This window comes from Croceibacter atlanticus HTCC2559 (assembly GCF_000196315.1).
In the GTDB taxonomy this organism is placed as follows: Bacteria; Bacteroidota; Bacteroidia; order Flavobacteriales; family Flavobacteriaceae; genus Croceibacter; species Croceibacter atlanticus.
This window is the reverse complement of sequence record NC_014230.1, coordinates 2,305,514-2,536,199: the sequence shown is the minus strand read 5'-3', so window position 1 is coordinate 2,536,199 and position 230,686 is coordinate 2,305,514. Positions and strand designations below refer to the sequence as shown.

At 33.1% G+C, this 230,686-nt stretch carries 210 protein-coding genes, 1 other RNA gene and 2 pseudogenes (2 of these 213 cut by a window edge); 118 read left to right on the top strand and 95 right to left on the bottom strand.

Features of this window, described 5'->3' with window-relative positions; genetic code table 11:
* The 3 genes from CA2559_RS11490 to CA2559_RS11480 all read left to right on the top strand — a co-directional run.
* On the top strand, positions 1-789 hold the 3' portion of the coding sequence (locus CA2559_RS11490) for an ApeA N-terminal domain 1-containing protein (RefSeq protein WP_013188068.1). It extends 447 nt beyond the left edge of the window; 789 of the gene's 1,236 nt are visible here — the last part of the coding sequence; the start codon falls outside the window, past its left edge; it ends in the stop codon at positions 787-789.
* 115 nt (positions 790-904) lie between these two features.
* Positions 905-2,221 carry an AAA family ATPase gene (locus tag CA2559_RS11485; protein WP_013188067.1) on the top strand — a complete coding sequence of 439 codons (1,317 nt, stop codon included), beginning with the start codon at positions 905-907 and terminating at the stop codon, positions 2,219-2,221.
* A complete protein-coding gene (locus CA2559_RS11480; RefSeq protein ID WP_013188066.1) occupies positions 2,205-2,978 on the top strand; it encodes an RloB family protein in 774 nt (257 codons plus the stop codon). The genes CA2559_RS11485 and CA2559_RS11480 overlap by 17 nt, the downstream gene beginning before the upstream one ends.
* Positions 2,979-4,295: 1,317 nt before the next feature.
* Here CA2559_RS11480 and CA2559_RS11475 read toward each other — a convergent pair.
* The 4 genes from CA2559_RS11475 to CA2559_RS11455 form a co-directional block, all read right to left on the bottom strand.
* A complete protein-coding gene (locus CA2559_RS11475) occupies positions 4,296-4,565 on the bottom strand; it encodes a hypothetical protein (RefSeq protein ID WP_013188064.1) in 270 nt (89 codons plus the stop codon).
* Between the two features lie 4 nt (positions 4,566-4,569).
* Positions 4,570-4,965 carry a DUF5675 family protein gene (locus CA2559_RS11470; protein ID WP_013188063.1) on the bottom strand — a complete coding sequence of 132 codons (396 nt, stop codon included), beginning with the start codon at positions 4,963-4,965 and terminating at the stop codon, positions 4,570-4,572.
* Positions 4,965-5,720, bottom strand: a complete 756-nt coding sequence (locus CA2559_RS11465) for a hypothetical protein (protein ID WP_013188062.1) — start codon at positions 5,718-5,720, stop codon at positions 4,965-4,967. Before CA2559_RS11465 ends, CA2559_RS11470 begins: the two co-directional genes overlap by 1 nt.
* A 706-nt stretch (positions 5,721-6,426) precedes the next feature.
* Entirely contained in the window at positions 6,427-6,882 is a 456-nt protein-coding gene (locus tag CA2559_RS11455) for a hypothetical protein (RefSeq protein WP_013188059.1), read from the bottom strand.
* Positions 6,883-7,404: 522 nt separating this feature from the next.
* Here CA2559_RS11455 and CA2559_RS11450 point away from each other — a divergent pair.
* Positions 7,405-7,989 (top strand): cysteine hydrolase, encoded by a 585-nt coding sequence (locus CA2559_RS11450; RefSeq protein ID WP_013188058.1) that lies wholly within the window; start codon positions 7,405-7,407, stop codon positions 7,987-7,989.
* Entirely contained in the window at positions 7,922-9,187 is a 1,266-nt protein-coding gene (locus tag CA2559_RS11445) for a GAF domain-containing sensor histidine kinase (RefSeq protein WP_238524711.1), read from the top strand. Before CA2559_RS11450 ends, CA2559_RS11445 begins: the two co-directional genes overlap by 68 nt.
* Positions 9,188-9,321: 134 nt before the next feature.
* Here CA2559_RS11445 and CA2559_RS11440 read toward each other — a convergent pair whose 3' ends face one another.
* The 11 genes from CA2559_RS11440 to CA2559_RS11390 all read right to left on the bottom strand — a co-directional run bounded on the left by CA2559_RS11440 (position 9,322) and on the right by CA2559_RS11390 (position 21,610).
* Entirely contained in the window at positions 9,322-9,927 is a 606-nt protein-coding gene (locus tag CA2559_RS11440; protein ID WP_013188056.1) for a hypothetical protein, read from the bottom strand.
* Between the two features lie 5 nt (positions 9,928-9,932).
* Positions 9,933-10,526 (bottom strand): hypothetical protein, encoded by a 594-nt coding sequence (locus CA2559_RS11435; protein WP_041241011.1) that lies wholly within the window; start codon positions 10,524-10,526, stop codon positions 9,933-9,935.
* Positions 10,519-14,058 carry a porin family protein gene (locus CA2559_RS11430; RefSeq protein ID WP_148232811.1) on the bottom strand — a complete coding sequence of 1,180 codons (3,540 nt, stop codon included), beginning with the start codon at positions 14,056-14,058 and terminating at the stop codon, positions 10,519-10,521. The genes CA2559_RS11435 and CA2559_RS11430 overlap by 8 nt, the downstream gene beginning before the upstream one ends.
* Before the next feature lie 47 nt (positions 14,059-14,105).
* Complete coding sequence (locus tag CA2559_RS11425; RefSeq protein ID WP_013188053.1) at positions 14,106-14,894, bottom strand: hypothetical protein; 789 nt, start codon at positions 14,892-14,894, stop codon at positions 14,106-14,108.
* Positions 14,895-15,160: 266 nt separating this feature from the next.
* Entirely contained in the window at positions 15,161-15,793 is a 633-nt protein-coding gene (locus tag CA2559_RS11420; protein WP_013188052.1) for a hypothetical protein, read from the bottom strand.
* Between the two features lie 133 nt (positions 15,794-15,926).
* Positions 15,927-16,628, bottom strand: a complete 702-nt coding sequence (locus CA2559_RS11415; protein ID WP_013188051.1) for a LytR/AlgR family response regulator transcription factor — start codon at positions 16,626-16,628, stop codon at positions 15,927-15,929.
* A 128-nt stretch (positions 16,629-16,756) separates the two neighbouring features.
* Entirely contained in the window at positions 16,757-17,470 is a 714-nt protein-coding gene (locus CA2559_RS11410) for a LytR/AlgR family response regulator transcription factor (RefSeq protein ID WP_013188050.1), read from the bottom strand.
* A 9-nt stretch (positions 17,471-17,479) separates the two neighbouring features.
* Positions 17,480-17,800, bottom strand: coding sequence for a hypothetical protein (locus tag CA2559_RS11405; protein ID WP_013188049.1), 321 nt, complete (start codon positions 17,798-17,800; stop codon positions 17,480-17,482).
* 2 nt (positions 17,801-17,802) lie between these two features.
* Complete coding sequence (locus tag CA2559_RS11400; protein WP_013188048.1) at positions 17,803-20,661, bottom strand: PAS domain-containing sensor histidine kinase; 2,859 nt, start codon at positions 20,659-20,661, stop codon at positions 17,803-17,805.
* Entirely contained in the window at positions 20,661-21,200 is a 540-nt protein-coding gene (locus tag CA2559_RS11395) for a heme NO-binding domain-containing protein (protein ID WP_013188047.1), read from the bottom strand. The genes CA2559_RS11400 and CA2559_RS11395 overlap by 1 nt, the downstream gene beginning before the upstream one ends.
* Positions 21,197-21,610 (bottom strand): response regulator, encoded by a 414-nt coding sequence (locus CA2559_RS11390; RefSeq protein ID WP_013188046.1) that lies wholly within the window; start codon positions 21,608-21,610, stop codon positions 21,197-21,199. Before CA2559_RS11390 ends, CA2559_RS11395 begins: the two co-directional genes overlap by 4 nt.
* A 420-nt stretch (positions 21,611-22,030) precedes the next feature.
* On the opposite strand from CA2559_RS11390, the gene CA2559_RS11385 reads away from it, so the two are divergent.
* The 17 genes from CA2559_RS11385 to CA2559_RS11300 all read left to right on the top strand — a co-directional run bounded on the left by CA2559_RS11385 (position 22,031) and on the right by CA2559_RS11300 (position 45,224).
* A complete protein-coding gene (locus tag CA2559_RS11385; protein WP_013188045.1) occupies positions 22,031-22,963 on the top strand; it encodes a polysaccharide lyase family 7 protein in 933 nt (310 codons plus the stop codon).
* A 257-nt stretch (positions 22,964-23,220) separates the two neighbouring features.
* Positions 23,221-25,536: a chondroitinase-B domain-containing protein gene (locus CA2559_RS11375; protein ID WP_013188043.1), complete on the top strand. Its 2,316-nt coding sequence runs from the start codon at positions 23,221-23,223 to the stop codon at positions 25,534-25,536.
* A gap of 21 nt (positions 25,537-25,557) precedes the next feature.
* The gene (locus tag CA2559_RS11370) at positions 25,558-26,604 is read left to right on the top strand and encodes a polysaccharide lyase family 7 protein (protein ID WP_013188042.1); all 1,047 of its coding nucleotides are present in this window, start codon (positions 25,558-25,560) and stop codon (positions 26,602-26,604) included.
* Positions 26,604-28,883 carry an alginate lyase family protein gene (locus CA2559_RS11365; RefSeq protein ID WP_013188041.1) on the top strand — a complete coding sequence of 760 codons (2,280 nt, stop codon included), beginning with the start codon at positions 26,604-26,606 and terminating at the stop codon, positions 28,881-28,883. The genes CA2559_RS11370 and CA2559_RS11365 overlap by 1 nt, the downstream gene beginning before the upstream one ends.
* Position 28,884: 1 nt before the next feature.
* Positions 28,885-29,244 (top strand): cupin domain-containing protein, encoded by a 360-nt coding sequence (locus CA2559_RS11360; protein ID WP_041241010.1) that lies wholly within the window; start codon positions 28,885-28,887, stop codon positions 29,242-29,244.
* A gap of 305 nt (positions 29,245-29,549) precedes the next feature.
* On the top strand, positions 29,550-32,606 hold the full coding sequence (locus tag CA2559_RS11355; protein ID WP_013188039.1) for a SusC/RagA family TonB-linked outer membrane protein: 3,057 nt from the start codon (positions 29,550-29,552) through the stop codon (positions 32,604-32,606).
* A gap of 28 nt (positions 32,607-32,634) precedes the next feature.
* Positions 32,635-34,065, top strand: a complete 1,431-nt coding sequence (locus tag CA2559_RS11350) for a RagB/SusD family nutrient uptake outer membrane protein (RefSeq protein ID WP_013188038.1) — start codon at positions 32,635-32,637, stop codon at positions 34,063-34,065.
* 27 nt (positions 34,066-34,092) lie between these two features.
* Positions 34,093-35,067 carry a PKD domain-containing protein gene (locus CA2559_RS11345; RefSeq protein WP_041241009.1) on the top strand — a complete coding sequence of 325 codons (975 nt, stop codon included), beginning with the start codon at positions 34,093-34,095 and terminating at the stop codon, positions 35,065-35,067.
* A 22-nt stretch (positions 35,068-35,089) separates the two neighbouring features.
* On the top strand, positions 35,090-35,995 hold the full coding sequence (locus tag CA2559_RS11340; RefSeq protein ID WP_013188036.1) for a polysaccharide lyase family 7 protein: 906 nt from the start codon (positions 35,090-35,092) through the stop codon (positions 35,993-35,995).
* Positions 35,996-36,128: 133 nt separating this feature from the next.
* The gene (locus CA2559_RS11335) at positions 36,129-36,830 is read left to right on the top strand and encodes a FadR/GntR family transcriptional regulator (RefSeq protein WP_013188035.1); all 702 of its coding nucleotides are present in this window, start codon (positions 36,129-36,131) and stop codon (positions 36,828-36,830) included.
* Positions 36,831-36,955: 125 nt separating this feature from the next.
* Positions 36,956-38,230 (top strand): MFS transporter, encoded by a 1,275-nt coding sequence (locus CA2559_RS11330; protein ID WP_013188034.1) that lies wholly within the window; start codon positions 36,956-36,958, stop codon positions 38,228-38,230.
* A gap of 27 nt (positions 38,231-38,257) precedes the next feature.
* Positions 38,258-39,022, top strand: a complete 765-nt coding sequence (locus CA2559_RS11325; RefSeq protein ID WP_013188033.1) for an SDR family NAD(P)-dependent oxidoreductase — start codon at positions 38,258-38,260, stop codon at positions 39,020-39,022.
* 119 nt (positions 39,023-39,141) lie between these two features.
* Positions 39,142-40,167, top strand: a complete 1,026-nt coding sequence (locus CA2559_RS11320; protein WP_013188031.1) for a sugar kinase — start codon at positions 39,142-39,144, stop codon at positions 40,165-40,167.
* 7 nt (positions 40,168-40,174) lie between these two features.
* Positions 40,175-40,843, top strand: coding sequence for a bifunctional 4-hydroxy-2-oxoglutarate aldolase/2-dehydro-3-deoxy-phosphogluconate aldolase (locus CA2559_RS11315; RefSeq protein ID WP_013188030.1), 669 nt, complete (start codon positions 40,175-40,177; stop codon positions 40,841-40,843).
* Between the two features lie 2 nt (positions 40,844-40,845).
* Positions 40,846-41,370, top strand: coding sequence for a LacI family DNA-binding transcriptional regulator (locus CA2559_RS11310; RefSeq protein ID WP_013188029.1), 525 nt, complete (start codon positions 40,846-40,848; stop codon positions 41,368-41,370).
* 317 nt (positions 41,371-41,687) lie between these two features.
* A complete protein-coding gene (locus CA2559_RS11305) occupies positions 41,688-44,066 on the top strand; it encodes a TonB-dependent receptor (RefSeq protein ID WP_013188028.1) in 2,379 nt (792 codons plus the stop codon).
* Positions 44,067-44,078: 12 nt separating this feature from the next.
* Positions 44,079-45,224, top strand: a complete 1,146-nt coding sequence (locus CA2559_RS11300; protein WP_013188027.1) for a PepSY-associated TM helix domain-containing protein — start codon at positions 44,079-44,081, stop codon at positions 45,222-45,224.
* A 56-nt stretch (positions 45,225-45,280) separates the two neighbouring features.
* Here CA2559_RS11300 and CA2559_RS11295 read toward each other — a convergent pair whose 3' ends face one another.
* The 5 genes from CA2559_RS11295 to sbnA form a co-directional block, all read right to left on the bottom strand.
* Entirely contained in the window at positions 45,281-47,422 is a 2,142-nt protein-coding gene (locus CA2559_RS11295) for a catalase (RefSeq protein ID WP_013188026.1), read from the bottom strand.
* A gap of 103 nt (positions 47,423-47,525) precedes the next feature.
* Complete coding sequence (locus tag CA2559_RS11290) at positions 47,526-47,942, bottom strand: hypothetical protein (RefSeq protein WP_013188025.1); 417 nt, start codon at positions 47,940-47,942, stop codon at positions 47,526-47,528.
* Positions 47,943-47,961: 19 nt separating this feature from the next.
* Positions 47,962-49,374: a Y4yA family PLP-dependent enzyme gene (locus CA2559_RS11285; protein WP_013188024.1), complete on the bottom strand. Its 1,413-nt coding sequence runs from the start codon at positions 49,372-49,374 to the stop codon at positions 47,962-47,964.
* A 1-nt stretch (position 49,375) separates the two neighbouring features.
* Positions 49,376-51,118, bottom strand: coding sequence for an FAD/NAD(P)-binding protein (locus CA2559_RS11280; protein WP_013188023.1), 1,743 nt, complete (start codon positions 51,116-51,118; stop codon positions 49,376-49,378).
* Entirely contained in the window at positions 51,118-52,095 is a 978-nt protein-coding gene (gene sbnA / locus CA2559_RS11275) for a 2,3-diaminopropionate biosynthesis protein SbnA (RefSeq protein WP_013188022.1), read from the bottom strand. Before sbnA ends, CA2559_RS11280 begins: the two co-directional genes overlap by 1 nt.
* A gap of 198 nt (positions 52,096-52,293) precedes the next feature.
* Between sbnA and CA2559_RS11270 the strand changes: the two genes are divergently transcribed.
* Positions 52,294-52,839, top strand: coding sequence for a DUF421 domain-containing protein (locus tag CA2559_RS11270; protein ID WP_013188021.1), 546 nt, complete (start codon positions 52,294-52,296; stop codon positions 52,837-52,839).
* Positions 52,840-52,893: 54 nt separating this feature from the next.
* Positions 52,894-53,784 carry an SdiA-regulated domain-containing protein gene (locus tag CA2559_RS11265; protein ID WP_013188020.1) on the top strand — a complete coding sequence of 297 codons (891 nt, stop codon included), beginning with the start codon at positions 52,894-52,896 and terminating at the stop codon, positions 53,782-53,784.
* Here the strand turns inward: CA2559_RS11265 and CA2559_RS11260 are convergent.
* Positions 53,774-54,688, bottom strand: a complete 915-nt coding sequence (locus CA2559_RS11260) for a phosphatase PAP2 family protein (protein WP_013188019.1) — start codon at positions 54,686-54,688, stop codon at positions 53,774-53,776. The two genes, CA2559_RS11265 and CA2559_RS11260, sit on opposite strands and share 11 nt — an antisense overlap.
* Before the next feature lie 69 nt (positions 54,689-54,757).
* Positions 54,758-55,300, bottom strand: coding sequence for an acyl-CoA thioesterase (locus CA2559_RS11255; protein ID WP_013188018.1), 543 nt, complete (start codon positions 55,298-55,300; stop codon positions 54,758-54,760).
* A 122-nt stretch (positions 55,301-55,422) separates the two neighbouring features.
* Between CA2559_RS11255 and CA2559_RS11250 the strand changes: the two genes are divergently transcribed.
* The 11 genes from CA2559_RS11250 to CA2559_RS11200 all read left to right on the top strand — a co-directional run bounded on the left by CA2559_RS11250 (position 55,423) and on the right by CA2559_RS11200 (position 71,487).
* Complete coding sequence (locus CA2559_RS11250) at positions 55,423-55,836, top strand: HYC_CC_PP family protein (RefSeq protein ID WP_041241008.1); 414 nt, start codon at positions 55,423-55,425, stop codon at positions 55,834-55,836.
* A 95-nt stretch (positions 55,837-55,931) separates the two neighbouring features.
* Positions 55,932-59,708: an efflux RND transporter permease subunit gene (locus CA2559_RS11245; RefSeq protein ID WP_013188016.1), complete on the top strand. Its 3,777-nt coding sequence runs from the start codon at positions 55,932-55,934 to the stop codon at positions 59,706-59,708.
* A gap of 2 nt (positions 59,709-59,710) precedes the next feature.
* Complete coding sequence (locus CA2559_RS11240; RefSeq protein ID WP_013188015.1) at positions 59,711-60,931, top strand: TolC family protein; 1,221 nt, start codon at positions 59,711-59,713, stop codon at positions 60,929-60,931.
* An 11-nt stretch (positions 60,932-60,942) separates the two neighbouring features.
* Entirely contained in the window at positions 60,943-61,467 is a 525-nt protein-coding gene (locus CA2559_RS11235; protein WP_013188014.1) for a DUF3347 domain-containing protein, read from the top strand.
* A 74-nt stretch (positions 61,468-61,541) separates the two neighbouring features.
* Positions 61,542-64,043: a heavy metal translocating P-type ATPase gene (locus CA2559_RS11230; protein ID WP_041241006.1), complete on the top strand. Its 2,502-nt coding sequence runs from the start codon at positions 61,542-61,544 to the stop codon at positions 64,041-64,043.
* 5 nt (positions 64,044-64,048) lie between these two features.
* Positions 64,049-64,534, top strand: coding sequence for a DUF305 domain-containing protein (locus CA2559_RS11225; RefSeq protein WP_013188012.1), 486 nt, complete (start codon positions 64,049-64,051; stop codon positions 64,532-64,534).
* Between the two features lie 5 nt (positions 64,535-64,539).
* Positions 64,540-66,225 (top strand): efflux RND transporter periplasmic adaptor subunit, encoded by a 1,686-nt coding sequence (locus CA2559_RS11220; protein WP_013188011.1) that lies wholly within the window; start codon positions 64,540-64,542, stop codon positions 66,223-66,225.
* Between the two features lie 114 nt (positions 66,226-66,339).
* Complete coding sequence (locus CA2559_RS11215; RefSeq protein WP_013188010.1) at positions 66,340-66,834, top strand: acetyl-CoA carboxylase biotin carboxyl carrier protein subunit; 495 nt, start codon at positions 66,340-66,342, stop codon at positions 66,832-66,834.
* Positions 66,831-68,273 carry an acetyl-CoA carboxylase biotin carboxylase subunit gene (locus CA2559_RS11210; protein ID WP_013188009.1) on the top strand — a complete coding sequence of 481 codons (1,443 nt, stop codon included), beginning with the start codon at positions 66,831-66,833 and terminating at the stop codon, positions 68,271-68,273. The genes CA2559_RS11215 and CA2559_RS11210 overlap by 4 nt, the downstream gene beginning before the upstream one ends.
* A 7-nt stretch (positions 68,274-68,280) precedes the next feature.
* Entirely contained in the window at positions 68,281-69,822 is a 1,542-nt protein-coding gene (locus tag CA2559_RS11205; protein WP_013188008.1) for an acyl-CoA carboxylase subunit beta, read from the top strand.
* A gap of 159 nt (positions 69,823-69,981) precedes the next feature.
* On the top strand, positions 69,982-71,487 hold the full coding sequence (locus CA2559_RS11200; protein ID WP_041241212.1) for a DEAD/DEAH box helicase: 1,506 nt from the start codon (positions 69,982-69,984) through the stop codon (positions 71,485-71,487).
* 84 nt (positions 71,488-71,571) lie between these two features.
* Here the strand turns inward: CA2559_RS11200 and CA2559_RS11195 are convergent, their stop codons facing one another.
* Positions 71,572-72,891 carry a dipeptidase gene (locus CA2559_RS11195; RefSeq protein WP_013188006.1) on the bottom strand — a complete coding sequence of 440 codons (1,320 nt, stop codon included), beginning with the start codon at positions 72,889-72,891 and terminating at the stop codon, positions 71,572-71,574.
* Positions 72,892-72,998: 107 nt separating this feature from the next.
* Here CA2559_RS11195 and CA2559_RS11190 point away from each other — a divergent pair, with 107 nt between their 5' ends.
* Positions 72,999-75,455: a zinc-dependent metalloprotease gene (locus tag CA2559_RS11190; protein WP_041241211.1), complete on the top strand. Its 2,457-nt coding sequence runs from the start codon at positions 72,999-73,001 to the stop codon at positions 75,453-75,455.
* Positions 75,456-75,533: 78 nt separating this feature from the next.
* Here CA2559_RS11190 and CA2559_RS11185 read toward each other — a convergent pair whose 3' ends face one another.
* Complete coding sequence (locus tag CA2559_RS11185; protein WP_013188004.1) at positions 75,534-76,400, bottom strand: sigma-70 family RNA polymerase sigma factor; 867 nt, start codon at positions 76,398-76,400, stop codon at positions 75,534-75,536.
* Positions 76,401-76,602: 202 nt separating this feature from the next.
* Between CA2559_RS11185 and CA2559_RS13890 the strand changes: the two genes are divergently transcribed.
* Complete coding sequence (locus tag CA2559_RS13890; protein ID WP_013188003.1) at positions 76,603-76,758, top strand: hypothetical protein; 156 nt, start codon at positions 76,603-76,605, stop codon at positions 76,756-76,758.
* Positions 76,752-77,987 carry a class I SAM-dependent rRNA methyltransferase gene (locus CA2559_RS11180; protein ID WP_013188002.1) on the top strand — a complete coding sequence of 412 codons (1,236 nt, stop codon included), beginning with the start codon at positions 76,752-76,754 and terminating at the stop codon, positions 77,985-77,987. Before CA2559_RS13890 ends, CA2559_RS11180 begins: the two co-directional genes overlap by 7 nt.
* Before the next feature lie 53 nt (positions 77,988-78,040).
* On the opposite strand, the gene CA2559_RS11175 is transcribed toward CA2559_RS11180, so the two are convergent.
* The 6 genes from CA2559_RS11175 to CA2559_RS11150 form a co-directional block, all read right to left on the bottom strand.
* The gene (locus CA2559_RS11175) at positions 78,041-78,883 is read right to left on the bottom strand and encodes an OmpA/MotB family protein (protein WP_013188001.1); all 843 of its coding nucleotides are present in this window, start codon (positions 78,881-78,883) and stop codon (positions 78,041-78,043) included.
* A 184-nt stretch (positions 78,884-79,067) separates the two neighbouring features.
* On the bottom strand, positions 79,068-80,372 hold the full coding sequence (locus tag CA2559_RS11170; protein WP_013188000.1) for a cryptochrome/photolyase family protein: 1,305 nt from the start codon (positions 80,370-80,372) through the stop codon (positions 79,068-79,070).
* Position 80,373: 1 nt separating this feature from the next.
* Positions 80,374-81,072, bottom strand: a complete 699-nt coding sequence (locus tag CA2559_RS11165) for an SDR family NAD(P)-dependent oxidoreductase (protein WP_013187999.1) — start codon at positions 81,070-81,072, stop codon at positions 80,374-80,376.
* Positions 81,073-81,187: 115 nt separating this feature from the next.
* On the bottom strand, positions 81,188-81,385 hold the full coding sequence (locus tag CA2559_RS11160; protein ID WP_013187998.1) for a membrane protein: 198 nt from the start codon (positions 81,383-81,385) through the stop codon (positions 81,188-81,190).
* 78 nt (positions 81,386-81,463) lie between these two features.
* Positions 81,464-82,414: an aldo/keto reductase gene (locus tag CA2559_RS11155; RefSeq protein ID WP_013187997.1), complete on the bottom strand. Its 951-nt coding sequence runs from the start codon at positions 82,412-82,414 to the stop codon at positions 81,464-81,466.
* Positions 82,415-82,544: 130 nt separating this feature from the next.
* A complete protein-coding gene (locus CA2559_RS11150) occupies positions 82,545-82,994 on the bottom strand; it encodes a type I restriction enzyme HsdR N-terminal domain-containing protein (protein ID WP_041241005.1) in 450 nt (149 codons plus the stop codon).
* A gap of 44 nt (positions 82,995-83,038) precedes the next feature.
* On the opposite strand from CA2559_RS11150, the gene holA reads away from it, so the two are divergent.
* The 4 genes from holA to CA2559_RS11130 all read left to right on the top strand — a co-directional run bounded on the left by holA (position 83,039) and on the right by CA2559_RS11130 (position 88,027).
* Complete coding sequence (holA, locus tag CA2559_RS11145; protein WP_013187995.1) at positions 83,039-84,049, top strand: DNA polymerase III subunit delta; 1,011 nt, start codon at positions 83,039-83,041, stop codon at positions 84,047-84,049.
* 1 nt (position 84,050) lies between these two features.
* Positions 84,051-84,983 (top strand): 1,4-dihydroxy-2-naphthoate octaprenyltransferase, encoded by a 933-nt coding sequence (gene menA, locus CA2559_RS11140; protein ID WP_013187994.1) that lies wholly within the window; start codon positions 84,051-84,053, stop codon positions 84,981-84,983.
* 106 nt (positions 84,984-85,089) lie between these two features.
* Positions 85,090-86,964, top strand: a complete 1,875-nt coding sequence (locus CA2559_RS11135; RefSeq protein ID WP_013187993.1) for a sensor histidine kinase — start codon at positions 85,090-85,092, stop codon at positions 86,962-86,964.
* A 22-nt stretch (positions 86,965-86,986) separates the two neighbouring features.
* Positions 86,987-88,027, top strand: a complete 1,041-nt coding sequence (locus CA2559_RS11130; protein ID WP_013187992.1) for an o-succinylbenzoate synthase — start codon at positions 86,987-86,989, stop codon at positions 88,025-88,027.
* On the opposite strand, the gene CA2559_RS11125 is transcribed toward CA2559_RS11130, so the two are convergent.
* Complete coding sequence (locus tag CA2559_RS11125; RefSeq protein ID WP_013187991.1) at positions 88,024-89,019, bottom strand: NADP-dependent oxidoreductase; 996 nt, start codon at positions 89,017-89,019, stop codon at positions 88,024-88,026. The genes CA2559_RS11130 and CA2559_RS11125 overlap by 4 nt on opposite strands.
* Before the next feature lie 206 nt (positions 89,020-89,225).
* Between CA2559_RS11125 and trxB the strand changes: the two genes are divergently transcribed.
* Positions 89,226-90,206 (top strand): thioredoxin-disulfide reductase, encoded by a 981-nt coding sequence (gene trxB, locus CA2559_RS11120; protein WP_013187990.1) that lies wholly within the window; start codon positions 89,226-89,228, stop codon positions 90,204-90,206.
* 74 nt (positions 90,207-90,280) lie between these two features.
* On the opposite strand, the gene CA2559_RS11115 is transcribed toward trxB, so the two are convergent.
* From CA2559_RS11115 to CA2559_RS11100, 4 genes are read right to left on the bottom strand one after another with little or no spacing between them, the layout of a single operon-like run.
* Positions 90,281-92,107 carry an ABC transporter ATP-binding protein gene (locus CA2559_RS11115; RefSeq protein WP_041241004.1) on the bottom strand — a complete coding sequence of 609 codons (1,827 nt, stop codon included), beginning with the start codon at positions 92,105-92,107 and terminating at the stop codon, positions 90,281-90,283.
* Positions 92,108-92,116: 9 nt separating this feature from the next.
* A complete protein-coding gene (locus CA2559_RS11110) occupies positions 92,117-93,844 on the bottom strand; it encodes a phospho-sugar mutase (protein ID WP_013187988.1) in 1,728 nt (575 codons plus the stop codon).
* A gap of 46 nt (positions 93,845-93,890) precedes the next feature.
* Positions 93,891-94,844, bottom strand: a complete 954-nt coding sequence (locus CA2559_RS11105; protein ID WP_013187987.1) for a glycosyltransferase family 2 protein — start codon at positions 94,842-94,844, stop codon at positions 93,891-93,893.
* Positions 94,845-94,847: 3 nt separating this feature from the next.
* Positions 94,848-95,378, bottom strand: coding sequence for a DUF4199 domain-containing protein (locus CA2559_RS11100; RefSeq protein ID WP_013187986.1), 531 nt, complete (start codon positions 95,376-95,378; stop codon positions 94,848-94,850).
* Between the two features lie 169 nt (positions 95,379-95,547).
* Between CA2559_RS11100 and CA2559_RS11095 the strand changes: the two genes are divergently transcribed.
* On the top strand, positions 95,548-95,829 hold the full coding sequence (locus CA2559_RS11095) for a type B 50S ribosomal protein L31 (RefSeq protein WP_013187985.1): 282 nt from the start codon (positions 95,548-95,550) through the stop codon (positions 95,827-95,829).
* A 72-nt stretch (positions 95,830-95,901) separates the two neighbouring features.
* Here CA2559_RS11095 and CA2559_RS11090 read toward each other — a convergent pair whose 3' ends face one another.
* Entirely contained in the window at positions 95,902-96,846 is a 945-nt protein-coding gene (locus tag CA2559_RS11090) for an alpha/beta hydrolase (RefSeq protein WP_257895178.1), read from the bottom strand.
* Positions 96,847-96,916: 70 nt separating this feature from the next.
* On the opposite strand from CA2559_RS11090, the gene CA2559_RS11085 reads away from it, so the two are divergent.
* Both CA2559_RS11085 and CA2559_RS11080 read left to right on the top strand, forming a co-directional pair.
* On the top strand, positions 96,917-97,126 hold the full coding sequence (locus tag CA2559_RS11085; protein WP_013187983.1) for a hypervirulence associated TUDOR domain-containing protein: 210 nt from the start codon (positions 96,917-96,919) through the stop codon (positions 97,124-97,126).
* A 9-nt stretch (positions 97,127-97,135) separates the two neighbouring features.
* Complete coding sequence (locus tag CA2559_RS11080; protein WP_013187982.1) at positions 97,136-97,756, top strand: L-threonylcarbamoyladenylate synthase; 621 nt, start codon at positions 97,136-97,138, stop codon at positions 97,754-97,756.
* Positions 97,757-97,812: 56 nt separating this feature from the next.
* On the opposite strand, the gene CA2559_RS11075 is transcribed toward CA2559_RS11080, so the two are convergent.
* From CA2559_RS11075 to gcvT, 8 genes are all read right to left on the bottom strand, one after another.
* A complete protein-coding gene (locus CA2559_RS11075) occupies positions 97,813-98,547 on the bottom strand; it encodes a head GIN domain-containing protein (protein ID WP_013187981.1) in 735 nt (244 codons plus the stop codon).
* Positions 98,548-98,579: 32 nt separating this feature from the next.
* The gene (locus CA2559_RS11070; RefSeq protein WP_013187980.1) at positions 98,580-99,686 is read right to left on the bottom strand and encodes a hypothetical protein; all 1,107 of its coding nucleotides are present in this window, start codon (positions 99,684-99,686) and stop codon (positions 98,580-98,582) included.
* The gene (locus CA2559_RS11065) at positions 99,667-100,230 is read right to left on the bottom strand and encodes a hypothetical protein (RefSeq protein ID WP_013187979.1); all 564 of its coding nucleotides are present in this window, start codon (positions 100,228-100,230) and stop codon (positions 99,667-99,669) included. Before CA2559_RS11065 ends, CA2559_RS11070 begins: the two co-directional genes overlap by 20 nt.
* Positions 100,227-100,784 carry an RNA polymerase sigma factor gene (locus tag CA2559_RS11060; RefSeq protein ID WP_013187978.1) on the bottom strand — a complete coding sequence of 186 codons (558 nt, stop codon included), beginning with the start codon at positions 100,782-100,784 and terminating at the stop codon, positions 100,227-100,229. Before CA2559_RS11060 ends, CA2559_RS11065 begins: the two co-directional genes overlap by 4 nt.
* Positions 100,785-100,860: 76 nt before the next feature.
* Entirely contained in the window at positions 100,861-104,547 is a 3,687-nt protein-coding gene (locus CA2559_RS11055; protein WP_013187977.1) for a ShlB/FhaC/HecB family protein, read from the bottom strand.
* A gap of 30 nt (positions 104,548-104,577) precedes the next feature.
* On the bottom strand, positions 104,578-104,862 hold the full coding sequence (locus CA2559_RS11050) for a 4a-hydroxytetrahydrobiopterin dehydratase (RefSeq protein WP_013187976.1): 285 nt from the start codon (positions 104,860-104,862) through the stop codon (positions 104,578-104,580).
* 34 nt (positions 104,863-104,896) lie between these two features.
* On the bottom strand, positions 104,897-105,700 hold the full coding sequence (locus tag CA2559_RS11045) for a sugar nucleotide-binding protein (RefSeq protein ID WP_316927765.1): 804 nt from the start codon (positions 105,698-105,700) through the stop codon (positions 104,897-104,899).
* Positions 105,701-105,747: 47 nt separating this feature from the next.
* Positions 105,748-106,830, bottom strand: coding sequence for a glycine cleavage system aminomethyltransferase GcvT (gene gcvT / locus CA2559_RS11040; RefSeq protein WP_013187974.1), 1,083 nt, complete (start codon positions 106,828-106,830; stop codon positions 105,748-105,750).
* A 134-nt stretch (positions 106,831-106,964) separates the two neighbouring features.
* Between gcvT and CA2559_RS11035 the strand changes: the two genes are divergently transcribed.
* Complete coding sequence (locus CA2559_RS11035; RefSeq protein WP_013187973.1) at positions 106,965-108,500, top strand: NAD(P)H-hydrate dehydratase; 1,536 nt, start codon at positions 106,965-106,967, stop codon at positions 108,498-108,500.
* Between the two features lies 1 nt (position 108,501).
* Here CA2559_RS11035 and CA2559_RS11030 read toward each other — a convergent pair whose 3' ends face one another.
* The gene (locus CA2559_RS11030) at positions 108,502-108,771 is read right to left on the bottom strand and encodes a hypothetical protein (RefSeq protein ID WP_041241002.1); all 270 of its coding nucleotides are present in this window, start codon (positions 108,769-108,771) and stop codon (positions 108,502-108,504) included.
* Positions 108,772-108,799: 28 nt separating this feature from the next.
* Positions 108,800-109,432, bottom strand: a complete 633-nt coding sequence (locus CA2559_RS11025; RefSeq protein ID WP_013187972.1) for a transglutaminase domain-containing protein — start codon at positions 109,430-109,432, stop codon at positions 108,800-108,802.
* A gap of 131 nt (positions 109,433-109,563) precedes the next feature.
* Here CA2559_RS11025 and hutH point away from each other — a divergent pair, with 131 nt between their 5' ends.
* Positions 109,564-111,075, top strand: coding sequence for a histidine ammonia-lyase (gene hutH, locus CA2559_RS11020; RefSeq protein ID WP_013187971.1), 1,512 nt, complete (start codon positions 109,564-109,566; stop codon positions 111,073-111,075).
* Here the strand turns inward: hutH and CA2559_RS11015 are convergent.
* Positions 111,045-111,443 carry a hypothetical protein gene (locus CA2559_RS11015; RefSeq protein ID WP_013187970.1) on the bottom strand — a complete coding sequence of 133 codons (399 nt, stop codon included), beginning with the start codon at positions 111,441-111,443 and terminating at the stop codon, positions 111,045-111,047. The two genes, hutH and CA2559_RS11015, sit on opposite strands and share 31 nt — an antisense overlap.
* 228 nt (positions 111,444-111,671) lie before the next feature.
* Entirely contained in the window at positions 111,672-114,218 is a 2,547-nt protein-coding gene (locus CA2559_RS11010; RefSeq protein ID WP_013187969.1) for an ATP-dependent Clp protease ATP-binding subunit, read from the bottom strand.
* A gap of 253 nt (positions 114,219-114,471) precedes the next feature.
* Here CA2559_RS11010 and gyrA point away from each other — a divergent pair, with 253 nt between their 5' ends.
* From gyrA to CA2559_RS10980, 5 genes are all read left to right on the top strand, one after another.
* Positions 114,472-117,018 carry a DNA gyrase subunit A gene (gene gyrA / locus CA2559_RS11000; protein WP_013187967.1) on the top strand — a complete coding sequence of 849 codons (2,547 nt, stop codon included), beginning with the start codon at positions 114,472-114,474 and terminating at the stop codon, positions 117,016-117,018.
* A 20-nt stretch (positions 117,019-117,038) separates the two neighbouring features.
* Entirely contained in the window at positions 117,039-118,292 is a 1,254-nt protein-coding gene (locus tag CA2559_RS10995; RefSeq protein ID WP_013187966.1) for a tetratricopeptide repeat protein, read from the top strand.
* A 120-nt stretch (positions 118,293-118,412) separates the two neighbouring features.
* On the top strand, positions 118,413-120,146 hold the full coding sequence (gene menD, locus CA2559_RS10990) for a 2-succinyl-5-enolpyruvyl-6-hydroxy-3-cyclohexene-1-carboxylic-acid synthase (protein WP_013187963.1): 1,734 nt from the start codon (positions 118,413-118,415) through the stop codon (positions 120,144-120,146).
* 77 nt (positions 120,147-120,223) lie between these two features.
* Positions 120,224-120,565: a DUF2853 family protein gene (locus CA2559_RS10985; RefSeq protein WP_013187962.1), complete on the top strand. Its 342-nt coding sequence runs from the start codon at positions 120,224-120,226 to the stop codon at positions 120,563-120,565.
* A 116-nt stretch (positions 120,566-120,681) separates the two neighbouring features.
* On the top strand, positions 120,682-121,512 hold the full coding sequence (locus CA2559_RS10980) for a CvfB family protein (RefSeq protein ID WP_013187961.1): 831 nt from the start codon (positions 120,682-120,684) through the stop codon (positions 121,510-121,512).
* Position 121,513: 1 nt separating this feature from the next.
* Here the strand turns inward: CA2559_RS10980 and CA2559_RS10975 are convergent, their stop codons facing one another.
* From CA2559_RS10975 to CA2559_RS10965, 3 genes are read right to left on the bottom strand one after another with little or no spacing between them, the layout of a single operon-like run.
* Positions 121,514-121,954 (bottom strand): hypothetical protein, encoded by a 441-nt coding sequence (locus CA2559_RS10975; protein WP_013187960.1) that lies wholly within the window; start codon positions 121,952-121,954, stop codon positions 121,514-121,516.
* Between the two features lie 40 nt (positions 121,955-121,994).
* The gene (locus CA2559_RS10970) at positions 121,995-122,375 is read right to left on the bottom strand and encodes a RidA family protein (RefSeq protein WP_013187959.1); all 381 of its coding nucleotides are present in this window, start codon (positions 122,373-122,375) and stop codon (positions 121,995-121,997) included.
* A 2-nt stretch (positions 122,376-122,377) separates the two neighbouring features.
* Complete coding sequence (locus CA2559_RS10965; RefSeq protein WP_013187958.1) at positions 122,378-125,527, bottom strand: putative LPS assembly protein LptD; 3,150 nt, start codon at positions 125,525-125,527, stop codon at positions 122,378-122,380.
* 174 nt (positions 125,528-125,701) lie between these two features.
* Between CA2559_RS10965 and CA2559_RS10955 the strand changes: the two genes are divergently transcribed.
* The 9 genes from CA2559_RS10955 (at position 125,702) to bshA (ending at position 135,467) form a co-directional block, all read left to right on the top strand.
* On the top strand, positions 125,702-126,814 hold the full coding sequence (locus CA2559_RS10955; RefSeq protein ID WP_013187956.1) for an N-acetylmuramoyl-L-alanine amidase family protein: 1,113 nt from the start codon (positions 125,702-125,704) through the stop codon (positions 126,812-126,814).
* A gap of 56 nt (positions 126,815-126,870) precedes the next feature.
* The gene (locus CA2559_RS10950) at positions 126,871-127,821 is read left to right on the top strand and encodes an MlaD family protein (protein WP_013187955.1); all 951 of its coding nucleotides are present in this window, start codon (positions 126,871-126,873) and stop codon (positions 127,819-127,821) included.
* 2 nt (positions 127,822-127,823) lie between these two features.
* On the top strand, positions 127,824-129,155 hold the full coding sequence (locus CA2559_RS10945; protein ID WP_013187954.1) for a (Fe-S)-binding protein: 1,332 nt from the start codon (positions 127,824-127,826) through the stop codon (positions 129,153-129,155).
* Complete coding sequence (locus CA2559_RS10940) at positions 129,155-129,484, top strand: hypothetical protein (RefSeq protein ID WP_013187953.1); 330 nt, start codon at positions 129,155-129,157, stop codon at positions 129,482-129,484. The genes CA2559_RS10945 and CA2559_RS10940 overlap by 1 nt, the downstream gene beginning before the upstream one ends.
* A 7-nt stretch (positions 129,485-129,491) precedes the next feature.
* A complete protein-coding gene (locus CA2559_RS10935; RefSeq protein ID WP_013187952.1) occupies positions 129,492-129,926 on the top strand; it encodes an LNS2 domain-containing protein in 435 nt (144 codons plus the stop codon).
* Positions 129,927-129,931: 5 nt separating this feature from the next.
* Complete coding sequence (locus CA2559_RS10930) at positions 129,932-130,720, top strand: (Fe-S)-binding protein (RefSeq protein ID WP_013187951.1); 789 nt, start codon at positions 129,932-129,934, stop codon at positions 130,718-130,720.
* 6 nt (positions 130,721-130,726) lie between these two features.
* Positions 130,727-131,209 (top strand): hypothetical protein, encoded by a 483-nt coding sequence (locus CA2559_RS10925; protein ID WP_013187950.1) that lies wholly within the window; start codon positions 130,727-130,729, stop codon positions 131,207-131,209.
* A 199-nt stretch (positions 131,210-131,408) separates the two neighbouring features.
* Positions 131,409-134,324 (top strand): glycoside hydrolase family 3 N-terminal domain-containing protein, encoded by a 2,916-nt coding sequence (locus CA2559_RS10920; protein ID WP_013187949.1) that lies wholly within the window; start codon positions 131,409-131,411, stop codon positions 134,322-134,324.
* Positions 134,325-134,333: 9 nt separating this feature from the next.
* Positions 134,334-135,467: an N-acetyl-alpha-D-glucosaminyl L-malate synthase BshA gene (gene bshA / locus CA2559_RS10915; RefSeq protein WP_013187948.1), complete on the top strand. Its 1,134-nt coding sequence runs from the start codon at positions 134,334-134,336 to the stop codon at positions 135,465-135,467.
* Positions 135,468-135,518: 51 nt separating this feature from the next.
* Here bshA and CA2559_RS10910 read toward each other — a convergent pair whose 3' ends face one another.
* Positions 135,519-136,019, bottom strand: a complete 501-nt coding sequence (locus CA2559_RS10910) for a hypothetical protein (protein ID WP_041241207.1) — start codon at positions 136,017-136,019, stop codon at positions 135,519-135,521.
* A gap of 120 nt (positions 136,020-136,139) precedes the next feature.
* Here CA2559_RS10910 and CA2559_RS10905 point away from each other — a divergent pair, with 120 nt between their 5' ends.
* Positions 136,140-139,043 carry an FAD-binding and (Fe-S)-binding domain-containing protein gene (locus CA2559_RS10905; protein ID WP_013187946.1) on the top strand — a complete coding sequence of 968 codons (2,904 nt, stop codon included), beginning with the start codon at positions 136,140-136,142 and terminating at the stop codon, positions 139,041-139,043.
* Here the strand turns inward: CA2559_RS10905 and CA2559_RS10900 are convergent.
* Both CA2559_RS10900 and CA2559_RS10895 read right to left on the bottom strand, forming a co-directional pair.
* Positions 139,040-139,867, bottom strand: a complete 828-nt coding sequence (locus tag CA2559_RS10900; protein WP_013187945.1) for a hypothetical protein — start codon at positions 139,865-139,867, stop codon at positions 139,040-139,042. The two genes, CA2559_RS10905 and CA2559_RS10900, sit on opposite strands and share 4 nt — an antisense overlap.
* Positions 139,868-139,905: 38 nt before the next feature.
* Complete coding sequence (locus CA2559_RS10895; RefSeq protein ID WP_013187944.1) at positions 139,906-140,754, bottom strand: UDP-2,3-diacylglucosamine diphosphatase; 849 nt, start codon at positions 140,752-140,754, stop codon at positions 139,906-139,908.
* Positions 140,755-140,936: 182 nt separating this feature from the next.
* Between CA2559_RS10895 and aroC the strand changes: the two genes are divergently transcribed.
* From aroC to CA2559_RS10870, 5 genes are all read left to right on the top strand, one after another.
* On the top strand, positions 140,937-142,001 hold the full coding sequence (gene aroC, locus CA2559_RS10890) for a chorismate synthase (protein WP_013187943.1): 1,065 nt from the start codon (positions 140,937-140,939) through the stop codon (positions 141,999-142,001).
* Positions 142,002-142,022: 21 nt separating this feature from the next.
* Positions 142,023-143,468, top strand: a complete 1,446-nt coding sequence (locus CA2559_RS10885; protein ID WP_013187942.1) for a dicarboxylate/amino acid:cation symporter — start codon at positions 142,023-142,025, stop codon at positions 143,466-143,468.
* 141 nt (positions 143,469-143,609) lie between these two features.
* Complete coding sequence (gene gshB / locus CA2559_RS10880) at positions 143,610-144,644, top strand: glutathione synthase (RefSeq protein ID WP_083798875.1); 1,035 nt, start codon at positions 143,610-143,612, stop codon at positions 144,642-144,644.
* 16 nt (positions 144,645-144,660) lie between these two features.
* Positions 144,661-145,491: an N-formylglutamate amidohydrolase gene (locus CA2559_RS10875; protein WP_013187940.1), complete on the top strand. Its 831-nt coding sequence runs from the start codon at positions 144,661-144,663 to the stop codon at positions 145,489-145,491.
* Positions 145,492-145,506: 15 nt separating this feature from the next.
* Positions 145,507-146,667, top strand: coding sequence for a flavohemoglobin expression-modulating QEGLA motif protein (locus CA2559_RS10870; RefSeq protein ID WP_013187939.1), 1,161 nt, complete (start codon positions 145,507-145,509; stop codon positions 146,665-146,667).
* Positions 146,668-146,699: 32 nt separating this feature from the next.
* Here the strand turns inward: CA2559_RS10870 and CA2559_RS10865 are convergent, their stop codons facing one another.
* The 4 genes from CA2559_RS10865 to CA2559_RS10850 all read right to left on the bottom strand — a co-directional run bounded on the left by CA2559_RS10865 (position 146,700) and on the right by CA2559_RS10850 (position 150,610).
* A complete protein-coding gene (locus CA2559_RS10865) occupies positions 146,700-147,209 on the bottom strand; it encodes a hypothetical protein (RefSeq protein WP_013187938.1) in 510 nt (169 codons plus the stop codon).
* A gap of 88 nt (positions 147,210-147,297) precedes the next feature.
* Complete coding sequence (locus CA2559_RS10860) at positions 147,298-147,840, bottom strand: DUF6705 family protein (protein WP_013187937.1); 543 nt, start codon at positions 147,838-147,840, stop codon at positions 147,298-147,300.
* Between the two features lie 168 nt (positions 147,841-148,008).
* Positions 148,009-148,458, bottom strand: coding sequence for a thiol-disulfide oxidoreductase DCC family protein (locus tag CA2559_RS10855; RefSeq protein ID WP_013187936.1), 450 nt, complete (start codon positions 148,456-148,458; stop codon positions 148,009-148,011).
* Entirely contained in the window at positions 148,442-150,610 is a 2,169-nt protein-coding gene (locus CA2559_RS10850; RefSeq protein ID WP_013187935.1) for an endonuclease MutS2, read from the bottom strand. Before CA2559_RS10850 ends, CA2559_RS10855 begins: the two co-directional genes overlap by 17 nt.
* 44 nt (positions 150,611-150,654) lie before the next feature.
* On the opposite strand from CA2559_RS10850, the gene CA2559_RS10845 reads away from it, so the two are divergent.
* Positions 150,655-151,320 carry a uracil-DNA glycosylase gene (locus CA2559_RS10845; protein ID WP_013187934.1) on the top strand — a complete coding sequence of 222 codons (666 nt, stop codon included), beginning with the start codon at positions 150,655-150,657 and terminating at the stop codon, positions 151,318-151,320.
* Here the strand turns inward: CA2559_RS10845 and CA2559_RS13980 are convergent, their stop codons facing one another.
* From CA2559_RS13980 to CA2559_RS10820, 6 genes are all read right to left on the bottom strand, one after another.
* On the bottom strand, positions 151,321-151,449 hold the full coding sequence (locus CA2559_RS13980; protein WP_262485274.1) for a hypothetical protein: 129 nt from the start codon (positions 151,447-151,449) through the stop codon (positions 151,321-151,323).
* Between the two features lie 176 nt (positions 151,450-151,625).
* Positions 151,626-152,480 (bottom strand): substrate-binding domain-containing protein, encoded by an 855-nt coding sequence (locus CA2559_RS10840; RefSeq protein ID WP_013187933.1) that lies wholly within the window; start codon positions 152,478-152,480, stop codon positions 151,626-151,628.
* Positions 152,473-154,545 carry a polyphosphate kinase 1 gene (gene ppk1 / locus CA2559_RS10835; RefSeq protein ID WP_013187932.1) on the bottom strand — a complete coding sequence of 691 codons (2,073 nt, stop codon included), beginning with the start codon at positions 154,543-154,545 and terminating at the stop codon, positions 152,473-152,475. The genes CA2559_RS10840 and ppk1 overlap by 8 nt, the downstream gene beginning before the upstream one ends.
* On the bottom strand, positions 154,546-155,415 hold the full coding sequence (locus CA2559_RS10830) for a nucleoside phosphorylase (protein ID WP_013187931.1): 870 nt from the start codon (positions 155,413-155,415) through the stop codon (positions 154,546-154,548). It lies immediately after the preceding gene.
* 77 nt (positions 155,416-155,492) lie between these two features.
* Entirely contained in the window at positions 155,493-155,822 is a 330-nt protein-coding gene (locus CA2559_RS10825; protein WP_013187930.1) for a translation initiation factor, read from the bottom strand.
* A 1-nt stretch (position 155,823) separates the two neighbouring features.
* Positions 155,824-156,774, bottom strand: coding sequence for an isopenicillin N synthase family dioxygenase (locus CA2559_RS10820; protein WP_013187929.1), 951 nt, complete (start codon positions 156,772-156,774; stop codon positions 155,824-155,826).
* A 124-nt stretch (positions 156,775-156,898) separates the two neighbouring features.
* Here CA2559_RS10820 and CA2559_RS10815 point away from each other — a divergent pair, with 124 nt between their 5' ends.
* The 12 genes from CA2559_RS10815 to CA2559_RS10760 all read left to right on the top strand — a co-directional run bounded on the left by CA2559_RS10815 (position 156,899) and on the right by CA2559_RS10760 (position 166,745).
* The gene (locus CA2559_RS10815) at positions 156,899-158,905 is read left to right on the top strand and encodes an alpha-ketoacid dehydrogenase subunit alpha/beta (RefSeq protein WP_013187928.1); all 2,007 of its coding nucleotides are present in this window, start codon (positions 156,899-156,901) and stop codon (positions 158,903-158,905) included.
* Between the two features lie 106 nt (positions 158,906-159,011).
* Complete coding sequence (locus CA2559_RS13710) at positions 159,012-159,173, top strand: DUF1328 domain-containing protein (RefSeq protein WP_013187926.1); 162 nt, start codon at positions 159,012-159,014, stop codon at positions 159,171-159,173.
* Positions 159,174-159,198: 25 nt separating this feature from the next.
* Entirely contained in the window at positions 159,199-159,678 is a 480-nt protein-coding gene (locus tag CA2559_RS10805) for a lipocalin family protein (protein WP_013187925.1), read from the top strand.
* 9 nt (positions 159,679-159,687) lie between these two features.
* Positions 159,688-160,389 carry an OmpA family protein gene (locus tag CA2559_RS10800; protein ID WP_013187924.1) on the top strand — a complete coding sequence of 234 codons (702 nt, stop codon included), beginning with the start codon at positions 159,688-159,690 and terminating at the stop codon, positions 160,387-160,389.
* 74 nt (positions 160,390-160,463) lie between these two features.
* On the top strand, positions 160,464-161,588 hold the full coding sequence (locus CA2559_RS10795; RefSeq protein WP_013187923.1) for an NAD(P)/FAD-dependent oxidoreductase: 1,125 nt from the start codon (positions 160,464-160,466) through the stop codon (positions 161,586-161,588).
* Positions 161,585-162,298 (top strand): methyltransferase domain-containing protein, encoded by a 714-nt coding sequence (locus CA2559_RS10790; RefSeq protein ID WP_148232809.1) that lies wholly within the window; start codon positions 161,585-161,587, stop codon positions 162,296-162,298. The genes CA2559_RS10795 and CA2559_RS10790 overlap by 4 nt, the downstream gene beginning before the upstream one ends.
* Positions 162,295-163,347, top strand: a complete 1,053-nt coding sequence (locus CA2559_RS10785) for a type III polyketide synthase (protein ID WP_041241001.1) — start codon at positions 162,295-162,297, stop codon at positions 163,345-163,347. Before CA2559_RS10790 ends, CA2559_RS10785 begins: the two co-directional genes overlap by 4 nt.
* On the top strand, positions 163,341-164,108 hold the full coding sequence (locus CA2559_RS10780; RefSeq protein ID WP_013187920.1) for an SDR family oxidoreductase: 768 nt from the start codon (positions 163,341-163,343) through the stop codon (positions 164,106-164,108). The genes CA2559_RS10785 and CA2559_RS10780 overlap by 7 nt, the downstream gene beginning before the upstream one ends.
* Positions 164,105-164,545 carry a 3-hydroxyacyl-ACP dehydratase FabZ family protein gene (locus CA2559_RS10775; protein WP_013187919.1) on the top strand — a complete coding sequence of 147 codons (441 nt, stop codon included), beginning with the start codon at positions 164,105-164,107 and terminating at the stop codon, positions 164,543-164,545. The genes CA2559_RS10780 and CA2559_RS10775 overlap by 4 nt, the downstream gene beginning before the upstream one ends.
* 1 nt (position 164,546) lies before the next feature.
* Positions 164,547-165,824 (top strand): beta-ketoacyl-[acyl-carrier-protein] synthase family protein, encoded by a 1,278-nt coding sequence (locus CA2559_RS10770; RefSeq protein ID WP_013187918.1) that lies wholly within the window; start codon positions 164,547-164,549, stop codon positions 165,822-165,824.
* A gap of 3 nt (positions 165,825-165,827) precedes the next feature.
* Complete coding sequence (locus CA2559_RS10765) at positions 165,828-166,073, top strand: acyl carrier protein (RefSeq protein WP_013187917.1); 246 nt, start codon at positions 165,828-165,830, stop codon at positions 166,071-166,073.
* Between the two features lie 78 nt (positions 166,074-166,151).
* Positions 166,152-166,745 carry a nitroreductase family protein gene (locus CA2559_RS10760; RefSeq protein ID WP_013187916.1) on the top strand — a complete coding sequence of 198 codons (594 nt, stop codon included), beginning with the start codon at positions 166,152-166,154 and terminating at the stop codon, positions 166,743-166,745.
* A gap of 184 nt (positions 166,746-166,929) precedes the next feature.
* Here the strand turns inward: CA2559_RS10760 and uvrA are convergent, their stop codons facing one another.
* On the bottom strand, positions 166,930-169,761 hold the full coding sequence (uvrA, locus tag CA2559_RS10755) for an excinuclease ABC subunit UvrA (RefSeq protein ID WP_013187915.1): 2,832 nt from the start codon (positions 169,759-169,761) through the stop codon (positions 166,930-166,932).
* A 115-nt stretch (positions 169,762-169,876) separates the two neighbouring features.
* On the opposite strand from uvrA, the gene CA2559_RS10750 reads away from it, so the two are divergent.
* From CA2559_RS10750 to CA2559_RS10690, 13 genes are all read left to right on the top strand, one after another.
* Positions 169,877-170,587, top strand: a complete 711-nt coding sequence (locus tag CA2559_RS10750; RefSeq protein ID WP_013187914.1) for a hypothetical protein — start codon at positions 169,877-169,879, stop codon at positions 170,585-170,587.
* Positions 170,588-170,692: 105 nt separating this feature from the next.
* Positions 170,693-171,421: an SIMPL domain-containing protein gene (locus CA2559_RS10745; RefSeq protein ID WP_013187913.1), complete on the top strand. Its 729-nt coding sequence runs from the start codon at positions 170,693-170,695 to the stop codon at positions 171,419-171,421.
* Positions 171,422-171,566: 145 nt separating this feature from the next.
* Positions 171,567-172,358 carry a hydroxyethylthiazole kinase gene (thiM, locus tag CA2559_RS10740; RefSeq protein ID WP_013187912.1) on the top strand — a complete coding sequence of 264 codons (792 nt, stop codon included), beginning with the start codon at positions 171,567-171,569 and terminating at the stop codon, positions 172,356-172,358.
* Positions 172,351-172,977 carry a thiamine phosphate synthase gene (gene thiE, locus CA2559_RS10735; RefSeq protein WP_013187911.1) on the top strand — a complete coding sequence of 209 codons (627 nt, stop codon included), beginning with the start codon at positions 172,351-172,353 and terminating at the stop codon, positions 172,975-172,977. Before thiM ends, thiE begins: the two co-directional genes overlap by 8 nt.
* Positions 172,974-173,627 carry a thiaminase II gene (gene tenA, locus CA2559_RS10730; protein WP_013187910.1) on the top strand — a complete coding sequence of 218 codons (654 nt, stop codon included), beginning with the start codon at positions 172,974-172,976 and terminating at the stop codon, positions 173,625-173,627. The genes thiE and tenA overlap by 4 nt, the downstream gene beginning before the upstream one ends.
* On the top strand, positions 173,615-174,424 hold the full coding sequence (gene thiD, locus CA2559_RS10725; protein ID WP_013187909.1) for a bifunctional hydroxymethylpyrimidine kinase/phosphomethylpyrimidine kinase: 810 nt from the start codon (positions 173,615-173,617) through the stop codon (positions 174,422-174,424). Before tenA ends, thiD begins: the two co-directional genes overlap by 13 nt.
* A gap of 9 nt (positions 174,425-174,433) precedes the next feature.
* Positions 174,434-174,646 carry a hypothetical protein gene (locus tag CA2559_RS10720; protein ID WP_013187908.1) on the top strand — a complete coding sequence of 71 codons (213 nt, stop codon included), beginning with the start codon at positions 174,434-174,436 and terminating at the stop codon, positions 174,644-174,646.
* Positions 174,647-174,829: 183 nt separating this feature from the next.
* A complete protein-coding gene (locus CA2559_RS10715; protein ID WP_013187907.1) occupies positions 174,830-176,272 on the top strand; it encodes a glycosyltransferase in 1,443 nt (480 codons plus the stop codon).
* Between the two features lie 114 nt (positions 176,273-176,386).
* A complete protein-coding gene (locus CA2559_RS10710) occupies positions 176,387-176,596 on the top strand; it encodes a hypothetical protein (protein WP_013187906.1) in 210 nt (69 codons plus the stop codon).
* Between the two features lie 13 nt (positions 176,597-176,609).
* Complete coding sequence (locus CA2559_RS10705; protein WP_013187905.1) at positions 176,610-176,921, top strand: DUF6122 family protein; 312 nt, start codon at positions 176,610-176,612, stop codon at positions 176,919-176,921.
* A 16-nt stretch (positions 176,922-176,937) separates the two neighbouring features.
* Positions 176,938-177,432: a hypothetical protein gene (locus CA2559_RS10700; RefSeq protein ID WP_013187904.1), complete on the top strand. Its 495-nt coding sequence runs from the start codon at positions 176,938-176,940 to the stop codon at positions 177,430-177,432.
* Positions 177,429-177,755, top strand: a complete 327-nt coding sequence (locus tag CA2559_RS10695; protein ID WP_013187903.1) for a DMT family transporter — start codon at positions 177,429-177,431, stop codon at positions 177,753-177,755. Before CA2559_RS10700 ends, CA2559_RS10695 begins: the two co-directional genes overlap by 4 nt.
* Positions 177,752-177,943 (top strand): hypothetical protein, encoded by a 192-nt coding sequence (locus CA2559_RS10690; protein ID WP_013187902.1) that lies wholly within the window; start codon positions 177,752-177,754, stop codon positions 177,941-177,943. The genes CA2559_RS10695 and CA2559_RS10690 overlap by 4 nt, the downstream gene beginning before the upstream one ends.
* Before the next feature lie 62 nt (positions 177,944-178,005).
* Here the strand turns inward: CA2559_RS10690 and katG are convergent, their stop codons facing one another.
* The 6 genes from katG to CA2559_RS10660 form a co-directional block, all read right to left on the bottom strand.
* Positions 178,006-180,228, bottom strand: coding sequence for a catalase/peroxidase HPI (katG, locus tag CA2559_RS10685; protein ID WP_013187901.1), 2,223 nt, complete (start codon positions 180,226-180,228; stop codon positions 178,006-178,008).
* Between the two features lie 153 nt (positions 180,229-180,381).
* Positions 180,382-180,678 carry a DUF721 domain-containing protein gene (locus CA2559_RS10680; RefSeq protein ID WP_013187900.1) on the bottom strand — a complete coding sequence of 99 codons (297 nt, stop codon included), beginning with the start codon at positions 180,676-180,678 and terminating at the stop codon, positions 180,382-180,384.
* Complete coding sequence (locus tag CA2559_RS10675) at positions 180,662-181,108, bottom strand: lipocalin-like domain-containing protein (RefSeq protein WP_041241204.1); 447 nt, start codon at positions 181,106-181,108, stop codon at positions 180,662-180,664. Before CA2559_RS10675 ends, CA2559_RS10680 begins: the two co-directional genes overlap by 17 nt.
* A 4-nt stretch (positions 181,109-181,112) precedes the next feature.
* A complete protein-coding gene (locus tag CA2559_RS10670; RefSeq protein WP_013187898.1) occupies positions 181,113-182,660 on the bottom strand; it encodes a hypothetical protein in 1,548 nt (515 codons plus the stop codon).
* Positions 182,661-182,710: 50 nt separating this feature from the next.
* The gene (locus CA2559_RS13910) at positions 182,711-183,574 is read right to left on the bottom strand and encodes a carboxypeptidase-like regulatory domain-containing protein (protein ID WP_013187897.1); all 864 of its coding nucleotides are present in this window, start codon (positions 183,572-183,574) and stop codon (positions 182,711-182,713) included.
* A gap of 86 nt (positions 183,575-183,660) precedes the next feature.
* A complete protein-coding gene (locus CA2559_RS10660) occupies positions 183,661-184,707 on the bottom strand; it encodes a glutaminyl-peptide cyclotransferase (RefSeq protein WP_013187896.1) in 1,047 nt (348 codons plus the stop codon).
* An 86-nt stretch (positions 184,708-184,793) separates the two neighbouring features.
* Between CA2559_RS10660 and ffs the strand changes: the two genes are divergently transcribed.
* Positions 184,794-184,891: signal recognition particle sRNA small type (gene ffs, locus CA2559_RS13705), an RNA gene on the top strand.
* A gap of 39 nt (positions 184,892-184,930) precedes the next feature.
* Here ffs and CA2559_RS14005 read toward each other — a convergent pair.
* Positions 184,931-186,004 carry a vWA domain-containing protein gene (locus CA2559_RS14005; RefSeq protein WP_316927764.1) on the bottom strand — a complete coding sequence of 358 codons (1,074 nt, stop codon included), beginning with the start codon at positions 186,002-186,004 and terminating at the stop codon, positions 184,931-184,933.
* A gap of 51 nt (positions 186,005-186,055) precedes the next feature.
* Positions 186,056-186,790 carry a von Willebrand factor type A domain-containing protein gene (locus CA2559_RS14000; RefSeq protein WP_316927761.1) on the bottom strand — a complete coding sequence of 245 codons (735 nt, stop codon included), beginning with the start codon at positions 186,788-186,790 and terminating at the stop codon, positions 186,056-186,058.
* Between the two features lie 168 nt (positions 186,791-186,958).
* On the opposite strand from CA2559_RS14000, the gene CA2559_RS10650 reads away from it, so the two are divergent.
* Both CA2559_RS10650 and fsa read left to right on the top strand, forming a co-directional pair.
* Positions 186,959-187,774 carry an SDR family oxidoreductase gene (locus CA2559_RS10650; RefSeq protein WP_041241000.1) on the top strand — a complete coding sequence of 272 codons (816 nt, stop codon included), beginning with the start codon at positions 186,959-186,961 and terminating at the stop codon, positions 187,772-187,774.
* A gap of 47 nt (positions 187,775-187,821) precedes the next feature.
* Positions 187,822-188,475, top strand: a complete 654-nt coding sequence (fsa, locus tag CA2559_RS10645; RefSeq protein ID WP_013187894.1) for a fructose-6-phosphate aldolase — start codon at positions 187,822-187,824, stop codon at positions 188,473-188,475.
* A gap of 23 nt (positions 188,476-188,498) precedes the next feature.
* Here the strand turns inward: fsa and CA2559_RS10640 are convergent, their stop codons facing one another.
* Entirely contained in the window at positions 188,499-189,356 is an 858-nt protein-coding gene (locus CA2559_RS10640; RefSeq protein ID WP_013187893.1) for a TolB family protein, read from the bottom strand.
* A 182-nt stretch (positions 189,357-189,538) separates the two neighbouring features.
* Here CA2559_RS10640 and CA2559_RS10635 point away from each other — a divergent pair, with 182 nt between their 5' ends.
* The 7 genes from CA2559_RS10635 to CA2559_RS10610 all read left to right on the top strand — a co-directional run bounded on the left by CA2559_RS10635 (position 189,539) and on the right by CA2559_RS10610 (position 199,368).
* A complete protein-coding gene (locus CA2559_RS10635) occupies positions 189,539-192,022 on the top strand; it encodes a T9SS type A sorting domain-containing protein (RefSeq protein WP_013187892.1) in 2,484 nt (827 codons plus the stop codon).
* Positions 192,023-192,032: 10 nt separating this feature from the next.
* On the top strand, positions 192,033-192,239 hold the full coding sequence (locus tag CA2559_RS13765; protein WP_013187891.1) for a PID-CTERM protein-sorting domain-containing protein: 207 nt from the start codon (positions 192,033-192,035) through the stop codon (positions 192,237-192,239).
* A gap of 100 nt (positions 192,240-192,339) precedes the next feature.
* The gene (locus CA2559_RS10630; RefSeq protein WP_041240999.1) at positions 192,340-192,945 is read left to right on the top strand and encodes a sugar transferase; all 606 of its coding nucleotides are present in this window, start codon (positions 192,340-192,342) and stop codon (positions 192,943-192,945) included.
* Between the two features lie 6 nt (positions 192,946-192,951).
* Entirely contained in the window at positions 192,952-194,082 is a 1,131-nt protein-coding gene (locus CA2559_RS10625; RefSeq protein ID WP_041240998.1) for an aminotransferase class I/II-fold pyridoxal phosphate-dependent enzyme, read from the top strand.
* Between the two features lie 52 nt (positions 194,083-194,134).
* Positions 194,135-196,120 (top strand): polysaccharide biosynthesis protein, encoded by a 1,986-nt coding sequence (locus CA2559_RS10620; RefSeq protein ID WP_306465501.1) that lies wholly within the window; start codon positions 194,135-194,137, stop codon positions 196,118-196,120.
* Between the two features lie 47 nt (positions 196,121-196,167).
* Positions 196,168-196,971, top strand: a complete 804-nt coding sequence (locus CA2559_RS10615) for a polysaccharide biosynthesis/export family protein (RefSeq protein ID WP_049787206.1) — start codon at positions 196,168-196,170, stop codon at positions 196,969-196,971.
* Between the two features lie 6 nt (positions 196,972-196,977).
* Entirely contained in the window at positions 196,978-199,368 is a 2,391-nt protein-coding gene (locus CA2559_RS10610; protein WP_013187886.1) for a GumC family protein, read from the top strand.
* Here the strand turns inward: CA2559_RS10610 and CA2559_RS10605 are convergent.
* Entirely contained in the window at positions 199,365-200,105 is a 741-nt protein-coding gene (locus tag CA2559_RS10605) for a tyrosine-protein phosphatase (RefSeq protein WP_013187885.1), read from the bottom strand. The two genes, CA2559_RS10610 and CA2559_RS10605, sit on opposite strands and share 4 nt — an antisense overlap.
* An 83-nt stretch (positions 200,106-200,188) precedes the next feature.
* On the opposite strand from CA2559_RS10605, the gene CA2559_RS10600 reads away from it, so the two are divergent.
* Positions 200,189-201,514: a capsule assembly Wzi family protein gene (locus tag CA2559_RS10600; protein ID WP_013187884.1), complete on the top strand. Its 1,326-nt coding sequence runs from the start codon at positions 200,189-200,191 to the stop codon at positions 201,512-201,514.
* Between the two features lie 55 nt (positions 201,515-201,569).
* Here CA2559_RS10600 and CA2559_RS10595 read toward each other — a convergent pair whose 3' ends face one another.
* From CA2559_RS10595 to CA2559_RS10585, 3 genes are read right to left on the bottom strand one after another with little or no spacing between them, the layout of a single operon-like run.
* On the bottom strand, positions 201,570-202,706 hold the full coding sequence (locus tag CA2559_RS10595) for a peptidylprolyl isomerase (protein WP_013187883.1): 1,137 nt from the start codon (positions 202,704-202,706) through the stop codon (positions 201,570-201,572).
* Entirely contained in the window at positions 202,703-203,254 is a 552-nt protein-coding gene (gldI, locus tag CA2559_RS10590) for a gliding motility-associated peptidyl-prolyl isomerase GldI (protein WP_013187882.1), read from the bottom strand. Before gldI ends, CA2559_RS10595 begins: the two co-directional genes overlap by 4 nt.
* Positions 203,251-204,270 (bottom strand): DHH family phosphoesterase, encoded by a 1,020-nt coding sequence (locus CA2559_RS10585; RefSeq protein WP_041240996.1) that lies wholly within the window; start codon positions 204,268-204,270, stop codon positions 203,251-203,253. Before CA2559_RS10585 ends, gldI begins: the two co-directional genes overlap by 4 nt.
* A gap of 124 nt (positions 204,271-204,394) precedes the next feature.
* On the opposite strand from CA2559_RS10585, the gene CA2559_RS10580 reads away from it, so the two are divergent.
* The gene (locus tag CA2559_RS10580) at positions 204,395-204,814 is read left to right on the top strand and encodes a nucleoside-diphosphate kinase (protein ID WP_041240995.1); all 420 of its coding nucleotides are present in this window, start codon (positions 204,395-204,397) and stop codon (positions 204,812-204,814) included.
* Positions 204,815-204,865: 51 nt separating this feature from the next.
* Here CA2559_RS10580 and CA2559_RS10575 read toward each other — a convergent pair whose 3' ends face one another.
* Both CA2559_RS10575 and panB read right to left on the bottom strand, forming a co-directional pair.
* Complete coding sequence (locus tag CA2559_RS10575) at positions 204,866-205,564, bottom strand: RluA family pseudouridine synthase (RefSeq protein ID WP_013187879.1); 699 nt, start codon at positions 205,562-205,564, stop codon at positions 204,866-204,868.
* Between the two features lie 86 nt (positions 205,565-205,650).
* Positions 205,651-206,469: a 3-methyl-2-oxobutanoate hydroxymethyltransferase gene (gene panB / locus CA2559_RS10570; RefSeq protein ID WP_013187878.1), complete on the bottom strand. Its 819-nt coding sequence runs from the start codon at positions 206,467-206,469 to the stop codon at positions 205,651-205,653.
* A gap of 61 nt (positions 206,470-206,530) precedes the next feature.
* Here panB and CA2559_RS10565 point away from each other — a divergent pair, with 61 nt between their 5' ends.
* A complete protein-coding gene (locus tag CA2559_RS10565; protein ID WP_013187877.1) occupies positions 206,531-206,995 on the top strand; it encodes a nuclear transport factor 2 family protein in 465 nt (154 codons plus the stop codon).
* Here CA2559_RS10565 and CA2559_RS10560 read toward each other — a convergent pair.
* Positions 206,992-208,425: an L-serine ammonia-lyase gene (locus CA2559_RS10560; protein ID WP_013187876.1), complete on the bottom strand. Its 1,434-nt coding sequence runs from the start codon at positions 208,423-208,425 to the stop codon at positions 206,992-206,994. The two genes, CA2559_RS10565 and CA2559_RS10560, sit on opposite strands and share 4 nt — an antisense overlap.
* Before the next feature lie 32 nt (positions 208,426-208,457).
* Positions 208,458-209,180 (bottom strand): CPBP family glutamic-type intramembrane protease, encoded by a 723-nt coding sequence (locus CA2559_RS10555; protein ID WP_013187875.1) that lies wholly within the window; start codon positions 209,178-209,180, stop codon positions 208,458-208,460.
* A 53-nt stretch (positions 209,181-209,233) separates the two neighbouring features.
* Between CA2559_RS10555 and CA2559_RS10550 the strand changes: the two genes are divergently transcribed.
* Positions 209,234-209,599, top strand: coding sequence for a S24 family peptidase (locus tag CA2559_RS10550; RefSeq protein ID WP_013187874.1), 366 nt, complete (start codon positions 209,234-209,236; stop codon positions 209,597-209,599).
* Positions 209,596-210,864 (top strand): Y-family DNA polymerase, encoded by a 1,269-nt coding sequence (locus CA2559_RS10545; protein ID WP_013187873.1) that lies wholly within the window; start codon positions 209,596-209,598, stop codon positions 210,862-210,864. Before CA2559_RS10550 ends, CA2559_RS10545 begins: the two co-directional genes overlap by 4 nt.
* On the opposite strand, the pseudogene CA2559_RS13995 reads toward CA2559_RS10545, so the two are convergent.
* The 4 genes and pseudogenes from CA2559_RS13995 to CA2559_RS10535 form a co-directional block, all read right to left on the bottom strand.
* A pseudogene (locus CA2559_RS13995) lies at positions 210,861-210,929 on the bottom strand (YdeI/OmpD-associated family protein); the annotation flags it as partial. The gene CA2559_RS10545 and the pseudogene CA2559_RS13995 overlap by 4 nt on opposite strands.
* Before the next feature lie 41 nt (positions 210,930-210,970).
* Positions 210,971-211,207 carry a YdeI/OmpD-associated family protein gene (locus tag CA2559_RS13990; protein WP_306465502.1) on the bottom strand — a complete coding sequence of 79 codons (237 nt, stop codon included), beginning with the start codon at positions 211,205-211,207 and terminating at the stop codon, positions 210,971-210,973.
* The gene (locus tag CA2559_RS13985) at positions 211,171-211,428 is read right to left on the bottom strand and encodes a YdeI/OmpD-associated family protein (protein WP_306465503.1); all 258 of its coding nucleotides are present in this window, start codon (positions 211,426-211,428) and stop codon (positions 211,171-211,173) included. The genes CA2559_RS13990 and CA2559_RS13985 overlap by 37 nt, the downstream gene beginning before the upstream one ends.
* Positions 211,429-211,430: 2 nt before the next feature.
* The gene (locus CA2559_RS10535; protein WP_013187872.1) at positions 211,431-212,783 is read right to left on the bottom strand and encodes a M28 family metallopeptidase; all 1,353 of its coding nucleotides are present in this window, start codon (positions 212,781-212,783) and stop codon (positions 211,431-211,433) included.
* Positions 212,784-212,941: 158 nt separating this feature from the next.
* Between CA2559_RS10535 and CA2559_RS10530 the strand changes: the two genes are divergently transcribed.
* Both CA2559_RS10530 and CA2559_RS10525 read left to right on the top strand, forming a co-directional pair.
* Positions 212,942-214,645, top strand: coding sequence for a C45 family autoproteolytic acyltransferase/hydolase (locus tag CA2559_RS10530; protein ID WP_013187871.1), 1,704 nt, complete (start codon positions 212,942-212,944; stop codon positions 214,643-214,645).
* 82 nt (positions 214,646-214,727) lie between these two features.
* A complete protein-coding gene (locus tag CA2559_RS10525) occupies positions 214,728-214,907 on the top strand; it encodes a hypothetical protein (RefSeq protein ID WP_013187870.1) in 180 nt (59 codons plus the stop codon).
* 198 nt (positions 214,908-215,105) lie between these two features.
* Here the strand turns inward: CA2559_RS10525 and CA2559_RS10520 are convergent, their stop codons facing one another.
* The gene (locus CA2559_RS10520) at positions 215,106-215,825 is read right to left on the bottom strand and encodes an SDR family oxidoreductase (RefSeq protein WP_013187869.1); all 720 of its coding nucleotides are present in this window, start codon (positions 215,823-215,825) and stop codon (positions 215,106-215,108) included.
* A 127-nt stretch (positions 215,826-215,952) separates the two neighbouring features.
* On the opposite strand from CA2559_RS10520, the gene CA2559_RS10515 reads away from it, so the two are divergent.
* Together CA2559_RS10515 and corA are read left to right on the top strand one after the other, a co-directional pair.
* Positions 215,953-216,753, top strand: a complete 801-nt coding sequence (locus CA2559_RS10515) for a tRNA pseudouridine synthase A (protein WP_013187868.1) — start codon at positions 215,953-215,955, stop codon at positions 216,751-216,753.
* A gap of 38 nt (positions 216,754-216,791) precedes the next feature.
* On the top strand, positions 216,792-217,883 hold the full coding sequence (gene corA / locus CA2559_RS10510; RefSeq protein WP_013187867.1) for a magnesium/cobalt transporter CorA: 1,092 nt from the start codon (positions 216,792-216,794) through the stop codon (positions 217,881-217,883).
* Positions 217,884-217,923: 40 nt separating this feature from the next.
* On the opposite strand, the gene CA2559_RS10505 is transcribed toward corA, so the two are convergent.
* From CA2559_RS10505 to CA2559_RS10490, 4 genes are all read right to left on the bottom strand, one after another.
* The gene (locus CA2559_RS10505) at positions 217,924-218,358 is read right to left on the bottom strand and encodes a hypothetical protein (RefSeq protein ID WP_013187866.1); all 435 of its coding nucleotides are present in this window, start codon (positions 218,356-218,358) and stop codon (positions 217,924-217,926) included.
* An 86-nt stretch (positions 218,359-218,444) separates the two neighbouring features.
* Positions 218,445-218,981: an RsmD family RNA methyltransferase gene (locus tag CA2559_RS10500; RefSeq protein WP_013187865.1), complete on the bottom strand. Its 537-nt coding sequence runs from the start codon at positions 218,979-218,981 to the stop codon at positions 218,445-218,447.
* Positions 218,978-219,784 (bottom strand): DUF3822 family protein, encoded by an 807-nt coding sequence (locus CA2559_RS10495; protein WP_041241200.1) that lies wholly within the window; start codon positions 219,782-219,784, stop codon positions 218,978-218,980. The genes CA2559_RS10500 and CA2559_RS10495 overlap by 4 nt, the downstream gene beginning before the upstream one ends.
* Entirely contained in the window at positions 219,765-220,418 is a 654-nt protein-coding gene (locus CA2559_RS10490; protein ID WP_013187863.1) for a hypothetical protein, read from the bottom strand. The genes CA2559_RS10495 and CA2559_RS10490 overlap by 20 nt, the downstream gene beginning before the upstream one ends.
* A gap of 123 nt (positions 220,419-220,541) precedes the next feature.
* Here CA2559_RS10490 and CA2559_RS10485 point away from each other — a divergent pair, with 123 nt between their 5' ends.
* From CA2559_RS10485 to CA2559_RS13940, 4 genes and pseudogenes are all read left to right on the top strand, one after another.
* Positions 220,542-221,972 (top strand): ATP-dependent DNA helicase, encoded by a 1,431-nt coding sequence (locus CA2559_RS10485; protein WP_013187862.1) that lies wholly within the window; start codon positions 220,542-220,544, stop codon positions 221,970-221,972.
* 14 nt (positions 221,973-221,986) lie between these two features.
* Positions 221,987-222,565 carry a DUF4126 domain-containing protein gene (locus CA2559_RS10480; protein ID WP_013187861.1) on the top strand — a complete coding sequence of 193 codons (579 nt, stop codon included), beginning with the start codon at positions 221,987-221,989 and terminating at the stop codon, positions 222,563-222,565.
* A gap of 65 nt (positions 222,566-222,630) precedes the next feature.
* Positions 222,631-223,335, top strand: a pseudogene (gene kdsB / locus CA2559_RS13945) (3-deoxy-manno-octulosonate cytidylyltransferase); the annotation flags it as partial.
* An 84-nt stretch (positions 223,336-223,419) separates the two neighbouring features.
* Positions 223,420-224,475 (top strand): iron-containing alcohol dehydrogenase family protein, encoded by a 1,056-nt coding sequence (locus CA2559_RS13940; protein ID WP_041241199.1) that lies wholly within the window; start codon positions 223,420-223,422, stop codon positions 224,473-224,475.
* A 3-nt stretch (positions 224,476-224,478) separates the two neighbouring features.
* On the opposite strand, the gene CA2559_RS10470 is transcribed toward CA2559_RS13940, so the two are convergent.
* From CA2559_RS10470 to CA2559_RS10460, 3 genes are all read right to left on the bottom strand, one after another.
* Positions 224,479-227,226: a carboxypeptidase-like regulatory domain-containing protein gene (locus CA2559_RS10470; RefSeq protein WP_013187859.1), complete on the bottom strand. Its 2,748-nt coding sequence runs from the start codon at positions 227,224-227,226 to the stop codon at positions 224,479-224,481.
* Positions 227,227-227,259: 33 nt separating this feature from the next.
* A complete protein-coding gene (locus CA2559_RS10465) occupies positions 227,260-228,147 on the bottom strand; it encodes a GLPGLI family protein (RefSeq protein ID WP_013187858.1) in 888 nt (295 codons plus the stop codon).
* Between the two features lie 146 nt (positions 228,148-228,293).
* Complete coding sequence (locus tag CA2559_RS10460) at positions 228,294-229,571, bottom strand: carboxypeptidase-like regulatory domain-containing protein (RefSeq protein WP_013187857.1); 1,278 nt, start codon at positions 229,569-229,571, stop codon at positions 228,294-228,296.
* Between the two features lie 87 nt (positions 229,572-229,658).
* Between CA2559_RS10460 and CA2559_RS13605 the strand changes: the two genes are divergently transcribed.
* A complete protein-coding gene (locus CA2559_RS13605) occupies positions 229,659-230,345 on the top strand; it encodes a hypothetical protein (protein ID WP_148232806.1) in 687 nt (228 codons plus the stop codon).
* A gap of 15 nt (positions 230,346-230,360) precedes the next feature.
* On the opposite strand, the gene CA2559_RS10450 is transcribed toward CA2559_RS13605, so the two are convergent.
* Positions 230,361-230,686, bottom strand: partial view of a hypothetical protein gene (locus CA2559_RS10450; protein WP_013187855.1) — the 3' portion only. The gene runs 4 nt beyond the window's last position; the window shows 326 of its 330 coding nt (coding positions 5-330); its start codon lies off the right edge, out of view; it ends in the stop codon at positions 230,361-230,363.

Here is a 230,686-nt window from a genome sequence, read left to right as displayed (position 1 = left end):
TATTTGAATTTTCAATCTGAAAGAACAGAGTTACATATCAAAAATCGTGGTTCAATTCTGTTTAAAAAGGATGAGCCCGTCGATATTTTGGAATCGATTAGAATTTATGTTCAATTTCAAAAAATGCTACAACTACTCTTTGGGCGGTCAGCCAAGTTTGAAAGGTTCAGTTTTAAATGTCTTTCCTGTGGAGAGTGGCAGCAGGTTTATTATAATGATAAAAAATTAACCAAGTCCACAAATACTTATGTACATACAGATTATGAGAAAGTAAAAGTTGATTTAGACAAAGTGCTGCACGCAGTGTACACTAATAATTCTTTTCAATTCTGCCTGGACAAGCTGATGGAAAACTTCATAGCTACCCAAACAAGCCATAACAAGAGATTTACTAATAGTATAGCATCTTTTGAAGCCTTTGGGAAATTATATTCAGGACATAAATCAAATAACCTGTCAAAGTTCATTAAACATTACAAAACAGCATTTGTACTAATCGGTAAATTTACTGATGATGAGTGGAAATCATTTCCAAGTAAAGTAGTACGTTCAAGAGATTATCACGTTCATAGCAATATTGCCAACAAGAATGTATACAGTGAATATGAATTACTCTACATAAGCTTTCTATTCGATTTTGTAATAGCTTATCTATTACTCGAAACCCTTGAAGTATCGGAAGATCTATTAAAGAATTTCATTATGCACGGCAACAGCGTATTTATCGATATGAAAAGAACCAATGAAATATTAAGTGCAAATCCACTGCTAAAATCTCAATCAAATTAAAAACGACACCATAAACTTGATTTTTGTATGTTGTCCGTAGTTTTCAACATTTTTATCAACATTGTGTAATAATAAATGATATATTTGCGTTTAAGACGCAAATAATACCTTTATTATGCTTATTCAGTTTTCTGTAACAAATTATAAATCGTTCAGAGATAAGGCAACCTTATCTTTAGTAGCTTCTAACTATGATAAAAAAGTAAGAGAAGCCGATAACGTTGCGGCGTTTGAAGATTTTTCTTTCCGTTTACTTAAAAGTGCGGTTATGTATGGTCCGAACGCAAGCGGAAAGAGTAAATTCTTTGAAGCTTTTAATTTTGTACGCCACTATGTTAGGGATTCTGCCACTGATTTTACAGCTGGCGATAAAATTCCTGTAGAACCGTTTCTACTTGATGAAACTTCAAATAATGAACCAAGCGAATTTGAAGTAATTTTTTTACATAATGGTTTGAGATATAGATATGGTTTTGAATTGACAGAAGAAAAAGTGCTTTCAGAATGGCTCTATGAAAAAGCTACAAAAGAAATTGAATTGTTTTATCGTGACGAACAATTCATTACTACGCATCCTAAAAAGTTTAAAAAAGGTGGAGTAATTGCCAAACAAGGTTTTGTAAGAGATAATCAACTTTTTCTTTCTCGTGCAGTGCAATTCAATGATGAGATTTCTGAATCTTTATATAGCAGTTTGAGCAAACTACGTACACTTTCTGGTCTTGATGAAAAAGGCTTTCAAGGCTACACAATGTCTCTTTTGGATAAAGCAGATTACAAGCAAAAGATTTTAAAATTATTAGAAGCTGCTGATCTCGATATTGAAGATATTGAAGTCGAAAAATTGGATACAAATAATTTACCTACAGACCTACCTAAATCTTTAAAAGAGTTTATCAAAAAAGAATCTTTGGATAATGAAAAAGTATTCGTTTCAGATGTTTTGACTAAAAGATGGAAGTATAATAATAAGGAAGAAAAAGTAGGCCACACTCATTTTTCTATGGATGATATGGAATCGTCAGGAACAAAGAAGTTTTTTGCTTTGACGGGACCTATTATTGACACTTTAGAAAACGGTAATACTTTGTTTGTTGATGAATTAGACTCTAAATTACATCCAAATCTTGTAGAAAAGATTGTGTCACTTTTTAATTCAAAATCTTTAAATCCACATAATGCTCAATTAATTTTCAATACCCATAATACAAATTTATTAGATAGCGGTTTGTTACGTCGTGATCAAATTTGGTTTGTAGAAAAAGATAGTTGTGGTAGTTCAGAACTTCATTCATTGTCCGATTTTAAAAAAATTAGAAAAAATGAAGCTTTAGAATCAAATTATTTGCGCGGTAAGTACGGGGCAATTCCTTATTTAGAGTTTTTTAATTCATTCACTTCAAAATTTCTGGAATATGAAAATGAAGGATAAAAGAGCTGAACAAAGAGAGAAAAGAAAAGAACATCTCGAACGTTTAAAAGCATCAAAAAAAGATAATAGAAGAAAAGAGCCATCACTAAATCGTAAGAGAGCAACATTAATACCTCGAAAAGTAATTCTTATTGCTTGCGAAGGCAAAAACACAGAACCGTCTTACTTCCGCCAATTCAAAGTTAAATCTGTAGATATAGAGCCTATTGGCGATGGTTATAGCCACTTATCCCTTGTGGATTGGGCAACCAAGAAAGCATCACATAAAAAATATGATGAGATATGGGTTGTGTTTGACGCTGATCCTAAACCAGATGATGCCACCTGGAAACAAAACTTCAACAATGCTGTATGGAAAGCTCAAGGATTAAATTACAAAGTTGGGTATTCCCATCAGGCTTTTGAATATTGGTTGCTTCTACATTTTGAAGCTCATCAAGGTGGTAGTATGCCTCGCACAGATTATGATGCAAAAATAAACAGCTATATTAATCCTTTAGGTGCTACCTATGAAGGTAAAGGAGATAAAAAAGTGACTAAAGATTTTTTTGATCTGTTGATGGGTATTGAACCAGGTACAGTTAAAAGAAGAGTAGAGATTGCAATGTGTAGAGCAAAAGCAATCTTTGACCGACTACCACACACTAACTTTGCTGATGAAGAAAGTTCAACGTCAGTATTTCTTTTAGTGAAAGAATTATTGGATATGGATATTCCAAAGAGTAAGAGAATTCCACTAGAAGTAATTTGTAAGTAATTCACCACCTTCAGCACTTGCCAGCTCATCGCTCATTTCCTCATTCCGCAAGCTGCATTCGTCCATTCACTCTTCACTAACAAAAGCCTACGGTTCCCCGCGGTACCAGCAATAATTACTATAGTCACTTAAAGATAAATTAATCGCTATGCTTGATTTTTCAATCTCTCATTCATTAAAATTCTATCTTGGTATTTATTGCCCGTACCCTTTGCCATTGCGCTCACAACAGTAAATAGATTTGTATTTTATTTGAACAGCAGTATTAGCATTAACATTGAGGAAAGGCAGGTAATAAGGAGTGCGCCAGTTGCTTCATTTTGTTCCATACCACATATCTGCAAGCGATAAGGTTTTTGTCAATGTCACCTCGAGCGGAGTCGAGAGGCTATTAAAATTAATTCAAAAATTTCATTGCGAGCACTTGCATATACCACCACTGCATCCACCGTACGCTATCCAACAGCAATGGCTTGTGCTATTTCACACATTACACGCCTTATGCACCCGTAGCTACTCTTGCCCCTTTAAATCCTGAGAAATAGGAGTGTCGCTTTGGCGCCACACATAAAATAAAGGGTCAACCGCTACTGCATAATTTGCGAGCCTGCGGGTCGCTTCGGGCAAAAGGGCTGTCACACGTTTTGCAAGTGAAATTATTGAACCCTCATCAGTTCAAGTACGGTTGTCAGCAACGCCACCGCTAAAGGGATGGCACTGCTTCAAACCACGTAAGTAAGAGCTATAACTCCATTTCACCGCTTCGTGCCTCAGCACCTTCATTGCGTCACAGCACTTACAGTCAGCATTTGAACATTCTGCTTATCAATCAAAAAAGCAAAACCTCCGCCAGCCCTTTTGTGTAAACATTTCCGTCGGCGCGCTCGTGTCTCACGCTTCACCTACAGCACCCTTGCTCAACTCGCAGGCGGCTCGCGCCTTGGATTACCTGCTAGAGAAAATAATAGATAGGACAATAGTAATTTAATAGAGGATGAGAGTGAATCAAAAAGGCGGAAGCAATCAAATAGCGCCTTTGCAAGGCGCGCCAACACGCATCACTTCCGCCTTTTTGATTTCTTATATTTTTTCATCAACCGATGCCATTTGGACCGCTTGTAGTACAACTTTAGTAGAACAGAGCACACAAAGCTCACGGTCGCACCAAATATGGCAAGAACAGCAGTAGCAATCAGCTCATCATCGTTCAAGTTTGGAAGGGTACATAAAACCGTACCTCCAAGCACGGAAACCTTTGTATGTAAATAGCGTATCGGCATATCAAAAATTAGCATTTTGATTATCATTCTGCATCGTTCATTCTTTACTCTTCACAGAATCATTTTCTTGTACTTCCTGAATAGTATCAGAATCATCCTTTTCCTCTTCTTTCACAACCGCCTGACTAACAGCTGTGGCAACTGAACCCGCAACGGTAGCGTATGTGGCGATAGTAATTAGGGTTGCAGGCAATGAAATTGGAGCCGTAAGGATGGCACCACCTGCAGTAGCAAGTGCCAGCCCAATGTTCCGTAATACCCGAAAGAATTTCGGTGTCGGTTTTTTATAGCGTTCTACAATAGTCATAATGTTAAGATTTAATAGTTAGTGTGATAGTTTCGTTTAATTCAATAGCTCGATAGCAGAGAATCAAGAGCTTGTTAAGCGATTCTCGAGAATTCCAGCCTTCCCCGATATCTGCGAGCTGTGATACTGGAGCAATACAACCGCGAAGCTCTTTCAAGGCATTATTCGCAGGATGAATAAGAATAAGACTTCGACCTTTCACGTCCTGCACGTGCAAATGATTCTGAAACCGTTTCGAGTGTCTTGCAACAATCTCATAAGTACCTTCAGGAATACAGGAGATATTCCGCTGATTCTCTCTCCAAGGCAATTCAATTGTAAAACAAAGAAACTGCCCGTTAACGAAAAGAGCACCATTGGTGCCCTTTTCAAAATAACTTCGTTTAAGGACAAGTTCCATTACACCGTATCGACTTGCGCAATAGAAAGGGCGTTGAATGCGCCGTTCTTCAGAGAATACATCTGTCCGTTCACTTGCTGGTAAAACTCGATACCTACAACTTGTATGATTGGTAGGTTAGAGTTTTCAGAAAGTGTTACCGCCAAATCAATAGCGCCAGTATTACTACTGTCATAAGGTAAGATGGCAGTTTCAGCACTCTCAAAAGTTGAGTTTTCATTTTCGAAATCCAACTCCGTTGCACCCATCACAACCTTAAAGTGCGTCGTTCCGCCAGGAGAGGCGATACGTACTGCAGGCGCAAAAGAAGCGATATCAAGTCCAACATCGCCAGTGACTCTATCCAATGAGGTAGAGTAAGGCGCAAAAAGCGTTGAGCCAAGTCTACCGTTGAGGTTGAACTCAAAGCCTTGCAAGGTGCTCATATTACCATCTTGGATGGTACGAAGTCCACGCTCATTGACGCTGTCTGTCTTTGTGACCGCAACGAGATCTCTCGTTAATCGACTCACAACACGTTTGTCTTTCGCATTCTGCAACAGCACCCGAATCGCATTTCTAATGAGTTTACCACCTTTACCGGCACGTCCAAATTCAGAACCGTTCTCACGTGTTCTTTGGAACGCTGGGTCATTAGCAATTCTGCTTGCATCGACACCACCTTTGTAACGCGCAAGGTGTCCGTCTGCGCTCTTGTAGAAGGAAATATCACCGATAGTTCCTTTCAGTTTAATAATACCTGTTTGCTTAGCCATAATGCTCTAAAATTTTGATTATGAGCCAAAAGACAGTAGATTTATATAGAAAATCAAAAACAGCCGTACAACCATTCCGATAGATGCCGTTTATGCCAATATGGTATATAGATAGAGTAGAGTTGAGGTATGGATAAAGTATGGATAGTGTATGAAATGAAGATAGTAAGAGCCTGCATATACCCTAAAGATGTTCATTGCCTCACGGGCAGAAGTGAGCGCTATGGCAGGAAGCTTTTAAATACCATTAGAGAACACTTTGACAAACAACCTCACCAGTTTGTCACAGTGGAAGAATTCGCTGAGTATAGCGGTATTAAAGAAGATGTCATTACTGAATATTTACGGCAAGTTTCATAGTATTTGATGTCTATTAAATAGGTTAAAAACACTACAATTCTTATCTTTAAACTCATCTACGAATAACATTTCGAGGTAACGTTCTTTAGATACTATTTTACGAATAAGGCTACCAAACCTTATTTTCAAATACATAATCATCTGTAAAACAGAAATATAGGGGTGTAGGTTTTCTTCCTGCCACCCCGACTTTTTTAAAAACCTTCAGATTAATTTCTGAAGGTTTTTTTTGTTTTAAAGAAATTCAATCAATACATAAAGAATTTCTTAAAAAAATTAAAAAAGAGGTGAGTCATTATTCTTGGTATTTGTTTTTAATATTTAAAAGGGTTTTAATTGTAACCAGTTAATTGGTTATTCCGTTCAAGCTATCAGAAATCACTATTATTCTTAGTTGAATATCTTTTTTTATAAACCTTAATTCATCAAGTTTCGAAATTGTAATACTATTATTTTGAGGCATATTTTTATAGGTGTTTTCAATAGCTGTGATATGTTTTAAGTATTCTAAGTTTCGGATAAGCTCACTTCCCATAGACGATTTTCTTGGCTTACTAAATTTCATTTTTCTATGTAATCCTATTCTTAAATTTAAATTCGAGACTTTAGTTGGATTAATTAATTTTTTAAAACTTAAATAAAAACTTATAATTAAATCTTTTAAAGAACTAATGTTTATGTGCTCATTAAAATGTTTCGAAAATAAGGGTTGTGGAGAACCTAAAATCGCTTTTTCATTTTCAGATATAATAAATAACCAGCCTATTGGAATTAAAAAGATAAGGAACACTAAATAATACATAATATAAATTTTAAGATTTAAGATTTTATGAGCATTTATCTCATTGTTTCTGTAAATCTAAGAGCAACTTAAAACGTATTTAATTCAAATTCGATAACATGAAATCATTTGTCGGTGAATGGAAGTTTTATAAAGTTATAAGAAAACTTGTGATGTCTGGTTGATCTTTTAAGGTTTCAAAATTGATCAAACCCTCTTTATTATACGTTTGTTTAATTTAGTAATATAAAAGAAGCTTTAGTAATTGTCTAAATAGTAATAGGTTAAAATTGGCTGTTACGAAGATTAATCTCTTTATAAATTTTCTTCAATCTTACTAAAACTGTCAACACAATATTTTGTTTCAATATTTTACAATTGAAGTAAATTAGTTTTACCTAATTATTACTAACTCTTCTAATTTCATTCATCGAACCATTTCTTCCATTCACCGACAGTAAATGGTCGTTCGTACCTTTAAATAATTTAGCAAACTTATTAGATTATAAATTTACTTATATCAATCACTATTATTACTTAGATATGAAAACAGCTATTATTTTAATTGGGTACCAAAATGACTATTTCGCAGAAGATGGAATTCTTAGAGAGGTGGTTGAGGAATCTTCTAAAGTCACAAACATTATTGAGAATACCGTGAATTTAATTAATAACTGTGATGATAAGTTAATCATATCTACTCCAATTATATTTTCAGAATCTTATGCTGAACTTTCGGAACCTGTTGGCATATTAAAAACCATAAGAGATGTAGGTGCCTTTAAAGAAGGTAGTAAAGGTTCTGAAACTATAGTGGAGTTAAAGGCTTTCGAAGATAAAATAATCGAGATACCTGGAAAATTAGATCTAAACGCTTTTAATAATACTGCACTGGAGCAAACTTTAAAGGATAATGACATAAATCATATTTATTTAGCGGGAACAGTAGCTTCAATATGTATAGATTCAACCGGTAGGTCTGCAGTTGAAAGGGGTTTTAAGGTAACAATGATTTCCGATTGTATATCTGGGCGTACAGTATTTGAGAAAGATTTCTTCTGTGAAAATATTTATCCACTTTATTCAGATAGCGTGCTCTCTACAGAAATATGTAATGGCGGAAAATAAACGAAACTTAGACATTCAAATTCAAAATAGGTTAATTGAAGAGCTAACCTATTCTAATAGTGAATTACAATTAATAAATACATTCGCTAAAATATTTCAAGAGTTAAAATCTACTGAAGAGGTTGTTTCTGAAATAACTACAAGATTTAAGACGCATCCAGTCTATAAGTTTTGTACTATTTATTTATATAATGATTTAGCGCTTTATCAGAAAGGCTCGTCTTTTAATGAAACCAAGCTTTCTTTAAGCAACAGTTATGATGCAGTTGTTCGTAACGTTGCTGAAACAAAAACTCCAATATTAAATAATGATTTTTCTAATGAAAGTCTGAGTATTTCTGAAGAATTAGAATGGTCTTCAAGGATTACAGTACCAATGATGCATAAAGACAAAGACATTGTTGGTGTTATGGATTTTGTACATCCTGAAAAGAATATATTCAAGAAAAACAATTTAGAGACTCTTACCACTATAGCAACACTTGCTGCTAATAAAATTATTGATACAAATAATTTTGAACGAATTAAAATCTACCAAAACCAATTAGAGGAATATGTGCATATCGTATCACATGACCTTAAAGCTCCTCTAAGATCTATTAATGCTTTACTATATTGGATTAAGGAGGATAATGCAAATAGCTTAAATGAAACCACTTTAGAGAATTTTAATTTAATAGATGATATTCTTCTTCAAATGGAAAATTTGATATCCTCAACGTTAAGTTATTCTAAAATGGATTATGATATTTCTGAAAAGACAACTATTGATTTAAACGCCATTATTTTTGATGTTAAAAAAACAGTCTTCATTCCAGATAATATAGAATTGATTGTCGAAAAGGAACTACCTACTTTTTATGGAGAGAAAGTGAAGGTTGTACAATTGTTTCAGAATCTAATAAGTAATGCCATTAAGTATAACGACAAGGAAGCAGGTAAAGTTATCATTGATTTTACAGAAGATGAATCACATTTAAACTTCTCCATAAAGGACAATGGTATAGGTATAAATAAACGCTATTTCAGTAAAATTTTTGAGGTATTCCAGTCCTTAGATGAGAATAAGGAATCTTCAGGAATAGGTCTTTCTATTGTTAAAAAGATAGTTAATCACTTTAATGGAGCAATCTGGCTTGAAAGTGAAGAAGGAAGTGGAACAACATTTTACTTTAGTTTGAGAAAAAATCTTACGTAAAAACTGCAGTTAAACATTTTAAAATTTTCACTGGCTTAACATTTCATTATAAGAGAAGTTAAGCCTTTTTACAATTTATAGTTATAGTAGTGCTCCATTTCACCTTACTGCGTAAATGAAGAGGAAGACATTAGTTAACTAAAGGGCTGAGCTGTTATAGTATAATACACTTGAAAAACGGATGAACCAGATGGTGTAAAAACATTTGGAGATACGCGAAACTCAACAGGAATATCTTGCCTACAACCTTTAAACTCAAAAACTTTTATAGCCTGTGTTGCATCATTAGGTATGGTTATAAATCCATCTGCATCTGCACCATTAGTTTCTGCTGTTAAGTTTCTAGGTCCAAAATATTGAAGAATTGGTAATAACGTATCATAATTACTCACTAATGGAAATCTTTGCCCGCTATTATCAAAAGTTTTAGCTTTAACTATAGCACCTTGAGGCGCATTTACAGTGTGTAAAAAAACTTTATAAAGGTAAACTGTTTCACAGTTTTGTTCAGAAGATGTTGTTCCTCCTGTTATTGGGTTAGTAGTTGGGTTTAATATAAAACTAACCAATGGATCTGTATTGCTACTAATTAACTCAACATCATCTAGACCAGCTTCCATAGTTGTAATAGATTGGGCAAAGTTTGGAGAACCATTTATATCTAAAGTGCCATCTTGCACTTGAGCATTTATTAGTTGTATGCCTGCTAAAAATAGTATAATGTTTAAATACGTTTTCATAAATTCTATCTTTTAATAATTTCATAAATAATTGAAAATCCTGGCGGTAATTCCTCACCGCCTGTATTGGAAAATGTGTATTGTATCTTGTAGCCATTAGTTTCACCATCGTCTGTATAACCAGCTCCAAAAGACCTTACAATTCTCTGGTTATTTTCATTAATTGAAATATTGTTATTTATACCTCTATCAATAAAATTTCCGCCTACACTTGTTTCAATAACTCTAGCTCTAAGAGATATACCAGCTGGCATAGGATGGCTAGTACGAATAAATATTTCTGATACATTACCAGGATTAATAGGTCTGTAAGTATAGTTTAGCCAGATATCTGGAATAAAATCTGTAGTTCCTCCTGCGAGAGCAGCAATTCCTGCTTCTAATAAAGCTGAAGACCCATCTGCTATTACGGCTACACCTTGTGGGGAAACATCTACCAGTGAAACTGCATTTACAAATAAGCTTGCATCTGTAAATTGTTGTCCTCCTCCAATAATAAAGCTGTTAAGATCAGACCCGTTTACGGTTTCTTGAGAATATCCTATTAAAGTAATTAATATGACATTGATTGAAATTATGGTTTTTATAGTTTTAATCATTGTATCCAACTTTAAGGTTATTATTTTTAAATTTAATTCTCTTCTCTTTAGCCTTGACATTAATCTCTAATTGGGTGTCTTTTTCTGCACTCACTCTTATGTCTATTTCTTTTGCTATTTGAAATGCCTTTTCATTTTTCTTAAACCTTATAAACTTAAATTTATAATTGCCAGGTACAATGTTTTTAAATTTGAATGTGCCGTCTTTGTTTACTTCGGTGTAATATGTAAAGTCACTGTTTTCTAATTTCACGAAACTCTCTAAGTTTGTTGAAATTGCATTTGCTTTGTTTACAAGAATTAAGTTTCCATTTAAGCTTCTAGCTTTCATTAACTCTATTTTTATTATGGCTTTAGAGTCTTTTTCAACATTAACTTCAATTGGATTTTTTATTGCAGAAACTACATCTAAAGGAAGTGAGGCCTCTTCAACATAAATATAGTTTATGCCTAGTTCGAGATTATTCAGCTCAAAATTGCCATACTTATCTGTAGTTATAGTTTGGCCAGCTGTATACAGCTTTATACCTTTTATATCTATATCCTCACTGTTGCTAAACACAGTACCATCTACACCACCTTGATCAAAAAGTTTTTTAATCCCTAATCCGAATGAATAGGTGTATTTTGCATAGGCAAAAAGTTCTTTATTGTTTATTACAGCTGGGTTTTCAAAATAATTTGCTCTTATTTCTAACCTATGGTGTTTATTTATATTAGCCCTTAAGTTTAGATTAATATATTCTCTTCTCTTATAATTTTCTTCTGGGCTATAACCGCTATTGTAATTAACATTAAGAGTAAGGCGTCTCATTAAATTATAATTGAACCCAAAACTGTAGCGCAAATAGTTTATTGATTTATCTGAAGCTCCATACCTGTTTGTAAACAAGTAATTTATTCCGCCTCTAAGTTGTAAGTTATTTAAGAGTTTATACGAAACATTTAAGTGATGTGAATACGTATCTCTATACGTCTCGCTAACAGCTAATATGTTTTGTGTTTTAGCAAAGCGACCGCCAAAACTACCAGTGAAATATTTGTTGAAATAATTAAAATTATAGCTTAACCCATACTCTTCGTAGTTATAGCTTACAGGTTCTAATTGATCTTCCCTTATTCTTTTATCAAACCTAATATTAAAAAAATGCTTATTGCTAAACCTATAACCTATGGTTGCAAAATAAGCTTCGTAATATGGCTCTGTTTCGAAATATAACGGATCTAATCTTCTATTAACTCTGGATACAGAGTGACCTATACCTAAATTTAAGCCTTTATAGTTATAGTAAAGGTTATTAGAAACTTGTAAGCTGTTAGAAATGTTTCCTATATAATTTCTCCCAGCATAAATTAATGTACTAGAAAATGCAAAATGCTTATAACTTTGAGAGAAGCTTAAATCTGTAGCAAAATCAGTGACCGTATCATTAAAGCCTCCAGATAATTCTGCTTCAAACCTGGTGTTTTTATCAAAATAATTATAGTCGAAGGTTAAGATTTGGCCTTTGCCAGACCCAGTAAAAATGTTTCTATAAATAAAGTTGTTTCCGTTAGACTTTTCAAATGTTAATCCTAACCTTAAAGAGTCTGAACTTGCATACTCGGCTCTTACACCATACAATGGTTTTCTACTAAAATTATAGAGTCTTGGGCTGCTGTAAAATGCAGAATAGGTCCATTTATTAATAGTGTGGTCTAATTTAAAACCAATACCATAGCGAGATCCAAATCCTAATCTATTTATAAAGTACGAGTGATCTCCTAAGTATAAAGTAGTTTGATCCTTAAATCTGTAAATTAAACTGTACTGATCTACAATACTAAACCGTTTTATATTTTCTTTTTTTGGAGCTCTAATTATAAAGTTTAAATGGTGGTTTTTATCGATATCTAAAAACCCATTTCCTCTTAACTCTGCCGAAATCGTAGAATAGTGGTAGTTTTTTAGAGTACGACTGTTATAATATAAACTTGCTTGTATAGGGTATCTAAAATAGGGATCCTTTTGTTTAATTTTAGAAGGTATAACTTGTACTGTCTGAGTATTATAATATTTACGTTTTGAAGCACTATGCATTACTTCTAAAGATGTACTAACCCTTCTAAGAATAGTAGATTTAGGATTTGTTTTTTTAGTTACCTCAATAACTACAGTTGAGTCTTTTGGTATAATAATCTTATCACTATTTTTTATATTGCTATTTGAGCTTAAAGTAATTTCTTGGTCAATATTTCCATTGTTTTTAATACCAAAACTCGAAGTAATTAACTCTCCAGCTTGTACTTGTTGTGGAGCAGAAATCTTGAATACCTCTATATCATAATTATTAGCAACTTCTAAAACAAAATCTAATTTTTTTGAGAATGAAGTACTACTGCTTAATGTTAAAAATGCCTTGAATTTTCCAGCAGGACTTTCATTTGGAATGTAAAAGCTTACAGTACCAATTTGCTTCTCTTTTGGTTGTAATGATGTAATATTACTAGTTGAAATTATTCTCCAGTTATCTGGAAATCCCACAGTTAAATCTATAAATGAAATGCTTTCCGTATTATTTGTCACCTCAAATAAAAGGGTATAATTTTTATTAGTTTCATATATGTTTTGTTTTCTTAATAGTCTTAGAGATAAACCATTATTGCTGCTATCCTGAATGTTTGACTGCCTTGGATTAACTTTATTTAAGCCTATTTTTTTCGTACTAACATTATTGTTACTACTAGGTGTTTTAGTACTTTGCTGGGAAACACTATTGTCTTTAATTGAATTTAAATTTGCTTGTTGATTTTTATTTACTAATGTTAGGTTAGTTTTCTTAGTTGGGCTACCTTCAACACGTACATAACTTAATTTCTCATTTTTATTATGAGCTTTTGGATCTGTAAGTAATGGTGCAATTTTACGCTTTAAGTATCCAGTTCTAAATCGAATAGTATTATCTTCTTTGCTTTCGTTTTTATAGTTGCCAGTAGCAACTTTAGTTGGGTAATTTTCAGAATTAACACCTTGCGATTCTATTTCATTATTAATGCTATTAGTTGATGAATTGTTACTTTTTAAATTAGATATATTTAAGTCAATATTTTCATCTTGAGCGCTTCCCTTATTACTGTTATCAGCTACTTCTAAGGTTTTAAAGTTTAAGGCCTTCTTTACTTTAACTTCCTGGATATACGAAGTATCATTATCGGTGAGTAAGAGTTTTTCTTTTTGAATGTTTTCTTTTAATGTACTATCACTTTTATTTTGAAGTATTGATAATTTATTATTTACATACTCCATGATAAATTCATTTTCAGCAATATTTATATCACTAAAATTTGTGGTTTCAGTACCATATTCAAAATATAATTCTAAACTGTCCAGGTTAGTTATTGAAGCATTAGGAAACAATGAAATGTTCGTATAATTTTCAATAGTATCCTCTAAAAGAAGTGTTTCAATTGCTTTAGTATTCATTTGTGTCTCTTCGGCACAAGCAATTTGGAAAAAGGAAAGTATGAGAAGTAATAGTAGATGCTTTTTCATGATTCACTAATTTTATTAGAGGTAAGTGTGATCCAAGTAGGAGAATTTTATTCTACTTCAAGGCTAATGTTGGTTCCTATGTATTCATCTCTAGAGTCTGCTATTACTATGCATTGATAAACACCTTCTTTAAGACCTGATATGTCTAAAGAATAATTTCTACATACTTCAGGAAATACTTTTGCGCGTTTAGTTTTAGTGTCTAACACTTTAGTTCCGAAAGAATCATAAATTTCTAAGGATAGTTTTACGTTTTCAATAAAACCGCTTTGGTTTAAAACATTTATATCCAATTGCTTCTTATTATTAATTGGATTAAGATTTAGATTAACACTCTCAAAATCTAATAAGACTTCTTCGTTAATATTTACATCTGTTAATAATCTTACTGCGTACCTTATTTTAGTGTCTAAGCCAATATTGGCAACAACCTCTTCTTTTATAGGTTTATCTACATTAACCATAAGAGTTGTCCAGTATGATCCATTAAGTGTATTATCTTCTGGTATAGTAATACTGTATTTGTAGGTAAATCTTTCTTTAGGAGCTAAAACTTTACTGTTAACTGCACTTGTAAACCAAGCTGTTGACGAATTTTTGTGATTAGCATCAGCAATAAAAACTCTTCCTTGGTCACAATTATAAATTGCTTCATTTAACTCGAATGTAACACGTTGCTCCTCGTTAGATGTGTTTGCTAAAATTATTTGCCCTTGAAAGGTTTGTCCAGATACACCAGAAAACGAGTGGGTGAGACCATTAATTATGACAACATTTGAGTGTATAACTTGTAGGCTAAATAAAAAGCAGATTATTGTAGTTGCTATTAATTTCATAGGTATGGTATTTTAAGTTGAACCTTTTGTTTAATCTCTATACCACAAAGAAATAGGCTAAAACCCAAGAATTAATTCTATTTCGTTAATTGGCAAATAAGTGTCGGTCAATAGCATTGGCTATGCTTTAAGTATTTTTAATTAAGACATTGAATATTATATAATTATACTTGTAGTATTTATAAAATGAGGCTTTAGGCTAATGTCTTAAACAAAAAAAAAGCCCTTAAATAGGGCTTTTTGAATTTGGGGCTTAAGATGGAGTTTTAGATGTCTGAGAGTGTGTATACAACTTGCGTAGAGTAAGATCCAGCAATGTAGTTACTAAAACTTCCAAATTGTTCTAGAGTATATTTTAGTTTTACTCCAAAGGCTTCGTCTCCTGTGTACACACTTTCAATTTGAGTCACTATATTTTGTGCCGTACCAGTAACAATATCATTAGCACCAAGTTTAATAGGATTGGCAGAATCTATAGTGCCTGGTGTGCCATTGTCTGCATTTTCTACGTTAGATTCTTCTGGTGTAATTACTAGTTGTACACCACCTGGAAAAGAACCACCATTAAAACGTACAGAAATATTTCTGGTAGGCTCAGCCGCAGAAACGACACTGGTATAGTTTAACCATAAATCTGTGTACTCTAATGCAGTAAAATCATAAAGACCAGCTTCTGCATTTGCACCTACTGTTGTGGCATCTGCCATATCGAATGCAATTACGCCTACATCGGCTGGTGTGGCTAAACTGGCATCCCAAATATCTAGCAGGGCTACTTCTTGTACTTGTACTTGTAGTTCGTGTTGATCCACATTTGTGTCATCATTGTCTGCTTGAGCGATTGCATTTTGTGCACCTAGTGCTAATAATGCCATTGTTAAGAGGTTAATTTTTTTCATAATAAAATATTTAAATTGTTAAGATTAATATGATACAAATGTATTTTAAGCGGCTCGTGTTAATCTGGAAATTTCGATGAGTAAACGTAATGTGTGGATGAAAGAGCGATTTAAAGTCTTTAAGAGAATTAAGCTATTTAAAAATATTAATCCTACTCGTTAAATGATTTTTATATGATCGACTTACTGGAATCTTATTTTGGTTAATTAATACCATCCCATTTTTAATATTGGTAATCTTAGTTAAATTAATAATATAAGATTGATGTGTTCTAATAAACATAGAAGGTGATAATTTCTGCATAACCTTATTTAGGGAGGATTTTATAAAGTACGAACGTCTAGTTGTATAAATTTCAATTCCATTTAAATGCCTCTTAATAAATTGAATGCCTGCAACAGGTATTTTCACAAACTTTTTATTAAGCTCTACATAAAGGTCTTTATGGGTGTCATGGATAGTGTTTCCAACTTTTGAAAGGCTTATAGATTTCTCAATTTTTCTTAAGGATTGCAATACTCTTTCTAATGTGTAAGGCTTTTCAATATAATCTACAATGCAGTTATATTCAAATGCTCTATAAGCAGAGTCACGATCTATAGTGGTAATAATAACCTTTTGTGGCGTCGCTATTAAATTAATAAAACTATAGCCATTTATCTTTGGCATGTGTAGGTCTAAAAAGATAAAATCTACCTTGTTATTGTTCAGGAATTTGAGTGCTAATTTTGGGTTTAAAAACGTTCTTTTAACGTAAAGGTTTTCAATTTTAGAGCAGTGTTTTGTAAGTACATCAATCGCTGTCTTGTCGTCGTCTATAATTATACAAGTCATAATTTAATTTTTTAATTAAACTAAATTAAGACTCTTGTATAAAGGTGATTATAAATTTTCGTTGAGTTACGAAAGTATACTATTGAATTACTTTTATTTTTCTTCGATAGGTATTAACTCCCTATATGTTATAGCAAATTTAGCCTGCGCATTAATTCTGGTCTGTTAGAACGGCTTACAGGTATAACATCTTTGTCAATAAGGACACTGTTGTCTTCTATGTCAATAATTTTGCTAGTATTAATAACGTATGAACGATGTACTTTTAAAAATTGAGTTTCAGGAAGTTTGTTTACAATCTTTTTTAGTGTAGAGTGAACGGTAAAATTCTTAGTGTCTGTCTTTATAAGTATATAATCACCTTTTGCTTGAATTAATTTAATGCTGGAAATATCAATTTTAATTAGGCGTCTATCTATATTAACAAAAAGCTCTTTGTCTTGCGCTTGATTGGTTTGTGAAGACGTTACTTCTGGTTGTTCAATGTCTAGATTAAACATTTCAGCTTTATTAATAGCTTTTTTAAACCTCTCAAGATTAAGTGGTTTAACTAAATAGTCTACAATACAATCATATTCAAAAGCTTCTATAGCAAAGTTTTTATCAGATGTTGTTAAAATAATTTTAGGGTGTTTTCTTAGTGTCTGGATAAAATCGAAACCTGTAAAATCTGGCATATGTATATCTAAAAAGATAAGGTCTATCTCATTTTTATTAAGAAACTTAATAGCATCCATAGCATTAGAGAATTCATCTATAACATCAAGCCCTTCTATTTTAGTACATAGCTGGACCAGTATTTCTCTTGCTGTTTTCTCATCATCGATAATTATGCTTGTCATAGAAAGTAATTATATAGTTTTTAAAAAATTGGCTATTGTGCTAAGGGTAAACTCAAATTTATCTTTAAGATTAAACTTTCCTTCTCTTAGTTGATGTTCATATTCATGAGCAAGCTCATAGCTTTTCTCAAGTCCTAAAATACTTATTTTATGTTTAAGTTTATGAACATTATCTGCTGTTGCAATATGATCTTTTGAAAGTAGATTTTTAGTATATATCTCTCTTTCTAATATATATTCGTTCTTAATGATATTAAGAATCTTATGTTTAAACGCATCATCACCATCAGATAAAGCTTCTATATAAGATAAATTTGGAGTTTCACTCATTACTATTTTTTTAGTGTAAAATGAAAGGTGGTTCCTTTTCCTGGGTTACTTTCTAACCAAACATCACCTTGGTATAAATCAACTATTTTTTTAACAATTGTAAGTCCGATTCCAGTTGATTCTTTGCTATTGTTTAGAGAGTGAAACATCTCAAAAATCTTGTCGTGATATTTCTTTTCTATACCAACACCATTATCAGACACAGAGAATTGATAATGGGAGGTTTTTTCTAACACATCTATCTTTATAAGTCCTTTTTCTTTATCTATAAATTTAATGGCGTTGGACAAAAGATTCTGAAACAATTGTCTAAGTCTTGTTTTATCTCCAGTAATTATAGGCAGTTGGTTTAATGTTTTAATGTCTATATGTTCTGGTATATATAAAATTTCCTGTAACTCTAATATTAACTGATTTAAATCTATTTGCTCACTTACTGCAGCATCTGAATCTATACTGGAATAGTTAAGTACATCTGAAATTAATAACTCCATTTTTTCAAGAGTAGACTCAATTAAGTGAATGTTTGTTAAACTGTTATCGTCAAGATTTTTCTTGTTGTCTTCCTTTATCCAAGATACTAAAGCAGAAATACTACGTAAAGGTGATTTTAAATCGTGAGAAACAACGTGTGCGTATTCTTGAAGCTCATTGTTACTTAATTCAAGTTTTTTAAGCAACTTTATATTATTTGCTTCTGCCTTATCTCTAGCTAAACGGTTTATAGCATTTTTAAGTTGTAGAGAAACTAAGCGGGCAACATTTTGTAGCGTTGATAAGTGATCATTAGTGAAATAATTTTGGTCTGTATGAACAGAATCTATTATACCAATTACATTTCCATCATTAATTATTGGTACAATTAGTCTAGAGTTTTCAAATGTTGTATTAATTGTGTGCTCTGCATTATTCTCAACTATTATAGGCTTTCCTGATGCAGCAACTTGACCAATTAAGGCTCCATCATTTACTAATTTATCTTTGTTATTAGTTAATGCACTTTCTTTTAGCTCACTTTCAAACGCAGCAATTTTGCTAATACCATTTTCATTTTCATTAACTAAATATATTGCACAGTCGGTTGAGCCTAGATATTTAGTAATGTTTTTTGAAATTGCTAAAGCAATTTCATTTATATTAACCTTACCTAAAATAGACTTAGCAACATTATTTAGTGTTTCCAATAATAAGGTTTTTTCGCGTTGTGCAGTAATATCTTCAACAATTGCAACTTGATACTTAATATTATTTAAGTTGTCTCTTATAGCATTTACGTTTGTCCTGGCCCAAAGTACAGATCCATCTTTTTTAAGGTAGCGTTTCTCAATAGAGTAATTATCTATCTTACCTTTTTCTAGATCAGCACGTTTTATATTAGACTCTTCTAGGTCATCTGGATGCGTTGGATCTTTTTTGTAGCTATTTAAAATTTCTTCTTTAGTAAAGCCAAGCATATTAGATAAATACTCGTTAACCATTAGCACACCTTCATCTAACTTTTTGTACAATGCGATTCCTACTGGTGAATTTTGAATTATAAGATCTAGCTGTTTCTTTTGTTCTAATAACAACTGCTTTGTCTTAGCTTGTTCAGTAATATCTAGAATAACACCTATAGAGCCTATTACAACGCCATTCTCATCATAATTAGGAGCCGAACTGGTTATTATTGATTTATGCTTCCCCTTTTTATCTTTTATTTGTATTTCTCTCGAGTTAAACTTACCAGCTCTTGTATCATGAGCAAGTTTTACAATATTTTCTTGATCTTCTTTTGGTATAAGAACTTCAATTGCATTCATACCTAATAGTTCCTGCTCAGAGTATCCGCTAATTTGAGCAAAACTTTGGTTAACCATTACAATTTCATTAGTAACATTTGCCTCTACAAGTCCTAAGTTCATATTAGCTATAATGCTACTGTACTTATGTCTTTCTGCCTCAATGTTTTTGCTGTAATTACGTTTTAAAGTAACATCCTTATAGGTCCAAAGATGTCCTTTGTAAATATCATTCTGAAATATTGGTACATAATCACGCTCTAAGATCTTACCATCACACATTTTTAATTCTTCACCAATTACTTTTTGTCTGTTTAGGACAATAGACTGCATTCTAGACATAAAAGTATCTGGCTCTTCAAATAAATCTTTTGAAATTTGCATTCTTATAGAGCAGTGTTGGCCTTTTAATTGTTCTGGAGAATCTTTAATTGAAAATAATGCACAAAATTTATTATTTGTAAATACAATATTGCAATCTTCATCTTCTAAAAGTATACCGCTATCTAAGTTTACAATTAATGCTTTAAGTCTATTTTCAGACTCAATCAGGTTTTTTTGAATATTATATTCTGTAGTAACATCTCTTGCTACACCTTGTATAGCAATGGGTTTTTCGTTATCATTTACAATTAAACTGGCGTTTATGTGTAGGTGTTTAAGAGCCTTGTCTTTAGAAATTATTCTAACTTTTAAATCTTTAAAATTACCATTGCTTTTTAGCTTTTTAAACGCATTTAGTACAAGTAATGTGTCTTCTGGATATACAAATTGAGATAAGTTTATATCTTCATTTTTATCTTCACATGCTAAGAGCTTAAATGTAGCATTATTCATTTCTAAGACATTTCCATACATATCCATAACACAATACGCATCGACAATGTTCTTAAAAACACCTTTAAGTTCTAGGTCTTTTTTTGCTATTAAGCTTTCTAAAGTATTATTAGTTTCTTTTAGTTTGTTTGTAGTAACATAAAGCTCATTAGCTTTGTCTTCTAAAATCTTTTCAGCTTCTTTTCTAGCTTTTTTCTCTCTATTAAGAGCGCGTTCTAATATTTTAATTTTTTGATCGCTCATTAATTTTTAGTTATTATAAACTTAACTTCAGTACCGTCTTCCTTAAGCTTTTCAATCACTATTTCTGCGCTAGAGTTAAAGTAGTCAAAGGTTTTGTTCATTAACCCAAGACCAAAGTAATACATGGCTCTGCTGGACTTGTAAATTAAAATTAGCGAGTTTTTAGATTTACTGATAACTTCAAAAGTTGGCAACTCTGCATCAGGATAAATCTTTAAAACCTCGATATGTATATGAGACTCAATTGAAGCCAACATGTTTATAGGATCTGAATACGATTTAATTAAAACGGGATAACTTTTAACCAAAACCCCAAAAAAATGCTCTGCATAAACTAACAATAACTCATCTATACTAATACTAGTTTTTGTGCTTAAATGGCTAAGTAACTGTAACATTTCAGAGAATTTGTATGTCCCTATTGAGGTATATGCACCATTTGATTCTAAGTCAGATTTTTCTATAATCTCATCAACAACTTCTAGTCCAAACTTTTGTTCAACTAATTCTAAAAACTCTGTAAAAACTATGCCTTTCATGGTTTAATTAATTCGTTAATACTCCAATAGGCAAGAACTTTATGAATCTTAGAAACATAATCCTCATATTTTAAAGGCTTAAGTATATAACCAGCAATACCAATCCTATAGCATTCCAGAACATCTTTTCTATTATTAGAAGTGGTTAAAACTATAGTAGGAATATACTTTAGCCTTTCATCATCTTTTAAAATTCTCAAGAATTCTAAACCATTAATTTTTGGCATATTTAAGTCTAATAATATTAAGTCTGGAAGTTCACCTCCTTTATTTAAAATGTCTAAAGCTTGCTCGCCATTCTTTGCTTCTTGAATTTTATATGGAACCTCTAACTTATTTATAGTTCTATTCATTTTCATTGTTTCTACAATGTCATCTTCGATAAATAGAATTGATAGCTCTTGTATCATTTAAAGTAAATTTATTAAATGGAGTTAATGTAAAAATGCATCAATATTGCAAAATACACCTATTATTTCGTTTAACTCTTATTTTCTCATAGGTGAATAAACATAAAGTGTCGACGATTGGTATTGATTATTTTTTATTGCTCTATGATTTTATGTAACACAATAAACAATACTACCAGTGATTATAAGTAATACCCTTAATTGAAATTATAAAGTTAAATATTTATGTGTTTAACAATCTTAATAAATCACTATACGTATATATTATGATTTCAAATTTATTTTAAGATTAACACATTATAAATCTTAAAATAACAATTCTATAATTTCCATTTATAAAAAAAAAATTACAAATTCCTTGTCAATTAGATCTATATGGATATATTTGGTAAACCAAACTGGTAAACCAATAATTTTTATATGAGTCTTATAGGATTACAATCACGTAAAATAGAGGGTTTGTTCGCTATTTTATTGTTAATGATTTTAATGTCTTGTTCTAAATCTTCAGAAGATAACGTACAGTCACAGCCTGATATTCCTAATAATACTCAAAATGATGGTGCTACAAATTATGCAAATGTAAATTTCTCTAATTGGAAGCTTACTTTACCTGTTGATGAGGATAACAATGGAAAGCCAGATGAATATCAGCCACAGGAATTAATAAACCTAGGTTATCAAAACTTACTTCCTATACAACCATATATGTATGATGATGAGTCTGACAGCTCATTGGTATTTTATACATTTCCAGCTTCTTCAACTGCCAATAGTAATTACTCAAGAACAGAGTTACGTGAACTTATAAACACAGGAAACTCTAGGATTAATTGGAGTTTGCAGGATGGTGGTGTTATGGAAGGACGCTTAAAAATAGATGAAGTTTCAGCACATACCACAAGTAACAGCAATCAGTTTCATAATGTTATTGTAATGCAAATTCACGGTATACTTTCTATTGAAGATATGGAGCTTCACAATTTTAGCTCCAACAATGGTCCGCCATTGCTTAAAATATATTGGAAAGACGGTTATATATGGTCTCACAAAAAATTTTTAGTAGATGAGAATACATCTGGAGATGACCTATTAAACACTTCTAGTGATACTTGGGTAGATATTAAAGATAATATGGGTTATGTAGGCTATGATGCTTTTAATTTTAAAATTACAGCGAGTAATGCATATTTAGAATTACAGCTTAATAATGAGGAACCTCTAATTTATCAAGACATCAGTTTAGAAAAATGGCCTTTCGAAAACTATTTTAAAGCTGGAAATTATCTTACAACTACAGATCAAGAAGCTTTTTCATATGTGAAATATTATAACCTAAACATTTCACATTAATGGTATTAATAAAATATATCATGAACAGTGTAATTGCTTTGTTCTCAGAAACTTTGAACCTACTAGTATATAAAGACTCTTTAGCTAAAATTTTTAAGGTTGAAATTTTGTCAAAATTAGAATTAACAAGAAGAGAATTTTCAGATAAACAGTTAGTTATAAAAAATATTGCTATTAAATACTATTACAATTAGCCTTAAAAAGTCTTTTGAGAAATTGAAAGACTTTTTTTAATCATTAAATACATTACAAAATATATGTTTAAAAATTTCAAAATCCATTTCAGCTTAATTCTTCTATGTATTGTTATTGGAGGATGTAAAGACACAGCTAACACAACTTCAGTTTTAGTGACCAATACTAAAGAGCTAACTCAAGCAATTAAAGATTGTGTTGCTGGAGATGAAATAGTTCTTAAGAATGGAGTTTGGAACAATGTACAAATAGATTTTTATGGCGAAGGTACAGAGCAGAAACCTATAATATTAAGGGCAGAGACAGCTGGTAAGGTTAGTATTGAAGGAGAATCTTTTATAAATCTTGGTGGAAGTTATTTAGAGGTTAGAGATCTATATTTTAAGAATGGGCATACACCAACCAAGACCTTAATTAGATTTAAAATTAATGATGAAAAAATAGCCAACCATTGTAAATTTATAAATAATGCTATTGTAGAATTTACCCAACCAGATAGGGATGATACAGACCATTGGATAGAACTTTGGGGACGCCATAATTCAGTTTCTAACAACTATATTTCTGGGAAGTCTAATTTTGGTCCAACAGTAATGGTAATGCTTAAAGGCAATCAACATATTAAAAATTACCATCAAATTGTAAATAATCATTTTGGTCCTAGACCACGCAAAGGAGGACCACACGGAGAAACTATGCAAATAGGAGATAGTGGTACATCTATGACGCCTTCTCACACTAACGTAGCAAACAATTTATTTGAACGTTGTAATGGTGAAGTTGAAATTATTTCAAGCAAATCAAACAATAATGTATTTGAGAATAATGTCTTTTTTGAGAGTGAAGGGTCTTTGGTTTTACGTCACGGAAACTATGCTACCATAAACCGAAATATCTTTATTGGTAATGACAATTCTCCATTTATTGGAGGAATACGTGTAATTAATACAGGGCATTGGATTACAAACAATTATTTCTACAAATTAAAAGGAGAAACTTTTAGAGCACCTTTAGCAGTAATGAATGGTATTCCAAAATCTCCACTAAATAGATATAATCAAGTTACAGATGCGGTAATTGCACACAATACATTTATAAAAACAGAAACACCATTTCATTTTAGTGTTGGTTCTAACGTAAGTCAAAGCGCAGTGCTTCCAAAATCTGAAATTAGATCTGCCAGGCCATTACGTACAACTGTTGCCAATAACTTTATGTACAAAGTATCAACATCAGATTTAATTAAAGCTTATGACACTATAGATGGTGTAAACTTTAAAAATAACGTAGTGGCAATTGAAAACCAAAAGGTGAAGTTGCCAGAAGGGTTTTTACAATCTAAAGTAAGCGTTGTAAAAAAAGGGAACTTTCTTTATGTCCCAACAGAAACAGATAGGAATATCTTTAACGGATTTGATTTTGAGACCATAGACAAAGATCTTTTTGGAAATTCTCGAGATGAAAACTCAACTGTTGTTGGTGCAATAGTTGGTAATGTAAAAGAGGAAACTTTTTTATTTAATAAAAAGGAATATGGGGCAAACTGGTTTGATGCCGATGGTGAAAAAACAATAGGCAAATCAATTACGATTAATACCTCTAAAGAATTACGAGACCAATTAGTCAAGGCAAATTCTGGAGATACGTTATTACTGGCTTCAAAAGCTTACGAGATTTCAGATGAATTAAAAATAAATAAAGACGTTGTAATCACTACAAAAGACAAATTACAGCCTGCTACGCTTAACTTTTCATCAAAAGCTACAGCATTCAGAATGCAACCTAAGGGCTACTTAAGGTTAAGAAATGTTATTTTGAAGGGAACAACTATTCAAAACACATTTACAACTTTAAATAACAACATGTCTCAAGCCTACAGTTTGTGGTTGGATAATGTTGAGATAAGTAATTTTAAATCTGTGTTAGAAGTGTCTAAAGGCTCATTTGCAGATACAGTTTCAGTAAAAAACTCTAAGATTTCAAATGTCGAAAAAGGATTTCAATTAAATAAAGAAACTAATGATAAAGGAGATTATAATAGTGCCTTTGTCATTATTGAAAATTCAGATTTTCAAAATATAGAGGCTACAATTTTAGATTACTATCGCGGTGGTTATGATGAGTCTACTATAGGCGGTCATTTAACTTTCGCTAACAATACAGTTTCGAATTCTGGAACAAAAGAGCCAGACAACATCTTAATTAAAAACAGAGGAATTGTTAACCTCACCTTGTCAGACAATACATTTAAGAACAATCCTGTAAATACAATTGCAGTACTTTGGGGTGAAAAAGGGCAGCGCCCTGTTAATAATACTATTTCAAATTCTGGAGAGATTAAAACAGTTCAGAATTTGAAATTAAAATTAATGTACTAAAACATCATAATGTAAACCTTCATGAAATATACACTTGTCATATTAACTGTTTTACTTGTAATGGTAGGATGTAAAAACAAACCTGAAACAACACCTTCATTAAGTAAGCAAAATGATACTTTGGTAACTAATCCTAGTGATGTTATTTCATCAATAGATAAATGGAGCATTTTATTAGGTAATGGAACATTTTCAGACTCCTTAAATAATTTTAGTCAAGACGACTTTTTTTATGTTGAAGAAGAAGAAAATACAAATTGGGTTGTCTACAAAACCCCTAATTCTGGTATAACTTCAAAAACGTCTCATAATACAAGAACAGAGTTAGGCGAGAAAAAACGTTGGACTCCAGAAGAAGGAGGAAAGCTAAGAGGAACTTTAAAGGTTAAGCACGTTTCAACTAGTGGAGATCCTAGAGTTGCAGCATCTTTCTCTGTTGTTGTTGGGCAAATACATAGTGATGATGGTCACGAGAATGAGCCTCTAAAAATATTTTATAAAAAATATCCAGGTCATGAGAAAGGCGCAGTGTTCTGGAATTATGAAATTAATACAGAAGGCAATAATAGCAAACGTTGGGATTTTTCTGAAACTGTTTGGGGTTATAATATGGGTAATGTAAGTACAACATTAAACACAACTCCTGAAGAACCAAAAGACGGTATTCGTTTAGGAGAAGAGTTTAGTTATGAAGTAAACGTGCATAAAGGTATTATGTATCTAACCTTTAAAAGTGAAGGGCACATCACTAAAACATTTACTAAGAGTTTAATAGCGTCAGATTTCACAAAAGAATTACCACAACAAATTAAAACTTTATATGCAAGTATTGGTCGTGATGGTCTAGAGAGAGAAGAGGCTTATACAGGAGAAATGCAGTTTTTTAAACAAGGTGCATATAACCAAACTAATGGCAAAAACCCTGAGGAAAACTTAGTCTGGAATACAGGATCTAAAACTTTTAACGGAGACATTACAAAACAATATAACAATGGCAGTTTTACTGAAGTATGGTTTAAAGAACAAACTTTAGGCGAAGGGACATTACCAAATCACCTAAAAGATTAATGCAAATGAAACCATTTTACGTTTACTTTTTATGTATTATAATTTTTTCTTCGTGTAATCAAAATACACCTGCCAAATCTCAAGATAAAGATCAAACACATTTAGAGCACCCAAATCTAATTCTTACAAAAGATGGTGTTAATAGAATTAAAAGCAATTTAGAAAACGCACCGTTATTCAAACAAACGTTAGAGGTTACAAAAGTTGAGGTGGATGCAGAGATGGCAAATGGTATAAATGTGCCATTGCCAAAAGATATGGCTGGCGGCTTTACTCATACACAGCACAAGATAAATTATGCAACAATGCAGAAAGCTGGTGTTTTATTTCAAATCACTGGAGAAGAAAAGTATGCAGTTTATATAAAGGATATGTTAATGGCGTATGCTAAGATATTTCCCACATTTAAAAAACATCCTGTTGAGCGTTCTTATGCTCGAGGTAAGTTTTTTTGGCAATGCTTAAACGACAGTAATTGGTTGGTTTATACAAGTCAGGCTTATGATTGTATTTACAGCTGGTTACCATCTGAAGATGTTACTTATTTAAATAAGAATCTTTTTAAACCATATGCAGACTTCATTTCTATTGAAAATCCACAATATTTTAATCGTATTCACAATCATAGTACTTGGGGAAGTGTAGCAGTTGGTATGATTGGTTTGGTAATGGATGATGATGACTTAGTGAACCGTGCATTATATGGATTAAAAACAGATAATATAGATCCCAATGCCAAAGATAATGACGGCGGTTTTATAAAAACAGAAGGGCAAAAAGCAGGTTTTTTAGCAAATTTAGATTCACCATTTTCTCCAGATGGTTACTATACAGAAGGTCCTTATTACCAACGCTATGCAATGTATCCGTTTATGATTTTTGCACAAGCCCTTCATAACAAAAAACCAGAGTTAAAGATTTTTGAATACAAAGATGGCTTATTAATTAAGGCGGTAAATGCCCTTTTAAATCTTACAGATGCAGATGGCGAATTTTTTCCTCTTAATGATGGTCAAAAGGGAATGTCTATATATACATCTTCTTTAGTATCTGCTGTAGATATTGCTTACTTCTATGGCAACAAAAACCAGCAATTGCTATCTGTAGCCAAAAAGCAAAATGCCGTACAATTAGATGAAACTGGTTTTGCAGTTGCAGAAGCTATACATGCTGGCAAGACAGCACCGTTTTTAAAAGAGTCAATTAACTTAAGAGATGGCAGTAATGGAGATGAAGGTGGCATTAGTATATTAAGGCACAATTATAACGATCACTCTTTGGCATTAGTTTACAAATATGCTGCACAAGGCTTAAGTCACGGTCATTATGATAAACTGTCGTTTTCATTGTATGAAAATGGAGATGAGGTATTACAAGATTATGGCTTATCTCGCTTTGTAAATGTTGAGCAAAAAAATGGAGGAGGATATCTTATAGAAAATAACACTTGGGCAAAACAAACCATTGCACACAATACAATCACACAAAATGAAACCTCTCATTTTAATGGAAACTTTAAATTAGGTAGCGAAAATCATCCAGAATTATATGTGTTTAATGTGTCTGAACCAGGCTTTCAAATAGTGAGCGCAAAGATTAATTCGGTTTATGAAAATTCGCAATTTCATAGAACCTTAGTCATGTTTAAAGATTCAATTTCTTCAAACCCATTTATACTTGATCTATTTAGAGTTACATCATCAGAAAGAAATAAATACGATTTGCCATTTCATTATTTCGGACAAGTAGTTAATACAAATTTTGATATAACGACTCCCAAAACATTACATCCTTTAGGATCTAAAAACGGTTATCAGCATATGTGGGTTGAAGGAGAAGGAAATGCAGATCAAGGCGTAATGCAGTTTACCTGGTTAGATAATAACCGATTTTACAGTATTACTTCAGCAGCAAATACAGAAGATAAATATGTTTTAACTCGTATGGGTGCTAACGATCCAGAATTTAATTTAAGAAGAGATCCATCATTGATAATTAGGCGACAAGCAAAAAATACCACGTTTGCTTCAATAATTGAATCTCACGGAACATATAATCCCGTTACAGAAAAAGCAGACAATGCATATTCTACCTTAAAAGATCTCAAAACTATATTAGAAACTAAAGAATATACAGCTGTAAGTTTTAAGATAGAAGCCAAAACATATGTATTTATACTAGCAAACCAAGATGCTTCAAAACAAAAAGAACATAAACTAAACCTAGATGGTACAGACATTTCTTGGAATGGTCCGTACTATTTTAATACAATTAAATAACATGGAAAACACAAAGAAAACTTTTGGATCAAGTAAAAAGTTCATTAACGGTAATGCACTGGAATGGGAAACTGTAGGCGAAGGTGTAAAGCGAAAGATAATGGGATATGATGATAAGATTATGCTTGTAAAAGTTCATTTTGATGAAGGCGGTATTGGCCAGATGCATGAACACTATCATTCTCAAGTAACTTACGTAGAAAGTGGTGCTTTTGAAGTTACGATAGATGGAAAAACAGAATTATTAAAAGGAGGAGACTCGTTCTATATTCCACCTCACGATATGCACGGTGCAATCTGTAAAGAAAGTGGTGTGCTAATAGATGTATTTAGCCCAATTCGTGAAGACTTTATGGAATAAAAGACCAATTATTTAACAGTATATATAAATATTTCGATTTGATTTTAAGATTTTATTAATAAAAGGTTGCTGAATTGAAATATTTATATATATTTGGTTAACCAAATTGGTAAACCAGTTTTTGGGATATAAAAAAAGACAGGTTGCAGCCTGTCCTTTTTTGGATGACATACTCAAGGTATGTCGATTATAATAGCCTTACTATCATAATTTTTGTAAAGATACAAATACTGTTTCATTATTTAGAATTATGATTTAAATGAATTGTTTAACAGCATACTAATGAAAAATCTTTAGAACGAATGATGAAACTTAAATTCAGTTTAGTTGTAATTGTTGCACTGTGTTTTCACAGCTTTGTTTTTGCACAAGACAATTATAAAGTTACAGGAACAGTTGTAACAGCTAATGACAACATTCCCTTTCCAGGAGTTAATGTTCTTGTAGTAGGAACCTCAAATGGAGCAACCACAGACTTTGATGGTAATTACAGTATTACTGTAAAAAAAGGAGATGTCCTCCAATTTTCTTACGTAGGATTTGTAACACAAACCGTAATAGTAGATAATCAGCAAACTATAAATGTAGGTCTGGTTGAAGATGCTAGTAAATTAGATGAGATTGTAGTAATAGGATATGGTACACAATCCAGAGAAAAAATTACTGGTGCCATAGGGAAAGTAAAAAATGAAGATTTAGATCAAATTGCAGTAGGTACTGCTAATGAGGCTCTTGTAGGACAAGTAGCAGGTTTAAATGTTCAAGCAACCGAGAGTGAAGCTGGTTCAGAATCTACAATAACAATTAGAGGTGTAGGATCAATTGCAGGTCGTAATGGCCCTTTACTTGTGGTAGATGGCGTTGTTTTAGAAAGCAGCTTTCTTACCAGTATAGATGTTAATGATATTGCCTCTGTTGAGGTTTTAAAAGATGCATCTTCTGCAGCCATATATGGTTCTAGAGCTGTTGGTGGTGTTGTTATTATTACAACCAAAGAAGGTAAAGAAGGTAAAACACAATTTACGTATAACACTTTTACAGGTTTTAAAGAAGCCATAAAAAGTGAAGATTATGATTTAAGTGTAGCAGATCACCATGCAAGAGAGCTTGCTTCAACTGGTGAGTTGTCTTTAAGATCTCAATACAGAGAGTTGTTAGGAGTAGATGAATCTTGGCAAGATAGAGTATTTGATGGTGGTAAGATAGAAAGTCATTTTTTAAGTGCTCGTGGCGGAAGTAAAAGAACAAAATTTAATACATCACTTAGTTATTTACACGATGAAGGTGTTTTAGTAACAGATGATTATAAAAAATATAACTTCAAGTTTAAGGTAGATACAGAAGTAAATGACAACTTTAAATTTGGTGCAAATCTTTCTCCATCTGTAACAAATAGAAGACGTTTTGATGGTTCTGTACATGATATTTTAAGACAGCAGCCTTGGTTACCAACGTATCATGATGCAAACTCTATTCAATTTGTAGATTTTAATACTTTTCCAGATGTACAAATTGGAGATTATGCTCAAGAACGTCACTTTGATAATTTTGATTTATTTGGAGATGGTAGTGAGCTAGTAGACTTAAGTAGTACAAGTAATACAAATCCACTTGCAAAAGTTCAGGAGCGTCATAGAACAGAAGAAAATTTCAGAATCTATGGAAAGTTTTATGGTCAATATAAACTAGCTGAAGGATTAGATTTTCGTCTTTCTTTAGGTGGAGATTATCAAGATAGAAGACAAAGGCGTTATGAAGGTGTATTGGCTAGTAGAAATGGAGCCTCAGATGCTTCTTTAGAAATTTCTTCAAGAAACAGAACACACATACTTACAGAAGCTCTACTTACATATGATAAGTCATTTGGAAGTCATGATATTAATGTTGTATTAGGAACATCTGCAGAAACGTTTGATACAACTTATGAGTCTGCAACAGGTATAGGGTTTACAAACGATTTATTACAAACGCTTAGTGCAGCACCAATTATTTCAGCTAAAGAATCTTACGAAATAGAGGAGCGATTACTATCCTATTTTGGTCGTGTAAACTGGTCTTTTGAAAACAAGTATTTGGCGTCTGTTAGTTTAAGAGCAGATGGTAGTTCTGTATTTGGAGCAAATAATAAATATGGATTTTTCCCAGCAGCTTCTGTTGGATGGAATATAGCTAAAGAAGATTTCTTATTAGATAGTGACTTCTTAAGTACCTTAAAACTTAGAGGTAGTTACGGGTTTACAGGAAATAAAGATTTAGATGTAAATAATATTATAATAGAAAGCTATCCTTCACTACAACTTTATGGTTCAGAAACTGCTGTAAATGGTACAGCCATAAACAATGGTTTTGCACCTATCAATATTGCTAATCCAGATTTAAAGTGGGAGCGCGTACGTGAAGTAAATGCAGCAATAGATTTCGGATTTTATAACAACCGAATTTCTGGAGCATTAGATGTTTACAATAAAAAAAGTGATCAATTATTATTAAATGTTCCTATTTCAACAATAACAGGGTTTAGAGATGCACTTGTAAACAGAGGTGCTGTTGAAAATAGAGGTGTTGAGCTTGAGTTAAGAACAATAAATATTACTAACCAAGACTTTAAGTGGACAACAACCTTATTAGGTTCTACTAATAAAAACGAACTGGTTGATTTTGGAGGTGCAAGTGGTCTTATCTCTAATGTAGATGATAAAAGAGCAGCAGAGTGGATTAACCTTCAAGGACAACCAATTTCTTCGTTTTATGGGTTTGTTGTAGATCGTGAAATTCCAGAAGAATTTATTGTAGATCCTTATAGACTTGTAGGTGCACAAGCACAAGATGTTTATGTAAAAGATTTAAACGGCGATGGTGTTATAGATGATGATGATAAAACTATAATTGGAGATCCTTATCCAGAATTAATTTGGAGTATAGCAAATGACTTTAGATATAAGAATATAGATTTCAGTTTTACTTTCCAAGGAAGTTATGGTGGTCAAGTAAGAAATATGACAGACCAATACATCTTTAACCACTTTAATAGCTCACAAGATTTTAACCAAAACACTACTCCAGATCAAGGATTTATTAGAGAGAAAATTTTTACAGACGCTATTATTCAAGATGCATCTTATGTGGCATTACGTACGGTGAGTTTAGGTTACACCTTAGACACTAGCATCGTTGAAAAACTAGGAGTAAGAAAAACAAGAGTTTATGCTACAGCTCAAAACTTATTCTTTGCAACTGCAGATGGCTACACAGGTTGGAACCCAGAAGCAATTAGAGATGAAGGTGTTTTAAATGAAGGTTACCAAAGAGGTGGCTCTCCAGTAGCTAGGACTATTTCTTTAGGACTTAACGTAGAATTTTAAAAAGATGAACAAATTTAACTATACGACTATGAAAACATTAAAGATATTTTTGGTTCTCTTCATTACCTTGACAATAGTTTCTTGTGAAAAGGATTTTTTAGAACCTGCACCAACAGCAGCAATTTCTGGAGCTAATTTTCCAGAAAATGAAGAACAGTTAGAACTTGTATTAACCTCTGTTTATGATGCACTACAAGGTGTAAATTCATTACAGGAAGGAAACAACAACTCTAACCACGGTATGCAAATACAATTTTATGTAACAGAAATGTTAAGTGATAATACACGTACTAAAAGTGGAGAAGGAGAAGCTGCTCAATTTGACAATTTCTCTGTAGTACCTACAAACGGTTTTGTGTTCGACTATTACAGAAGTATGTATGATGTTATTTATCGTGCAAATTTAGTTTTAGAAAATTTAGAGCTGGCAACAGTAAACCAATCTAGAATTGAGGGTGAAGCTAAATTTTTAAGAGCTTTAGCATATTTTAACCTTGTAAGGTCTTACGGACCAGTTCCTTTAGTAGATAATCCTATTGAAATTACAGATACAGAAAGCCAATTTACTCGAGTAGAAACAAGCTTGATTTATGATTTAATTGTAAGTGATTTTCAGACTGCTATAAATTCACTATCAAATTATGGTCTTAACAGAGCATCACAATCTGCAGCTAAAGGTTTATTAGCTAAGGTTTACCTTACAATGGGTTCAAATTATGGAGAAGCTCAAGTATTGCTTGAAGAAATTATAGGCAGTATGCAATACGAGTTAGAGCCAAATTTTAAAGATGTGTTTTTTAATGAATCAAATTCAGAAACCATTTTTGCTGTAGGTTATTTATCTGATGACTCTTTTAACAGTCAAAATTTTTCAGCAGAAATGTTAAATGGTGTAGGGAGAACAAGCGGTGTAAATTATGTTACAGATGAAGCAATTGCAGCTTTAAATGAATTTGGAGGTTCAAGAACAGAATACTCAAAGCGCGTAGACCCTGCACAGATTACACAAACTCAAGTTATAAAATACTTACCAAATGGAGATGAGTCTTTAGGTATAGAGCCTACAAGCTCAGACCCAAGATCTGCAGGAAACGATCTTATTGTATTAAGATATGCAGATGTCCTTTTAATGCACGTAGAGGCTATATTAGGAAACAACCAACAAACAACATCGTCTAACGCAATTACATCATTTCAAACAGTAAGAAATCGTGCTGGATTAACAGATCCTGTAGCAGAAATAACAAAGGAAGACTTGTTGTTGGAGCGTCGTGTAGAGCTAGCTTTTGAAAATCATAGACTACATGATTTAAAGAGATTCAATATGGCTCAAGATATATTATCTCAATTTTCGGCTGCTAATGGTCACAGTTTTTCTGCAACAGATTTACTATTACCATTACCACAATATGAAATTAATTTAAGTCAGGGTTTATTAGAACAAAATCCAGGATACTAACTCTATTATAACATTAAATTTAAAACTATGAAATACACACATATATTTAAGATCATGTTGATTATGGTTACTGTGAGCATAGCAGTATCTTGTGAAAAAGAATATGATTTACCAGAAGCTGGATCTTTTGCAGATGAAACACCACCAAGTGCAAACTTTACAGCATCAGAAGATCCTGCAAATTTTCAAAGATTTTTATTTTCAAACCTATCTAACAGTTCAACAGATTATTTCTGGGATTTTGGTGATGGTAATACTTCTACAGAAAGAGATCCAGAAAACATTTATCCTGCAGAAGGTACATATACAGTAATCTTAACAGCAACAGATGCTTTAGATGTTTCAAGTACATTTTCTATGGATATTAATGTTGTAGAACCAGAACCACAAGCAGTACCAGATCCTGTGTTAAAAAATGCAGATTTCGATAAAATTGAAAAACTTGGAGGTAGTGATTGTTCATGTTCAGGTTGGGATAATGATGATATAGGAGAACAAGGTGAATCTAGCTCTGGTAATGGTGGCTCAGATAATGTGGTAAAATTTGATAATAACGAACCAGATCACGTTTATCAAGAGTTTGAAGTTGTTCCAAATTCAGATTATACAATACAAGTAGTAAGCTCTTTTAAAGATATAGATCCTACAACGCCTTTTCCAGGAAGTATGCTTGAATTAAGAATTTTAGCAGGATCTGGATATGTAGATGGTTATACGCCTACATATTATGCAACTGCACCAGAATACCCTAATTCAGGTTATGGTTACACAACAGTTGCACAGGTAGAAGAGGCTTCAAACAATTTAATTATTGAAACCATTAGCAATCCTGGTAATGATGATTATTTAACACAAACATTTACATTTAATTCTGGAGCAAATGCTAGTGTAGCATTATTTATTAGAGGAATAGGTGGAGACAGTAGCGTAGGTAGTTATGGGTATACAAGTGGTGATGAGGAAATAAGAGTAGACTCTGTAACAATTTCTGCAAACGAGTAATAACTATCGAAACCCAAATTATATGCGTTTTACACTTAAGTTTTTAATTATTGTCTTTGTTTTTTCGTCTGGCTTAACTGCTTATAGCCAGTCTAATGAACATACAGTAAAACATAATGTAGAATCTAAAAAGAAGAAACGAAAGAAAAAGAAAAAATATAAGCTACCTAAAATAGATTTGAGTCATTGGAAAGTTACTATTCCAGCAGGAAATAACGGTAAACCTTTAGAAGTAGAGCCACCAGAAATTTTTAATTATGCTACCAATAAAGAGTTGTTACCATATATGTATAATGATTCAGTTAAAGGCGCTTTAATGTTTTACGCATATCCTAGCGAGTCTACTACGGCTAACACAAAATACTCAAGATCTGAGTTACGTGAGCAAATGGAGCCCGGAAATAATAATGTAAACTGGACTTTTGCTGAAGGTGGTAAATTAAAAGGAACTTTACAGGTAGAAGATGTATCTAAACAAACTGACGGTAAGTATCATAAGATAATTATTATGCAGATACATGGAAGGTTAACCAACGAGCAACGTGACCGCATTGGACAGAAAGACAATAACGCACCGCCAATGCTTAAAATATATTGGCAGGACGGTAAAATTAGAGTAAAAACAAAAGAGCTTAATAATATATCTGCTTCTGGAGATGAAATTTTACACGAAGAAGCTTGGGGAGACGACAAAGGTTTCAACTTTAAATACGAACCTGGTTTCAGAAAATTCACGTTAGAAGTAGAAGTGTCTGATGGAAAGATGGTTGTAAGCTTAAATGGAACAGAGTACAAAGTGTATGATAGTATACATATGCAAAAATGGGGTGTATTTGAAAACTATTTTAAAGCAGGAAATTATTTTCAAAGTAGAGATAAAGGAGCGTTTGCAAAAGTTAGGTTTTACGACTTAGAGGTAAAACATTGATGTTAGATCTAATTTTAAATTCTTGAAATTTAAAATGAACTATGAGATTTTTAGTAATTTAATAAAATAAGAATTATTACTACTTATCATCATTTTTAAATAAATTGAAGACAATTATAAATTCACTTGGCTTATGAACTTAGAAATTATAACTAAAAGCGACAGTTTAAACATACAGAATGAAATTATTTCTCAAATAAAAGAACTTATAAATTTTAAGAATCTTGAGCCAGGAGATAAGTTACCTTCAGAACGTATGCTAGCAGAAAAACTAGGTGTTTCAAGAGGCCAAATTCGTGAGGCAATTCAAAAACTTGAGTTTTATGGCATTCTAAACTCTAAACCTCAAAGTGGAACTTTTGTAGCAAATATAGGGGTTACAGCTATGAATGGTATGATTGAAGATATTCTAAACCTTGAGGAGCCAGATTTTAAATCTCTTGTTGAAACTCGTATTCTTTTAGAATTAAAAACTGTGCGTTTAGCTGCAATAAGACGTACAGAAGAAGATTTAAAAATGATGCATGATGCACTTCAGGCTTATTCATTAAAAGTAATTAATGGAGAAGATGCTGTTCAGGAAGACCTGTTATTTCATTTAGCCATAGCCAAAGCATGTGGCAATAGCACTATGAATACATTTATGCTAATTATCACCCCAGAAATCATAACAAATTTCGAAAAACATCATGTATGTAATGATGTAGATAAAAAGATAGGTATAAAAGAACACCAAGCTGTATATGATGCAATTGTTGCACAAGATCCTCAATTAGCTAAAATGAAAATGAAAGAACATTTTAAAGAATTGTACCAATATTGTTATAACATATAACATAATTTAATAGCCTGAAAAATAGGTATTTAAGTTTTATAAATTAAGCAAGACTTTAGTAAAAACAAGACAATTGGACGAAGTAATTTTCGGAGCCAACAAGAAATTTTTTTGACAATATTATTATGAAAGTAAAAGGATTAAGATGGTGGGTTATAGGTTTAATATGTTTAGCGACAGTAATAAACTATATAGATAGAACCGCTTTTGGTATTATGTGGCCACAAATGGGTAAAGACCTAGGAATGGATGAGTCAGATTATGCAGTGATGCTAAATGTATTCATGATTACTTATGCAGCAGGAAAGTTTTTATCAGGAAAATTATATGATATCATAGGAACGCGCTTAGGCTTTACAGTGTCAATTGTGGTTTGGTCTTTAGCCTCTGTTTTTCATGCATTTTCAAGAGGCTTGTTATCCTTATCTTTATTTAGAGGTCTATTAGGTTTAGGTGAAGCAGGTAATTGGCCTGGAGCTGTAAAAAGTAATGGAGAGTGGTTTCCAGTTAATCAACGGGCAATAGCGCAAGGTATATTTAATGCCGGAGCATCTTTAGGAAGTGTTATAGCGCCAGTTTTAATAGCATATTTATATGTTCAATTTGGTTGGAGATCTACATATATCATAATTGGTGCGGCAGGTATGCTATGGGTAATACCTTGGTTATTTATTAATAGAGCAAAACCAGAAGCACATCCTTGGATAACAGAAAAAGAACGTAATGCAATAATGCATAGCCGTATAGACAAAGAAACAGATGAAAGTGGCAAAAAAATTAAAGGACTTAGCCTTATAAAATTATTAAGTCACAAAGAGTCTTGGGGCGTATTAGGTTCTCGTTTCTTTATTGAACCTATTTGGTGGCTATTTGTAGGTTGGATGCCATTATACCTTAATTCTGAATATGGATTTAGCATTGCAGAAATAGGATCTACAATTTGGATATCTTATATAGGAGGAATGGCAGGAAGTCTTTTAGGAGGCTGGTTTTCAGGTAAATTAATGAACACTAAATCTGTCGATGCTTCACGAAAAATTACAATTACAATAGGTTGTAGCTTGATCATTTTAGGGTTATTAGGAATAATATTCTTCTTAGATGAAAACACGCCAATGTCATTTATCTATATAGTAGGAATTGTACTCTTTGGGTTTCAATTTGCAATTGGTAATATCCAGACAATATCAAGTGATTTATTTAGAGGACCATCTGTAGGAACATTAGCAGGATTAGCAGGAAGTGTAGGAGCGGTTTCAGTAATTATAATGAACTGGCTCATACCAAAAATGACAGTGGAGTCTTATACTTCAGCATTTATAACTATTGCTATTTGCGCGCTATGTGCTGCATTATCAATTTTTATATTAATTAAAGAAATAAAACCAGTTAGAAAATAAATTTTATAAAATAGAAAATTAAACAAAATGAGTAAGTTAAAAGGAAAAGTTGCCGTAGTCACAGGAGCTACTGGCGGTATCGGATTTGAAGTAGCAAAGAGATTAGGACAAGATGGATATACTGTAGTTTTAAACGGTATAGATCATGAAACAGGAGCTAAACGTGTTGAGGAGCTTACTGCAGAAGGTATGACAGCAGAATATTATGGATTTGATGTTACCAAAGAAGAGGACGTAACCTCTAATATAAAAGCCATTGGCGAAAAATACGGAAGAATAGATGTGCTGGTAAATAATGCTGGAGGTTTAGGCGGAAGATCTAGATTTGAAGAAATGACAACAGAGTTTTATAGAAATGTAATGGCATTAAACTTAGATTCTGTATTCTTCGCCTCGAGAGCTGCAATTCCTTTCTTAAAGAATGGAGAGCATCCTTCAATTATTAATTACACATCTAACGCAGGTTGGACAGCTGGCGGTCCTGGTGCAGGAATTTATGGTACATCTAAAGCTGGAGTTCACGCTATTACAAGAGCGTTGGCTAAAGATTTGGCAGAGTATGGCATTAGAGTAAATGCAGTTTCACCAGGAACTATAGATACACCATTTCACGCTCAGATTAAAGAAACAAAACCAGAGGTATTTGCTTCTTGGGCTAATAATATCATGCTAGGACGTTTAGGACAACCAGAAGATGTAGCCTCTGTGGTATCATTCTTAGCTAGTAAAGATGCTTCATTTATAACTGCAGAAACAATTCAAATAGGTGGCGGTCAAGCACTAGGAATTTAACTAAAATTTTGCCAAGTAGTTTTGCAACCACCTAATAATGTTAAATTTACAAATAACTTTATAGGTAGTTTTATAAAACTATTTGGCATTTTAATAAAGCTAGAAATTAAAAGTTTATAATGAGTAAAGTTGTCACATTTGGAGAGATTATGTTAAGACTTTCTACCGAGCGCCACTTAAGATTTTCACAATCAAAGTCGTTTGCTCTAACCTTTGGTGGTGGAGAATTTAATGTTGCCGTGTCCTTAGCAAATTTTGGGGTTCCTTCAGAAGTTGTAACCTGTTTGCCTCAAAATGAAATTGGAGAAACAGCATTAATGGAAATAAGAAAGCGTAATGTAAGTTCTGCTAATGTACAAATGGTTAAAAATAGTAGGATTGGTATTTATTTTCTAGAAACAGGTGCAGGTACACGATCTAGCAATGTACTGTATGATAGAGCTCATAGCGCTATGGCAAATGTAACTTCTGGAACATTTAATTGGCGAGAAATCTTAAAAGACGCCAAGTGGTTTCATTGGAGTGGTATTACACCTGCAATTTCAGATAATGCTGCTAAAGAATGTTTAGAAGCTGTAAAAGTAGCAAGCGAATTAGGGATTACAATTTCCACAGATTTAAATTACAGATCTAAGCTCTGGAAATATGGGAAAGAACCACATGAGGTTATGCCAGAGTTATTGCAGTATAGTAACATTATTTTAGGAGATATAGATACAGCTTATTTTATGTTAGGAGAAAATCAGATTAATCCTAATTATCAGAACTTAAACCTACTTCCGTCATTATATGACAAAGTCTTTAAGATGTGCCCAAACCTTAAAACAATGGCTACCACTTTAAGATATTCTGTAAGCGCTTCACACCAACGTATTGGCGGTATTCTCTATGATGGTAAATCTATATATGATGCAGATATAAAAGAAGTTACACCAGTAGTAGATAGAGTAGGTAGCGGAGATGCATTTATGGCAGGTTTAATTTATGGTTTATTATCAGATGATATAAGCTATCAAAAATCTATAAATATGGCAGTTGCATCCTGTTGTCTCAAACATACCATTTATGGGGATTATAACTTGGTTTCATTAAAAGATATCGAACGTTTTATTAATTCAGACAGTCACGGAAAAGTATCTAGATAATAGTATTATGGCAAAATTTACAAGAGAACAAGTCTATACAGAAATGAAAGGTACAGGATTAGTACCTTTATTTTATGATGCAGATATTACAAATGCAAAAGCTATAGTTAAAGCTTGTTATGATGGTGGAGCAAGAGTTTTAGAATTTGTAGCTAGAGGAGATTTTTCTGAAGCTGTTTTTGAAGAATTAAATGTTTACACCATTAATAACTTAGAGGGTATGATGCTAGGTGTTGGCTCTGTTACAGATGCTGCTCAAGCTTCTAGATATATGGCACTTGGCGCAAATTTTATTATCACACCAGTGTTTAGAGAAGATATAGCTAAAGTATGTAATAGGAGAAAGGTAATGTGGTCTCCTGGTTGCGGCTCCTTAACTGAAATAGCAATTGCAGAAGAACTAGGATGCCAACTTGTAAAACTATTTCCAGGTAATATATACGGACCAGGTTTTGTTAAAGCCGTAAAAGGACCACAACCTTGGACTAATATTATGCCTACTGGTGGCGTGTCTCCAAATAAAGATAATTTAAATGAATGGTTTAATGCTGGTGTAGACTGTGTAGGTATGGGATCTAAACTAATAAAAAAAGATGCTAATGGTTATTATGATTATGCATTTATAGAAAATACAGTCAAGGAAACTCTTGCTATAATTACAGCTTTAAGAAATTAACTATGCTATCATCTGCGGTAACATTAAAAGATATAGCAAGATTATCGGGCTATTCAGTATCAACAGTATCTAAGGCATTAAATGACATGCCAGATATTAATAGTAAGACAAAGCAAAACATCAAACTTTTAGCAGATGCACATAACTACATACCAAATAATCACGCAGTTGCTTTAAGAAAGCAAAAGACTAAAATGGTTGCGGTAATTTTACCAAGTATTAATGAATCTTTTTACAGCTGTTTCTTACACTATATTGAAAAAGTGGCAAGAAAACACAATTATAGGATTATTATTTTTCAGTCTTTTGAAGAAGATACTATTGAAGATGATTGTCTTAGAAGTATAACAGATGGTAGTACTGATGGCGCATTTATATTATCTAGTACGTTTAGACCTGTTTATAAATCTTATGAAAATTTTCCAGTAGTGCATATTGATAGGGTAGTGTCTGATGATATGAAAGTATTAAAACACTATTGTATTGATAAGTTTGAAATGTTACTACAGCAAATTAACTTTGCTTGAGTGAAAACAGCATTAATTAAGTCAATATTCCTTATTAGTAATTATAATTATAGGTAAAACCACTTATTTTTTTATTAATCTTAGCTTGAGGAGATAAATAACTACTACATAAAAGTGTAAGAGTAATTATAAATATATTTCAATTACCCTTTATTACTTCCTACCTAAAATTTAAAAGTCCTAACAGTTAAATACTTAAAAAAACGTTAACAAAATTTAACTATTTTTAATTAGATTCATTCTACATAAGCTTTCTTGGTTAAGCTTTCAGTGTTATATTCGCGCTTTATTCATAATAAGTCTAAATAAAAATAATAATGAAACGTTTACTACTACTAACCAATTTACTCTTAATTAATTTTGCATTTTCTCAAGACTATGCTTCTATTCAAGGCAAGATAGTTGGAGCTAATAATCAACCTATTCCTTTTGCCAACGTCTATATAAAGGCGCTTAAACAAGGAACAATGGCTAATGAAAACGGTCTTTTTCAATTAAATACTATTAAAACTGGAGATCTTGAACTTCAATCAAGTGCGGTAGGTTTTAAAACACAAATAACTCCAATTGTATTATCTACTTCAGGATTAAAAAATATTATAATTACGCTTCAACCAGATGCATCTTTAAATCAAGTTGAAGTATTTGGTCGTCGCAGTAGTCATCCAGATAAAATTGAGGCTCTCACACGTTTACCGCTTGAACCTTATGAACAAATACAAAGTATTTCTGTGATTTCAGAAAAACTTATAGAGAATCAAGGTGCACTTACAATATCAGAAGCTACTAAAAATGTACCTGGCGTTTATACGTTTGCTACCTATGGTAATAAACGAGAAAGTATGTCTTCACGTGGTTTTAGAGGTATTCCTATTCTTAAAAATGGAGTTAGAGTGCATTCAGACTTTAGAGGTGTAGGTGTTTTAACAGACATGCAAGGTGTAGATAATATTCAGGTTTTAAAAGGAGCTTCTTCTATTACACAAGGTGTCGCTACAGATTTAGGAAGTCCTGGTGGCGTAATAAATATTGTAACTAAAACACCTAAATATCGTTTTGGTGGTCAAGTGGCACAGCGTATAGGAAGTTATGGGCAAGCCAGAACTACAGTAGATGTTTTTGGACCTTTTAATGAAAAGGAAACAGTGGCTTATAGAATAAATGGTGCTGTTGAGCGCGCAGATAGTTTTAGAGATGGCGTTTCTTCTCAACGTTTTTATGTTAATCCTTCGTTTCAATGGAAAGTGGATGAAAAAACTAAAGTAACTGTAGAGTTAGATCATTTTTACGATAGCAGAACTCCAGATGTTGGTACCGTAAATTTAGCCGAAAATGATACCAACGCAATTTACGATTTACCGTATGATCAATTTTTAGGGTTTGAGAATGACCGTTCTGTAACTAAAAATACAACCTATGCTGTAAGATTTGATCGCGAGTTAACAGATAAACTAACGTTAAAAACAGCATTTTACAAATCTGAATTAGAGTTAGAAGACAAAGGTGCTAGTTTAGGAAGCGCAGTTACAGTAAATGAAGAGGTGCAGTATAACCTTAGAACAAGAGGTTATTCTAATGCATATAGGGAAGATGACAACAGTGTTTTTCAAATAGATGTTATTGGAGATAATGTATATACAGGAAAATTAAAGCACGTATTTCAAGTAGGTGTAGATTACAGAACCAACAAAACTTCATTAGGAAACTTTACAGTTTCAGCAGTAGATACAATTAATGTATTTCAGAACAATACAAACACGTTACCAAACATAAATTTTGAAGATAGTAACGCAAGCACCTCACAAGCAACTTCTTTAGGATTTGTTGCACAAGATGTAGTATCCTGGACACCTTGGTTGGACACGTTTTTAGGAATTAGATATAGTACTACCGAAACTATTTCTGGAGACGAAACAATTAATAGTAATGCATTTACACCTTTAGGTGGTGTTGTAATTTCGCCTGTTAAAAATATAAATGTCTTTGCATCTTATACTAACAGTGCATATCCAAGAACTGGCACGAGAGTAGATGCAAATGGTAATGCTTTAGGAAATGAACGTTTTGATCAATTTGAAGCAGGTATAAAAACCAGTTGGTATGACGATCGTTTACGTTTTAATGCCACGTATTTTAAAATTAATAATAAGAACATAAACCTACCTGTTTATGATGAAAACTTTGTAGCCACAGGATTTTTTGAAAAAGGTGGAAACGACCAAAGGCAAGGTATAGAAGTAGAACTTACGGGACGTATTTTAGAAAACCTTACCGCTGTAGCTGGCTATTCTTATATAGATGCACAGTACAAGGAGCATACCTCTTTTGTATATGGGTCATCACCTTTAAACACACCAAAACATACTGCAAATGTGTATTTAGATTATAAATTTGTAAATGCTTTAAAAGGCCTATCAATCGGTGGTGGAGCTTACTACACAGGAGAACGACCAATTAACGATTGGTCTACAGGCGCAGTAAGTCACGAAGGTATTGTGCCAAACCAAAAACCTTTTGAAGTTGAAGCTTATACATTAGTAAATTTACAGGCAGCCTATAAATTCAAAAAGCATTGGAATGCTCGTTTGTTACTTAACAATGTGTTTAATGAAATAGGTTACAATGCCTACAGAACACGTTTTATAAACCAGACAGATCCTAGAACGGTAGCTGGTGTTTTAAGCTATTCGTTTTAAAAACAAGGAAATATGACTAAGAAAAAAAAGGCATACACATTTAGAAAATTTACTAATGACATTCATTTATGGATGGGAATTGGTAGTGGTATTATTCTATTTTTAGTGTGTTTAAGCGGAACATTTTTAACTTTTGAAGAAGAGTTAAAAGCACTAACCGTTAAGGAATTTAAGGTTGAAAATACAGCGAAGCAAAAGAAGTCTTTTGAAACCTTATTTACCAATTTATCACAGGAAGGCAGTATAAACAGAGTAACTGTTCCAGACGATAATAGCAAACCTCTAGAATTTAATATTAAAACATCACCAAAAGAACGTCGTGGTAGCACGTTTTATGTAGATCCCTATTCTGGTAACTACGAGAAGGCACAAAAATCTTATCTAGATGGGTTTTTTATGACGATGTTTAAAATGCACAGATGGTTACTACTAGATACTAAAATTGGGCGCCCAATTGTTGGCGTAGCAACAATCATCTTTCTGTTTTTGGCCATTAGTGGTGTCATATTGTGGTTTCCTAAAAAATGGAAATGGAAAGCTTTTAAACCTGGTTTTAAGATTAAATTTTCAGCAAACTGGAAACGCATTAATCACGACTTGCATAATACTTTAGGGTTTTATGCATGTATATTTTTGGTAATCATGTGCCTAACAGGGTTATGTTGGTCTTTTGTATGGTATAAAGATGCTGGTAGTGCTGTTTTGGGTGCTAAAGTCTTTGGAAACAGAGGTGGCGGCCAAACCATAAACTCTCAAGTAACAAATGAGAATGAACAAATTCCTGTAGAGAATATATTAAGTATAGCTAATGATATTTTTGATTACGAAGGAAAAACAACAATCACTTTACCAAAAACTGCAACCGACACCTATAGCATTACTAAACGAAAGGTTTCAGGTTGGTCTCCAGTAACTTCAGATAAACTTATTATCGATGTAGATGGAACAGTTTTAAAAGAAGAATGGTTTAATGATAAACCTTTAAATGTGCAAATAGCATCTTTAATAAAACCTATTCATACGGGACAGATATTTGGGACATTTTCAAAAATCATTTACTTTATTGCCTGTCTTATTGCCACAAGTTTACCAATAACAGGAACAATAATTTGGTTAAATAAATTGAAGAAAAAACGTAAACGAAAGCTTAAGAAATAACATAAAAAAAGGCTACCAAACTGGTAGCCTTTTTTGTTTAAATTATTGATTAACGTTTATACTGGAATATCTGATGCTGCTTCCATACGGTCCCAATTTCTATGTTGGGCAATAGCATCAATAAAGTTTTTAGGTTTTCCATTTACAAAAACAGCTTTATCATCGTCATAAGATTTTATATAACTGTTTTTAAGTAATTCTTCACCTTCATTGCAAACTGCAATAGCTTTACAATGTTTAAAAGCTTCACTTATAAACTTAGAATATTTACCAGTTTTAAGTAGTTTATCAACAGAGTCTTTTCCGCCAGGTACAAAAATAGCATCAAAAAGAACGCTTTCGGTTGTCGATATTGCTGCATCAACCTCGTGATCCATATCTTGGTCACATTTAATTGTACCACCATGCGGAGCAATAATTTTGCAAACAGCACCTTCATCTTCTAAAGCATCTGTAAATGTTTTAAAGTCATCCATAGAAAAGCCATTTGCAGCTAATACAGCAATTTGTCTCGTTGCTATACTATCAAACTTTGTATGAGCTTGACTTAATGATTTGTCTTTTTCTAGATACACTTTTTTGGCTGAAGGTTGAAACTTCTCAACATCTGCATCTGCACCAATTGATTGATTTATTGGCTGTTCAATATCATCTGGAATAGATAAGCCTAAGTTCTCTGAAACAGTATTAGCAAGGTCTTCATCTATTTGATTTATTAGCCATAGCATACGTTCTTTAATATGCTTTTGGTTACACTTACCAAGTTCAAAAGAGTAGGCGTTTGCTACATGTTTCTTTTCCCATTCTTCCAAACTTCTATAAAATAATGCTGGTTGTGAGAAATGGTCACTAAAGCTTTCACTTCGTGTTCTTACTTTCTTGGCATCAATACGTTCTTCGTAAGACGTAAAACCACCTTCGGCCATTTTGGCTAAATGCGGACAACCACCACCTAAAGTATTAGGGAAATATGCAGTTTGTCCTTTCGGAATTTCAGTTTGCATATGGCCATCGCGTTGGTTGTTGTGTGCTGGCGTTACTGGTCTGTTAATTGGTATTTGATGAAAGTTAGGACTTCCTAACCTTGAAAGCTGTGTGTCTCTGTAAGAAAATAAACGACCTTGTAATAATGGGTCATTCGTGAAATCTAGACCAGGAATAATATGACCAGGTAAAAATGCAACTTGCTCTGTCTCAGCAAAGAAATTACTAGGGTTTCTGTTTAATGTCATCTTACCAACAATCTCAACAGGAACCATGTCTTCTGGAATTAATTTGGTAGGATCTAATAAGTCAAAATCATATTTATGTTCATCTTCCTCAGGAACTACTTGTATACCAAATTCCCATTCTGGATATTGTCCTGCTTCAATAGCTTCCCAAAGATCACGACGGTGAAAATCGGCATCTACACCATTAATTTTAACTGCTTCTTCCCAAGTTACAGAATGTACACCTAGTACAGGTTTCCAATGAAACTTTACAAAGTGAGATTTCCCTTCTTTATTAATAAATCTGAATGTATGTATACCAAAACCTTCCATCATTCGGTAACTTCTTGGTATGGCTCTATCACTCATTGCCCAAATATGGTTATGCAAAGTTTCAGGCGCGTGAGACACAAAATCATAAAACGTATCGTGTGCAGAAGCTGCCTGCGGAATTTCATTATTTGGTTCTGGCTTTACAGAATGTATTAAGTCTGGAAACTTCATAGCATCTTGTATAAAGAAAATAGGCATGTTATTACCTACCAAATCCCAAGTACCTTCTTCTGTGTAAAACTTTACTGCAAAACCACGAACGTCTCTTGCCAAATCTGGAGATCCCTTAGAACCTGCAACTGTTGAAAATCTTACAAATACAGGCGTTTTTTTAGAGGTATCTGTAAAAAGGCCTGCTTTGGTATATTTCTCAATACTTTTATAGAGTTCAAAATGACCATGTGCAGCACTTCCTCGTGCGTGTACTATGCGCTCTGGTATTCTTTCGTGATCAAAACTTGTTATTTTTTCACGTAATAAAAAATCCTCTAAAAGGGTAGAACCGCGTTCTCCTGCTTTTAAAGAATTATTGGTATCGTTAACTTTTAAACCTTGGTTAGTGGTTAAGTTTTTTCCTTCAGAATCTTTTGTGTAAGATGATAATTGGTCTGTCTTACTATTTGAATCTGGCTGTAAATTTTCTTTATCGCTCATAAGTAAAATCTATTGATTAGTATTTATTAATAAATTTACGAGATTATGAAAGACGACATCTTTTTACATTGTTAAAGTATTTATAGAGAGTTTTAAAGTTATCTTAAAATTGATTCAGACAAATTAAACCAGTGTAACTAAAAACTATATGAGCGCCAATTAAATTATAATAATATAGTCTAAGTTTAAGATTGTCAGGTTTTTCAATAAATTTAAAAGCGATATACCACATAAAAACACCTAAGCATCCTTCTATGATACCAATTGCTAGTCCATTTAATAATAACCCGAAATTGAATATAGAATTAAGAAGATACAGTAAATAAAAAAAGCCTATACCTGTAATGAAATGTACCAACCATCCTAGTGGTCTTAACAAAAGCTTTTTATTAAATAAGATGACATTTAACCAATAGGGTTCTACAAGATTCTCTTTTAAAAGACGCGTCATTAAATAACTAAAAGCCGTCATGGTTATTGTACTAATTAAAATGATATTTAAAATTACATCTATAGTCATAGTAGTACTATTTAGTATGCTATGCTTTAAAATCTTTTAAATTATAAGATTCTTTCTTTTCAGCAATTGAAACATTCTGGGCTTGTTTAAATAAATGCGCTTCGGTTTCGTAAAAGTGCATCATATAACCAGCGGTATTCACAAAGATGACCACATCACCAATACTTGGCAATTGTTTTAAAACCACTTTTCTTTTTAATATTACATCTTGCTCCAAACAATATGCGCCTGTAAAGTAAGCTTCAATAGGTTGTTGTGTTTCATCTTCATTGTGATAACTAACAAAAGGATCTAGTAAAAAATCTGCACTTGAGCTTTTCAATTGAGACATATTCATTTCTAAACCAATAAGGTGATTTCCGCGTGCATCTACTTTACGATGTGCTACACGTGCCATAGTTATTCCTACTTGGTTTAGTAAACTTCGACCAGGTTCTAATCTCAACTCAATTTCATTGTCTTCCAAACGTTTATATACCGAAATGTTTTGGCTATTTAATGTTTCTAGAACTTCACCTAAAAAATTAGCTTTAGTCGTCGTGTTGAAATATGGGTAGGTAGCTAGTTTGCCTTCTACAACACCATTTCTTATGGTAAATCCTAATCCAGAATTTTTATAAGTTAACTCTGGTCTTTTTTCAAGAATAGCTTCTTTTAATTGTTCTTGAAATGTTTGCCATTCGGTCTCACTTTTTAGATAATTCATTAAAATACCACCACCAATATCTATAAAAGACAGATTTGGAAAAGTAGATTTATAGCTCTCAAAAAGGCTTATTGTTTGGTGCAACGCATTACCACGTTGTGCTGTACTGTAACCATCTAAATGAAAATGAAACCCTTTTAAATTAAATGATGGATTACCTTTTAAATAATTGCATAAAATTGGTTCAACCTCTTCAATATCAAACCCAAAGCGGCTAAAAAGTTTAGTGTTATTATGTGCAAATCCAGAAACTCTAATACCAATTTGAGCTACACAATCTAAAGATTTCACCAGTTTTTCTATCTCAATGAGTTCATCTTTGTTATCAATTATAATAACTACATTATGTTTTAAAGCGAGTTCAAGAAGTTCCTTGTTTTTTATAGCTGCAGTAGAAATGAGTTTAGATGATTCTACTTGAAGATCTAAACATTGTTTAAGCTCTTCATAACTTGCAGTATCTACACCAATGTCACTATTTACAGCAGCTTCAATAAGATTTTTAAACTTATTTGCTTTTCTGGCAAAAAACAATTGACTCTTAAAATTATAAACATTTAATACCTCTTGATATTCTGTAATATTATCTTCAAAAGAAGGTAAGCTATGTATATTTAGTGGAGAACCGTATGTATTGAATAATGCATCCTGAAGATTAAAATCTTCTATTATATTATGCATCCAAGCAGACGTAATAGGCGTTAATTTTGGTAATGTATCTTTCATGTTAAGATGATATAAGTTGTGTGGTTACACTTAAATTATTTGCAATGTTTTTGGCCCAACCGGACACTGTATCGTTATGTGTTCTAGATAAGGTATCGTTATCAAATAAGATATTTTCTGTAGGAGTGCCATATAAAACGATAGATTTTAATGGTTCACCATCTTTACTAATAGGATGACCAGTAGCTGTACAATGTAATTCGTGTGTAGTATTTGAAAATTTAGTGGTTGTAAATAATTTAGCTGAATTTTCTGAATTAAATAAAACAGACTTTGAATTTGAAAAACCTCTCGGTAGCCTTGCATCAATTAACCAATCGTATATTGAAGATTGATTTGAATTTGAAATTGTATTTTTAGATATAGTTGGACTTTCAGAAAAACTGAAGTCTAAAATATTGGCTTCTATAAGTGCCAGCATTTTTTTAATATTCACCAATGGTGGACCGTATGAGATCTTATTAAATAACCCAAAATATTTTGTTTGAAATAGTTGTTTTGACTTTTTAGTAAGTTTTTGTTGGCTGTACAGTAAATTAAATTCCTTGCTTAAATAGCGCCAAGCACTTGCAGCTGCAACGTATGGGCTTTTAGCTTTCTCATTTTCTAGGCACCAAAATGTCCAAAACTCATACACATTTTTAAATGAAGCAACATTTAAAGCTAGAGTAGGAGCTAACAAATTTTCTGCTTCAAATTTTTCAATTTCTGGATGCTCTTTATGAAATTTCTCGATGCGAATATTAAGGCCATTAAAATCTTCATATTGCCTATAAGAAACATTGTGTAGTTGAAATAATGTATTGTAAAATTCGCCTACAATATCTTGTTTTATAATAGGTAAAACATCAGTTTCAAAATCGAGTGAATGTGGTTTAAAATTCTGAGAAGCTATAAAATCTTTTAGGAAAAAGCTAGTTTGCTCGTAGTTGAGTGCATTTTCACCTCTAGGAATAATAGGAATACCAGACCTAGAATAGGGATAAATGATTTTCGGTTCGTTTCCGCTTTTTAAATAGGAGTATTCATTATTGCTCTTTTGTTTAAACTTACCGTTTTTACCTTCGGTTAAACCTAAAATAGCATCAATAGCTGTTAAGCCAATTCCTTTTAAGATTGCGGTAGATTGTGGATTTACAACACTTAATTTCTTTTCAATAGGATATACAAAAGGAATGTTATTTGGGGCATTAAAGAATTCTTCCTTGCTCCTAATGCTAGGTGTATGACCTGTTGTAATTACTATTGAATTTAATAATGGAAGTTTAACATTAGTCGAGGTTTTAAGCTTAAAATCATCTCCTTTTTGTTTAATGTCTTCAACCGAAGCAATGTGTTTATAAACTGAAACATTATTAGGTAAGCAATTACAAAACTTTTCAAAGTAAAAACTTAAATAAGCACCAACAGTTTTACGAGAAGACACTTTTGGATCAAGCTCTTTAATTGATTCTTTTTGCTTTTCGCTTAACCATTCAGAAAATGACAACACCTCACAAACCGCTGAAGGTTTTGAAGTTGGTTGTAATGAAATGAATTGGTTAGGATAATTCATTAACAAATACTCTGGTTGATCCTTATGATAAACCCAACCAGCAACAAAAGAAGACGACTCATTAAATAGGTGAATGTTTACTTGAGTCTCAACCTTAAAATGATTTAAGTAGGCGAGAAGCCTTTCAAAACTATATAATCCTTTGGGACCAAAACCTACAATTCCTATATGAAAAGTTTCAGTTTGCATTACCCTAGTTTTTGAGCTACCCAATCTTTATTATAAATAGTATCTATATAGCGTTCGCCGCGATCACAAAGTATGAGAACACACGTGCTGTGTTTAGGGATTTTATGTTTTAATTTTTCTATAGCTGTTGTAACTGCACCAGAAGATCCGCCAGCTAAAATACTTTCTAATTTAAGTAGTTTGTGACAACCAGTTACACATTCTTTATCTGTAGTATGAACCACATCATGAATGGCATTTTTATCTAAAAATTGAGATGGTAAACCAGCACCATGACCAGGAATATGTCGTTCTTCTGGTTGTTCTCCAAAAATCACACTTCCCTTAGCATCTACTGCAATAAGTTTTGTATTTAAATGTTCAGAGTTAATAAAATCTGCACAACCCATTAATGTCCCACAAGTACTAGTGGCAGAAAAAACATAATCTACATCAGGTAAATCTTCATAAATCTCTTTCATAGTTTGCCAATGTGCTTTCGGGTTGGCTTTATTTCCATATTGATTTGTCCATATAGCATTTGGAAGTTGTGCCACAAGCTCTTGTACTCTTTGTAAGCGAGCACCAAGATAACCTCCATTTTGGCTAGCTTTTTCAACCATATCTACTTTTACTCCATAAGCATCTAATATTTTTAAAGTATGCTTATTAGCTTTTGGATCTACAACAATTACTAAAGGTATATTATGATAAGAACAAACCTGTGCCAAACCTATCGCCATATTGCCACTACTACTTTCAACAAGTGTAGTATTTTTTGTAATGTTCCCTTTGGCAATTTCTTCTTCAATAATGTTTAATGATGTCCTATCTTTAATACTTCCACCAGGATTTGTCATCTCAAGCTTTCCATAAACTTGAAAGCCTAACTCCGCAGATAATTTTTTTAACTTAACTAATGGCGTATGGCCAATTGTAGTTAGTATGGACTCATATACTGTGTGGTTGGTTATAGGTAATGTAAGTGTAGCGTTCATAATAGTCTTGCAGATATTGCCAATATTATAATGTTGAAGTAACAGCAATTAAAACTAAACAAAAACAAGACTGTGTTTTTTTATAATAACATACTTTAACAATAGGTAGTTAAAAATTTTCAAAAGTTGAAGTGATACGCTTCAAGAGTAATTACATTATTATAAATTGACATTTGCTAACATAAAATATTAAGAACTATGGAAACTTGGACATTCGCATCTTTATCTATTCTACTAAAGGTTATCGTATCTCTAGTAGTGATTTTTGGAATAATTATACTCATTACAAGAGTTTCAGGATTAAGAACTTTTGCAAAGATGTCGAGTTTTGATTTTGCATCAACTATTGCAATAGGTTCTATTCTTGCCACAGTAATAATGAATACTAACCAATCTCTTTTAAAAGGAGGAATTGCATTAGCCGGTATAATTATGTTTCAAACCATATTTTCATTTGCAATAAGAAAGTCTAAAACATTGAGTAAACTACTTACAAATGCACCAATGATGTTAATGTACGAAGGTGAGATTTTGTATGAAAACTTGGAGAAAACGAATGTGGGTGAAGATGATTTAATTGCAAAACTGAGAGAAGCCAACGCTTTAAATTTTTCTGAAGTTAAAGCTGTAATTTTAGAGTCTACTGGAGATATGTCTGTACTACATAGTAAGGATGATTCAAATTTAGAAGATCGTATTTTAAAAGGTGTAAAAGGGTTACCTATACAAGCTAGGTTAAATTAAAAACTCTTAAAAGACAAAAGAGGAAGTAGGTATTGCTTTACAATTAAAAAAACTATGAGACGTTTAGAAGTAACAATTATCTTGGCCATTTTAGCAGTGTCTGCTATTATTATTTATTTTTTTAGTAAACACGGTTATTATGCACAAAGTATAGAAGACTACACGTATAGCATAGAAACAAATTGGGAGTTACCAGGTGCTCTTAAAGAGGTGTCAGGAATTTCTTGGGTAAAAGACAGTACTATAGCTGCAGTACAAGATGAAAACGGAATAATTTTTCATTACAATCTGCACGAGATGAAAATTACAGACACTATCGCTTTTGGTGAACGTGGAGATTATGAAGGCTTGGCTATAAAAGATTCCACAGCCTATGTTATGCGCAGTGATGGTTTATTGTTTGAAGTATCAAACTATACCTCAAAAACAAAACAAAGCGTTACAACCTATCAAACCATTTTTGAATCTAAGCATAATGTAGAGTCTTTAGCTTATGATGAAGATAATAATAGGCTACTAATAATTGCTAAGGATAGAGACCCTAAAAGCAAGCATAATAAAGGTGTTTACGCCTTTTCTTTAGACTCAAAAAAAATGGCTAAAAATCCAATTGTAACTATAGATTTAAAAGACAAAAGTTTCTCTGAGTTTAGTACTAAGAAAGTTCAAAAAACATTTAGACCATCAGATATTGCAATACACCCCAAAACAAAAGAGTTTTATGTGTTGGAAGGAGTAAATCCTAAGCTTATTATCTTGTCTCCACAAGGTAAAGTGAAAAAGATACAGTTATTAAACCCAGACGATTTTCAGCAACCTGAAGGTATTACCTTTAGTAAGGATGGTGCCCTGTATATCTCAAATGAATTTCACGCTACAGATGCCAATATTCTTCACGTATTGTTAGAAGAAAAAACTGTAAAGAAAGACAGCATTAAAAAGTAACTGCAACACCTAATTGTCCAGGACCTAATCTTAAATCCCAAGATAAACTTTTCTCTCTAGGACCTTTTGTAAGCTTAGTCTCATACTTAGAGTCTAAGAACTTATCTATAGCTTCAACAATAGCAATACTCATTACAGTACTTAAGGCAACATCTGTTAACCAATGTGCGCCTTCCCATACACGAGAAATAGGCGGAATGGCACCAATAACATATACACCAGCTTTTATCCAAGGACTCTCAAATAGCTTTGCAATAATATGTGCGTTTGTGATAGATAATACTGTGTGCCCTGAAGGAAAAGAGTGAAAACCGGCACCAGCATCTAAATCAAATGGTTTAAATCTATCTCTATCTGCAATGTGGTTTGGTCTCGCTCTTCCAACACCAATTTTTGCAGCTTGTTGTAATATACCACCAGCGGTTGCAGAAGCTGCTAAAAGTACGCCTACACGTCTTACCTTTTCACTTCTTATAACTAAACCTGTTAAGTACACAGCACCCATTGCCATATAATTATTTTGAGGGCTACCATAATAAAAGCCGTAATCCCTAATAACCTGAGGTACATCATCTACCTGATCTCTAAAATAACGGCTAGATTCGTTATCAAAAGTATATAACGCAGCAGTTCCAGCTACAGTAGCTCCTAGTATAATAAAATCATCTTTTTGCCAAGATAACGGTCTAGTATAAGCATAACCAACACCACCTAAAATATTCTTTGCATCATATTTAAACAACTGCCAAAGTGTTTCACGCTCTTCTTTTTTCTCCTTTATTGTAAAACCGTAATCTTTATCTGCTTTACCTGGCGTAGATGTTGGCGATAGTAATTGTGCTTGTAAAGAAGAAGTTGCAATTAAGCAAAGGATAATAAGCGAATAAACTATTCTATTTGGCATAGGTTAAAATTTGAATGCAAAATTAGGCCTCTATTTTGAAACAGGCAATTTATATTTAACTAACATCTGTCAAGAGTTAATTTCTACATTGTAATCTTTTAATTTCGACTTGTACTTTGCTTTACTAAAGTCTTCATCAGAAAATTTTTCTTCACGCTTTCGGTCCATTTCCTTTCGTTTAATAGACTTTACAAAACGTCTTATATCATTGTCAGTCTCTAATATTAAACCTGGAATTTTTACATTGTTCCCATCATCGTCTTTTGCTACCATTGTGAAATATGATGAATTACAATGTTTTTTAGAGCCGTTTCTAATGTTCTCAGACTCTACTCTAATGCCAACAACCATCGATGTGTTACCAACGTAATTTATTGATGCTTTTAGAGTAACAAGCTCTCCAACTTCAATAGGGTTTCTAAAATTTACAGTATCAACACTTGCAGTTACACAGTATGCACCACTATATTTTGAAGCACACGTAAAGGCTACCTGATCCATAATTTCTAAAATATAACCACCGTGAATTTTCCCTCTGAAATTAGAATGAGAAGGAAGCATAAGCTGTGAAAGCTCTATGTTAGAATCTTTTTTGTGTTTAAAGGATGCCATTTTATATTGTATTTTTAAGTAATATACTTATTTAATACCTTAATTGCTTAGTAAATTAACCAAGAGGTTTTCAATTAAAGTCTTTTATTAGTAGTCAAAATTAAAAATTGTATTTTTGTAGTGTGAAACAATTTTTCCAAAAAATATCTTCTATTGTAATGACACTATTAGTGTTGTTTTCTACTGTATCTTTTACTGTAGATAAACATTATTGTGGCGATATGTTAATGGATATGGCTGTGTTGCATAAAGCTGAAGCTTGTGCAATGGAAAAAGCGTTTTCTAAAACTTGTTCGGTTAACATCGAAAAATCTAGTTGTTGCTCAGACAAGCAAATTGTAATAGATGGTCAAGATGATTTAAAGATCACTTGGGATACAATAACTTTAGAAGATCAGCAATTTTTAGTTGCATATACATTGTCTTATGTAGCTTTATATACTGATGACACCTCACAAACTTTGCCTACAGATGATTATGCACCACCACTCATAGTGCGGGACATCTTAGTCTTACATGACACCTATTTAATTTAAAGTTTAGATAATTTTTAAGTGAATCCTATTATTCAAACAATAGGAAAACCTTGGTATGTCTTAATACCATTTATATTTATCTAATTACTTTAATTATGCTGAATAAAAGCATTAAATTTTTCATACAAAATAAGCTTGTAGCACTCATCTTATTATTAGTTATAATAGGTTGGGGCATAGTAACTTCTCCTTTTAATTGGGATACAGGTATTATACCAAAAAATGCCGTAGCTGTTGATGCCATTCCGGATATAGGAGAAAATCAACAAATTATATTTACCAAATGGCAAGGTAGATCTCCTCAAGATATTGAAGATCAAATCACCTATCCTTTAACATCGTCACTTTTAGGAATTCCAGGAGTTAAAACTGTGAGAAGTTCTTCTATGTTTGGTTTTTCTAGCATATACATCATTTTTGAAGAAGATGTAGAGTTTTACTGGAGTAGAAGCCGCATACTAGAAAAATTAAACTCACTTCCTTCAAATTTACTTCCAGATGGTGTAAACCCTACTTTAGGACCAGACGCCACTGGTTTAGGTCAAATATTTTGGTATACTTTAGAAGGTAGAGATAAAGATGGAAATGTAACTGGTGGTTGGGATTTACACGAGTTAAGAAGCATACAGGATTATAATGTAAAATACGCACTGTCTTCAGCAAATGGAGTTTCAGAGGTAGCATCAATTGGAGGTTACGTTCAAGAGTACCAGATAGATGTAAACCCAGAACTAATGCGGCAGTATAATATATCTTTAAGTCAGGTTGTGAAAGCTGTAAAGCAAAGCAATAAGGATATAGGAGCGCAAACATTAGAGATAAATAAAGCAGAATATTTAGTAAGAGGTTTAGGATACCTAAAATCTATTGAAGATATAGAGAATGCTGTAGTTACCTCTAAAGACTTCACTTCAATTTCTATAAAAGATATCGCAAACGTAGTCTTAGGACCCGAAACAAGACGTGGTATTTTAGACAAAGAAGGTGCAGAAGTTGTTGGTGGTGTTGTTGTAGCACGTTATGGTGCAAATCCTCTTGAGGTTATAAATAATGTAAAAAGCCAAATTGAATCTATTCAGACTGGTTTACCTTCAAAAACTTTAAAGGACGGAAGAGTTTCTCAAGTTACGGTGGTACCATTTTACGACCGTACTCAACTTATAAATGAAACTATAGGTACCTTAAATGAAGCACTTACTCTGGAGATACTTATCACCATATTAGTGATTATTATTATGGTATTTAATTTAAGAGCTTCAATACTTATTTCAGGATTATTACCTGTGGCAGTCTTAATGGTATTTATAAGCATGAAACTATTTAATGTAGATGCTAATATTGTTGCCCTTTCTGGAATAGCAATTGCCATAGGTACTATGGTAGATGTTGGTGTAATTCTCTCAGAAAATATCATAAGGCATCTTGATGAAAATGCTAAACAACAGGAAAAACAATCAATAAACTCAGTTATCTATAATGCCACAGCAGAGGTTTCTGGTGCAATTGTGACTGCGGTATTAACTACGATAATTAGTTTTATTCCTGTATTTACGATGATTGGTGCTGAAGGAAAATTATTTAGGCCTTTAGCGTTTACTAAAACTATGGCGTTAACTGCATCAATAATTGTAGCATTATTCTTAATACCACCATTTGCAGCATTTCTATTTAAAAAGAGATCATTTAAAGTAACGTACAGAATTGCCCTTAACGCTTCACTTATAGTAATAGGATTGTTTGGGTTATTTTTTGGGTACTGGTTAGGCCTTATGCTTATTGTATTTGGCTTGCTAGGCATATTAAAGCTTAAGCGATTACTTAGTGACAAAACTGCAAGTCAATTAACGATAGCTAGTGTAGTATTAGCAATAGTAGTATTATTAGCAATATATTGGAAACCTTTAGGAGTAAACCATTCTTTTTTTACAAACCTAATAATCGTCGCGCTTATTAGTTTCGGGCTCTTAGGTTTATTTACTCTCTTTCAAAAGTATTATACTTCAATTTTAAGATGGACGCTTAATCATAAGCTTGCATTTTTAAGCATTCCTACAATTATCGTCATTTTAGGAGCTATAATCATGCGTAATTCTGGGAAAGAATTTATGCCATCTTTAAATGAAGGGTCGTTTTTATTAATGCCTACATCACTTCCTCACGCAGGTATAGAAGAAAATAAACGGGTATTACAGCAGCTGGATATGGCTGTAGCAAGCATTCCTGAAGTAGAAACGGTTGTTGGTAAAGCAGGAAGAACAGAGTCTGCATTAGATCCTGCACCATTATCTATGTATGAGAATATTATACAATACAAACCAGAGTATAAGCTGAATGCTGAAGGTAAGATGCAAGCTTATAAAGTAGATGAAGATGGCTTGTTTATTCTTAAAAATGGAGCATCAATACATAATTTAAATTCCACTATCAATACTGAAACAGTTTCACAAAAACAAAAAGTTTATGAGAGTACCACACGTGTAAAGACCAAAGACTTAATTGAGGATGACGATGGAGAATATTTTAGAAATTGGCGTCCAGAAATTTCTTCTCCAGACGATATTTGGAATCAGATTGTAAGCGTGACTAATCTTCCTGGCATAACATCGGCTCCCAAATTACAACCTATAGAAACAAGATTGGTAATGCTACAGACAGGAATGAGGGCACCAATGGGAATAAAAGTAAAAGGACAAAATTTAAAAGATATTGAAGATTTTGGAATACAGTTGGAAAAAATCTTAAAGCAATCTGAAGGTGTAAAGCAACAAGCTGTATTTGCAGATAGGATTGTTGGTAAACCGTATCTACTTATAGATATTCAAAGAGATCAATTAGCAAGGTATGGTATTTCAATAGAAGAGGTACAGCAAGTACTTCAGGTTGCAATTGGAGGCGCGCCACTTACTCAAACAGTACAAGGTAGAGAACGTTATAATGTAAGAGTACGGTATCCTAGAGCACAAAGAGAATCGCCTCAAGATTTAGAACAAATTTATGTGCCAGTAGCTAATGGAGCACCAGTGCCATTAAAGGAGCTGGTAACCATTAAATATGAGAAAGGACCTCAAGTTATTAAAAGTGAAGACACATTTTTAGTGGGATATGTCCTTTTTGATAAGTTAGACGGTTATGCTGAGGTAAATGTAGTGGAGAATGCACAAGCAAAAATTAGAGATTATATAGCAAAAGGGCAGCTTACCGTTCCTAAAGGAATTTCATATGAGTTTACAGGAACCTATGAAAATCAACTTCGGGCAGAAAAAACTCTGTCTTTTGTAGTACCTATGGCGTTAATCATAATTTTCTTAATTCTATATTTTCAATTTAAATCTGTCTCTACAGCATTTATGGTATTTACAGGTATAGCAGTTGCATTTGCAGGAGGTTTTATCTTAATATGGTTTTACGGTCAAGATTGGTTTATGAATTTTAATGTGTTTGGTGAAAATATTAGAGACCTCTTTCAAATGAAGACTATAAATCTTAGCGTAGCTGTTTGGGTTGGGTTTATAGCCTTATTTGGTATTGCTACAGATGATGGCGTAGTAATGGCAACCTATTTAACACAAACCTTTAATAAAAACGAACCAGCTACTAAAAATGAAATTAGAGCAAGTATTGTTGAAGCAGGTAAAAAACGAATTAGACCGTGTTTAATGACTACAGCTACAACTATGCTGGCACTTTTACCTGTGCTTACATCAACAGGAAGAGGTAGTGATATTATGATTCCTATGGCAATACCAAGTTTTGGAGGAATGCTTATAGCTTTAATGACCTTATTTGTGGTACCGGTTTTATTTAGTTGGAGAAAAGAAATAGCCTTATCAAAACAAGAAAATATTCAACCAAATAACCCTAAATTAAGTTAACTATGAATTTTAGGAACAGCATATTTTTATTTAGTGTATGTCTAGCTATTGCTGGCAATGCACAACAACTTGATGTGTATTTACAGCAAGCAGAAACTACCAACCCTAAAATTAGTGGTGTTAATAATGAATACGAAATAGCCCTAGAAAAACGTAACGAAGTAAATACCTTACCAGATACAGAGTTTAGCGTAGGTTATTTTATAAGTGAAACAGAAACGCGTACTGGGCCACAGCAGTTCAAGCTTTCTGCACGGCAAATGTTACCTTGGTTTGGAACAATAACAGCTCGTAAAAATTACGTTGCTGCAATGGCAGATGCAGAGTATGTAAATGTAGTTATAGCCAAAAGGCAGCTAAAACTAAATGTATCTCAATCGTATTATAAGTTATATGCTTCAATGGATATGCAGAATGTGTTGCGAGAACAAGTTAGCCTACTTGAAACCTATGAAGAGCTAGCATTAACCTACATAGAAGTTGGTAAGGCATCAGCAGTCGATTTACTTAGATTACAGATACGAAAAAATGAACTTCTTCAAGAAATTGAAGCTTTGAAAAATACCTTTAAGGCTGAACAAGCTGAGTTTAATAGTTTATTAAATCAACCTGTAGGTACTCAAATAAAGGTGGTAAACCTAAGCCAAATGCCTTTGGATAGTTTGTCTGTAAGTAACACTACTGTAACTACACATCCTGAATTAATAAAATTTGACAAATTATATGAGTCTGTAGTTTCTAATGAAACACTAAACAAAAAAGAAGGAATTCCAGATTTTGGAGTAGGTATAGATTATATAAATGTTGCAGAGCGACCTTCTCAAAACTTTAGTGATAACGGTAAAGATATTCTTATGCCTATGCTTTCGGTTTCCATTCCAATTTTTAATGCTAAATATAAATCTGTGAGTAAGCAGAATGAATTACGCCAAGAGCAAATTACAAATGAACGTAAAGAACGAGAAAACCAATTAAACGCCGTTTTAGCTGAAGCATTAAGTGCTAGAGAAACTGCACTAATGAATTACAGAACACAATTAAAAAATTTACAACACGCTAAAGATGCAGAAGATATATTAACCAAAAGCTATGAAACAGGAATTATAGACTTTAATGATATTCTCGACTTACAGGAATTACAATTAAAATTTGAAAAAGCAATTATCAAAAGCATCACAAACTATTATTTGCAAACAGCAACATTAAATTACTTAACTAAATAAATATCTTAATTATGAAAAATTTACAATCAATAGCAATAGCATCAGTCTTAGTCTTAAATCTAATGGCTTGCAAAGACGCAGGAGAAACTAACAAAGTTGAACAGGTTACTTCTAAAGAGCACAAAGAAGAAGAACTTTCTAAGACAACAGAATTAGAGTTTAACAATGAAACTTCAGAACAGTTATTTAATTCATATTTAAAAATAAAAGATGCCTTGGTTGCTTCAAATTTAAAAGAAGCGAATAGTGGAGCAAAAGAGTTGAAAGAAGTGTTAGGAGAAGACCTAAAAACTGTAGCTATAATTCAAGAAGCCAAAACACTTGAAGAGGCAAGATCACAAATGCCAAGACTTTCTGATGAGATAGAAGAATTGGTATCATCATCTATAACAAGCGGTGCTATTTACAAACAATATTGCCCAATGGCTCTTAATAATACTGGTGGTTATTGGTTATCATCAGAAGAAAAAATAATAAACCCATATTTTGGAGATAAGATGCTAAAATGCGGTAAGATAGATAGTAAAATTCAATAGAGATTAAATGCTGGTTCTTTAAAAGAATCAATTTAGCGTATTAAATTTATAAGGAGTAACTGAATATTATAATTATGACACATACATATCATATTAACGGCATGTCTTGTAATGGGTGTAAATCTCATGTAGAAACTATATTGTCTTCTGTAAAAGGCGTGAAACAGGTATCTGTTAACCTTGAAAAGGGTACTGCTAACATAGAAATGGAGAAACATCTGCCTTTAAAAACATTTCAAAAGGCCTTAAAAGAAGATGGTGGTAGTTATAGTATTCATCTTGAAAAAAAAGAAGCTTCAGCAGGAAATGAAGAAACAACATCTGCTAAAACATCAAACAATGGTAACGGTGTTTATTATTGCCCAATGCATTGTGAAGGTGATAAAACATATGGGAATCCTGGAGATTGTCCTGTCTGCGGAATGGATCTGGTTGAAGAACAAAAACTACAACATACTACAGACCAATGGACGTGCCCTATGCATCCTGAAGTAGAAAAGGAAGAACCAGGAGATTGCCCTATTTGCGGTATGGATTTAGTTCCAAAACAACCAGATACTACATCTGAGGAGAAGAATTACAAAAAGCTCATTAAGAAATTTTGGATGGCTGTTGCATTTACGCTTCCAATTTTTTTAATAGCAATGAGTGAAATGATTCCTGAAAATCCGCTTTACACAGTACTAGAGCAAACTTATTGGAACTGGATACAATTTGCACTGTCATTGCCTGTGGTGTTTTATGCCACTTGGATGTTTTTTGAGCGCGCTTATAAAAGTGTAATAAGTTGGAATCTCAATATGTTTACTCTAATAGGTATAGGTGCTGGAGTTGCTTGGTTGTTTAGTGTTTTTGGATTACTCTTTCCTCAAGTTTTTCCACCGCAATTTAAAACAGATTCAGGTGCTGTACATGTCTATTTTGAAGCTGCAACAGTTATCCTAACTTTAGTGCTTATGGGGCAAGTTTTAGAAGCTAGAGCTCATAGCAAAACAAATTCTGCGGTTAAGGAATTATTAAAACTGGCGCCTAATAAAGCTATTAAAATTGTTGATGGTAAAGAAGAGGTAGTCGCCATTAAAAAAATAGAGAAAGGTGATATTTTGAAAGTAAAGCCTGGCGAAAAAATTCCTGTAGATGGCCATATTACCGAAGGGCATTCTTCCATAGACGAATCTATGATTACAGGCGAACCTATACCTGTAGATAAATCAGAAGATGATAAAGTTAGTAGTGGTACTATAAATGGCAACCAATTTTTCTTAATGAAAGCTGAGAAAGTAGGTAATGAAACATTACTATCTCAAATCATTAAAATGGTTAACGACGCTAGTAGGAGCAAAGCTCCCATTCAGAAGCTAGCAGATAAGGTTTCAGGATATTTTGTGCCAATAGTTGTTGGGGTTTCAATACTCACCTTTGGTATTTGGGCAATTTGGGGACCAAATCCAGCTTATGTCTATGCGTTAGTAAATGCGATTGCAGTTTTAATTATAGCTTGTCCTTGTGCATTAGGATTAGCAACACCTATGTCTATAATGGTAGGTGTGGGAAAAGGAGCTTCTCAAGGCGTGCTTATAAAAAATGCTGAAGCCTTAGAAAAACTGAATAAAATAGATACGCTTATAGTAGATAAAACAGGAACACTTACTGAAGGTAAGCCATCTGTTGAAACTGTAGTAGCTTTAGATAATAATTATACAGAAGCTGAGGTATTACAACTAATAGCTTCCCTTAATACCAATAGCGAACATCCTTTAGCAGATGCAACAGTAAATTATGCCAAACAAAAGGATGTAGATATATTAAAAGTCACAGCATTTAATTCAGTAACAGGTAAAGGTGTCGAAGGAAAACTAGATGGTAAAGCCTTAGCGTTAGGTAATTCTAAAATGATGGAATTTGCCAAAGTACAACTATCAAAAGATACTATTAATAAAGCGGCAGATTTTCAAAAAGAAGGAAAAACAGTTTCTTATCTTTCTTTAAATGAGGCAATTGTAGGTTTAGTAGTAATAGGCGATAAAATTAAAGAGACAAGTGCTAAGGCAATAACTCAACTTCAAGAAAAAGGAATTTCGGTAATAATGTTTACCGGAGATAATGAAGATACAGCAAAAGCTGTTGCAAAGCGTCTTAACCTATCAACGTTTAAAGCAGGAATGCTACCAGAGCAAAAACTAAAAGAATTAGAGAGTTTGCAAACTAATGGTCATTGTGTTGCAATGGCTGGTGATGGTATAAATGATGCACCAGCATTAGCCAAAAGCGATGTTGGGATTGCAATGGGTACAGGAACCGATGTGGCAATTGAAAGTGCCGAAATAACTTTAGTAAAAGGAGATTTACACGGTATAGTAAAAGCAAGAAATTTAAGCGAGGCAGTTATGAAAAATATAAAGCAAAACTTATTTTTCGCGCTTATTTATAACACTTTAGGAGTGCCTATTGCTGCAGGAATTTTATTTCCATTTTTTGGTGTGTTGTTATCACCAATGATTGCAGCTTTGGCTATGAGTTTTAGTTCAGTTTCTGTAATAGGGAACGCTTTAAGATTAAAAAACAAATCAATTTAAACTATATGAATTCTAAATCAGATAAAAAATCAGGAATAGGTAATTACACTAAGTTTATAGGAATGTTAATAGCATCATTTATAGCAATGTATATTACCATGTATTTAAATACTTACCAAATAGATCATGTGTACTTTAGCTTAACGCGTTTTTACATGACCTGTTTAGGAATTTCTACAATGGCAATAATTATGTTTTTAGCTATGCGTAATATGTATAAAAACATAAAAAAGAACATAGCTATTGTAGCAGGTAGTATTATCTTATTTGTTGGAGCTTTAGGGTTAGTTCGTGCTCAACAACCTATAATTGGAGACGTACTTTGGATGCGAGCTATGATTCCACACCATTCCATAGCAATATTAACAAGTGAAAGAGCTGAAATTAAAGATCCAGAAGTTAAAAAGTTGGCAGAAGATATTATTAAAGCACAGAAGAAAGAAATTGAAGAAATGAAACAAATGATAAAGCGCCTAGAAAGCAAAAACTAAAAACAATGAATAAGAACGTTATATATTTAATCTTTGCTGTTCTCATAGGGCTTTTTGCAGGTTGGTTATTGTTTGGTACAACATCAAACTCTTCTTCAGAAAATAAAACCTCTAAAGAAAAGAAGCATTCTTTGGAGGAACACAGCTCAGAGATTTGGACTTGCTCTATGCATCCTCAAGTTAGACAACAAGAGCCTGGCGATTGTCCAATCTGTGGTATGGATTTAATTCCAGCTGAAAGCTCTGCAACAGGATTGGCACCCAATGAGTTTAAGATGACAGAAAATGCTATGGCATTGGCTAATATTCAAACAACAGTTATTGGAGAAATGTCTTCCAGTAACTCATCTATAGAGTTGTCTGGAAAAATAAAAGCAAATGATGACAAAGCAGCTACACAACCAGCTCATTTTAATGGCCGTGTAGATCAACTTTATGTAACATCTGTAGGTGAAACTGTAAGAAAAGGACAAGCAGTAGCTAAAATTTATTCTCCGGAGCTTGTAGCTGCACAACAGGAACTTATTACTGCATACAGAATAAAAGATGCACAGCCTCAGCTTTATAATGCTGTGAAAAATAAGTTTATGAACTGGATGATACCACAATCACAACTTGCAGAGGTGTTAAAGACAGGAATCCCTAAACCTAGTTTTACAATTTACGCACAAGTTTCTGGAGTAGTAACAGAACTAATGGTAAACAAAGGATCTCACGTTATGGATGGGCAACCTATATTTAAAGTAGCAAATTTAAGTACCGTATGGGCAGAGTTTGATGCATATGAAACTACAATACAAGATATAAAAGAAGGTCAGGACATTAGTGTTGTAGTTAAAGCTATTCCTAATAAAACATTTAATGCTAAGGTGTCTTTTATAGACCCTATTTTAAATACAAGTACAAGAACTGTTCGTGTAAGAGCAACACTAAATAATAAAGAAGACTTATTAAAACCTGGTATGTTTGTTACCGGCACAATAAAACTTGACACCGATAATAATACCCAAATAACAGTGCCTAAAAGTGCAGTGTTATGGACAGGAGAACAGTCTTTAGTATATATTAAAACCACTGCTACATCACCAACATTTATAATGCGCAATGTTACATTAGGAAGAACTGTAAATGATAATTATGAAATACAGTCTGGATTAAAAATAGGAGATGAGGTAGTAACAAATGGCACATTCACAGTTGATGCTGCGGCACAGCTACAAGGCAAGCAATCTATGATGAACCCAACAACAGGTTCAGATACTATGAATAAACAACTAGAAGATTCAAGTTATTTAAACGATGTCATGATAAAATATATCGTTCTAAAAGATGCATTGGTAAACTCAGATACTAAGGCTGCCCACCAAGCTTCAAACAATCTTCTAAAAAGTATTCGAAATACTGAAGAACTAAAAGATGTTTCAGCTTTAAAAGCTTTAGAAACAACAACTCAAAATTTTATAAAAGCAGAAACTTTGGCACAACAGCGCTCTGCCTTTGTAGGACTTTCAAAAAACCTAATTAAAATATCAAAAGGGTTTAGCAGTCAAAACACCACATATTATATTCAAGAATGTCCAATGGCAAACAATAACAATGGTGCACAATGGCTAGCATTAGAAAAGGGAATTAAAAATCCATATTTTGGTGAGGAGATGTTAGATTGTGGTAGCGTAATTGGGCGTTTATAATTAACTTTCCATATAGTATTTATGGTACTTCATTTTGTTAGTTCATAGTTTTAGGGGCTATTAATTTGTAGTATCTGTAGTCACTTATTATCTTTAAATCATAATAACAGATCTATGACCAATACTTATAAACTCTCGGTTAATGATGAGTTTGAGTTTCAGTTAGATGCTCAAGACGTCAATTCCCTAGATACCAGCTTACAACCCAATAACAAACAACATATTTTAGAAGATTCTGCCTCCCAATCTGTACATATAGAAGGTAAAGATGTACTTAATCGCCAATATACAGTTCGTATAAATGGTAATAGATATCAGGTAGCCATTAAAAATGATCTCGATCTTCTAATTGAAGAAATGGGATTAAGCTTAGGAGCAGATGCTATAGAGAATGATATTTTTGCACCAATGCCAGGTGTTATTTTAAGTGTAGATGTAAAGGAAGGAGACAGTGTAAAAGAAGGCGATACACTATGCGTGCTAGAAGCTATGAAGATGGAAAACGCACTGCTTTCACCAAGAGATGGTGTTATTAAATCTATTGAAGTTACTACAGCAGACACCGTTGAGAAAAATGCCTTATTGCTTACCCTAGAACCATTATCATGAAAAAAATATTAGTTGCCAATCGTGGCGAGATAGCCCTTCGTGTTATGAAAACAGCACGCGAAATGGGTATAAAGACAGTTGCCGTTTATTCTGAAGCAGATAGGCATTCTCCACATGTACGTTATGCAGATGAAGCTATTTTATTAGGACCACCACCATCGTCGGAGTCCTACCTTTTAGGCGATGTAATTATAGAAAAAGCTAAAGCATTAAATGTTGATGCTATTCATCCAGGTTATGGCTTTTTAAGTGAAAACGCAGGTTTTGCTAAAAAAGTTAAAGAAAGTGGTATAGTTTGGATAGGTCCAGATACTCATGCTATCGAAGTTATGGGAAGTAAGTTAGCAGCTAAAGAAGCTGTAAAATCTTATGATATACCAATGGTTCCAGGAATAGATGAAGCTATTGAAGATGTAGATAAAGCTACAAGCATAGCTAAAGAGATTGGTTTTCCTATTCTTATAAAAGCTTCTGCTGGTGGTGGCGGAAAAGGTATGCGTGTTGTAGAAAAAGAGACAGAATTAGAATCTCAAATGAAACGAGCCATAAGTGAGGCAAAATCTGCATTTGGTGATGGTTCTGTATTTATTGAAAAATATATAGCATCTCCTAGACATATAGAAATACAAGTACTAGCCGATAAACATGGCAATACAGTTCATTTGTTTGAGCGTGAGTGCAGTATACAAAGACGTCATCAAAAAGTAGTTGAAGAAGCACCATCTAGTGTCTTATCAGAAACGCTGAGAGAAAACATGGGAGCTGCAGCTGTAAGAGTTGCAAAAGCTTGTGATTATGTTGGAGCTGGAACTGTAGAATTTTTAATTGATGATGATCATAATTTCTACTTCCTAGAAATGAATACAAGATTACAAGTAGAGCATCCTGTAACAGAACTTATTACAGGAATAGACCTTGTTGAGCAGCAAATTAAAGTTGCTAACGGAGAGACGTTATCCTTTACACAAGAAGATCTTAAAATTAATGGTCATGCAGTTGAGCTTAGAGTTTATGCAGAAGATCCTTTAAATGATTTTCTTCCAAGTGTAGGTAACCTAGAAGTTTACAAGTTACCAGAAGGAAATGGAATAAGAGTAGATAACGGTTTCGAAGAAGGTATGGAAGTGCCTATCTATTACGATCCAATGCTGGCTAAATTAATTACCTATGGTAAAACTAGAGAAGCAGCAATACAACTTATGGTTGAAGCTATAGATGCTTATGAAGTAGAAGGTATCCAAACAACATTGCCATTTGGAAAATTTGTGTTTGAGAATGATGCATTTAGAAGTGGAAACTTTAATACTCACTTTGTAAAAAACAACTATTCTCCAGAAAAACTGAAAGCTCAGTTTACAGAAGAAGCAGAATTGGCAGCTAAGGTAGTGTTAAGACAATACCTAAAAGATTCAAAACAATTAAGACTACCAAAATCGTAATATCAGGATGAGTAATATAAAAAAACAACTTGAAGAAAAAATAGCACAAGCTCATTTGGGTGGCGGCGAAGCACGTATAAAGAAACAACATGAAAAACATAAACTTACTGCCAGAGAGCGTGTAAATTATTTGTTAGACGATGGTTCTTTCGAAGAAATGGGCATACTGGTTACGCATAGAACAACAGAGTTTGGTATGGACAAACAGAAGTTTTATGGTGATGGTGTTGTAACAGGATACGGTACAATACAAGGCAGACTAGTCTATGTTTATGCACAAGATTTCACTGTTTTTGGAGGTGCATTATCAGAAACACACGCAGAAAAGATTTGTAAGGTTATGGATCACGCTTTAAAAGTAGGTGCTCCAATTATTGGTCTTAATGATTCTGGAGGAGCACGTATTCAAGAAGGTGTACGCTCTTTAGGAGGATATGCAGATATCTTTTACAGAAATGTACAAGCCTCTGGAGTTATACCTCAAATATCTGCCATTATGGGACCTTGTGCTGGTGGTGCTGTTTACTCACCTGCAATGACAGATTTTACCTTAATGGTACAGGATAGTAGCTATATGTTTGTTACAGGTCCAAATGTGGTTAAAACCGTTACAAATGAAACAGTAACCTCAGAAGAATTAGGTGGTGCAAGAACGCACGCCAATAAATCTGGTGTAACACACGTTACCGCTAGTAATGATGTAGTTTGTCTTGAACAGATTAAGCAATTATTAAGCTACTTACCTCAAAATAATAAAGTAAAAACAGAAGCTATTTCTTATGAGTTAAATGATGAGGTTAGAGAAGAACTAGAAGGTATTATACCAGACTCTGCTAATAAACCTTATGATATGCATACGGTAATTTCGGGGATAATAGATAAAGACTCTTTTTTCGAAATTCATAAAGACTACGCAGATAATATTATTGTTGGTTTTGCCCGATTAGGCGGAAAAAGTATTGGTATAGTAGCCAACCAACCTATGAGTTTGGCTGGTGTTTTAGATGTAGATAGCTCTAAAAAAGCAGCTCGATTTACGCGTTTTTGTGATGCCTTTAATATTCCATTGTTAGTATTAGTGGATGTTCCAGGATTTTTGCCCGGAACAGATCAAGAATGGAATGGTATCATTTTGCACGGTGCTAAATTATTATATGCTTTAAGTGAAGCTACAGTACCAAGAATTACAGTAATTACCAGAAAAGCATATGGCGGTGCATATGATGTTATGAATTCTAAACACATTGGTGCAGATATGAATTATGCTTGGCCAACTGCAGAAATTGCCGTAATGGGAGCAAAGGGTGCAAGTGAAATTATATTTAGGCGTGAAATAAAAGCAGCCGAAGATCCAGAGCTTAAGCTTTCTGAAAAAGAGGCAGAATATGCAGAAACCTTTGCTAATCCATTTAAGGCAGCACAGCGAGGCTTTATAGATGAAGTGATTATGCCTAAGGATACCAGACGCAAGCTTCTAAAATCTTTTGCTATGTTAGAAAATAAAACAGTGTTAAGACCAGAACGCAAACATGGTAATATTCCACTTTAATTAGAAAAACATATTTTTTGAAGGAGATGATTTTGAAAATTAAATCATCTCCTTTTTTATTCATTTTAAAGCAATTATAATTTCTTTTTATAGAAACCTTGGTTTTGTTTTTCGTAAGCATTAAAAAACTGTAATTTTGCAAAGTTTTTTAGAATGGCTATGGCAAACACAACTTTTGGAATAAATAACAAAAAAGAACTTTACGATTATCAAGCAACCGATATTGCGAAAATCTTCGACCGTATCGAGAAGCATCCAGATAATTACAATCTCCTGTATCAACTTCCTACAGGTGGCGGTAAAACAGTGATATTTTCAGAATTAGTACGCCGTTATATAGAGCAAACCAATAAAAAGGTAGTTATTCTTACACACAGGATAGAGCTTTGTAAGCAAACTTCTAAAATGCTTAAAGAGTTTGGTGTAAAGAATAAAATTGTAAACTCTAAAGTTAAAAGGCTTCCAGATCAAGACAAGTACAATTGTTTTGTGGCAATGGTCGAAACTCTAAACAATCGTTTACAAGATGATATTTTCGATGTAGAAGATGTAGGTCTTGTAATTATAGATGAAGCTCACTATAACTCATTCAGAAAGCTTTTCAAATTCTTTGAAGGCTCTTTTATGCTAGGTGTCACTGCAACTCCTTTAAGCTCAAACATTAAACTTCCTATGTATGAGGTTTATGATGATCTAATTGTAGGAGAAGATATACCTTCATTAATTAAAAGAGGATTTTTAGCAAAAGCAAAAACCTATAGCTATGATGTTCATTTAGGAACATTACAAGTTGGGATGACAGGAGATTATACCGTAAGATCTTCCGAAGAACTTTATGGAAATATGGTAATGCAAGGTAAACTCTTGCAAGCCTATGAAGCCAAAGCACAAGGTACAAAGACCTTAATTTTTAATAATGGTATACGTACTTCAGAAGAAGTTTATACTACTTTTAAACGCGCTGGTTACGAAGTAGAGCACTTAGATAATACACACACTAAAGAAGAGCGTAAAGCTATTCTTAAGTGGTTTAATGAGACTCCAGATGCTATCTTAACATCTGTTAGTATTTTAACTACAGGTTTTGATGAACCTTCTGTTGAAACAATTATACTTAACAGAGCTACAAAATCATTAACGCTATACTATCAAATGATAGGACGTGGTTCTCGTGTGCTTGGTGATAAGAAAGAATTTACAGTTTTAGATCTTGGTAATAACGCTGCACGTTTTGGTATGTGGAGTGAACCTGTAGATTGGCATCGTATCTTTAAATCTCCAGACTATTTCTTAGAACACCTTCGTAGTGATGATGAGATTGAACGTGAGTTTAAATATGTTATGCCAGACGATTTAAGAGAGCGTTTTAAAAATACCGAAGACATCTCATTTAATGTTCGAGCAGAATATGAGAAGATTATGAAGTCTCATGGAAAGTCTAAGATGGTTATTGAAAAATCTATAGAGCAACACTCAAAAATGTGTATTGAAAACAGTGAAGATGTTTTTGATGCAAGAGAGCTTGCTAAGCTACTTAAGGATGATATAGAGTATAGAATACGTATTTTCTCATATTGTATAATAAACAATACCAAGAACTATAAAAATTGGTTACAAGAAGAGTATATGCGTAAACTACGCTTAAGCTTTAACGGTAAGTTTTAGTATTCAAGAAACTTGATTTAAGTTATAAAAAAAACAGCAAGCCATTAAGTGCTTGCTGTTTTTTTATAGCTTTATTACTAAGGATTAATTATTTGCAACCTCAGTTTCAATTTCTTGAATTCGTTTCGAAACCGCTTCAACGTCATCTAAAACTCTTAATAAGTTTCCAGACCAAAGCATTTCAATTTCTTTTTGAGTATAACCACGCCTAACTAACTCTAATGTTACATTAAAGGTTTCTGAAGCATCTTCCCAACCGTGAATACCGCCACCACCATCAAAATCTGAACTAATGCCTACGTGAGAAATTCCAATTTTTTCAACGAGATAATCTATATGATCTGCAAAATCTGAAACATTTACAGGTGCTACTTCCTGCTTTAAGGCTTCAACCTTCTCTTTCGAAGCATTTATAACTTTTCTATAATTATCATAATATGCCGTTCTTGCTTCATTGTCTAAAAGTCTTACGCTATCACGCTCAATGATTTCAAAACCCATCTTTTGTCCAACTGATTTGTATAACTTTTGCTTAGCGTCATTAAATGCATTGTGCTTTTCGGTATTTAAATAACTGCTGAATGCTACAGTTTGTACAACACCATTGTTTTCTTTTAACCATTGTAACTGCTCATCATCTAAATTTCTACTATGATCGCAAAGCGCTCTGGCAGATGAGTGTGAAGCTATTATTGGCGCTTCGGTTAAATTTATCATTTGTCGCATGGCTTCTTTAGATGGATGAGATACATCTATCATCATACCAACACGATTCATTTCAGAAACCACTTCTTTTCCTAATTCACTTAACCCATTATGTAACCAGACACCATCTTTTTCTCCAGTGTTAGAGTCTGATAATTGGCTGTGCCCATTATGTGATAAAGACATATAGCGTGCACCCATATCGTAAAATGTCTTGACGTTACTAAGATCTGTACCTATTGGGTAACCGTTTTCTATACCTATCATCGCAACAAGTTTGCCTGATTCGTGTATATCTTTTACTTCTTTAGAGGTTGTTGCTAAAGCAATATCATTAGGAGCAATACTGTCTACTAACCTATGTATAGCTTCAAATTTTCTAATAGCATTATCGTATGCGTTTTTATAACCTATGTCATTTAAAGAGTCTTGTCCTGTATACACAATAAACCAAGCCACATCTAAACCACCTTCTTTCATATTAGGAAGATTAACTTGTGTTTCTAGATTTTGTGTATAGTTAATAGAGTCAGTGAAATTTCGAATATTTATATCACAATGTGTATCTAAAGTGATAACTTCTAAATGAATAGACATGGCCTTTGCAAGCAGTTGATTTTCGGTTAGTTCTTTAGGTTCAATATCTTTACAACTTATTGAAATAAAGACTAATAATACTAGTGAAAGGACATTTCTCATTGGTGGTAGTTTGTAGCTAAAGTACAACTATTCACTAAAATATGATTCTTTAGTGGTTTAAGCTTTCTCAATTTTTGGTATCTTAGATGGCTAAATCTTACTATATAATGAAATACCCATTAGTTGTATTAACCGCGCTACTAGTAGTATTAGGGTGCGCCAACCAAAAACCAACCACAAAAAAATCAACCAATACACCTACATCTTCAGCTTCAAAAGACGATAAGATAAAACCTTATTCAAAAGTCATTACGAGTGCTGCAAAAACAGATGATGGTCTATTTAAAGTTCATCAAATAGGTGAAAAATATTACTATGAAATACCGAATGCTGTCCTGCAAAAAGATATGCTTTGGGTAAGTAGGATAGCTCAAATACCATCAAATTTAGGTGGTGGTTATATGAATGCTGGAAGTAAAACTAATGAGCAAGTGGTACATTGGGTTAGGTTTCAGGACAAAATCTTATTAAAGGTAAAAAGCTACTCAGAAGTTGCTTTGGATACGTCTGCAGCAATTAATAATTCTGTCTTAGTAAATAATTATGAGCCTACACTTTATGCGTTTGATATTGAAGCCTTGAGTGCAGATAGTACAGCTACGGTTATTGATGTTACTAAATTCTTATCTTCAGATGTTCAGGCTATAAGTGGGTTGAGCTCAAGACTAAGAAAATCTTATAAAGTAAAAAATCTAGATAAGGATAGAAGCTTTATTAATAACATAAAGACATTCCCTGAAAATATAGAGGTTAAACAGGATTTTACCTACAATGCTTCTGAGCCACCATCAAACTCAGCTACAGAGTCAATAAGTCTTCAAATGAATCAATCTATGATTTTGTTGCCTGAAGAACCAATGCAACCAAGATTATTTGATCCTCGTGTAGGTTGGTTTACAACAAGCCAAATAGATTACTCGAGCGAAGCTTTAAAAGCAGATAAGAAAACTTATATAAGACGTTGGAGATTGGAACCTAAAGATCCTGCTGCTTATGAGAGAGGAGAATTGGTGGAGCCTATTAAACCAATAGTTTATTATTTAGATCCTGGTACGCCAGAGAGTTTAAAAACCTATATAAAACAAGGTATTGAAGATTGGCAAAAACCTTTTGAAACTGCAGGTTTTAAAAATGCAATTATAGCTAAAGATGCTCCAACCAAAGAAGAAGATCCAGATTTTAGTCCAGAAGATATAAGATACTCTGTAGTGCGTTATGTTGCTAGTACCACCAGAAATGCTGTTGGGCCAAGTGTGAGTGATCCTCGTTCTGGAGAAATTATAGAAAGTGATATTATCTGGTATCATAACCACCTTAGGTCTTACAGAAATAGATATTTATTAGAAACTGGCGCAGCAAATCCTTCAGCTAGAACTTTAGATACTAATGCAGAAGAAATAGGAGAGATGATGCGTCAAGTTATTGCACATGAAGTAGGTCATGCCTTAGGTTTTCCTCACAATATGGCAGCCAGCTATGCATATAATGTTGAAGATTATAGAGATGGAGAGTTTACTCAAAACAATGGTATAGCTGCCAGTCTTATGGATTATGCGCGTTATAACTATATAGCACAACCTGGAGATGAAAATATAAGATTTGTACGCCAAATGGGACCATATGACCACTATGCTGCAAACTGGGGTTATCGTGTTATTCCTAATGCAAATTCTCCAGAAGCAGAGTTGCAAACTTTAAATTCTTGGATACTAGAAAAAGCAAATGATCCAAAATATAAATTTGGAAAACAAAGTAGTAGTTTTGATCCACAATCTCAAACCGAAGCTATAGGAAACAATCCTATAAAAGCAAGTACATATGGTATAAAAAACTTAAAGTATGTTGCTGAAAATTTACCAAAGTGGACATCAGATCAAACTAATGATTATGCAGATTTAGAAGAACTGTATGGAGAACTTTTAGGGGTTATGTCTCGTTACGTAGGACACGTAGTTACTAATGTTGGTGGTGTTTATGAAAATTTAAAAACACCAGAGCAAGAAGGTAGTGTTTATACTGTTGTAGATAAAGACACGCAAAAACAGTCTGTATCTTGGTTACACAATACAATTTTTGAGACACCACAATGGCTAATTGATAAAGCTATTGTTCAAAATATATCTGAATCTGGTTATTTTGAACGCCTACGTAGTTTACAAACAAGACATTTAAACAACCTATTAAGCTTTGATAGAATAGGACGCTTAATTAATGCTGAAACTACTGAGAATGAGTATTACTCTGCTTTAGAGATGTTACAGGATGTTAAAAGAGGAATCTTTAATGAAGTTACTTCTGGAAAGCCAACAGATTTATATAGAAGAAACTTACAACGTGCTTTTGTAGAGCAAATGGAATATTTACTAACTGAAGAAATGAGTCGAGGAAGATATGGCGAGGTATATTATACAGTTGATCAAAGTGATGTGCGCGCTTTAGTAAGAGGAGAACTTAAGTTATTAGAACGCCAGTTAAAATCTGCAAGATCGTCTAACACATTAACAAAATACCACTATGATGATTTAGAGGATCGTATTAATTTAATCCTTAATCCAGAAGGTTAAGAGTTTTAATTATAGAACATAAAAAAGCCGCTTTATTAATTTAAAGCGGCTTTTTTATAAATAAACAGAGTCGTAAAACTATCCTAAGTATTTCTTTAAGATCTTACTCTTACTTTCGTGACGCAAACGTCTAATTCCTTTTTCACGAATTTGACGAACACGCTCTCTACTTAAATCAAAAGTTTCACCTATTTCTTGTAAAGTTAACGGCTGTTGTCCTCCAAGACCATAGTTAAGTCTAATAACATCTGCTTCACGTTCTGTAAGGGTATCTAGAGCACGCTCTATCTCAACACTTAAAGAATCTTGCATTAAGTTATTATCTGGGCTTGGGCTTTCTCCACTCTTTAATACATCGTATAAGTTAGAGTCGTTTTCACCTTCTTGAAATGGCGCATCCATAGAAAGGCTACGTCCAGAGTTTTTCATTGCAGTTTTCACCTTGCTTACAGGCATATCTAACTCCTTTGCAATTTCTGCAGCAGAAGGCGGACGCTCATAAGCTTGCTCTAAATAAGAGAATGTTTTATTAATCTTGTTAATAACACCAATCTTATTTAAAGGTAAACGTACAACTCTAGAATGTTCTGCTAGTGCTTGTAGTATAGATTGACGAATCCACCATACGGCGTAAGAGATAAATTTAAAACCACGAGTTTCATCAAAACGTTTAGCGGCTTTAACTAAACCAACATTTCCTTCGTTAATTAAATCTGGTAATCTTAATCCTTGATTTTGGTATTGCTTGGCAACAGACACCACAAAACGTAAGTTAGCTTTCGTTAACTTCTCTAATGCTATCTGATCACCTTCTCGTATTCTTTGTGCTAACTCAACTTCTTCTTCAGCCGTTATTAAATCTAGTTTACTAACGTCTTGCAGGTAGTTATTTAAAGATTTAGATTCTCTGTTTGTAACCTGCTTGGTAATCTTGAGTTGTCTCATATATTCTAGGGATATTTTCGTTTAACACCACATAATGCATTAAATTTTTGGATTTTCCAAATTTTTAACATTTTATTTTAAATTTAGTAACTTAATAAACGGTAAAATGTGATGTGTTTTACAGTTTTCATTTCTTTGTTATATAACGCAAAAACTATACCTTTTGTTGTTTATATTTGCGCAATAAAACCAATTCAATATCATGTCAGATAAAAAGCAAAAACAAGAGTTTGAAGAAAACGATTATATTCTTCAAGATACACCTAAAACTAAAGTAGGAGCCACTATCATAATAGTAGCTGTTATTATCTGTATTATCGCTATTATACTTTCTGGAATTTACTTTGAACTTTGGTAGAAGCTTCTCAGTTTACACATTTACCAAAAATTAAAACACAGCGTATTGCTGTAAAACTTAACAAAACTGCCCAAGGTTTAGTTAAACAAGGTCATCCTTGGGTATTTTCAGATAGTATTGTAAAAGAAAGTCATTCTCCTAAATCTGGAGATTTGGCCATTATTTATGATAATCATACTAATAAGCTTATTGCCTTAGGATTGTATGACATAGATTCTCCCATAAAAATAAAGGTATTACACAATGGCAGTCCTGCTACTATAAATTCCTCTTTTTTTGAATCTAAAATACATACTGCCTACGGTAAACGATTAGACCTTTTAGATACCAACACAAACGCTTACAGACTCCTTTTTGGGGAGAATGACAATATGCCAAGTTTTATTGCAGATGTATATGCAAATGTCTTGGTTATTAAACTGTATTCTGAAATGTGGTTACCTTATTTAAGTGATATTCTTCCACATTTAATTAATACAACTCAAGTAAAAACAGTTGTGCTTAGGTTAAGTAGAAAACTTGACCAGCTCTTAACAACTAAAGGTTTGTCTGATGGATCTATTCTGTATGGAAAACTAGAAGATGAAGAGGTGCACTTTTTTGAACACGGTATTAATTTTAAGGCCAATGTTATAAAAGGCCATAAGACAGGATATTTCCTTGATCACAGATACAATAGAAAACGTGTTGGAGAGTTGAGCAAAGGAAAATCTGTTCTCGATGTGTTTAGCTATGCTGGAGGTTTTTCTGTTCATGCATTAGCTAAAGGAGCAAAAGATGTTACTAGTTTGGATATTAGTGCACAGGCATTGGCAGTAGCTAAGGAAAATGCAACTTTAAATGACCATAAAGGTACACATCATATAATTGAAGGAGACGCTTTTGAAAAACTACAACAACTCATACAAAAGAACAGAAAGTTTGATGTTGTAGTTATTGATCCTCCAAGTTTTGCAAAGAAAGCAACAGACGTAGAAAAGGCTTTAAAAAAATATGCGCAACTTGCTAAAATGGGTGTACAAGTTGTATCTAAAAATGGCATACTTGTATTGGCATCTTGTAGCAGTAGAGTAGAGGCTCAAGATTTTTATGCTATGGCAGAAAAAGCTTTAAAACAACAAAATGTTATTTATAAAGTTTTAGATAGAACAGCTCACGATGACGATCATCCTATATCGTTTGCAGAAGGTGCTTACCTTAAAACTATATATTTTAAAATATCACAATAAAAAAAGGCTTTCTAAAATTTAGAAAGCCTTTTTAAATTAAAATTGAATTGTGATTATCCTTCTTTACTCATTAGTGCAAAGAACTTATCAAGATTTGGAAGAATTAAAATTCTTGTACGTCTGTTAGCAGCTCTGTTTTCATTAGAGTCATTAGCCACTAAAGGTTTATAAGAACTACGACCAGCAGCAATCATTTTTTCTGGAGCAACATTATAGTCGTCTGCCAGTTTTCTAATAATAGCTGTAGCACGTTCTGTACTTAAATCCCAGTTGTCTTTAATATAACTTCCTTGTTTTACTGTACGATCATCTGTATGACCTTCAATCATTACCTCAATAGCTGGTTCTGAGTTTATAACAGCAGCTAAACGCTCTAACAAGCTATTAGCTTTATTACTAACTCTATAACTACCACTATTAAATAATAATTTGTCTGACACAGAGATCATTACCACAGTCTCGTCGATATTAACATCAATATCTTCGTCGTTACCATCAAAATTCTCTCTCATAGACTTGGTTAAGCTATAACCTACAGCTAAGTTAATTGAGTCTTGTAAGGTTTTTGCATTTGCTAGTTTTTGAGGATCAACGTTTTGCAATGTCTTTCTCATTTGCTTTTTCTGATTTTCAGAAATTACAGCGACATCACCAACTGTTTCAAATTTAGCATCACTCTCGTCTTTAAGAGAATTAATTTTAGTGTTGTAAGCTTCAACACGATCCTGAATAGAATTGTATTTTGCTTGTAATTCCTCTTTTTCAACTTGAGTTTTAGTTAAAGTAGATCTTGTATTGTCATATTCGTTTTGTAATTGAACATACTTTTTCTTAGATACACATGATGTTGCTAAGATTCCTATAGAAAGTGCTGAAAGCACCATAACTTTTTTCATTGTTTTAGTTTTTGGTTTGAACCATGATAACAGAGATTGCATGGCTTTGGTATTTCAGATTACTTATTGTTATGTTAAATGATGTGAAGGTTTGTTAATTAAAATGAGGGCGTTTATAAACTAAAAAAACCTTCAGTAATTAAGTGACTGAAGGTTAGTTGTATAAGTAAAATTGTTGTTGCTTTTAATTTAAAGCAGATTTATAAGCATTTAAACAACGCTCTCTAGCTTCTTTATGGTCTACCATCTTTTCTGGATACTTATTTGTGTTGTACTCTTTAACCCAATGGTTAATGTATGTTTTATTTTTATCAAACTTATCTATTTGAGTTGTTGGGTTAAAAATTCTAAAGTACGGAGCAGCATCTACACCAGAGCCTGCAACCCATTGCCAATTACCAACATTGCTGGACATTTCATAATCTAACAGTTTTTCTGCAAAATATGCTTCGCCCCAACGCCAATCTATTAATAAGTGTTTACACAAAAAGCTTCCTACTACCATACGAACACGGTTATGCATTAAGCCAGTTTCATTTAACTGGCGCATACCTGCATCTACTAAAGGATAACCAGTAGTACCAGTTTTCCATTTTTCAAATTCGTCTTCATTATTACGCCACTCTATACGGTCGTACTTCTTTTTAAAAGCATTATTTACAGTTTCCGGAAAATGATAAAGTATCTGCATGAAGAATTCTCTCCAAATTAATTCGTTCCAGAATGTCTCGTCTTTAGCATCTATAGCTTTCTTGTATATTTTTCTGATACCAACTGTACCAAACCTTAAATGCGGACTTAGATTAGATGTACCATCCTTGGCTGGAAAGTTTCTAGTATCGTTGTAGTTTTCAATTAATGTTGGAGAAGTATCGTACTCAGGAAATGAAATTGAGGATTTTTTAAACCCCATTTCAGATAAAGACACATTTGGAAGTCTTGTGTTTTTTACGGTATTATCTAAATGTTGAGATGTATAATGAATCTTTAAAGTGTGGTCTTTAAAATTCTCTTTCCACGTATTCTTGTAAGGCGTATACACTAAGTAAGGATCGCCATCCTTTTTAACTACTTCGTCTTTTTCAAATATTACTTGATCTTTATATGTATTAAATGAAATATTATTCTTGCTTAGTAATTCCTTAATACTTGTGTCTCTCTCTTTTGCATATGGCTCGTAATCTCTGTTGGTAAACACCTCTTGAATCTGATAATCTTTCACTAAAGATTTAAATACTTTTTCAGGTGTATCGTGAAACATTGCTAAACTACTATCATAGTCATCCTGTAGCTCTTTACGCATTTCTTGTAGGGTTTCAAAAATAAACGTGACGCGAGCATCATTTTCAGGAAGTTTATCTAATATATCTTTATCGAAAATAAATAAGGGTAAAACAGGATAATCGCCTTTTAAAGCTTCTAAAAACCCTACATTATCATCTAAGCGTAAATCTCTTCTAAACCAGAATATTGAAACTTTTTTTGACATTTTAATTAATGTTTAAAGTACTCATACCTCCATCAACTCCAAAAACTTGACCTGTAATCCAAGCACTTTGATCTGTGAGAAGAAACTTTGCTATTGCAGCTATATCTTCAGTTGTTCCTACGCGTTTTAGAGGATGCCTATCATTCATTTTTTCTCGTTTCTTGTCATTATTAAGAAGTTGAGCGGCTAGTGGTGTATCTGTGAGTGATGGTGCTATTACATTTACTCTAAATGTTGGTGCATACTCTGCAGCTAATGCTTTTGCAAAACCTTCGATTGCGCCTTTTGCGGCAGCTACACTGGTATGAAATGGCATTCCTACTTTTACAGCAACAGTACTAAAAAATACAAGACTAGCTTGCTCACTCTTTTTTAGCTTTGGTAACAATGCATGAACAGTTTTGACTAAAGACATAAAGTTAATGTTTATGTCTTCTTCAAAATCTGAAGGTTTCAGCATTTTAAATGGCTTAAGGTTTATACTGCCAGGACAGAATACCAAACCATCTATTTGATCTGGTAAATTTAATGAAGTGATGTCATCCTTTTGTACATCAAACTCTAAATGGGTAACTAAAGAGGTGTCTAATTCACCTGTAGTTCTAGATGCAACAAAAAGGTTGTGGTCGTCCTGCAATAGTTCAGTTATACTTAAACCAATTCCTTTTGAGCCACCAATTAATAAAATATTCTTTTTCAAAACAATTTTTTGTTTAAATATACGAAGAAATAATTAAACAGAATATTGAATAGTAGATATGAAAAAAGGGATTCAATACGAATCCCTTTTAATTTATATAATTTACTAATGTAGCTTAGTTGTCAGCATCTATTTGATCTGTGTCTTTTCTCGTTTTAAGCATACCTACGCCTGCAAAGAAAAATACGATACCAATTATTAATAATGCCCAAGGACTTAAACCTACATTCATACTTCCAAAAGCTCCTAAAACGCCAATTACTAAACCTATGGCACCAGCTATGGTAAGTATTAAAGCTAAAATCTTAATCATAATATTTAAATTTTGGTTAGATGTTAAATATACTGAGAATAGCTAGTATTAGTAGTATAGTTAAGAATACTTTAGGGATTACTCGTCATAAATGTTAGAATAACTGTTACCTTTTGTAACAAAGAATTCGCCATCAATAAATCTGTAGTTTTTACCAATATTAGCTATATCTTCTAAGTCTTCTTTGCTTAGCTCAATATTATCACTCTCGAGGTTTTCCTTAATCCTACCCTCATTTGTAGATTTAGGAATAACGGCTGTACCGCGTTGTTTTGCCCAAGCAATTAAAGTTTGACCTTTTGAGATATTATTTCGTTCTGCAACTTTCTTAATAGTATCATCTTCAAATAATGATGGCTCATCGTCTGCTTTCATTCCTTCAGATCTGTCACCACTTCCTAATGGAGAATATCCTGTAAGTAAAATACCTTCTTTAGAACAGTATGAATATAAATCGTTTTGAGGTAAGTAAGGATGTAACTCAACTTGATTCATTTCTGGCATTTCTTCAACTTTACCTTTTAAGCTTTCTAGCTTTTCTTTGCTAAAGTTTGAGACACCAACATGTTTAATTAAACCTTGTTTCTTCGCTTCAATCATTGCATTTAATGTTTCATGAAGTGGTGCTTCTTCTAAAGATAAATAGTCTTCATCTTTTTCTGGAAAGCCATTTACACTTGGTTTAAATGCAACTGGCCAGTGCATAAGATAAAGGTCTAAATAATCGAGGTTTAAATCTTTTAGCGTCTTTTTTAGTGCAGGAATTACATCTTCTTTTTTATGAGCGTTATTCCATAGTTTAGATGTAACAAAAATATCTTCTCGCTTAACGTTTCCGCTTTCAAAAGATTCTTTAAAAGCTTCTCCTACAGCATCTTCATTGTCATAAGCTGCGGCGCAATCTATATGCTTGTAACCATTTTCTAAGGCAATTTTTACAGCTTTTTTTACATCTTCTGGATCAGATTTCCAAGTACCCAATCCTATTGATGGTATACTGTCTCCGTCTCTAAATTTTAAGGTTGTCATAGTTTTTTCTTTTAAAGTTAAGAATTGAAAATCTTAGAGATTTAGAAAATATTGACTTTAGGATTATTTTAAGCTAAATTCTTTACAAACGTTAATTAGAGGTGTAGCTAACTCTAAAATTTTGTAAAAATTAGTCCAAATTATACATTGGAAGCTCTTTTAAAAAGGTGTAGGATTCGGTATCCACATTCATTTGGCAGTAATAGTGTTGTAACCCATTAGTAACCATAAGATACTTAGCATTTAAAGTGAGATTGTATCTTGCAATTTGATCGAAAGTTTCTTGGTTAATTTTAATATGTGGTGCTTTGCACTCCACAATTAAATGAATACCGGCATCTTTATTAAAAGAGATAATATCGTATCGTTTAGACATACTATTAACCTTCACTTCTTTTTCAACATTAATATAAGATTTTGGAATGTTAAGATCCTCAATTAAAAATTGCACACAATGTTGTCTTACCCATTCTTCTGGTGTAAGAACAAAGAATCTTTTGCGAATCTCATCGAAGATATGCACCTTTTTTTCGGTACTTTTGAATCGGAACGCGTAGCGTGGAAAGTTAAGTGGCATCATCACAATACAAAGGTAAACTACCATATACAAACGACAAGATAATTTTGGCATTACAAGATTTACAAACAATACTAACTGATATAAAGAATAGAAAGTTTAAGCCTTTCTATTTTCTATATGGCGAAGAGGCTTTTTTTATAGATCAGATTTCAGATTATATAGAAGATAATGTTTTAACTGAAGAAGAACGAGGTTTTAACCAAATGACGCTATATGGCCGTGATGTTTCTGTAGAGGATATTGTAAGCAATGCCAAGCGTTACCCGATGATGGCCGAGAGACAGGTAATTATTGTAAAAGAAGCTCAAGATTTATCTAGAACTATTGAAAAGTTGGTAAGCTATGCGGAAAATCCGCAGCCTACAACATTACTTGTTGTTTGTTACAAGTATAAAAAACTTGATAAACGAAAAAAACTATACAAAGCGCTTAATAAAGAAGGCGTATTGTTTGAAGGTAAAAAACTATATGACAACCAAATTAGTCCTTGGATTATACGTACATTAAAATCTCAAGGTTATGGTATAACTCAAAAGGCGTCTCATATGCTGGCAGAGTTCTTAGGATCAGATTTAGGTAAAGTAAGTAATGAGTTAAATAAATTGAAACTTATTTTACCAAAGGGTATAGAAATTACACCAGAACATATTGAAGAAAATATTGGGATAAGTAAAGACTTCAATAATTTTGAATTACAAAATGCAATAGGAGAGAAGAATAAATTAAAAGCACACCGCATAATTAATTACTTTTCGCAAAACCCTAAAGACAATCCTATTGTACTCACTAGTGCATTGTTATTCAGTTTTTTTAGCAAACTTTTACAAGTTCACAGCTTATCTAATATAAACGACAAATCTGTGGCAACAGCTTTAGGAATAAGTCCTTACTTTTCTAAAGATTATATTACTGCGGCTAGAAATTATTCAATGAGAGATGCTAGTCAGGCTATATCTTTACTAAGAGTTATGGATTTAAAAAGTAAGGGCGTAGACTCTAATGCAATACCAAGCGGAGATCTCTTGAAAGAATTTTTAGTAAAAATAATGGATTAATATGTCTACATCTTTATTTACGTCTTGGGTTATGGCAGCAAGACTTAGAACATTGCCATTATCATTATCTGGTATAATAGTAGGAGCTTCAATAGGTGTTAAAGCAACTCAATCTTCTTCTAGCTTATTATTATCTTCAATATTTTGGCTTGCTATAGCAACCACTTTAGGTTTACAGGTGCTATCTAATTTTGCCAATGATTATGGTGATGGTGTAAAAGGTACAGACAATGAAGAGCGTATTGGTCCTAAACGCGCAATACAAAGTGGCTTAATATCTCATAAGGCCATGAAAAATGGAATTATTCTTACATCTTTAGTTACACTCGTACTGGCACTGCTACTTATTTACACAGCTTTTGGAAAGGATAATTTTATATTATCTGTAGTGTTTTTTGCATTAGGCATTGCAGCAATTGTTGCAGCTATTAAATATACAGTAGGAAACTCTGCCTATGGTTATAAAGGATTAGGAGATGTTTTTGTGTTTATATTTTTTGGACTGGTGAGTGTTGTAGGTTGTTATTTTCTTTACACTAAGGCTTTAAATTTTACAGTTTTCCTACCTGCAATAACTATAGGCTGTTTAAGTACAGCAGTTTTAAATTTAAATAACTTGAGAGATATTAATAGTGACAAAAACTCTGGTAAACACACGCTCGTTGTAAAAATGGGATGGCATAAAGCTAAAGTGTATCATCAATGTTTAGGGATTTTAGCATTGCTATCTTTTTTAGTATATACCTGCTTAACCTATAATACATTATGGAGTTTACTGCCATTAGTTTCCTTTATTATATTGGCTATTCACTTTAATAAAGTTAGACAAACAGAAGAACCTATGTTCTTAGATCCAGAACTTAAAAAAGTAGCACTAAGTACGTTTTTGTTTGCAATACTATTTGCAGTGAAGCTTTTAGTTTTTAATGCATAGCTAATAGAGTATATTTACTAAAAATGTAGAGTAGTTGAGAATCTTTTTAACGTGTTTATTTGTTTTAATTTTTAGCTTTCAGAATTTACTGGGGCAAGACACTTCTTTGTCAGAGACTAAAAAAGACACTCTTTTAAAACAACATGAAAATGTAGAGAAACTTCTAGGCATGTGGTATGATAAGCGCCAAGGAGACACTTCTGTTTTTACCTATTTAACACCACAAGAATGGGAGACTGTATTAGAACATCATTATTACCAAACTGCTATAGATGCTAATCTAAAAGACAAAATAGGTTTTCCTTTAGCATCAACTTATCATAGTCTAACAAAGTTTAGTAAGGCATTACCCATTCTTGAAATTTTAAAAACTAAGAAAGATAATTTTAGTTTTGAGAACTACAGTTATATTTTAATAATGCTTGAGGAGATATATAGAGCTAATGTAGATCTTGCGAAAGCCATAGAAATTAGGGAAGAGAGAATTAGGTTAGGGTACATTAAAACGTTTTATGATTTATATGCAGATGTTGGTCTTTATGATATAGCTGTTCAGGATTTTAAAGATTTAGCCTATAAGCCAGAAAATGGTTCGTTTTCTAAAATGACTTACTATAAGAAATTAGGTGAGCTGTTTTTTAAAGCTTATAAAATTGATAGTGCTAGAGCAAATTTTAAAAAAGGGCTTAAAGCTCTTGAGCCAATTTTAAACTCTAAAGACTACGAAGAAAAATCATGGTATATAGAATATACCAAACAGTTTTATTACAACCAGTTAAAAGGTAACATTATTGCTTGCAATATTGAGCAAGATAATTTTAATAATGCTATCCCTATACTTAAAGAAGATATTGAAGAAAGCTATACTATTAATGATGTAGATAATAGAATTCACAAGTGGTTGTTGATGGCTAAAGTTTATTTGCACGAACAAGATCTTAATGAAGCTAATAAGGTATTAGACAGTGTTTTTGAACGAAAGAGACAAAAGTCGATCTATAATGCAGACCTTACATATCTTAAACTAAGAGGAGATTATTATAAACAACTTAGTAAAGTAGATTCTTCGGCATTTTACTATAGAAATTTTATTGATTTACGAGATTCCTTAGATATCATAAGCAAGAAAAATCAATCTATAGTGTTATTATCTTCATTAGAAAATAGCACCCAACGCACAATAATTAAGAAACAACGATTAGAGTTATTAAACCAAGCTGCTAAACGAGATTTAAAACAACTTCAAACAGTTTTAATGATTTTTGTATTGGTTACTTTAATTATACTTATAATAGTTTTTTATAAAAATTACAGTTTCAAAGTAAAAGCACGATCAAAGATTAAGACTCAAAATGAAGAGCTAATCATTAAAAACGAAGAAAATGAACTGTTACTAAAAGAGGTTCACCATCGTGTAAAAAACAACTTGCAAACAATTTCTAGTCTTTTAGGATTGCAAAGTAATACGGTGGAAGATGAAGCTACCAAAAAAGCCTTTCTGGAAGGGCAAAATAGAGTACACTCTATGGCACTTATTCATAAACGATTATATGAATCTGATCAATTTGGTGAAATAACCTTTAAGGATTATGTAGAGCAACTATGTAGTAACCTTATTTCATCTTTCGGAAAAACAGATGTTACTAATTATATTATTTCATCAATAGATAAGTTAGATGTAGAAAAAGCGGTTCCTATAGGTCTTATTGTAAATGAGATATTAACCAATACCTTTAAATACGGTCAATCTAAAGACGGATCTGTAAAGTTTAATATCACATTAACCTCAAATGAAACTCATTACACATTAAGCTTTCAAGACTTTGGTAAAGGGTTTAATATTAAAGATGTCCAGAAATCAAACTCTTTAGGACACCGTTTAATTGAGTTACTCTCAAGACAGCTTGATGGTGAGCTTAAAGTAAAATCTAGTTCAAAAGGAACTTCTTACAAACTTATATTCCCTAAGGAAATTCAATAAACTTAAAAATTTATAATTCTTAATGACAGCGCAATATTATAAACATACCTTACAATTTAAACAAGCTAGCGGAACCTCAAGAGGTATCCTAAAAACAAAGGATTCATGGTTTATAAAAATCACAAATGGCGATGTTATAGGAATTGGAGAATGTGGATTATTAAAAGGTTTAAGTGTAGATGACAGAAAGGATTATGAGTATACATTAAACTGGGTGTGCAGCAATATTCATTTAGGTTTGCCTAAACTATATAAAAAATTGGAAGAGTTTCCCTCTATACAATTTGGGTTAGAAATGGCATTTAAGTCTTTAGAATCAGAACATCCATATGAGCTTTTTCCATCTGATTTTACAAAAGGAAACGATAGTATTCCTATAAACGGATTGGTCTGGATGGGAGAAAAAAGCTTTATGAAATCTCAGATAGAAACTAAGATTAAAGAAGGTTTTAAGTGTATTAAATTAAAAATAGGTGCAATCGATTTTCAATCTGAAATAGAGTTATTGAAATATATACGATCTCAATTTTCTGAAAAAGATATAGAAATAAGGGTAGATGCCAATGGTGCATTTTCTACTAAAGATGCTTTAGAAAAGCTAAAGACTCTTAGTGAGTTTAAATTACATAGCATAGAGCAACCTATACAACAAGGCCAGTGGCAAGAGATGGCTAAACTTTGTGAAAAAACGCCGTTAGATATAGCATTAGATGAAGAGTTAATAGGTGTTTTTAAATCTGAGAATAAATCTAAGTTACTTAATACAATAAAACCACAATATATTATTCTTAAGCCTAGCTTAATAGGTGGTTTTAAAGGTTCAAAGTCTTGGATTTCATTAGCCAGGTCTCTTAAAGTTGGATGGTGGTTAACAAGTGCTCTAGAAAGTAATGTTGGTTTAAATGCAATTTCTCAATTCACCTATAATCTAGATACCTCTATGTATCAAGGATTAGGTACAGGTAGCTTGTACACCAATAATTTTGAATCTCCTTTATACATAAAAAAGGGCCATATATGTTATGACCCTAATTTAAATTGGAATGTGTCTTTTAAGGATTAAACCTTAACAATCATCTTACCTTGATTTTTCCCGTCAAATAAGTCAATAAAAGCTTGTGGAATATTATCAAAACCTTCAACTATAGTTTCAGAATAGGTTAATTTATCTTCTTTTAACCATTTTCCTAATTGTTGCATACCTTCCTTAAATTGAGACTGGTAATTACCAATTGTAAATCCTTGCATAGACACACTATTTTTTATTAAGATAGGTTCAACTCTTGGTCCTGTAGGTGTTTCGGTATCATTATAAACTGAAATAGCACCACAATTTATCACTCTTGCGTTTCTAGCAATGTTAGCTAAAACAGCATCTGTAATATCTCCGCCAACGTTATCAAAATAAACATCAACGCCATTAGGAGCTGCAGAAGCTATGGCCTCTTTCATATTGTCTGTGGTTTTATAATTAATAGCTTCATCATAACCAAACTTGTCTTTTAAAAGCTCAACTTTATCATCTGTACCAGCTGTACCAATTACTTTGCAACCTTTAATTTTTCCTATCTGTCCTACAACTGTACCAACTGCACCAGCTGCGCCAGACACAACTAAGGTTTCGCCATCTTTTGGCTCACCAATTTTAGTTAAACCAAAATAGGCTGTAAGACCTGTCATACCTAAAATTCCTAAATAAGCCGTTGCTGGCGCTAAATCTGTATCAATTTTATTTAGTTGTTCTCCAGAAGTAGTTTGGTATTTTTTCCAAGCTAACATTCCAGTTACTAAATCACCTTCCTTAAAATTATCGTTTTTAGTTTCTATAACTTCAGCAATAATGTGTGAGGTTATAGGCTCATTAAGTTCAAACGGTTCTATATATGATTTTTGATCTCTCATTCTTCCGCGTAAATAAGGATCTACAGAAACGTACTTTGTTTCTAATAAAATCTCACCATCTTTTGCAGAAGGTTTCTCGCTTTCTACAAATTTAAAGTCAGATTCTTGTGGACGACCTTCTGGTCTGTTATTCAATAATATAGTAGAATTCATAATTATAGTTTTTTGTGTATTTCAAAGTTATCTAGGATAATCTTCTTCCGCCAAAATTGGGTCCTAAAATTTAGTTAAGCCTTATTTTATAAATGCTAACCTATGTTATTATAAAATATAACAATTATATAATAGTAACATACCATAATCCCTTTGTAAGTTTTAGCTACAAAACCCTACTTTTGTATTAGACTATTACAAGAACTATGAGCGAAACAACTGAAAGAATTAAATGCCTGATTATTGGTTCTGGACCAGCAGGATATACAGCAGCAATTTATGCAGCTAGAGCAGATATGAACCCTATCATGTATACTGGTATGGAACCTGGAGGACAATTAACTACAACAACAGAAGTAGATAATTTTCCTGGATACCCAGAAGGTATAGATGGACCTACTATGATGGTACAATTACAACAACAAGCAGAACGTTTTGGTACACAGGTGCGTATAGGTATGATTACTGAAGTAAAGTTTGCTACCGAAAAAGGTGGTATTCATAAAGCACAAGTAGATGGTGATAAGTGGATTGAAGCAGATACTGTTATAATTTCGACAGGAGCATCTGCTAAATACTTAGGTTTAGAAAGTGAACAACGCCTACGTGGCGGTGGTGTATCTGCATGTGCAGTGTGCGATGGTTTCTTCTATAAAGGTCAAGATGTTGCTATAGTTGGTGGTGGAGATACAGCTGCAGAAGAAGCTACATATTTATCTAAAATATGTAATAAAGTAACAATGCTAGTGCGTAAAGATGAAATGCGTGCAAGTAAAGCTATGCAACATAGAGTAACAAATACAAAGAACATAGATTTACGTTACAACACAGAGATTGATGAAGTTTTAGGAGAGCAAGTTGTTGAAGGTTTAAGAATGAAAAACAACCAAACTGGCGAAAAAGAAACTATTGATATTACAGGACTTTTTATCGCTATTGGCCATAAGCCAAATACAGATATCTTTAAAGGACAAATAGATATGGATAATACAGGTTATATTGTTACTAAGCCAAAAACTACAGAAACTAATATTCCTGGTGTATTTGCAAGTGGAGATGTTCAAGATAAAGAGTATAGACAAGCAATTACTGCTGCAGGTACAGGTTGTATGGCAGCTTTAGATGCTGAGCGTTATTTAGCAGATGTTGGTGCAATTGAAGAAGTAAGCACAACGACTAACTGGTAAATAATCTGTTATAAAATTAAAAAGGTCTGCTTTATTAAAGCAGACCTTTTTTTGTTTAATAGTTTTTGAAGGGTTTACTCAAAACTCTGCATGTCTACTAATTTTTTATAAGTTCCATTTAGTTTTAGTAACTCGTCGTGCTTGCCAACTTCAACAATTTCACCTCTGTGCATGACTACAATTTTATCTGCATTTTGAATAGTTGATAAACGGTGTGCAATAACCAATGATGTTCTGTTAAGCATCATGTTTTCTAACGCACTTTGTACAAGACGTTCACTTTCTGTATCTAGAGCAGAAGTAGCCTCATCTAAAATCATAATAGGTGGATTTTTAAGTACTGCACGAGCAATAGAGAGTCTTTGTTTTTGACCTCCACTTAATTTATTACCACTATCACCAATATTAGTATCAATACCTTTTGGCAAGTCTTTTACAAACTCCCAAGCATTTGCAATTTTAAGAGCTTCAATAATTTCTTGGTCTGTAGCATCTTGCTTTCCTAATAGAATGTTATTCTTTATAGTGTCATTAAATAAGATAGAATCTTGTGTTACTAAGCCCATTAAATGCCTTAGAGACTTCTTTTTAAGGTCTCTTATGTCTACACCATCAATAGTAATCTCACCATCATTTACATCGTAAAAGCGTGTTACTAGGTTGGCTATGGTACTCTTACCACTACCAGATTGTCCTACCAAAGCTACAGACTGTCCTTTAGGAACGGTAATGCTAAAGTCTTTTAAAACATAGTCATTCTCATACTTAAAGTTAACGTTCTTAATATCGATATTGGTAGTAAAATCTACTTTATCCTTAGCATTTGGTTTATCTTTTAGAGGAGACTCTGTTTCTAAAATTTCTAGGACACGCTCTGCTGCTGCATTTCCTTGTTTAACATTATAACTAGCCTTAGATATTGCCTTAGCTGGAGTTAGTATGTTATATGCTAATGCCATAAATGTGATAAACTCTGGGCCATCAAAGCTGCCTTCAACCAGCACTAAGCGGCCACCATAATATAGGAGCACAGAAATAATTCCTATACCTAATACTTCACTAACAGGTTTTGCTAAGTTGTTTCGGTTAACTAAGCTATTTAAAAATTTAAAATGTCTGTTTGTTGACTCTTCAAATTTTTCTGTAAAATACGCTTCAGAATTAAATCCTTTTATCACTTTTAAGCCACCTAAAGTTTCTTCTAATACAGACAATAAAACACCTTGTTCTTTCTGGACTCTATCAGATTTTTTCTTTAAAGATTTACCGACCAAGGAAATTAAAAATCCAGATACCGGAATAAAAATGAGCACAAAGATGGTAAGCTTAACACTAAGCGCTAACATAAATATTAAAGTGAAGATTATTGTTAGTGGTTCTCTTACTATAAGCTCTAAGATAGATAAAAATGAATGCTGAATTTCCAAAACATCACTAGTCATTCTTGCAATAGTATCACCTTTACGTTTTTCAGAGTAAAAGGAAATAGGAAGTTCTGTTATCTTATCATACAATGTGTTGCGAATGTCTTTTAAAACACCATTTCTTAAAAAGGTGATAAAATACATGGCAAAATAACTAAAGAGATTCTTTAATATAAATAAGCCTAGAACTAAGCAGATTACAATAATTAAAGCTTGCATTTTGTCTGTGCCAGCTACATTTGTAATAAAGTAGTTTAAAGAGTTTTCTGCATAATCCTTAATATTTGTAATACCTGTATATACAGGCTTTTCGGTTACTTTTATATCTTCAGGATCAAATAATACCTGCATCATTGGTATTAGTGACATGAATGCCAGACCACTAAACAATGCATATAAAATATTGAAGAATATATTTAAGAAGGCATAGCGTTTATAAGGTATCGCAAACCTCATTATTTTTTTAAAATAATTCATAGAATATATTTAACTCAATCCAAGTTGAGATTTTATTGAAGCAATTTTTGAATTTAAAACAGCAGTAGTTTCGTCTATAGTTTCTTTAGAAGATAACGTACTATTTACACTTATATAAAACTTAATTTTAGGTTCTGTTCCACTTGGCCTTGCAGCTATTTTAGTGCCTTTATCTGTATAGTAAATAAGAACGTTAGATTTAGGGATATTTAACTCTGTCGTTTTTTGGGATACAGGGTTTAAAGATGTAGAGTTTGCATAGTCTTCCACCTTTACAACAGTTTCACCTGCTATAGTTTGTAAAGGGTTGTTTCTTAACTCGATAAGCATTTGCTTTATTTCTTCTGCACCTTCTTTGCCCTTTTTCACAAGAGAGATTAATTCTTCTTTGTAATAGCCAAATTGTGAGTAAAGGTCGTGAAGTTTGTCTAGTATAGAAGAGCCTTCAGCTTTTAATTGAGCCGCTATCTCACACGCTAATAGAGTAGAGGTTACCGCATCTTTATCTCTCACAAAATCTCCAACCATAAATCCAAAGCTTTCTTCACCGCCACCAATAAAATCTAAATCTGGTAAATCTTTTATCATTTTAGCAATCCATTTAAAGCCTGTGAGACCTTCATGGTATTGAGCACCATAAGCTTCTGTCATAACCTTTAGCATAGGTGTAGAGACAATAGTAGAGCCTACAAAAGTATCATTATGTAGTTTTCCCGCTTTTTTCCATTGTTCAAGCAAAAACCAAGTCATAACCACCATGGTTTGATTACCATTAAGCAAAACCATTTGATCTTTAAGATCTCTTACAGCGATACCTAATCTATCTGAATCTGGATCTGTACCAATTACAATATCTGCATTTATAGCTAAAGCTAAATCTGTAGCCATTTTTAAAGCTTCAGGTTCTTCTGGATTAGGGGATTTTACTGTTGGAAAATCGCCGTTCGGCTCTGCCTGTTCCTTTACAATATTCACATTGTTATAACCTGCTCTTTCAAGTACTTGTGGTATTGCAGTTATCGATGTACCGTGTAAAGACGTGAATACGATATTAAGATTTTCTTTAGCAGAATTTGGGGTATTAAAACTACCATTATCTACAGATGCAGCAAAGAAGGCTTCATCAATAGTGCTGTCTATATAAGTAATGCGTTCATCTTGTCCTTTAAATAAAATGTCTTCATACTTTAAAGAATCTATTTCATTTATAATAGCAGCATCTTGTGGTGGCACCAATTGACCGCCATCTTGCCAATACACTTTATAACCATTATACTCTGGCGGATTATGACTTGCAGTTAATACAATACCGCAATGACAGTTTAAATATTTTACTGAAAAAGATAACTCTGGAGTTGTTCTCAAGTCTGAAAATAGAAACACATCTATACCATTTGCAGTAAAAACATCTGCCACAGTCTTTGCAAGAGACTTACTATTATGCCTGCAGTCATAAGCGATAACAACCTTAAGTTGCTCGCCATTAAACTGCTGTTTCATAAAATTAGAAAGGCCTTGTGTGTTTTTTCCTAAAGTGTATTTATTAATTCTGTTTGTGCCAACGCCCATAATACCGCGCATACCACCAGTGCCAAATTCAAGATTTTTATAAAAACTATCTTCAAGTTCTGTAGGATTATTTGTAATTAGGTGATTTACTTTTGCAGTAGTATCAGCATCATAAGTCGAGGTCATCCAAGAGTTGGCCTTTTTTAAGATGGCTTGGTTGTTAGTCATGAGTCAATAAATTTTGTGTAAAAATACGAAAAACCAATGTGGTAAATTACGCTATGGTTTCAGCTATCCTATAACGTTCTTGTTGGCGTTTACTTCTTAGAATAAGCTCTCCTAAAAAGCCTGCCAGGAATAATTGTGTTCCTATAATCATAGTAGTTAAGGCAATATAAAACCAAGGATTGTTGGTAACGAGTATTGCTGGCAAACCTTGAGCCAGTTTATAGAGTTTTGAGATACCAATATAAATTGCAGAACAAGATCCTATAATAAACATAAGTACACCTAATGCGCCAAATAAGTGCATTGGTCGTTTTGCAAATCTAGATAAGAACCAAATAGTAATAAGATCTAAGAAACCATTAATGAAACGCTCTGCTCCAAATTTAGTTGTCCCATATTTTCTGGCTTGGTGCTTAACTACTTTCTCTGTAATGTTAGTAAATCCAGCATTTTTAGCTAATACTGGTATATAACGATGCATTTCTCCATAAACATCAATATTCTTCACAACAACTTGATTGTAAGCTTTTAAGCCACAATTAAAGTCGTGAAGCTTTACACCAGATGTTTTCCTTGCGGCTGCATTAAAAAGTTTAGAAGGTAAGTTTTTTGTGAGCTTAGAGTCATAACGCTTTTTCTTCCAGCCAGAAACAAGATCATAACCATCTTTGATAATAAGGTTATACAATTCTGGAATTTCATCTGGACTGTCTTGTAAATCTGCATCCATTGTAATTACCACATCACCTTTTACGCACTTAAAACCTGCGTGCAAAGCTTGAGATTTGCCGTAATTTCTATTAAAACGTATGCCTTTTACATTTTTGTCTTGTTGGGAGAGCGCAGTAATTATTTCCCATGAGTTATCCGTACTACCATCATCTATAAACAGAAGTTCATATGAAAATGAATTGGACTGCATCACAGATGCAATCCAATTATAAAGTTCGTTTAAAGATTCGCCTTCATTTAAAAGCGGAATGACAATAGATAACTGCATGAATTATACTTTGGTAGGATCTTTCTCTCTAAAGATTAATGCAACGATAAGCCCAACTACTGCGTAAAATACCAAGAAACCAAACCATCCTTTAATGTAATTCATCATAGAGAATTGGTTATCTTCTTCCATAGCAACAATTGCTTTATCTATCTCAGACTGTGGTGCACCAAATTTTTGCATCATAGCTTCAGAGTTTTCAATAATCTTCTCGTTTAAAATTTGAGCAGCATCTGTATCAATAACATTAAATATTAATAAGCTTACTACTGTACTAATAAATGTTCCTAAGGCAATTGTTATAAAATAGCCTGTAAATGCTTGTTTAAAGGTAGTGTAGCCTTCAATTAGTTGTTTTGTTTTCTTTGCAGATAAAATTCCGAAGACAATAATAAGTAGTATGTTTAGTATACCAAACCACCAAGCAGTAAATAGGTCTAGATATACAGCATAGCCAATTACTGTTAATAAAGATAAGATGACACCTAACGTGATGCCGTAAGAGGTTGCAGATTTTCTGTAAGCGTTTTCCATGAGTATAATGTGTTAATGGTTATACTATCTTAGTACACAAATATAGGAATATGTTACATTGCACACTGTATTTTATAGTGCATTAAAAAAATAACAATAACTACTTGCAAATTAAAGTAAAATAACTAAATTTGCACTTCTAAAAATCAAACTGAAAAAGATTACAACGATGAAGCAAGGTGTACATCCAGAAAACTATAGAGTAGTAGCGTTTAAAGATATGTCTAACGACGAAGTATTTTTAACTAAATCTACTGCTAATTCTAAAGAAACGATCGAAGTTGATGGTACTGAGTATCCATTAGTGAAATTAGAAATTTCTAGAACATCTCATCCTTTCTATACAGGTAAAGCTAAATTACTTGATACAGCTGGTCGTATTGACAAGTTTAAGAACAAGTATGCTAAGTTTAAGAAGCCTGCTAAAGCTGAAGAAACTAAAGAAGACTAAACTTTTTAGTACTCTTTTATACAATAAAAAAAAGCTTCCAATTTTGGAAGCTTTTTTTATGCTTGATAGTTTTTAAAGATGCTCATTAATAAATATTGAAAGCTTAGATTGTAAATCTGCATAGCTTGCTAAACTCCAATTGGCATGACCACCTTCATAAGTTGTTAATTGGTGTGTAACGTTATTTGCTTCTAAAGCATCGTTAATGGCATTAGCTTGGCTTAGTGGCACCAAAGGATCACTTTCTCCATAAAATAATATAGTAGGCACACTTTGTTGGGAGACTTGTAATGCAGGACTTAAAACCTCTTCAAAATTTGTACCTTCAGGATAAGCATCTTCATCTACTAAATCGTTTACAAATTGAAATTGAGGGTTTTCAGAATAATAAGGATCTGTAAAATCTACAGGTCCAACAACGCTACAAGCCATTTTAATATCTTGGTTAGTATCTTCTGCATATGTATACTGCAATCCAATATGCGCACCGGCGCTAAGACCAATAACTCCAAATGTTGGGTTTATGTGGTATTCTGAGGCATTGTTTTTCACGTGTTCTATTACTGCACCAACATCAGTTATCTGATTAGGAAATGCAGCTGTAGTTTCATTAGCAAGAACATAGTTCATATTTACTATTGCATATTCGGAAAGTTGTGGTTGTAAAATAGGTAGAAAATAATTCATATCACTTTTATCACCAGCTGTCCAGCTACCACCATGTATTAATAATATTACTTTAGTGGCTTCTGTAGTTCTATTTGCAGGCAAGTAAATGTCATAAGCCTGTTGTTGATGGTCTCCATAGCTTACATCAAATATATCTTCTGCTTCAAGGTTTTGTGGTTCTTCTTGAGGATTTTCTGTAACAGGATCTTGAATTGTGGTACTAGAGTTATCTGAACTGCATGAAAAAGACAGCATAAGAGATACTGCAATACATATAGATTTTATAATGGTCATATTTTTCTTTTTTAATTCCTCTAAATCAAATGTCGTGCTAAAACAGTGTAACAACTGTTAAAGCTTCATAAAAAACCTAATATGATTATATATTTTGTAGTAATTTTAAAGAAAAAGACTAAACATGATTAAAGAAGGTACTAGTGTAACCTGGAAATGGGGAAGTGGTGAAGCTTCCGGAAAGGTTGTAGAAACTTATACTAAATCTGTAACTAAAACCATAAAAGGTACAGACGTTACTAGAGATGGAGAGACAAATAATAAAGCACTTTATATTAAGCAGGAAGATGGAGACCACGTCTTAAAATTAGAAAGTGAAGTTAATAGAGATTAAATTAAAAATATGGCAGAACTAATACGTATATACGAAGACAACCCAAATCCTAAACAAATAAAGCAAGTAGTAAATGCATTGCGTGATGGAGCTTTGGTTATTTACCCAACAGACACAGTTTATGGGCTTGGTTGTGATATCTCTAATGTAAGCGCCTTAGAGCGTATTGCTAAGCTAAAAAATGTAAAATTAGAGAAGGCAAATTTTTCTTTTATCTGTGAAGATTTAAGTAACCTATCAGACTATGTAAAGCAAATAGATACGCGTACATTTAAAATATTGAAGCGTTGTTTGCCAGGACCTTATACATTTATTCTTCCAGGCAATAATAACTTACCTAACGTCTTTAAGAAAAAGAAGACTGTTGGAATAAGAGTACCAGATAACAGTATTTGTAATGCATTAGTAAGTGGGCTAGGTAATCCAATTATTTCAACATCTATTAGAGATGAAGATGACGTTATAGAGTATACTACAGACCCAAGTCTTATTTTAGAAAAATGGGACAAACACGTAGATATTGTTATAGATGGAGGCTATGGAGATAATATAGCCTCAACAGTTATAGATCTTACAGGTGATGAAGCCGAAGTAATACGAGAAGGTAAAGGAAGTTTAGAAATATATTAAAAGTAAAACGCAAACTAAAAACTTTAGTTGGCGTTTTACTATTTGAGTAAATATTTTTAATGCGCTGTAACATCTCCAGACCCACTTGTCTTTTTATCTACATTTGCTGGGTTTCCTTTATAATCAATATCTCCAGAACCAGAAACTCTAGCATATAATGATTTGCTTGCATAAACTTCTACATCTCCAGAACCGTTTACTTTAGCCTCTACATCTTTTGCTTTCAAATCATAGCAAGAAATATCTCCAGAGCCGGCAACTTTTGCAGATAATTTATCTGTTGTACCGGTTAACTTGATATCTCCAGAGCCAGATAGAGCAGTCTCAATAGTTTTAGCTTCAACACTTAAAGAGATATCACCAGAACCAGAAATAAGGGCCTTAAAGTTCTTAGCTGTTATGAGATCTTTTCCTATAATATCACCAGATCCAGATAACGCAACTTTGTCAATATCTTTAAACGGTACGGTAATTATTACCTGCATGCGTTTAGAGGTGCGCAAGTTGTACCCTTTTTTAGTTGAAATCTTTAGAGCGTTATTTTCTACTTCTGTAGTAATGTACTCTAATAAATTGCTCTCTGCTTGCACCGTTAAGTTTCCTTCGGTTCCTTGTTCTAAAATAACATCAAAAAAGCCTGAGAGATTTACTTCATCATAAGTACCTACAGATCTATTTTCGGTTTTAATAGTTCCGTTGCCTTCTACTTTTGTACCATTAGACCACCATTGTGCATTAATAGATTGTAAGCTAAAGCAAAGTGTTGCGAGGATTATTAATTTAAATTTCATGTGTTCGTTTTTATGATTGATTAGATAATTGATTAAAGTCGATTCATTTTTACACTTCCGTAATCTGAATCTATAAATAAATTGTTTTTAGCAGATTTAGAAATGTTATATCCTTCGTATGTAGAATTGGAGTTACTTTTATTTTTAAGCGTAAACTCTAAACCATCTGTTCCCGTAAAGCCAGCATAGCTAAGATTTACATTAAATGTAAATTCATAAGCAGCGTCATACCCAATCTTCATACCTGCGTAGTCGCCGTTTAAACTAACGTTTCCAGCATTTTTGGTTAGCCGTTCTATTATAAAATTCCCATAATCTGAAGTTAACTCTACATTGCCAAAAACATCTCCTAACTTAACGGTGCAATAATCACCATCACCTTGAATGTTGTTTACTTTGTCAATTTTAAAACTTCCGTAGTCTGCATTAAATTGAAGGTTTTTTACTTCTTTAATGCTTCCGTTAGAGTAATCTGCATTTATAATAAGATTTCCTGCTTTCTCTATTGAATATGTACTGTATCCTGCATTAATTGTAGCGCTTTTAATATAATCGAAGGTGCAACCTGTATTATAATCGAATGAAATTTTATTATTATCAGCCAATAATTCGCCTATATTAAGTTTACCATAATCACAATCTAAATTAGCGTTACCTAGCAATCTGTCTATAGAGATATTACCATAGTCATTTTCTAAATTAACAGCATTTGTGGCTGGTAACTTTATAATATAATTAATTTCCATATTTATACTGTGGCTATTGTTGCCGCCAGTCCAGCTACTCCACCAACTTTGACTTTCATTTTTATCAATCTTAGTTTTTGCAGTTACATAAGAACTTGATGCTTCAAAATTAACTGTAATGTCATTTAGTTTTTCTCTTACCTTTTGCTCATCATCTCCATTTGTTTTAATAATAACTTGAATAACAACTCTATTTTCTTCCCAAGTGGTAATATCTATATTGCCGTAATCATTACTTATGTTTAACAATGCATCTGAGGTAACAGAAAACTCTTTATTAATTTTTTTCTCTTTAGTATATTTTCCTTTCCAGTTCTTGTCATGAACAGGATTTGCTAAAACCAATGCTGGAAAAACCAGTATGAGTAGTAGGTTAAAGTATATTGCTTTCATTGTCTTGTTCTTTTAATTGTTGAATGTTCTCAATAGTTTCTAATACATTTTGAAGTAATGCAGTACGCTGTTGAAAATTTGTGACCATTGCATAAATAACACGTTTGTCTTCACCGCTATCTACTAGGTCTTTTTTTAATTTTTGATAGTCTTTTTCTAAAACATTTAACTGGCGCATTGTATCGTCTATTAATTGTTTTGTTTCTGGTGTTTGTTGTTGTTCTAACTTACTTAACTCAGATGTAATGAGAACACTGTAAAAATCTTGAGTTTGTTTCATTTCCTTAGAAACACTTGCTAAATCTGCAGTTTCTACGTGAATTGGAGAGGTGTAGCTTTTAAAAAGAAATACACCAACCAATACACAGGCAGCAACAGATAAAAGCGGTTTCCATAGATTAAATATGGTACCCTTTTGGTGTTTAGCTTGTGCTATACTTTTTGCGTTTAGCTTTTTTAAAAACGCTTCCTCATGATTTTCTTCAGGCTCAAAGACATCAAAATTTAAATCTTTAAACACGTTATCTAATTCTTCATCTTTCATAGTTCTGGTAATTTAGAACGTAAACTTTCTTTTGCGCGTGACAGCATTGTCCTACAATTTGCATAGGTTAAATTCATAATGTCACAAATTTCTTCATAGTCATAACCTTCAATAAGATGTAATGTTAAGATCACTCTGTAATTATCCTTAAGTGAGTTCATAGTATTTAGTATGAGCTTTACTTTAGGACTGCTTTCTGAGTCTGAATTAGATATTCCTTGATCTTCAGGAACATCTAACCGTTCTTCTACATCTTGAAAAGCAACCACACTGAGTTTAGAGTTTTTTCTGTAAGCTGTTAGGCTGTTATTTACAACAATACGTTTAAGCCAAGCACCAAAAGTGGCATCTCCTTTAAAAGAATCGAGTTTAGTAAAGGCGTTTAAAAACGATTCCTGCATGACATCTTGGGCTTCTGCTTCGTCTTTCACAATGCGTAATGCCGTGTTGTACATAGCACGATAATACTGTTTGTAAATTAAAAGCTGCGCTTGTTGATTACCTTTGCGGCAACGCTCTAATGTTTCATTAATATGTGTGGCGGTTAGTGTCAAAAAAACAATTGCTTTATACTAAAGATACAGCTATTGTAAGTTTGTTACACTTTTAGAAAAGTATTTTGAAAAAAAATTAAATTCCGAAAGAAATATTGAATGCAAATCTGCCACCTTCTTCGCCATGAAAGTAAGATAGGTTAGAGGTAAGGCCGCTAACGGAAAATATTATACCACCACCATAACTATAGTGCCAGTTTGAATTAGACTCATCATCTATCCAAACTCTACCAGTATCATATCCTAAATATCCTAAACTGCGTATAGGTAAGAAAACAGTTTTAAGCGGTTTAAAATTATACTGTAACTCCACATTTCCTACTAAAGATTGTTGTCCTGTAAAGCGTTGTAATCTGTAACTTCTTAAGCTGTGTTCTCCTCCAATTCTAGCGCTTTGGTAAAATGGTATGGCATCACCAAAACGTAATTGCCCAGAAGCAGATGTTTTTAAAATAACATCTCTAGAAGAATCTATAGCATTCCAGAACGTTAATGACGGATCTACTGCTAATGTTGTTTGAGAACTTGATAAATTATCTGAAAAATAGCCTTTTGCTTTAAACTCCATTCCTCTATTTGGGAAGCCTTTACTATTTGTGCTTAAGTAATGATATGTAGAATGTATTTGGGCAAACTCTTCTTGTTCTCCTATACCAGTTCCAGATATTACTTCTGAAGCTTCTGTACCTACATTGTAATAGTTGAAACCAATCTCAAAAGCACTACCAAACTCTCCTTTATAGTAAGTTGATGCGCCTGCAGAAAAATGTCTTGTGTAAATTCTATTAGCATCATAATTAGAAAACGGATTGTCTGTAGAGTTTCCAAAACCAAAGAAGTTCTCTGTATAATTGTTGCTAGTTACTCTGCTTGAGATTTTAAGATTCCAATCGTGAAATAAATGGGCAAATTGAGCAGAGCCTTCAAAACTTACAGCTTGTGTTAATGGGTAGTATGTTGTAAGTAAGTCAAACTTTTTTGTAAATGGGTTGCGCTCAAACTTTAGTGTCTCTTTGCCCACAAGCAACTTTGTGACAGCTCCTAAATCTGGATTATAGGCTACATTTAGCCCAAATACACTTCCAGAACTTGGCCTGCGTTCTGGATCATAAATATGGTTTTCATACACATCATTTATTCTAAATCTTGCACCGTTTTCTTCTTTAACTACATTGTCTTGGTGTTCCTGATCATATACAATTACATTTTTTCCATTGCTAAAATTATAGGTGTCTTCACCAAGACCACCAGCAATTGTTATTTTAATTTTAGATGTGTTATCACCTTTAATTTCAAAAACATCATCATCTCCTAAACCATAAATCCAGATGGTATGCGTGTCTTTATCATTAAACGTTCTATTAAAAATAAGATCTTCATCTTTGCCATCTTTAATTCTATAGGCTTCAATGTTAATTTTACCATCGGGTAATTTGGTTATTATAAAATGATCATCTTTATCTGTACCGAGTAAGGTTTGAAAACTTATAATATTCTCATAATAACGCTCTATTATGCTTTTTAAATTAGCTTTCCTTGCTAAGAAATCTTTCTTAATTTGTTCTGTTACTTCATCTTGAGATTCTACAGGCATATCATTAAAAGCCTTGTCAACAATTTCTGGAGTAATGTTTTTTTGTATGAGTTCAATTTGCTCGTACCAATCTTCTAAACTAGTTTTTTGAAGTAGCGCACGGTCTAAGTTTAAAGCACTTTCACTAAAAGGATCTATAAACTCTATATCTGGACCATATAACCCTAATTGTTTAGTGCTCGATACTATACTTTGTAATGTTTTAATAAATGTTCCATCAAACTTTGCAAAAACTTGATCTCTATCTCTTGGTATTGGTAGGTAAACGTTTTTACCGGTATTTTCTGTGTCCTCTAAAAGTGCCCAACGCCATTGGTCTTCGTGCCTATCCCAATCTCCTACAAGTATGTCGAATATTCTTGCTTTTATATATTCTTTCTCATTAATAACGTTAGTTTCATCTTTCCTAAGCTCTTCAAATAAATCTGAAGTACTTTCAACTTCTTTATTAAAACCAAACATATGTGCGTTGTTAAAATCGCTATCTGGTTTTTCAACAATCATATACAAACGATCACCATGATACTCATTAAACTCTCCTAATGTTTTTTGTTTGGGAACATAAAATAATTTTGGATGGGTGTGTCCTAAATTTATAGCACCAGCCAGCTTTGGTATGGCAAATGCACCGTAAGGATGAGAAGCTGTATAAAAGTCTTCAATAATTTCCAGAGGAATTGTGTCTTCAAAATACACATCAGAATCTAAATCATTGTAACCAGATGATTGTAAAAAGCGTTCTGCATCTTTAGCAATTGCACGCATGTTGTATTCTTTATCATTCTTATCTACCAGTCTTAAAGATTGGGTCTGGTTTCCGCCGCCTGCACGTTCTACTTTTAAACCACCATATAATGTATCAAGTAATACAACTTGTGCTTCGATTTCCTTACCATATAAATAGCGGTAATGTTCTCCAAAAAACTCTTCATAGCGTTTACTTACCTTAGTTTCTTCTGGAGGATAAATTGTTGTTTTTACTGTTTTTGAATATGTTTTAGGTAGTTGTGAGAGGTCATAATCTTCTGGAGAGGCAAAGGCCTCTTTATCAAAAGCTTTAACTATATTCTCTTTCTCATCTAGCTCATAAAAAATAACTCTTGAAGATCTGTCTTCATATAATCTCAACTCAGCAAATCCTGCTTTTCCAGAAGAATAAAGACCGTTCTTTCCTAGTCTAGAACCTTCTTTTTTTCCACCTGTACCAGAAATAATTTGATGTAGGTTGTCTTGTATAATATACTGTAAAGATTGTTCGTGGGCAGATAAGACAAACATTAAGGGTGCTTGTCTTGCTATTGTTTTAACCTCAGAGATTAACTCATTCATTAAAGGGTTGAGTAAATCTTGTTTAGATAAACCTCCTTGAGTTCTCATAAACGTCCAAGGTGCACCTATGGTTGGTAAGAATAAGTTTTCTGGTTTGGGGTTAAATAGAATATCATTAGAAATTTCTCCGCCATAAATACCGTTAGAGTAAACAGGATGGTGCATTACTAAAAGCACATTTTTGTGTCTTGCTTTTCTAACTTCGTCTGTAAGAACTTTTATAAACTTCTCCCTAGTTTTTATTTCACATTTAGCATTAAATTCTGCTTGCTTGCTCCAATCTTCAATATACCATTGTGTATCTATAACAATGATTTCTGTATTAAAACTTACATCAATAGTTTCTATTGGACAGCCATTTTCTGGAAGGTAATTTTCATCTTTACCCATAAACTCTTCAACGTAGTCTTCTAATTTTTCAAGACCTTCAACACCATTATCATTCCAATCATTTTCTCCGGGAATTATTAATGGTGTGCCATTAAAGGTTTTAAAGACATTTAACAACATGTCTAACTGTTCCTTGTTGTTATCTTTTTTTAGCCTGTTGGCATACACATTGTCACCAAGAAAAATTAAATAATCGTCTTTGGTTGAATGTTGCTTAGTAAACTGTTGGAACTTTTGTAATAATGCCTCATCTGGACCATTTTTATTGCTGCCTGCATTACCATATAGGTATACACTTTGGTACTCTTTAGTACTTCCTAAAGTATCTAAAGAAATTGGGTTGTAAATTTTGTCCTCTGTATTAAGATACCTTGTGGTTTTGGACGCACAGGCGCATAATAATGTTACAACCGAAAGATATACGGCACTTTTAAAATAGTTTCTTGGCATTAATTAGGGTTTAATTAAATGTAAGTATGGTTAGTCTGCGTCAATTATATCTTCAATGGTTTTAGCCATCTCGATATCTTTTTCTGTTACGCCACCAGCATCATGTGTACTTAACGTTATAGAAAGTTCATTATAAACATTTGTCCATTCTGGATGATGTTGTTGTGCTTCTGCTTCAAAAGCTATTCTTGTCATTACACTAAAAGCTTCTTTAAAATTATTAAACTCAAAAGATGTATGGATGGCATCATCTCCAAATTCCCAACCTTTTAATTCTTTTAATGCGTTTTCTATTTGTTGTTCTGTAAGTTTCATTGTATATATATTTTAATGTTAAGGTAATAATTAATTACGAGATGATTACAGAGTCTTTAATAACTTCCTGAATTGTCATCTGTAAATTTTTAGGCAATAGGTTGTCTTTTGGCATTACAGCTAAATAACGATCTTCATTTGAGTTGTATACACTTTTAAGTAATGGGTTTTCAAACTTTAATTCTTTACAAATATCCTGTATTAAATCGTCATGGTGCACTAAGTCTTTACTTCCCAAATGAAATACTCCTTTACGGTTTCTATTAATTATATAGTGTAATTGTTGTGTTAGCTTTTTGTGGGTAGTAGCATTAATTACTACGTTAGGAAATACCTCAAAAGGGACATTATTTTTATAATGCTCTGTAAGTTCTATTAATCGTGGAGATTTTGCCCCAAAAACCATAGGAAGCCTACAGATATTATATTTATTATTTGGCAGTCTTAACAGTGCATTTTCAATCTTAATTTTAAATCTACCATACACACTTTCAGATAATGTTTTGTCATATTCATAAGACGGATAGTTTGTAAAGGCATCAAATACATTAGCAGACGATAAGAAAATAAGTTTGCAAGGATTTTTTAAAATGTATTTTATAATTGACAAGTGTTGGTGCACCTGAGCATCAAAAGAACCTCTTAATGCAGAAACTATAACATTTGGTTTAACCTGCTCTAATAATATTGATACGTCTTCAGACTCTAAATCCCATTGGTGAAATTTAAAGTTAGACTCAAAGGTAGCATTGTCTGTATAAAAGGTAGCATGCGTATTAAAATAGGGTAGTAGTTCCCTATAGAGCGCATTACCTAAAAAGCCACTGCCTCCAAGAATTAATATTTTTTTAGAATCTGAGATATAAAATGTAGTTTACAGCTTACTTAGCCCTTGTAAAACGGAAGTTTTACAATTGTTGCCTTTACAGCTTTCTTACGTATTTGAATGTAAATAGGTTCTCCAAATCCAGATATATTGCTAGGGACATAACCTAAACCAATACCTTTATTTAAAGAAGGAGACATAGTTCCAGATGTTACTATACCAATTGTATTTCCTGCTTCATCTACAATATCGTAACCTTGTCTTGGGATACCTCTATCTTCAATCTCGAACGCTATAAGTTTGCGTTGTGGACCTTCAGCTTTTTGAGCTTTAAGAGCATCACTATTAATAAAGTCTTTTGTGAATTTAGTAATCCAACCTAAACCTGCTTCAAGTGGTGATGTGGTATCATCTATATCATTACCATAAAGGCAATATCCCATTTCAAGACGTAAGGTGTCTCTGGCAGCAAGACCAATTGGCTTAATACCAAATTCTTTACCAGCTTCTAATACATTATTCCAAACTTGTTCTACTTCAGAATTCTTACAGTAAATCTCAAAACCACCACTACCAGTATACCCAGTAGCACTAATTATTACATTCTCTATTCCTGCAAATTCTTCAACCACAAAATTGTAAAACTTTATACTGCTTAAATCGTATGGTGATAACGATTGCATAGCTTCAACAGCCTTAGGACCTTGTATTGCAAGTAATGAATATTCTGAGCTTAAATCTTTCATATCTGCTTCCATAGTATTGTGCATAGAGATCCAATCCCAATCTTTTTCTATGTTTGAAGCATTAACAACTAAAAGATACTTTTCTGGATTTAGACAGTAAATAATCAAATCGTCTACAATACCACCTTCTGTATTTGTAAGGCAGCTGTATTGTGCTTTACCATCTGAAAGTTTAGAGGCATCATTTGTACTTACTTTTTGTATTAACTCCAAAGCATTTGGGCCAGAAATTAAAAACTCACCCATATGAGAAACATCAAAAACGCCAACATCTTTTCTAACAGTTTCATGTTCAATAGTGACGCCTTCATAAGAAACTGGCATATTGTAACCTGCAAACGGAACCATTTTAGCGCCAAGTGCTTCGTGAATTGATGTAAGTGCTGTATTTTTCATTGATAGTGTATTAATTTTCAGTTTGCAAATGTAAGCATTGTTTCATAGGATTTTAAAAATGTTGAGCAGTTTAAAGGTTAGATTTTTGCATAACTTTTGCTTACTTTTAAATTTTAAGAACCAACCCAGTATTAATGAAACTTTTCACGGCAAAACAACTTCACGAAGCAGACCAATTAACCATAAAAAACCAATCCTTAACCTCTACGGAGTTAATGGAACGCGCTGGTACTTTAGTGTTTAACCAAATACACCAGCGTATACAAGGTGCGCAAATGGAAATAAAGATATTTTGCGGTATAGGAAATAACGGTGGAGACGGTTTGGTCATTGCTAGACATTTGCTGGAACACGGTTACAACGTAAAAGCTTTTGTTGTTAACTACAGTGATAAACGATCTAAAGATTTTCTTATTAATTATGATAGGTATAAAGAGCTTACTAATAAATGGCCAGAGCTTTTAAAATCTGAAGACGATTTTCCAGTACTAACTCATAATGATTTTATTGTTGACGCAATTTTTGGAATCGGTTTAAACAGGCCGTTAGTACCTTGGGTTGCCAATTTAGTAAAACATATTAATGCAAGTAGAGCGTTTACTTTAGCTATTGATGTGCCATCGGGTTTATTTGTTGATGAAGCTACAAAATCTTTAGATGAGGTTATAAAGGCAAATTTTACCATTGCTTTTCAAAGTGCTAAACTTCCATTTTTCTTAGCAGATACTGGTGCGTTTGTTGGTGACTTAGATGTTATAGATATTGGTTTAGATAGGCAGTACTTAATGGAGACGCCATCTCAAATGCAACTTATAAATAAAGCTGAAGCACAACAACTTTATAAACCACGACACAAGTTTTCTCATAAAGGGACATTTGGACACGTTTTAATTATTGGTGGTAGTTATGGTAAGATAGGAGCTACAGTACTAGCAACTAAAGCCTGCTTAAAATCTGGAGTAGGTATGGTAAGTGCCTTTATCCCAAGATGTGGTTATCAAGTATTACAGACCTCTGTTCCAGAAGCAATGGTATTTACAGATGCATCTGACTATGAGTTAACAGATATAGATTGCCCAACAGATATGACTGTTATCGGTTTTGGAATTGGGGCAGGAACTAGTGATAACACCATACAAGAATTTGAGCGTCTTTTAGAGAAAACAGAGCGCCCAATGGTAATAGATGCAGATGGTATAAATATGTTGTCTAAGAAAAATGAACTTTTACAACATATACCTAAAAAAAGTATTTTAACTCCACATCCTAAAGAATTAAAACGATTAATAGGAGAGTGGAATGATGATTTTGAAATGCTTGCCAAGGCAAAATCTTTTTCTAAAAAACACGATGTAATACTCGTTTGCAAAAATGCACATACAATAAGCGTTTATCACGATGATATTTATATTAACAATACAGGCAATCAAGGTATGGCAACTGCTGGTAGTGGTGATACGTTAACAGGTATGCTTTCTGGTTTAATAGCTCAAGATTATGATCCTGTTGTTGCAGCCGTTTTTGGAGTATATCTTCACGGAGCTGCTGGTGATATTGCAGTTAATAGAACAGGATTCCAAAGTTTAACAGCTTCAGATTTAATAGACACTTTAGGGATGGCTTATATAGATTTGTTTCAACAAGAAGCACCACAACAGCAAGACGCATAAATTACCAGAAAAAACTACCTATAACCAAACTTGTAGCAATACATAGCTGTAAAGTTGCTATATATGAGAGTTTAGTTCTGTTCTTTTTAATGGCTAAGCGAATTAGACTATATATAAATGCAAATGCTAAGATTCCCATCATAGGTAGTGTAAATAATTCAATAAAAACACCTATTAAGACACTACTTATTTTAAATACATATAAGCTATAAAGTATTATAAAATAAATGATAGGGATTAAGCTCAATTTATAAAATTGTGTGTTCGTCATAATACATACACTAACTCTTCAATAGACCTTAGATTTTAAATTCTGTAATGTGTGTTTCTGTCTTAAAAATATGAGGATAGTGAGTTTTTAAGTTTTCAATCATAAATTTTAAGGGAACATCATTAAAATGACCATAGTCTTCTAAATATTCCATAAACAAATGACCTTCGGTATTATATTGTTGTAAATAGCTATTAGTGTACCCATCAAACTCTAGAGGTTCAACGTTAAATTTCTCACACAATGTAGCATTAAATGCTGGAGACATTTTTAACCATTCATTATTAAGGAAAACATTAACCATACCGTGCGGTGTAAGTTCATTGGTACCAAATTTTTCCTCTAAACGTTCCACAGCAATATGATTTTTAACCTTACCTAAGTGTAATCTTGCGGGAATGTTTAAAGCTCTTAAGCAAGCAATTAGCAAGATAGATTTTTCAACACAATTGCCTGTTGTTTTTTGAGCAATATGACTTGCGCGATATTTTTGTTTCGAAAAGCTAATATGATATGGATCATACAACCACTCATCTCTTATCTTAGTATAAATACGAATGGCTTGATTATTTTTAGAATCGTCCTTCTTTACCTCAGAAATTAAGTTTTGAATGAGGTCATTATCAAAATCGAAATAGTAAGTAGGTTTTAAATAGGACATTTAGGGTGTGTTTGTAAACTATCATTTAAATGTAGCAAACATAATTGTAATAAAAGTCTCGCTTTTATAATAACGAAGTATTTGCAAATGTGTTTTGAGAATACGACTTTTGAAGCAACAGAAAACATACCATGCGAGATACTCATTACATTAGCTCAGAAGTACTGACATTAAATACAATTCATACTATATTATTCGAAAATAAAATGCTTGCTTTAAGTGATGAAGCAAAGTTAAATATAGAAAAGGCTAGGCAGTATTTAGATGCAAAGATAGAAGAGAGTAATACGCCTGTTTATGGTATTAATACTGGTTTTGGATCGCTGTGTAATGTTAGTATATCTAATGATAAGCTGTCAGAATTACAGGAAAACCTAGTAAAGTCTCACGCTTGCGGTACTGGAGATCTTGTACAAAAAGACATTATTAGATTAATGTTGCTTTTAAAAATACAATCGCTTAGCTACGGAAATTCTGGAGTGCAATTAGATACAGTATTAAGATTAATTGACTTCTTTAATGAAGATATCCTACCTGTCATATTTGAACAAGGATCATTAGGAGCTTCTGGAGATTTAGCTCCACTTGCACATTTAGCATTACCTCTTTTAGGTTTAGGTGAAGTTTGGCAAGATGGTAAAAGAGTTAAAGCGGCAACGGTATTAGAAACAAATAACTGGGAGCCCATAGTTTTGCAGTCTAAAGAAGGTTTAGCACTGCTAAATGGTACACAGTTTATGAGTGCTCATGGTGTTTATGTGCTGCTACAGTCTTATAAGATGAGTTACTTAGCAGATGTTATAAGCGCATTATCTATGGATGCATTTAATTGCAATTTATCACCGTTTGATGAGCTGGTACATTTTGTAAGACCGCATAGAGGACAAATTAAAACTGCAGACAGAATTAGAGAGATTCTTGAAGGTAGTGAAATTGCTGAAGATGAAAAGGCAAGTGTACAAGATCCATATTCTTTTAGATGCGTTCCACAAGTACACGGTGCAACCAAGGATACAATAAACTTTGTACATAAAACATTTAAGACCGAAATTAATAGTGTAACAGATAATCCAAACATATTTGTTGCAGAAGATAAAATTATTTCTGGCGGAAATTTTCACGGTCAGCCATTAGCTTTGGGAATGGATTTTCTTGCAATTGCTTTGGCAGAGTTAGGAAATATTTCAGAACGTAGAGTATATCAACTTGTATCTGGATTACGCGGCTTACCAGATTTCTTAGTAGACAATCCAGGCTTAAATAGCGGATTTATGATACCTCAATATACTTGTGCAAGTATAGTTAGCCAAAATAAACAATTATGTACGCCAAGTAGTGTAGACTCTATTGTCTCGTCTAATGGTCAAGAAGATCACGTTAGTATGGGAGCTAATGCTGCTACTAAACTTTTAAAGGTATCTAATAATTTAAAAACAATATTGGCTATTGAATTATTTAATGCTGCTCAAGCTTTAGAATTTAGAAAGCCACTTAAGACCTCTAAATTTTTAGAACAATTTGTTGAAGCATATAGGGAAGAAGTTCCTTTTATTAAGAATGATGCTATTATGTCTGATTATATTGAAACAACAGTACAGTTTTTACATCACTTTCAAGTAGATAGTGAACTACTATTTGAATAGTTTAACTGCTCTGCCATCCAAGTTTTCGCTTCATTTAATTCTTCAAAAAGCATTAATGGAGATTTAAAGAACTGCTTTTCTAATTGAAAGTTAGACCTATGCATTTTACCTTTTGAAACAACAGCTATTGCTTTAAGTTTTTCAAACTTTTTGCTGGTATCAAGATAAATTGTAGGATCAACAGAATACGAATGTATCCTGTTTGAGATGTATCCAAAACTGCGATTTTCAAAATTTGTTTTACAAATATCCCAAATTTTATATTTACACTCTTCATTAAAATCTGCACCTTCAAATATAGTGCCCACCATATAGTCTTCATATATTAAAAAGGTACCGCAGTCTAATGTTATCTCTTTAACTTTCATAATATAAGTTATGCAGTGTATTTAACTCAAATTTCATTAACATTATTATATAAATAACAATTTATAATTTTGATTGAATGAAATTTAAAAGCCTAGTTAATTAGTAGGCTAATGCACTGTTTTTGTTAGTGTTTTGAAAGTATGCCATAAAATTGGAATAAAAAAAAACTGCTATGAAAAGCAGATTTTTTAGTTTAAGTGTATGCTTAAAATTATATTGAGATAAAATTAAGACTCTGTCTCTTCAGCCGGCTTCTCAATTTTAATGCTAAGCTCTTTTTTATCGTCGTCAAAATCCATAAAAATCTTGTCGCCTTCACTCAAGCTAGAATTAATAATTTCTTCAGCTAATGCATCTTCAATATATTTCTGGATAGCACGTTTTAATGGTCTTGCTCCATATTGTTTATCAAATCCTTTATCGGAGATGTAATCTTTTGCAGCATCACTTAAAGTTAAGTGGTAACCTAAACCGCCAATTCTAGAGTATAACTTCTCTAATTCAATATCTATAATCTTGTGAATGTCTTCACGCTCTAATGCATTAAAGACAACAACATCATCTACACGGTTAAGAAACTCTGGTGCAAAGGCTTTCTTAAGTGCATTTTCTATAACACTTCTTGCATTGGCATCTTCTTGATCTTTTCTTGCAGAAGTTCCAAACCCTACACCTTGGCCAAAGTCTTTTAACTTTCTTGCACCAATGTTAGATGTCATTATAATTATAGTATTTCTAAAATCTATTTTACGTCCTAGACTATCTGTTATATAGCCATCATCTAATATTTGTAATAAAATATTAAAGACATCTGGATGTGCTTTTTCAATCTCATCTAGTAATACCACAGCGTATGGCTTACGTCTTACTTTTTCTGTAAGTTGTCCTCCTTCTTCATAACCAACATATCCTGGAGGCGCACCAACTAATCTCGAGATTGCAAATTTCTCCATATACTCACTCATATCTATTCTTATGAGCGATTGTTCATTATCAAACAATTCTTTGGCAAGTACTTTTGCTAATTGCGTTTTACCAACTCCAGTTTGTCCTAAGAAGATAAAAGACCCAATTGGTTTGTTAGGATCTTTTAATCCTGCACGGTTTCGTTGTATAGCTTTAACAACTTTTCCTACAGCCTCATCTTGTCCAATTACTTTGCCTTTAATTTGCTCTGGTAATTTTGAAAGTTTCTTGCTTTCTGTTTGTGCAATTCTATTTACTGGTATGCCAGACATCATAGAGACAACATCTGCAACATTATCTTCACTAACTTCTTCTTTATGAAGTTTACTTTCTTCTTCCCAACGTTCTTGAGCTATAGCTAATTCTTTCTCTAGGTTCTTTTCGTCATCACGTAATTTAGCAGCTTCTTCATACTTCTGTTTTTTAACCACAGTATTTTTTAAGTCGCGTACTTCTTCTAGCTTTTTCTCAATCTCAATAATTTGTTTTGGGACATCTATATTAGTAATGTGTACACGAGAACCAGCCTCATCTAAAGCATCAATTGCTTTGTCTGGTAAGAAGCGGTCTGTCATATATCTATTGGTAAGTGTTACGCACGCCTCAATAGCTTCATCTGTATAAGTTACATTATGATGATCTTCATATTTACTCTTAATATTCTGTAGTATCTCAATAGTTTCCTCTACGTTAGTAGGCTCTACAATTACTTTTTGAAAACGGCGTTCTAAAGCACCATCTTTCTCAATATATTGTCTGTACTCATCTAAAGTAGTAGCACCAATACATTGTATTTCGCCTCTTGCTAAAGCAGGTTTAAACATATTACTAGCATCTAAACTACCTGTTGCGCCACCAGCACCAACTATGGTATGAATCTCATCTATAAAAAGAATAATGTCATCATTCTTTTCTAGCTCATTCATTACGGCTTTCATACGCTCTTCAAACTGTCCTCTGTATTTAGTTCCTGCAACTAAACTTGCAAGATCAAGAGTTACCACGCGCTTATCAAACAAAATGCGTGACACTTTTCGTTGTACAATACGTAATGCTAAACCTTCTGCAATGGCACTTTTACCAACACCAGGTTCACCTATTAGTAATGGGTTGTTTTTCTTACGTCTGCTTAAAATTTGAGACACACGCTCAATTTCTTTACCTCTTCCAACAACAGGATCAAGTTTATTCTCTTCTGCCATAGCTGTAAGATCTCTACCAAAATTATCTAATACCGGAGTTTTAGATTTTTTGCCAGACTTAGCTGAAGGGTTTTCAAAAGGATTGTCCTTAGTTTCATCATCGCCCGAATCATCATCAGAGAAAGATTCTGCCTTAATTGGGTCTATATAGTCATCATCATTTGTCGACATAGTTTTAAATTGGGATTTAACGCCATCATAATCTACTTTTAGCTTATTAAGCAGCTTTGTTGTAGGGTCATTTTCATTACGTAAAATACATAATAAGAGATGAGCGGTGTTAATAGATGTGCTCTGAAACAATTTTGCTTCAAGAAATGTTGTTTTAAGAGCACGTTCTGCCTGTCTAGTTAAATGCAGATTTTTCTTTTCATTAGAGAGCGTTGCAATATTTGAATTTGCTGGGCTCAATATTTCAACCTTTCTGCGTAAATGGTTTAAATCTACATCAAGTGCATCTAATATAGAGATAGCTTTTCCGTCGCCATCTCTCAATAATCCAAGCATAAGATGTTCAGTTCCAATAAAATCGTGGCCTAACCTTAAGGCTTCTTCTTTACTGTATGCTATTACATCTTTTACTCTTGGTGAAAAATTATCATCCATAAATCTTGTTCTTTCTGCTCTAAAATTAGTGAATTACTCTTGAAATGTTCAAAAACCGTTCCTTTTAATAAGACGAATACTAATAGAAAACATTTCAATCTTAAATCAAAATTTATCGTCTTCAACTTATTAACTAATATGTCATTAACAATTGTTAATAAAAACGCTAAAAACATTCATCTAAACCCTTATGAAAGCTCAAGAATTGCTTAAATTGCCGTGTTAGATTTTAGAACCAAAACGAATATAATTTATGGCTCACGGCGAAAAGTTAATTTCTATTAATATTGAAGATGAAATGAAATCTGCATACATCGATTATTCGATGTCTGTAATTGTGTCACGTGCACTTCCCGACGTACGAGACGGCTTAAAACCTGTACATAGGCGTGTCCTCTTTGGAATGCACGAACTAGGTGTGCGGTCAAACTCATCTCATAAAAAGAGTGCAAGAATTGTAGGAGAGGTTTTAGGTAAATATCACCCACACGGTGATACTTCTGTTTATGATGCCATGGTTCGTATGGCTCAAGAATGGAGTTTAAGATATATGTTAGTAGATGGCCAAGGTAACTTTGGCTCTGTAGATGGAGATAGTCCTGCCGCAATGCGTTATACAGAAGCGAAAATGCGCAAGATTGCAGATGATATGATGGCAGATATCGATAAAGATACTGTAGATCACGCCTTAAACTTTGATGATACTATTGAAGAACCAACTGTTCTTCCTACACGTGTACCTGGTTTGTTAATTAATGGTGCTTCTGGTATTGCCGTTGGTATGGCTACAAATATGCCACCACACAACTTAAGTGAGGTTGTAGATGGTATACACGCTTATATTGACGATAGTGATATAGATGTAGAAGGTTTAATGGAGCACGTAAAAGCTCCAGATTTCCCAACAGGTGGTACAATATATGGTTACGACGGTGTAAGAGAAGCTTTTAAAACAGGTAGAGGTCGCGTTGTAATGCGTGGTAAAGCTGTTTTTGAAGAAGTACAAGGTCGTGAATGTCTTGTGGTAACTGAGATACCATACCAAGTGAATAAAGCTGACATGATTAAAAAGACAGCAGACTTGGTAAACGAAAAGAAAATTGAAGGAATTTCTGCTATTAGAGACGAGTCTGATAGAAACGGTATGCGTATCGTTTATATTCTTAAGAGAGATGCAATTCCTAACATTGTACTAAATACATTATATAAGTATACTGCATTACAATCTTCATTTAGTGTAAATAATATTGCACTAGTTAATGGTCGTCCAGAGATGTTGAATCTTAAGGATATGATTCATCATTTTGTAGAGCACAGACATGAGGTTGTTGTACGCCGTACTAAGTACGAATTAAGAAAAGCAGAAGAACGTGCTCATATATTAGAAGGACTTATCATAGCTTCAGACAATATAGATGAAGTAATTGCATTAATACGCGCAAGCTCTAATGCAGATGAAGCTAGAGAAAAATTAATGGAGCGCTTTAAGCTTACAGAAATACAAGCTAAAGCCATTGTTGAAATGCGTTTACGCCAGTTAACAGGACTGGAACAAGATAAGTTACGTAGTGAGTATGACGACTTAATGAAGACTATCGAGGATCTTAAGGACATTCTTGATAAGAAAGAGCGTCGTATGCAGATAATTAAGGACGAGCTTCAAGAAATTAAAGATAAATATGGTGATGAGCGCCGCTCAGTAATCGAGTATGCTGGTGGAGACATGAGCATTGAAGATATGATCCCAAATGAAAAGGTAGTAATTACCATTTCACACGCAGGTTATATTAAGAGAACACCACTTACAGAATACAAAACTCAAAATAGAGGTGGCGTTGGTCAAAAAGCATCAACAACACGTAATGAAGACTTCTTAGAAGATATGTTTGTTGGTACTAATCACCAATACATGATTTTCTTTACTCAAAAAGGACGTTGTTTCTGGATGCGTGTTTTTGAAATACCAGAAGGAAGTAAAACTTCAAAAGGTCGCGCTATACAAAACCTAATTAATATTGAGCCAGACGATAAAGTAAAAGCATTTATTTGTACTCAGGATCTTAAAGACGAAGATTACATTAATAGTCACTATGTCATAATGGCAACTAAAAAAGGTCAGGTTAAGAAAACATCATTAGAGCAATACTCAAGACCAAGAATAAATGGTATTAATGCCATTACAATTAAGGAAGATGATGAGCTTTTAGAGGCTAAATTAACAACTGGAGATAGCGAAATAATGCTTGCTGTTAAGAGTGGTAAGTGTATTCGTTTTGAAGAAAGTAAGACAAGACCAATGGGTCGTAGTGCTTCTGGTGTTCGTGGTATTCGTTTAGCAGATGAAAAAACAGACGAGGTAGTAGGAATGGTAGTAGTTAACAACAACGACTCAGATATCCTTGTAGTTTCAGAAAATGGTTACGGAAAACGTTCTTCTTTAGAAGATTACCGTATGACTAACCGTGGCGGTAAAGGTGTAAAAACTATTTCTGTAACCTCTAAAACTGGTGAGTTGGTAGCGATTAAAAATGTAACAGATGATGATGATCTTATGATTATTAATAAATCTGGTATTGCTATACGCTTATCTGTAGAAAACTTAAGAGTTATGGGTCGTGCAACGCAAGGTGTAAGACTTATTAATCTTAAAGGAGACGATGCAATTGCAGCTGTAGCCAAAGTAAAACAAGATGAGGATAATGTTGAAGAGTTAGAACATGAAGCTGAGATAGAAGAAGACCAAAGCAAGAAAGCTATGGAGAATCTTGGCACAGATGTTGAAAATGATAGTGAAGAATAATAAACCCAAAATAAAAACTAATGAAAACTAGAATTATAACAGTAGCTTTAATGGCTTTTGGAGTAACTCTTTTTGCTCAAAAAAAAGAGATAAAAAAAGCTGAAAAAGCTCTTGAAAAAGAAAGCTATAGTGAAGCAATGACTTTTCTCAACCAAGCAGAGCCTATGTTAGCAGATGCAGATGAGGAATATAAAGCTCGCTTTTATGCGGCTAAAGGTCAGGCAATTTTTAAAGATGGTTCAATTTCTCTAGATAAAATTCAAGAAGCTGTAAGTGCTTACGATAAAGCTTTAGAGATAGAGGAAGGTATGGAGCAAGCTACAAACGGTAAACTTAATGCAGCTAATACAGTTTTGGCTTTAGCAACAGAAGATTACAAAGCTCAGCGTTTTTCTGAAGGAGCAAAAAAGTATTATATGACTTATAAATTAAGCCCTGTAGATACGTCTTTCCTTTATAATGCAGCTATTTTATCTGTTTCAGGAAACGACTTAGAGTCTGCTCTTAAATACTACAAAGAACTTGAGAGTATGAACTATGATGGTTCTGAAGTTGAGTATACTGCTATTAATAAAGAAACAGGTGAAGTTGAAACTTTTCAGAAAGATGAACGTGATCTTGCTGTAAGATCCGGACAATATATTAAACCAGAAGACAAAAAATCTGAGTCTAAAAAACCTGAGATAATTAAAAATATAGCTTTAATATATAATGATTTAGGGAAAAGCGAAGAAGCTATTGCTGCTGTAGAAAAGGCAATGGAGCAAAACCCAAATGATGTTGCTTTAATGCAAGTAGAAGCTAACGTATATTACGAAATGGGTAATATGGAGCGTTACAAAGAAATTATGGAAAAGGTTGTAGAGCAAGACCCAAACAACTCTGCACTTTATTACAACTTAGGTATTAGCTCAAGTAAATTAGGAGACAGTGAAGCCGCAATAGGTTACTTTAAAAAAGCTGCAGAAATAGACCCTAAGAATACAGATGCAAAAATTAACATTGCTGCTGAAATTTTAAAAGAAGAAAAGCCATTGGTTGAACAAATGAATGCGCTTGGAACATCTAACGCAGATTTCAAGAAATATGATGAGTTAAAAGAAAGACGTAAGCAAATTTACCTTTCTGCTGTACCATATTTAGAAAGTGTTATTGAGCAGAAGCCAGAAAACGTTGAAGCTACTAGAGTTTTAATGAATATTTACTACCAATTAGATAATGAAGCTAAAGCTAAAGAAATGAAAGCTAAACTTCAATCTTTTGAGGGTAACTAAGTCACTCAACATAACCGAATATAAAAGCTGCTATTTTAATAGCAGCTTTTTTTATACCTAGTGTTTGTTTATAATCTTGAGGCATTAATAATACCTAGTATTTTGGTATTTTTGTAGCTCATGAAGTATTCTAAAATTCCTGTTGCGCAATCTGTTGTCGCACTTTGTATTTCTAAAGGAATAACTAATGTTGTTATTTCACCAGGATCTCGTAATGCACCACTAACCATAGGGTTTTCGGAGCATCCAGATATTAAAGCGTATAGTATTGTAGATGAGCGTTGTGCTGCTTTTTTAGCCTTAGGCATGGCACAACAATTAAAACAACCAGTAGCTTTAGTATGTACATCTGGCTCTGCATTACTAAATTACTATCCTGCAATTGCAGAAGCATTTTACAGTGACATTCCTTTAGTTGTAATATCAGCAGATAGGCCTGTAGAACGTATAGATATTGGTGATGGCCAAACTATTAGACAAAAGAATGTATACGGTAATCATATTTTATACTCTGCTAACTTATATTCTGAAGCTGTTTTAGAAGAACATCCTAAAGACATTAAATTACAACAAAAACAATGGGAGTCTCATAGGCATAATGAGCAAGAAATAAATAAAGCATTAAATACAGCCATAGAGGAACAAGGACCTGTACATATTAATGTACCATTTTATGAACCTTTATATGATACTGTGTCAGAAACAAGTTTGGAGCCCTTTAAAGTTTCACCAGATGTTAGGGAAAAATCTGTTACAGAAGATGAGTTGAGTAGGTATGCTAAGATTTGGAATAGCTCTCAACGTAAGTTAATTCTTATTGGAGTACAAGATCCTAATACAATAGAGCAGCAGTTTTTAGATGCTTTTGCAAAAGATGAATCTGTTATAGTTATGACAGAGACCACATCAAACGTGCACCATCCCAATTTTTTTCCGAGTATAGACACTATAATAGCACCAATTGAACAACAGGACTCTAAGGAAGAGCTGTTCAAAGGTTTACAGCCAGACATATTACTCACCTTTGGAGGTTTAATTGTTTCAAAAAAAATTAAAGCATTTTTAAGAACTTACCAGCCTAAACACCATTGGCATGTAGATCCAAAAAAAGCATATGATACTTATTTTTGTTTAGAAAAGCATTTTGAGTATTCACCAAACACCTTTTTAACTACATTTTCTTCCTTAACTAAACCAGTAAAGAGTAATTACTTTCAGTTCTGGAATGGTATTAAAATTGAACGTTTAAAACTTCAGAAAGATTATGAAGATACAGTGCCATTTTCAGATTTTTCAGCTTATAAGTGTCTTTTAGAAAAACTGCCAAATAATTCATTAGTACACTTAAGTAATAGCTCGACAATAAGATATGCACAACTGTTTCAGCTAAACAAAACAATTGATGTATTTTGTAATAGAGGAACAAGTGGTATAGATGGCAGTACATCTACAGCTATTGGTGCTTCATTAGTTTCAAAAAAACAAACTATTTTAATAACTGGAGACCTTAGTTTCTTTTATGATAGTAATGCACTTTGGAATACTTATATCCCTAATTCTTTCAGAATAATCTTAATAAATAATAATGGTGGCGGTATTTTTAGAATATTACCAGGTCACGAAGAAACAGAAACATTTAATACTTATTTTGAAACTACTCATAACCTAACGGCAAAGCAGTTATGTAAAATGTATAATTTTAAATACGAGAACGCCACTAGTACTGAAGAAATACAACATAGTTTAGAAACGTTTTTTGATGAAGCAGACGCTCCAAAACTGTTAGAAATCTTTACACCAAGAATAATTAACGATAAAGTATTAAAAGGTTATTTTAAACATCTAAAATCTTAAAATTGAGATGTGTTATATATTTTAAAAAATTTGTACATTGTTGAAGCTTAATAATTAACCAAAAAACGAAACATATTATGAGTAAGAGAGATGATTTAATTGCAAAGTATGCAGATGATATTAAAAACAAAATAGGTGAAACTCCAGATATGGATTTACTTACTAAAGTAACTATTGGTTGTGGACCATCTATTTACAATGCAGATGCTGCAACAGTCTCTGGTAGCGATGAGAAAGAGCTAATGACTGTAAAAAATAATTTCCTAGTAAAGAAATTAGGCCTTAAAGATGAGCCTAAACTTATGGATGCAATAAATTCAGTTATTGAAAAATACGGAAAATCTAATCGTAATAAATACAGAGCAGTTGTTTATTACTTGCTTACTCAACACTTTAAAAAAGAATCTGTTTACAAATAGATCGTTTTAAACATACAAAAAGCCGTTATTTATTTTTAAGTAACGGCTTTTTTATTGGCAATAGTACTATAACTATTGTCATAACAATACCGTAACTTTGCCGAAAATTTTTTAGGATGCTTAACATAGGAGAATACCATAAACTAGTAATAGATAGAGAAACAGAACCTGGTCTGTTTTTGAGAAATGATGATGGAGACGAAGTCTTGTTGCCTAACAAATACATGCCAGAAGATTTTAAGATTGGTGACGAGCTAGAGGTATTTGTTTATTTAGATTTTAAAGAACGTCCTGTAGCAACTAATATAAAACCACTTATACAGTTAGATGAATTTGCATATTTACGTTGTGCAGATGTAACTAACGTAGGCGCATTTATGGATTGGGGCTTAGAAAAGCACCTTTTTGTTCCTTATAGAGAGCAAGTTATTCCTATGAAAGTAGGTGAGCGTTATTTAGTATTTTGTTATTTAGATTTAGAAACAAATAGGTTAGTAGCTTCTAGTAAAGTATTTTCTTTTACAGATAATAGTGAAATAACTGTGGAGCCTTATGATGAAGTAGATGTATTAGTAGTAAATAAGACAGATTTAGGATACAACGTTATTGTAAATGAAATTCACGAAGCATTAGTCTTTAAGAGTGATATATTTCAGAACCTTAGAGAAGGTGACCAAATGAAAGGTTGGGTTAAAAAAGTACGTAAAGATGGTAAGCTAACTATAACATTACAACGTCCTGGTTTTAGGAGTATAGAGCCAAATTCTAAAAAAATATTAGATGTGCTAAGTGTAAATGGTGGTACATTAAACCTTCACGATAAGTCTACTCCAGAAGAGATTGAAAAGCACTTACAAATGAGTAAGAAGAGTTTTAAAAGAGCAATAGGGACACTTTATAAGCAACGTAAAATAGATATTAAGGTAGATTCTATTACGTTACTTTAAATTAGTAACCTATGTATGGTGTTCTGTAGTATCCATAATAAGATGGTAGTCTACTATCTTTATAAGATATATTTCGAACACCAGTATTACCAAAATTATAAGAATTAGGTCTAAGCTCATTGGCTCTCGCTTCAACAGAGATCACTGAGCTTTTTCTTTTTTGAGACCCAAAAGATCCAAAGGATTTAATATCTACTTCTCTTTTTTTAACATTGGTACTTTTAGTCATAACTGCCAGCATATTCACTTCTTTAGGTTTTACAGGATCAATTAAATCTACCTCACTTATAAAGAATTTATTTTGAGGCGTTGCTACACCAAAACTTATGATTGGGGTTTCTAACGCAGAGATTTTAAAATCTAACGGACCACCATTAGTAAACTCTTGTGCATTTGTAGTTACAGCAATTAAAAGGATGAATATGTAAATAAATTGTTTCAAAAAAAGTGTTTTTTAAAGGTAATCAAGAATGATACCTTTTTTATAAAGATGCTATAACGCTAATTTCAACGTTTACATCTTTTGGTAATCGGGCTACTTGTACAGTTTCTCTTGCAGGTGCTGTTGCATCATCAAAATAAGAGCCATATACGTCATTTATTTTTCCAAAATTGTCCATATCGCTAATAAAGATGGTAGATTTTATGACATTAGCAAAACTCATTTCTGCAGCTTCTAAAACAGCCTTTAAATTCTCCATTACTAATTTGGTTTCAGAAGAAATATCCTCTAAATGTAACTGCCCAGTCTTGGGATCAAGTGCTATTTGTCCAGATGTATAAAGCATACCGTTATTAAGTACAGCTTGATTATAAGGACCAATTGGTTGTGGTGCTTTATCTGTAGTAATTATAGTTTTCATAATTATAAGTTTTGGTCAGGACGTCTACGTTGCTCGTATTTTAAATCCTGTAGTATGTTAGATTTAATACCAATAAAGAAATTCCAAGGTGCATTTGCTCTAAATGGTTGCCAGTTAAAAGACATTCTAAAACTACCTAAATCCCTTTGAAATCTAAAACTTGTGGCCACAAAAGTCTGGTCTTGTACATTAAATGAGGTAGAGCCACCAACTTTCCATTTTGGAGATAACTCTAAATCACTTGATATAGAAATAGATTGACTACTAATTTCATTTTGCCTAGCAGAGTTTGCATAGGTTAGGGTATAGGCAAGCCTAAGATTCCAAGGTATTTTATAATTAAATTTTTCAGTGGTGTTTTCTTTTACAGTGTCTTCCTCGTCATCTTCGTCATAAATATCGCCATTATCAGATATAGGTTTTCCAAACAGGTCATCTGGTCTACCACCATTTCTTAGGGTTTGGTTGTCTTGCCGGTCTGTATCTCTGCCATCTCCACTAAATTGATCGCTAGAAAAACTATAGTTAAAACTAACATTACCATTTGTTAACCTAAAAAGACTTCCGCCGTTTTCGATATTCCAAGTATCAACTCTTCTGTTGTTATTATCTAAGGCGTAAGGATCTAAAGCTCCATTAAAATTAATTGTAAGCTTATTGTCCATTAAAGGAATACTACCAGTAACACTAATAGGAGCAAGCCTTAAACTATCTGCCGATAAATTATAAGATGTTCTAAAATTTAGGTTGTTTAAGAGTGTAACTTTTTTAGCTTCAGTTTTAGTAGAATCGGGATTTCTTACTTTGGCCTCTAATACATTGTTAAGACTTAAGCCAATTGAGCTAGAAAAGTTTTCTGTAGGTGCGCCAAATAATGAACCCTGAAAGCGTGTATACCTTACTGTTTCATCTTCATCTTCTTCATCTAAACCTTCAATTACATATTCATCGAAGTACTGTGAAAAACCAGGGTTAATGTTATAGCTTATAGAAGGTCTTATAACGTGGCGTATGGCTTGTACCTTTTTGTCTTTACCAAAATTAAAAGTTCCATACACAGATGTACCTATACTGGTATTAAAATTATACGTTCTATAAGAATCGAAACCATTAATAGTATCTACAACAACTTCTCTATTTTCATTATCGTATGATCGATCAAATGTTCTGAACACCCAATTTTCTTGAAAGTTTGATCCTGCAGAAACACTAAGGTAATTAAGAAGCTTAAAGTTAGTGGTAACTGGTATAGTATGTTGTGCTCCATACACCCCATTTTTAAACATCTCACTTGTAAAAAAATCATCTTCGGTAGTAGTGTACCTATTTTCTCCTCTTAAGTTATAGCTAAAGTTAATATTTTCGATAGCACCTTTACTAGAGCCATCTTTAGGTTTAAATGGGTAAATACGTGAGACACCAGCTTGCAAGGTAGGTAGTGTCATATTTACTTCTTGTGTACCTGTGTTTTGATTGTGTGTTGCTGCAACTGTAACATTAACTTCTGGATCTCCAGTAAATACTTTTGAATAAGAAACAGAAGAACTTAAGTTATTTACTAAGTTACTACCAATATTTTGTTGATTTATAGATTGCTGAAAGAACCTGCTACTACCCAAGTTTACAGATGCTCTAAACTGTGATGATGGATTTGCCTTAGCATCTTGGTTATGGCTCCATTGTATATTGTAATTATTGGCTTCAGAAAAATCTGGAAAACCACGTTCACTATTTAAGAGCTTTTCAGACCTATAACTAAAGTTTCCTCTGTACTTGTAACGCACATTATAGGTAGACTGAAATTGTAAAGTATAACTACCGTTGGTGAAATAACTACCAGTAGTGGTTAAGTCTATATAATCATTAATTGCAAAGTAATAACCTCCATTTTGAAGAGAAAACCCACGTTGGTTATCTTCTCCATAAGACGGAATTATAAAACCAGAGGTTCTGTCTTCTGTTAAAGGAAAATACCCAAAAGGTAAGCCTAATGGTGTAGGAACATCTACAATAACCATATTTACAAGACCTGTAACAATTTTCTTTTCTGGTACAAATTTTATACGTCTTGCATAAAAATAGTAATCTGGGTTATCTATATCTTCAGAAGTGGTGAACCTTACGTTTTTAATATAGTATACAGAGTCATTTTCTCGCTTAGTAACTTCTCCTTTAACTTTAAAGCTTCCTTCTTCTGTTCTAGAATTATAAACTAATGCTTTTTCAGTTTTAGTATTAAATCGAATTGAATCTGGCTCAACTACATTTTGACCTTGAGTAAAAACAGGTTTTTGAGAATACTCACCAACACTATCTTTTATACCATATGCATACACCTCATTTTTTTCATTGTCTATAACTATAAGACCTGCTGTAATTTGCATATCTCCATAAAACACTTCTGCTTCATCATACAAATACATTTTGTTTTCACGTTGAGATAAACGCATGTAATCTTTAGCCTTATAGGTAACCAAATCTGTTAGTAATCCTACAGTTTTGGTACTATCATTAGCTGTTGAATCATTTTCTGTTAATGGTAATTGTCCTAATGGTCTAGAAATACTATCACCATCAATAGTAAGTTGCCTGTTGGAGTTATTTTCAAGTTGTATTGGTTCTGTAGAAGGTGATCTGGTTAACGTATCATCTTCATTTGTAGGTGTTGGCTCGGTTAAAATAACTTCTGGTTGCTCAATAATCTCAGGAGTATTAACTTTCTCTCCAATTTTATTAGATCCGTTTTTGTTTGTGGCATCTTTTAATGAATCTCCTGTAGATTGAGATTGCGTCTTAGGTTTAATAGAATCAGTCAATCTAGGGGAAAGACTATCTACTGTATCTTTCAAGACATCTAGTTTTTCTGAAGAGATTTTTAAACTGTCAAGTCGCTTTTTGTTAGAGTTAGCAGTAATAGAATCGTTTAGTTTTCTTAATTCAGAAAATTTTAAGCTGTCATTTTTTATGGTAAGGCTGTCATTATTAGATGCGCTACGTACTTTAACGGCTTTAGCTGTAGTATTTTTAGAGCCATATTTTGCATTAAAAATACTGTCTCGTCGTTTTGCTATACTATCACGTTGAGTTTTAATGCTTTTAAGGAGCTCTTTGTCAGTTATTTGAGATTGGCAAACGTATGCAGAAAACAGCATGAAGGCGCATAATGAAAGTATGTGTCGTACGTTTGTTTGCAAGGCTATATATGCTATTTTTGTAAAAAGTGGCTTACTTTTTGAAGCTTCAAAATTACATATAATTTTTAGAGTACAAATCTTTATTCTAAATGTAATTTATACCAATACTAACGAGCTATGCGTTATCAAATTATGAGACACCTTAAATATTATTCAATATTAATTCTAATAATAGGACTTTTAGGAACTTCTAATAGTTTAAATGCACAAAAACAAAGCAATAAATTTGTGGTTGTTTTAGATGCTGGTCATGGAGGTAAAGATCCTGGAAAATTAAAAAATCATCTTAAGGAAAAGACAATAGCTTTAATTATTACCAAGTTAGTAGGTAATAAGTTGAAAGATGATAAAAATGTTGAGATTATCTATACTCGTGAGTCAGATAAATTTGTAACACTAGATGGTAGAGCCAAGATAGCAAACTCAGCAAAGGCAGATTTGTTTGTGTCTATACATTGTAATGCTCATAACTCTCAGGCCTATGGAACAGAAACATACGTTTTAGGACTGCATAGAAATGATGATAACTTGGCTGTAGCAATGGCAGAGAACTCTGTAATTTATTTAGAGGAAGATTATGAGGTGACCTATGATGGTTTTGATCCTAAATCTCCAGAATCCTATATTGGCTTAACTTTAATGCAAGAAGAATATTTAGATCAAAGTATTTTGTTGGCAGATAATGTAGAATCTCAATTTAGAGATAAGCTTAAGAGAAAAAGTAGAGGCGTAAAACAAGCAGGTTTCTTAGTTTTAAGAAAAACCTATATGCCAAGTGTGTTAATTGAAACAGGCTTTATTACAAATACAGAAGAAGGTGCTTTTTTAAACAGTGCCAAAGGACAAGAAAAAGTAGCAACTGCTATAGCAAATGCTATAAATGAATATAAAAGAACTTTAAATTTAGATGTTTTTGGAGGTGTGTCAGACCAAATAAATACTCCAAAAACAGTATCTCAAACTAAAGAAGAAGTGTATGGAGATATCGTTTTTAAAGTCCAGATTGCTGCAAGTTCCAAAAAGTTAAACCCAGACAAACATGACTTTAAAGGGCTTAATCAAATTACTAGAAATCAGGAAAATGGTCTTTACAAATATTACTTCGGAAAGACATCAGACTATCTAAAAATACAAGAGCTTGTAAAACAGGCTAAAATTGTAGGTTATGAGCAGGCATACGTTGTAGCCTTTAAGGGCGAAAAAAAAATCAACGTAAATGAAGCTTTAAAATCTAAGGTTAATTAACTTTACGTTCCTATATTAATCGCTACATTTGTTGTTCACTAAAGTATTATATATCCTTGAAAATTACTAGAGAAGTTAAGACAGCAGTATTAGTTCTTTCAGCTATAGCACTGCTTATATTTGGGTATTATTTCTTAAAAGGAAATAACCTATTGGATGGTAGCCGAACATTTTATGCTGTTTATGATGATGTTGAAGGTCTGGCAAGGTCTTCTAAAGTAACTATAAACGGTTTACAAGTAGGTAAGGTTACAGATATTCAAATTATAGATTCTCGAGGTAACTTAGCAATTACATTTACTGTTGAAAATGATTTTGAGTTTTCAAAAAACAGTATTGCTCGTATTTATGGTGGTGGTATAATAGGAGGTAAGTCTCTTGCAATTGTACCTACGTATGAGCAAGGACAAATGGCTAAAGATGGAGATACCCTAAATAGTGAGATAGAAGAAGGTTTGTTAGAATTAGTTAATGATAGGCTAACACCACTTCAGAAAAAAATAGAGAACGTTATTGTAAGTGTAGATTCTTTAGTAAATGGATTTAATGAGATTTTAGATCCAAATACGCGTCAAAATTTAAGAAACTCTTTTGCCAGCTTAGACCGCACAATGGCATCTTTAGAAAATACATCTGGAACTTTAAATGGTATATTAACAGATAATAAACCTAAGCTAGACAGAACATTTACCAACCTAGATGAAATGTCTTATAATTTTAATTCGTTCTCAGACTCACTAGCCGAAGTTAACCTTGCAGGCATAGTAAACGATTTTGAAGAGATAGCAGCAGACCTTAAAAATGTCGCAGCCAAAGCAAACAGTACAGATGGTACAGTTGGTAAATTATTAAACGACCCTAAGGTATATGATAACTTAGATCGTGCTACAAAACAACTTGAACAACTTTTACAAGATGTTAAGTTAAATCCTAAACGTTACGTACATATCTCAGTATTTGGTAAACGTAATAAAGACTATAAACCACCAAAAGACTCTCTTAAATAATTATGCAAATCTTAGCTCAAATATTATTTGGTATTATTTTAATTGCAGGCATAGGTTTCTTTGCTAGAAACGTGCGTAGAATGATTCGTAATATCAAACTTGGAAAGAAAGTAGATAGAACAGATCAAAAAGGCGAACGTTTTAAAACAATGGCTCTTTTAGCTTTGGGACAATCTAAAATGGTAAGAAGACCTATCTCTGGTTTTCTCCATATTATTGTATATCTAGGATTTATAATAATTAATATCGAAGTTCTTGAAATTATTATAGATGGTCTATTTGGTACTCACCGTATTTTTGCACCTTATTTAGGAGGCGCTTATGATGTGTTAATCGCTACGTTCGAGGTTTTAGCATTTTTAGTACTTGTAGGTGTTATTATATTTTGGACAAGACGTAACATTTCAAGAATAAAACGCTTCTGGGCTAGAGAAATGACAAGCTGGCCTAAAAATGATGCCAATAATATTCTTTATTTTGAAATGGTATTAATGGCATTGTTCTTAATAATGAATGGTGCAGATTTACAATTACAACTAAATGGTGCAGATCATTATGCACAAGCAGGAACCTTTCCTATAAGTCAATTTTTACTTCCAATTTTTGATGGGCTTTCAACAAGTACTCTAATTATAATTGAAAGAACAGCTTGGTGGTTGCACATTGTAGGGATCTTAATTTTCTTGAACTATTTATACTACTCTAAGCATTTACACATATTATTGGCTTTCCCAAATACTTATTTCGCTAAGCTTACACCAAAAGGTGAGTTTAATAATTTAGAAGCTGTAACAAATGAGGTAAAGTTAATGATGGATCCAGATGCAGATCCATTTGCTGCTCCAGCAGAAGGCGCAGAAGATGACGTACCAGAAAAATTTGGAGCCAGTGATGTTTCAGATTTAAATTGGGTACAGTTACTCAATAGCTACACGTGTACAGAATGTGGGCGTTGTACATCAGAATGTCCTGCAAACCAAACAGGAAAAAAATTATCTCCTCGTAAAATTATGATGGATACAAGAGACCGTCTTGAAGAGGTTGGAGAAAACATAAATAAAAATGGAACGTTTGAAGATGATGGTAAACAACTTTTAGACGATTACATCTTGCGTGAAGAACTTTGGGCATGCACTACCTGTAATGCTTGCGTAGAAGCTTGCCCTATAGGAATAGACCCATTAAGTATTATTATGGATATGAGACGCTATTTGGTAATGGAGCAAAGTGCAGCACCAAATGAGCTTAACAATGCTATGACAAATATAGAGAATAACGGTGCGCCTTGGCCTTATAACCAAATGGACCGTTTAAATTGGACAAACGAAAGTTAATGCCATTTATTAAGAACATATCGTTATGTGTTCTTTTCTCTCTAATTACAGTTGGAGGATACGCACAGCTTGGATATCAAAAAGATTCAATACAAGTAAAAGTATATACTAATCTATATGTTAATGACCAATTACAGGTAGATTCATTAAGCGTTAAAAAGGTATTTTGTGATTATTGTTCAGAAAATCAATTAGAAGCATTAAAACAACAAAGCTTAGAGATTACATACCAGTCAAGATTTCAGCCTAAATACCGAAAAAAAGGCGATCATTTACTGGCAATATATTTAAGAATGCCACGAGAGGCTTTTGACGAACTAAAAGAGTAATAGAACAATGAAAAAGAAGGACGTAGAAAAATTATTACACGATAAAGTAGAAGCCGGAGAAAAGGTAAGTCCAGTGCTACCAAAAGGTGTTAAGAATTATCTTATAGATATAGACGGCACCATTACAGAAGATGTTCCTAATGAGGAGCCAGAACGCATGGCAACTTGTGAACCTTTTCCAGATGCATTAGCAACGTTAAATAAATGGTATGACCAAGGCCATATGATATGTTTCTTTACTTCTAGAACAGAAGAGCATAGAGAAGTTACAGAAACCTGGTTAAACAAACATGGCTTTAAATTCCATAGTTTATTAATGGGTAAACCAAGAGGTGGTAATTACCATTGGGTAGATAACCATTTGGTGAAAGCCACACGTTACAAAGGTAAATTTACAGACCTTGTAGAGAAAGAAGTTAAAATTCAAGTTTTTCAAGAATAACAATTATGTCTGAAACACTAAAGGTGCCAACAATGGCAGAATATATGGCAGAAGGCAAACAACCAGAGGTTTTATTCTGGGTTGGTTGCGCAGGAAGTTTTGACGACCGTGCCAAAAAAATAACAAAAGCATTTGTAAAATTATTAAATCGTGCAAATGTAGATTTTGCTGTCTTAGGTACAGAAGAAAGCTGTACTGGAGATCCCGCAAAACGTGCAGGAAATGAGTTTTTATTTCAGATGCAGGCTGTAACTAATATAGAAGTTCTAAATGCTTATGAAATAAAGAAAGTTGTAACAGCTTGTCCTCACTGTTTTAATACCATTAAAAACGAATATCCGTCTTTAGGTGGAAATTACGAGGTAATGCACCACACCACATTCCTTAAATCACTAATGGAAGAAGGACGCCTTAAAGTTGAAGGTGGTAAGTTTAAAGGAAAGCGTATAACATTTCACGACCCTTGTTATTTAGGAAGAGCAAATAACGTATATGAAGCACCAAGAGATTTACTTAGAAAACTAGAAGTAGAACTTGTTGAAATGCGTAAGTGCAAGAAAAACGGTTTATGTTGTGGAGCTGGTGGAGGCCAAATGTTTAAAGAGCCAGAACCCGGAAATAAAGATGTAAACATAGAGCGTACACAACAAGCTATGGAGGTTAAACCAGATGTTATTGCTGCTGGTTGTCCATTTTGTAATACTATGATGACAGATGGTGTGAAAAGTGAAGCTGAAGGCGAAATAGAAGTGATGGATGTTGCCGAGATGATTGCAAATGCAGATGATTTATAAATACTTATGTTAGTAGATTTTAATACACTTCCAGACGATTCAAGAATCTGGATTTATCAAGCCAATAGAACATTAACCGAAGATGAAGTTTCAGAAATTGAAACTAAGCTTTCTAAGTTTATTCAAGAGTGGACTGCTCATGGTGCAAATCTAAATGCTGGTTTCGAGATTAAGTACAAACGTTTTATTGTAATTGCTTTAGATCAAGAGCGCAATGCAGCCACAGGTTGTTCAATTGATGCTTCTGTACATTTTATAATGCAGCTGGAAAAAGATTACGATATAGACCTTATGGATAAAATGAATGTTTCCTTTAAACAAGGAGAGTACATTACATATAAGTCTCTTATTGATTTTAAAAAACTAGCAAAAAATAAAGGAGTATCAGCTAATACGATAGTCTTTAATAACTTAGTTGTAAATAAAGGTGAGTATGAAGACCATTGGGAAGTGCCAGCAATTGAGTCCTGGCATTCAAGGTTTTTCTAATAAAACTATATTTAGTAACACAATAAGATTTCTAATTTTTTAAGCCATTTAGCTCCTTAAGTTAAATGGCTTTATTGTATGATAAACTATACTATTTGTAAAATTATAATGTTTAATAACTTACAGATACATTCTTAAGATTTTATAATAAACGGTCTAATTCTTGTATCTTTAAAGTTGAATTTTTCACCAATTATTTATGACGCGTTTCCTTACTGCATGTGCAGTTTTCCTTATATATACAACAGTATCTGCTCAACAAAACAATCCATTAGCTGCTAAAGATGCGAGAGCACAAAAACAATGGGTAGATAGTGTTTATAACACTATGAACCTTGATCAAAAAATTGGTCAGTTGTTTATGCCTCGAGCATTCTCAAACCAAGGTGCTGCACATAAAAAGGAATTAGATTCTCTTGTGGCTAAGTACCACGTTGGCGGAATTATATTCTCTAAAGGAGGACCAATACGACAAGCTAAGTTAAATAACCAACTTCAAGACCAAGCTAAAATACCATTACTCATGGCAATGGATGCAGAATGGGGCCTAGCAATGCGTTTAGATTCTACTTATGCATTTCCTTGGAATATGACATTAGGAGCAATTAAAGACAATAAACTTGTAGAGTTAACAGGAAAACAAATAGGCCAACACGTTAAGCGCATTGGTATGCACATGAATTTTGGTCCTGTTGTAGATATTAATACCAATCCCAATAATCCTATTATAGGAAATAGATCTTTTGGTGAGGACAAGGTAAATGTTACAGAGAAAGCAATTGCATTTATGAATGGTATGCATAGTGCTGGAGTTTTATCTAGCGCAAAGCACTTTCCAGGTCATGGTGACACAGAAACAGATTCACACAAAACACTACCAACTATAGATTTTGATATTAAACGATTGGATAGTGTAGAGTTATATCCTTACAAAAGGATAATTACCGAAGGTGTTTCTAGCATCATGGTAGCACATTTAAATGTTCCAGCACTGGAGACAAGATCTAATTATCCTTCTTCAATTTCAAAAACTATTGTAACAGATTTGCTTAAGGAAAAGCTTCAGTTTAAAGGATTAATATTTACAGATGCTTTGGAAATGAAAGGCTTGGCAAACAGTAAAGAACCTGGAGATGCAGATTTAGCAGCCTTTTTAGCGGGTAATGATATTCTGTTAATTTCTGAAGATATTCCTGTTGCAATAGGAAAGTTGAAAGAGGCGTATTATGAAGAACTTATTTCAGAGAAACGTTTAGAACATTCAGTTAAAAAAATATTATCTGCTAAATATAAAGTAGGATTAAATGATTACGAGCCGGTAAATGAAACCTTCTTATATGAAGATTTAAATACCATATCTAACGATGTGCTTTACCAACGCTTAATGGAAAATGCAGTTACAGTTGTAAAAAATAATAAGGCAATTTTACCTATTAAGCGTATTAATAAAAAGAAGATAGCATACGTGAGTTTAGGTGATGATGATGGTTCTGCATTTTTAAACCAATTAAATAAATATACTACTGTAGATCATGTAACAGCAAATCACCTTGATGAGCTATTAGAAAAACTAAAAAACTACAATTATGTTATTGTAGGATTACATAAAAGCAATGATAGTCCTTGGAAAAGCTACAATTTTACAGATAAGGAAACCGTCTGGTTATATGAAATTGCAAGAAACAATACCACAATCTTAAATGTATTTGCAAGACCATATGCAATGTTAGATCTTAAAACCAATACCAATATAGAAGGTATTGTAATGGCGTATCAAAATAGTGAGATAGCACAAAACGTTACTGCACAAATGTTATTTGGAGCTATAGATGCTAAAGGAAAATTACCAGTAAGTGTAGGTTTAGATTTTCCAGTAGGTACAAGCTATGAGACAAAATCTTTAAAACGATTATCTTACGGTTTACCAGAAAGTGTTGGAATGAATTCTTATAAATTAAAGAAGATGGATTCTTTAATCAATATAACCTTAGAAAAGGAAATGACACCAGGTTTTCAAATGTTAATAGCCAAAGATGGAAAAGTGGTGTACAATAAGAATTTTGGGTATCATACTTATGAGAAGACTCAAAAGGTTACAGACTCATCTCTTTATGATGTGGCATCTCTAACAAAAATACTAGCAACATTGCCATTGGTTATGGAGTTGGAAGAAAACAATACTATTAATCTTAATACCAAGCTTAAAGATATTCTTCCTCAGTTAAGTAAAAGCAACAAGAAAAATATTACTATAAAGCAAATGCTTTCTCATTATGCAAAACTACCAGCTTGGATACCGTTTTATTTGCATACAATGGATACTGTTACTAAAAGAGCATCAGTTAAATACTATAGAGACAAGTCAGATTCTAATTTCAATATTCAAGTAGCAGAAAATTTTTATATCCGTAATGATTATAATGATTCTATCTATAAGGAGATAGCAGATAGTGAGTTACGAAGTAGGCTTGCTTATAAGTATAGCGACATACCATATTATATTTTAAAACAATATTTAGAGGACTACTATGGCAACTCATTACATACCATTACCCAAGATCATTTTTATGAACCATTGGGAGCTAATTTCACTACATATATACCATTAAATTCTTTTAGTAAAGAGCAAATAGTTCCTACTGAAAATGACACGCTATGGAGGCGCCAAGTTGTACAAGGCTATGTTCATGACCAAGGAGCAGCAATGCTTGGAGGTATTGGTGGTCACGCAGGATTGTTTAGTAATGCAAATGATATTGCTAAAATTATGCAGATGTATTTAAATGGTGGTTACTATGGTGGTCAACGATTTTTAAAGGAAGAAACCATTCAAAAGTTTAATAAAACCTATTATAAAGATAAGAAGGTAAGACGTGGTGTTGGTTTTGACAAACCACAGTTAGACGAAGTAGGACCAACCTGTGGTTGTGTGCCAATGAGTAGCTTTGGACATAGTGGCTTTACAGGAACATATACTTGGGCAGATCCAGACAATAATTTAATTTATATCTTTTTAAGTAATAGAACCTATCCTTTTGCGTCTAACAGAAAACTTATTTCTGAAGATATTAGAACTAAATTACAACGTCTTATTTATGAGGCAATAGACTATTAAAACCAACCTATGAAAATTGCAATTGTTTGTTATCCTACGTTTGGCGGTAGCGGCGTAGTAGCTACAGAGTTAGGGATAGCATTATCTAAACGCGGTCATGAAATACATTTTATTACTTATAAACAACCGGTAAGGTTGGAGTTACTTTCCTCTAATGTTCATTTTCATGAGGTAAATGTTCCAGAGTATCCGTTGTTCCACTATCAACCTTATGAACTAGCACTTTCAAGTAAACTTGTAAATGTTATAAGAAATCATCGTATAGATTTGCTACACGTACATTATGCAATACCACACGCTTATGCAGGTTATATGGCTAAAAAGATGTTGCAGTCTGAAGGCATTACAATACCAATGGTAACTACTTTGCATGGTACAGATATAACGTTGGTAGGAAATCATCCTTTTTATAAACCAGCTGTTACATTTAGTATTAATAATAGTGATGTTATTACTTGTGTTTCAGAAAGTTTAAAACAAGACACGTTAAGACATTTTGAGGTGACTAAGGATATAGATGTAGTTCATAATTTTATAGACACAAATGTGTCTGAAAAAGTATTTACAGATTGCCAAAGAGATTTAATGGCAGAAGCAGATGAGAAAATAATTACGCACATCTCTAACTTAAGGCCTGTAAAACGATTAAATGATGTGGTTTCTGTTTTTTACAAAATTCAACAATCGATTAAAGCCAAGTTAATTATAGTAGGTGAAGGTCCTGAACGTGAAGCTGCAGAACAACTCATTAAAGAATATGATATTGCTAACAACGTAATATTTGTAGGACAAAGTAACGAGATAGATAAAATACTTTGTTTTTCAGATTTATTCCTTTTACCATCTGAGGCAGAAAGCTTTGGTTTAGCAGCTTTAGAAGCTATGGTCGATGGTGTTCCGGTAATTTCTTCTAACGCTGGAGGTTTACCAGAAGTAAACATTCATGGCGAATCTGGATTTTTAAGTGATGTAGGTGATATAGATGATATGGCTGCTAATGCACTTAAGATTTTTAAAGATGAAAAAACCTTAAAAGAGTTTAAGGAACGTGCTAAAAAAGTAGCTAAGTCTTTTGATATTAATACAATAGTCCCAAAATACGAAAGCTTATACCAAAAGGCTATTGATAACATTTTTGCATAAAAAAACTGCTCAATAAATGTTGAGCAGTTTTTAATACGTTATTCTAAAAGATTAGAATTGGTATCTAACACCTAATCCGATATCAAAATCTACATCGTCAGAAACATTATCATTAAAACCAAATTCTGGTCTAAAGTCTAATGATAACAATAGAGGGAAATCAAAGTTATATTCAATTCCTATATCTCCAGCTAAGTATACATAAGTCTCATCATCTGGTTGGTTATCTCTAGGAAACCTATCATCATCAAAATCTACTCTACCTATACCAGCACCTGGACCAGCATACCAGTTAAAGCCACCATCTATGTTCCATACCCAATGGTAAAGACCAGTTAATCTAATAGCATCAAAATTTTCATTATCTCTCCAACCTAAGTCAAGCTCTATTCTGTTATTGTTACTTCCTACAGCACGTTGGTAAGATACTTCAGTTCCAAAACCATCACCATCTCCTAATCGAAGACCGATAGCGTTTTTACTTATCTCTTGTGCTTGAGTTGCAAAAGCAAACCCAATTAAAGCGAATGTTGTTAAAAATATGTGTTTCATAATGTTCTTTTTTTTAGTTAAAGCGAATTTATTAAGGTTATAGACCATCCTGTCACAACTACATGTTAATATAATGCAAGGAAATCTTAAATTTGAATAACCGCTAAACTGTCATATAATTTGAAGAATCAGCTACAAGAACTTAATCAACATCTAGAAGGGCAACTTTATGATAGTACACTTTATAAAAATTTATATGCAACAGATGCATCAGTATATAGAGAGTTACCACTAGCTGTTTCTTTTCCGAAAACTATTAAAGACTTACAGTATTTAATACGATTTGCAACTAAACATAATACGACACTTATACCTAGAACAGCTGGAACATCTTTAGCAGGACAATGCGTAGGTAGTGGTATTGTTGTAGATGTTAGTAGGTATTTTACTAAAATATTACATATTAATACTGAACATAAAACAGTTACTGTTCAACCAGGAGTTATAAGAGATGATCTTAATAAAGAATTAGCATCACATAACTTGTTTTTTGGACCAAACACATCAACTTCTAACAGATGTATGATAGGAGGAATGGTAGGAAATAACTCCTCTGGAACAACGTCTATTCAATATGGAGTAACTCGAGACAAAGTGGTTGCTATGCAAGTAATCTTGTCTGATGGTAGTGAGGTAGAATTTAAAGAGTTGACTGTAACCGAGTTTAAGTCAAAACTTCAATTAGACACTTTAGAAGGAGATATTTATAGAACAATTTACGAGTCTCTAAAATCTGAAAAGCAGCAAGAATTAATTTTTAAAAACTTTCCTAAACCAGAAATTCACCGTCGTAATACTGGTTATGCTTTAGATGCTTTAATAGATACAGAGATATTTTCTAATTCTACTAAAAAGTTAAACATATGTAAGCTGCTTGCAGGAAGTGAAGGCACTCTAGCCTTTACAACAGAGATCACGTTGAAGTTAGATGATATTCCGCCACAACACTCAGCAATAATTGCGGCTCATTTTCAAGACATATCAACGTGTCTTAAAGCTGTTGAACCATGTATGGCTCACAATTTATTTACGTGTGAGATGATAGATCGTGTTATTTTAGACTGTACCAAGAATAGCCACAAATATGCACCGTTGCGTTTCTTTATAAAAGATGATCCAGAAGCCATCTTGCTTTTAGAATTAAGAAGTTATACCGAAGATGATCTTAATTTACAGATTATAAGCCTTTTAAATAGGTTGTCTAAAACAGGACTTTCTTACGCACAACCAGTTTTAAAAGGAGAAGATATAGAGAAAGCCATGCAATTACGAAAAGCTGGATTAGGGCTTTTAGGTAATCTTAATGGTGATAAAAAAGCAGTTGCTTGTATAGAAGACACGGCTGTTGCTATTCAAGATTTATCAAATTACATTACCAAATTTACCGCTTTAATGAAGCGTTACGACCAACAAGCTGTGTATTATGCACACGCTGGCGCAGGTGAGTTGCACTTAAGACCCATTTTAAATCTAAAGAAAGCAACAGATGTGAATATGTTTAAAGCGATAACTACTGATGTGGCTGAATTGGTGAAATCCTACAATGGCTCAATGAGTGGTGAACATGGTGATGGCAGATTACGAGCAGAGTTTATAGAATATATGGTAGGATCTGAATGTTATAATCTCTTTAGAACAATAAAGGAGACATTTGATCCAAAAAATATTTTTAATAAGGGAAAAATTATTGATGCGCCACCTATGGAAAGTGCTCTTCGATATGTGCCAGAAAGAAAAGAACTACAAATTAATACCTTATTAAATTTTGATGATACTGGCGGTATTTTAAGGCTTGCAGAAAAATGCAACGGTAGTGGCGATTGCAGAACTTCTGTAAATTCTGGAGGTACAATGTGCCCTAGCTACAGAGCAACCAAAGATGAAAAAGATTCAACGAGAGGAAGAGCAAATACCTTAAGAGAGATATTAACGACAAGTAATAAAGTAAATAAATTTAACCATACAGAACTTAAAGAGGTGTTTGACCTTTGTATATCATGTAAAGGTTGCAAAAGTGAATGCCCTAGCAATGTGGATGTTGCGTCTTTAAAAGGAGAATTTGAATATCAATATCAAAAATCTAATGGTTCAACATTGAGAAGTAAATTATTTGCTCATAATACGGTTATAAACTCGTATACATCAAAGTTTCCAGGATTATCAAATTATTTATTTAAATCGAAATGGAGTAGTGGGTTATTAAAATCACTCATAGGAATTTCAGATAAAAGGAGTTTTCCAATAATCGCTAATAAAACGTTTAGGAAACAGATTACCACAACCAAAGAAAGCACTCAAAAAAAATCTGTCTATCTTTTTGTAGATGAGTTTACAAATTATCTAGATGTCGAGTTAGGACTTGCCACATATAAATTGCTCAATAAATTAGGGTATAATGTTGTTATTGTAGATCATGTTGAAAGTGGTAGAACATACATTTCAAAAGGCTTCTTAAAGCAGGCAAAGGTTTTAGCCAACAAAAATATTTCGATATTTTCTGATTTAATTTCAGAAGAGACACCACTTATCGGGATTGAACCTTCTGCTATTTTATCATTTAGAGATGAGTATCTGAGATTAGCAGATAATCTTCAACAGGCAAAAAATCTTTCTAAACATTGTTATACTATTGAGGAGTTTTTAGCAAATGAAATAGATAATGGAGAAATTACAAGTGATTTATTTACTTCAGAAGAGGTTCAGGTGAAATTACATGTGCACTGCCATCAAAAAGCACTATCAAACCAAAAGCATAGCTTTGATATGATTAATTTACCAGTAAACTACAACGTTAAAATAATACCGAGTGGTTGTTGTGGTATGGCCGGATCATTTGGATATGAAAAGGAGCATTATGATATAAGTATGGCAATTGGTGAGCAAACCTTATTTCCTGCAATTCGAAAAGCTAATAAAGAAATTGTTATAGCAGCTACAGGAACAAGTTGTAGGCATCAAATTAAAGATGGTACTGCAAGAGATGCTTTTCATCCCGTACAATTACTACTTAAAGCTTTAAATTAATCTTCTAAAACTACATTCCAATCTGTTATACTCTGAGTAGAGTTTATAGTTGCAGACTCAGGAATAGGTAATTCGATATTAAATTGAGATAAATCCTCTAATTCGTATTGAAAAACAACATCGCTGTAAACAAAACCTATATCACTTGCATAATAGTTTGTAGCATTTATAACGTCTTGAGACATTAAAATAGGTATTGCAATTGGAGTACCTAAAATATCAAAACTTGCAGAGATATCAACATTTACAATTACTTTAGAGGCAATAACATCTGTAAACTCTTCTGAACCAACACTAAAACTTTCAAATTGTCCTGCATCTTCTGTACGTATAGTAAAACTAATTGTTACAGGAATATCCATTATGGTTTGCGTTACTGTATTGTTTAGTTCGTAAAGTTGCATACCTGCAACAGCAGTCTTATTATAAACAGTTGCATCTGTAATAGGAACTTCAATAGGATCTATTCCATCAAATTCAAAATTTAAGGTACCGTTATAAATAAGTTTATTATTCTCTTTTCTAACAGCGCCATTTGCAAATAAGGCAGTAGTAAAACCTTTTTGAACTTCATCCTGTAAAAAATTAAAGTATGAATTTCCAGATATAGTAGTTGTAGAGTTTACTGTTAATACATCTGTACTTTCTATATTGTCTTCGCCATCGGCTTCCTGTACATTATTATATGTCCAAGTATTATTAGCAGCTAATGGAAAGTAATTAGCATTATTGTCTTGATTAACAGCTTCTAAGTCTCCATTGTCTGAAGAACAAGATAGTGTAATTGCTAATATTAAAAAAAGGGGTAAAAGTCTGAACGCCATTATAATTGCTTAATTTTTTGCAAAGATAGGCATTGCTTTTAATAATCAACTTTTTTTACAATTGTAATTGCAGTAAGTAATTGGGTAATTTCGAGTGAGTTTTTTTTAGAAATCATAAGTTGCTTGGTGTTTATGTTTTCTAAATTCAAGTCATTATAAAGGAGTAAATTCCAACGTTTGTCATTATACTCTAAAGCAGATAAGTTTTCTATCCAATCACCAGAGTTTAAGTAAAGTGTGGTTCCTACTTTATTGGTTTTTCTAATCATTTGTGGTTGGTGTATGTGCCCACAAACAACATATTTGTAATTATTAGCTATCGCTAAATCGCTTGCAGTTACTTCAAAATCCTGAATGTACTTTACAGCTTTCTTTACGCTATTTTTAATTTTTTTTGACAAGGAGAATTTCTCTCTTCCAAGTTTAATTAAAAACCAATTTATAAATCTATTTATTAGGATGAGCAAATCATAGCCCCAACCGCCTAATTTAGCAAGCCATTTTGCATTTTGTATAGAAGCGTCAAACACATCTCCGTGAAAAAACCAAGCTTTTTTACCGTCTAAATCCATCACTAATTTATCTACTACAGAAAAGTTACCCATAGTCATATCACTAAACTTGCGTAACATTTCATCGTGATTTCCAGTAATGTAAATTACCTTGGTGCCTTTTGTAGAAAGGTCTATAATTTTCTGTATTACAGCAAGATGAGATTTAGGGAAGTAACGTTTTCTAAACTGCCAAATGTCTATAATATCACCATTTAGGATAAGTGTTTTAGGTGAAATACTATTAAGATAGTTTAGCAACTCTTTAGCATGACAACCAAATGTACCTAGGTGTACATCAGAAATAACAGCAAGTTCTACAACGCGTTTTCTCAATGAATTAAGTTTTTACAAATTTACAATGCAAGTTGAGCCTCACATAACCAAATAGATTAAGGAATGCGTGCTTTAATGTTATTAATTACTGTTGATTTTTTATGTAAATGTTACTGAAACATTATCTAAGCTGATTTTATAACTATAAATAAAAAAATTACATTTGTTGAAAACTCAAAATAATGGCGGGCAATAGCTTCGGAACACTATTTAAACTCACAACATTCGGAGAATCTCATGGCAAAGCCATAGGCGGAATTATAGACGGTTGCCCAGCAGGATTAACTATAGATTTTGATGCCATTGAAACAGAAATGAATAGGCGTAAACCTGGTCAATCTAAGATAGTTACACAACGTAAAGAACCAGATACCGTACAGTTTTTAAGCGGTATTTTTGAAGGAAAAACTACAGGAACTCCTATAGGTTTTATGATTGAAAATTCAAATCAGAAATCTAAAGATTATTCTCATATAAAAGATTCTTACAGACCATCTCACGCAGACCTTACTTATGACCAAAAATATGGTCATAGAGATTATCGTGGTGGTGGTAGGAGTTCTGCACGTGAAACAGCATCAAGAGTTGCAGCAGGTGCAATTGCAAAACAATTACTTAAACCAATATCTATTACAGCGTATACCTCTTCTGTAGGAACATTAAAACTTGATAAACCATATACAGACGTAGATTTTAGTGAAATAGAAAACAATCCTGTAAGGGTTGCAGATTCTAAAATGGCTGTTGAAATGGAAAACTATATTAAACATATACGAAAACAAGGTGATACCGTTGGTGGTACAGTTACATGTGTAATTAAGAATGTGCCAATGGGATTAGGAGAACCTGTTTTTGATAAATTACATGCAGAACTTGGTAAAGCAATGCTTTCTATTAATGCCGTAAAAGGTTTTGAGTATGGCAGTGGTTTTAAAGGCACTACAATGACAGGTAGCCAACATAACGACGAAATTAATCCAGATCACACTACTAAAACTAACTTTAGCGGTGGCATACAAGGAGGTATAAGCAATGGAATGGATATATATTTTAATGTTGCGTTTAAACCAGTTGCCACAATAATGCAATCACAACCTACTATAAATAAAGAAGGCGATAACGTAACTATGGAAGGTAAAGGCCGCCACGATCCTTGTGTAGTACCTAGAGCAGTTCCTATTGTTGAAGCTATGGCAGCTTTAGTTTTAGCAGATTTTTGGATGAGAGATAAAGTCTCTACATTGTAACCCATTTTTAAAAATTAATTAATGAAGAAATTAGCATTACACTGGAAGATTATTATTGGTTTAGTTTTAGGTATTATCTGGGCTTTACTTTCTAGCCAACTTGGTTGGAGTGAGTTTACGGTAAACTGGATAGCGCCATTCGGAACCATATTTATAAATCTTCTAAAGTTAATTGCTGTTCCTTTAGTGTTATTTTCCATAATTAGTGGTGTAGCCAATATAGGAGATCCTGCAAGTTTAGGAAGAATGGGAGGAAAAACACTTGGTGCCTATCTTTTAACTACAATATTAGCAGTAGGTCTTGGTTTAACTTTGGTAAACATTATTAAGCCAGGTGCTTTAGTAGATGAGCAAAGCCGTATAGACAACCGTATTAGTTATGAAATTTGGGCAGATGCTGAAGGTTATGAAATAAAAGATGGCATTAATTATCTTAAAGATCCTGCCTTTTTAGAGCGCGCACAAAAGATTTCAGATTTAAGTAAGAGTGAACTGCAGGATGCTACAGTGTCAGAAAAAATGGAAACTGCAGATAAAACAAAAGATGCAGGACCACTACAACCATTGGTTGATTTAGTTCCGCAGAATTTCTTTAAAGCACTTACAGATAATGGTTTAATGCTTCAAATAATTTTCTTTGCACTGTTTTTTGGGGTCTGTTTATTATTTATTCCTAATGAAAAATCTGCTCCAGTTACTAAATTAGTTGATAGTATTATGGAAGTATTCCTAAAAATGGTAGACCTTGTAATGCAAGCAGCTCCATTCTTTGTATTTGCTTTGTTAGCTGGTGTGGTGAGTAAGATGGCTGGAGATGATATTGGTAAAGTATGGGAAATATTTAAAGGCTTAAGCTGGTATTCTCTAACTGTTTTCGCAGGCTTAATGCTTATGATTTTTGTGATTTATCCATTAATCTTAAAACTGTTTGTAAAACAAATTCCTTACAAAGGCTTTTTTAAGTCTATGAGTCCAGCACAAACCTTAGCATTTTCTACATCAAGTAGTGCTGCAACATTACCTGTTACAATGGAATGTGTTGAAGAAAATTTAGGTGTAGATAAGAAGGTAACAAGCTTTGTCTTACCTATAGGTGCTACAGTTAATATGGATGGTACGTGCTTGTACCAAGCAGTAGCCGTAGTATTCTTAGCACAATTGCATATGATTGATCTTACTTTAGGACAACAATTAACTATTGTACTTACAGCAACTTTAGCATCAATAGGATCTGCTGCTGTACCTAGTGCAGGTTTAGTGATGTTAATTATAGTGTTAGGTTCTGTTGGGTTAAATCCTGCTTGGATAGCTATTATTTTCCCAGTAGATCGTATTCTGGATATGTTTAGAACAGTTGTAAATGTAACTGGAGACGCAACAGTATCTTCTATAATTGCTAAAGGCGAAGGAATGTTACATTATAAAGAACCTAAAAGTGCTTCAGAAACATTTGATATGGATTCTTAAGTCTCAACAACATTAGTGAAAAGCTCAATTATTTTAAGAATAGTTGAGCTTTTTTCATATATAACAATATCTTTTTAATCCTTTTCTAAGAAAATATTCATTATTTCTTATATTTCAGCTTAACTAATACTCAACCCAATTATGAACGTATGTTTCATTATGTATCCTTGGGACACCATTAAAGCTCCAGAGGATGATAGTACACTAGCAATGTTACAAGAATTTGCAAAACGAGGTCACGGCGTTGTGATGACAACACCAGCAAACCTTACCATTAGAGAAAGTGTAGCCTATGGTTTTTGCAATGTCTTAAAACGTATGGATAAGGTGCCTAGCAACTTAAAATCATTTCACTCAAAAGCCACATTTAAAAAGGAAATGCTACCGCTTGCAGGGTTTGATGTTATTATACTTAGGAGTAATCCGCCGTTAGATAATCTAATGCTTAATTTCTTAGACTCTGTAAAAGATGATGTCTTTATAATGAATGATATAGATGGCATACGTCGTGCAAACAATAAGCTTTATACAGCTGTTTTTGAAGATGAAGACAATAAGATAATTCCGAATACGCACGTTACTAAAAATAAAGAGTATTTAAAGACTATAATTAAAGAACACCCACAAGATAAGATGATTCTTAAGCCATTAAATGGTTTTGGTGGCAGTGGCGTTATCCTTATTGAAAAGAGTGCAATGAAGAGTATAAGCTCGTTGTTAGATTTTTATATAGACAATAAAGATGGCACAACAAACTATGTAATTCTTCAAGATTATATTGAAGGAGCAGATCAAGGCGATGTACGTATACTATTACTAAACGGTCAACCAATTGGTGCTATGAAACGTGTTCCAGGATCTGAGGATCATAGGAGTAATGTAAGTGCTGGTGGTTCTGTACAAAAGCATCAACTAAGTAAGCAGGAAAAAGAGTTGTGTCGAAGAATTGGGCCAACGCTTGTGAGAGATGGTTTATACTTTGTAGGGATTGATGTTATTAATGGCATGCTTGTCGAAGTAAATGTAATGTCTCCTGGCGGCATTACCTATATGAATAAGGTATACAAATCTAAAGTACAGGAAAAGGTTATAGATTTTGTTGAAGACAAAGTAGAACAACGTGTAACGGCATTTGAACGTCGTAAGAAATTACGCCAAACTGTAAACGAAGCATAACTTATTACAATACCTAGTGCAAAAACTTAGCATTCCAGAAATTATTAAAAAAATTGAAGCAGAAGAATGTTTTGAAGCTGTTTCAATAGATTATTCCTTTACGCTTAAAATAGACGATTACGTACCTTATATATGTGGTGCCGTACACGATGGTCATAACTTTAGAAAAGACCTTTGGGCAAATTGCACACATTCTGAATACGAACGTTGGTTTGAGGAAGATCCTTGTACTAAAGATATGGTAAACACCATGCCAATTGTAATTGCTGGCAGAGATTCTCGGTTTGAGTATGATCTAAACAGACATCCAAATATTGCAGTATATGAAGATGCTTGGGGAAAGGCACTTTGGAAAACTCCGATAGATGAGCAACAGCATAAAGTAAGTTTAGAAAAGCACACTAATTTTTACAAAGTAGTACACGCTTTAGTTTCTATGATCGAAGCAAAATTTGGTTGCGCCATTGTTTATGATATGCACAGCTATAATTGGAAACGATGGAATAGGGAAGTGCCTGTAATTAATTTAGGGACTACCAATATTAACAACTCTAAATACAGTAGCTTGGTAAACCAATGGCGTGATAGTTTAGCAGAATTAATACTACCTAACAATATTGCTGTAACTGCAGCTATAAACGATACGTTTCAAGGCAATGGTTATTTCTTAAAATATATCACCAACCACTTTCAAGACACATTGGTGTTGGCCACAGAGTTTAGTAAAATATATTGTGATGAACTTACCGGAATTATTTTTCCAGAAGTAGTAAGTGCAATTACAACTCAGCTTAAAAATAAGATACCACAGCATGCCGATACGTTTTATCGTACCTTTGCAACCTAAAAATTACGAGAGTATATGTTGTTAGAAGATGCTAAAAAAAGATACGCAGACCTTTTTGAAATAGATCATAATTTAGATAGACTTGTAAAAAATATAGAGCTTCTCAATTATTTGAATCCGCTTAATATTGAGCAAGAGAAGAAAACTTTCTTTAAGTCTAAATTTACATACGAGCCATCTTTCAAGTACCGAAAGATTAAATTTAACCCTTATAAAATGCAACGCTTGTTTTTTAGCCAGCGTTTAGAAAAGATTGAAGATGAAACCATCCGAAATTTTTATGAGGAAATTATATACGAGTATTCTGGTCTTATTTCTTGTATAGAACATATTGGGCAGGACAAGAAGTTTTATTACAATAACCTAAAGGTTTTTGGTACACCAAAACAACGTGATGTAGAGAACGCTCAGTTTATTCTTCATTTTTCTGAAGAAGAAGACCTTGAAGTTATGAAGCCTCGTTATAATGTAGATGATGCTGTTGCCTATTTTGAAGAGTTTGGTAAAGCTTATAACTTTAGGTTTACTATCAAAAAATCGACAAATATAAGTGCTGCAGCAATGGTACTTAATGCTTCAGAGACATTGGTGCTTAAGCGTAACCATATGTTTTCAGAAAACCAGTTAAAAGTACTGGCCAATCACGAAATTGGCGTGCATATGGTGACTACATTTAATGGAAAACTACAGCCATTAAAAGTATTCTCAAACGGATTTAAAAATAATACCGAAACTCAAGAAGGCTTAGCGGTATTTAGTGAGTATATGAGTAACTCTTTAACTCTTAAACGTATGAAAGAGTTAGCATATCGTGTTATAGCTGCAGACAGCCTTATAAAAGGCTATAGCTTTAGCGATACGTTCGATTTGCTTTACAGCCAATATAAGTTAGACAAGCACGAAGCGTGGCAAATTACATTGCGAGTACATCGTGGTGGTGGTTTTACTAAAGATTTTCTTTACTTAACAGGCCTTAAGAAAGTATATGATTTTTACCATTCTGGTGGTGAGATGACTAAACTGCTTACAGGAAAAGTAACTCTAGAAAATTTAGATGTCATTGAGAAACTACAAGAATTAGGCTTGGCTGCACCTAGTAAATTTGTGACAGATTCTTATGCTAATAATAGTAATGAGAATAAAAAAATGGACTTCATTCTCCGTAATTTAAAGTAAGCTTGCTTAAGTTTTACTAAACATTAAATGGTTTAGTTTTCTACGAAAAATTCGTTAAAACAGTTTATGCCATTTAAGTTGTTTACAACCTCAATAGAATTTGTAGTTGTATTAGCTCTCCAAACCTTTGTAATACGCTGTATGTTCATGCTATCTGTTTTTGTAACTATCGCAATAAGGTTTTCGTCCAAATTTTGATTTAGCTGGCAATAGCCAATAGTAATAAACTCAGTATTTTTTAAATCTGGTATGGCTAACGTATCTAAGACTTTTACTAGCCTTTTAGTATTAGAGGATTCAATTGCTACACTATTAAACAGAATTAAATTCTGCGTATCATTATTTAGATGTAGAATACTGTGTTTTGGGTCTACATAGGTACCATAAACTACCGTATCGCTTACTTTAGAAAATTTTTGAAGTTCAGCAATTTCGGAAAATGATTTAAATTCTTTTCCTATTAACGAATGTTGAGATTCGTTCTCAGAATTCCCGCAAGCAATTATGGTTAGTAAGGCTATAACAACTAAGAGTTTATTCATAATTTTAAAGTGCTTGTTAATATCTACTTATGTAAGTTACTATTAAATACTCATAACAAACAGTTGTAGGTATTTAATTATGATGAGTTTACCTTTGCTTGATTAAAGTTAGTTGTGTTGGCAAGCTAAATTCAATGTTTGATTGATTAACGTACATACCTTCTAAGTTTCGAAGGCTATATGTAGCTATTGTGTCCAAACCATTGGAGTTTAATTTAAATTGTCCTTTTTTGGTTTTGTCACTTACCACATCATTTATAATAAAGATATATTCTGTGGGGTTATCAAATACTAGTGTAGCTTTAAAATTTAACGGGTCATAAATATTATTTAAAATATTCGCAACTAGAACACCATCTTTAACGTATTTGTATCTCGCAAGAATAAAATCAATCGCCATGTTTATTCCCTCATAATTATAGTTAGTTATTTTGGTAAATTCAATTTCAAACGAGCTGTTTCCTTCTTCCCATTTCCAAGTTCCTAGAACATCCTCAAAATGATTATTTGTGTCTTTTAAATAGGTATTTGTAGTCCAATCTATTTTATTACTAACATCAACTATTGTGTGTTGCGCTGAGCAGCTTATACATAAGACAAGTAAGGTTATTAATGATATACTATTTTTCAAATCATAGTTCTTTAATTCAGAATGTAGGTTTTCAAATGAGATTTCAATTCTATAAAAGTGGTTATTATAATAATTTCAATTATATGTTCTTTGTCTTGAGTAAATAATTTGTGTGCAATTAGTTACTTCTAAAACTAATAAGAAAAATTAACTTGTAATGAAGTTAAATTAAAAATCTAAAAACCGAGATTTTAATTCTGGTGTTGGCATCATACAGCTATCTTTTTTACCATACCATTTGTAACGGTTCTTAGCTATATAATCATACACCTTATTACGTAAACCAAAGGGAAAAACTTTTAAATAGGATAAGTAGGAGTAGGCGCCATCTAAATCTTTAGCAATTTCCAGAGCAGCATCAGATTTTAAGTAATACGCGCTACCAACATCTACCAAAATAATTGAGTCTACTTGAGTAGTGTCTATACCACGTTCCTTAATAAGTTGTTTGCCTATTGTGCTTTGCAGTGGTGCAAACTTAAAGGCCTTGTGTTTGTCGTGAGTAATTATAAAATTGATGGCGTTGTTGCAAAGATTGCAAACACCATCAAACAAAATGATTTTATCACCGTAAGCTATATTGGCTTCAGTTGGCATTGGGTTAAGGTCTTGAGACAAATTCGAGTTCGTTTAAAGATACATCTGTCGTAAAGATACCATAGTTTACTGTAGCGCGATCTTTTTCAATCTTATCTATAGTTCCTGTTGCCTTACCGTCTTGGAGTCTTACTTTATCTCCAACCTTTAAAGAGATCTTAGGTTTTGCTGCTTCAATCTTTTCAGCTTTCTTTTTTTCTACCTTTTTCTTTTCTCTTATAGTTTTTATCTTTTCTTGAGCTTCGCGCTTTATTTTTTGTTGCTTGCGTTTTTCTTCGCGCTCTTTTTCTACAGATTGTTTTTGGCGCTTAGAGTTTTCAATCTGTATGAGCTTCATTAACTCGCTGTTTAAATTCTTCTTATTTTTATTATAAAAGAATTTCTCAGCGATAGTATCTACACGCGTCCCTAAGTGTATCATACGTTGGTGTGTATCATACAATTCTTGGTAGCTTTCTAGCTTGGCTTGTACCTTATCGTTAATTTCAGCTAGCTTTTCTTGTTCTGAAGCTGCTTTTTGCTTTTTGGTTTCTAAAGCAGTAGTTGTTTTTTGGAGTTTGCTGCGTTGTTGTTGTAGTTTGGCAATACTCTTATCAAACCTAATCTTGCCACGTTCTACTTTTTTCTTAGAGCGGTTTATTAAACTGTACGGGATACCGTTTTTTTGTGCTACCTCAAACGTAAACGAGCTACCAGCTTCACCCATTTGTAATTTGTAAACAGGCTCTAAGCTTCGACTATCAAACAACATGTTGGCATTGTTAATAGCTTCAGTTTCTTGTGCCATCTTCTTTAAGTTGGCGTAGTGAGTTGTAATGATGCCGTAAGATTCTCTTTCGTGAAATACTTCTAAAAATGTTTCAGCTAAAGCACCACCTAATTCGGGATCAGAACCTGTACCAAATTCATCAATTAAAAACAAAGTGTTCTCATCACATTTACGCAAAAAGTAATTCATATTCTTTAAGCGGTAACTGTAGGTACTTAAATGATTCTCGATAGATTGGTTGTCACCAATATCTGTAAGTATTTTATTGAATAAAGAGACTCTGCTATACTCGTGCACTGGTATTAGCAATCCACTTTGCAGCATAACTTGTAATAATCCCACTGTTTTAAGTGTGATACTTTTACCACCAGCGTTAGGGCCAGAAATTACAATAATGCGGTTGTCCTTATTTAAGATTATATCTTGAGGATATGTTTTTTCACCCTTAGCTTCATTGTTTAAAAACAATAATGGATGATAGGCATCTTTTAACTCTAACTCTCTAGTTTCTGAAATTGCTGGCAATACTGCGTTTAATCGCTTTGCATAATTGGCCTTAGCAGAAATAAGATCTATATGAGATAGTAATGTTTGGTACTCACTTAATAACGAATCATAGGGTCTTACCAGGTCTGTAAGTGCTTTTAAGATGCGTTTAATTTCTTCTTTTTCTTCGTATTGTAGGTTGTTAAGTTCTCTTGTATGTTGCTGTGTGGCTTCTGGTTGTATGTAAACTATACTACCAGTTTTGGAGTTGCCAAGAATACTACCTTTTACTTTACGCCTGTGCATAGCTTGCACTGCGAGCACTCTTATATTATCTACAACACTTTCTCTAATCTCATCTAAATAACCGTAACCTTGGTATTGCGATAATGCGCTAGTAAAGCTGCTGTTTATCTTTCCTTTAACTATAGATATGTGCCTTCGGGTTTGTTGTAATAAAGGCGAAGCATCATCTTTAAGCTCACCATATTTATCTATCACCTTATTTATAGTATCTACAATAGCAGTTGTATATTCTGTTTCTGAAACAAACTGATATAGTGTAGGGTAGTGCTCCTTAAATTTTTTAAAGAACCTAAGATGTATATTGGCACTTTCTGAAATAGAGGCTAATTTTCTGAAGCTGTACGTTTCTAATACAGAGTCCTCTATTCCTAGTAACTGTAGCTCTCTATTTATAGCATCATAACCGTGGTTAGGAATAGTGCTTTCCTTGAGCCAAGAACTCATATATTCCTGTACTCTTGTTAAAGCATTTATAGTAAGATCTTTAGTAGCAAAAGGTTGTAGCTCATAAGCAAACTGCTTTCCTAATTCTGTAATACAAATGTCTTGTACTTGTGTACAAACAGTGTGAAACTCGAGATCTTTTAAAGTTTTTGGGTGAATTTTTATCATAGCAATTGCCTAAATTTAGGCATCACAAAATTAAACAATTTAAGATGAATGTAGATATAGATGAAAGCTGGAAAACAATTTTGAAATCTGAATTTGAGTCGCCTTATTTTGAGGAACTTACAGATTTTGTGAAAGAGGAATATTCTCAACACACGTGTTTTCCTAAAGGACAGGATATTTTTTCTGCATTTAATCATTGTTCTTTTAATGATGTAAAGATGGTTATTATAGGACAAGATCCTTATCACGGCGTTGGTCAAGCTAACGGTCTTTGTTTTTCTGTAAAACCAGGAATAGCTTTGCCACCTTCATTAATAAATATCTTTAAAGAGATTGAAACAGATCTTAATACACCATTTCCTGAAGATGGTAATTTAGAGCGTTGGGCAAAACAAGGCGTGTTATTATTAAATGCAACATTAACAGTAAGAGCGCACGAGGCTGGTAGTCATCAAAAAAGAGGTTGGGAAACATTTACAGATGCTGTTATACAGACAATCTCAGATTCTAAAAAAAATGTAGTGTTTTTACTTTGGGGTGGATTTGCAAAAAAGAAAGGCAAAAAGATTAATGAAGAAAAACATTGTGTGCTTACAAGCGGTCATCCTTCACCATTAAGTGCAAATAGAGGATATTGGTTTGGTAACAAACATTTCTCACAAGCAAATGCTTACTTAATAGAAACAGGACAAGAGCCCATAGTTTGGTAATTACTTATCTGCTGCCAGTTGGTGATTGTTAGATACTTTTTTTTCTTTTTCGCAGTCGTTACAGCTAAACTTAATAAGAAGAAAATTTAATAAGATGAGTCCTCCTAAAATGCATAAAAATGTTGTCATGAATACAGTTTTTGTATGTGTTGTTTTTGGGGACTACTTTAATATTAGATGTAAATAAAGTAAAAGAGTTGCGTTAATAACAGCACTAAATTTCTCTTTTCGATAAAAGAAGTTAATTTAAGCTGAAATGCTTTAAGGAGTGATAATAAGCAGGTTATCTTTAAATAATCTTAACGTTATTTAAATGTATGGCAAATTGAATTATAGTCTATTTTTTCTGAAATAAGCTCTAGCTCAAGCAACTTATCTTGTACATTAGTAATAGTTGTTTCAGATAATTGTTCTTGGCTCCAACGGGTTAATCCCAACCATTCTTTAATATCTTTTTCATCTTGCTCATAGGCATTAGAGAGTGTCTTAGATATCATTGGTATACTCTTAAACTCTTTAGATGTTCTGTTTATAACATCTAACAATGCTTCTAAATCTTTGGTGTTATTTTTTATAACCTCATCTCTGGCTACAATAACAAAGCAAGGCCAAGGTGTAGGACAATCTCCAACACGTCTAAACGTACCATTATCTACATAGGGTTTAGTAGTAAAGTGTTCCCACATAAAATACTGAGCCTTATCTTCTGGTAACGCCTCTAAAGCACCGTCTAGATTTTTTACAACTTCAAATTTTAACTCACTTGTATCCCAATCCATATTTTGGGCATTTACATACGCTAAAAGGTGAGATCCAGAACCAAAACGACTAATAGCACAAGTTGTGTCTTTAAGGTCTGCAATGGTTGTATACTTAGAGTCTTGAGCAACGTGAATTCCCCAAATAAGAGGAGATGCAATATACTTTTGAATTATTTTACTAGGATTGCCATCTATAATATCTTTTACTATACCTTCTGTAAGCATAATGGCAACATCTATCTCATTATCCCTTAAAGCCTTACTCATTTGTCCTGTGCCGCCGTAAAAATCTCTCCACGTGATATCTAGACCAACTTCAGAAAATTCGTCATTATCTAGGCAAAGGTGCCAAGGTAGGTTAAAGTGTTCTGGAACACCTCCAATTCGTAACTTAGTCATTACTATGTTTCTCTTTAAGGTAATTGTAAATAGCGTATTGAGATCGCACTAGCGACTCACCAACTTTAGGTTTTACAAAGGTATTACTTTCTTGTGCATCTTGTATTCTTGCTTTCACATTGTCTGAAAGCTGAATGTTAAGAATGTCATTTAATTCTTGTGCTAAATCTTCATCGTATAATGGTGTAAGAACTTCAATACGTCTGTCAAGGTTTCTTGTCATCCAGTCTGCACTTCCAAAATACAGTAATTCTTCTCCATTATTACCAAACTTATAAATACGACCGTGTTCTAAGAATCTATCTATAATACTGGTCATGTAAATATTCTCACTTAAACCTTTTTTACCAGGTATTAGACAAGAAAAGCCACGTACCAATAGCCTTATAATAACACCAGCATCGCTTGCTTTATAAAGAAGGTCTATCATTGCAGGATCTTCCAGACTATTCATTTTTGCTGTAATAGATGCTGGTTTGCCTTCTTGTGCTAGATCCATTTCTTGTCTTATTAGCTTTTCAAATACACGTCTTGTGGTAAATGGAGAAATAAGCAAGTGTTTGTTTCTAGGAATTATTAAATCGCCTTCTAAGACATCAAAAACTCTGGAAAGCTCTTTGGTGATTTTTTTATGAGCCGTAAAGATGGCGTGGTCACAATATATTTTTGAGGTTTTGCTATTAAAGTTTCCTGTACCAATATAGGCGTAGCGTTTGTTTTTGCCGTTCTCTAAACGCTCAACCATCAATATTTTAGAATGTACTTTAATACGCGGATAGCTATAAATAACTTTAGCACCTTTATCCTCAAACTTGCGACCCCAAACTATATTATTCTTCTCATCGAACCGTGCTTTGGCTTCAATAAATACGGTGACAGCTTTGCCATTATCTAATGCTTTTAAAAGTGCGGTTGTAAGGCGCGACTCGTCTGCAACACGATATAGTGATATTTTTATTGCTGTAACATTTTCATCTTCTGCAGCTTGCTCTATAAAGCGCTCCACATAACTAAAAGACATAAAAGGAAAATGTAGTAATTGGTCTTTCTCCTTTATTGTTTTAAAATAATCTGTAGATGGTTCTAAATACTTATGTTTTAGTGGTTGTAGTGGTTTGTAATGAAGATCTGTATTGTCTGTAGGATCTGGAAACCCAAAAAAGTCACTAAAATTGTGATAGGTGCCACCAGGCATCATATCTATTTTACCTAGACCTAAATATTTACGAATTGCTTTCCTTAATTCTTTAGGCATTTTTGCATCGTACAACAAACGTGTTGGTTGTCCTTCTGTACGTTGCTCTAACGAGTTATAAATTTTTTCTGCTAAGATGCCTTCATATTCATCATCTAAATATAGCTCTGCATCTCTAGACATTTTAACCTCATAAATTCCTTTTACTGTTTTATTAGGAAAGATCTGAGATACTTTGGATCTTACTATATCATCAATAAACGTTATAAAGTAATCTTTTGAATCCTTATTCTTAAATGTATAAAAACGCCCACAAGCTTCAACAGGAATATTTAAGAGTCCGCATTGCTTTTCATTTTCAAATGCGACGACAAAATAAATGGTATTATTCTGAAGAAAAACATCTTTATCAGTCTTGAAATCGACAATTTTAGGATTTAGTTCTGGTACTATTTTGGTTGCAAAATAATCTGAAGCTTCTTTGCATTGTGGTTCAGAAAATTCACCAGAATGTATAAGGTGAATATTATGCTCTTTTAATTGTGGGATAATTTCATCGAAAAAGACTGTTCCGAAGCGTTCTTGATGACTTTTTACACCTTTTAATATTTCTTTTACTTCTTTCTTAGGTCTAAACGCCAAACGCTTTCTCAAGCTTTTATCTATGCGTTTAATTTGTCTAAGTTGTGAAACCCTTACTCTAAAATGTTCATCGAGATTAGAGGAGAAGATGGCAAGAAACTTTAAACGCTCATATAATGGCGTACTTTGGTCTTCTGCTTCTTGCAACACACGCTCATTAAAACTAAGCCAGTTTACATCTCTGTGCTTAATATTTTCTTTGAGCCTTAACTCTTTTTCAATAGCCATTTAGTGTGTAAGTTTTTCTAAGGTGTATAAAATAAGGTTGTCTACAGTGTCTTTAGGTGATTTACTAAACTCACCATTTGCACGATTTGCCAGAATAGCGTTTAAAGAAACTGCACGATGACCTAGTAAGGAAGCCATACCGTAAATTCCGGCAGTCTCCATTTCCAAGTTAGTAATTTTGCGTGCATCTAATCGTGCATTTTTCAACTTTTGCATAAAGTTAACATCACTTAAACCAGCTCGTAATACACGACCTTGTGGTGCATAAAAGCCAACGTTTGTTGCAGTAATACCTTTTATAAGTTTTGTAGAATCTAAAGTTTTAAGCAATTCAGGATCTGCTGAAACGATATAGGGATGAGATTTCTCCTCAGATAATTCTAATTGTTGTGTTAAAGATTTTGATAGGTTTAAGTGTTGTAAATGTTTACTGTCATAATAATGTAATAAAGTATCAAACCCTATTCCCAGTTCTGAAACTAAAAACGAATCGATAGGAATATCTTCTTGTATTGCTCCAGATGTACCTACGCGAATAATATCCAAGGCTGTTTTTTCAGCTTTAATTTCTCTCGTCTTAAGATCTATATTAGCTAAGGCATCTAATTCATTAAAAACAATATCTATATTATCTGTACCAATTCCTGTTGATATTACTGTAATAAACTTGCCATTACACTTGCCAGTTTGCGTGTGAAATTCACGTTTTCTTACTTTAACATCAACACTGTCAAAGTGTTTGGTAATATCTTCTACACGATCTGGATCGCCTACTGTAATAACAGTTTGCGCCAATTGCTCTGGTAGGATATTTAAATGATAAATACTACCATCTGCATTTAATATAAGTTCAGATTCTGGAATTTGCATATTTTGTTATAAACTAAGAAGAGTAGCCTTTAGTATAATCTAAAACAGCTACTCTTTATGATACTAATAAATAAGGTTTAACCACCTACACGTTTTACTAAAAAACCTTTGTCTTTTAGCATATCCATTATTTCAATACGGTAATCTCCTTGTATAATAATTTGATCGTCTTTAAAACTACCACCAACACCAAGACTCTTTTTTAAATCTTTGGCAAGTTGCTTAAAATCTTCTTGAGCTCCAGTATAACCATCTATTATAGTAATAGGTTTGCCACGGCGCTTTTCATACTTACAAAGTAATGGTGCGTCCTGTATCCACAAACCTTCATTATCATTAGTTGTATCTTCAGCTTCAGTAGATTCGTGCTCTGGAAATAAGTTTTTTAATTGATCTTTTAAGTCCATATTACTTTTTAATAAGTCCTATTTCTACTAGACGTTGGTGTAAAAATTCGCCAGCTGTAATATCTTCATATTGCTTAGGGTTTTCTGGAGAAACACATTCATCTAAACAATCTAACTTCATTTCACTACGCGGATGCATAAAGAATGGAATTGAGTAACGAGGATTTCCCCATTCTTCTTTAGGTGGATTAATTACGCGGTGTATAGTAGATCTTAACTTATTGTTGGTATGTCTTTCTAACATATCACCTACATTAATTACTAGTTCATCTTCTTCAGGAATAGCATCTATCCACTTTCCATCTTTTCGAAGTACTTGTAAACCACCTGTTGAAGCACCCATTAGTAGAGTGATTAAGTTAATATCTCCATGAGCACCAGCACGTACTGCACCATCTGGCTCTTGTGTAATTGGAGGATAATGTATAGGTCTTAAGATTGAGTTTCCGTTACGAGCCCAATGGTCAAAATAAGTTTCTTCTAAACCTATGTACAATGCTAATGCACGTAGTACATAAATACCTGTCTTCTCTAACATCTTATAAGCTTGCATACCAGTGGAGTTAAAATTATCTAACTCCTTTACCTGTACGTTTTCAGGATAATCTTCTACAAGGTTTGCATCTTCATCTGCTTCTTGTCCAAAATGCCAAAATTCTTTTAAATCACCTTTTTTACGTCCTTTGGCATGTTCTTTTCCAAAAGAAATATAACCACGTTGACCACCAAGGCCATCTATTTCATAACTTTCCTTAACCTCTGTAGGTAGAGCAAAGAAAGATTTTACTTCTTTATAAAGGTTATCTACCAAATCATCTTCTAGAAAGTGATTTTTTAGTGATACGAAACCAATTTCTTCGTAAGCAGAACCTATTTCATTAACAAATTTTTGTTTTCTATCTGGATCATCCGATAAGAAATCGGCTAAATCTACACTTGGGATATTGTTCATAGTAAAATAATTGTAAGTCCTACAAATATAATAAAATGTATAGTGAATAACTTACTTATAAAGTTTTGTTCAAATTACCTTCACAATGCCATTTTTTCTACATTTGGTATACAATATAAATATCATGGCAAACCCAACCGAAACAGCACCTATATTTAAATACTCAAAAGATAACTTAAGCAATGAGGAACTCTTAAAACTTTACTTGGCAATGCTAAAGCCAAGGTTAATAGAGGAAAAAATGCTTATTTTATTAAGACAAGGTAAAATATCTAAATGGTTTAGTGGTATTGGCCAAGAAGCTATTTCTGCAGGTGTAACCTTAGCGTTACAAAAAGAAGAATATATTTTGCCTATGCACAGAAACTTAGGTGTTTTTGTAAATAGAGATATTCCGTTATACCGCTTATTTACGCAATGGCAAGGTAAAGCCAGTGGATTTACTAAAGGAAGAGATCGTAGTTTCCATTTTGGTACTCAAGAATTTAATATTGTGGGAATGATTTCGCATTTAGGTCCGCAACTTGGTGTAGCAGATGGCATTGCATTAGCACATAAATTAAAAAACGAAAAGAATATTACAGCTGTTTTTACAGGAGAAGGTGGTACTAGTGAAGGTGATTTTCATGAAGCACTTAATGTAGCCTCGGTTTGGGATTTACCAGTCTTATTTTGCATAGAAAACAATGGTTACGGATTATCTACTCCTACAACAGAGCAATACCGATGTGAAAATTTAGCAGACAGAGGTTTAGGATATGGAATGGAAAGTCATATTATAGATGGTAATAATATCTTGGAGGTTTATCAAAAAGTTTCAGCGCTTGCAGAAAGTATGCGTGAGAATCCACGTCCTGTTTTAGTTGAATTTTTAACCTTTAGAAGACGAGGACACGAAGAAGCAAGTGGTACTAAATATGTTCCTGAAGATTTAATGGAAGCTTGGGAGCTAAAAGATCCTATCTCAAATTATAAAGATTTTTTAATAGCTGAAGGTATTTTAACTGAAGAGCAAGATGAGCACAAACACGTGCTTATAAAAGCAGAAATTGAAGCACATTTACAAAAAGCTTTTGAAGAAGATGTAATATCGTCTTCTGAAGATGATGAGTTAAATGATGTTTATAAACCTTTTACACTTGAGGTTACTAAGCCTAATGAAACTACAGAAGAATTACGACTTATAGATGCAATTTCTCAAGGCTTACGACAATCTATGGAGCGATATGATGATCTTGTGATTATGGGGCAAGATGTGGCAGATTATGGAGGCGTCTTTAAAATAACTGAAGGTTTTATTGAACAATTTGGCAAAGACCGTGTTCGCAACACACCAATTTGTGAGTCTGCAATAGTATCTGCTGCAATGGGATTATCAATAAATGGTATGAAAGCAGTAATGGAAATGCAATTTGGAGATTTTGCAACATCTGGTTTTAATCCTATAGTAAACTATCTAGCAAAATCTCATTACCGTTGGAACCAACATGCAGATGTTGTTATACGTATGCCTTGTGGTGGTGGCGTTGGTGCTGGTCCATTTCATAGTCAAACCAATGAAGCTTGGTTTACTAAAACACCTGGTTTAAAAGTAGTATATCCAGCGTTTCCTTATGATGCTAAAGGATTACTCGCTACAGCTATTGAAGATCCAAATCCTGTATTGTTTTTTGAGCATAAGGCATTGTATAGAAGTATTAGACAAGAGGTACCTACAGATTACTTTACAATTCCTTTTGGTAAAGCGTCGCTTTTAAAAGAAGGTGAAGACATTACTATTATAACCTATGGTGCAGGTGTTCATTGGGCTTTAGAAGTTTTAGAAGAGCATTCTAATATTTCTGCAGATCTTATTGATTTAAGAAGCTTACAACCTTTAGATTATGATACCGTTTATGCATCGGTTAAAAAGACGAGTCGTGTTATAATACTTCAAGAGGATTCTAAATTTGGAGGTATAGCTTCAGATTTATCGGCTTGTATAATGGAAGATTGCTTTAAATACTTAGATGCACCAGTAAAACGTGTTGCGAGTTTAGAGACACCAATACCTTTTGCTAAAAATCTAGAAAACAATTATTTGCCTAAAAACAGATTCTTTAACGAGTTGTTAGAGGTTTTAGCTTATTAAAGCTTAACATTATTTAATACTTTATTGTTAAACATTCCTAAGAAACACTTAGACAAAACAAAACTCTCGTACCTTTAGTGTAACTAATCATTTAAAACTAAAAATTATGTTACGCTGGACAGTTATATTTATAATTATAGCAATTGTTGCTGGAATCTTTGGCTTTGGAGGAATCTCTGAAGGTGCAGAAGGTATAGCAAAAATCCTATTCTTTATTTTCATAGTTCTATTCCTATTATCATTAGTAGGTAGATTATTCAGAAAATAAAAGACTAACCAATAAAAAAAATACAATGAAAAAATTAATAATGTTTTGTTTTGCAGTTACTGTTTTAGCTAGCTGTGGTACAAGTAAAGTTGTAAAAGAAGCTAAGTCAACCTTTAAAGGTGCTTGGACATTAAATACTATTACATATCCTGGAGCATCTGGAGACTTTGCAGTTACACTTTTTAATGACACCTCAAAAGCGTGTTTTGAAAACAGTGACTGGTTCTTTGTTGCTAATAATAATGAAGGAACGTATACAATTACAAATACAGGTTGTCCTTCTGGAGAACGCAATTTTATATGGACAATACAAGAAGTAAATGAAACTACAGGAAATTATGATTTCTTATTGAAACCTGTAAACGAAAAAGGGAAATCTGAAACTGGTAATACAGGATTTAGAGTAAACCTTGTAAGTCTTACAGATACTGCAATGACTTGGGAACAAACGGTTTCTTTAGATGGAAAACCATTTACTATTAGAATGAATTTCAACAAAAAATAAAAACTAACGATGAAGATTTCAATAAAAACAATTTTAGCAGTAGCTGTTGCCTCAATATTATTTGTAGGTTGTGAGGCTACTAAGAATGCAAATAACAAACAAAAAGGTGGTGTAATTGGCGCTACTGGTGGTGCAATATTAGGTGCTATTATTGGTAACAATGTAGGAGACGGAAACAACTCTGAACTTGGAGCAGTAATTGGTGGTGTTGTAGGTGGTGCAACTGGTGTAATCATTGGTAATAAAATGGATAAGCAAGCTCAGAAAATAGAGCAGGAAATTCCAGGAGCTCAAGTTGAGCGTATTGATGATGGTATTGTTGTAACCTTCGATGAGAATAGTGGTGTTTATTTTGACACAAATAAGTCAAATATTAATGCCAAATCTCAAGAAACCTTAGATAAATTATCTAATGTACTTGTAGAGTATCCTAACACAGATGTATTAGTCGTAGGGCATACAGATAGTACAGGTTCTGCCGAGTATAATATGTCTCTTTCAAGAGATAGAGCTAACTCTGTAACAAATTACTTTACGAGTAAAGGGTTATCTTCTGGACGATTTACAACAAAATGGTTTGGTGAAACTAAACCTGCTTATACGAATGACACTGCAGAAGGACGTGCAAAAAACCGTCGTGTACAATTAGCTATCTTACCAAATGAACAAATGGTAGATGAAGCTGAAAAAGAAGCACAAGACGGAAACTAGTAAACACTTCTTAAATTATTATAAACCCGATGTCAAGCATCGGGTTTTTTTATGCAAACTCGTATCTTCACTAAGTGATAAATGAAAAAATAGGAATACTTGGTGGTGGTCTTTCTGGACTTACTGCAGCAATACATTTAGCCTTAAAAGGTAAAGATGTCACGCTTATTGAAAAAGAATCTTATCCTCATCATAAAGTTTGTGGTGAGTATGTTAGCAATGAGGTGAAACCTTATTTAGCACAATTAGGTGTTACATTTAAAGATGTTTCAATTAAGAATATAAATGTATTACAATGGTCTACTCATAAGGGTAAACAAGTACAAGTTAATTTACCTCTTGGTGGTTTTGGAATTAGTAGGTATATGTTAGATTTTATTCTGTATAAAAGAGCGCTGGATTTAGGTGTTACTGTTATAACAGATACTGTTGTTTCAGTAAATTTTGAAAGCGATGTACTTAAAGTATCTACGCTTACTCAGCATGAAATGATCTTTAAATATGTAATAGGAGCTTTTGGAAAACGCTCTACATTAGATAAAATCCTTCAGAGAAAATTTATTGAAAAGAAATCAAAATGGCTTGCTGTTAAAGCGCACTATAAAACCACCGGATTTAATGAGAATTGTGTGCAATTACATAATTTTAAAGGAGGTTATTGTGGGTTAAGTATGGTTGAGGATAATGCAGTTAATTGTTGTTACCTTACAACATATAAAAGTTTTAAGACTGTAAAGGGTATTGCAAAGTTTAATGCTTCTATAATCTCTGAAAATCCTAATATGGCTCAATTCTTTAACACCTCTAAAATGAGTTTTGAAGCACCATTAACAATAGCTCAGGTTTCATTTCAGAAAAAATCTATTGTACAAGAACATATATTAATGGTAGGTGATAGTGCAGGCTTAATACATCCATTATGTGGTAACGGAATGGCTATGGCAATACATTCTGCTAAACTAGTTTCAGAAACACTCCTAAAAGGAGACATTACTACTTGGGAAAGAAGAGACATAGAAGAACACTACATTAAAACTTGGAAAAAAACATTTTCAAAACGCTTAGCATTCGGAAGCGTTCTTCAACACATTTTATTAAATAACTCCTTATCTAAAATAGCGAGCATTACAATTGCAAGAATGCCTTGGTTGTTACAAAAAATTATAAAAACAACTCATGGTAAACCTTTAAGCTTATGATGACATTTAAAAAACGCTCTAACCAAGAAGAGCTTATGGATAATTTAGATCTAGACAAGCGCATTCTTAAATTAGCTTTAAAAGATATAAGTCGGGTTAATAAATTACTTGGAGGAAATAATATTACCATAAATGCAATCGAAAACATTATAAATAAAAATCCAAAAGCACATTATAAGATAACAGATATTGGCTGTGGCTCTGGTGCAATGTTGCGAGAGGTTGCCACATATTGTAGAAAGAAAAAATACAATGTAAGCTTAGTTGGTATAGATATGAACACAAATAGTTTAGATATCGCAGAAGAGTTTTCTGAAGATTTCCCTGAAATTCGTTATAAGAATCTCAATATTTTTCAAGCCAAACCTAAAGACATAGAGACAGATATCTTACTGTGTACACTTACATTACATCACTTTACAACAGCTGATATCAATCGATTTATAGCAGCATTTGTATCAATTACAACCAAAGCAATTATTATCAATGATTTACAAAGAAGTAGGCTAGCGTATCTATTATTTCATGTTTTTAGCCGTATATTTCTAAAGACGCAACTGGCAAGGATAGATGGTTTAATATCAATTGAGCGTGGTTTTATAAAACAAGACCTTCAGCATATTTCAAATACGTTAAAAGCGTCTTCCTCCATACAATGGAAATGGGCTTTCAGGTATTTATGGGTCATCAAACCAAACAAAACAATATGAGTGTACATATAGCTTCTGTAGCTACACAACTACCTGAATTTTATAGAGAAACTAAAGACATAATACCTTTGGTTAATGTTTGGTTACACGACCAAGATTCTAGATTTAAAAGAAAAGTAGTTAAGATTTTTGAAGGTGCTGCTGTCGATAAGCGTTACTCAATAATGAATCCTGAAGATGTTTTTACCCAAACCACTTTTGAGGATAAAAATAATATTTACCAACGCGAAGTAAAGAAGTTAGGGAAACAGGCATTGGTAAAAGCGTTAGATAAAGCAAAATGGAATGCACAAAGCTTAGATTTTATAATAACGGTAAGTTGTACCGGCATTATGATACCAAGTTTAGATGCTTACCTTATAAACGACTTAAAGCTAAAACAAGATATTGTAAGATTACCAGTTACAGAAATGGGATGTGTTGCAGGAATTTCTGGTATGATTTACGCCAAGAAATTTTTGGAGTCTCAACCTAATAAACGTGCTGCGGTAATAGCCGTAGAGAGTCCTACATCTACATTTCAATTAGACGATTATTCGATGGCCAATATGGTTAGTGCTGCTATTTTTGGAGATGGTGCCGCATGTGTATTATTATCTTCAGAAGACAATCACATAGGACCAAGAATTGTAGGAGAGAAGATGTATCATTTTTATGATGAAACAAATATGATGGGTTTCGATCTTACAAATGGCGGACTCAAAATGATTTTAGACCCCAAAGTACCGGAAACTATAGCAGCGCATTTCCCTAACATAGTTCATCCATTTCTAAAAGAAAATAACACCTCTATTGAACATTTAGACCATTTGGTGTTTCATCCTGGTGGAAAGAAAATAGTACAAACAGTTGAAGAATTATTTGGGAATTTAGGAAAGAATATAGACGATACACGAGAAACATTAAGGCGTTACGGAAACATGAGTAGTGCAACAGTACTGTTTGTATTAGAGCGTTTTATGAATAAAGAGATTGCCAAAGGAGAACAAGGCTTAATGTTAAGTTTTGGTCCAGGTTTTACAGCACAACGAATTTTATTAGAATGGTAAACAATCAATTTGCACTCATTTTAGGAGGCACAACAGGTTTAGGTTTTGCATCAGTAAAAAAATTAGCTGCTGAAGGTTTTAATATTATAGTCGTACACAGAACTCGAAAAGCAGACCTTGTTCAATTTCAGGAATTTATAAACACAACAAATGTAACCGTTATTGAATTTGCTACAGATGCCTTAAATCCCGAAAAACGTGAAGACTGTATTCAACATTTAGTTGAAACACTACCAAAACACAGTGTCAAGCTTATGCTTCATAGTATTGCTAAAGGCAATTTAAACCCATTAGTAAACTCAGAGAAAACTCTGTCGAGTAAAGATTATCAGCTTACTATAAATGCTATGGGTACGAGTCTGTTAGATTGGAGCCAGGCAATGTTGAATGCCAATCTATTTTCAGATCACGCAAAAATCCTTGCTTTTACAAGTGAAGGTAATACTAAAGTAATTCCTAATTACGGTGCAGTCTCTGCTGCTAAGGTTGTGCTAGAAAGTATAATAAAACAAATGGCTGTAGAGTTTGCGCCTTTTCAAATTACTGCAAATGCAATTCAAGCTGGAGTTACAGATACTACCTCACTACGTATGATTCCAGGATCAGATAAATTAAAAAGTCTAGCACTACAACGTAACCCTAACAATAGGCTTACTACACCAGAAGATGTAGCAAACGCCGTATATCTTCTTAGTAAAGATGAAGCCAATTGGATTACAGGAAATATAATTAAAGTAGATGGCGGTGAACATTTAAGATGAGTACATTAAAAACATACATATTAGAGAAGTTACCCTACACAAAACCCTTTTTATTTGTCGATGAAATTTTCAAGGTAGATGATAATGGTATTGAAGGTGCTTACACTTTTAAAGAAGACGAATACTTTTATGAAGGTCACTTTAAAGAATTACCTATTACACCAGGCGTTATCTTAACAGAATGTATGGCACAGATAGGACTGGTTTCATTAGGGATTTACTTATTAAAGGATGTTAAGCAAAAAGATGTTTTGGTAGCATTTTCAGAATCTCATGTTGAGTTTTTGAAAACAGTAAAACCAAAAGAAACTGTAACAGTTATTTCTGAAAAAATTTACTTTAGGTTTAACAAGTTAAAGTGTAAAGTTAAAATGCTTAACGAAAACGATGAGGTGGTTTGTAAAGGCGAATTAAGCGGAATGCTCATACAAGATTAAGATGTCAAAAAAAACTAAACGTGTTGTGGTTACCGGTTTGGGAATTTGTGCTCCAAATGGTATCGGTGTTTCAGAGTTTTGGAAAAACACCAAATTAGGTGTTAGTGGTATCAGGTTTATACCTCAATTAAGAGAGTTAAACTTTACCTGCCAAATAGCTGCACAACCGCAAGTTACACAAGAACATATAAACGCTAGGTTTACAAAATTAGAACAACGCGGTTTAAACTCAACAGGAATTGTTTATGGCGTTTTAGCTGGATTAGAAGCTTGGGAAGATGCAGATTTACTATATAACGATACGCCAGATTATGATACCGGAATTATATTCGGGACAGGCATATTAGGCGTAGATAAGTTTAGAGAAGCTATCCATAAAATAGATGCAGGTAACACAAGACGCCTAGGTAGCACTTCTGTTTTACAAACTATGGCTAGTGGTATAAGCACCTATTTAAACAGCAAATTAGGTTGTGGTAATCAGGTTACTACAAACTCATCAGCTTGTTCAACAGGTACAGAAGCTGTGCTTATGGCTTATGACCGTATTAAATCTGGACAAGCCAAACGTATTTTAGTAGGTAGTTGTAGTGATTCCGGACCATATATTTGGGGTGGTTTTGATGCTATGCGTATTTTACCGCACGATTATAATGATAAACCAACAGAAGCCTCCAGACCAATGAGTGCAACAGCTTCTGGATTTGTACCTGGTAGTGGTGCTGGCGCATTGGTTATTGAATCTTTAGAAAGCGCAGAAAAGCGCGGAGCTAAAATATATGCTGAAATTTCTGGTGGTCATCTTAATTCTGGAGGTCAGCTTGCTGGAGGAAGTATGACAGCACCTAATGGTCAAGCAGTAAGACGTTGTATCTCTAAGGCCTTAAAAGAATCACGTGTTCAACATGATGCATTAAGCGCTATAAATGGACATTTAACAGCTACTAAAAAAGATTCTGAAGAGGTGTATAACTGGAAACGAACTCTAAAAATTGAAGCTGCTAACTTCCCACCAATAAATTCATTAAAAGGACTTATTGGTCACGGTTTGGCTTCTTCGGGAAGTATGGAGTGTGTAGCAACAGTACTACAAATAAAGCATCAAACGCTCTTTGGAAATGTAAATGCATCAGATGTACATCCAGATATTCAAAATCTAATTCCAAAAGAAGCTATATTACAAACCACTAAAAAGACACCTTTACAACATATTGCCAAAGCCAGTTTTGGTTTTGGAGATGTAAATGCCGTGGTTATTTTTTCAAAATTTGAACCCTAATTTATGAATACTATTTACGAAAAGCTAAAATCTATAATAACTGTTTATCTTCCTGAAGATGTTGAGGTTAATGATATAACTAAAGACAGTCATTTAATGAATGAGCTTAATATAAATTCAGCTCATTTAGTTGATATTGTTTTAGACATTGAAGATGAGTTTAATATTGAAATCTCTAATGATGATATTGAACAAATGCAAACGGTTGAAGATGCAATACAAGCTATAGAGCGAAAGCTAAAAGATTAATCAAAACCTAAAAAAACTTTAAAGTGTATTTTAAGGTTTTCATTTTAGTAAAATGATTGTATTTTAAAAAGAAAAACTATGATACCAAATAAAACAACACCTACAGATTACGAGATAATAGATTTAATAAAAGAGCGCTGGAGTCCCAGAGTTTTTTCTGAAGAGATACCTAAAGAAGAAGACGTTAAACGATTGTTTGAAGCTGGTCGTTGGGCACCAAGTTCAAATAATTTTCAGCCTTGGGTTATTATTTATGGTATAAAAGGTACTCCAATGTATGATAGGATTTACAACTGTTTGGTGGAGTTTAACCAAGGTTGGGCAAAACATGCACCGGTTTTGGCATTAGGAGCTTTTAAGAAAGATATGCCTAATGGTGAGAAAGAAAATTTTCACGCACTACATGATCTAGGAGCATTTTCTATGGCTATGAGTTTACAAGCTACATCTATGAATATGGCCGTTCACCAAATGGCAGGAATAGATTTTGATGGCGCTAAAAAAGAATTTAATTTTCCAGATAATTATCACGTTGCAACTGGAATAGCAATAGGATACCAAGGTGGTAACCCTGATGATTTAGGTGAAGATTTAAAAGAAACAGAGCTTAAAATAACACGTGAACGCAAATCACAAACTGAGTTTGTGTTTAACGGTAATTTTAAGGAGTAACAACTGCTACCCATATAAATTTACATCCTTTAAAATCACTCGAAAAGACTACTTTTTTTTATATGAAACTATAAAATATTTAATGTCATTTCGAGTGATTTTCAGTTTTATAAAAGCATTGCTAATTAAGTGTGTCGAGAAATAATTTAGAGATAAATTTCTGAAGACATACATTTTTTTAAAACTATGCTAATTCTTGTCTTAAGAACTTTGCTGTATAGCTTTTCTTGTCTTTAGCTACTTGTTCTGGTGTACCTTTAGCAACTACTTTTCCGCCACCTTTTCCACCTTCGTAACCAATATCTATAATATAGTCTGCCATCTTAATAACATCCATATTATGTTCTATTATGAGTACGGTGTTTCCTTTATTAGTTAATCTATTTAAAACTTCCATTAAAACACGAATGTCTTCAAAATGAAGTCCAGTTGTAGGCTCATCTAATATATAAAAGGTATTTCCTGTATCTCTTTTAGATAATTCTGTTGCCAATTTAATACGTTGGGCTTCTCCACCAGACAGTGTAGTACTTTGTTGTCCTAAAGTAATGTAACCCAAACCTACATCTTGTATTGTTTTAAGTTTTCGGTGTATTTTAGGAATATTCTCAAAAAACTCGGTAGCTTCATTTATTGTCATTTCTAAAACATCGGCAATACTTTTACCTTTCCAGCGTATTTCAAGCGTTTCTCTATTAAAACGTTTGCCTTGGCAGGTTTCACATTCTACATAAACATCTGGTAAAAAGTTCATTTCAATAACTCGTAAACCGCCACCGCCACAAGTTTCACAACGGCCACCTTTTACATTAAAACTAAAACGACCAGGTTTATAACCTCTAATTTCTGCTTCTGTAGTTTTAGAAAAAATGCTACGTATCTCAGAAAATACACCAGTATATGTTGCAGGATTACTTCGTGGTGTGCGGCCAATAGGGCTTTGGTTTATATCGATAACCTTATCACATTCATCTAAACCTTTTATGCTTTTATAAGGCATTGGTTTTTTTACACCATTAAAATAATGGGCATTCATAATAGGGTAGAGCGTCTCATTAATTAATGTACTCTTACCACTACCTGAAACTCCCGTTACGGCAATCATTTGTCCTAACGGTAGTTTAATTGACACGTTCTTTAAATTGTTTCCTGTACAACCCTTAAGCTCGATAAATTTGCCATTGCCTTCACGTCTTTTTTCTGGAACTGCAATTTCCATCTTACCAGACATATAATTTGCTGTAAGCGTATCTTCCTTTAGTAGTTGTTCTGGTGTACCTTGGCTAATTATTTGTCCGCCATGTTTTCCCGCACGAGGACCAATATCTATCACGTGATCTGCGCGCTCAATCATATCCTTATCGTGTTCTACTACAATAACACTATTCCCAACATCACGTAAGGCTTCAAGAGAATTTATTAGCTTTTCATTGTCACGTTGGTGTAATCCTATACTTGGTTCATCTAGAATGTATAAGACACCTACCAATTGCGATCCTATTTGTGTTGCCAAACGTATACGTTGAGCTTCACCACCAGATAAAGATTTGCTACCACGATTTAAAGAAAGGTAAGTAAGACCAACATCTACTAAAAACTGAAGGCGTGTTCTTATTTCCTTTACAATTTCTGAAGCTATCTGTTCCTGTTTATCAGAAAGATGATTTGGTAAATCATCAAACCAAGCTGCAAGCTCATTTATATCTTTATTAGCCAACTCGGCTATATTTAAGGCGTTAACTTTAAAATATAGAGATTCTTTACGCAACCTTGAACCTTCGCAGGTAGGACAGGTTACCTTATCCATATATTCTTTAGCCCAACGTTTTAATGATGTTGTTTCATTATTGTTGTATGTGTTTTCTATAAAAGTAGCAACACCTTCAAAATCTATTTTATATTTACGGGTAACACCTAAGGATTTGCTTTCTACCTCAAAACTATCTTTGCCACCATAAAGAATAATATTTAAAGCATCTTTTGGTATTTTAGAAATAGGGTCAGTTAGTTTAAAATCAAAACGTTCTGCTATATTTTCAAGTTGTTTAAATATCCAGTTTTTCTTTTTGTTTCCGTGTGGAGCCAATCCGCCACCACTAATTGATTTACTTCTGTCTGGAATCACCTTATTTTCATTAACCTCATACAGCGTTCCAATACCATTACATTTAGGACAAGCACCTTTTGGTGAGTTAAAGCTGAAATTGTTAGGTTCTGGATTTGGATAAGATATACCAGTGGTAGGACACATTAATGTTCTACTAAAATAGCGCGCTTCATTTTCGTTGTGCTTAATTACCATGAGAACATCATCACCATGATACATAGCGGTATGTATACTCTCTGCAAGTCTTTTTTGAATATCTTCTTTTTCAGAAACTTGTAATCGGTCTATTACAATCTCTATATCGTGAGTTTTGTAACGGTCTATTTTCATACCTTTTACAATATCACGAATTTCTCCATCTACTCGAACTTTAACAAAACCTTGCTTTGCAATACTTTCAAAAAGTTCTCTGTAGTGTCCTTTTCTAGAACGTACAACTGGCGCTAAGATATTAATGCGCTGGTCTTTAAAGTCTTCTGTGATAAGCTCTTTAATTTGATCATCACTATAGCTTACCATTTTCTCTCCAGTGTTGTAGCTATAAGCATCACTAGCACGAGCAAATAATAAACGTAAAAAATCGTAAATTTCTGTTATAGTTCCTACAGTACTACGCGGACTTTTACTTGTAGTTTTTTGCTCTATTGCAATAACTGGAGAAAGGCCATCTATCTTATCAACATCAGGACGTTCTAAACTTCCTAAAAACTGTCTGGCATATGCCGAAAACGTTTCTATATATCGCCGTTGTCCTTCTGCGTATATGGTATCAAAAGCTAAGGAAGATTTACCTGAGCCAGATAATCCAGTTATAACCACAAGCTGCTCTCGTGGAATTGTAACATCTATATTTTTTAGGTTATGAACGCGTGCGCCAAATACCTCTATTGTATCGTCTTGGTATGCCATAATTTAAGACTGCAAAGGTACTCAATTTATAGGTGTTTTTGAAGTCTAAGTAAGTTCAATTTAGTGGATCTTGAATTCTATATTTGAGAGATTTTATTACATTATATTTACTGTCATGAAATACCTTACAATTTTACTTTTATTAATTTCAACTTATAGCTTTTCTCAAAAACACTATAACTTCGACTATCTTCTAGAGTATGATGTTACTTATTACAAACATTCAGAAAAAGGTGGTATTACAGATACATTACAAAACGAAAAGACATTAAAAAAATATTATTTAACTAACTCAAAGTTTAATAATTATAAAGCTGAAATTACAGAGTTAGATACGCTAACATATCAATTAATTTTTACAGATAATCTAGGCGTCTCTTTAAATGTAACAGCACTAAAAAAAGATCTTGATAATGCAGAGTTTATAAATGTAGATTGTAAATATGTGAAAAAGTTAAGTAATAGGTTTAATTACCAAACTAAGCATTATGATTTTATAAATTTAAATGACACGTTACTTAAAGACATGTCTTACAAGCGTTATAAGCTTACATCAATAAAACCTAAAAGGACCAAACGCCATAAACTTGCAACCTTATTTTATATTATAGAGGATAGTACAGCATTTCATTTGCCACATTTAATTCATACTACAGCATATAATGAATTTAATAAAGAGCATTCTATACCAAATGGAATTTTTAAAGAACGTTACTTAGTAGATTACGATGGCAATTTAGACTTTAGAGAGCGACTTATTAGTATTCAAAAAATTGATAAAAAGCTTGTGATAGGAGATGAGTGCAATTACTCAGCAAATAAATAATTGAAACCAAAATCATTTCATTTAAAATTCTTACCATTTAACACAAGGCTAACTTAAAGGTTTGTAATAATTAATTAAATTACTTGTCCAAATCTTACACGTATTATGAAATATTTAAGTGCCATTATTTTTGCTATTGCAATAGTTGTAGCTTCAATCTTCTTAGGAAATGCCTATGCAGATAGAAACAAGGTAAATAACAGTATAGAAGTAACAGGCTTAGGAAAAACAGACTTTTCTTCAGATCTTATAGTTTGGGAAGGTAGGTTCGGAGCACAGGACATTAACCTTAAACAAGCCTATATAACCTTAGAGCAAAATAAGGCAACTATAGATGATTACTTATCATCTAAAGGTATAAATGACAATCAGTTAATTTATAGTGCAGTAAAAACAAATCAAAAAAACAAACAAGTTTATTCTGAAAATGGAAACTATGTAGGCGAAGAATTTGTTGGTTATGAACTTACACAATCTATTAAAATAGAATCTAAAGATGTAGATAAGATAGAAAAACTGTCTAGAGAAATAACTGAATTATTAAACCAAGGCGTGAAGTTTTACTCTGAACCACCACGCTATTACTATACAAAACTAGCAGATCTAAAAATTGAAATGATTTCAAAAGCTACTGAAGATGCAAGAATAAGAGCAGAAAAAATATCTGAATTCTCTGGCGGAAACCTTGGCGAACTACAATCTGCAAGAATGGGAATCTTTCAAATTACGGGTCAAAACTCAAATGAAGATTATTCTTGGGGCGGCACTTATAATACAAGTTCTAGAGAAAAAACGGCATCAATCACAATGAAACTCAACTATGAGATAGATTAGCTTTAGGCTATAATCACTCCTTGATTTTTGAGCTTTTATTCTATCTTACATTCAATGTTTAAAAACCTATGCTTTAGTTTGTAATTAACACAAACAGTTTTTTTCTTTACTTAGTGAATTTTACCAACTAATTAACCACTAAGACATGAATCAAATTCCATCTATTTTAACTGCCATTAGGGAAAAATCTCCTTTAGTACATAACATTACCAATTATGTTGTTATGAACAATACGGCTAATGCTTTACTTGCTATAGGCGCATCTCCAGTAATGGCTCACGCTAAAGAAGAAGTAGAAGATATTGTGACAATTTCTTCAGCTTTAGTTATAAATATGGGAACTTTAAGCAAAAATTGGGTAGAGGCTATGAAACTAGCTGCTCAAAAAGCAAGCAAAACAAAAACACCATTTGTGTTTGATCCTGTTGGAGTAGGAGCATCTACCTACAGAACAGAAACTGCTCAAGAAATTATTGCTACATATACACCAGATGTTATACGTGGTAACGCTTCAGAAATTATGGCGTTAACAAATTCTACATTGTCTACTAAAGGCGTAGATAGTACTCACAACTCCTTAGATGCCATACAAGCTGCTAAACAACTCTCTAAAGAATTAGGAAATACAATAGTTATTAGTGGAGAAAAAGATATTATAGTTACTGGAGAAAAGGTAAGTACAGTTTCAAACGGAGATGCATTAATGGCTAAAATTACAGGTATGGGTTGTACTGCGACAGCGATGGTAGGTGCGTGTATAGCTGTTGAAGGCAATACACATTTAGCTGCTACAGCTGCAATGGCTATTATGGGTGTTACTGGAGATATTACTAAGAACGCATCTAATGGTCCTGGTAGTTTTCAAATGAATTTTTTAGATAACCTTCACCTTTTAACTTCAGATCAACTTTCAGAATACTTAATCTTAAATGAATAATGCTACCCTGTCATTAATGTATGTAACAGATGATAGCATTACAAATGACATTAAATTTTTCGAGATTTTAGAAGCAGCTTTAATTGGTGGTGCTTCATGTATTCAATTAAGAGAAAAAACTTGCGACACAAAGACGTTTTACAACAGAGCTTTACAAGCTAAATCTCTATGTGAAATTTATAAAGTGCCGTTAATCATTAACGATCGTGTAGATATTGCTCTCGCTGTAAATGCAGATGGAGTTCACTTGGGACAAACAGACATGCCCTTTAAGGTAGCACGAAACTTGTTGGGAAGTACAAAAATTATAGGTCTTTCTGTAAGTAATGTCTCTCAAGCAATACAAGCTCAAACAGCTAGTGAAATAGATTATATAGGTGTATCTCCAATTTTTGCTACACAGACAAAAACAAGAGATTTAGACGCTCCTTTAGGAATTGCAGGACTTATTAAAATTTGTGAAGTTTATAAAAAACCTATAGTTTGTATAGGAGGAATACATATATACAATGCTACCGAGATAATTAAAAATGGCGCTACTGGTATTGCCGTAGTGTCTGCAATATCTAAAGCTGAAAACCCTGAAATAGCAACAAAAACATTAAAAACTAAAGTATGATAAACTGGTTTAATACAGTACGAAAGCAAACAGAATCTATATTAGAATCTATAAAATCACAAGAGTTTATTACTCAGCTTATGGATGGTACTTTACCAAAAGATGTTTTTCAATTTTATATAGAACAAGATGCCTTGTACCTTTCTGAATATAAAAAGATACTTACACAAGTTGGTGTAAAATGTACAGAAAGCTCCGAAACTCAATTTTTCATAAATGCAGCATCAGGTATTATAGAAGTTGAAAATGCTTTACACCAAACCTTTCTTAAAAACCATACTGTTATAGCAGAGCCATCTCCTACGTGTGAGTTGTATACTAGTTACTTATCTCGTGTAGTTTGCAATCAATCTGTCGAAGAAGGTTTAGCGGCAGTGTTACCATGTTTTACAATTTATAAGGAAATAGGAGATTACATTCTTAAAAACCAAACCAACAAAGAGGATAACCCATACCAAGATTGGATTAATACATATGGAGGTGAAGATTTTGCAACATCAGTAAATCATGCTATTGATATTACCAATATGTATGCTGAAGATGCAAATGACAAAACACTCCTAAGAATGAATACTGCATTTAGAAAAGCTTCTCAATTAGAATGGATGTTCTGGGATAGTGCCTATAATAAAGAGCAATGGAAAATATAACGTCTTACAAAAGTGTACTAACTATTGCTGGAAGCGATTCTGGCGGTTGTGCAGGCATACAAGCAGACATAAAGAGTATTAGTGCTTGTGGTGCTTTTGCAGCATCTGTTATAACTGCAACTACTGCACAGAATACTAAAGGTGTGATAGATATTCATGCAATACCAATAGCACATATTGCACATCAACTAGATGCTGTGTTAAGTGATATTTCTTTTGGTGCTATAAAAATAGGAATGCTACACTCTGCAGAAGTTATTCAGATAGTGGAAGAAAAATTAGTAGAATATAACGCAAAGCATATTGTTTTAGATCCTGTAATGGTCGCCACATCTGGTGATGCTTTAATTACAGATGGAGCTATAGCTAGACTAAAGGCATTTTTACCAAAGGCTACACTAATTACACCTAACATTCCAGAAGCGGAAATTTTACTAGGTAAAAAAATCTCTACCAATACGTTATCTAAAGCTGCTAAAGAAATAGGTAAGCTTTATTCAGTTTCTGTTTTATTAAAAGGTGGTCACGTTAGTACTACAAATAACCATGTTCAGGATATTCTCTATATTGTAGAAGATGATACTATTGTCACTATAATAAACCCTAAAATTAAAACAGATCATACTCACGGCACAGGTTGTAGCCTGTCATCTAGTATTGCTGCTTTCCTAAGTTTAGGAGAGTCTTTAGAGTCTGCCGTTATTAAAGGCTGTAATTATGTAAACACAGCAATTTTTAATGGCAGCAATAAACAGTTAGGAGAAGGCCGTGGACCTATAAACCACTTTAATTTGTAAAACTAAATTATGAGTTTAAAAGAAGTTTTTAAAAAGCACTATAAAACAATACTTATTTCTGGTTTAGTTGGCGGATTTATTTATGCATTAGGAATGGCTGGTTTTGAATTTTTATCTTACGATGATATAGATGTTACTTATATCATTTACAACTTTATATGTTTTGGAATTTTCTCTTCATTTATGTCATACTTTAATTTAAAGCATAAGTCTAAAGCTTAATAAATTCTGAATATTTTTTGCCCTTAGACATTTTAAATACTATCACTTTATACACAAGTGTATAATAATTTTACACATTCAAATTTCTACTCTTCTATAAGCTGTTGTAATTAAGCGTTTTCTTAATTGGCACTACTGTTGCCAAGTAATATGTAACTATTAAGAATTTACAATAAACGCATAATGAATCACTCTATAAACACTGTAACAACAGATCCTAATATACCGCAAACTAAACCCCTTAATCCTGTGGAGAAGTTTGTAAACAACTCATCGTCTTCATTAGTATTAGCAGGAACATTTATATTGCTTTTTGGAGCAGTAGCATTGTTCTTTATAATGCAACCTTATTTTGAAGAGGTACATTTAGACCGTATGAATACAATTTGGGGACAAGCTATAATGATTATGGGTTTTACACTCCTAACAATTAAGCTAGCATTTATAGGATACATTCTCACATTATATTTAAAATATAAGTCAATAGCATCAGTATCAGACGAAGAGCTTCCTACGTGTACTGTAATCGTACCAGCATACAATGAAGGAGAGTTAGTATATAAGACCTTAAAAAGTCTTGTGGCCAGTGATTATCCAGTAGAAAAGCTTCAATTAATTTCAATTGATGATGGTAGTCAGGATAATACATGGCAATGGATGCAGAAAGCAAAAGCAGAGTTGGGCGACCGTGTTGCTATATATCAGCAACCAAAGAATATGGGTAAAAGACACGCGTTACACAGAGGTTTTAACTTAGGAACTGGAGATGTGTTTATTACTGTAGATAGTGATTCAATAGTAAAAACAGACACGTTACGTATTATGGCTAGCCCATTTGTGGTTAATCCAGATTGTGGTGCTGTAGCAGGAAACGTGAAGGTTCTAAACAATAAAAAAGCATTAATTCCTAGAATGTTAAATGTAAGTTTTGCATTTAGTTTTGAGTTTGTAAGATCTGCTCAAAGTCGTTTAGGTTCTGTTTTATGTACACCTGGCGCATTATCTGCTTATAGAAGAGAAGCTGTATTTAATTGCTTGGAAGATTGGATTAGCCAAACCTTTATGGGCGAAGTTTCTAAAATTGGAGAAGATAGAGCAATGACAAATATGATCCTAAAGCAAGGTTATAAGGTGTTGTTTCAACGTAAGGCTTATGTATATACAAACATTCCAGAACGTTATAAAAACCTTTACAAGATGTTTATACGTTGGGAAAGAAGTAACGTTAGAGAAAATTTAGCAATGAGCAAATTTGCATTCTCAAACTTTAGAGATGGTGCTAAAACAGGAACAAGAATATTGTTATTAAACCAATGGTTAAAAATGACTATGGCATATCCAGCAATATTATTAATGCTGTTCTTCATTATAACATATCCAGTATTATTCTTGTGTTCTACACTAGCAGGTATCTTAGTGTTCTCAAGTATGCAAGCATTTTTCTTTGCTAAAAAACATAGTATTTCAGAATCATTTTGGGCATATCCTTACAGTGTATTTTATGCATTTACATTATTCTGGATTACACCGTATGCCATTGCAACAGCAGGCCGTAGCGGATGGTTAACTAGAGACTTAACAAAAAAACAACTTAAGGAACAACAAGTAGTGGCAATGTCGTCCTAGTCATTTTAATTCGAAAATTTGTAAGAGGCTGTCTAAATATAGTGTTTAGGCAGCCTTTTTTTTGTGGTGTGATGGCATAAAAATATATTTAGAGATTACTAAATTTTATAATTAATGAAACATTTTTATTTAGCAGGTACATATATAACTTTGGCCATATTTGCACTATCATATTTACTAACACGTTTTTTTGAATATGATTTAAATACGTTAATTTCAGTTAGTATTTTACTGTATTTATTCTTTAATACAAAACACACAAAAATTGTTATTGCAGAGAAAGATGCTTTAATAAACGCACTTAAAGAAAAATTACGTAGATGATTTAATTTAGAAGATGCAAACCATAATTCATTATACATTACATTTTATTGCACCATTAGGTATTGCCTTTTTATGTTGTAAAACCCAGTGGAAAAAAGCCTACCTTATTTTATTAGCAACTATGTTGGTAGATATAGACCATCTGTGGGCAACACCAATTTTTGAAGCCAACCGTTGTAGCATAGACTTACATTGGTTTCATACCTATTATGCTATGGTTATTTATGTTATCTTGTTATTTTTCAAGAAACCTTTTAGAATTATAGGTATTGGTTTATTGTTTCATATGTTAACAGATGCCATCGATTGTTGGTTTATGACATAAATGCTTAATTAGGATTATGAAATACATATATTTATTAATAATAGGGCTGCTCATAACGGCTTGTGCCAATCGTAAAAGTTATCAAGATTACGTTTTGCATGAAAGTGGTATTACTGCATTAAAACTGAAATCTGGTAATACTTTAAATGTGTTAGAAATTAGATATCCTCCTAAGCTAGCTAAAAAAGACCTATCTCATGAAATGTATAAAGTTTATGGAAAGTGGGATGATTCAGTTAGTATAAACCGCTCCAAACCTTTATTAATTTGGGATAACATTAAATTATTATCGTGGTCTAACGAGCCTTATACTATAGGAGTTTCTGGGGATAATTATAAAGCTAAAACCTACAAGATTAATAAAAAACAGCAGTATCATGAAATTAACTATAATTCATTTTTTATTTTAAATGCTAAAGGTGAGGATATAATCTTAAAGCATTCAGCTGAAAAAGATTCGATTATTAATACCATTTTCAATTTAATGGAATTTGACAGGTCAATAATATGAATTGGATTTTACTAATAATTGCTGGTTGTTTTGAAGTTGCATTTGCAACCTGTCTTGGTAAGGCTAAAGAGGCTAGTGGTACAGAAAGTATGTATTGGTATGCAGGATTTTTAGTTTGCTTGGCTATTAGCATGTATTTACTTGTAAAAGTAACTCAAGAACTGCCAATAGGTACTGCATATGCAGTTTGGACAGGAATAGGTGCAGTGGGAACTGTACTTGTAGGGATTTTTGTATTTAAAGAACCAGCCACGTTTTGGAGATTATTTTTTATAGTTACACTAATAAGTTCTATTGTTGGTTTAAAATATGTATCTCAATGAGTTATAGAGCTCCTAAATATTGTCCTAAATGCGACTCAAATAAAGATGTGATACCAATAAGCTACGGAAAGCCTACACCTAAAGGCTTTAAAGAAAGTGATGAAGGTAAGATTAAACTAGGTGGTTGTGTTATATATGCAAACTCACCTAAATGGTATTGTAAGAAAGATGATATTGAATTTAGATGATACTAATAAAAAAAGGCGATTCAATTAGGAATCGCCTTTTTAAGTATAATACTACGTGTTAATTATAAATCGAAACGATCTAAATTCATCACTTTAGTCCAAGCATCAATAAAATCTTTAACAAATTTCTCTTCTGCATCTTCTGTTCCGTATACTTCTGCAATGGCACGAAGCTCTGTGTTAGAACCAAATATTAAATCTGCTCTTGTAGCTTCAAACTTCTTGTCACCAGTTCTACGATCACTACCTTCAAAAATAGTATCATCATCTGTAGTAGCTTTCCAAGTATATGTGAAATCTAATAAATTTGTAAAGAAATCATTTGTTAATGCTTCTTTTCTATCTGTAAACACACCGTAGTTAGATCCATTATAGTTAGCACCTAACACCCTTAATCCGCCAACTAAAACAGTCATCTCAGGAATAGAAAGCGTAAGTAATTGAGCACGATCTACAAGTAAATCTTCTGCAGCAGCTTTTTGGTTATCCTTTATAAAGTTTCTAAAACCATCTGCTTGTGGCTCTAGGTATCCAAAAGAATCTATATCTGTTTGTTCTTGGCTTGCATCTGTACGACCACCAGTAAATGGTACAGTAACAGAATGTCCAGCTTTTTCAGCAGCTTTTTCAACACCTACAGATCCTGCAAGTACTATTAAATCTGCCATTGAAACGTCTTTACCATTTGTATTAAAATCATTTTGAATGCCTTTTAATACATTTAAAACTTTATGTAATTGCTCTGGATTGTTTACTTCCCATCTATTTTGAGGAGCTAAACGAATGCGACTACCATTAGCGCCACCGCGTTTATCTGATCCTCTAAAGGTAGAGGCAGAGGCCCAAGCCGTAGAAACTAACTCTGAAACAGATAGCTCTGTATTTGCAATTGCAGACTTAAGTGAATTTACATCTTCTTCTGAAGGTGTAAAGTTAGAAGCTGGTAAAGGGTCTTGCCAAAGTAATTCTTCTTGAGGTACTTCTGGTCCTAAATATCTAGAAATAGGTCCCATATCTCTGTGCGTTAACTTATACCAAGCACGAGCAAATGCATCTTCGAATGCTTTATGGTCTGTATGAAATTTCTTAGAAATCTTTAAATAATCAGGATCCATTTTAAGTGCCATATCTGCTGTAGACATCATTAGACCTTGCTTAGCATTGGCATCACCAGCTTTAGGAGCCATTCTTGCATTAGAAGCTTTTGTAGGAATCCATTGGTGTGCACCTGCAAGACTTTTAGAAAGTTCCCAGTCATAGTTTAATAACACCTCAAAATAATCGTGATCCCATTGTGTAGGGTTAGGGGTCCAAGCACCTTCTAAACCACTAGTAATAGTATCGTCTAAGACTCCAGTACCATAAGTGTTTTTCCAACCTGTACTCATTTCTTCAATTGGAGCGCCGTGAGGTTCTGCACCAACATATTTATCTGGATCTGCGGCACCGTGAGTTTTACCAAATGTATGACCACCAGCTATTAATGCTACAGTCTCTTCATCATCCATAGCCATACGGCCAAACGTTTCTTTAATATCTTTAGCTGAACCAAGCGGATCTGGGTTTCCGTTAGGTCCTTCTGGGTTAACATAAATTAATCCCATATGTGCAGCACCAAGTGGTGCTTCTAAATCTCCATCTGCATAGCGTTCTTCATTACCTAACCATTCAGTTTCAGAACCCCAATATATATCTTGCTCTGGTTCCCAAATGTCTTCACGACCTCCAGCAAAACCAAATGTTTTAAAGCCCATAGACTCTAATGCGCAGTTACCTGCAAGAATCATTAAATCTGCCCAAGAAATTTTGTTTCCATATTTCTTTTTAATTGGCCATAATAATAAACGAGCTTTATCTAAGTTACCGTTATCTGGCCAGCTGTTTAAAGGGGCAAAACGTTGTGTTCCTGAACTTGCACCACCACGACCATCACCAATTCTATAAGTACCAGCACTGTGCCAAGCCATACGTATCATAAAAGGACCATAATGACCATAATCTGCAGGCCACCAATCTTGAGAATCTGTCATTAAATGAATAACATCTTGCTTTAATTTTGCATAATCAAGACTGTTAAAAGCTTCTTTATAGTTAAAATCTGAACCCATTGGGTTAGATTTAGAAGAGTTTTGACGTAAAATATTTAGCTTAAGTTCATTAGGCCACCAATCTCTATTAGTTGTGCCGTGTCCTGCTGTGTTAGATTGTGCACCTCCTAAAAAAGGGCATTTTGCAACAGCGCTAGGATCGTTAATGTCCCATACATTAGAATTGTTGTTATCCATGATAATTAAAATTTTTAGTTAAGTAACGGTTCAAATGTCACTAAAATTAAACATTTAACTATCAATTTTCAATATAAATTGAGAAGAGTACTATTGATTTAATTTATAGTTTAAATAATGATAAACTAAATTTAATCTATGGTGTAAGGGTAGTTATCTTAGTATGAGCTTGGTAATAAGTGTTTTACCAAGTGTTTCGTTTAAATTATCTATTATACGTTGTTTGCCGTAACTCAATTCTTCCCTTAAGACAGAAGAGCTAAGTTGTACATATAAAGTATCTCTATCTAATTTGATATTGGTTGTATATTTAGCAATTGCAGGTCCCATTTGGTCGTTCCATACGTCTCGAACTTGTACTTTGTCTAATCCTTTTTGAAGTTTATTCTTGTCTACAAATTCTTTAAGAGCATCTGCAATACTAAGGTGTTCATTAGTTCGTTTCGACATTATCTAGGTATCCTTTAAAGCGATTATAAGTATATCTTATTCCTTGGTCATTTTGTGTAACCAATTTTGAGTCGTTAAGGTACAAAATGGTTTCTGACCAAGTATCCCAAGTAGTCTTATAAATTAATGTCAATTTGTCGTCTTGCATTTTAGCAGTAAAACCTTCTGCATCATTAGTTTTTATAAAGGTTCCATCTAGTTTAGGCTTAACCTTGGTACGCATGCCATTTTTAGCAGTTAGCTCAAAATAATCTACTGTCTCATTAAATTTATATTCAATCTCTTTTCCTTTATCCGTTTCAACAGAAGCAATTTCCCAATAGCCATTTAGTAATGGTAGTGCATCTAAATTTGGGCTGCTGTTACAACTACTTAAAAAGAAGCTTACAATTAATAAAATTGCTAAAGGTTTAATATTTATTAAAAACATAGATTTAATTTTCATCTGGAAACATAATAGTTTCATAAGCACCTATATCTGGGTTTGTTGTTCTGTTAGTCCCTATAAGGTCTAAAGGTACCAGATTTGCCGTTGCTTGATCACCTTGAGCGCTTGCTGGAGATTCTAAGCTTATTTGAAGTTTATTAGTATCTGTATCTAAAAATAAAGGCTGTTCATTTAATATAACAGATTCATACAATGCCAAATCTGAGAAATTATACAGAGGATCATCTTCTAAATTTCCATTTGGATCATTTGCTCGTAATAAGCAATTTTTAAAATTGAAGTTAAATGCTGCTTCATCTGCTTTAGAGAACCCAAACTCTACATCATTACGCCCATAAATTATACAATTAGAAAAATTAGCCTGATCTAAATTTGCCGCTAGCGTTTCTCCAAATGTGTTAGAAATAACAACAGCTGGCGTTTGCCTAAAACTGCGTGACCAATAGTTAGCAAAAGTGGCGTGGTTAAACTCATACGATCCGCCTAACTCTAAAACCATAGCACTTTGTCCTGCTTCTGCAATAACTAGATTTTCTCCAAGAATGCTGCCAGTTCTAGATAATAACCCAATGTTAGATGAATTATAGATTTGTGAGTTTCTTATAGTTAGTGTAGGATCTTCACCGCCATCGTTTGAGTCCATTAATAAACCAACTGTACCATTTTTAATAGTTGTATAATTAAAATTATGGTTTGTACTTCCTGCCGTTAACCAAATAGTACTCCATTGTCCGGGAATATTGCTATAGGCAGTTTCTAAACGGTCACTTTCAAAAATAACCTCGTTTTCTAACAGTTCTGGATCTGTACTTAATTCTCCATTAACCTGCATAGAACCCTGATCTGCGACAATAATACCACTGTTAGCGTGAAAGAGCACTCGTGCACCAGCATTAACTGTTAACGTCTTGTTTGAGCCAACAGCTGCAAAACCATAAATTACGTATGGCTTTTCGTTGGTAAAGGTTAACTCATTGTCTTCTAAAAAGAATCCTTCAATTAAAATTGGGTCGCCATTAGGATCTGTACCTAGTTGCAAGGTTTCAACTTCACCTGTCATTGCATCACGCTCAGGAAATAGAAAAACAGCATCCTTAATAAGTGTTACTAACTCTACACGTTGGGTATTTTCTCCACCATCAAAAAGAATGGCATCTTCATATAAAAATTCTAATGCATTTTGAGAAAGTTCCTGTATATCTGCAGTAGTTTCTACAAAAATAAAAATACTGTCATTAGCTAAGATTTCTACATCTCTAAATACTTTCCCAGCAACACCATCTACATTAAGGCGATAACTAGAACTTTCTCCTTGACTAAGTTGTACATTAGGAATACGTATATCTTGATCACTACGGTTGTATACTTTTAAATTATAAGTACTAGATCCTATATTAGTAAATACGGTATCTAAATAGACCGTGTCTTTAGAGAACTCTAATTGACCAGTACTTGGTTCAAATTCAAAATCATTTCTGCAAGAGCTCCAAAATATGATGCAACAAAATAGGAGTAAAGTGTATAGAATACGCATTCAAAAAAAGTTTTAGTAAAAGTAAAACTTTTTACTGAGCTTAATAGTATCTAAGAATCTCTGTTTTTTTGTCTCTCTTCTTTACGTTTAGCTCTTTTTAATTGCCGTGCTTCCTTACGCTCTTTAGCTTTACGTGTCATAAATCTCACACGATTTTCTCTTGCTTTTTTTAGTTTTGCTCTATGAGCTCTTTGTTCTTCTAAAAACTCAGGATCTATTTTGTATTCATTTTCTTCTTCATAAGTTACATAACCTGCAAAAACAACAATTTCTCCTAAGAAATCACCTGCACCTAGTTCCACATTTAAAGTAGTTGTATTTGATTTTATAGATTTTTCAATAGTTTCAAAACCCAAATAACTAAATACTAGTATTTCATCTTTTAAAGCTGAAATGGAATAATTACCATCAAAATCTGTTTGTGTACCTCGAGTTGTACCTTTTACAATAATATTTACGCCTGGTAACGGTAAACCACTTTCATCTGTTACTGTACCAGATAGAGTAGAGGTTAATGGTTTTAAAGGCCTATGTTGCATTCCTATACCTAAGGACGTATAAGTTTTACTGGTATTTATTGTTTGTTCAGTCTTGGACTTAGACTCTTGTGCATTACTAATATTGGTAGATATAACACTAAGTGGTAATGCTAACGTTGCTGCAATTTTACTAAATGAAATTGAATTCTTTTTACGCTCTATAGTTAAAGGTGTATCTAATTGATGTGGTAAAAAACGACCACACAGTGACTCGCCTTGAGTAATACGTTTGTGTAGCGCCTCATTACTAAAATGTGTAAAGTCTATTACTTCTTTAGAACAGGCTTTACAATGACGTCCTTTTTCTGTAGGAGTCATTTTAGACCAATCTTCGTGGCAAGGTTCTGGAATGCTAATTTTAAATTTTGGTGTCATAGTCTTTGGTTTAGACTATAAACTTAAATAGAGAGCAAAGGTTTTTAAATGTAGAATTAGTGACTGCCTTATTTGGTTGAGTGAACTTACTTTTTTATAATCCTAACCTCAAACAGCTTATCCCAATTTTTACCGGTTACATAAAGTTTACCGGTTTCTTTGTTATAAGCAATACCATTTAGGACATCTTCTTTTGTAGCAGAAGATACTTGTTTTCTTAAAGATCTAAAATCTACCAGACCTTCAATAGCACCATTTTTAGGGTTTATGATGCTAATTAAATCTATCTGCCAATTATTAGCGTAAATTTTTCCGTTAACCCATTCCAATTCATTTAGTTTTTTTGAAATAGTTTTATGAGATACGGTTTGTATATAATCTTCTTCTGCTAACGTTTCAGCATTAAGAATCCAAATTTTAGATGTACCGTCACTTTTATAAAGTTTAGTACCATCATTACATAATCCCCAACCTTCTTTACTAGCATTGTAGCTAAAAGAATCTAATTGCTCGAATGTATTAATATCGTAAACAAAGCCTTTTTTGCCTTGCCAAGTTAATTGATAAAGTTTATCGTTTAAAGCTGTGATGCCTTCTCCAAAATAATCGATGTCTAAGTCTGAAGACTGCAATACTTCACCAGTTTCTAAATTTACCTTTCTTATAGTACTCTGTCCGTTTCTTCCTGTACTTTCATATAAATTACCGTTGTAAAACTCTAAACCTTGCGTAAAGGCATTGGCATCGTGTGGATAGGTATTAATAATCTCGAACGAATAACTTTCGGGTGGCTTATTATTAAAAAGTTTAAAATTAGCACTTACATCTGTGGCTTTACTTTCAGAATATACTGTTGCTACCAGCGTGTGTTCTCCTAACTTGTTATTAGTTAGCGCGACAGATAATGGGTTATTGTTTTTATGAGATGCAATTGATTTACCGTTTAAAGTATAGGTAACAGAATCAATTACTTTTTCTTTAGGATTTTTAATAGTTGCAGTTAAGGATTCTCCTAATTTTAAGCTATTATCAGAATTTGATATTTGTAACGAATAACTTGTTGCATCATCATTACAAGAGAGGAAAAATAAAGGAAAACTTAGTAGTATGTATAATTTTGTTGAAAGGTTCATAGTCGTCAATTTTAACAGAAGACGAAGTTATGAAAATCAGATATAAAATTACTTGTCAGAATATGTAAACATTGTATATTTGCACCTGGCAAGTCCTACACAACCAGCTCCCGTTGAATCCTCCAGGTCGGGAACGAAGCAAAGGTATTCGGTCGTAGCGGTGTGATGTAGGTACTTGCCTTTTTTTATGCACTAATGTTTTGTTTAGAAACATATTCTCTTTCTACTTTCTATAACTTTTTACAAGCCTCACAAATTCTGATCTATAACCTTCAGGATCATTATGTAACCCTTGTTCTGCTAAAGCTATAACTGTCTTTTTATCCTTAAGTTCAATATATTCAGATTGCTTTAACTGCATTCCAAACAATGCTACTGCAGACATAAACTTAAAGTCTTCTGAAGCTTCATTTATATGTATTGGCTTATTAAGTACAGATGCAAGCATCACTTTGCTAAAATCTTCATTTGGTTTTTTGTAACGTAACTTTACTGTAGCTAGTTCATATTGATGTTGAGACGTAGTTGAAGTAGTATATTTTAAAGGATCTAAAGCGTTTTCTTCGCTAATATATTTACTTTCTGTGTCAACAGGAATTATTTCATAAAGTGCGGTAACGTTATGACCACTTCCTAAGTCTCCCGCATCTTTTTTATCATTTTTAAAATCTTCATTAGCTAACAACCTATTTTCATATCCTATAAGTCTGTAAGCTTTTACTAGTTGCGGATTAAATTCTACCTGTATTTTAACGTCTTTGGCTATTGTATAAATAGTACCAAAAAATTCTGTTCCCAATATTTTTTGAGCCTCTTGCATGGTGTCTATATACGCATGGTTTCCGTTACCGTTTTGCGCCAAGGTTTCTAGCTTAGAATCTTTATAATTACCCATTCCAAAACCTAGGCAAGTTAGAAATACGCCATTATCTCTTTGGTCTTTCACAAGGTCTTTCATAGCTCTATCACTTGAGGCTCCAACATTAAAGTCACCGTCTGTGGCTAATATAATTCTGTTGTTTCCGCCTTTAATAAAATTCTCTTCAGCAATCTTATAAGCAAGTTTTATACCTTGACCACCAGCCGTAGAACCTCCAGCAGATAGATTTTCTATTGCATTTAGGATGGTCTCTTTATTTGCTCCAGAAGTTGGAGGCAAGACTAAGCCAGCTGCACCAGCATAAACTACTAGGCTAACTTTATCATTAACATTAAGTTCATCAACCAATATCTTTAGTGCAGATTTAAGCAATGGTAGTTTGTTAGATGAATTCATAGAGCCAGAAACATCTAACAGAAAAACTAAATTAGACGCAGGACGCTTATCAAGGTTTATAGTCTTTCCTTTTTATCCTATTCTTAAAATGGACGTATTGGTGTTCCAAGGTGACTGTACCAACTCTGTGTATTCAGAAAACGGATCATTAGTTTTTGGCTCTGGATAATTATATGAAAAGTAATTGATCATTTCTTCTACCTTAACTGCATCAACAGGAATAGGTTGACTATTGTTTATCATACGTCTTATGTTGCTATAACTAGCACGATCTACATCTATTGAAAATGTAGAAAGTGGTGAAACAGATGCTGTTTTAAAAGTATTCTCTTCAACTAACGCATAAGATTCTTGCTCTCTAACTTGACGCTGATTTCTTTGTGAAACTGGTATACTACGGTTACCTCTAAGATGAATTCTAACATTTCTTTTTCTTACTTTATTTCTACTAGTTATATTTAAACCAGACACTTTCCCTTTTAAACCAGTCACAACAACTTCATCTAATTGAGCTCCATTTTTAAGAGAAACCATTAATGTGTCTTTAAAATCTTTTGGGGTAACCTTTATATTCTTGGTTGTAAAACCAACATATGTAAATACAAGAATGTTTCCTTCTTCAGCCTTAATTTTAAATTTACCATCAAAATCAGATTGAGTACCATTGCTTGTGCCTTTTACAATTATAGTTGCACCTGGCAACGGTAAGCCAGCTTCATCTGATACAATGCCATTAATCATTGAGTTTTGTGCTTGCAGAGAAAAGCTAATTAATACAAACAGTATAGTTTTAAATAATAGTTTCATAGTCTTGGTTTTTAAAAGTTTATATAAAACTAGAGTAATGATTGATTGACTAAAAGTAGGAATGAGTATATGCAAGAGTTGAGTGAGCAACGCTTACTTTTGCCTGAGACTTGTTTTCTTAAGGAGCTTATATATTGTAATCTTATAAGAGTGATTATATTTGCCGTTATGGCAAACTCTACTCAAAACGTTGTGCTAATTACTGGAGCATCATCTGGAATTGGTAAATCTATAGGTGAATATCTTCATCTTCAAGGTTATAAAGTATACGGAACTTCTAGATCTCCTAAGCAAGACCATTTAAATGGTATTCATTTTTTATCTTTAGACGTTACGAAACCTGAAAGTATAAAAGAAGCTGTAGCTAAATTAATAGCTATTGAAGGCCAGCTAGATGTTCTTATTAATAATGCAGGAAAAGGCATAACAGGACCTTTAGAAGAAACACCAGATGAAGAAGTGCAAGCTGCTTTTGATACCAACTATTTTGGAGTACTTCGTGTAATTAAGGCAGTTTTACCGCAAATGCGTAAACAACGAAGTGGCACAATAATTAATATAACATCTATTGCAGGTTATATGGGCTTGCCGTATCGAGGAATTTATTCTGCAACTAAAAGTGCATTAGAAATTACGACAGAAGCCTACCGTATGGAGCTAAAAGAGTTTGGTATTAAGATGACCAATATAGCACCTGGAGATTTTGCAACTAACATTGCTGCAGGACGTTTTCACGCGCCAGTAATAAAAGGGTCTGCCTACGAAAAAAACTACGGAAGAACACTTGCAATAATGGATGAACATGTAGATCACGGTGAAGATCCTATAAAAATGGCTAAAAAAGTTCATAGTGTTATCTTAACAGAGCATCCCACAATTCATTATAGGGTTGGTGCATTTATGCAGCGTATTTCTGTAGCTTTAAAACATATTTTACCAGATAAACTATTTGAAAAAATGCTTCTAAATCATTATAAATTGTAATTTTACACTAGCAATAAATACTATTACTCAACCTTAAAATTTTACTGATGAAGTTTTTTATAGATACAGCAAATTTAGACCAAATTAAAGAAGCACAAGACCTTGGTGTTTTAGATGGCGTAACAACAAACCCATCACTAATGGCTAAAGAAGGTATTACTGGAGCTGAAAACATAAAAAACCATTATGTAAAAATTTGTGAGATTGTAGATGGCGATGTCTCTGCTGAAGTAATTTCTACAGATTATGAAGGTATTATAAAGGAAGGTGAAGAGCTAGCTAAATTACACGACCAAATTATAGTTAAGGTTCCTATGATAAAAGATGGTGTAAAAGCAATTAAGTATTTTAGTGATAATGGTATTAAAACCAATTGTACATTAGTATTTTCTGCCGGTCAAGCATTACTGGCAGCTAAAGCTGGCGCTACGTATGTATCTCCGTTTATTGGTCGTTTAGATGATATCTCAACAGATGGCTTAAATCTTATTGCCGAAATAAGATTAATTTATGACAATTACGGATTTGATACTCAAATTCTAGCAGCATCTGTAAGACATACAATGCACGTGATTGATTGTGCTAAAATAGGTGCAGATGTTATGACAGGACCTTTATCTTCTATAGAAGGATTGTTAAAACATCCATTAACCGACATAGGTTTAGAAAAGTTTTTAGCAGACTTCAAAAAAGGAAATTAAGCGCATAAATTTTCAGCTCGCATTTAATTTTTGTCTTTATATGTTTCTTCAGCTACAATAGCTATTAATGTTCCATTAGGAGAAACTGCTAGTCTTGTAATGTTTGAAATATTATGATCTTTTAAAGAGATCCATCTTTGCCAATCTTCATCTACAAACGTATCATAAGTAAATAGGGAAGAAGCACTGCCAATGGCGAGTACATCTCGGCTTAACCAAGTATAATCTTGTACTCCGATAGGAAGATCGCAGACATAGTAGCTACTAAAATCATCTTCTATATCTAACTGATAAACTTCATGAATACCGTCTGTATTTATGGAGGTATAGCTCATTAAATTAGAATTGGGGATTTTTTGAAGAGATCTCCCAATATTGTCGACTATCTGTTTTTGAGTTTGATCTTTTAAGTTGATATATACTAAAATTGAAGGATTGCCTAATACATAGGTGATTAATTCGTGTTCATTGTTCCAAGCGTGATATCCTATTTTTAAAGAATCATTTACAAGAGTTGTTTTGTTTGTAGTTGTATTATAACTATAAAGACGTTGTAAACCTGTAGTATCTAGTCTTACAGTTGCAATGTTTTTAGTGTTTGGTATTTGTACAGGAGAAAATTCAGAGCCTTGAGTTGTATGAGATATCCATTTAGAAGCTTTAGAATTTATATTATATAAGATAATGTCAGTCTGTTGCTGTCTAGATTTAGCAAACAAAACCAAACTGTCTGATATAAATGAAGGTTGATTATCATAGCCTTTGTTGTCTGAAATGTTTACCAAATTTCTAGTCTCGGTATTTAAAAAATAGACATCAGTATTAGGTTGTGCGTTAGCTAAGTGGTGAATTATAAAAAATAGGATTACGACAAAACGCATATATAATAGATTATTGGAATAATTTATAAAAGTAAATTATATGATTTTATAATTGTTAATTATTTATTAAATTATTTCTATATTTAATGTTTCAAAATTGATATTAACTTAACACTAAGGTTTTTAATATAGTATTAAAATACCTCTATTTTTGAGATACAATTAATTAATCTATTTAATGCATGAAAACAATTTTACAAAAACACAATTTAATTTTAGCTCTTATTGTTTGCTTTGGAGCTACAATTAGTTCATTTGGGCAGTCTAATGTATATACCATAAATTATGGAACTACTGGAGGTTTTAACCATAATAATGCTAATCCTCCTGCATCAGGACCTCAAACTTTTAGTGGTTCTAATTATGTGCTAGGTTATGATACAACACCAGTAACTGATTCAAGTGATAATTTTTTCGAATCGGATGGCACACAAATTGTCTGTCGAGACTTTGGAGGAGCGGCCTATTTTTATACCGACAATATAGATGTTACCGGGTTTATCGATGTAACAATTCAGGGTATAGCAGAGACAGTCGGGTCAAGTGTATTTAATGGAACTGGCGAACAATTTCAGTGGTCTTATACGTTGGATAATGGTGCGCCTGTAAATGGACCGGCATTGACCGCTGATGGTAGTCTTAATAGTCCAAATACTTGGCAAAATATCGATGTTAGTTCAGTATCTACATTAGTAATAAGATTTGACTTTAATATCAACGGTGGTGGTGATGGTTTTGATTTTACTCAACTAATGGTTACAGGCACACCGTCAACACCAGCAGCAGATTATGTTTATGTAGATGATACTACAGGTTGGGTGCCAAACGATCCTAGTGATGCAGGTAATCCTAGTGATGCCTCAAATAGTGTTTTAGTACAAGCTGGTACGGCAACTACAGCTGGAGATTTTTCAGCAGATACTGTAACAATAGATTCTGGAGCTACATTAAATGCTCAAGGTATTACAGTTGTAACTGGTATTACCAATAGTGGATCGGTTACAATTTCTGGAGTTTTGGTGGCACCAAGTGCAACAATTATTACAGGAAATGATTTTACCTTTAAAAACACAAGCATGTCTACAGGTGTTATTGGTTTAACCAATGCGGCAACATTTACAGGTAATGTAACTGTTGAGCGTTTTATACCTCAAAGTAATAGAGCATATCGTCTTTTAGCTTCTCCACTTAAAAATACAGGGACAATAAATACTAATTGGCAAGAAGCTCAACCTATAACGGATAATGGCTTTGGTATACATATTACGGGTACTGGTGGCGCTTCAAATGGATTTGATGCAACGTCTTTAAATAATCCATCTATGTATATTGTAAATGAGCAAGCAGCTCCTGCAGCTTATGTAGCTGTAACATCTACAACTATGGGAGATGGTTCAGCTGAAGAAGATGGTGTTTTAAAACACGGTATTGGTTACTTAACTCTTGTAAGAGGTAACCGTTCAACAGACCTTACAAATAATGATGCTACTGTAAGTGATGTAACATTAAGAACAACTGGAGTTGTGCATACCGGTGATTATGTTGTAACTGCCAGCAACCTAAACCCAGATCCAGATGGGTCTATTTTAGTTGGGAACCCTTACCAAGCTCCTGTAGATATGGATGCTGTTTTAAATAATCCTGGAACTACAGACATACAAACTGATGCTTATCACGTATATGATCCTACATTAGGTGATAATGGTGCTTTTGTAACTGTAACATTTGGTAATGTAATAGCTAATGATATAAATTCATTGTCATTTCCATTAACAGATACAGATGCTATGGCTTCAAACTCATCTGCTAATAGATTTTTACAACCAGGACAATCTGCATTTGTAAATACAGATACTCCTCTTGTTGGTTCTCCAACTCCAGCAATGACATTTACTGAGGTAAATAAAGTAACAGATGAAGTTAATACAGATATCTTTTTTACAAGTAATACAACTAGTGATAAATTTATAAGTATCGCATTATATGATTTAGAAGCTTTTACAAATAATGAGACACCAAGAGATGGTTCATTAATTAGATTTAATGATAATTATAATTCTTCTTTTGATAATTTAGATGCTTCAAAAGCTGGTAATCTTGATGAAAATTTAGGGACTTTATCTGAAGGAAATTTATTAAGCATAGATAGCAGAGCTTTACCTGTTGAAGGAGATGAGATTTCTTTATCTATTTCAAACTACAAGAAGACAGATTATACACTACAGTTTAGAATAAGTGATTTTGAAAACACAACAGCTTATTTAGTTGATAATTATTTAGGTACACAAACAATGCTAACTAATAGTAATGAAACATTGGTTCAGTTTTCTGTAGATAGTGACGAGCCACAAAGTTTATCTGATGATAGATTTGAAATTATTTTTACTCAAAATGTTTTAGGAGTAGATACTTTTAATGAGTCTCTATTAACTGTTTTTCCTAATCCAGTTTCTAATGGGCAATTAACATTAAACTTAGTAAATGGAAATTTAAGAGATGCTAATATTGAAATTTACAATATGTTAGGTCAGAAGGTGTTATCTGAAAATGTATCAACATCTACTCAACAAACTACTATTAATACTAGTAAATTAAATAGTGGTGTGTATATTGTAAACGCTACAATAGCAGGAAATACAATCTCAAAAAGAATTATAATAAAATAAAAAAAGCAATATGTTACGTAAATTAATGACCCCTAAAAACTTACTAATTGTTGCCTTCATGGTATTAATACTATGTAGTAATGATATGTATGCTCAATTAGGTCTCCCAAATGATGGTGAGGTATTAGATGAGCCAGAAGCACCTATAGATGGATTTATCTCTATAGCTTTAGCAATAGGCGCTTATTTTGGTGTTAAAAAGTTAAGAAAAAGCTAAACACTCAATATACTTTATTTAAAAGCACCTTTCTTTTTAGAAAGGTGCTTTTTTTATCCTTTTTATTGATAATTCTTCACCTATATTTGCAGTCCGTATGATGTATCAAAAACTTATTAAACCATCGTTAGATGTATTTACTGCATCACTAGCTTTTGTACTTGCTTTTCCAATATTTTTAATCTTAGTATTAGTATTGGCAATAGTAAATCAAGGTTCTCCATTCTTTTATCAATTACGGCCAGGAAAGCATGGTCAAATTTTTAAGATAATAAAGTTTAAGACTATGCGTGATGACACCGACTCAAAAGGAAGGTTGTTGTCTGATGCAGAACGGTTAACAAGTTTTGGGAAAATTGTAAGAAAGACCTCTTTAGATGAAATTCCACAACTATTAAATGTAATAAAGGGAGATATGAGTATTGTTGGTCCGAGACCATTATTACCAGCATATTTAAAACTTTATTCAGAAGAACAACATAAGCGACATATAGTAAAACCAGGCATTACAGGATGGGCTCAAGTAAATGGCAGAAATGCTATTAGTTATACTGAAAAATTTAAATTTGATGTTTGGTATGTTAATAACATAAGCTTTAGTCTCGATATTAAAATTATCCTTAAAACAGTAGAGAAAGTGTTTAAAGGATCAGATATAAATGCTGCTAACCAAGCCACAACCGCTCCATTTGATGGCACAAACTAATTACCTATGAATTCTAAAATTTGGTTATCCTCACCTCATATGGGAGGCAATGAACTCTCTTACATAAATGAAGCATTCGATGCAAATTGGATAGCTCCATTAGGTCCTAACGTTAATAATTTTGAAGAAAGTATCAAAACATACTTAGGAAATGGAGTAGAGGTAGCCGCATTAAGTTCCGGAACTGCCGCACTTCACTTAGCTCTTATTTTACTTGGCGTAAGCAAAGATGATGAAGTAATTTGCCAAAGTTTCACATTTGCAGCCTCTGCGAATCCTATTATTTATCAAGGAGCCACACCAGTATTTGTAGATAGTGAACCTGATACTTGGAATATTTGTCCAAAGCATTTAAAACTAGCTATTGAAGACAGAATAAAAAAAGGAAAAAAGCCTAAGGCAATAATAGCTGTTCACTTATATGGTATGCCTTACAAAGCAGATGCTTTAAATGAAATTTCAAAAGAATATAATATTCCTATAATAGAAGATAGCGCAGAAGCTTTAGGAAGTACTTATAAAAATAAAAATTGTGGAACCTTAGGTGATATTTCTATTTTGTCTTTTAATGGAAATAAAATTATTACAACTTCTGGTGGTGGTGCATTAGTTTCAAAACTACCGGTACATAAAGAAAAGGCAGTTTTCTTGGCAACACAAGCTAGAGATCAAGCTCCACATTATCAGCATACACAAATTGGGTATAATTACAGAATGAGTAACATTAGTGCTGGAATTGGTAGAGGTCAAATGGAAGTATTAGATGATCATGTAAACCTAAGGCGACGTATGAATTCGTTTTACAAAGACTTATTTTCTTCGATTGATGATGTAACAGTTTTTGAAGAACCTAATTCAGATTATTACTCTAATCATTGGTTATCTGCAATTATTGTAAATGAAACCAATGGAAAGTCAAGAGAAGGTTTAAGAGTATATTTAGAAACATTAAATATAGAAAGTAGACCTTTATGGAAACCAATGCATATGCAACCAGTGTTCTCAAATGCACCATTTTACGGTACAAACGTAGCGGAGAATTTATTTAAATATGGTTTATGTTTACCATCTGGATCAAATTTAGGAGAACACGAAATTAGTAGAATTAAGGAAGGTATATTAAATTATTTTCAATAATAACATTAAAATAATTAACTTACACTAAGTTTTAAGCTTTATGTTAGAGAAATTGAAACAGGCATTTCGAATCATTATGTCTTATAGTGAAAATAAGATTAATGTTCGTAATATTAAATATCTTCCAAGATGGGTTGTATTAATAATTGATACATTACTTATTTGTATTTCTTTAATTGTATCAATAATAATACTTAATAGAATTAGAATAAGTCCTTTGGATGTTTTAGAATATTCCATTCAAGCATCTATTGTAATTTCTGTTAATGTAATCTTCTTCTTTTTATATAAAACATACTCAGGACTTATAAGACACTCTTCAATGATGGATGCATTAAAGCTGTTTTTAGCTTCAATGAGTACCACAGTTGTATGCCTTATGTTAAATGTATTTTATCAAGGCACTTATGGTGATAAGATTTTTATTACTACCGGTCTTATAATGTATTCATTTATATCATTTTCGATTTTATTTTTATTTAGGATAGCAATTAAACAACTCTATGAGTTTTTTAAGATAGCACAACGTGAAGAAGACCTAATTGATGTAGCAATTCTCGGAATAGATGAAAATGCAATATCTATTGCTGCAGCATTAGAAATGGAGCACCCTAAACGTTTTCTAGTAAAGGGATTTGTGTCTAGAAATAACTTTAAAAGACAGTTAAGAATATTAGAAAAGCCTGTTGTTAGAGTAAAGGAGTCTATTTTACCATCATTAAGAATATTAAATGTAAAGGCTATAATAATTACTTCTGCTATAGACCCAAAAGAAAAGCAGCAAATAGTAGATGAGTGTTTAGAGAATGACATTAAGATGTATAGTTCTCCAATCTTATCAAATTTTGAGGAAGGTAATTCTCCACAAATACAAAAGCTGCAAATTGAGGATTTATTAGAAAGAGAGCCTATTGTATTAAATAAAAAAAATAAAGAACATCAATTAAAAAATAGAACTGTCTTAGTAACTGGTGGAGCAGGATCTATAGGTAGTGAAATTGTTAGGCAAGTAGCAGAATACAAACCTAAGATGTTATTAGTATTAGATCAAGCAGAATCTCCTTTGCATCAAATACAACTGGAGATAAATGAGCACTTTCCTAACCTTAAGTACAAATGTATAATTTGTGATGTTACTAACAACGTTCGCTTGCAAAGTGTTTTTGATGAGTTTGATATTGATGTTATTTATCACGCAGCGGCATATAAACATGTGCCACTTATGGAGAACAACCCTCATGAAGCTATTTTAACAAACATTCTTGGAACAAAACAAGTTGCAGATTTAGCTGCAAAGTTTAAAGTAGGTCACTTTGTAATGGTATCTACAGATAAAGCAGTAAACCCTAGTAATGTTATGGGAGCTTCTAAAAGAGCTTCAGAAATGTATGTGCAATCTCTAAATTATAACTTACAACTGAAAGATAGATGTGCTACAAAATTTATAACTACAAGATTTGGTAATGTTTTAGGATCTAATGGATCTGTTGTCCCTTTATTTAAAAAACAAATTGAAGAAGGCGGACCAGTTACCATCACACATCCAGATATAATTAGATATTTTATGACAATCCCAGAAGCCTGTCAATTAGTTTTGGAAGCTGGTGCTATGGGTAAAGGTGGTGAGATATTTATTTTTGATATGGGTAAACCTGTCAAGATTATGGATTTAGCCAAGAAAATGATAAAGTTGGCTGGATTTATACCAAACAAGGATATACATATTAAAATAACTGGATTAAGGCCAGGAGAAAAGTTATACGAAGAACTGCTATCAGATGAAGCTAAAACTCTACCTACACATCATGAAAAAATTATGATTACTAAAGATAGAAATGATAACTATGAGTTTATCTCAAGCAGTATAGATAGCGTTATTAATTCTGCAAATAATCATAATAATGTGCGTGTGGTTCACAAGCTTAAAAAAATGATTCCAGAATTTAAAAGTAAGAATTCATCTTATGAGTCATTAGATGCAGAGGTGTCGTTTAACGAGATAATAAATGAGGATACCGTTAAAATAAAAAAGCTTTAATGCAGTTAAATAAACAGAATGTCTATTTTTGCAGAAAATTACTGAAAATGATACAAAATTTTAAGTTAACAGTTAATAACCAATTTATAGTAATTGGAGTATTGCTGTTTTCTATGCTATTTACCTCTTGCGCCTCAAAAAAAGACGTGCTTTATTTTCAGGATATTGAATCAAGAGGAACTATAGAAGCTGCTCAAGAAAAGTTAGTTATTCAAAAAAATGATCTTTTATCTATTATTGTATCTGTTTCTGGATTAGATCAAGCTGCTGCTAAGCCTTTTAATTTGCCTGCAATTTCTACAGAAACCGCTATAGGTGCAAATGTAGCTGTTCAGCGTAACCAAGCTTATTTAGTTAATGAGAATGGTTCTGTAAAAATGCCTGGTTTAGGTGAGATTAAAGTTAGCGGCTTAACTAAAACTCAAGTGGTAGATAAGGTTACAGAAAAACTTACAGAATTTATAATTGATCCCGTTGTAAATGTTAGACTTTTAAATTTTAGGGTTACTGTTATTGGAGATGTAGCCAGACCAGGAACTTATAATATAGAAAATGAAAAAGTTTCTGTTATTGAAGCAATTGGATTAGCTGGAGATATGCAAATTTCTGGAAGTAGACAAGATGTTTTAATTATAAGGGAAAATGAAGATGGTAGTAAAACTACTGCTCAGTTAGACTTTACAAAAAATGATTTATTCACTTCACCATATTATTACTTAAAGCAAAATGATGTAGTTGTTGTAGACCCTAATTATGCAAAAGTACAGCGATCTGCATCTAATCCAAATACAGGAATATTCTTCTCTTTAGCCTCTTTATTATTATCAGTAATTGTTATTATCTCAAGATAAATCAATATGAACAGTACCTCAAATTCACCTATTTTTAAAGAAGAAGATAATAACTTAAGAGAAGAGATAGATAAGTATCTGTTTCAATGGAAATGGTTTGTGTTAGGGGTTATAATAACTCTTACTGGTGCATTTTTATACTTAAGATATGCAACACCTATTTATCAATCTACAGCTACAATTTTGGTTAAGGATGAAAAAAAGGGTGAAGCTTCAATATTAGAGGACTTAGGTTCTGGTACGCCAGGATTTTCATCTGTAAATGTAGAAGATGAAATCCAAATTTTAAAGTCTAAAAATTTAATGTCTGGTGTTGTTGATGATCTTAACCTTACAACACAATATCTGTTAGAAGGTAATATTAAGACAGTTGAGCTCTACAATAGTCAACCATTTGATTTTACATTTATTGGTCAAGATTCTTTAGGCAATCAAGGGTACTCACGACAATTAGAGGTAGAGCCTATATCTAATTCTAAATATAAAATTAAAGAAGTTTCAACAGAAACTAGTAGTGAACATAGTTTTGGTGATGTAGTTAATCTTGGTTTCGGGAAGTTTACAATTGTTCCAAATAAAACAAACCTTTCAGAAAATAATTCTTGGATTAATAAGAAGTATATAGTTAGATTATTACCTCAGTTTAGCGCTATTAACAAGTATCAAAGTGCTTTAACAGTTGAGAATACAGGAAGACGAAGTAGTGTAATATCACTTTCAATGCAAAGTGAAAATTCAAAAAAATCTGAAGATATTTTAAATAACATTATTAAGCAATTTAATAATGATGCTATTGTAGATAAAAATTTAGTTTCAGAAAACACGTTTAACTTCATAGCAGAGCGTTTAGAAATAATTCAGGAAGAATTAGATTCTGTTGAAACTAACAAAAAAGAGTTTCAAACTGAAAATAAAATAACAGATATTCCTTCTGAGGCTCAACTTTATGTTGAAGATATAAGAGAAATTCAAAAAAGTAGAGTAGAAGTAGAAACTCAACTTGAGTTAATAAAATATATAAAAGATTATTTAACAGACACTAACCGATCTTCAGATTTATTACCTGCAAATTTAGGTGTAACAGATTCAGGAATAGAGAGTTCTATAAGTGAGTATAATCAGTTAGTTATTCAGAGGAATAATCAATTACAAACTGGTACTGCATCTAACCCAATTGTAATTAATCTGAATAATCAAATAGATGTAATAAAATCTAATATTTTAACTAGCTTAAATAATAAGACTAAATCTCTTGAGGTAAAACGCAGAGACATTATTAACCAACAAAATAATTTAGACTCTAAAATTTCTTCTGTTCCTAAAAACTCTTTAATCTTTAGAGATATAACTAGGCAACAAAATATTAAGGAAAATCTTTTTCTATACCTATTGCAAAAGCGTGAAGAAACTGCAATTTCTTTAGCAATTACAGCACCTTCAGCAAAGGTTATCGATGATGCTTATAGTTCAAGATCTCCTATATTTCCTAAAAAGCAAATTATATATTTAGCTGCTTTTATTTTAGGTATAATAATTCCTTTCCTTATAATTTACGTTAAAAACTTATTAGATAATAAGATTCATAATAGGGCAGATGTAGAAAAAGAAACTAAACTTATTCCTATTTTAGGTGAAGTCCCTAAGATTGATACTAAGGAAAGTGAAACAGTTGGTACTAATGACAGATCTATTTTAGCAGAAGCCTTTAGGATATTAAGAACCAACTTAAGCTATTTTGTAAAGTCTATTAAAGGTGAAGAGAAAAACATAATCTTTGTTACTTCTACGGTTAAAGGTGAGGGAAAAACATTTGTAGCATTTAACCTAGCACTTACATTATCAACTTCAGATAAAAAAGTTTTGCTAATTGGATCAGATATTAGAAACCCACAATTACATAGGTACATAGATAGGCCAGAGCAAAGCAAAGGTCTTTCTGAATACTTATATGATGAAAAAGTAACCATTGAAAGTGTTACAGATAGTTATAAAATTAACAAGAAAGATATAAGTATAATTTTATCTGGTAGGATACCTCCAAATCCAGCTGAGTTGTTAATGAGAGATAGGTTTAAAAACTTATTAGAAGAGGTTAAAGATAAGTATGATTATGTAGTTGTAGATACTGCTCCAACTATGTTAGTAACAGATACACTATTAATTAGCCAGCATGCAGACTTTACTGTGTATGTAACAAGAGCAGAATATACAGATAAAAGACTTCTTAAATTCCCGGTTGAACTTTACCACGAGAAGAAATTACGTAATATGGCATTTGTAGTTAATAATGTTAGTGTTTCTAATTATGGCTATGGAAATAAGTACGGTTATGGCTACACGTATGGTGCGGAAAAAGAAACGTTCTTCACTAAATTAAAATCCAAATTAAGATTTTAAGACGAGAAAATAAGGTTAGTTTCTGTAATTATAGGTTTTAAATACGTTACTTGGTTCTTGTTTAATTTAAGGGATCCTATTTTAGAAACATGTCTTTTATGATGTGTATCGCTAGCTATATAATCTATCATTCCATCTTTTAATAGTCTATTGGCTGTTTTGGTTACAGACTCACCATATTGTGACGTTAGGGATAACATGTTCAGTTGAAATTTACACCCTAATTTCTTTAGTGTCTTATAATATTCATTATTTTTATGATAAAAGGCATAACGCTCAGGATGCGCCAAAATAGGTTCGTAGCCAGCAACACCAATTTTATAAATTATTTCTTCTAAATTTATTGGTGGTTGTAAATAGGACATTTCAACAAGAATTAAACTATCCTTTAATGGTATAATTTTATTGTCTTCTAATAAATTCTCAAAATGAGAATCCATCATATATTCAGAGGAGTACCCAATTTTTATATTAGATAAGTTTTTAGTTAAAGCTTGTTGTACTGTATTGTGCGCGTTCGTTATTGTTTCATATGTATTTGGGTAATAATCATTCATAGTGTGTGGTGTAGCTATAAATTCTTTAAACCCTAAATTATTCAGTCCTTTTATAAGGTCAATAGATTCTTCTACGGTCTTTGCACCATCATCAATTCCTGGAAGAATATGATTATGAACATCTGTGAAACCGACTAATAAATCTCGTAAAAATGTTTTTGGGCTAAAAATTGAAAGCATAAATACTATATAAATTAAGAGAAACAAAATTAACAATACAGTTCCGAAAAACTAACATTACATTTGCTTATATTTTAAAGACAATGAAGCCATTAGTTCTAGCTTTATTTTGTGTTGTAACATCACTCTCTGCACAAAATTACCAAACAGAATCATCTTTTACATCAAGTGGATTTTTATCGAATGATACTTCACCATTTTGGTTTTATACAAATGAATTTGGCAGAAATGATCCAACTACAGATGTTCTTGTTCTAGGAGAAACATCTCGCCAATTTAAGTTAACTGAAACTTCAAATATTAAAGTTAATGCCGGACTTTTATATCAAAACGGTACTTCAGGGAAGACATTACAAATAGATAATGCCTATTTGCAGTATACAAACTCTTGGCTAAATGCAAGAATTGGTAGTTTTCATCAATACATTGAGTTAGATGGTATATCATCTACAAATAAAAATATTCTTTGGTCTGGAAATACAAGAGCTATACCTGGTATTTTATTAGAAGCTAACGCACCAATTAAAATTTGGGATTGGCTAGGGTTAGATTGGGGAATTGGACATTATGAACTTATAGATGATCGTTATGTAAAAGGAGCTAACATACATTATAAACATTTAGGTGCTTATATAAAACTTTCTGATAAGAGTAAGCTTCATTTTGAAATACAACATTTTGCACAATGGGCTGGAACTTCACCAAGATTTGGAAAACAACCAAGCAAAGTTTCAGATTTTATAGATGTATTTTTCGCTAAACGATCTGGATCAGATGATGCTCCAGAAGGTGAAGTTATTAACGCTTTAGGAAATCATTTAGGCTCTTATAACCTTTCTTATACCTACACATTAGATAAAGGAACATTAGAGTTGTACCACCAACATTTATTTGAAGATGGCTCTGGAACAGCTTTAAAAAATTTTCCAGATGGTATTTGGGGAGCACATTTAACCTTTAATAACTCAATACTTAAAGCGGTAAACTATGAGTATATACATACTAAAAATCAAAATGGTTTCGGTACAGTAAGTGGAAATGACAATTATTTTAGAAATGGTATTTATGATAGCGGATGGACTTATGAGAATAGAACAATAGGTTTACCTTTTATACAACCACAATCTTTTTATAACCCTATGGGAAATAGTAGGGTGCAAGGTCATCATTTTGGCTTATTATCATCTTACAAATCGTTTGAGCTACAATTAAAAGCATCTTATATAGAAAGTCTAGGAACATATGTACAGCCTTTTATCCCTAAGAGAAAGGCACTTTATACTTATGCGGGACTTACGTATAAAACAAAAAATGTAGGCCAATTTACCATTAAAACTGGATTAGATATTTTAAGCTATTCTGGAAACTTACTTGGTTTAGCAGGTTCGTATAAATATACTTTTAATTAAAAAAGCGCCTCACTAATGTGAGACGCTTAAGCTTTAATTTCAAGAAAAAGTTATTTTACTTCTTTGTCTTAGGTGTAATCTCAACCAACTCTAACTCAAATACTAAATCTGTGTTTGGTTTAATTGCTTGTCCTGCACCACGTTCACCATAAGCTAAATGAGAAGGAATAAACACAGTAGCTTTATCTCCAACTTTCATCATCTGCATTGCATCTTTAAAACCTTGTATAAGGCCTGCATCTGGGCTATAAAGTGTTGGCATTGGTGTATACCCATCTTTTTTCTTACGGTTTGCATTAAAAATGTTATATGTTCTAGAAATCTTTTCAATGTTAGAATCAAATAAAGTTCCGTCTTCTAAATAACCAGCATAATTTACAGTAACTGCATCTCCAGTATTTGGTTTAGGGCCTTCACCTTCTGTAGTAATTACCATAGATAAGCCACTGTCATAAGTCGTAGCTTCTTTTTTAAGTGCTTCAATTTCTTTAGCCTTATTCATCTTAACTTCTTCTAAACGCTTAGCTTCCTCAATTTTAGAAGTTTCAATGTTTTTTAAAGTTTCTTCATAAGCTTTTGCACCATCATATTTTTTGTATTTACTACCTTTTTTAATAATGTTTAATTCATTAATTACAACATCTTCAACAGGCTTATCTCCAGGTTTAGTAGTTTCAACTTTTCCTATAGTATCTACAACTTCTTGACCTATCATAACTTTACCAAAAATAGTATGACGACCGTCTAACCAAGGTGTGGCTTTTAAAGTAACAAAAAATTGACTTCCGTTTGTATTAGGCCCAGAATTAGCCATAGATAATATTCCCTTATCGTTATGAGCTAGAGATTCTGTAGTTTCATCTGGAAACTTGTATCCAGGACCACCACGACCTGTACCTTCAGGATCACCACCTTGTATCATAAAGTCTTTAATAACTCTATGAAAAATAAGACCATTATAAAAGTTCTTTCCTTTATATGTACTATCTACCATTGTATTTGTACCTTCTGCTAAAGACACGAAGTTTGCAATGGTTAAAGGTGCTTGTTCTTCGTATAATTTAGCAACAAATGTACCTTGATTGGTAATAAACTCAGCATAAAGACCATCTTCTAAATCTGGGTACTTTTCTCCGCAACTAAATAAGGCGAGTGCAAGTATGCTGGTTAATATAAATGTTAATCGTTTCATTCTTGTGGGTTATTTTGAGTTGTTATTGATTTTACTTTTAATTTAACTGTGATAGGAATATTACTTCCTATTTTATTCTTGTCGCCATAATAGCCGTAAGCTTTATGAGACGGTAATAACAAGACTATTTCATCTCCTTCTGTAGTTAGCTTTAAACCTTCTCTTATACCACTAGCCAATTGCTCTTGGTCCATTGCATAAGTTTTACTCGGAGTTTCTTCTTCTGAATAAATTGTGTCGCCACTAAGAGATTCTATAGTATAATCATAGCTTACTAAATCACCAAACTCTGGCATTTTTTGAGACGTAGTGTCTTGCGTTTTAAAATAATACCAGAATCCATTACTTGAAGTTTCATAGGTATTAATAGAGTCTTTAGAAATAATATTTTTAATTTGAGACTCTTGATTTGCAATAAGCTTTTTATTTCTTAGCACAGAAGCCTCAATAGTTGTTCCACTAGAAGAACTTATAGGTCGTCTTGCTTCTGGAGGTTTACAACTACCAAAAATTACTGCGACAAGTATTAAGTTTATTAAGTGTTTCACGCTGTTAATTCTGCTTTATAGTCTGGCAATATACTAATAAATTTAGCAATGGTATCTTTTAAACTTAGGTCAGATTTTCCGCCAGCTGCATTGGTATGGCCACCACCTTCAAAATGTGTTCTTGCCATATCGTTTACAGAAAAATCACCTTTACTGCGTAAAGACATTTTCACGATATTATCAGAAGTCTTTTCAATAAAAATAGCGGCTAATTTTATATTTAATAAGGTGAGGCAATAATTCACAAATCCTTCTGTATCACCTTTTTGAAAATTATTTGTATCTAATTCTTCTTGAGATAACGAAATATAAGCAGTATTAAACTCCTCTAAAACAACCATGTTTTTTAAAGCAATACCTAAAAGTTTAAGTCTACTTGGTGTATAGGTGTCATAAATATTTTGATGTATGATTTGGTTTTCTGCACCAGCTGCAATTAATTGAGCCGCTACTTTATGTGTAGCTGCGGTAGTACTTTTAAACCTAAATGAACCTGTATCTGTCATGATACCAGTATATAAGCAAGTTGCAATTTCTTTGGTTATTAAGTTTGCATCACCTAACATATCTATAAAATGATATACCATTTCACAGGTAGAGCTCATTGTGGTATCACTATAAGTAAACTTTGCGTATGTGTCTGGTTGTTGGTGATGATCTATCATCACAAATGTCTTTCCACAATTTTCAAGTGTATTTTGCATATCACTTCCTACACGAGATAGGTGATTAAAATCTAATGTAAAAACTAGGTCTGCTGCTTCTATAGCTTCTTTAGATTGCCTATTATGACTGTCAAATAAAAACAGACTGTCATTGTGTGGTAACCAGCTTAAAAAATCTGGATAACCATTAGGAGCAACTACGCGACTAGTATGGCCTTTCAAATTTAAATATAAAGATAATGCTAGGGTAGATCCCATGGCATCTCCATCGGGATTTCTATGTGGAATTATTACAATTTTCTTTGGGCTTTCTAAGAGCTGCTTAAGCTCTTGTAACTTCTGTGTTTCCATAAGGTGCGAATATACAAAATAGAGCACTTGTGTCATCTTATTTTAAGTTTACATTAAGTTGTGTAATTCTATTGGTTTTGAAATAGAATATCTTATTTTTGCACCAAATTTAAAGATCATAAAAATGTCAGGAATTAGAACATTTACAATGCTTAAGCCAGATGCTGTTGAAAAAGGACACGTTGGTGCAATATTAGAGCAAATAGCATCTGCGGGTTTCCGTATAGTTGCTATGAAATTAACTCAAATGACTCAAACTGATGCAGAGACGTTTTACGCTGTGCACAAAGAGCGTCCATTTTTCGGAGAATTGGTAGAATATATGACCCGTGGTCCTATAGTAGCTGCTATCTTAGAAAAAGAAAACGCAGTTGAGGATTTTAGAACTCTTATTGGTGCTACAAACCCAGAAGACGCTGCAGAAGGTACTATACGTAAATTATATGCTGCATCAATCGGTGAGAATGCTGTACACGGTAGTGATAGTGATGAGAATGCACAGATAGAAGGTGCTTTCCATTTTGCTGGACGTGAAATGTTTTAAGGACATTACCTCATAAATAAAAAGCCTCTAAGTAAAACTTAGAGGCTTTTTTTATGCGTTTTCGCAAGCTTTCCAAATAGCATCTTCTGGAAGTGGTGCTTTAAAAGTAATAGGTTCTTTTTTTACAGGATGCTGTATAGTTAAAAACCTTGCGTGCAAATGTATACTGCCATCGGGATTGCTACGGTCTGCACCATATTTTAAATCTCCTTTTATAGGACATTCTATTGATGAAAGCTGAGATCTAATTTGATGATGCCTTCCTGTTAAAAGATTGACCTCTAGTAAATTATAATTATTTAATCTGAATTTTAAGATGTAATCTAATATAGCTTTCTTGCTATCAGGAACTTCGTGTTTATGAGCGTAGGATTTATTTTGCTTAGGATTACGTTTAAGATAATGTACTAATCTGTCCTTTTCTTTAGGTGGATTATTTTTTACAACAGCCCAGTATGTTTTTGAGGTCTCATGATTAGCGAACATTTTATTTAATCTGGAAAGGGCTTTAGAGGTCTTAGAAAATAATACGACACCAGTAGTTGGTCTATCTAATCTATGTACTACACCAAGATATACATCTCCTGGTTTGTTATACTTTTCTTTTATATAAGATTTAACAACGTCACTTAATGGTTTATCACCCGTTTTGTCACCTTGTACAATATCTCCAGCACGTTTATTAACCACAATTAAGTGATTATCTTCATAAATAACTTGGAGATTATTTTTGTCTGAGTACATTTTCATTAATCAACAATCATAAAAGAATAATTTAACTGAAGTAGGTTGAAACACTTTCAAAACACTTTTCAACTTTAATTATGGATTATCAATTAATACTGCTCGTCTTCATTTGGAAAATCTACAGCTTTTACATCTGTTACATATTGAGATATTGCAGTACTCATGTCGTCATATAAATTCATGTATCGTCTTAAAAAGCGTGGGTTAAACTCGTGTGTCATCCCAAGTAAATCGTGAAGCACTAACACCTGTCCATCTACTCCAGAACCAGCACCAATACCAATTATGGGAATGGTTAAACTTTCTGCAACCTCTTTGGCTAACTTAGCAGGCACTTTCTCTAAAACTATGGCAAAACAACCAGCTTTCTCAAGCATTAATGCATCGTCTTTAAGTTTTTGAGCTTCTTCCTCTTCCTTAGCTCTTACGGTGTATGTTCCAAATTTATATATACTTTGTGGTGTAAGCCCTAAATGACCCATTACTGGGATTCCTGCATTTAGAATACGTTTCACACTGTCTTTTACTTCTTTTCCGCCTTCTAATTTAACAGCGTGACCACCACTTTCTTTCATTATTCTAATTGCAGATCTTAATGCTTCTTTCGGATCACTTTGATAACTTCCAAATGGTAAATCTACAACTACCAGACTCCTTGTAATGGCTCTTACAACAGAAGAGGCATGATAAATCATTTGGTCTAATGTAATAGGTAATGTAGTTTCATGACCAGCCATTACATTAGAGGCAGAGTCTCCAACTAAAATAACATCTATTCCAGCGGCATCAACAATTTTGGCCATGGTATAGTCATAAGCAGTTAACATAGAGATTTTTTCGTCTCTACGTTTCATATCAACTAGGCTTTTTACGGTAATGCGTTTATATTCTTTTTTAGCTGTAGACATAAAATTAAGTTTGTTTCATGTAAAAGTACTAATTTAGTAAGAACCCTAAATAGTAAATATCATGAAACATCTTGTATTTGTAATTGTTTGTTTAATAAGTGTAGTAGCCTCTGCACAGGTAGATGAAAGTGCTTTGGTAAAAGAAACAATCATTACGTTCTTTGATGGTTTTCATAAGCAAGACTCTTCAATTTTAAAGTCTGTCTCTCATTCTGAAATGACATTAAGAAGTATAAGTAATGACCAAGCTGGAAACCCGCAGTTAACGCCTGCCACAAATTTTAAAGCCTTTGTAGCATCTATACAAAGTATTCCTGCTTCTCAAAATTTCGAAGAACGCATTTTAGATTATCAAATAGCTGTAAACGGTGCTATGGCATTAGCCTGGACGCCCTATGAGTTTTATTTTAATGGAACGTTTAGCCACTGTGGCGTAAATAACTTTACATTATTTAAAAATAATGGGGTCTGGGAAGTTATTGCAATTGTAGATACCAGAACACGAGAAGGCTGTAACGTTAATTAACAGTCGCTCATATTTACCTTTACCGCTAAACCACCTTCACTAGTTTCTTTGTACTTGGAAGTCATGTCTTTTGCGGTTTCCCACATAGTTTCAATTACTTTATCTAAAGGAACTTTTGCATTTTTAGCATCGGTATCCAATGCTAGTTCGCACGCATTAATTGCTTTAATAGCACCCATTGCATTTCGCTCTATACAAGGTATTTGTACCAAACCTGCTATAGGATCGCAGGTCATTCCTAAATGATGCTCCATTGCAATTTCACTAGCCATAAGAACTTGTTCTGGAGAGCCACCCATAAGTTCAGTTAGCGCACCTGCAGCCATTGCTGAAGATACACCAATCTCTGCTTGGCAACCACCCATTGCTGCAGAAATTGTTGCGCCTTTTTTAAACAGGCTACCTATTTCTCCTGCAACCAATAAAAATTGCTTGATATCTTCAAAATTAGCATCGTGATTTTCAATAACAGCAAAATACATAATTACGGCAGGTATAACACCAGCACTTCCATTTGTAGGAGCAGTTACCACACGGCCTAACGAAGCATTTACTTCATTAACCGCCAACGCAAAACAAGATACCCATTTTAAAATTTCTCTAAACTTAACTTCGGTGCTTCTTATGGCTGCTATCCATTCTTCTTTAGTTGTATATGGCTTATCACCAATTAGTCTTTTATTAGTGTCATAGGCGCGGCGTCTTACATTTAAACCGCCAGGAAGAGTACCTTCTGTATGGCAGCCTACAAACATAGACTCTAACATGACATTCCATATAGCTTTTAGCTCTTCATCTATTTCTGCGTCTGTTCTTAGCGAACGTTCGTTTTCTAAAACAATTTCAGACACTTTCTTGTTCTCTTGATGACAAAATGCTAAAAGCTCTGTAGCCTTATCTATAGGAAATGGGAAGTCTTGAAATTTTTCTTCTTTCTTTTTGGCACGCTTACGTTCCTCTTTAACCACAAAACCACCACCAATAGAGTAGAAGGTACTATTTGTTGTTTTTTGGTTATCTAAAACAGCACTAAACGTCATTCCATTAGGATGAAATTTTTTAAAGTTTCTGTTGAATATAACATCGTCTTTAAAGCTGAATTCAATAGGTTTTTCTCCGTTTAGTAGAAGTTTTCCTGTAGATTTTATTTGCGCAATCTCTCCATCAATACTTTCAATAGGAATAGTTACAGGATCATATCCACTTAATCCTAAGAGTGATGCTAAATCTGTAGCATGACCTTTTCCGGTAAGTGATAATGAACCATATAAATCTACTTGAACTTTTGTAACCTTATCAAACTTTTTCTGTTCTTTAAGTTCTTCTATCCAACGTTGCGCTGCACGCCAAGGTCCTAATGTGTGTGAGCTAGAAGGTCCCACACCAATCTTTAACATATGAAAAATACTTATCGCTTCGCGATTTGCCATAACCTATGAATTTGGGGTCAAATATACAGAATCTAAAGTGGCTGATTGCTATAGTTAAGGTATGCTATTATAAAAATGACACCATTATTTATAGCATGTAAATACATAGCCCAAGGTAACCCATTGTTTTCAATTTTAACCTTAGCAAATAAAAGTCCCAAAATAATTCTAGGCACAATAGCTATAAATAAAGGCAGTGTTATTATAAAGCTATCTACATAGTTATAAACGTGTGCAAACCCAAAGATTATAGAACTTATTATTACAATAGGAATTTTAAATCTTGTTAGTATGTTACAGACTTGTTGAGTTAGTTGTACAGGTAACAGTTCTCTAAATAATTTATAAATTATAACTAAAGACAACACGCTAATAATACACTTTAGCCACCATAAAACATCTTCTGGAAAAAAACGTCCTGCAAAGAGTAATGTTAAGCAAGCTAAAAAGAATGCTATTTCCCAAGGTTTAGGGGCTATTAAAGTTCTGTAAACACCTTCTTCCAATAAAGGAGCAAGAATAACAGCTAGAATAAAGAACTTTAATGGGTTCTCTTTAATCATAGCATCTAATCTGGTGTCTTTTATAGCATCTAATTGTAACTCAGGAAACACCACAGTTAATATGCCTACTAAGGTAAAGTATGCTATGAAACACAATACAGCAATGCCATAGTTTTTAAAGAGGTTCTGAGTTTTTTGATGTGCTGTCAACGCTTTTTTGAGCGAATATAGTTCATTTTTAAAATTGTTCATAAGTTGGAAATAATCCAACTTTAGGAAATAATCCAATTTTGTAGTTTTGTAATATGGAAATTTTTAATGCACATAAAGTACAACGTCCTGCAGAACGCCACCAAGCAGAAGTCTCTAAACAAACTGGATTTCCTAGTCCTGCAACGCATTATCAAGAAGCAGTTATAGATTTGAATAAAGAGCTTATAGGTAACAAAGATGCTACGTTTTATGTGAGAATTATGGAAAACTATCCGGAGCATCTCATTTTTGAAAACGATGTACTTATTATAGATCGATCTCTACTTGCTAAAGAAAATGATTTAGCACTAGTTATTGTAGATGGTGAATTTAACCTTCTTAGAATTCCGAAGCAGTCTGAAACAAATGCATTTATGCTTTGGGGAGTTGTAACCTATATAATACACGCGATAAGATGATTGCACTTGTAGACTGTAATAGCTTTTATGCTTCTGTAGAGCAGGTATTTCGTCCAGACTTGCAAGGAAAACCTGTTGTGGTTCTTAGCAATAATGATGGCTGTATTATAGCAGCTAACAAAGAAGCTAAGGCATTGGCGCACATCCCTATGTTTGAACCGGTATTTAAGATTAAGGATCAACTTCTAGCAAATAATGTCACATTTTTTTCCTCTAATTATACGCTTTATGCAGAAATGTCTCAACGTGTCATGAATATTCTCACACGATTTTCTCCAAAGGTTGAAGTGTACAGTATAGACGAATCTTTTGTAGATCTTTCTGGTATGTCCTTCTTTAATTTAGAAGATGTGGCCAAGACAATTAGAGACACCATTTTTAAGGAGACAGGCTTGCCTGTTGGTGTGGGAATAGCACCAACTAAAGTATTGGCAAAATTGGCAAACCGTATGGCAAAGAAGATTGAAACCTCTAATTATATATGGGTGATAGATACTGAAGATAAACGTATTGAAGCTTTACAATGGGCTAAGATAAAAGACATTTGGGGTATTGGAAAAAAGCATGCCGAGCGTTTACAAATTCTAGGTACACATACAGGATTAGACTTTACAGCTATGTCTTTATCTTGGGTGCGTAAACATTTAACCGTAGTGGGAGAGCGTATTTGGAAAGAGCTAAAAGGAGAACAGTGTCTAGAAATACAAACGATCCCCAAAACAAAAAAGGGTATAGGCACAGCTAAGTCTTTTGGACATAAATTAGAGCGTTTAGATCTTATTGAAGAAGCTTGTAGTTACTATATAAGTGAAGTTGCAGAAACGTTGAGGCAACAAAACTCTTGTGCCACATATTTGCAAGTTTTTATACATACTAATTATCATAGTGATATAGACAAGCAGTACTCTAAAAGTACAACAGTAACCTTATCTGTACCTACACATGATACCTTTACGCTTATTACTGAAGCAAGAAAAGCGCTGCATCGTATTTATAAGCCAGGTTACCGCTACAAAAAAGTAGGTGTTTGTTTAACGGGCATTATTCCCAAAGAGTTTGTGCAAGGTAATTTGTTTGAAACCCCTAAATCTTGGAAGCAAAAAGACTTTATGAAGACTTTTGATGCTATAAATGCCAAGTATGGAAAATCTACCATAAAGTCGGCATTATTAGGTTCTAGAAATGAAGAATGGGAGCTTATAAAAAAAGAACGTAGTCCTAGATATACCACACAATGGAATGAGTTGTTAACGCTTAAGTTTTAAGAGCGTGTTTTTATATTAGCTTCACAAAGATTTATAATCTGAGTGATGCGTTTTTGGCGAGTAGCTTCTCGTTTTGCTGAATTAAGCCAAGAGAGATAGCTTTTTTTTAACCTTTACTAAATGCTTCGTAATTTTTAAAAGCATTTTCATGTTTAGAAAAAGCGCGTTTAAGGTCATCTGGTATGATACCGTTTTCAACAGCATCCATCATAGTCCAACTGCCATCTTCTTTGGCGCGCTCTATACTTTGCCAACCACTTTCGTGTATAAGGCCTTTAGCTGTTAACTTTTTTATATAAGACTTGTTTAAAGCACTCCAAGGACATTTTTTCGTCTTGGGCAAAAATATTGTTGGCGCTTGCCGTGTCCCAAGCTTTTTACAGTACTATCTATCCATCCAAAGCACAACGCTACTTTAACAGCTTCTTCCCAACGCATAGAAGGTTGGTTATTTTCTAATTTATAAAAGATTAAATATACACCGTTTGGAAAATTATTGTAATTGTTTTGTAGCCAAGCTCGCCACTCTACATCTCTGGGAAAATAAAGTTCTGGCCTTTCCAATATTATCTCATAATATTGTTAGGAAATACAACAACACTTTCATGTCCGTGTTCGCCAATTGCAGATACACCAAAAAAGAAATTATCCAGAACGATACCATCTAAAGTTACTTCTGTGGCATTTTTTACAACTCTAAAATTATCCCAAGTAGGAGAAGTGGTATCTCTCCAATATACTTTATAGGCCACGGCACCTTTTACAGCGCTCCAAGATAATTTTGCACTTGGCTCTACAATACCACCAATACTCACACTCTTAGGGCTTGGCGGTGCCCAAGCCAAACTTGCTAAATTTATGGCATTAACAGCAGTTAACTTTGCAGCATATTTAAAGTTTACAAATTTTAGTTTATCGCCGTACTCAATACCATCTTCTGTACGTATATCTTGATGTTGTTGTGTATAATTTTCGTGTGCTTCCATAATACGTATACCTGGAAAACCAACGTCGTTAAATGGTCTATGATGGCCTCCACGCCCAAAACGATCTAACCTGTAAATCATCATAGGATTCATTTCTGGCATATAGGTTTTAGTTGTTTTATGAATGTAACGTGCCAGCTGTCTAGATATGCCATCTACTTCGCCTCCGTAAAAACGTCTTGCATTTCGCTCACGCTCTGTTTCATTTGGTGGTACAGGTTCTGAGAATATCCTAAAGCTTCTATTGTCTATCACACCATCTACACCTTCAATATTACCAATCATATCATTATTAAGTACTCCAATAATATCCCAGTCATTTTCCTTGGCATACTCTGCTAAACCTTTTCCGCCATACAATCCTTGTTCTTCACCAGATAGCCCAACATAGATAATACTATTTTCAAAAGAATAATTGCTTAACACACGTGCAGCTTCAATAGTGCCAGCCATACCACTTGCATTATCATTAGCTCCAGGCGAGTCGCTTGTAGCATCATTAGCATCTGTTACGCGAGAATCAATATCACCACTCATAATTACGTAGCGGTTAGGATAGGTTGTCCCTCTTTGTATAGCAACAACATTAACCACATTAACATCTTTAAAAATGCGGCGGCCATCTTCTTTCACAATATTGTTTTGATAAAACACCTCTAGGCAATTATTACAATTAGAGGAGACCTTGTCAAACTCAGATTTTATCCATCGTCTTGCAGCACCAATTCCTCGAGTATTAGAGATGGTATCACTTAACGTATGGCGAGTTCCAAAATTTGCCAATGTGGTGATATCTGCCTCTATACGTTCAGCAGAAACCGCATCAATAATATCATATATTTTGGTATTTATGCGTTGGGCTTGTGTTACAGAAGAAGTTATAAATAGCGTTAAACAGCTTATATAAAATAATTTTCTGAAAGGTTTAAACATGGTTATATGGTTAAATTTGGTTAATATTTAAATATATACATTCTTAGTCTTTTATGAATATTAAAACCATTTTAAAAATGTAGCGAATTACAAATTGTAAAAATTAATTTGAGTTTAAATTATGTATATTTCAGCTTGAAAACCTCTTAAATCTCTTGATGCTTAAATTATTACTACGTTTCATTTTATGTGTCTTCGTATTCTTCACCATTAGTTGTAGTGTAGCTATTTTTAACACTGCTAAACCTTTTGTAGCTACAACTAAGGTTACTGATACAATTACAGTTAACGATACGCTTAGAGAGAAAGTTAACGATACATTTTATAGAGTAGGTAAAAATCAGTTACACAAAAACCAATTTGGTATTTGGGAATTGTATTTAGAAGGCAACGCCTATCAAAGAGGTCTTGCCGCAGGAAGTTTAACTCGCGAACTTATAACAAAACAAGAACAAGCTTTAGTAAAAAGAATAACTAATGCTGCTTCTGGAAAAGATAGTACTAATCAACTTTCAAAATTTTACAATTCCTACGCAGTTAATATTGACGAAAGCATACCTAACGAGTATTACAGAGAATTATCTGGCTTGGCTAAGTTTACAGACAAAACTTTAGACACACTTATAAAACCTATTAACAGATTATGGTACTTGCAGGCGTTGCCAGATATTGCACATGACTTTGAAGAAATCTTTGAGTCTGGATGCTCATCTTTTGCAGTTTGGGGCAACAAATCTTTTGATGGTAAACTTATAATTGCTCGTAATTATGATTTTCATATCAATGAAGCCTTTAATGAAACTAAGCTTATTACGTTTATAAAACCAGATAAGGGACATCGATTTGTTACTTATTCTTGGCCAGGATTTATGGGCGTTGTAAGTGGTATGAATGAATATGGTGTAACGGTAACAATAAACTCTGGATTATCTCATACAGAAAAAGAAGCGCAAACACCTATAAGTTATGTGGCTAGAGAAATATTACAATATTCTAAAAATACCTACGAAGCAAGACGCATAGCAGAAGGTTTTAATGTATTTGCAAGCGAATCTATCCTAATAGGAAGTGCTATAGAACGTGAAGCTTTAATTATTGAAAAGTCTGCCGAGCAACAAGCTGTATATAGAGCAGAAAATACAACAACTATAGTTTGTGCCAATCATTTTCAAAGTGATGCATTTTATAATGATCCTTATAATCGAGATGCAACTTATAATACCAACTCCATGCATAGATTTGAGCGTATGTATGAGCTGTTAAACGCAGAAAATAAAATGACTCCTAAAAAAGCAGTTAAGGTGTTAAGAGAAAAGCGTGGTTTACAGGATTCTCTTTTAGGCTTTGGTAATAAACGTGCAATAAATCAATTAAAAGCACACCACGGTATTGTTTTTAAACCACAAGATTATAAGCTGTGGGTATCTGCACACCCTTATAATATGGGAAAATATGTGTCTTATAATGTTAAAGAAAGTTTTGCTCGTTTTGAAGATACAGTAGCTGTTACTACTAGTGTTGCTTATTTAAAAGAAGTTATAGCAGAAGATCCTTTTCTAAATTCTGAGACGTATAACAAATATGCATCTTATAAATCGCTTTACAATTTAATAGCTGAACAGATAAAACTTAACCAACCTGTGCCAGATGCATTACTGCAACGGCTTATACTTTTAAACCCGCATCAATGGGAAGCTTACACATTGGTTGGAGATTATTTTTATGGCATAAAAGATTTTGTTGAAGCTACAGAAAAATACCAAGCAGCATTAGATTTACGTGTAAACTCGCCTAAAGATTATAAAATGCTTCAACTTAAAATAGATGATAGTTTAAGGCAGTTAAACAAACTACAGAATTAATAAGTATATTTAAAGTCTTTTACCTTAATAACTAGACTCTTATGAAGCTAAAATACATTGCATTAATTTTTTTACGTTTAGTGTGTTAACGGCATGTGATAATGATTCTCTTACAGAAAATGATCCAACTATAACTCAAGTAAAAGATTATACAGGAGAACTAACTGGAATTGTTTTTTATTGTGATTATGCTAACGGTATACAAGATGTAGGAGAACCTGATGCTACTGGTATAGATGTGTTCCTTTTGGTACTACAGTAATAGATATAGATGAAACAACTATCTCAGGAAATGTAACATTAACAACTATAGGTTCAGATCCAGAAACATTTGAAGCTGATTTTGGTACTAATCAAACAACAGCAGATGGTTATTCAATTAATTAAAACATAAAGTAAATTAAAACTAAAAGCCCCAACTATAAATAAACAGTTGGAGCTTTTAAAATATGATAAATCTTTATTTACTTGGTGGTGTTGTAGGCCTTATCTCTACCTTACTAGGCAATGCATTTTCTGGCATCTTAAGTAAATCAACTGTAAGTTGTCCTAAATCTTCCTTTTGTATTTTCCAGGCATCATCTTCATTAGGCGTATGACCGTTAAAGTGTGTGGCTACAGAACCTGGCATAATTGTACTTACTTTAATACCGTTTTGTCTTAAATCTAACATTACTGCTTGTGTAAATCCTGTAACACCAAATTTACTAGCATTATATGCAGAGCCACCTGCAAAGAAATTTGTTCCGGCTAAACTTGAGATAGAAATAAAATAACCTTTACTTTTCTTAAGCTCATCTACTGCAGATTTAATAGAGTAGAAGACACCTGTTAGGTTGGTGTCTATTACTTCTTTCCACTCTTTATCTGTTATCTCTTCAATACTTCCAAAATGACCTAAGCCAGCATTGGCAATAAGCACATCTAAAGATCCAAATGTATCTACAGTTTTACGTACAGCTTCTTGTTGGTCTATGTAATTACGCACATCGGCTTTTATACCAATTGCTTTTCCTTCATATTTAGCATTTAATTCTTTTGCAACATCTTCTGCATTAGTTAAAGACCTGCTGGTAACAGCAACTTTCATCCCTTGTTTTAAGAATGATTCTGCTATACCAAACCCAATACCTTTGCTTCCGCCAGTAATTAATGCTACTTTATCTTGTAAATTTTCCATTTAAATATTTTTTTAAAAAGATACTGGCTTTATGATAATCCTTTGGTAGTCGTTGCGCTAAAGTTTTATTAAAGTTGGTATAATATAAACTACCATAAGTTAAGCCTAAAATTCACTTTTAATATCTTTGAGCAAATTAAAAAGTGTGCAGCGTTTACGTTATTATTATATCATACAATTACAATATTTAGGATTTAGATTTCACGGCTGGCAAAAACAACCAGATGTTAATACAGTAGAGCGTATGGTAGAGAGAACGCTAGCCTACGTATTAGGGCATAAAAAATTTAAATTGCTAGCATCTGGCCGTACAGATGCTAAAGTGTCTGTAAATAATACGTTTGTTGAATTGTTTATAGATGATAAACCCTTAGAGGTAGATTCATTTTTTAAAGACTTTAACGTCAACTTGCCGCAAGATATTAAAGCACTCTCTATTAAAGAAACAGATGCTAATTTTAATATAATACAGCACCCTAAACTAAAGGAATATATATACTTGTTTACGTACGGAGAAAAAATGCATCCTTTTTGTGCACCTTATATGGTTTGTTACAACAAACCATTAAATATTGAATTAATGCAAGAAGCAGCAGCGTTATTTCAAGGCGAACATGATTTTAAGAACTACACCTATAAACCAACCGAAGACACACAAACCATAGGTGTTATAGATGCTTGTGAGTTATCAGAAAACACAGTATATACAGCAAACTTTTTTCCTGAAAAATCTTACATGCTAAAAGTTGTGGGCCAAGGTTTTAAAAGACACCAAATACGGTTAATGATGGGTGCCTTATTCGATTTAGGTTCAGGTGAATTTGATATGCAATTCTTTAAGAAGACACTCACTTCAACAGAGTTTATAAAACTTACGCATATTGCACAAGCAAGTGGTCTAATATTACAATCGGTTACATTAAAATAGAAATTAGCATTAACTTTAATGTGCTATAAAAGATACTTATGAAGAAGCCAAAATTTAGAGCTCCCAAGATGAATATAAAGAAAGGGAGAAAATCTAAAAAAAATGAAGTTCCTGGAACCTTAGAGTATACTGGAGATAAAAGTGGTTTGCCTACTAAAATAGAGGTTTTCGACTATACAGCAGATTATTACGAGTATAAAGAATCTAACAGTATAGAAGATGCTTTTGATAAACGCAATACCAAGCACATTTCTTGGATTAACATAAACGGGTTACATAATACAGAAGAAATAGAAAAGCTTGGAGAACATTATAATATACACCCACTTATATTAGAAGATATAGTAGATACTGCACAACGACCTAAGATAGATGAGTATGCAAACTATTTATTTATAGTGTTTAAGATGATGTATCATAGAGAAGATGGTGAGTTTATAAATGAGCATATGTCTCTTATAATGGGAGAAGATTATGTATTAACCTTCCAAGAATCTGATGGTGATGTTTTTGATGGCTTACGCTCCCGAATAGCTAACTCCAAAGGTAGAATAAGAAACAATGGAGCAGATTATCTGATGTTCGCAATATTAGATGCCGTGGTAGATAATTACTTTACAGTAATGGAAACTATAAGTGATAAGGTAGAAACTCTTGAGGATTTATTGTTTGCACAAGAAGACACTAAAGATATAACTCAAGATATTCAGGATTTAAAACGAGAAATTCTTAAAATACGCAGAGCTACCTTACCATTAAGAGAAGTAGTAAATAGAATTGAGAAAATAGACAGTCCTTTAATTGAAGAGAAAACAAGCACATTCTTAAGAGACCTTTACGACCACATTATTCAAGTCAATGAAAGTGTAGACATTTACAGAGAAATGATTTGGGGTCTTATGGATATGTATATGACTACCATAAGCAACAAAATGAATGAAGTTATGAAAGTACTTACCATTATGGCCAGTATTTTTATACCGCTCACATTTATGGCAGGAATTTATGGGATGAACTTTGAGTATATACCAGAACTACAGTTTAAGTATGGGTACTTTTATCTTTGGGGAGCAATGTTAATTGTGTTCTTCGGGTTACTTTGGTATTTTAAACGGAAGAAATGGTTATAAAGAAAAAGGCTAGAAAATAATTTCTAGCCTTTTCTTTTTTTTACTTAAGTAGCCATCCTTTTTTTAGAGCGTGCTTACTATAAAAATAGAGTATGGCTGCTACAACTATTACTGTTATAGGCATATATTCTACGCCATCACCCATAACCTCCTTAGCATTGGTGAAAAATAACCAATAGCTCATCTGTATGATTACTGCTACTAATGAGATTAAGAATAAAGCAACGGCAGTGTTTTTTCGCATTACCAAAAGTACGCAGCCTAAAAATCCAGAAAATACAGCAACAGCAAAAATTACAGAAATCCAAGCGGGCATATTGTCCATTAATGCAATTTGCTCTTCAGTGTAGCCTTCATATAAGGTTTCTTTCATAAAGTTTTCAGCAAAAAATTGAAATACGCCCATAGCATTCCAAATTAAGCCAATAATGGCTATTACCCAGAATAAGACATTTGGTTTGTGAGATGTTGTCATTGGTGTTAGTTTTTAAGGTTGTTTACCTAAAGATACATTAAAATCTAATACGCTAAATATGTTATAATGTTTTGAATAGTAGAAGATTACATTTCAAAGAAACTAAAGACAGAACTGCCATAGCGTCTAGCTTCAGTAAAATGCTCTAAATGTGCAAGATCTGTTTGTTGTGAATGCTCAACAATTAAAGTACCGTTATCGGTTAACCAATTATGTTTAAAAACGAGTTGTACTAGGGTTTCAAAATCTTCTTGTGGTAGGGCATAAGGTGGATCTGCAAATACAACTTCAAAAGAACCAGAAGCTTTTTCTAGATATTTTAAGACATCACTTTTAATAGTGGTTATCTCACCGTTCAATTCTTTTGCAATAGTATTTATAAACTTTAAACAGTTGTTATGATTATCAACCGCAACTATATGTTCTGTACCTCTTGAGAGAAACTCAAAAGATATGTTTCCTGTACCAGCAAACAAGTCTAATACCTTAATTGATCTAAAGCTATACCAGTTGTTTAGCCTATTAAATAGACCTTCCTTAGCCATATCTGTAGTTGGCCTTACAGGAAGATTTTTTGGAGCTGTTATACGTTTACTTTTATATTTTCCTGAAACAATTCTCATATTAGGGCTTGGCGAATTAATAAATGTTGATGAGGTTGTAACTCTAAAGACGTGTCAGACTCATATCCAGAATACTCTAAAAATGCTATATGTCTAATATACTTAAATGCCATCTCGTAATTATCATCTCCTTCTTCAATTAGGCCAGAAACATAAAGAATATCTTCTTCTCGATCTAAGTTTAGTTGTTCATACGTAAATAATATATAGTATATAAAATCTTCCTTAGAACTGTAGGTAAATCGGTTTGCTAATTTAAGAGCATTGGCTTGTATGACAACCAATTCAAAATATTGTGATGTCACGTTAACAGCAATACTATTTTCCTTTTGCATAGCAAGTATAGCTTCTGCAAAAACAGAAATAGAGTGTCTATACGTAAACGCACCAAATTGGTCGTATATAAAGTTAGTAATATTGGTAAACGGAATATATACGGTATGTAATTGTAAAGCAGGCAGTGCATCTACATCTGCAAAATCTGTTTTAAGTAGCTTACTAGAAAACTTTAGGTAGTTGGTAAGGTTGTTTTTATTAAAAAGTGCTTCAGGTACACACGTAAAAAGCTCATTAGATATAGTAAGCGTTACTTTCTCAAAGTGTTCAGAGATTAGCTGTTCTTTAGAAAGGGCTTTCTTTAACCGTTCTAAAACTTCGATTGGGTTTAGCTGCTTTTCAAAACTAACTTCAGAAAGTAATGAGATTTTACCAAAGGATAATACACAAAAAGAAAGTCCATCGAGGCTAACCAAGATGGACAATGCTTTTGGAGTTTGTATGATATTATTGGTCGTTTGCGCCATAAGTTTTTGGCCAGTTACCATTTGTATTAACTTCTTCCATAGATCCTACTTTTATATACTTACCGTTTACACCATCTACAGATACAACTTCTCTTTCTTGAGCAAGTAAATCTTTATCTTGGTCAGATAGTATTAATGTCTTTGCAACCTTAGCTTCAAAAACAGGAATTTTAGCATCGTTTTTAGTAATGAAACCAGCTTTAAGGTCAAACTTTTTGTCTACTCCTTCAATTGGGATATTCATCATTGTCTTGTAACGGTCTGTACCACCATAAAGAGAATCTTTTACAGGAATAAAGCTTAATGTATCTATAACTACATCTTCTTTATATTGGTCTACACCGTAAGTTTTCTTGTATTCTTCATCTAAATACGTAGTATCACGACGTTGTGTTACAGCAAATTGTGCAGTATCAATAAAACGTATTAGTTTGTCATAATCTGCTTCAAACGTACCAATAACTTCTTTGTGAGCAAGCTCAGCATTTCTTATATCTTTAAGATTTTCAATTACTTTGGCGTAACGTTCGTTCTTAATTTTATTGAATTTTACTGGCTCATAAATAGAGTTGAACACTAAATATCCTAAAAAAGCTATTACGGCCCAAAGTACTAGTTGAATTACTATTTTCATTAGTTTCTGTTTGTTTTATTATTAACAAGGTACTCGCAAATCTACAATTTTTTTTTAATGCTAAAAGTTTCGCTAGGAAAAATCCATTGCTATCTTTACTTTTTATTGAATCTTTAACACTAGATGGACGCCAAAGAATTTTACAACGTATTAAAACAGGATTTTGGTCACCAAACCACAACTCGGCAAGACATCGCACTACAAAAGCTTTCAGAATTTATATTAGATAGTGAGCCAGAGGAACTTTTTTTACTAAAAGGTTTTGCAGGAACTGGTAAAACTACAATCACATCTACTATCGTAAAAAATATATGGAAAGTTAGAAAAAGTGTGGTTTTAGCTGCGCCAACAGGTCGTGCAGCAAAGGTGTTAGGTAATTATGCCAAGCAAAATGCCCAAACCATACACCGTAAGATTTACTTTCCTAAAAGCAAGAATAACAACATTACCTTTTCACTAAGACCAAACAAGCATAGAAATACACTTTTTATTGTTGATGAAGCTTCTATGATTCCAGATACGCCAAGTGATGCTAAACTTTTTGAAAATGGATCACTTTTAAACGATCTCATTGAGTTTGTTGATGCTGGTTTTAAATGCCGCTTACTTCTCATAGGAGATACTGCACAGCTGCCACCAGTAAAATTAGATATTAGTCCTGCGTTAGATGAGAAGAAACTAATGTTGGATTACAATAGAGAAGTTACTCATATTGAACTTAATGAGGTTGTAAGGCAAAGTGAAGAAAGTGACATTCTCTTAAATGCCACCCAAATAAGACATATTTTAGAAGATGGCTTTTATGATTCTTTTAAATTTAATATTACTCAAAAAGGCGACGTGGTTCGATTAATTGATGGTCATGAAATTATGGATGCCATTAATGATTCTTACTCCCAATTAGGGCATGAGGATACTTGTATTGTTGTAAGGTCCAACAAACGGGCAAATCTTTACAATCAAAACATTAGGCAGCGTATTTTATTTCAAGAAGAAGAAATATCTGCAGGCGATTATTTTATGGTCGTAAAGAATAATTATTTCTGGGTAAAACCTACAACAGATGCTGGTTTTATAGCCAATGGGGATATTGTAAAAGTACTTGAGATTTTCGCCATAAAAGAACTTTATGGTTTCCGTTTTGCTGAAGTAAATGTACAAATGGTAGATTATCCTAATATGAAGCCTTTTGAAACTGTTGTATTGTTAGATACATTAACCTCTAACACCGCATCACTGTCCTTTGAAGAGTCTAACCAGCTTTACCAAGAAGTTATGAAAGACTATGCCGATGTTAAAACCAAATATCAGAAATTCTTAAAGGTTAAGAACAATAAGTTTTTTAATGCTTTGCAGGTTAAATTCTCCTATGCAATTACCTGTCATAAATCTCAAGGTGGGCAATGGGATACTGTATTTGTTGAGCAACCTTATTTACCAGATGGTATAGACAAAGATTATTTAAGATGGTTGTATACGGCAATTACAAGAGCAAAATCTAAACTTTATCTTATAGGTTTTAAAAATGAAATGTTTGAAGACAACTCATTTTAAGTGTATATTTAATTATGGGTTTAGAGTTTTATTTAAGTATTTGTTTGGGCATAGGTCTTGCAGCCTCAGTAGGTTTTAGAGTATTTTTACCTTTACTAGTATTAAGTATTGCGGCATATTACAATGTAATCCCGTTGCAAGATAATTGGCTTTGGATAGGTCATAGTACTACAATAGTAACTCTGGCTGTAGCCACAGTATTTGAAATCTTAGCTTACTATATTCCTTTTTTTGATAATCTTTTAGACACTATCTCTGTACCATTGGCAGCAGTTGCTGGAACCTGTGTCATGTTTGCAACAATGGCAGATGTAGACCCATTATTAATGTGGGTATTAGCAATTATTGCAGGTGGTGGCACCGCAGGATTTATCTCTGGTACCACGAGCGCAACTAGAGCAGCATCTTCTGCAACTACTGGCGGAATAGCAAATCCTGTAATAAGTACTGTTGAAACTATAGGCGCAACCACCTTATCTCTTACCGCATTAATTTTTCCTTTATTAGCCTTAGTTTTCGTTGTAATTATCATTTTTAGCGCTAAAAAACTTTACACCAAACTCTTTTCTAAAAAGAAACCTGTTACACGCTAAAATTCTTATTTTTGATCTTAAGTAAAGCTATGATTTTGAACACTACTTCTCTTAAAGTAATCGCCATGATACCTGCGCGATACGCTGCATCTCGATTTCCTGGAAAACTTATGCAAGACCTTAATGGTAAAACAGTAATTCAACGCACTTACGAAGCTGCTGTATCTACTGGTTTGTTTAATGATGTCTTTGTTGTTACAGATAGCGACATTATTTATAATGAAATTACCTCTCAAGGTGGTAAGGCTATCATGAGTAAAAAAGAACATGAGTGTGGTAGCGACAGGATAGCAGAAGCTGTAGAACACATGGATGTAGATATTGTGGTAAACGTTCAAGGCGATGAACCATTTACAGATAAGGAAAGCTTAAAAGATGTTTTAAATGTTTTTTATCAAGATGATGCAGATAAAATAGACTTAGCATCTCTAATGAAGGTAATTAAGGATAATGATGAAATAATAAACCCTAATGCTGTAAAAGTAATTGTAGATGAAAATAATTTTGCACTGTACTTTTCTAGGTCACCAATTCCTTATCCTAGAGATCAAGATGTAGATACTAAGTATTACAAACACAAAGGTATTTATGCGTTTAGAAAAGAAGCTCTTTTAGATTTTTACAAGCTACCAATGGGTAGGCTAGAGGCTTCAGAGAAAATTGAATGTATTCGCTATTTAGAAAATGGTAAGAATATAAAAATGGTTGTAACATCTGCAACCAGTGTAGAAATAGATACTCCAGAAGATTTAGAAAATGCCAAGCGTATTTTAAATGCTAAGGATAATGTAGAAGAATCTGAAGTTGCCGCTTCAAATTTTGATATTGCTAATAATCCACACAAAAACTTTCCGATGGTACCTCGTATTGTATTTGGAAATGGCTGTTTTGATCAACTACCTACAATTCTTAATAAAAAACGAGCTGTAGGTGCACCTTTTGTATATCTGGTAGATGATGTATTTAAGGGGAATGACACATTTATTAATAGGATTAAGCTAAAAGGCAATGATGTCATAAAATATATTTCGGCAGATTATGAACCTAAAACTTCACAGGTAGATGTAATAGTAACTGAACTTAAAGAAGAGTTTCAATTACTGCCTAGTGGTATTATTGGTATTGGTGGCGGTACATTATTAGATTTAGCTAAAGCGGTTTCAATCTTACTCAAAAATCCAGGAAAGGCTAAAGACTATCAAGGTTGGGATTTAGTAAAATCTCCTGCCATATATCATGTGGGTATTCCTACTATAAGTGGAACAGGAGCAGAGGTTTCTAGAACAACTGTGCTTACAGGACCAGAAAAGAAATTAGGCATAAATTCAGATTATACTCCTTTTGATCAAGTAATTTTAGATCCAGACCTAACTAAAACCGTACCTAAAGACCAATGGTTTTATACGGGTATGGATTGTTACATACATTGTATTGAGTCTTTAAATGGTACTTATTTAAATGCATTTAGCCAAAGTTATGGTGAAAAAGCCTACGATCTTTGTAAAGAAATTTTCTTAGGTAATCTTGAAGATGAAGAATCTCGCGCTAAACTTATGATGGCATCTTGGCATGGAGGTATGAGTATTGCCTACTCTCAAGTTGGGGTTGCGCACGCTATGAGTTATGGTATGTCTTATGTTTTAGGAACAAAGCACGGTATAGGTAACTGTATTGTGTTTGATAAACTAGAAGACTATTACCCTAAAGGTGTTGCTCTATTTAAAGAAATGAAAGCCAAACATAACATCACCTTGCCACAAGGTTTATGTAAAGACCTAACAGAACAACAACTTCAAACCATGGTCGATGTTTCATTAGGACTTACACCTCTTTGGGAAAATGCACTGGGCAAAAACTGGCAAGAGGTGATGAATGAGGCTACTCTTAAGGCGCTTTTCCTTAAGATGTAAAATCTACAGGTTATATTTTACCACAAACATTAATATTCTTGGTAATACAAAATATTGTGTTGTTGTATTAAACTGTTCATTAAAACTATCGTTATTAATAAACTCTGTATTTAAGAGATTACTAGCTTGTAATTTAAACTCCCAAGGACTATCTCCCTTTTGGTAATATAAGTTTGCGTTTACAAAAGAATATCTGTTTTCTACAGTATCATTCTTGTCGGTGTAATCGTAAAAATCCCATTCAGCATCAAATGTAAAATCTTTAAGGAAGTTTACATCAAATCTAGCAAATGGTTGTTGTGTATAAAACGTTTGTTCTAAACCACCGTTGTTATAGTTATTTACATTTAATCTGTAACCTAACTCAAAATTTGGAGCTTCATTAAAATTTGTCTGTATACTACCTCTATAGTTTTGAGTAAAGCTTTCGCTTTCTCTTATCTCATTATTAATATTATTAAAAGACTTACTTAAACTTACATTAGCACTTAAATTATATTTTATCTTTTTAACTGTCTTACTAAACCTACCCAATGCTGTAAAAGTTTCATCTGGAAAATTACTGTCAATGTTTACAGGCGTAGACACTTGATTAATGGCTACAATATTTGTATTGTTTTTTACACCATCTATACGTTTGGTGTAGCTTAAACCAGCATTAATATTTGTAAAGTTGAATAAGTTGAAGTTAAAGTAGTTTAAGTTATAAGTATGAGATAAAGAGTTCTCTAAATTTCTATTACCTCCATAAAGTCTATTGTAATTATTAAATACTAAGGCTTCAGCATAATTATTTACATCTGTATATTCATTAGAGATGGAATAATTAAAACGAATGTTTTCACTTTTCTTAATATTATAGATCACGTTTAAATCTGGTAAAACTGTCCAATTTGTAGTTTTAGAAGTTTGGTTTAATTGATCTGTTTGAAGTATATAATTGTGTAAGGTTAATCCTGGTGTGAATACAAAACTTCCAGATTTAACTTTGTAATGTAATCCTAAAAATGAATCTGCAAAGTGATATTGTACATCATTTACCAATGGCATTGTATCACCTTCAGAGTTTATAGGATCTGTTTCATTAAGAAAATTTTGAGATCCATTATCTAAAATTTGAAATATACTAGAGTTAAAAGATTGGTTACTATACGTAGATCCTAACGTGAAGTTTAAATTACTTAAGTTATTCAAGACATAATAGTGGTCTATTTTAGCATCCAACTTATGACTTTTAATAGTTTTATTTTGATTTATATCAAAAAGGCTTTGGTCTTCATCTATAGGTAAAATACCATCAAACGGTAATAACTCAGTTATAGCATTATAAAATGGATCTTCGTCTTGATATAAATGTTGTACCTGTGCTGCAAAAATATTCTTTTCATCTAGCGTGTAATAAGCATTTACATTCTGATTAATAGAGTAGGGTTTTGTTTCTTTTCCTTCTAAGATGTTATTGGTGTTGGTATCAAAAATGGAAAGTGTTGAGTTATCTTCTGTTTGCTTAGATGTTTTTATTAAGGCATCGTAATCTACCTGTAAGCTAGTATTTGGCTTATAAGAACCGCTTAATTTTAGCATTGCTAATTGGCTCCTTTGGTCATTTGTACTATTAGTAGTTTCTACAGATCCAGAAGCAATATACTGCCTTATGGAGTTGTTTATAATACTAGTTTTATTGTCTGAGAGTATACCAAAACCACTAATATCTAAAGACTTATTAACCGCATAACTAAAGTTACCTGCAAGAAATTTACTTTCTAATGCGCTAGCTCTATTGTTTTTTGCAACAGCAAACCCTAGATCGGTTTGACTAACCTCGAAGTTAGTTCCGCCGTTTCTATTAAAGTTTCTAAAACCACCTGTAAATTTAAAATAGTCTCTAAAGGTAAACGGTACTTCGCCTATATTATTAAAGTCTGTTATAAGGTTAATACTATATTTAGGACTGTAGTAAAATAACTTAGGTTGAACTAGATAACGCTCTTTTTCATCTTCATCAGAATATCCGCCACCAGCTGTTAGCTCTCCAAACCAAAAGTTTTTCTTACCATCTTTAAGCTTTATATTTATGGCAATATTGTCTTGATCGTTTCCTAAACCTCGCATTTGGTTTACTTCATTATAGTTTCTCAGAACTTCAACTTTTTCAACAGCATCTGCAGGAATGTTTTTTGTGGCTAGTTTACTATCTCCATCAAAAAAGTCTTTTCCTTCAACCATTACTTTTTGTACAGTTTTTCCTTCAACCTGTATTTCACCATCATCATTTATTTCTACACCAGGTAATTTTTTCATGACATCACCAAGTTTACGTTCATTACCATTGGTAAAAGAATCTGCATTATACACAATAGTATCGCCTTTAACAGTTACAGGCATTTCATATACAATAGTTACATCATCTAATTGATCTGCTAACGGGTATAATGTAAAATCTAATTGCGAATCTTGAGAGGTTTCTAATACAGTAATAGATTTTTCTGAAGGATCAAAACCTAAAAAACTAGCTACTAATGTATAAGTTTCTTGTTTAGGAAGATCTATTCTGTATTTACCATTTTGGTTGGTAATGGCATAAGTTTCAACCTCTGAAGTGGTTTTTATCTTAGCAATTATATTTGCAAACTCTAAAGGATTACCAATACTATCTTTTATAGTTCCTTCAAGAGTTATACTTTGTGATTGTGCTGAAATTACGCATACAAGGAGCAGCCCTATTGTAGCAATAGATTTTAAAAATTTCATAAGTAAGAGTGAGTTAGTAAGTATTATGTAAGATTAAAAACGTCTGCCACCGCGACCGCCACCTCTAAAGTTTGCACGCATTTCTTCGGTTTTTTCTTTTACAATCTTTTGGTATTCTTCTCTAGACACTTCTTTACCTTTTGTAGGTTTTTTTATGTCTGAAGTATCTTTAGTATTCATTTCAATTTTAGAACAAAGTATTGTAGTACGATGTGCATTAAGTTCTAAAATTAATCCTGGAAGACCACCATATTCACCTGGTCCTGTACTCGTTGGTATTTGTGGAGTGTACCAAGCAGTAATTTCTATCTCCTTAGGAATCTCTATTTCTTCAAGCGGGTCTTTTTTAGAGTCTTCTATAGTATCTTGCTTTTTTTCGGTATCATTTTCAATTCGACCTCTTCGGTTTCCATCTCTACCACCACGACGTCTTGCAAATTGAAAATCTGTGTCAGATAATTCTTTTACACCTGTAGCTTTAAAAGCAATGTATTGGCCTATTTGTTTAGATTCTTTGGTAAGAGTCCAGTTTATATTCTGGATAGTATCTTTTATTAAAAATTGCTTTCCGAAGAATTCATTTTCCTCGACAAGTTCATTTGTTTCTGTATTTTTATATTGAACACCAGCAGAAAAACTGTTCATCATCATTCTCATTCCGCCACCGGAAGCTCCAGTTTCTAAATGCTCTTCTTCTGTATATAAAGATTCATTTTTATTAAATGTAAGAATGTAAGTTTTCTCGAGCATACTTTTCATACGCTCCATAATCATTTTCTTCATATCATCGGTCATCTCTCTTCCACCAAAACCATCCATATCGACAGTAGTCTTACTTTCATAAGTAGCTTTTCCGCTAATACTTTGGGCTTGAAGTGCAATAGTGCATACTATTGCTAAACAGGTAAAAATATATTTCATTGGTATAGTTTTTTAATAAGACTTTATAAAGTACCTATTGTTACATGGTTATGACATTTAAAAAATTAAAAGGTTTAATGTGGAAATGAAAAAAACCTTCAAAAAATTAATTTTGAAGGTTAAATACATAAAAGTTAAATAGTGATTTAAGACTTTTCTAGCTTTCTTAATTGTTTCTGTATTTTGTCGATAGCAGATTCTATCGATTTATCTGGCTCTATAACATTAAAAGCTCCCCAGAAATCTGGATCTGTAAATCCTGAGGTTTCATCTACTAAAATAGCAGATTGTTTAAAACGGTCTCTATTTCTAATAGTTTCAGAGTTGTTATCTATAATATCTGTAATTGCCATTTCACTCTGTAAGGTGTATTTAGAGTTAAATAGTTTGTTATCCCAATCTATCACAAACTCAATTTGTACGTTACTATAACCATAATACCATTTTCCATTTTGTTGTCTATAGTTTACTCTGTAAACAGCTTCTGTTGGGTAAACATTAGCACCAGACGGTTTACGCCTTACAAATAATGCGCTTGCTGCAGCTCTGTTCTCTACATTTAAATTATAAATAGCATTTGTAAGTGCCATTGTATTTGAGTTAATATAAAGTGTGCCAAAATACAGCGGATCATCTTCTTGCGCTTTAGTTTGCTTAAAATTAATCACATACACTAACTCATCATTAATTATAGTAGGCTCATCGAAGGTGAATTTATATTTATCAAAATCCTCATAATTCAAAAAATAATCAGGATACTTCATGACATCTACGTACAATGCATTTAATGGACCACCTTGTAATTTTAATGCAATGGTATCTAACTTAGAGTAGTCTGTACTTTTCCTAGATTTAAAAAGTGCAATTTTATCTGATTTAAAAGAATCATAAGATTCTTTATTAACGGTAATAACAGCTTCTGCTAAAGACACATTACGTCTTCTTTTCTTTATAGTTTCTCTATAAAACGCCATCATTCTCTTAGGGCTATTCATATAGTTTTCGCCTTTATTACTAAGGGCTTTTTTAACTATTGCTTTAGCATTTTTATTAGTTTGTACCATAACTTCATTAAGCTGTGTAGTTACCTCACTCAAACCAATTTTGGTACGTTCTTTATTAAAAGAGGATAACAAGAATGTTTTGGGAGTAAACCCTAAGTACATAACCACGATCCTTGCATCTTTAATTGTATTTGGTACTTTAAGAGTAAATAGACCATCAGAATTGGTAACTGTACTAATATTTGTACCTTCTACACTTAGTGTTGCAAATACTAAAGGATCATTGTTAGCCTCATTAACAACTTCTCCTTTATATGTTGTAAATGAGTCTTGTGCTTGCCCAATATTTATTACAAACAAGAAAAGTATTGCAACATAACAATAGGGAATGCGTAGTTTTGGTGTGATATTTGTTTTCATAACTAATTATAAATTGAGACTTTTAAATATACTCAATTTACTTTTGATACCTTATAATAACTATTACTATCAATTATGTCTTTAACAATGCATCAACTTTTAATAGACTTTTCTAATAAAGCAGTAGCTATAATTGCTGTGTTATGTTGTGTTGGCCTTACCTCATTACAGGCTCAAATAGATAGAAATACTGGTGGTATTCTTATTAAGGCTGAAGAAAATAAAGAAGCAGAAAACAGTAGCTTAAGAAGCAAAACTTCTCCAAGTTTATCTAAAACCAATAATGGCTTTACGGTGTTACCTAAGTCTGAAAGTTCTATCTCTAAAGATGACTCTAAGAAAATGGTAGATATGACACCTCAGAAATCAAAATTTATAGACCAACGTTACGATATACAACCAAAATGGTCTGAAGAAAACTTTCCTGTTGAAGAGGTTTTTACTGGTGATAGAAATTTAGGTACTATTAAAACCACCTCTAAGTATGTTGAAGTGTTTTTTAGAGATTACGGTAATGTAGATGGAGATATTATACAAGTTTACCTTAACAAAGAACTTGTTGAAGGTAATATAACATTATCTGGAGGTTATAAAGTCATGCTAATAGACATTAAACCTGGTATAAGTATTTTAGATTTTAAGGCCGTAAGTATGGGCCTGTTTGCACCAAATACAGCAGAGCTAAAAGTTATAGACTCTAATGGCCATGTTGTAATGGATAGGTATTGGTCTCTAGCCACTGGTAATAAGGCAACTATTCAATTAGTGCGATAAAAAAAAAGAAGAGGATTAATCCTCTTCTTCTTCATCTGTTTCTTCGTCTTCTATATCCAATTCATCTTTGCCTGGTTTTTGTTCTAGTTCTACAATAGGTTCAGATAAATCACCATCATCATAATCATCAACATCATAACCTGCCATAGAGTTTTCTAGTTTTGTACTAACCTTAACAAGGTAGATAGAGTCTTCTGTTCTCACCTCGACAGCTTCAATCTTCTCATTTTTAGCATTTCTAAACGAGATTATTTGATCATCATCATATCCGTCAGGGTATTTTTCAACAAGCATTCCCAAAATTTCTGGGGTAAGTTTTTTATAGTCAACAATGACACGTT

Bases quoted from the DNA above. Each gene is read 5' to 3' on its own strand.
- CA2559_RS11075 (WP_013187981.1), bottom strand. From the start codon at position 98,547: ATGAAATTTAAATTAATAATCCTCGCAACACTTTGCTTTAGCTTACAA.
- CA2559_RS11230 (WP_041241006.1), top strand. From the start codon at position 61,542: ATGACACATACATATCATATTAACGGCATGTCTTGTAATGGGTGTAAA.
- CA2559_RS11125 (WP_013187991.1), bottom strand. From the start codon at position 89,019: ATGAATTCTACTATATTATTGAATAACAGACCAGAAGGTCGTCCACAA.
- CA2559_RS10805 (WP_013187925.1), top strand. From the start codon at position 159,199: ATGAAAAAATTAATAATGTTTTGTTTTGCAGTTACTGTTTTAGCTAGC.
- CA2559_RS10460 (WP_013187857.1), bottom strand. From the start codon at position 229,571: ATGAAAACAAATATCACACCAAAACTACGCATTCCCTATTGTTATGTT.
- CA2559_RS11255 (WP_013188018.1), bottom strand. From the start codon at position 55,300: ATGGCATCCTTTAAACACAAAAAAGATTCTAACATAGAGCTTTCACAG.
- CA2559_RS10680 (WP_013187900.1), bottom strand. From the start codon at position 180,678: ATGTCGAAACGAACTAATGAACACCTTAGTATTGCAGATGCTCTTAAA.
- CA2559_RS11390 (WP_013188046.1), bottom strand. From the start codon at position 21,610: ATGATACAAGAGCTATCAATTCTATTTATCGAAGATGACATTGTAGAA.
- CA2559_RS11195 (WP_013188006.1), bottom strand. From the start codon at position 72,891: ATGAGAAATGTCCTTTCACTAGTATTATTAGTCTTTATTTCAATAAGT.
- CA2559_RS10940 (WP_013187953.1), top strand. From the start codon at position 129,155: ATGCCATTTATTAAGAACATATCGTTATGTGTTCTTTTCTCTCTAATT.
- CA2559_RS10965 (WP_013187958.1), bottom strand. From the start codon at position 125,527: ATGCTGTTTTCTGCATACGTTTGCCAATCTCAAATAACTGACAAAGAG.
- panB (WP_013187878.1), bottom strand. From the start codon at position 206,469: ATGTCTACAGCTAAAAAAGAATATAAACGCATTACCGTAAAAAGCCTA.
- CA2559_RS10650 (WP_041241000.1), top strand. From the start codon at position 186,959: ATGGCAAACTCTACTCAAAACGTTGTGCTAATTACTGGAGCATCATCT.
- CA2559_RS10825 (WP_013187930.1), bottom strand. From the start codon at position 155,822: ATGGACTTAAAAGATCAATTAAAAAACTTATTTCCAGAGCACGAATCT.
- CA2559_RS11335 (WP_013188035.1), top strand. From the start codon at position 36,129: ATGAACTTAGAAATTATAACTAAAAGCGACAGTTTAAACATACAGAAT.
- CA2559_RS10690 (WP_013187902.1), top strand. From the start codon at position 177,752: ATGAGTTATAGAGCTCCTAAATATTGTCCTAAATGCGACTCAAATAAA.
- CA2559_RS11395 (WP_013188047.1), bottom strand. From the start codon at position 21,200: ATGAAAGGCATAGTTTTTACAGAGTTTTTAGAATTAGTTGAACAAAAG.
- CA2559_RS10545 (WP_013187873.1), top strand. From the start codon at position 209,596: ATGATTGCACTTGTAGACTGTAATAGCTTTTATGCTTCTGTAGAGCAG.
- CA2559_RS11095 (WP_013187985.1), top strand. From the start codon at position 95,548: ATGAAGCAAGGTGTACATCCAGAAAACTATAGAGTAGTAGCGTTTAAA.
- CA2559_RS10935 (WP_013187952.1), top strand. From the start codon at position 129,492: ATGAAAAAGAAGGACGTAGAAAAATTATTACACGATAAAGTAGAAGCC.
- CA2559_RS10565 (WP_013187877.1), top strand. From the start codon at position 206,531: ATGAAACATCTTGTATTTGTAATTGTTTGTTTAATAAGTGTAGTAGCC.
- hutH (WP_013187971.1), top strand. From the start codon at position 109,564: ATGCGAGATACTCATTACATTAGCTCAGAAGTACTGACATTAAATACA.
- CA2559_RS11235 (WP_013188014.1), top strand. From the start codon at position 60,943: ATGAAAAATTTACAATCAATAGCAATAGCATCAGTCTTAGTCTTAAAT.
- CA2559_RS10670 (WP_013187898.1), bottom strand. From the start codon at position 182,660: ATGCGTATTCTATACACTTTACTCCTATTTTGTTGCATCATATTTTGG.
- CA2559_RS11295 (WP_013188026.1), bottom strand. From the start codon at position 47,422: ATGAGCGATAAAGAAAATTTACAGCCAGATTCAAATAGTAAGACAGAC.
- CA2559_RS10520 (WP_013187869.1), bottom strand. From the start codon at position 215,825: ATGGAAAATTTACAAGATAAAGTAGCATTAATTACTGGCGGAAGCAAA.
- gcvT (WP_013187974.1), bottom strand. From the start codon at position 106,830: ATGAAAAATACAGCACTTACATCAATTCACGAAGCACTTGGCGCTAAA.
- CA2559_RS10605 (WP_013187885.1), bottom strand. From the start codon at position 200,105: ATGCTTTCAATTTTTAGCCCAAAAACATTTTTACGAGATTTATTAGTC.
- CA2559_RS11420 (WP_013188052.1), bottom strand. From the start codon at position 15,793: ATGAAAAAAATTAACCTCTTAACAATGGCATTATTAGCACTAGGTGCA.
- CA2559_RS11010 (WP_013187969.1), bottom strand. From the start codon at position 114,218: ATGGATGATAATTTTTCACCAAGAGTAAAAGATGTAATAGCATACAGT.
- CA2559_RS11220 (WP_013188011.1), top strand. From the start codon at position 64,540: ATGAATAAGAACGTTATATATTTAATCTTTGCTGTTCTCATAGGGCTT.
- CA2559_RS10715 (WP_013187907.1), top strand. From the start codon at position 174,830: ATGAATCACTCTATAAACACTGTAACAACAGATCCTAATATACCGCAA.
- CA2559_RS10560 (WP_013187876.1), bottom strand. From the start codon at position 208,425: ATGGCAAATCGCGAAGCGATAAGTATTTTTCATATGTTAAAGATTGGT.
- CA2559_RS11025 (WP_013187972.1), bottom strand. From the start codon at position 109,432: ATGTCCTATTTAAAACCTACTTACTATTTCGATTTTGATAATGACCTC.
- CA2559_RS11055 (WP_013187977.1), bottom strand. From the start codon at position 104,547: ATGCCAAGAAACTATTTTAAAAGTGCCGTATATCTTTCGGTTGTAACA.
- CA2559_RS11065 (WP_013187979.1), bottom strand. From the start codon at position 100,230: ATGAAAGATGAAGAATTAGATAACGTGTTTAAAGATTTAAATTTTGAT.
- CA2559_RS11210 (WP_013188009.1), top strand. From the start codon at position 66,831: ATGAAAAAAATATTAGTTGCCAATCGTGGCGAGATAGCCCTTCGTGTT.
- CA2559_RS10830 (WP_013187931.1), bottom strand. From the start codon at position 155,415: ATGCAAATTCCAGAATCTGAACTTATATTAAATGCAGATGGTAGTATT.
- CA2559_RS10980 (WP_013187961.1), top strand. From the start codon at position 120,682: ATGCTTAACATAGGAGAATACCATAAACTAGTAATAGATAGAGAAACA.
- CA2559_RS11035 (WP_013187973.1), top strand. From the start codon at position 106,965: ATGAAACTTTTCACGGCAAAACAACTTCACGAAGCAGACCAATTAACC.
- thiM (WP_013187912.1), top strand. From the start codon at position 171,567: ATGAATCAAATTCCATCTATTTTAACTGCCATTAGGGAAAAATCTCCT.
- trxB (WP_013187990.1), top strand. From the start codon at position 89,226: ATGAGCGAAACAACTGAAAGAATTAAATGCCTGATTATTGGTTCTGGA.
- CA2559_RS10925 (WP_013187950.1), top strand. From the start codon at position 130,727: ATGTTAGTAGATTTTAATACACTTCCAGACGATTCAAGAATCTGGATT.
- CA2559_RS10660 (WP_013187896.1), bottom strand. From the start codon at position 184,707: ATGAACCTTTCAACAAAATTATACATACTACTAAGTTTTCCTTTATTT.
- CA2559_RS10615 (WP_049787206.1), top strand. From the start codon at position 196,168: ATGATACAAAATTTTAAGTTAACAGTTAATAACCAATTTATAGTAATT.
- CA2559_RS10635 (WP_013187892.1), top strand. From the start codon at position 189,539: ATGAAAACAATTTTACAAAAACACAATTTAATTTTAGCTCTTATTGTT.
- CA2559_RS11205 (WP_013188008.1), top strand. From the start codon at position 68,281: ATGAGTAATATAAAAAAACAACTTGAAGAAAAAATAGCACAAGCTCAT.
- CA2559_RS10465 (WP_013187858.1), bottom strand. From the start codon at position 228,147: ATGAAATATATTTTTACCTGTTTAGCAATAGTATGCACTATTGCACTT.
- CA2559_RS11305 (WP_013188028.1), top strand. From the start codon at position 41,688: ATGAAACGTTTACTACTACTAACCAATTTACTCTTAATTAATTTTGCA.
- CA2559_RS13710 (WP_013187926.1), top strand. From the start codon at position 159,012: ATGTTACGCTGGACAGTTATATTTATAATTATAGCAATTGTTGCTGGA.
- CA2559_RS10610 (WP_013187886.1), top strand. From the start codon at position 196,978: ATGAACAGTACCTCAAATTCACCTATTTTTAAAGAAGAAGATAATAAC.
- CA2559_RS10850 (WP_013187935.1), bottom strand. From the start codon at position 150,610: ATGATAAAAATTCACCCAAAAACTTTAAAAGATCTCGAGTTTCACACT.
- CA2559_RS11360 (WP_041241010.1), top strand. From the start codon at position 28,885: ATGGAAAACACAAAGAAAACTTTTGGATCAAGTAAAAAGTTCATTAAC.
- CA2559_RS13980 (WP_262485274.1), bottom strand. From the start codon at position 151,449: ATGACAACATTTTTATGCATTTTAGGAGGACTCATCTTATTAAATTTT.
- CA2559_RS10485 (WP_013187862.1), top strand. From the start codon at position 220,542: ATGGACGCCAAAGAATTTTACAACGTATTAAAACAGGATTTTGGTCAC.
- CA2559_RS10800 (WP_013187924.1), top strand. From the start codon at position 159,688: ATGAAGATTTCAATAAAAACAATTTTAGCAGTAGCTGTTGCCTCAATA.
- CA2559_RS11085 (WP_013187983.1), top strand. From the start codon at position 96,917: ATGATTAAAGAAGGTACTAGTGTAACCTGGAAATGGGGAAGTGGTGAA.
- CA2559_RS13940 (WP_041241199.1), top strand. From the start codon at position 223,420: ATGGTACCTCGTATTGTATTTGGAAATGGCTGTTTTGATCAACTACCT.
- CA2559_RS11385 (WP_013188045.1), top strand. From the start codon at position 22,031: ATGAGTCTTATAGGATTACAATCACGTAAAATAGAGGGTTTGTTCGCT.
- CA2559_RS11015 (WP_013187970.1), bottom strand. From the start codon at position 111,443: ATGAAAGTTAAAGAGATAACATTAGACTGCGGTACCTTTTTAATATAT.
- menA (WP_013187994.1), top strand. From the start codon at position 84,051: ATGTCTACATCTTTATTTACGTCTTGGGTTATGGCAGCAAGACTTAGA.
- CA2559_RS11440 (WP_013188056.1), bottom strand. From the start codon at position 9,927: ATGAAAACGTATTTAAACATTATACTATTTTTAGCAGGCATACAACTA.
- CA2559_RS11400 (WP_013188048.1), bottom strand. From the start codon at position 20,661: ATGAGCGATCAAAAAATTAAAATATTAGAACGCGCTCTTAATAGAGAG.
- CA2559_RS10600 (WP_013187884.1), top strand. From the start codon at position 200,189: ATGAAGCCATTAGTTCTAGCTTTATTTTGTGTTGTAACATCACTCTCT.
- CA2559_RS11325 (WP_013188033.1), top strand. From the start codon at position 38,258: ATGAGTAAGTTAAAAGGAAAAGTTGCCGTAGTCACAGGAGCTACTGGC.
- CA2559_RS11240 (WP_013188015.1), top strand. From the start codon at position 59,711: ATGAATTTTAGGAACAGCATATTTTTATTTAGTGTATGTCTAGCTATT.
- CA2559_RS11155 (WP_013187997.1), bottom strand. From the start codon at position 82,414: ATGACAACCTTAAAATTTAGAGACGGAGACAGTATACCATCAATAGGA.
- CA2559_RS10760 (WP_013187916.1), top strand. From the start codon at position 166,152: ATGATACCAAATAAAACAACACCTACAGATTACGAGATAATAGATTTA.
- CA2559_RS11270 (WP_013188021.1), top strand. From the start codon at position 52,294: ATGGAAACTTGGACATTCGCATCTTTATCTATTCTACTAAAGGTTATC.
- CA2559_RS11405 (WP_013188049.1), bottom strand. From the start codon at position 17,800: ATGAGTGAAACTCCAAATTTATCTTATATAGAAGCTTTATCTGATGGT.
- CA2559_RS10480 (WP_013187861.1), top strand. From the start codon at position 221,987: ATGGGTTTAGAGTTTTATTTAAGTATTTGTTTGGGCATAGGTCTTGCA.
- CA2559_RS11470 (WP_013188063.1), bottom strand. From the start codon at position 4,965: ATGGAACTTGTCCTTAAACGAAGTTATTTTGAAAAGGGCACCAATGGT.
- CA2559_RS11410 (WP_013188050.1), bottom strand. From the start codon at position 17,470: ATGACAAGCATAATTATCGATGATGAGAAAACAGCAAGAGAAATACTG.
- CA2559_RS10920 (WP_013187949.1), top strand. From the start codon at position 131,409: ATGACGCGTTTCCTTACTGCATGTGCAGTTTTCCTTATATATACAACA.
- CA2559_RS10505 (WP_013187866.1), bottom strand. From the start codon at position 218,358: ATGACAACATCTCACAAACCAAATGTCTTATTCTGGGTAATAGCCATT.
- menD (WP_013187963.1), top strand. From the start codon at position 118,413: ATGAAGTATTCTAAAATTCCTGTTGCGCAATCTGTTGTCGCACTTTGT.
- CA2559_RS10585 (WP_041240996.1), bottom strand. From the start codon at position 204,270: ATGGAAACACAGAAGTTACAAGAGCTTAAGCAGCTCTTAGAAAGCCCA.
- tenA (WP_013187910.1), top strand. From the start codon at position 172,974: ATGATAAACTGGTTTAATACAGTACGAAAGCAAACAGAATCTATATTA.
- CA2559_RS10815 (WP_013187928.1), top strand. From the start codon at position 156,899: ATGGCAAACCCAACCGAAACAGCACCTATATTTAAATACTCAAAAGAT.
- corA (WP_013187867.1), top strand. From the start codon at position 216,792: ATGAAGAAGCCAAAATTTAGAGCTCCCAAGATGAATATAAAGAAAGGG.
- CA2559_RS11225 (WP_013188012.1), top strand. From the start codon at position 64,049: ATGAATTCTAAATCAGATAAAAAATCAGGAATAGGTAATTACACTAAG.
- CA2559_RS11280 (WP_013188023.1), bottom strand. From the start codon at position 51,118: ATGCAAACTGAAACTTTTCATATAGGAATTGTAGGTTTTGGTCCCAAA.
- CA2559_RS10790 (WP_148232809.1), top strand. From the start codon at position 161,585: ATGATGACATTTAAAAAACGCTCTAACCAAGAAGAGCTTATGGATAAT.
- CA2559_RS10985 (WP_013187962.1), top strand. From the start codon at position 120,224: ATGAGTAAGAGAGATGATTTAATTGCAAAGTATGCAGATGATATTAAA.
- CA2559_RS13890 (WP_013188003.1), top strand. From the start codon at position 76,603: ATGTCAGATAAAAAGCAAAAACAAGAGTTTGAAGAAAACGATTATATT.
- CA2559_RS10900 (WP_013187945.1), bottom strand. From the start codon at position 139,867: ATGGCGTTCAGACTTTTACCCCTTTTTTTAATATTAGCAATTACACTA.
- CA2559_RS14000 (WP_316927761.1), bottom strand. From the start codon at position 186,790: ATGAAACTATTATTTAAAACTATACTGTTTGTATTAATTAGCTTTTCT.
- aroC (WP_013187943.1), top strand. From the start codon at position 140,937: ATGGCGGGCAATAGCTTCGGAACACTATTTAAACTCACAACATTCGGA.
- CA2559_RS10495 (WP_041241200.1), bottom strand. From the start codon at position 219,784: ATGGCGCAAACGACCAATAATATCATACAAACTCCAAAAGCATTGTCC.
- CA2559_RS11050 (WP_013187976.1), bottom strand. From the start codon at position 104,862: ATGAAACTTACAGAACAACAAATAGAAAACGCATTAAAAGAATTAAAA.
- CA2559_RS11355 (WP_013188039.1), top strand. From the start codon at position 29,550: ATGAAACTTAAATTCAGTTTAGTTGTAATTGTTGCACTGTGTTTTCAC.
- CA2559_RS11465 (WP_013188062.1), bottom strand. From the start codon at position 5,720: ATGGCTAAGCAAACAGGTATTATTAAACTGAAAGGAACTATCGGTGAT.
- CA2559_RS11160 (WP_013187998.1), bottom strand. From the start codon at position 81,385: ATGATTAAGATTTTAGCTTTAATACTTACCATAGCTGGTGCCATAGGT.
- CA2559_RS10885 (WP_013187942.1), top strand. From the start codon at position 142,023: ATGAAGAAATTAGCATTACACTGGAAGATTATTATTGGTTTAGTTTTA.
- CA2559_RS10705 (WP_013187905.1), top strand. From the start codon at position 176,610: ATGCAAACCATAATTCATTATACATTACATTTTATTGCACCATTAGGT.
- fsa (WP_013187894.1), top strand. From the start codon at position 187,822: ATGAAGTTTTTTATAGATACAGCAAATTTAGACCAAATTAAAGAAGCA.
- CA2559_RS11030 (WP_041241002.1), bottom strand. From the start codon at position 108,771: ATGACGAACACACAATTTTATAAATTGAGCTTAATCCCTATCATTTAT.
- CA2559_RS11070 (WP_013187980.1), bottom strand. From the start codon at position 99,686: ATGAAAGCAATATACTTTAACCTACTACTCATACTGGTTTTTCCAGCA.
- katG (WP_013187901.1), bottom strand. From the start codon at position 180,228: ATGGATAACAACAATTCTAATGTATGGGACATTAACGATCCTAGCGCT.
- uvrA (WP_013187915.1), bottom strand. From the start codon at position 169,761: ATGGCATACCAAGACGATACAATAGAGGTATTTGGCGCACGCGTTCAT.
- CA2559_RS10490 (WP_013187863.1), bottom strand. From the start codon at position 220,418: ATGAAAATAGTAATTCAACTAGTACTTTGGGCCGTAATAGCTTTTTTA.
- CA2559_RS11315 (WP_013188030.1), top strand. From the start codon at position 40,175: ATGGCAAAATTTACAAGAGAACAAGTCTATACAGAAATGAAAGGTACA.
- CA2559_RS10630 (WP_041240999.1), top strand. From the start codon at position 192,340: ATGTATCAAAAACTTATTAAACCATCGTTAGATGTATTTACTGCATCA.
- CA2559_RS11150 (WP_041241005.1), bottom strand. From the start codon at position 82,994: ATGATGCCACTTAACTTTCCACGCTACGCGTTCCGATTCAAAAGTACC.
- CA2559_RS11185 (WP_013188004.1), bottom strand. From the start codon at position 76,400: ATGAGACAACTCAAGATTACCAAGCAGGTTACAAACAGAGAATCTAAA.
- CA2559_RS10995 (WP_013187966.1), top strand. From the start codon at position 117,039: ATGAAAACTAGAATTATAACAGTAGCTTTAATGGCTTTTGGAGTAACT.
- CA2559_RS11215 (WP_013188010.1), top strand. From the start codon at position 66,340: ATGACCAATACTTATAAACTCTCGGTTAATGATGAGTTTGAGTTTCAG.
- CA2559_RS11285 (WP_013188024.1), bottom strand. From the start codon at position 49,374: ATGAAAGATACATTACCAAAATTAACGCCTATTACGTCTGCTTGGATG.
- CA2559_RS10675 (WP_041241204.1), bottom strand. From the start codon at position 181,108: ATGTTTTTAATAAATATTAAACCTTTAGCAATTTTATTAATTGTAAGC.
- CA2559_RS11290 (WP_013188025.1), bottom strand. From the start codon at position 47,942: ATGACTATAGATGTAATTTTAAATATCATTTTAATTAGTACAATAACC.
- ppk1 (WP_013187932.1), bottom strand. From the start codon at position 154,545: ATGGCTATTGAAAAAGAGTTAAGGCTCAAAGAAAATATTAAGCACAGA.
- CA2559_RS11455 (WP_013188059.1), bottom strand. From the start codon at position 6,882: ATGTATTATTTAGTGTTCCTTATCTTTTTAATTCCAATAGGCTGGTTA.
- CA2559_RS10845 (WP_013187934.1), top strand. From the start codon at position 150,655: ATGAATGTAGATATAGATGAAAGCTGGAAAACAATTTTGAAATCTGAA.
- CA2559_RS10550 (WP_013187874.1), top strand. From the start codon at position 209,234: ATGGAAATTTTTAATGCACATAAAGTACAACGTCCTGCAGAACGCCAC.
- CA2559_RS10700 (WP_013187904.1), top strand. From the start codon at position 176,938: ATGAAATACATATATTTATTAATAATAGGGCTGCTCATAACGGCTTGT.
- CA2559_RS11365 (WP_013188041.1), top strand. From the start codon at position 26,604: ATGCAAATGAAACCATTTTACGTTTACTTTTTATGTATTATAATTTTT.
- CA2559_RS10820 (WP_013187929.1), bottom strand. From the start codon at position 156,774: ATGAACAATATCCCAAGTGTAGATTTAGCCGATTTCTTATCGGATGAT.
- CA2559_RS10750 (WP_013187914.1), top strand. From the start codon at position 169,877: ATGAAATACCTTACAATTTTACTTTTATTAATTTCAACTTATAGCTTT.
- CA2559_RS10535 (WP_013187872.1), bottom strand. From the start codon at position 212,783: ATGTTTAAACCTTTCAGAAAATTATTTTATATAAGCTGTTTAACGCTA.
- CA2559_RS11170 (WP_013188000.1), bottom strand. From the start codon at position 80,372: ATGTCAAAAAAAGTTTCAATATTCTGGTTTAGAAGAGATTTACGCTTA.
- CA2559_RS10710 (WP_013187906.1), top strand. From the start codon at position 176,387: ATGAAACATTTTTATTTAGCAGGTACATATATAACTTTGGCCATATTT.
- CA2559_RS10530 (WP_013187871.1), top strand. From the start codon at position 212,942: ATGCTTAAATTATTACTACGTTTCATTTTATGTGTCTTCGTATTCTTC.
- CA2559_RS11175 (WP_013188001.1), bottom strand. From the start codon at position 78,883: ATGAAAAAAGTTATGGTGCTTTCAGCACTTTCTATAGGAATCTTAGCA.
- CA2559_RS10955 (WP_013187956.1), top strand. From the start codon at position 125,702: ATGAGACACCTTAAATATTATTCAATATTAATTCTAATAATAGGACTT.
- CA2559_RS10780 (WP_013187920.1), top strand. From the start codon at position 163,341: ATGGTAAACAATCAATTTGCACTCATTTTAGGAGGCACAACAGGTTTA.
- CA2559_RS10640 (WP_013187893.1), bottom strand. From the start codon at position 189,356: ATGCGTTTTGTCGTAATCCTATTTTTTATAATTCACCACTTAGCTAAC.
- bshA (WP_013187948.1), top strand. From the start codon at position 134,334: ATGAAAATTGCAATTGTTTGTTATCCTACGTTTGGCGGTAGCGGCGTA.
- CA2559_RS10765 (WP_013187917.1), top strand. From the start codon at position 165,828: ATGAATACTATTTACGAAAAGCTAAAATCTATAATAACTGTTTATCTT.
- CA2559_RS11260 (WP_013188019.1), bottom strand. From the start codon at position 54,688: ATGCCAAATAGAATAGTTTATTCGCTTATTATCCTTTGCTTAATTGCA.
- CA2559_RS11100 (WP_013187986.1), bottom strand. From the start codon at position 95,378: ATGGAAAACGCTTACAGAAAATCTGCAACCTCTTACGGCATCACGTTA.
- CA2559_RS11245 (WP_013188016.1), top strand. From the start codon at position 55,932: ATGCTGAATAAAAGCATTAAATTTTTCATACAAAATAAGCTTGTAGCA.
- CA2559_RS10785 (WP_041241001.1), top strand. From the start codon at position 162,295: ATGAGTGTACATATAGCTTCTGTAGCTACACAACTACCTGAATTTTAT.
- CA2559_RS10470 (WP_013187859.1), bottom strand. From the start codon at position 227,226: ATGAAATTTTTAAAATCTATTGCTACAATAGGGCTGCTCCTTGTATGC.
- CA2559_RS10500 (WP_013187865.1), bottom strand. From the start codon at position 218,981: ATGAGAATTGTTTCAGGAAAATATAAAAGTAAACGTATAACAGCTCCA.
- CA2559_RS10840 (WP_013187933.1), bottom strand. From the start codon at position 152,480: ATGACTAAGTTACGAATTGGAGGTGTTCCAGAACACTTTAACCTACCT.
- CA2559_RS11375 (WP_013188043.1), top strand. From the start codon at position 23,221: ATGTTTAAAAATTTCAAAATCCATTTCAGCTTAATTCTTCTATGTATT.
- CA2559_RS10745 (WP_013187913.1), top strand. From the start codon at position 170,693: ATGAAATATTTAAGTGCCATTATTTTTGCTATTGCAATAGTTGTAGCT.
- CA2559_RS10870 (WP_013187939.1), top strand. From the start codon at position 145,507: ATGTTGTTAGAAGATGCTAAAAAAAGATACGCAGACCTTTTTGAAATA.
- CA2559_RS11425 (WP_013188053.1), bottom strand. From the start codon at position 14,894: ATGAAATTAATAGCAACTACAATAATCTGCTTTTTATTTAGCCTACAA.
- CA2559_RS10910 (WP_041241207.1), bottom strand. From the start codon at position 136,019: ATGAAACACATATTTTTAACAACATTCGCTTTAATTGGGTTTGCTTTT.
- CA2559_RS10720 (WP_013187908.1), top strand. From the start codon at position 174,434: ATGAGTTTAAAAGAAGTTTTTAAAAAGCACTATAAAACAATACTTATT.
- CA2559_RS11475 (WP_013188064.1), bottom strand. From the start codon at position 4,565: ATGACTATTGTAGAACGCTATAAAAAACCGACACCGAAATTCTTTCGG.
- CA2559_RS10625 (WP_041240998.1), top strand. From the start codon at position 192,952: ATGAATTCTAAAATTTGGTTATCCTCACCTCATATGGGAGGCAATGAA.
- CA2559_RS11480 (WP_013188066.1), top strand. From the start codon at position 2,205: ATGAAAATGAAGGATAAAAGAGCTGAACAAAGAGAGAAAAGAAAAGAA.
- CA2559_RS11105 (WP_013187987.1), bottom strand. From the start codon at position 94,844: ATGCAGTTATCTATTGTCATTCCGCTTTTAAATGAAGGCGAATCTTTA.
- sbnA (WP_013188022.1), bottom strand. From the start codon at position 52,095: ATGAACGCTACACTTACATTACCTATAACCAACCACACAGTATATGAG.
- thiD (WP_013187909.1), top strand. From the start codon at position 173,615: ATGGAAAATATAACGTCTTACAAAAGTGTACTAACTATTGCTGGAAGC.
- CA2559_RS11200 (WP_041241212.1), top strand. From the start codon at position 69,982: ATGGCAAACACAACTTTTGGAATAAATAACAAAAAAGAACTTTACGAT.
- CA2559_RS11300 (WP_013188027.1), top strand. From the start codon at position 44,079: ATGACTAAGAAAAAAAAGGCATACACATTTAGAAAATTTACTAATGAC.
- CA2559_RS11115 (WP_041241004.1), bottom strand. From the start codon at position 92,107: ATGAATTATTTTAAAAAAATAATGAGGTTTGCGATACCTTATAAACGC.
- thiE (WP_013187911.1), top strand. From the start codon at position 172,351: ATGAATAATGCTACCCTGTCATTAATGTATGTAACAGATGATAGCATT.
- gyrA (WP_013187967.1), top strand. From the start codon at position 114,472: ATGGCTCACGGCGAAAAGTTAATTTCTATTAATATTGAAGATGAAATG.
- CA2559_RS11320 (WP_013188031.1), top strand. From the start codon at position 39,142: ATGAGTAAAGTTGTCACATTTGGAGAGATTATGTTAAGACTTTCTACC.
- CA2559_RS11350 (WP_013188038.1), top strand. From the start codon at position 32,635: ATGAAAACATTAAAGATATTTTTGGTTCTCTTCATTACCTTGACAATA.
- CA2559_RS13765 (WP_013187891.1), top strand. From the start codon at position 192,033: ATGTTACGTAAATTAATGACCCCTAAAAACTTACTAATTGTTGCCTTC.
- CA2559_RS10930 (WP_013187951.1), top strand. From the start codon at position 129,932: ATGTCTGAAACACTAAAGGTGCCAACAATGGCAGAATATATGGCAGAA.
- CA2559_RS11130 (WP_013187992.1), top strand. From the start codon at position 86,987: ATGACAGCGCAATATTATAAACATACCTTACAATTTAAACAAGCTAGC.
- CA2559_RS11485 (WP_013188067.1), top strand. From the start codon at position 905: ATGCTTATTCAGTTTTCTGTAACAAATTATAAATCGTTCAGAGATAAG.
- CA2559_RS10970 (WP_013187959.1), bottom strand. From the start codon at position 122,375: ATGAAAACTATAATTACTACAGATAAAGCACCACAACCAATTGGTCCT.
- CA2559_RS11310 (WP_013188029.1), top strand. From the start codon at position 40,846: ATGCTATCATCTGCGGTAACATTAAAAGATATAGCAAGATTATCGGGC.
- CA2559_RS10770 (WP_013187918.1), top strand. From the start codon at position 164,547: ATGTCAAAAAAAACTAAACGTGTTGTGGTTACCGGTTTGGGAATTTGT.
- CA2559_RS11080 (WP_013187982.1), top strand. From the start codon at position 97,136: ATGGCAGAACTAATACGTATATACGAAGACAACCCAAATCCTAAACAA.
- gshB (WP_083798875.1), top strand. From the start codon at position 143,610: ATGAACGTATGTTTCATTATGTATCCTTGGGACACCATTAAAGCTCCA.
- CA2559_RS11340 (WP_013188036.1), top strand. From the start codon at position 35,090: ATGCGTTTTACACTTAAGTTTTTAATTATTGTCTTTGTTTTTTCGTCT.
- CA2559_RS10865 (WP_013187938.1), bottom strand. From the start codon at position 147,209: ATGAATAAACTCTTAGTTGTTATAGCCTTACTAACCATAATTGCTTGC.
- CA2559_RS11450 (WP_013188058.1), top strand. From the start codon at position 7,405: ATGAAAACAGCTATTATTTTAATTGGGTACCAAAATGACTATTTCGCA.
- CA2559_RS10695 (WP_013187903.1), top strand. From the start codon at position 177,429: ATGAATTGGATTTTACTAATAATTGCTGGTTGTTTTGAAGTTGCATTT.
- CA2559_RS10595 (WP_013187883.1), bottom strand. From the start codon at position 202,706: ATGAAACGATTAACATTTATATTAACCAGCATACTTGCACTCGCCTTA.
- CA2559_RS10575 (WP_013187879.1), bottom strand. From the start codon at position 205,564: ATGAAAATGTACTCAGACAAAAATAATCTCCAAGTTATTTATGAAGAT.
- CA2559_RS10945 (WP_013187954.1), top strand. From the start codon at position 127,824: ATGCAAATCTTAGCTCAAATATTATTTGGTATTATTTTAATTGCAGGC.
- CA2559_RS11370 (WP_013188042.1), top strand. From the start codon at position 25,558: ATGAAATATACACTTGTCATATTAACTGTTTTACTTGTAATGGTAGGA.
- CA2559_RS13910 (WP_013187897.1), bottom strand. From the start codon at position 183,574: ATGACACCAAAATTTAAAATTAGCATTCCAGAACCTTGCCACGAAGAT.
- CA2559_RS13605 (WP_148232806.1), top strand. From the start codon at position 229,659: ATGCATCAACTTTTAATAGACTTTTCTAATAAAGCAGTAGCTATAATT.
- CA2559_RS11430 (WP_148232811.1), bottom strand. From the start codon at position 14,058: ATGAAAAAGCATCTACTATTACTTCTCATACTTTCCTTTTTCCAAATT.
- CA2559_RS11265 (WP_013188020.1), top strand. From the start codon at position 52,894: ATGAGACGTTTAGAAGTAACAATTATCTTGGCCATTTTAGCAGTGTCT.
- CA2559_RS10775 (WP_013187919.1), top strand. From the start codon at position 164,105: ATGAGTACATTAAAAACATACATATTAGAGAAGTTACCCTACACAAAA.
- CA2559_RS11330 (WP_013188034.1), top strand. From the start codon at position 36,956: ATGAAAGTAAAAGGATTAAGATGGTGGGTTATAGGTTTAATATGTTTA.
- CA2559_RS11435 (WP_041241011.1), bottom strand. From the start codon at position 10,526: ATGATTAAAACTATAAAAACCATAATTTCAATCAATGTCATATTAATT.
- CA2559_RS11345 (WP_041241009.1), top strand. From the start codon at position 34,093: ATGAAATACACACATATATTTAAGATCATGTTGATTATGGTTACTGTG.
- CA2559_RS11190 (WP_041241211.1), top strand. From the start codon at position 72,999: ATGAAATACCCATTAGTTGTATTAACCGCGCTACTAGTAGTATTAGGG.
- CA2559_RS11110 (WP_013187988.1), bottom strand. From the start codon at position 93,844: ATGACTAACAACCAAGCCATCTTAAAAAAGGCCAACTCTTGGATGACC.
- CA2559_RS10580 (WP_041240995.1), top strand. From the start codon at position 204,395: ATGTCAGGAATTAGAACATTTACAATGCTTAAGCCAGATGCTGTTGAA.
- CA2559_RS11415 (WP_013188051.1), bottom strand. From the start codon at position 16,628: ATGACTTGTATAATTATAGACGACGACAAGACAGCGATTGATGTACTT.
- CA2559_RS10555 (WP_013187875.1), bottom strand. From the start codon at position 209,180: ATGAACAATTTTAAAAATGAACTATATTCGCTCAAAAAAGCGTTGACA.